Consider the following 169,906-nt stretch of genomic DNA (forward strand, 5'->3'; position numbering starts at 1 on the left):
TGGGGCAACTTCCCGGTTCCCGCAGGAAAGGCCGACTACCGGCTGGACCTGACGACGGAACGCCTCACCGACTTCTGGCGGCACGGCACGCGCACCGCCACGTCGTGGACCTTCCGTTCGGACACCGCGACCGAGAAGACGCTGCTGCCGCTCCTCCAGATCGACTACGGGGTCGGCACCGACCTGTGGAACAGGGTCGACGGCGGGAAGCGTCATGAGATCGACCTCACCGTCCGGCATCAGGACGGGCTCGCCGTCCCGGCGGGGGTCAAGCTCAAGGTCGAGGCGTCCTTCGACGACGGCAGGACCTGGAAGGGGCAGGTCCGCACCAAGGACCGCGGCCACAACCGGTTCACCGCCACCGTCGAGTCGCCCGGCGACCACCGGCAGGGCGGGTACGTGACCCTGCGGGTCACGGCCTCCGACAAGGCGGGCAACACGGTCCGGCAGACCGTGGAGCGGGCCTACTCGATCGGTCGATGAGCGTGAGCCTCCGCGGGGCGCACCCCGCGGAGGCTCCGCCTGGTCTCACCCGCCCGCCGGGCCGGAGTCACTCCGGCCGGCGGGCGTTCTGCCGCGGGGTGTCGCCACGCCCCACGAGGTCCACCGCTGCCAGGAGCACCGGTGCGAGCGGGTCAGCCGACGGAATCCGGCACATGACGGGACGCGGCCGCGGCCGCCGCGGCCCGGCTGACCAGGTCGGCCTCGCGGCGGGCCCGTCCCGTCGTCTTCCAGGCCAGCATGCGCAACGCGACGGCGGGGGCCGGCGGAAAGACACCCAGCTGCCCGAGCATGGCGATGTCGTCGCGTACGGCCTCGTGGCCCGTCACCTTGCCGTCGCGCACGTGGAGCACGTGGATCTGCTCGAAGTCGATCTCGCGTCCCGTGGGTGGTACCGCCTGGTCCAGGGCGCCGTCGCGGAAGGTGACGAAAGCGCCCGTGTGACGGCCCTGCATACGCAGCCGCACCCAGACCTGGTCGTCGGCGACGGCCATCCCGAGAACGGGGAACCGCAGGTCGGCGAAGGCCGACCGCATCCACGCGCCCGAGGCCAGGACGCCGGCCGGCCCCGGGAGTGAGCAGGCGGCCGGCGAAGCGGCGGCCTCTCGGTTGCGGAAGTCCTCCGCCACCACCTCGGCGGCCAGCGCCGCGTCACCGGTCACGAGGACGTCGAAGAGCCCCTGTGCCAGTTCGGTCGTGTTCATGCTCACGTCGTCGGTCCTTCTCGTGTACGTGGTCGTGCCAGGTCGGCGGGTACCGGCCGATATTGAGGTTACAGAGCGCCTAATGAATAGTTCAAACAGCCACCTGGATGGCTACAGTGGCGCCATGCCTGCCATGCCCGCCAAGCGCGCCTACGTCTCCCCCCTGCGGGAGCAGGCTGCCGTCCGCACCCGCGAGGTGATCCTGGAGCGGGCAGCCGAACTGTTCGCCGACCGGGGATACGGCCGCGTGACGGTCGCGGAGATCGCCGCCGCCGCCGGTGTGTCCTCCAAGACCGTCTTCGCCAGCGTCGGCAGCAAGGGCGACATCCTCGACAAGATCGTCGACCGGGGGGTGGCGGCGTCCGGCTACGAGCGGGCCATGGAGCACGTCCTGGGCCTGCGGACACCGGAGGCGGTCCTGGAGGCGCTCGCGCGCGGCACGCGCGTCGGCAACGAGAGCCAGTTCACCGCCCACGAGGCGATCCGCAAGGCTCTTCCGGTCCACGAGAGCGCCGACGGCCTGTGGGGGAGGGCGACGGCAGCCTACCGGGAGGCGCTGCGCACGACCGCACACCACCTGCACGGCCTGACACCGCCTCCCCGCTGTCCGGCTGACCGGACGGCGGACCTGCTGTGGCTGTGGTTCGGCCCCACGGGCTGGCGCACCCTCGTGGTGGAGAGCGGCTGGACCTGGGAGGAGGCCGAGAAGGCCCTGTACCTCACGGCCGTGGCGGCGCTCTACCCGGCCGTCGACAGGTGACCGGGACGAACCGGCGTCACCGGGGCGGGATCGCCCGCAGGCTTCGCCGGTAGACGGTGAACACGGTCAGCAGGAAAGCGGCCGGCGGACCGACCAGGAAGACCCAGGGCCACATCAGGCCGCTCACCGTCTCCGGCACGTCGAAGAACAGGGGGAGGAGCGCCAGCACGGTGACCGGCACGATCGACAGGAACATCGCGCCGACTCCGCACCCGAGGGCGGCCTGCCGGGCCGTGGTGCGGTCGATGTGGACGGCCGCGGCCGGGTCGGGTGCCCAGTCCGCACCGCGCAGCCGGACCCAGATCTCCTCGAGCACCGCGAACTCGCGCTCGACGTCGACGTGGCGGTCGTCGACGTAGGGCAGCACGAGCCTGCGTCCGTCCCTCCCGTAGGCACAGACGAGCACGTTCGCCGCGTGGCCCTGGGTGAGGGCGCCCGGGTTGGGTTCGACGCGCAGCTCCTGGAGGTCCTCCCAGGAAAGACGGCGGCGCAGGAGAATCCCGCGCACCCGCAGAGCCTTGACGTCCGCCGTCGTCGCGCAGCGCCGCGCGCTCCACAGGAGCCAGGCCAGGAGCGCGACCAGCAGGACGCCGCCGAGTGCCCTGGCGACGGGCGGCAGGTCGTCGAGGACCCAGAGGGAGATCAAGGCCGGAATCGCCCCGCCCGCTGACGCGGTGACCATGGCGCGTACCTGGGCCGGGCTGATCCGGTACTCGCGGGGAAGGTTTCCGGGGCCGACGTCCATCCGTTGTTCCCGTGCCCTCTCAGCCGACGCGAACAGCAGCGGGACACTCATGCTGCCCAAGCAACTCACCTGTGTCCAAGGCAAGTTGTGGGCTCGCTAGGCTTCCCGTTCCTGGGTGGCAGCGGCCGTCGGCCCGGTCGCGGGAGTCGGCCCGGGTCCACGCGATCGCGGAGAGTGAACCGAGCTACTAGCCTCTGACGTGTGGCTGTTGTCTTCCGTACCCGTCGGCTCACCGTCCGCGCGTTCACCGTGGCCGACGCCCCCGCCGCCTTCGCGATGTGGTCCGACCCCGAGGTGTGCCGGTTCACGGGCGATGAACCGGCCGCCGACATCTCCGTGGTCGTCGACGACATCGCCCGCTGGCGGGCGGTCGCCGCCCGGGGCCCCGGCTGCGGGTTCTGGGCGGTCGACGCGGACGGAGCCGGTTTCGTCGGCGACGTCTACGTGCGTCCGCTCGACGGCGACCCGGGCGAGTACGAGGTCGGCTGGCACTTCGCCCGCGCGCACTGGGGCCTCGGGTACGCCACCGAGGCCGCGGCGGCGACCGTCGCACACGCCCACGCCGCGGGCGTGCAACGCCTGGTGGCCCTGATCGACCCGGGCCACCGGGCCTCCCTGCGGGTCGCCGAGAAGGCCGGGTTGGTGAACGAGGGGCTCTGCGACCGCTACGCCCCCGGAGAGCCCCCGTCGGCCGTGTTCACCAGCACCGCCGAGCGGTAGCCGGGGGGCGTCACCTCTGCGGCACACCGCCGCCCCCGTGACCGCGAACGCGCAGTGCTCGCGCCCGCCCCGGGAACGCCGGGAAGCGTCCGTCGATCGTCTCGTGCTCGCTCACGGCGCCGGTCCGGCAGGCGCTCGGTGGACGTGCGGTCAGGCGAGGAGGGTCCGCGCGCCGCACCACAGGGGTGACGGGTTCAGGCGGCCGGGACGGCGGGTGAGCATCTCCTCGAAGAAGGCCATGGGGGAGGGGCGCCGGTCGAGGAGTTCCTCGACGTCGTTCAGATAGGCGCGGGTCTGCGCGACGGTTTCGGGGGTGTCCGGGAGGCCGCGGTCCCGCGGGCCGGCCACCGCGTCCGAGGGACGATCCGCCGGGCAGGGCCTAATGTCGACGACATGAGCGAAAAATCTGAGCGTTCCGTCGTCGTCGAGCGCACCGGCAGCGGCCGGTTCGTCGCGACCAACCCCCGCGGCGGAACCATCGCCTTCGGCACCGCCTCGGACGACGGTCAGGACACGGGGTTCACCCCGGTGGAGTTGTTCCTGGCCGCGATCGGGGGCTGCACGGCCGCGGACGTCGACGTCGCCACCGGTCGCCACGCCGAGCCCACCGGCTTCTCCGTGGCGGTGACCGGCGACAAGATCAGCGACGACCTGGGCAACCGCATGACGAACCTCGACGTCACCTTCACCGTCACCTTCGCGGACGACGAAGGCGCCGAGCGCGCCCGCGCGATCCTGCCCCGCGCGGTCAAGGCGTCCCACGACCGGCTGTGCACGGTCAGCCGCACCGTCGAGATCGGCACGCCCGTAACCACGACGATCAGGGACGCCTGACGTCCGGGAGCCCTTTGCGCGCCGCGTCACCTGCGCAGTGACGCGGCGTCCCCCATCACGACCACCGGATGCTCGTCCGGGTCGAGCGTCAGCAGCAGTTCCCTCATGTGCGGCTTCCTCAGGCTGACGCAGCCCTGCGTGGGGCCGTCGTGGTCGACGTGCAGCCAGATGCCGCCGCCCTTCCCGGCGCCGAGGGGACGGGTCCAGTCCAGTGGGGAGCGGCCGGGCTCACGGTTGTAGTCGATCGCGACGACGAAGTCGAAGGAGCCCGACAGCGGCTCGCCGAGGACTCCGGTGCCGTTGATCGTGAAGCCGGGCGACTGGTCGTACGGCAGCTTCGTGCCCGGGTCGGGCAGCAGTCCGCCCGCGTCGGTCAGGGTGAACACACCGATGGGAGAACGCTGATCGCCCAGGCGGTGGTCGTCGGTCCAGCCCTTGTAGGCGTTGTGCGCGGGCCAGGTCGCCCCCGGCCGCCACCCGGCCTTCGTACGGCGGAAGACGGTCACCTCCGAGTCCGAGGAGTTCTCGCCACGGCCGGTGACGAGGACGACCTGACGCGTCTTCCTCGGGATCTGGGCGAGTGTGGTGATCACCGCGCTCTCCGTGGGCGCCACGGCATGGCTGGCGGTGGAGACCACCACGCGCGCCGTCCAGGAGGAACGCGGTCAGCTGCTCTCCGACGACACCGACATCCTGCGGCGGCTCAGCGGCTTCGCCGCCGGCCACGCCGACTGGGACGGGGTCCGGGCGACCGTCATCGGCCTCTCCCGGGCGACCGACCGGCGGATAGCCGTGACCACCACGACCGGTCGCGTCATCGCCGACTCCGCCCCCGCGGGCTCCGGCCTGCCCGACCGCGCCTCGGCCACCATCGACCCCCTGCGCACCGACACCTACACCGAACCGGGCGCCCAGCTCTCCGGGGTGGACCCGCGAGCGGTGGGCCCCTACGCGCTCGACCGCGGCGAACGCCTGTCCGTCCGGAAGGTGGCCGAGCAACGTCTGGAGTGCATGCGGCGGTACGGCAGCGAAGGCACCATGCGCCAGCTCCCCAGCGGTCGCACGGAGGTCATCCCTGACGGCGGCGACGCCTCGGTGCCCCTGGGGTGCGCCGACGGGAAGATCAACATGCCCACCAGGACCGAGGCCGCGGCCTTGCGTGAATTCGGCGAACTGCTGCGGGACTGCTTCGACTCCGAGCACGACGCCTACGCCCACAAGTTCGCCGTGAGCATCGACGTCGTCACCAAGAACGGCAGGGATCCGGCATACCCGGGCGCCTTCTCGGCCGGGGACCGGCAGAAGGCCGGCGACTGCCTGTACAGCGCGCGCCGCACCCAACTCGACCCCTTCGTCGCGCCCCGGGCACTTCTGTACCTGGGCAGCCAGAACCAGCGCATCTCGGTCTTCGACCTGTCCACGGCCAACAAGGCCAAGATCGTCGGAGTGACGGCCGCGGTTCTCACCCTGAGTCTCGCCCTCACCGCGGCGGTCGCCGTCCGGCTCGTGCGCCCCCTGCGCGCCCTGACGACCGCGGCCCTGCAACCGCCGCAGCGGCACACACGTGTCCCCGTCACCACCAAGGACGAGACCGGACTCCTGGCCGCCGCGTTCAACGACCTCACCGCCCGCCGCGAGCAACTGGAGGCCCAGCGCAGGGCCATGGTCAGTGACATCGCCCACGAACTGCGCACCCCGCTGACCAACATCCGGGGCTGGCTGGAGGCCACGCGTGACGGACTGGTCGACGCGGAGCCGGACATCGTCGCCTCCCTGCACGACGAGGCCATGCTGCTCCAGCACATCATCGACGACCTCCAGGACCTCGCCGCGGTCGACGCCGGCACCTTGCAGTTGCACCGGGAACCCGTCCGTGCGGACGACCTCGTGGCCCAGGTCCTGGCCGCCCATCGCGGCACGGCCGAGGCAGCGGCCGTCGCTCTGCGCAGCCGCACCCGTTCCGGCCTGTGGCTCGACGCCGATCCGGTACGCATGCGTCAGGTCCTGGGCAACCTCGTCTCCAACGCCCTGCGGCACACGCCCTCGGGAGGCAGTGTCACCGTCACCGCACGACCGGAGGGCGACGAGGCGGTCCTGACGGTGCGGGACACGGGCGACGGGATCGCCCCGTCGGATCTGCCCCATGTCTTCGAGCGGTTCTGGCGCGCCGAGAAGTCCCGCAGCCGCAGTACAGGGGGCAGCGGACTCGGCCTGTCCATCGTCCGCCAGTTCGTCGAGGCCCACGGCGGAACCGTGACCGCCGAGAGCAGGCCCGGCGCCGGAGCAACGTTCACCTTGCGCCTCCCGGACGGCAGTCGGCCGAAGAGCGGTTCCGGAAACCGGGGCTGACCGCTCCGGCCCCCCTTTCGCGGACGGAGAAGAGCAGGGGCGGCCCCGTGTCGGCGACGCCCCTGCGATGGTGTGTGCCGCAGTGTTCACCCCGTGCATCACTGACAGTCACACACATCACGACGCATCAACATCAACGGAGCGTCCACTGGTCGCTGACCACGACTTTCCGTAAGAAAACGAAAGAAGTCAGCAAGTGCTGTTCCTCCTTGACCCCGCCGCACCGCGCGCGCGATCCGCGGTGCGGCGCGGTTCCGTCGTCCTCGCCCTGGCCACAGCGCTCAGCATCGGCGCCGGGATGGTGACGACCGCTCAGGCACTGACTCCCGGGAACCTGGCATCGGCTCCCCACGGCGCGCCGGCTTCGGACGCCCCTTCACACCTGATTCCGAGCACGCCCGGGCAGTCCATCGTCACCGACGAGGACCGCACGCAGATCGCCCCCGGTCTGAGCCTGACCCGCTTCGACCGCTTCGGCAAGGACGGGTGGGTGCGCGGGCAGGTGCTCGTCGCGGACCTGGCCGAGGACCGCCTGAGTGTCGACCACATCTCCTCCGGCACGGTCACCGGGAAGTCCCGCGTGACCGAGCAGGCCGAGCGCACCGGGGCCGTCGCCGCGATCAACGGCGACTACTTCGACATGAACGACACCGAGGCACCCGTCGGCGCGGCGGTCTCGCGCAAGGACGGCCTCGTCAACTCGCCCACCGAGGGCCGCAACCAGACCGTCGCCATCGGCGCGGACGGCATCGGGCGGCTGGCCCAGGTGTTCCTGGAGGGCCAGGTCACCATAGGCGGCACGAGCGGCCTCAAGCTGTCCGGTGTGAACTCGCCGACCCTGGCGGCCGGCGGTATCGGTCTGTTCACCGACCAGTGGGGTTCCGCGCCGCGCACCAAGCCCGTGAACGGCGCCGACCGGGTCGCCGAGATCTGGCTGCGGGACGGCGAGGTCACCGACGTGCGCACCTCCGTCAGCAGCACCCCGATTCCCGCCGGCACCACCGTGCTCCTCGGCCGCGACGCGGGCGCCGACGCGCTGGCCGGGCTCGTTCCCGGGGACACCGTCGACGTCAAGTACCGCCCGCGCGCCGACTTCGGCGACGTGGCGGTCGCCGTCGGCGGCGGGCAGGTGCTGGTCGCCGACGGCGTGGTGCGGCGCTTCACCGACGGTGACACGGTCACCGCCACCTCGCGGACCGGCGTGGGCTTCTCCGCCGACGGCCGCACCATGTACCTGGTCGCGATCGACGGCAAGCAGACCGACAGCCGCGGCATGGACCTCAACGAACTCGGCGCCTTCATGAAGGGCCTGGGCGCCGCCGACGCCCTGAACATGGACGGCGGCGGCTCGACCACCATGGCCGCCCGGCTGCCGGGCGAGGACACCACCGGACTGGTCAACAGCCCGTCCGACGGCTCGGAACGTCAGGTCGCCAACGGACTCGGACTGTTCGCGGCCCCCGGGTCCGGCACCGTACGGGGCTTTCGCGTACTGCCCGCCCTCACGGCGGACGGCTCCGACAAGGTCTTCCCGGGCCTGCGCCGTACCGTGCGGGCGCTCGCCCACGACGAGACCTACGCGCCGCTGCCCGCCGGACGGGTGCGCTGGCGCGGCGAGGGCGGCCGGATCTCGGTCGACTCCCGCGAGGACGGGACCGCCGTCGTCACCGGACGGCGCTCCGGCGACACCGAGGTGGTGGCGTCCTCCGGTCACCGGGCGGACGGACGGCGGAAGGTGACCGTGCTCGCGCCCGCCGTGCGGATCGCTCCGAGCAAGAGCCTGGTCGCGCTCGACGGCCCCGGCAAGGACGCGCGCCTGACGGTGACGGGCTACGACGCCCTCGGCGACTCCGCTCCCATCGAGGCGTCCGACGTCAAGGTCACCGGCGGTCAGGGCATCGTGTCGGTGCGGCCCGCGGACGACGCCACGTTCACCGTGCGGGGCCTGGTCGACGGCGCCTCCACCACGCTGCGCCTGACGGTCGGCAGGATGACCACCGACGTCGCGGTCACCGTCGGCCTGGCCGAGACGACCTTCGCGGATCTGTCCGACGCCGCCTCCTGGACCTCGGCGAACGACCGCGCACCCGGCGGATCGGTGGCCCCGGCCACCGGCCACGACGGTTCGCCCGGCCTGAAGCTGACCTACGACTTCACCAAGTCGACCGCCACCCGCGGTCAGTACGCCCTGCCGCCGCAGCAGATCGCGCTGCCCGGCCAGCCCCAGGCCGTCACCCTGTGGATCCACGGCGACGGCAACGGCGCCTGGCCCCGGCTGCAGTACCGCACCGGCTCGGGCGTGACCGCCAACCTCGACGGCCCCACGATCACCTGGACCGGCTGGCGCAAGGTGGAGTTCCCGGTCCCCGCGGGCACCTCCTACCCGCTGACGTTCCAGCGGGTGCGGCTGCTGGAGACGAGCGCCGCCCGCTCCTACACCGGCGAGGTCACGGTCAGCGACCTGAAGGTCAAGGTCGCCCCCGACGTGGAACTCCCCGTCCAGCCGAAGGTCGCCGATCCGGTCGTGGTGACCGACGGCACCGTCGACGACCGCCCGCTGCGCGTCGCCGTCATGTCCGACGCCCAGTTCGTCGCCCGTGACCCCGACAGCCCGCTGGTCGAGGCGGCCCGCCGCACCCTGGCGGAGATCGCCGAGGCCCGTCCCGACCTGCTGGTCATCAACGGCGACCTGGTAGACGAGGGGTCGTCGGCGGACTTCGCGCTCGCCCGCGAGCTGCTCGACGAGTTCGACGCCCTCACCGGCAAGCGCGTGCCGTGGCGGTACGTGCCCGGCAACCACGAGATCATGGGCCCCGGCTCCACCGACAACTTCGAGGCCGAGTTCGGCGACACCACCTCGGCGTTCGACGTCGAGGGCACCCGCTTCATCACGCTCGACTCCTCCAGCGGCACCCTGCGCGGCGGCGGCTTCGGCCAGTTGCAGATGCTGCACGACGAGCTCGCGGACGCCGCCCGCGACAGATCCGTCAGCGGCGTCGTGGTGTTCGAGCACCACCCCACCGAGGACCCGCTGCCGAACAAGGCCAGCCAGCTGGGCGACCGCAAGGAGGCGGACCTGGTGGAGGAGTGGCTCGCCGGCTTCCGGGCCGGGAGTCACAAGTCCGCCGCGTTCGTGGGCTCCCACGCGGGGGTCTTCTCCGCCGCCTCGGTGGACGGCATCCCCTACTTGGTCAACGGCAACTCCGGCAAGGGCCCGGCCGGCACGCCCGACAACGGCGGCTTCACCGGCTGGACGATGCTCGGCATCGACCCGAGGGACGGGCGGATCGGCGACCTGTTCGACGTCCCGACCGACGAGTCCGAGACGTGGCTGCGGGCGGAGGTCCACGCCCGTGCCGACTCGGTGGTGCTGAGCGCGCCCGAGAGCCTCGAAGCGGGCGAGCGGGCAGAGGCGTCGGCGACGCTCACGCAGGACGGCACCCGCACCGTCCCGGTGGCGTGGCCGGTCAGCGCCGACTGGACCGGCAGCCGTGTCGACGTGGTGGGCGACGACCGCGACCACCGCCGGCACGGCGGAGCGCCGGTCGTCTCCTACGACCCGGCCTCCGGGACGCTCACCGCGCGCCGTCCCGGCACCGCGGTGCTGCGGGTGACCGTGAACGGCGTCACCGCGGAGCGGACGATCACCGTCCGCCACCGCTGACCGTGCCCGCCGGGCGGAGGGCCCCCAGCCCGCCCGCCCGGCGGAACGCCGCCGACCGGTGTCCGCCGAGGTGAGGAGACTGGACCCTCAGCCGACTTCCGGCATTCACCTGCCGGGCCCGGTGTGATCGTCGCGGTTTCCTACCGTCGCCCCATGCCTCGTACCTCACGTGCGCCACGTTCACGCGTCGCGCTCCTGGCCACCGCGCTCGTCGCCGTGTCCCTTCCGACCCTCGCCTTCGCCGAGGGATCCCACCCGTCGGCCGACGCCGACGCGGGCCGGGTCGTCGTCTCCGCCGACTTCTCCGGGAGCACCCTGCCCCAGGGGTTCAACGCCGTGGAGGGTGCCTGGCAGGTGAAGGACGGACGTCTGTACGGCAGTTCGGCGAACTCGTCGCAGCAGAGCAGGATCACCTTCGGCGAGCACCTCGACGACTTCCGGATCGAGGTCACCGCGCGCTTCGAGTCCGTCGTCGACGCCGGCCGCTGGACCGCGATGGGCCTCGACATGCCGGCGAACGGCGCCGTGCCCTGGTCGATCGCCACGATGCGCAGCGGCACCACGACCGCCAACGGCCTGGAGTTCGCCCAGCGCACGTCCTCGAACGCCTGGAACGTCACCGACACCCACGCGGCGCCCTCCGCCGCGGGTACCGGCAAGGACGTCAAGATAGCCGCCGAGGTGCGCGGCACCAAGGCCGTCTGGTACTTCGACGGCAAGGAGGTCATGCGGACCTCCAAGGTCGCCCGCTCCGCCGACGGTGTCCAGGGTCTGCTGGCCAACGGTGCCACCGTCTCCTACGACGACCTCAAGGTGACCGAACTCCCGCCGCGGAGCTACATCCGCCCGGCCGGAGCGCCGCTGACCGTCATCGCCCACCGGGGTGCCTCCTCCGCCGCCCCCGAGAACACCCTGGCCTCCCAGGAGATCGCCCGCCGAGGCGGCGCCGACTTCATCGAGAACGACGTCCAGCCCAGCAAGGACGGCGTGCCCTACATCCTCCACGACTCCACCGTCGACCGCACCACCGACGGCACCGGTCCGATCCGCTCGCTGACCTCCGCCCAACTCGACGCTCTGGACGCGGGTTCCTGGTTCGCGCCCCCTTACCAGGGCGCCCGCGTTCCCACGCTGGCCGCCCAGCTGGACGACCTGCGCACGCGGGGCGGCGACCTCCTGCTGGAGATCAAGGGCGCGCACACCAAGGCCGAGGTGTCCACCATCGTCGACACCATCCGCGCCCACGGCATGACCGGACGGGTCTTCGTGCAGAGCTTCGAGGTCGACGCCCTGCGCCACACCCGCGAACTCGCCCCCGAGCTGCCGCTCGGCCTGCTGCGCGGCAGCCTGGACGCCGACCCGGTCGCCCTGGCGAAGGAACTGAACCTGGCCGCGTACAACCCCTCGGACGACGCGCTCTCCAAGAAGCCGTCCGTCGTCGGCGATCTGCACAAGGCCGGCGTGGCCGTCATGGTGTGGACCGTGGACAGCGCCGACCGCTGGAAGGCGCTGGAGAGCGCGGGGGTGGACGCGATCATCACCAACCGGCCGACCGAGCTGAACGGCTGGAACAGCGCCTACCGGCAGGCCCAGTCGATCCCCCCGGCCAAGCCGAAGGTCGCCCTCACCTCGCCGGCCTCCGACGCGGTGCTGGACCGCGCGCAGTCGCCGCTGCCGACCGTGCAGAGCGACGACGCGGACTCGGTGACCCTCACCCTCGACGGCACCCCCGTGCCGGCCGGTGCTCCTCTGGACCTGACCACCCTGCCGGCCGGACCGCACACGCTGCGCGCGGTGGCGTCGGGTCCCGGCGGCACCGCCGAGGACAGCCGGACCTTCACCCTGAAGGCCACTCCCACGGGCCTGGCGCATCTGATCTTCACCTCGGGTGCCAAGGACGCCTCGGTCGGCTCGATGACGGCCATGCTGGGACTGAAGCAGTACTCGCTCCTGTCCACCTGGGCGAAGGTGCAGTCGGGCAAGTCCCTCGACCCTGATCGCGCGGCCCTGATCGCCGGGGACGCCCGCGCCCTCGTCGGGACCCGCTGACACCGGTCGGGGCGGCGCACCCGCGCTGCCCCGACCCGCCCGGCCTTCCCCGGTGCCCCCGCGACGGCCACCGGCCGGGTGGCGGGCGAGGCGATCGCCTCGCCCGCCTCAGCCGCGGGGACGCGCGTCCAGGAACCGGTGCAGGGACCGCGTCACGTGCGCCGCGAAGGACTCCCGGGTCCGTTCGGGGACCAGGTCCAGGGACAGATAGGGATTGAGGTCCTCCAGCTCGACGAGGAGCAGCTCGCCCTCGCGGGTGCGGCAGGCGTCGACGCGCTGGATGCCGTGGTCGAGGGTGTTCCAGTCGATGAACCGCCGGGCGAAGGCGAGGTCGGCGTCGCTGGGCTCGTAGCGCTCGAGGTCCCAGCGCCGCTCGGGATCGGGGGCGTACAGCGCGTACTGGAAAGCGTCGTCGACGTAGTAGAAGGAGACTTCGTAGCGGAAGTCGATGCGCGGCTGGACGAGGACGTCACCGCCGATCAGGCCGTCCAGCCGCTCCCGGGGCACGAAGGCCAGGCCTATGGAGTCCGCGCCCGCCTTCGGCTTGACCGCGTACTGACCGGCCTCGGGCAGCAGGTGCAGGTGCTCGGGCCGGTCGACGGTGGGGATGACCGGGTGTCCGGCGGCGGTCAGGTCCAGCAGATACTGCTTGCCGGCCATGTCGCCCCTGCCCGACAGCGGGTTGTAGACCCGGGTGCCACGGGCGGTCGCCCGCTCCCGGAAGGCGTCGTACTCGCTCCGGTAGTGCAGCACGGGCCCGCTGTTGCGGACCACCACCACGTCGAAGGCGTCCATCAGCGCGGCGGCCTGCAGCGGGTGGCACAGTGCGAGGGCGAAGTCGTCGCGCAGCCGCGAGGTCAGCCAGATGTCCTCGTCGCCGTAGCGCCGTCCTCGCGCCGGGTAGGCGAGGTCGGTCACGAACAGCACCTTGGGGTTGTCAGGCAACGTGCATCTCCTTGGACGGTGCCGACAAGGTACCTCCTGCGTGGACGCACCCTCCGGCGGCCATGACCGACCGGTGCCGAGCACGCTCCCCGGTGCCCCGTCGGCAACGGTGTCACACCGTTCGGCCCCGCCCTGTCTCTCTGGTGAGCGCCAGGAACAGAGTGAGCCAAGAGGCTGCGCGAGGGCGGAGAGCACTATGGACGCGCGTGAGGATGCCGCACGCGGCTTGCTCGAGATCGAGCACTTCCTTTACCGGCAGGCACACATGGCCGCGGCGAGACGACGTGTCGCGGCGTTGCTCGCCCATGTGCCGGAGCTGACCGGGGAGCAGAGAGCGCGTATCGAGCAGTGGTATCTCGAAGAGCAGCGATATGTCGCGCGCATGGTGACGGGACACATCACCGATGCTCTCGAAGCGGAGCAGGAAAAGCACGATCTGCGCTTCGGCCGATGGCTTCGAGGAACCAGGGCATCGATGATCCTGATCACTTCGATCATGATGCTGGCCGTCGTCGTGGTACTCAAGTCGTCGCGCTGAACGTGCCTGAAGCGGATCGGGAATTCCCGTCCGCCGCACGGCATGTGGACCGGCGAGCCCGAATGTCACAACCCACCGGGTCGCATGGTCATAAAGGTGACAGGAACTGGCGTACCGGGCACCTGACGGTGTCGGCGCACGGTTCCTTCGCTGCTGAAAGTTGCGTGGTGACGTATGGAAAACGAGAGCACATCGACGCGTGCGCCGTCGGGTGCGGCGGGGGAGAAAGTCGCCCGTTGGGTCGATGCCCGGCTCGGGACCGGCGAATTGAGGAAGAACCTCAGGCGCAGGGTGTTCCCGGACCATTGGTCATTTCTCCTGGCACAGCTGTGTCTTTACAGCTTCGTCGTCCTTCTCGTGACGGGAATCTATCTGACCTTCTACTTCCACCCCTCCTCCGCGCCCGTGGTGTATCAGGGCGGCTATGCCCCGCTGCGGGGCCAGTTGGTCTCGGAGGCGTTCAACTCGACCATGCACATCTCCTTCGATGTGCGCGGTGGTCTGCTCATCAGGCAGGCCCATCACTGGGCGGCACTCGTCTTCGTCGCCGCCATGCTCGCGCATGTGATGCGGATCTTTTTCACCGGTGCCTACCGGATGCCGCGTGAGATCAGTTGGGTGATCGTGCTGCTCCTCCTGGTGCTGGGAATGTTCGGCGGCCTGACCGGATACGACCTGCCGGACGATCTGCTTTCCGGAACCGGGCTGATGGTCGTGAACGGAACGCTGCTCTCCATACCCGTGGTCGGCACCTATCTGTCGATGTTCCTGTTCGGTGGAAGCTTTCCGGGCGACGACGTGATAGGGCGCTTCCATACGATCCACGTGCTGCTCATACCCGCCGTCATGGTCGCCCTGTTCGCCGTGCAGATCGCCCTGTCGCTGCGGCAGGGCAAGGCGCAGTTCCCCGGGCCCGGTCGAACCGACCGGAACGTCGTGGGTCTGCCGCTTCGCGTGTACGCGGCGAAATCCGCGGGGTATTTCTTCCTGGTCACCGGAACGATCGTGGTCATCGCGTCGGTCGCACAGATCAACCCCGTCTGGCAGTACGGGCCGTACCGCGCGGACCAGGTCTCGGCGGGTTCGCAGCCCGACTGGTACATGGGCGTCTTCGACGGACTGCTCCGCGTCATGCCCGGCTGGGAGATCAGTGCCTGGGGTCACACCCTTGCCCTCGACAACCTGATCCCGCTGATGGCCGCCGCGGGGCTGTTCCTCGTGCTCGGCGCCTATCCCTTCATCGAGTCCTGGGTGACGGGCGACGACCGCGAACACCACCTTCTCGACAGGCCGCGCAACCGGCCGGTGCGTACCGGATTCGGCGCCGCCTGGCTGACCGCGTACGGCGTGGCCCTGCTCGGAGCGGCCAACGACCTGATCGCCATCCGGTGGGACATGTCCGTGAACGCGGTGACATGGACGATCCGCATCGGACTGTTCGTGGCTCCGCCGATCGCGTACACCGTGGCGAAGCGGTGGGCTCTCGGTCTCCAGCGTCGCGACCGTGACAAGGTGCTGCACGGCCGGGAGACCGGCGTCATCCGCCGGACGCCGTCCGGCGAGTTCGTCGAGGTGCACCGACCGCTCGGTGCCGCGGAACTGCACACGCTCACGGCACACGAGCAGTACGCGCCCCTGCCGGCCGTCCCCGCCGGGGACGGCCGCGACGCCGCTCGCAGGCCGTCCGCGTCCGTACGACTGCGAGTCAGGCTGAGCCGCGTCCTCTACGGTCCGGGTACGCAGGTCCCCAAGCCGACCGCGACCGAGTACCGGCGGATCACCGCCCGGCACCGGCCCTGACGGGTACCGCCGGCCGGATTCCGCGCCGGTGCCGGCGAGTGGGCCCGCGCGGCGACATGTCACATTCGCGGCCCTCGACCGGTCTGTTGTCCCGGTGCCGGAACGTTGTGTTCCGGCACCGGATCGTTCGATGAGGCCCCCGAGGTCGTCGTGCGGATCTCGATCGTCGCAACCCCCCACGTGAGACCCGGGGTACCACCGGCCGCGGGACGACGTCCCGTCGCCGCCGTGGCCGGCCGGAGGCTCGGGTACCCGCACGCAAGACAGGAAACACCCAGATGATGCTGAACGCGACCCCGCCCGGTGAGCTGCCCGAGGCGGTCTTCGACCCGGAGCGGCTGGCTGCGGTGGCGGCTTCCGGGCTGCTGGACACCGGGCCGGAGGGCGCATTCGACGACATCGCGCGGCTCGCCCTGGCGGTCACGGGCGCGCAGATGGCGTTCTTCACCGTCATCGACGGACGGCGCTCCTTCTGGAAGAGCGCGGTCGGTGTGGACCCGTGCGCCGGGCGCGAGAACGACATCCGCGACAGCCCGTGCCACCTTCTCGTCAGAACCGGGAAGGAGCTCATCACGCCGGACGCGAGGGCCGATCCCCGTGTGAAGGACCTGCCCGCCGTCGACGCACTGGGGATCGGCGCCTGGGCCGGCTGCCCGGTGTTCTCGCCCGACGGACACGTCCTCGGCGGGTTCTGCGTGATCGACAAGGACGCCAGGCCGTTCACCCCGCAGCAGTCCGACGCGCTGCGCATCCTCGCGCGCTCGGTGTCCTCGGAGATCGCGCTGCGCCAGGCGCTGCGCGAGGCCAGGGCCTCGGGCGACGCCTCAGCGGCGCTGGTCCGCACCCTGCAGGACAGCCTGTTGCCGCCCGGCCTGCCGCAGGCACCCGGTCTGGACGTGGCGGCGATCCATCTGCCGGCCGACGCGACCGGTGCCCTCGGGGCCGAGGTGGTCGGCGACTTCTACGACCTGTTCCAGACCCGCGGCAGGAGATGGTCCGCGGTCATGGGCGACGTGTGCGGCAAGGGCCTCGACGCGGCGAAGGTCACCACCCTCGCCCGCTACACCATCCGTGCCGAGGCCAATCAGTACAGGAACCCGGCCACCGTCCTGTACCGACTGCACGACGCCCTGGTCGACCAGCAGGTCAGCGAGCGCTTCCTCACCGCGGCCATCGCCGTCTTCGAACCGGAGCCCGGAGGAGTCACCGGTCTCTACGCCAGCGCCGGTCACCCCCCGGCGCTGATCCGTCGGGCGGACGGCACCGTCGAGGAACTGAACGCCAACGGCATCCTGCTCAGTCCCGAGATCCCCGCGGCCCGTGACGACTTCGAACAGACCGCCTTCCGGCTGGGCCCCGGTGACGCGCTCCTGCTCTACAGCGACGGCATCACCGAAGCCCGCGCCGAGCGCCGAGGCCCGCTCTTCGGCGCCGACCGCCTCGCCGACGCACTGGCGCGCACGCACGGCGCCGATGCGGCCGCCACCCTCGACCGGCTCTGGGAGGCCGCCTCCACGCACTCCGGCGGGCACGCGGTCGACGACACCGCCATGATGATCCTGCGCGTCGTCGACCGATGATCCGGCCCGCCGAGCCCGTACGGGGACGGGGATCACCCGTGCCCCCGCTCTCGGTGAACACCTGGTCGATCGGTTCCCGGCCCCGGCCCGCGGCGGTCGGCACAGGTCGTCGCCGCCCGGCGCACCCGGGGCGGGACCGGCGCCCCCTCCACCGGGCTGTGCGGCGGCCCGTACTCAGCCGAAGGTGAAGGAGTAGGCGCGCAGCCCCGGCGAGAGGGTGATGGTCACGACGCTCTCCCGGGGAGCGGGTGCGGTGACCAGGCGGTGGATGTTCGGCGCACCGGAGATCCTGAGGGTGGTGGTCCTCCCGTCCACCGTCGCGGTGACGACGCCGCTGCCGCCGACGTTCAGATGGACGTCGCGGGCGAAGGAGCGCAGCCTGATCCCCGCGTCCGGCCCGCTGGTCAGCGACTCGCGGCCGATGTTCCAGGTGCCCTGGAGGGCGAACCGGCCCGGCGCGAGCTGTGACGGGTAGGCGAAGCGGTGGGTCCCTTCGGTCGGACGGCCGTTCGCCAGAGCGTCGGTGCGCCCCGCGCCCAGCCCGATCTCGGGGGTCAGGGGGACGGTCGGGGTGTCGTCGGGCACGTCCGTGGCGGGCGGCAGCCGGACACCGGGGCGTGCCGCGGTCAGCAGCTGTCGTATGAGCGATTCGCGGTCGGGGTAGCCGCCCTCGCCGACGGCCACGTGCCGCACCCGCCCCTCGGCGTCGATGAGGTACTCGCTGGGCCAGGCGCTGTTGCTGAAGTTGTCCCAGGTGGTGAACTCGTTGTCCAGGGCGATCGGGTACTCGATGCCCAGGCGTTCGGCTCCCGCCCTCACATTGCGGGGCTCGTGCTCGAAGGCGTACTCGGGGCTGTGCACACCGACCACCGCCAGGCCGTAGGTCGCGTACTTCTCGTACCAGGCGTTGACGTGCTCGATGGCGCGGTGGCAGTTGACGCACGAATACGCCCAGAAGTCGACGAGGACGACCTTGTCGGCCGACGAGGCCCTGCTCGGCGGCGCGCCCCCCGGAGTGTTCAGCCACTGCTGGATCCCGGAGATCTCCGGCGCCGGACCGCAGTCGGCGAGCCCGGACGACGGCAGGGCCGCGCACTGACGAAGCCGGCCGTCGCCGCCCGCACCGAGCGCGTCTGCGAGGCCCCCTCCCGCGATCGCCTTGTTGACGCGGGCGGTGTAGTCGGGGACGGCGCGCTGGAGCACGTCGGTGAGGTTGAAGGTGAGAGCGAAGGCGAGCACGATGAACGTGAGACCGGCGCCGAACCTGACCCGCCGCTGCCGCTCGCGGAACGCGCGCACACGTTCCGCGACGCGCCGCCCGGCAAGGGCGAAGAAGAGCAGCGGGATCGCCGTACCGACCGCGAAGGCGACGGCGAGAGCGACCGTCCCGGGGCCGATCCGCTGTGTCGCGCCCGCCACGGTGACGGCAGCCAGCACGGGCCCCGCACACGGCACGTACACCGCGCCGAGGGCGAGGCCGAGCAGGAAACCGCCGCGTCCGCCGACCTGCCGCTGCCCGATACGGGCGAAGGGACGTTCCAGCAGGTCCTGCACGGCCGGGAACATCATCGCCGCGCCGATCAGCAGCAGCACCGCGAGGCCGCCCCACCGGATGATGTCCTTGGGCAGCGGCAGGGCGCCGAGGACGAGCGTGCCGAACAGGGTGATCAGACTGAAGCTGACGACGAGTCCGGCCATCACCGCGTAGGGCCGTCTCCTGTGCTCCGGTTCTCCGGCTCCGCCCGCCGATGTCCCGCCGCCGGACAGGAAGACGAGGGGCAGGACGGGCAGGACGCACGGGGAGACGGCGGTGACGAATCCGCCGACCAGTCCGATCAGTATCAGCGTGAGCAAGGAAGTCTCCGGTAAGGGCGGATCGGGACCGGGGCAGGGGCGGATCGGCAACGGGGCACTGGCGAAGGCGGGGCGGATCGGACCGTCCCGGGGCGATCCAGGACGGGTCCCGCCGGGTCCTGGCCGAGGGGGCCTGGAACCCTGGCCTGCCGTCACCCGTTGAGATGGTGACGACCCTGGCATGCGATGCCGTCACCTGTCAAAGTGGTGACTGAGTTGGCAGAGGTGCGGCCGATCGCGGGAAGGGGAAGGGCCGGTCATGGCGAGAACCCCGGTCCGAGCGGTCCGCGGCCGCGCAGGTCCGGCCGGCCCCGTCGAGTCGGCATCGCCCGATTGGTCCAGCGGTGCTAGAAAGGACGGCGTGATCAGGCGTTTCGCCCCGTTCCGGGGTGTGTCGGCCCAGCCACGCGACAAGCGCCCCAGGAGCGTCGCCGGCCAGGCGTTCTTCCTCCAGGTCGTGGTCGTGGTCCTCGTCGTGTGCGGGGCGATCCTGGCCCTCGTGCTGCAGTCCCGGTACGAGGCGGACCGGCAGGCGAGGACCCGTTCGGTGGCGGTTGCGGAAACCTTTGCCCACTCTCCCGGCCTGCTGGAGGCCCTGAGGTCGCCCGACCCGGCACGGGTGCTGCAGCCGATCGCCGAGGAAACACGTGAGCAGGCGGGCGTCGACTTCCTCGTCGTGATGAACACCGAGGGGACCCGCTACACGCATCCCCAGCCGGAGCGGATCGGCGAGACCTTCGTGGGCAGCATCGAACCGTCGCTGGCCGGAAAGGTCCACGTCGAGAGCGTCGACGGCCCCCTCGGCCAGGAGGTGCAGGCGGTGGTGCCGGTGACCGCGCCCGACGGCTCCGTCGCGGGCCTGGTCGCGGCCGGCCTCACCGTCGAGAACGTCACCGGCGCGGTGTACCGGCAACTGCCGGTCATCCTGGGCTCGGGCGCCCTGGCGCTCGCGCTGGCCACCGCCGGGACGGCCCTGGCCGCCAGACGGCTCAAACGGCAGACCCGTGGTCTCGGGCCCGCCCAGATGACCCGCATGTACGAGCACCACGACGCCGTCCTGCACGCCGTACGCGAGGGTGTCGTCATCGTCGGCGGCGACGGGCGGCTGCTGCTCGCCAACGACGAGGCCAGACGGCTGCTGGATCTGGGTCCCGACAGTGAGGGTCGGTACGTGGCGGACCTGCCCGGCCTCGACACCGCCACGGCCCGGCTCCTGGCCTCGGGCCGGCAGGTCACGGACGAGGTCCGGGTCGCCGGGGAAAGGCTGCTGGTGGTCAACCAGCGCCCGACCCACGAACCGGGCGGCCCGATGGGCACCGTGGCCACCATCCGCGACTCCACCGAGCTGGAGGCGTTGACCGGCAGGGCCGAGGTCGCCCGCACGAGGCTCAAGCTGCTGTACGACGCGGGGGTCGGCATCGGTACCACACTCGACGTCCGGCGCACGGCCCAGGAGCTGGCCGACGTCGCGGTTCCGCGCTTCGCCGACTTCGTGACGGTCGATCTCGCCGACCCCGTACTGCAGGGGGAGGACTCACAGGTCGCGGCGGGGATGCGCCGCACTGCCGTGAGCGGCATCCGTGACGACCACCCGCTCTATCCGCAGGACAGACTGATCACCTTCCTGCCCTCCACACCGCAGGCCCGTGGGCTCGGCAGCGGGCGGCCGGAGATCGTGAGCGATCTGTCCGCGGCTCCGGGCTGGCGGGCCCAGGACCCGGAGCGGACCAGGAGGATCGTCGAATACGGTATCCACTCGCTCATCACGGTGCCGCTCCAGGCCCGGGGCACGATCCTCGGCGTGGCCAACTTCTGGCGCTCGGAGAAGCCGGGTTCCTTCGAGGAGGAGGACCTCTCGCTGGCCGAGGAACTCGTCGCGCGTGCCGCGGTCGCCGTGGACAACGCGCGCCGCTACACACGCGAGCACACGCTCGCCGTCACCCTCCAGCGCAGTCTGCTTCCGCGCGCCTTTCCCGAACAGAGCGCCGTCGAGGTGGCCCACCGGTATCTGCCGGCTCAGTCAGGAGTGGGCGGCGACTGGTTCGACGTGATCGCGCTGCCGGGGAGCCGGGTGGCGCTGGTGGTGGGCGATGTCGTCGGCCACGGTCTGCACGCCGCCGCGACGATGGGACGCCTGCGCACGGCGGTGCACAACTTCTCCACGCTCGACCTCCCGCCGGAGGAGATTCTCGGCCACCTCGACGATCTGGTCGGCGCCATCGACCAGGACGAGTCGGGCTCGGACGGCGGGCAGGCGATGACCGGCGCGACCTGTCTCTACGCGATCTACGACCCGGTCTCGCGGCGCTGTGTCATGGCCCGCGCCGGGCATCTGCCGCCCGCCGTGGTGTGCCCGGACGGCACCGTCGAGTTCGCCGAACTGCCGGCCGGGCCTCCCCTGGGGCTCGGCGGCATGCCCTTCGAGGCGGCCGAGCTGGAGCTCGCGGAGGGCAGCCAGCTCGCCTTCTACACGGACGGGCTGATCGAGGACCGCGACCGCGACATCGACGTCGGTATCGAGCAGCTGCGCCGCGCCCTGGCGTATCCCGGGAGACCACCGGAGGAGGCGTGCCGGGCGGTGCTGGACGCGTTGCTCTCCGCCCGCCCCAAGGACGACGTGGCGCTGCTCATCGCCCGCACCCGGGTCCTGGGACCGGACCGCGTCGCCGAGTGGGAGGTGCCGCGCGATCCGAGCGCGGTGGCGGGGATGCGGGCCTCCGCCGTCGCGAAGCTGAACGAGTGGGACCTGCCGGAGCTGGCGTTCAGCACCGAGCTCGTCCTCAGCGAGCTGGTCACCAACGCCATCCGGCACGGCTCCGGTGCGATCCGGGTCCGGCTTCTCAAGGATCAGGGTCTGACCTGCGAGGTGGCCGACGGCAGCAGCACATCGCCGCATCTGCGCTACGCCGCGACGACGGACGAGGGAGGCCGTGGGCTGTTCCTGGTCGCCAAGATCGCCGAGCGCTGGGGGACCCGCTACACCGCCGACGGCAAGATCATCTGGGCTCGGCAGGCGCTGCCGGGCGCGAACCAGGACAGTGCCTCGCTGCTCGACCTGTTCGACTCGGACGCGCTGTGACGCGACTCCGGGGGCGCCGCCGTTCCGAGCGGCGCCCCCGGAACGGGGAACTCATGACGCGGAGCCCGGCATGCGCTGCCGACCGGCCGGGATGCCCACCGGGCCCGGAGAACGCACGCTGGTGTACCGGACCGTGCCGAAAGGTGGGACAGGCCATGAGAGGCCCCCGATGACAGGCTCCGCAGGGGATGCCGGTGCGGGCGCGCGGCTGCTGGCGCGTCTGGCCGTGCTGGCGGTCGTCGCCTGCCTGGTCCTCCTGGTGCTCTCGGTCGGGGAGGGCGGGCTGGAGGTCATCGCGGCCGGGCTGCTCGGTCTGGTCGTGGGCGCGGCCGGCGTGTGGTGGTTCCTGGCGCACCGCGGCCTGGTGCGCCTCTTCGGAGCGTCCCTCGCGGTGGCCGCGCCCGTCGCCGTGCTGGTGCTCTACGCGCTCGACGGTCTCTGGCTGACGGCGCTGGTGCTGATCCTGTGCTGGGCGGCCGCGCTGGCCTGCGCCCGGGCCGCCCTGCGCAGGGCACGCCCCGGGCGGCCGCGGCGAACGACCCCCGCGTCCCGTCCGGTGCGGCCGTTTTTCGTCATGAACCCGAAGTCCGGGGGCGGAAAGGTCGGGCGCTTCGGGCTGGTGGACCGGGCACAGGCACTGGGAGCCCGGGTCGTCCTGCTCGACCCCTCGGCCCCGGCGGATGTGACGGCGCTGGCCCGCGAGGCGGTGGCGGAGGGGGCCGACCTGCTGGGCGTCGCCGGCGGCGACGGTACCCAGGCGCTCGTCGCGGCCGTCGCCGCCGAACACGATCTGCCCTTCGTCGTGATCTCGGCCGGCACCCGCAACCACTTCGCGATGGACCTCGGTCTCGACCGGTCCGACCCGGCGCGATGCCTCGACGCGCTGACCGACGGCGAGGAGCTCCGCGTCGACCTCGGCGACGTCGGCGGCCGGGCGTTCGTCAACACCGTGTCCTTCGGTGTCTACGCCGACGTCGTGCAACGCCCCGAGTACCGGGACGACAAGGCGGGCACGGCCCTGACCCTGATGCCGGAACTGCTGGCGGGTGAGGTGGGGCACCGGCTCGACGCGCGGATCGACGGCACACCGCTCTCGTCCCAGCAGGCACTGCTCGTCAGCAACAACGCCTACGCGTCACCCGACGCGCTCCGCGGGGGCGGGCGCCGGGCGCGGCTGGACGGCGGCGAGCTGGGTCTCCTGGCGATCCGGGTGGAGTCCGCGGCCGAGGCCGCGGACCTGGCGGTACGGGGTTCGCAGTCCACCGCGCTGACGGTCATGACGGCACGACGGGTCGAGGTGACCTCCGACACGCACGAGATCCCGGTGGCCGTGGACGGAGAGGCGCTGCGGATGGCCACACCCGTCGTGTGCGGCCTGCGGCCGGGTGTGCTGCGGGTACAGGTACCGCGTGACCGGCCGGGTGTCGTGGTCCCGGCGCCGCCTGTGGACTGGCGACGCCTTCTCGGCCTCGCCCTCGGGCGCGCCGGACGCACGGCGGGACGGTAGACCCGGCCCAGGCGGCGACCCCTGTCCTGCCCGTTCCACGCCGACGACCGGGGCGAGGACGAGCGGGCTCTCGCGTGCGTGCGAGAGTGACGGTATGTGTGGTCGCTACGCATCCAGCCGCAGCCCGGCAGACCTGGTCCAGCTCTTCGAGGTCACCGAAGGGCGGCCGGACAGGACGATCGCGCCGAGCTGGAACGTGGCGCCCACGGACGACGTGTGGGCCGTCCTCGAGCGCGCTCCACGCGGCCCGCGTGGTGAGGGCGACGCGGCGCCGGCCGGACGTGAGCTGCTGCCGTTGCGCTGGGGCCTCGTGCCCTCATGGGCCAAGGACGTGAAGATCGGCGCACGGATGATCAACGCCAGGGTGGAGACCGTCCACGAGAAGCCCGCCTTCCGCCGCGCGTTCACCAGACACCGCTGCCTGCTGCCGGCCGACGGCTTCTACGAATGGCAGCAGGTGGAGAACTCCGCCACCGGCAGGACCCGCAAGCAGCCGTATTTCATCCACTCCGAGGACGACCGGGTGATGGCCCTCGCCGGGCTGTACGAGTACTGGCGCGACCCGGACATCACGGGGGACGACGACCCCGCCGCCTGGCTCATGACCTGCACCATCATCACCACGGAGGCCACCGACGCCGCCGGGCGCGTCCACCCCCGGATGCCGCTCGCCCTCACCCCCGACCACTACGGCGCCTGGCTCGACCCGCGCTCGCGGGACCCCGAGGAGTTGCGCGCGTTGCTGACCCGGCCCGCGGACGGCCGTCTGCACGCCCGGCCCGTCTCCACCGCGGTCAACAGCGTGCGCAACAACGGCCCCCAACTGCTCGTGGAGGTGAGTCCCTAGCTTTCCCGCAGGGGCGCGCTCAGCCGGCCGCGGCGGAACGATCAGCATCAGCCGCCCCCGTCCCTGGCGCCGAAGTGGGATGCACGGCGCCGACGTCCGTGGCGCCGAAGTGGGATGCACGGCGCCGACGTCCGTGGCGCCGAAGTGGGACGCACGGTGCCGACCGACCGGTCGCGCCACGCCCTCCGACCCGCGGGCGGAGAGGCCTTGTCGAAATCCGGGCTCTCGCACGGCACACGGGCCCAGCCGTGTCGGCGAGCGCGCCGGTCCAGCCGTCCGTCGATCCGGGCTCCCGGCATTGTCAGTGCCCTGCGCCAAGATGACCGGCATGACGATTCAAGCCGCCGAGAAGGCGCAGTTCAGCCTGTCCACCCGCACCGCCTACGAGGCCGCGCTCCAGACGCTGCGCGAGGCGTCGCGGGCCTACTACGGAGACGGTGACAGTGCCCTGGACGACGCCTCCTACGACCGGCTCCGACGGGAGGTGCTGGCCTGGGAGGCGGAACACACCGCCGAGGTGGCACCGGATTCCCCCACCGGTCAGGTCGGCGACGGGGCCGCCCCGGTCGGCGACGTCGCCCACACCAGTCGCCTGCTCAGCCTCGACAACGTCTTCGACGCCGACGGTCTGGTGGGCTGGGGAGCGTCGCTCCGGCGTCGCCTGGGCCGTCTGCCGGAGGGAGGATTCACCGTCGAGCCGAAGATGGACGGCGCGGCCGTCGCCGCCCGGTACCGCGGCGGACGCCTGGTGCAGATCATCACCCGCGGCGACGGCACCCACGGCGAGGACGTGAGCCACGTCATCGGCCGGATAGCCGGCCTGCCGGAGCAGTTGCCGGTTCCCGCCACCTTCGAGGTGCGCGGCGAGGTCCTCTTCACGCAGGAGCAGTTCGAGGCCGCCAACTCGGTCCGGGCCGCTCACGGCGCACAGGTGTTCGCCAACCCCCGCAACGGCACCGCCGGCACGCTGCGGGCCAAGGACCGCCCGTACCGGCTGGAGATGACGTTCTGGGCCTACGGCGCCACCGACCTGGACGGCGAGGCGTTCCTGCCCGCCGCCGGCACCCACGCCGAGGTCCTGGAGGCGCTCGCCGAGGCCGGAGTCCGGACGACCGCCGCGACCCCGGCCGGGCTGCACGTGGTGGCCACCCTCGCCGAGGCGCAGGAGAAGGTCGACCGGATCGCCGCGCTGCGCCCGAGTCTGCCCTTCGGTATCGACGGTGTCGTGATCAAGGTGAACGCCGCGGCCGAGCAGGCAGCCGCGGGGTTCGGCAGCCGGTTCCCGTACTGGGCGATCGCCTTCAAGCTGCCGGCCGTCGAGCGGCAGACCGTTCTTCAGGACGTCGTGTGGGAGGTCGGCAGAACCGGGGTCCTGGCCCCGACCGCCGTGCTCGCGGCCGTCGAGATCGACGGGACGACCGTCACCCGGGCCACCTTGCACAACCCCGCCGACATCCGGCGCCGCGACCTCCATCTGGGGGACACCGTCACCGTCTACAAGGCGGGCGACATCATTCCGCGCGTCCAGGCCGCGGTCGTGAAGCTCCGCCCCGCCGGTGCCCGGGAGGTTCCGCTGCCGGCGGTCTGCCCGCAGTGCGGCGGTGAGATCGACAAGAGTCAGGAGCGGTGGAGGTGCGCGAAGGGCACGGCCTGCGCGCTGCCCGCGCTGATCGAGTACGCCGCCGGACGCGAGATGCTCGACATCGACGGTCTGGGCAAGACGTACGTCAAGGCCCTGATCGACTCCGGTGCCGTGAAGGACGTCGCCGATCTGTTCACGCTCTCGCTGGAGCAGCTCACCGCCGCCGCGGGCAGCGCCAAACGGGGTGCCAGGCTGGCCGAGCAGATCGAGGCGGCCGGCACCCGCCCGCTGAGCCGCGTCTTCTGCGCCCTCGGCGTCCTCGGCACCGGTCGCAGCATGTCCCGCCGGATCGCCCGGCACTTCGGCACGATGGACGCCATCCGGCAGGCCGACGCCCTGGCCTTGCAGGCCGTGGACGGCATCGGTCCGGAGAAGGCCCCGGTCATCGTCGAGCAGGTCGCCGCCCTCGCCCCGGTCATCGACAAACTGGTGGCGGCGGGCGTGAACATGAGCGAACCGCAGGAGCAGAAGCCGACAGCCGGCCAGGGGCCGCTCGCCGGCAGGGTCGTGGTGGTGACCGGCAGGATGACGGGGCCGCTGGAGGGCCAGGGACGCGAGACGATGAACGCCCTCATCGAGAGGGCGGGCGGCCGCGCCGGCAGCGGCGTCAGCGCCAAGACGTCGATCCTGGTCGCCGCACCCTCCACGGGCGGCAAGCCCAGTTCCAAGGCCGCCAAGGCCCAGGAACTCGGAGTCGAGGTCCTCTCGCCCGAAGAGTTCGCCGAACTGGTGTCCGACTTCCTCGCCTGAGCGCGGCGGCGGCCGGAGCGTGCTGCCGCGGTTCCGGGGTACGCCTTCCGCGAGCCGACTCGCCGACCGGTCATGTCCTGTCGTGGCACAGGTTCGGGTCGCCCACCACTGCCCGCCCCGCGTCGGCACGCTCTCCGGCAAGTCCGTCACCTGAGCGGCACCGCAGGGGTGCGATCAGCGATTCCGCGTCCGTGCGAGGCACCCCGCGGTCGGCCGCCCGCGTGCACGGCCCACCCGCTGCCGGGGCGGGCCGCGCACCTGATCCCAGCAGCGCGCCTAATCCCGGCAGAGTGGCTATTGTCCATTTTGTGGAGTTTCTACGAGGGCATGCCGGACACTTCCCCGTCAGCGGGAGGTGACTGCCGCGTGGCAGTGGTGCGACGGGCCGCTGACCGATCGGCCCGTGCGCCGTGCGGGCGGCCCCGCGCGGGCCCGGTTCCGGGGGTGACCGCCGAGGTGGCCGCCGAACCCGGCCCTCCCGGTCGTGCTCCCGCCCCGACCCTCGTAGTGGCCCTGGTCCCGAAAGGCCGGTGAAGCCGCGTGCAGCCTGCCGTCGCCGGTTCAGCGCCGGAGTGGGAGGAGCTCGCCACCCTGTTCCGCGACCTCGTGCAGGAGGCCGCCGCCTCGGCCGGAATGCTGTTCCTCCTGCCGTCACGCGAACCGGTTCTCCACCTGTCCATGCTCTACGGGATGTCGTGGCACATCGCCGCCCCATGGGCCCGGATCAGGGTGGAGGAGGCGATCCCCGCGGCGGAAGCGGTGCGGGACCGGCGTCTGGTCTGGGTCGGGACCCCGGAGCAGCTCGCCCTGCACTACCCGAGACTCGCCCTGGTCGTGCCGGAACACACCGTGGCGGCCGGGCCGGTCGTCGTCGGTGACGCCGTACGAGGCGTGGTGTGCCTGTTGTGGCCCCCTTCGCGCTCCGACCGGCTGGAGCGGGGTGAGCGCGAGGCGATCGACACCTTCTGCCACCGTGCGGGACGGCTGCTGCGCTCCGCGGCCCAGAACGGTCACGCGCTGCTGCCCGGCACCCGTCCGCGGGTGCTGGAGCCGCTGTGCCCGCACCGGCCGGACGCGGCCGAGGCCGTCGCCGCCTACGACTTCGCCGCCCGGCTGCCCGGAGCCATGTCCTTGGACCTGGAGGGCCGGACCACGTTCGTCAGCGAGGCGGCGGCCGACCTGCTCGGCGCCGATCCGGCCGACCTGCTGGGCGTACGTCCGTGGGAACACCTGCGATGGCCCGGTGAGCCCGTCTTCGAGGACCGGTTCCGTTCCTGCCTCATCAGCCATCGGCCCGGCAACTTCACTGTCGTCCGTCCGCCGGATCGCCGGCTCGGCTTCCAGCTCTACCCGGACGCGTCGGGTGTCAGCGTGCACATGACCCCACTGCCGCCCGGAACGGCCGCCGAGCCGCAGCGCCCCGCCCGGCCTTCCGCCGTACCGGGCGGGGCGACGACGCTCTACCACCTGACGCATCTGGCGGCGAGCCTGACCGAGACGGTGGGCGTGGAGGACGTCACGGAGAAGGTCGCCGACCAGATCATTCCCGCGTTCGGCGCGTCCGGCCTGGTTCTGATGACGGTGGAGGAGGGACGGCTCCGGGTCGTCGGCCAACGAGGGTACGACCCGGCCTTCCTCGCCCCCTTCGACGGCGAGTCGCTGACCGCCGCTTCACCGACGGCACAGGCGCTGAGCCGGCACGAGCCCGCCTTCTTCCACGACTTCGCGGACTTCCAGGCCGCGCACCCCGGCGCCGTCCGCTACGGCGACAGGGACGCATGGGCCTTCCTCCCCCTCGCCATCCGTGGCCGCCCCGTCGGCCTGCTGGTCCTGTCCTACAACCGGGCCAAGCGCTTTCCGTCGGTCGAACGGAACCTTCTGGTCTCCGTGGCCGGCCTGGTCGCCCAGGCCCTGGACCGGGCCCGGCTGTACGACGCGAAGCAGCGTCTCGCCCATGCCCTGCAGAGGGACCTGCTGCCGAGAGAGCTGCCGGCGATCCCCGGGCTGCGCGTGGCCGCCCGCTATCTGTCCGCCGGACACGGCATGGACATCGGAGGCGACTTCTACGACCTGATCCGCTGCGACGACCGCGGCGCCGCGGCGGTCATCGGCGATGTCCAGGGACACAACGTCCAGGCGGCGGCGCTCATGGGCCAGCTGCGCACCGCCGTCCACGCCCACGCCTCCGCCGGCACCAGCGCCGGCGAACTCATGGCCCGTACCAACCAGCTCATGTGCGAACTGAATCCGGGACTCTTCGCCAGCTGCCTGTATGTCCACCTCGATCTGACGGCGCACCGGGCCGCGCTCGCCACCGCCGGGCACCTGCCGCCGCTGTTGCGCCGTCCGGACGGTGGCACCGAGATCGTCCAGGTGCCCACCGGCCTGCTGCTCGGCATCAACCCGGACGCCGAGTACGCCACCTTGGATCTTCCGCTGCCGCGCGGCACGACCCTCGCCCTCTACACCGACGGACTGGTCGAAGCCCCCGGCGTCGACATCGACGACGCCGTCGCCGGACTCGCCGGTCAGCTCGCCCGGACCCCGACCGACGACATCGACGCCCTCACCGACGCCCTGCTGCGGCACGCTCTGCGCGGCATTCCCCGCACCGACGACATCGCCATGCTGCTGATGCACACCACGAGGTGACCGTCACGCACGGGGCGGGTCCGCGATCCGCGATCAGAAGGCGCTCTCCCGCTGCATAGGCCAGAGCCATGGCCGCCATGGCGGGCCACAGCACGCTGAAGGCGAGCGCGGTGAAGGAGGCGTGGCCCGCGACGGCGGCGGCGACCGTGTACCCGGCGCCGGCCGCCGCCGCCGTGACCGGAAAACCCGGGCCGACCGGATTCCAGCCGGCGGTGGCCGTCTCCCGCCGGCGGGCCCGGAAGGAGAGCACCATGGACGTGAGAGTGCCCCTTCACACCGTCGGCGGTCGTTCGGTGCGACCCCTTGGGCGACGCACCACCAGGCTCGCGACCTCGAACGACATCTCCTTGACGCCGTCCTGCGGTGGCGGGTGGTAACGCCCCGCGCACACGGAGAGGTTGACGATGAGAGAGGCGCGCCACTGGCTGCCCACCCCGCGTCCGTCGGCGAACGCCCGGGTCCCGTTGACCCACCAGACGACGGACCGGGCGCCGAAGTCGACACGCAGGTCGATCCACGCGCCCGGGGAGATCGCCTTGCTCCTGTAGTAATGGCCCGCGTCACGGACGTGGTTGCTGAGTTCCAGCAGATCGGGGTTGTCCGGGTGGTACTCGAAGACGTCGATCTCCTGGTCACCGTCCCGCCAGGTCCAGATGGCCGGCCAGGCCCCGATCTCCCGGGGGAGGCGGACGCGCGTCTCCAGCACGTCGCCCGCGCGGACGAGGAACCCTTCCTCGCTCTCCTCGGTGGTCAGCAGTCCCGCGTTCCATCTGCCGTCGGACCGGCGAGTGGCCAGGAACCTTCCCTGCCGGCAGTAGGCGGGGTCGGACACGAGATGGTCCAGCTTGTTGTCGGCGGGATTGATGGGGCCTCCGCCGGGATATGCCCATGAGCGGCCGGCCACCCATTGCCGGGTCGATCGGAAGTCCGCCGTGAAGACGACGTCCGTCGCACGGGGGTTGTCGGAGGGGCGTGACGTGCTGTCCTGCCAGGGCTCAGACATGACGGGTTCATCTCCACAAGAGGAATCCGCCACGCCTTAACCCGTATCTCCGCCCGCTCAAACACCACGTCCGGGTGTCTTCCGGACCGATGGACCTCATGTCGCGGGACAGCCGGGGTGACGGTGATAGGCCCTTGAGCCTGAAGGACGAAGCCGTCGGGGCTGAGCATGTCAGCGGCGTTCCGGGAGCGGGTCGGCGAGGTGCCGGCCTTCGGCGAGCAGGGTGTCCACGGCGGCGACGGCGGTTCTGAGCCGCTCTTCGCGCGGTCCGGTGACGGCGACGCTGCGACGGCCGCTGTCGGCGAGCTGTGTGACGAAGCGCGCCGTCATCCAGGGCCGCAGATGCTTCCCGTCGCGCAGTCCGTCGTCCTCGAAGTCGACGCCTCGGTGGTCGGTGAGGATCCAGAGGTGCTGGCTGCCGCGGGCGGCGATCTCGTCGGTGTCGGCGCTGGAAGTACCCATGTACCGCTCGTGCCAGACGGTGGTGGCGAAGGCGTCGGTGTCGCAGATGAGTACGGGGGACCCGTCCCGCGCGGCCTCCTCCTCCCTCTCGGCCTGGCGCCGGGCGATGACGGGGAAGTCGCCGGAGCGGAATGTGACGTCCCGCCACATGGCGTCCGGGCGTGCGTCGCGCAGTGCGGCCAGCTTGAGTTCGCTGTACTCGCGGCCGTACTCCGGGACGTACCGGGTGCGGGACCACACCCCGCCGCGGCGTCGGTAGTGGTCGGCGAGGTCGAGGGCCAGGGTGGTGGTGCCGGTGGACTCCGCGCCGAGGACGACGACGCGCCGTGTAAGCGCGGCTCGCACGGGCGGCTCCAGGAAGTCCCAGCAGCCGACGGGGTCCTTGCGGACGGCCGTGCCGGAGACGGGGAACAGGGCACGGTCCGGGTCGACGCACACGGACTCGGCGCCGAAGCGCCGTCCCAACTCCTCGCCGTAGGGCTCGGACGTGAAGACGGCGTCGACGGAATCGGGTACGGCCGCGCGGAATATCGCCATGTGGGCGTCCCATACGGCGGGGTCCTGGAGGTCGACGGGGATGTCGTCGACGGCGCCGACGACCTGCACGTCAGGGTGGATCTCGCGCATCCAGGCGATCCGGTGCTCCAGCGCCAGGGTCTCCACGGAAGAGGCGCAGACGAGCACGGTGAGGCGCTCGCAGCGGTCGCGCGCGGTACGGATCAGGTGATGGTGGCCGGCGTGCGGCGGATAGAACTTGCCCAGGACCAGGCCGTGTTCATGACGCCTCATGCCATCGCCTCCACGCGGAGCGCGGGCCGGCCGGCGAGGTCACGGCTCCAGCGGCGCAGGCCGAGGACGCAGAGCGTCATGAAGCCGAGGTACAGCAGAGACGTCAGATACAGCTCCTTGTAGGCGTAGAGCGGTACGTAGATGACGTCCGCGGCGATCCAGAGCCACCAGGACTCGAGCCTCTTGCGGCACTGCCCGTAGGTCGCCGTCAGGGAGAGCGCGGTGGTCACGGCGTCCCAGAAGGGGACGGTCGAGTCGGTGGCGCGGTCGAGCAGCAGGGTGAGGGCGAGGGTCCCCACCACCCCCGCCGTGATCAGCCACGTCCATTCGGTGCGCGAGGTGCGGCGCACCGGGAGGACGTCGGAGCCTGGTCCACCCCCGTGGGTCCAGGTCCACCAGCCGTACACGGCGAGGGCGATGAAGACGATCTGGAGGCCGGCGTCGGCGTAGAGCCCGGCCTGTGTGAACAGGAGGATGAAGAAGAGGTTGTTGGCGATGCCGATGGGCCAGTTGGCGAGGTGCTGGCGGGCGACGAGCCAGACACAGAGCGCTCCGCTGCCGAAGCCGAGGACTTCGGTCCAACTGACCGGGGTGTCCAGGAGGGTGAACAGCGGTTGCTGCAGAGGTTCGAGGATGTGTGCGAGGCTCACGCCCGCCTCCTTAAGAGTCATGTTGACTATAAAGCGGGAGCGGCTCGGGCCACAAGTGCGAATGGAGACCCGGGGTCCGTGACCGCCAGGCGGTCACGGACCCTCCTCGCGGCGCCATGGAGACGGGGCGCGTCCGCCGGCGTCCTTCACGAGGCCGACGTCGGCGCGGAACGGGGAGCCGGCGTCAACGGTCCTCGGTCAGGGCGGCCGACCTCGGGGTGCAGGGTTCCGGCCTCGCGCGCCTCGTGCCGAGGCCGCGCGAGCGGCGCGGATCGGCCGGAACGCCGAGGCGGTCGGTCGACGAGGGGAGACACCGTGGCATCGGTGTCGGGAAGCTTTGTTGTGGATTGCGTGTCGCTCCTTTCGATGGTGGCGTCGGTGTGTCGCTCCATCGCATAAGCTCTGCCCGAACTGATGACCGTTCCGCTTCACGGAATCGGTCAGTTCCTGGTCAAGACGCATGCAGGAGCACGTGAGACGCCGTGATTTCCGAGCCGGAAATGGTGGAGGACGCCCCTACTTTCGGGGCGCGTCGAGTGGTTGGTGACTACGGGAGCGAGCCGGGACAGCACGGCAACACACCGAGACCGTGGCGTTGGGCCGTCGGTGGCATGCTGGTGGCATCGGCGGTGTGGTCGACGGCGATGGTCCGTCCGGGGTTCGGTGTGCCGGGGCCGGACACCCACGGCTACCAGTTGACCCAGCGAGCCTGCCGAACCGTTCAACTGCCCGCCATGAGCCTTGAGGTCGCGCCCATGGACAGCACGAGCGTCATGTCCTCCGGTCTGTCGGAGGACCCCGCCCTCGACCACCTCCGGTGCTCCATACATCTGCGCCCGGACCCCGAGCCGACGGGCGCTGAGCCAGGCTGGTTCGTCGATTACCACGTCAGTGTCAGTGTCACACTGCACAAGAAGGCCGATCCCGTGGCCGAGTTCGACGCGGAGCGGCGGGTCACGGCCCTCGGGGTCGTGGCCGAGGAGGAGGTGGAGGCCGTCGCCGGTGTCGGGGACGGTGCGTACCTGATCACCTCGGACCTCGGCAGCACGGAACTGCGGGTACGGGACGGCGGCGCGGTCCTCTCCCTCGGGCTCTCGGCCATGGTCAGTTATCTCGGCGACGGCGACGGCGACGGCGACGGCGACGGTGAGGGCGAGCAGGCGGGCGAGGCTCCGGAGACCCCCGACGTCTCCACCTACCGATCAGCGATGCTCTACGACATGCGCGCACTCATGACCCACTTGAAGAAGTAGGCCGTCGGCGGGCCCGGCAGGTGCGTGCGACGCCCGTTGTCCGCCGTGCGCACGGACCGTCAGCGCTGCTTCTCGACGTCCTTCACCGAGGTCGGCCCCAACTGCCTGGCGCTGGCGTACTCAGGCATCGTCATGGGCTTGTCGAACAGGAAGAACGACTGGTTCGTGCCGACCGTGAACTCCATGTACGCACCCGTGGTGGCGTCGAAACCGTAGTAGGCGTTGCAGGTGGAACCCGACGTGTACGTGCCGTCCATACCGGGCTGCGCGAGGACCGCGACGCCGTTGGACGAGGTCTCCACCTTCTCCGTCGGCGTGAGCATCTTGCAGCGCGGTACCGGCAGGCCCTTCATGATGAAGTACCCGTACTCGCCGTTGGCGTTCTGGATGTAGACGTAGGAGAGTTTGCCCCGCTTCCCCCATGTCTTGATCCACTGATTGATCGCCTCACGCGTCGGCGAGTAGGCCATACGGCCCGCCGGTTGCTGGGCGACGAGGTGGTCGTAGTTCTCCTGCTTGGCCCTGTTCTCCTTGTCCTGGCTGGAGTCGGTGCAGGACGCCAGGGCGAAGGCCGCGACGAGCGCGACCACGGTGGCCTGGACCGTGCGTGCGAAGTTCATCATGCGGCGCTGCCCTCTTCCCTGGACGATACGGGGATCAATCGGTGCACGTGGTGCGCGTGACGGTGGCGTCCAGCCGGTACGGGAGATCCTTGTCGCGGAAGGGCGCCCGGTGTTCCTGGGCCGCCTTCGAGTTGTACGCGTTGATCGCCTCGGTCCGCGAGACCTTCAGCGCGGTGATCGACTGGTCGATCTGCTCCGTGCGAGCCGGTGAAGCGGCGCTGCGCTCCTCCCGGAGCGTCTGGACCGCCCCCTCGGCGTTCTGGGCGGCCTCGCACAGCTCGAAGAACTCCTCGTACGTGGTCTGACGGAACTCGCCCGAGCCGACGGTGTTCTCGCGCTGGTCCGCCGCACCGCGGAACGGAGCGGTGATCCAGCCCGCGCCGCCGAACGCGAACGCCCCGATCATGTACAACACCGCCAGGCCGACGATCCCGCCGACGGCCCAAGCCCCTGACCGTGCCCCCTCGCGTACCTGCCCCATGGCTGTCCCCTTCACAGGTGGGTGTTGCGGCTTCACAGGTGGGTGTTGCGGCGTGGAACCTCCTTCTGCGAAGGAGGACACGGCGCCCGCTGAATCGGTTCCGCCGTCACGAGCACCGGCCGGCGGCGCTCGCCCGGTGATACGTTCGTATACGGGCTGTATGCGAGGGAGGGGGCGCTGTGGCATCGGGACGGGACAAGGCGTACGCCTTCCTCAGGAAGCACGTTCTCACCGACCCTGAGGTGCAGGGCACGTTCCTCTCCGAGCAGGAGCTCGCCGATCGCATCGGGGTGTCGCGCACGCCCGTCCGAGAGGCGCTGCTGCTGCTGGCCGCAGAGGACCTGGTGCGGCTCGTGCCCAAGCGCGGGGCGCAGATCGTGCCGTTGACGGGGCGAGAGCTCAGCGAGCTGATGGAACTGCGCGGGATCGTCGAACGGTACGCGGCCGAGCGGGTCATCGCGAACGGCGTGGCGCCGCTGGAGGAGCTAGGGGAGATCCTGGAACGGCAGCGGGCGCTGAGCGAGCCGGAACTGGTCAAGGAGTTCATCGCGCTGGACCATCTCTTCCACGCGACCATCGTGGCCGCGGTGGGAAACGCGCTGCTGGACCGGCACTACGACGGGCTGCGGAGCAGGCAGGTACGGTCCGGGGCGGCCGCGCTGTTCCATCAGCACGGACGGCAGGCGGCGGTGCTCGGCGAGCACCACGCGATCCTGTCCGCCATCGCGTCAGGAGACCCGGAGGCGGCGCGAGCCGCGATCGACGACCACTTGGACGCGACGCTCAAGGTTCTGCTCGCCGGGCGGTAGCGCCGGCCGGGTCCTGGACCGTTCGGTCTGCGGGCGAGGCTCCTCGACGACTTGCGGGGTGCCGGCCCTGCGGTTCGGGTCGCCACGCACGTCCTGTCCGGCGCGTGCACCTGACGCGGCATCACACTTTGTCCCGAAGAGGGCAGTTGGTGCAGCCGTGAAGCTTCACTAGCAACTCCTAATTTAGGAATTATTGTTGACGCCCGGCGGCAGTGGCTGCAAGCTCCTGGAAACAAACCGCGGGCGCGCGGGCGCTGACTGGTCCCAGGCCTGAGCTGCCGCACCCTCCACGAGGGAGCGGCAGCTCGGACACACGACCAGGACGGGTCGGCACGCCTGATCGATGGGACAGCGAAGGTTCCGATGTGAAACGACATCTCACCGTCCTCCTCGCCCTACTGACCGGCATGCTGGTCGTGCAGGCACCCGCTCACGCCCGGCCGGCTGCCGAAACGGTCGCCGCCGCGGCGGGAGCACCGCAGCAGGTGCTCAGCCCGACGCCGTACATGGGCTGGAACACCTACTACGCGCTGGGTGGCGACCCGACCGACGCCGAGATCAGGTCGATTGCCGACTTCCTGGTCAGCAGCGGCCTGCGGGACGCCGGCTACGAGTACGTCTGGATCGACGGCAACTGGGCGGCGCCGACCCCGCGCAGCGCGGCCGGCGACCTGGTGCCCAACCCCGACCAGTTCCCCGACGGGCTGAAGCCGCTGGTCGACTACATCCACTCCAAGGGACTGAAGGCCGGCATCTACACCGACGCCGGACCGTACATCCCGGGCAAGTGCGGACTCGGAAGCCACGGCTACTACCAGCGCGACGCGGACAACTTCGCCGCCCTGGAGTTCGACGCGGTCAAGGTGGACTACCTCTGCGGGATCGCCGCGGACCTCGACCCCAAGACCGTGTTCACCGAGTTCGCCCAGGCGTTGCGCAACAACGCCAGCGGGCGCCCCATGCTCTTCAACCTCTGCAACCCGGTGACCTCTCCTGACTGGGGCAACTACCCCGAGGAGCAGCAGTCCACGTACTCCTGGAGCTACGCGCCGGGGATCGCGCAGTCCTGGCGCACTTACACGGACGTGGGTTTCGTCGGCGAGATCAAGTTCAAGGACGTGCTGCGCAACTACGACGCGAACGCGCGGCACCCCGAGGTCGCCGGACCGGGCCGCTTCAACGACCCGGACTACCTCGGACCGGAACTGGGGATGAACGACGAGGAGTTCCGCACCCAGATGACGCTCTGGTCGGTGGCGGCGGCGCCGCTGGTGATCGGCAGCGACGTCCGCAAGCTCAGCAAGACCTCGCTCGACATCCTCGGTGACCGCGACGTGCTCGCCATCAACCAGGACAAGGCCGCCGTCCAGGCCGTCCGCGTCGGCCCCGCCGGTACGACGGAGACCTGGGTGAAGCGGCTGGCCAACGGTGACCGCGCCGTAGTGCTGCTGAACCGGGGAGACAGCCCCGCGACCGTGACGACCAAGGCACGCTCGGTCGGGCTCTCGGGGGATCGCTTCACCCTGAAGAACGCCTGGACCAACCAGGTCACCGAGAGCGCGGGCACCATCAGTGCCGCTGTCCCGGCGCACGGCGCGGCTCTGTTCCGCGTCAGCAAGGCCACGGGCAAGCCCGGTGTTCCGCACGTCGTCGCGGGTCTGCCGCAGGTGACGCAGGTCGGTGACGACGCCGTCCCGGCCGGGGTGGCTCCGGTGGTCGCCGGCGGCGACCAGGCACGGGTCGAGGTCGCCGTGCGCAACGACGGTGCGCAGCCGGTGTTCGCGCCGCGGGTCGAGCTGGCCGTCCCGGCCGGCTGGACGGTCCGTGCCGTCGGCGACGCGCCGAAGGTGCTGCGCTCCGACCGGTCCGTGAACCTCGCCTTCACGGTGACGCTGCCGGCCACCGCCTCACGGGGCGACGCCGCGCTGACGGCCACCACCTCGTACCAGGTGGTGGGCAAGGGGCGGCTGCGGCAGGAGACGGCGACGTCGGTGGTCGTCGCTCCGGTGGCGCCGGACGGTGATGTCGTCCTCTCGCACCATGACTGGATCAGCGCCACCAGCGGCTGGATGAGCCCGACGGTCGACAAGAGCGTCGGCGGCTGGTCGCCGATCAGCATGCTCGGCCAGGTCCACCCGACGGGCATCGGCGTCGCCTCACCTTCCACGGTCCGCTACTACGTGGGCGACAAGTGCAGCCGGCTGACCGCGACCGTCGGCATCGACGACGCGGTGCGCAACGTCGGCCCGGAGGGCGGCACATCGACCTTCAAGGTGATCGGTGACGGCCGGGTGCTGTTCGACAGCGGTGTGGTGACCCGTGACGAGACCCGCGAGGCAGACGTCGACCTGACCGGCGTCCGGGTGCTCGACCTCGTGGTCGGCGACGCCGGCGACGGCGGCTACAACGACCGCGCCAACTGGGCGGGTCTGAACGCCGCCTGCTGATCCGGATCGGCCGCACCCTGGTGACACCGCGCCGGGGTGCGGCCGATTTCGCAGGGTCCCGAGTGGCTGTCGGCGTTCTTGGCCGCTGTTCCCGGGACACCTCACCCACGGCGTCGCGCCTTGGCCGAGCGCTGGATTGATCCGGTGACCAACCTCCAGGACCGCTCCGCATACCCGGCCGTCTTGGCTGCTGTCGTTCTCGTCCGCGTGAAAGCCGGGTCCGGGACCGGCGCGCTGGACGAGCGCAGCGACCAGGCCGCGTGACCATGCGCGACATCCGGCGGGAACCGGACGAGCACGTCCGGTTCGCGGCTTACCTGGACGAGCTTCGGCAGGTCACCGACGCGGACGAGGTCGACGTGATCAGTGGCATTCTCACCGATCCGGACCAGACGATGGCCCGGTCGGCCGTCCTGCGGCACTTGGACCGCCGAGCCGCGGATCTGCACGCCGAACCCGTCTACGAAGAGTGGGCACAGACCATGGCCCTGACGGTGATTCGCCATGACTTCCTCGTCCGACGACTGCAGGAGTGGTCGCTCTTCCGAGCCATCACACGCGAACTGCCGTGGCAGCACGGCGAACTGCTCGCGTCCTCCGACTGGCTCCAGCTCAAGGCCGCCGCCGCCTCGAACACCGAGGCAGGCCAGATTTTCGCCGACAGCGGTCGCACCAAGCGCATCCGCACCACTGCCAGGACCAGCCTGAAGAGTCAGCGCAGACACTGAACTCAACGGGTTCCCGTCGCACGGCAAGTGCCGGGCCGGGTACGACCTGGTCCCGGACTGGGGGAACCGGCCGGCGCCGGTCGTGCTCGCTGTACCGGCGTTCCGGAGCGGTGTTCGGATCGCGGTGAGCGTCCGAGCCCCTCCGGGTCCCCGCCCGGCAAGGGCGGCGGACTGATGGGGTTGCCTATCCGTAGCTGACGGGGGCTCGGATTGGTCGCGGGAAGAAGTCGATCGAGAGGGCATCCGGACCAATCCGCCCGCCGGTCTGGCCCGGATTCCCCACGTGAGCGACGAAGCGAGGAAGCCCGGTGAGCCCTGGCGACGGCCGCGGCCGGGACTGCGTCTGGGGCTGGGAGCGTTCAGCGGCGTCCTGGCGGGGTTCGCCGCGCTCGCCCTCGCCGGACTGACCGCGGCAGTGGTACGTCCGCAGGCCGACCCGGTGGTGGCCGTCGGAGGTGCGGCCATTGACCGGACGCCGGCCGTAGTGAAGGACTGGGCCGTCCGCAGCTTCGGCACCGACGACAAACTGGTGCTGCAGGTCGGCATCCTGGCTGTCCTCGCGGTCCTGGCCCTCGCCCTCGGGGTGCTCGCCACCCACCACCGACGGACCGGCGCGGGCGGGGTGCTGATCTTCGGCGCGGTGGGAGCGCTGGCGGCGACCGGCCGCCCCGACTCCATCGGCCCCATGGACGCACTGCCCTCTCTTGTCGGAGCGCTCGGCGGCGCGCTGCTCCTCCACGCCTCGGCGGGCCGCCTGCCCACAGCGCGTCCCGACGTCGGATCCTTACCGGGCGCGGCCGGTTCGGCGGCCGCCTCTGACGACTCCACCGCGGCATCCGTCTCGGACGGACCCGCCGCTCGATCCGCACCCGCCGAACCGGGCGCGGGCCCCGCACCCGCCGAAGCGGTCGCGGGCCCCTCACTTCCCGAACCGGCCGCGGACGTGGGATGGGACCGGCGCGGGTTCGTGATCCTGGCGACGGCCGCCGCGGCCGCCTCGGTCGGCGCCGGCGTGCTGGGACGCGCACTCAACGGCTCCAGCGGTCGTGAGGCCATCGCCTCACGACAGGATCTCGTCCTTCCGCCACCCTCCTCACCGGCACCCGCGGTCCCGCGCGGCGCGCACCTCACGGTCGCCGGCATCAGCCCGTTCTTCACGCCGAACAAGCGGTTCTACCGGGTGGACACGGCTCTGGTGGTGCCCCGGGTGGACGCCACGTCCTGGCGTCTACGCGTCCACGGCAAGGGAGTGTCCCGTGAGAAGACCCTGACCTTCGACGACCTGCTGCGGCGGGAGCTGATCGAACGCGACATCACCCTGACCTGCGTGTCCAACGAGGTAGGTGGTCCGTACGTCGGCAACGCCCGCTGGATCGGTGTCCGGCTGGCCGACCTGCTCACGGAGTGCGGCGTCACGCCGCCCTCCCACGGCGGGCCCGCCGACCAGTTGGTGGCCAGTTCGGTCGACGGCATGACCCTCGGCTCCCCGGTCGAGGACGTCATGGACGGCCGTGACGCAATCCTCGCCGTCGGCATGAACGGCGAACCCCTGCCGTTCGAGCACGGGTTCCCCGTGCGCATGGTCGTGCCGGGACTGTACGGCTACGTCTCCGCCTGCAAGTGGATCGAGGACCTCGAACTGACCACCTTCACCGACTACGACGCCTACTGGGTCGAGCGCGACTGGGCCCGTGAGGCCCCGATCAAGACGCAGTCCCGGATCGACACCCCGAAACCGTTCGCCCGGCCGAGGTCCGGCACGGTCATGGTGGTCGGCGTCGCCTGGGCACAACGCCGGGGAATCGACAAGGTCGAGGTCCGCATCGACGACGGGCCCTGGCAGCAAGCCACCCTCGCGGCCGAGGACTCCCGTGACACGTGGCGCCAGTGGTCACTGCCCTGGCAGGCGACCAAGGGCGGTCACACCCTCACCGTCCGGGCCACCGACGGAACCGGCGAGATACAGACCGCCGAGCGCGCCGGAACCGTCCCGGACGGCGCCGACGGCCGGCACTCCGTCGTCGTCACCGTGGAATAGCGGAACGGCGACGCCCTGCCACGCCCCTCTGCGCACCCCCGACAGACCCTCACTTTCCGTATCCGAATCCCCGTCAACGCAGCCTTCGTGCTGCCCGTTTCACAGGAGAACCCATGAACACCCGCATCCGCCGTGCCGCCGTCGCCGTCACCGCTGCGGCCGTCCTGCCTCTCGCTCTCACCGCCTGCTCCGGCGACGCCGACGGCAAGTCCTCCGACTCCGCCCAGGCCGAGTCGTCCGCGCCGGCGGGCGACGACAAGTCCAGCGAGGCGGCGGACGGCATGGCGTCCGCTGATGAGCCGTTCGGCCCCGCCTGCTCGTCGGTGCCAGAGGAGGGTGCCGGTTCCTTCGACGGCATGGCCATGGACCCGGTCGCCACGGCCGCGTCCAACAACCCCGCGCTGTCGACGCTGGTCAGCGCCGTCAAGAAGGCCGGCCTGGTCGACACGCTCAACAACGCCCAGAACATCACGGTGTTCGCACCGACGAACGACGCGTTCGCCAAGATCCCGCAGGCCGACCTGGACAAGGTCCTCAACGACAAGGCTCAGCTCACGAAGATCCTCACCTACCACGTCGTGGGCCGGCACCTGACGCCCGAGGACCTGAAGAGCGGATCGTTCGAGACGCTGGAGAAGGCCGAGCTGGTCACGTCCGGTTCGGGCGAGTCCTACACGGTGAACGACACTGCGAACGTCGTCTGCGGCAACGTCAAGACGGCCAACGCGACGGTCCACATCATCGACAGCGTCCTGATGCCCAAGAACTGACGCCGATCGGCGAGAGCCGGGCACGGCGCTGGGGTGGCTGGACCGTCCGGCCACCCCAGCCACCGTCCCGCCCACGCGGGCCCCTCACCGACAGGAGCACCTTGCCCACCGTGTCATCCCGGGCACAGGGGTGCCCCGCGCCCAGGGGCACGGACACCTCGCTCAGGAAGAGGCCCGGACGGCGAGGTGGAGTTCACGTCCACGAAGGCAGGGGCGAGCGCACGACCACCGGCTCTCCGGCGCCGGTGGCATCGGCGAACCGGTCGAAGCGTGCGGTGTCCGGTGCGACCAGGTGGGCGACGGCCGAGGCCGCGGTGCGATGCCAGTAACCATGATGGCGGAGCATCGCATGGTCGCCGCCCTCGATCAGCAGCATTCCCGCCCGCGCGCCTGCCGCCCGCGCACGCCGCACACAGACGGCCGACCCGTCAGGGTCGGTGACGCGGTCACGATCGCCGTGCAGCACCAGTACGTCCTTGCCCTTCAGATGGCTGACGGGTTCGCCCGGCGGACACCACGGCGCCAGTGCCACCACACCTCGCACCTGCTCGGCGCCCGCCGCCCTGAGGGCGGCGCGCCCGCCCATCGAGTGACCCAGCAGGACGACGGGCACGTCCCCGACGAGTTCCCGCAGCCGGTCCAGCGCCCGCCGGGCGTCACGCAGGGGGTCGGCTTGATCGCCGTTCCAGCCGCGTCGGCGATAGCGCACCTGCGCCAGCAGCACGTCCTCCCGGTTCACCTGCGCGGCGACGGCACGCACGAAGGGGCGCATCCGCAACGCCGCCAGATGCCAGGGCCTGGCCACTTGGCGGCCCTCCGCCCGGCCCCCGTGCAGCATCAGCACCACCGCACTCACGACCGGTGGCCGATGCCGTATCGACAACAGGCCTTCCCCCGACGCGTCTTGTGAACTCATGCCAGTCCTTCCGTCGTGTCACGGCTTCCGTCAAGTCCTCCGTTGCCGAGGCGCGGTCGGATGGGTCCGCCGTACGCCCGGATCCGGCACCAGCGGCTCCGCCCCCGGGGAGTCCGACGAAACGCTCTCACGCGAGCTCCCTCCACGCGGACCCCGCCACGGAATGCCCCACGTCGGCGTTGATCACCACCGGTCGGGGTGAGCGATGCCGCATGCGCAAGCGTCGGAAGAGGCGTCGCCACGCACCAGTCGGAGACGACCGTGCCGGTGCCGGTGCCGGTGCCGGTGCCGGGCGAAGGCGGCGGGCCGGCTCACACCGACGCGCGGGGGCCGACAGGACTGAGCGCCCGCCCCCGCAACGCCGTCCCGCTGTGCATACCGGCGCAAGAGCCCCGATAACACCGTTCGGTACGGGATCAGGCCGGCATCTCCAGCACGGCGATCGGCTCCGACGTGGGCTGTTCCGAGCCGCCGGTCGGCTCGACGGTGATCCCCACACCCGCGGCACCGTCCACGGGCCCCCGCATCAGCACGGCCTGTCCGGTGCGGCCGGGGTCCATCAGGCCCGCCGAGCGCATCCTCCCGCCGTCGTCGAACCACAGCTGGTACACCTTGTCCCGCGGCGGCTCGGCCATCCCCGATGCCACGAACACGGCACGGTCCCGGCCGGCGGAGGCCACCAGGGTGGCGCTCGCCCCGCCCGGCAACCGCACCGTCCGCGACTTGGCGTCCGGCGCGGCCAGCACCCCCGTCAGCGCGTCGACCCGCTGCTCCGCCAGGACCGCGCGTTCCGCGGAGTCCCGCGCCCGTTCGTGCTGCCAGAGGGCCGTGCCGCCCAGCGCGGCGGCGGCCACGCACGCGGCCAGCGCACACCGGGACAGCGCCCTGGCCCTCCTCGCCCCGGCGCGCCTGGCCCACTCCACCGGCCGGCCGGCCGGTGGTACCTGCCGCACGCTGGTGACACGGCGCAGCACCTGCTCCCTGAGCGCCGCGCCGGGTGTGACCGTGGCCGCGAGCCCCAGCCGTGCCGCGGTGGCCGCGAACTCCGCGGTCTCCTGCCGGCAGGGCTCGCAGTCGGTCAGATGCCGTGCGAAGGCGGCACGTTCGTCGTCCGGCAGTGCGTGCAGGGCGTAGGCGCCGGTGAGGCCGTGCGGGTCGGCCAAGCTGTTCATACGCTCACTCCCAGGCAGTCGCGGAGCCGGATGAGGCCGTCGCGCAGCCGTGTCTTGGCCGTGCCGAGCGGCAGCGTGAGCGCCTCGGCGACCTGCCGGTAGGTCAGGCCCCGGTAGTAGGCCAGCGTCACGGCCTGGCGCTGGATCTCGGTCAGGGTGCGCAGACAGCGGCGCACCTGCTCCCGTTCCAGCCGGGTCTCCACCTGTTCGGTCACCTCGTCGTACTCGGGCGTACGGTCGAGCAGTGCGGCCTTGTGGTCACGGGCCGCCGCGGCCTCCACCGACCGGACCCGGTCCACGGCGCGCTGGTGGGCCATGGTCAGCACCCAGTTGATCACCGTTCCGCGCTCGGGCCGGTACCGGGGAGCCGTGCGCCACACCTCCACCAGGACCTCCTGGGCGACCTCCTCCGACTGTGCCCGATCGCGCAGCACCGCCCGGACCACTCCGAGCACGGATCCCGCCACGGCGTCGTACACCGCGGCGAAGGAGTCCTGGTCCCCCAGAGCCACTTCATGGATCAACTTCTGGAGATCGGGCTGGGTCGATGGATTCGTGCCGATGTATACGGCTTCCTTCACGGTTTTCACTCCAACGGGCGCGACGAGCGGGGTGTCCCCGCGTAATCCGAGGCAGCTCGGAGGGCGGATTGGTTCACGTGCGGGTGACTTTGCCTCTGCCCGGACTTCTCCCTCCTCGACTTCTCCGACCGGCGCCGTCACGGCGATCGAGTGAGTTGCGCGCAGAGGCGTTCGAAGCATCCGGTACTCCGGGTCGTCCGATGCGCCGCGGGAGGCCGCGCGCGAGGTCGCGCGGGGACGCGGACTTCGCGTCGTGGTCCTCATCAGCCGCGCCTGTCCCTGTGAGGCCGGCGCCGGCCCGCCGCGTCGCCGGTTGCCCCGGACAGTCCAGACCCGCTCGCGCACGCGCAGAGGCGAGGCGAGGGTGACAGTGACCCGTCCGCCGCGCGGGCGGCCGTCTCACCGTCGTCAGTGAAAGTGAAGGAGACCGCATGCCCGGCGACGCCGACGCCAAGCCCGCACAGCCGTCCGTCGCACGGGCCAACGAAGCCGTTCTGAGCCGTTTCGACTTCTCCGACACCCGTGACGTCGAGGACGCCCGGCGCGGCTTCCTGGGCACCGCCCGGGACGGTGTGGTCAAGGACGCGGAAGGACGTCCGGTCTGGGATCTCGGAGCCTACGACTTCCTCGGCAGTGACTGCCCGGCGACCGCCAACCCGAGCCTGTGGCGGCAGAGCGGGCTGTGCGCCGAGCACGGTCTCTTCGAGGTGACGGAGGGCATCTACCAGGTCCGCGGCTTCGACCTCTCGAACATGACGCTGGTGGAGGGGGAGCGGGGAGTCCTGGTCATCGATCCGCTCCTGTGCGCGGAGACAGCCGCGGCGGGCCTGGCGCTGTACCGCGAGCACCGCGGGGAGCGGCCCGTCACAGGGGTGCTGTACACCCACAGCCACATCGACCACTTCGGCGGTGTCCGAGGCGTCGTGACCGAGGAGGACGTGGCGGGCGGGGTGCCCGTGCTGGCCCCGCACGGCTTTCTGCGGCACGCGGTGAGTGAGAACGTCTACGCGGGCACCGCCATGGCCCGCCGCGCCGCCTATATGTACGGGGCCGTGCTGCCCAAGGGCGAGCGCGGCCAGATCGGGACCGGCCTGGGGCAGACGACCTCGACCGGCATGGCCGGGCTCATCCCGCCGACCGTGGACATCACCGGCACCGGGCAGACCGAGACCGTCGACGGCATCAGGATGGTCTTCCAGCTCACCCCGGGCACCGAGGCACCCGCAGAGCTGAACATCCACTTCCCGGCCCACTCCGCGCTGTGCATGGCCGAGAACGCCACCCACAACCTGCACAACCTCCTGACACTGCGCGGGGCCGAAGTCCGCGATGCCCGGGTGTGGGCCCGGTATCTCACCGAGGCCATCGAGCTGTTCGCCGGCGCGAGCGAGGTGGCGTTCGCCTCCCACCACTGGCCGGTCTGGGGCCGCGACCGCGTCACGGAGTTCCTGTCGGAGCAACGTGACCTCTACGCGTACCTGCACGACCAGACCCTGCGCATGCTCAACCAAGGGCTGACGGCCCTGGAGATCGCCGAACGGATGCGCATGGCGCCGACGCTCGAACGCGCCTGGCACACGCACGGCTACTACGGCTCCGTCAGTCACAACACCAAGGCGATCTACCAGCGTTACCTGGGCTGGTTCGACGGCAACCCGGCACATCTGTGGGAGCATCCGCCCGCCGAGTCCGCACGGCGCTATGTGGCGTTCATGGGCGGTGCGGACGAGGTGGTCCGGCGGGCCCGTGAGTCGTTCGCCGACGGTGACTACCGCTGGGTGGCCCAGGTCGTCGACCATGTCCTGTTCACCGACCCGGACCACGAGCAGGCCCGCCGCCTGCAGGCCGACGCGCTGGAGCAGCTCGGATACGGCAGCGAGAACGGCACCTGGCGCAACTTCTACCTCATGGGGGCCCTGGAACTGCGCCGCGGCTCCGTCGGCACCCCCACGGTGACAGCGTCCCCCGACGTACTCGCCGCCCTGACCATCGAACAGCTCTGCGACTCGGTCGCCATCAGGGTGGACGGACCGCGCAGCTGGGGAGCGGACATCACCGTGCGATGGAACGTGAAGGACGGTGAACCGGTGACGATGAGGCTGCGCAACGGAGTCCTCATCCACGCCTCGGGCACCGGCTCCGTGGCGACCGAGCCGGATGTCCTCGTCACGCTGGCCGAGACGGATCTGAGGGACGTTCTCCTCGGCACCGTCAGCCCGTCGGCGCTGGTGGACCGAGGCGCCGCCCACGTCACCGGCGACGCCGCCAAACTCACCGAACTCTTCTCCTGCCTGGACGCACCGGATCCGGACTTCGCCATCGTCACACCATGACCGAGGCGGCGAACGCGGCGTGTCCGGCGCTCACCGGCCGAGGTGGGGACGGGGTGCCGTGAGGGTCCCCAGCGGCTGTGGCGGGGACCGATCCCGTCAGGTCGACGGTCGACGGTCGAGGAGATCGTCCGGCGGCTCCTCGCCCACGGCGACCCGGCCGCCGAGACCCTGCTCGCCGAGTCGCCCACCGCCTCAAGGTCACCCTCGCCTCCCTGTACCGCGCTCGCCGGTACCGCGCGTCCTGCGCGAGCCTGAAGGCCCCCGACCTGGTGGAGGGGCCCCTCGAACGGGGAGGCGGGGAGCGGCCGTCCACCCGCAGCCTGCGAGAGGAGCTGTCCTCCCGGGTATGCCGCGAGCGTGAAATCCGGGACCGGCGCGCTTCGCCCTCAAGGCGACCGGGTTCAGCCGAGACCCCGGTGCGCGGCCCACAACTCCCCGGCGCGGCCGGCAGCTTCGGCGACCAAGGACGCCAGTTCGGGTCTGTCCGGTACGGGGAACGAGACGTATGCGCCCCGACCACCACCGACCGGGCGGCCATAGGCCTTCACGGCGAGGTGACCGTCCGGAAGAAGCCTGACGTCGAGCGTGGTCAGCGTGAACGCCTCACCGCGCCGAGTGTCCGTCCAGCGGAGCGCCTGCGGGATCGTGACATTGTTCGCCAGAGCACTCACTTCCAGGCCGCTGCTCATGGACGGATGATCTCATACGAGTTGGCGCAGGTGGCCACCAATGGACCTGCGGCAGACGGTTCGTTCACGTCCTGGCAGGAGCCTGGATCCATCGCGCACTCCACCGTGAGTGCGACCCGCCGGGGAGCCGGTCCCTAACCGACCAGGCGACGCCGCCAGTTCAGGGGGGTGACGGTGATGGCCCGGCCAGGGTCATGGTCCCACTCGGCGTGGAGGCCGGCTGCTTCGAGGGCGGCCACGACCTCGCGGCCGATCGCCGCGGTGGTCTCGGACGAGCCGTCGAAGCCGCCGTGGAGGAGCATCAGTCCGTGGCCGGCCGCGGCGGAGTCCGTGCACTGGGTGTGGAAGTAGACGAAGCCGCGGGAGTCGGGCCCGCTTTCTCCGCCGATCTCCGACTGTCCACAGCTGCGGCAGCAGGTGAAGTTCTCGCGGGCGGTGATGCCTGCCTCCTGGAGGGCGTTGAACGCCCGGGTGAGCCGCTCAGGGTCCGTCTCGCCCTGCCATTCGGCCTGTTCCGCGACACGCTCCAGCCACATCCGGTCGGCCAGCGCCTCGGCCTGCTCGCGTGAGACGGGCCGACGGTCATCGGTGACCAGGTACTCCTCCGCGAGCTCGGCCAGTTCGGCGCGGGAGGCGTAGCCGCCGACCAGCACCTCGCGGACGTGCGTCTCCAACACCTCGCGCTCGTCGCTGTCGAGTTCGAGCGGCGGCACCTCGCGGGCGGGCCCCATGTCCAGGAGGGACCAGGCAAGTCCGGCGTCCCAGTCGGCATCCTGACGGGCCCAGCCGGCAACGGCAGCGATCACGACCTCGGGCCTGTCGACCGTCGCTTGGAAGTGACGGTCGGTGGCACCGTCGCGATGCTCGAGCGTGTAGTCACCACCGGCTTTGTGCCAGACCTGGGCGAAGACGTCCGGCAGGTCAGGTATCCGCTTGATCACCAGGAACCGGTCGCCCGCACCACCGATTCGCCGGACCAGCACGGCCAGTTCCTCGGCGGACACGCGGAGGTGCCGCTCCCGGTCCTCCGTCTTCACCGCGATCTCGAGCATGCGCAGACTGTCTAACACCCCCGGGTCAGCGGACCTCCCGGGGGTTGCGGCACAACCGCAGGGCGACAGCTGAACGAGCCCTGATCCGGAGTGCTGAGACACAACGATCAGCGAGCCCGTCTGAAGCCCGGATGCACGGTTGCACGGACAGGCCCGGCCGCCGCACGTCATTGTGCGGTGGCCGGGCCTGTTTCCACGCGCTGCGCGCGTGGGAAGCCGAATCAGGCGGAGGCCAGCCCGGCCTTCAGGCCGGCAGCGATCTTGACGACGCGCTCGGCCTGGACGCGGGCCGCGGCACGGGTGGTGTCACCGACCGGGTTGTTGCCCTGCGCGTCGACGTGCGAGGTGCCGTACGGGTTGCCGTCGGCGAACTTGACAGCGTCCGTGTAGCCGGGGGAGACGAGGATGCCGCCGAAGTGGTGGACGGAGTTGTACAGCGCGAGCAGCGTCGACTCCTGGCCGCCGTGCGTGGTGGCCGTGGCGGTGAAGCCGCTGTACACCTTGTCGGCAAGCTTGCCCTGGGCCCACAGGCCGCCGAGCGTGTCCATGAACTGCTTGAGCTGGGAGGCGATGTTGCCGAAGCGGGTGGGCGACCCGAAGATCACCGCGTCCGCCCACTCCATGTCCTCCGGGGTGGCGGTCGCGGTGCCGGCGGTGGCCGCGGCGTTGGCCGCCCAGGCCGGGTTGGAGTCGATCGCGGCCTGGGGAGCAAGCTCCGCAACCTTGAGCAGGCGCACCTCGGCGCCGGCCTTCTCCGCGGCCTGCGCGATCTCTTCGGCGATGGCGGTGACCGTACCGGTGGAGGAGTAGTAGACGACAGCGAGCTTGACGGGGCTGGGCACTGTGGTGGTCTCCGTGTTCTCTGGGGCGGACTTGCGGTTACGGCTGAAAATGCCCATGACGGCTTTCGTACGTTGATCGGACACCCGTCGAACCGGGTGATGGTTGAACCCTAAACCATCACTGCTGGGTCCTGTCGACGTGGTCCGAGGTGATGTACGTCGCATCAGTCCCCCCTCACCTGGGCATTAGTGCCCGGCCGCTCCAGAAGCGGGTCGGTGACCGTTGACGGCGGCGCGGATGACGATGGGGCGCCGCCCCTCCGCCCTGTCGTTGGACGCGGAATCCCGGCCCACGGGCAGACAGGGGGGCGGGGACACGGGAGTGGCGGGCGGTGTATTCGCCCTGGCGAGCGCCCGGATTTACCGGGGCTACCTGCCGCCCACCGCCTGCCATCGCGCCGGCGACGAACGGTTCCGCCACGGCTGCCGTTCGGTCGGCGACGACTGTCCGTCGGACTTCTACCGGGCCCACTTCGGACCGTCGGGCAACCGAGGCTCACCGGGGAACGCGCCCGGAACAGCAGCAGGGAGGCCATCCACCGGGCAGGTCGCGCTTTCGGCACCGCAGCTTGACCCCGGTGGACCTCTACGGTCACCGCACGTGGCCGAGTGGACTCCAGTCGAACCAGCCGCGAGACGTGTTGTAGACGCTCGTGGGTTCGTCACAGGTCCGCGATGTCGAGATCTGCAGGGCGACGGCATCCGCGCGCGCAGCGTAGCCGTCCGCCAGAACCACCAAGATCAGAACCGTGGACGGCATCAGCGCCGGAAGAAGCCGTGCGCGGCGTCCGCGGCCTACGCGTGAGATGACCGGTGCCGCCGCGGACAGCACGAGGGCGGCCGCCAGCAGCAGCCACGGGTTCACGCTTGCTTCCCGATCAAGTCGTTCGGACAGCTCGCCGAGGTCGTCGCAGAGTATGTATGTCTCCGGTCCGTCGAGCAGCGGCAGACAGCGTGCGAGAACCGCCGCCAGCGCGAGGACTACCCCGAGGACCGGCAGCAGACTCGGCTCTTTCTCCGCCCCCGTCCTGCTCTCCACCCTTCGGCTGCCCGGCGGAACGTCCGGCCGAGCGCGCCGAGGTTACCGCCCCAGGTGTGCCGGCGTGCGGTCGCCCTGGTCGGTGAACGTCAGCGTTCGCATCGCCGGGGCCTTGATCACTGAGCGATGAGTGAGCGTACGGCGGTGACGATCACCAGCTCGGCAGCGAGTCGAACCCCCGGGCGGACCTCGACAGTCACACCGCCCAGTTCCCGATGCCCCTGACGCGTGGGGGCGCGGCCAGTGCCCGCGGCGAGCCGACGGAGCGCCGCCGGGTTCCGGCGGGCGGACAGCGCGGACGTCGAGTGCGCCGATTGCTGCCTTCCCTTTGTCTACCGCTCCGAATACGCCCTTTTATCGATGTTTGAAAGCGTAAGAAAGACGGCCGAGAACGGCGTTGGACTGTGCCAACGGCATACGATAACCAGTCAACCTGTCATGTCGGAAAGAGGTGATCGGGTGACCGTTTCTGGCGGACCCGCCGTCTTTCGTGCGCGCCGCCCGGCCGGCCTGCTGTCTCTCGTTTCCGTGGAGTCCCAGCCGTACCGCGCTGCACGGGAAATCGTCGTCGACGAATCCTGCCAGGCGGCCGGATTCCTGCGGGAGAGCCGATGGGGTGGGTCTTTTCGCCTCCACCCCTATTTCTTTGCGCGGGTGGATTCCTCTACCTTACGGATTAATCCCGAAAGCGCTCTTCCGGGATTTCCGCTCCCTTAGGAGGAACAATGAGGCGTCCCCTTCGTGCTCGTCTGGCCGCGGCGGCCGTCGCCGCGGCCGCGATCGGTGGCATGACGATCGTGGCCGCGCCGGCGGCGCAGGCCACACCCAGCGACTGCACGGGCTACCTGGCAGCTCTGGGCTTCTCCAGCACCGACACCAACCTCGCCTGCACCGTCGGCGGTTCCGGCCTGCCGGCCGACCGGCTCCTGTGCCGCGTTCTCCTCATGAACGTGTCGTCCGTCCCGCCGCTCATCGCCGACAACGCCTGCCGCCTCGCGGCGGCGTAAAGCACCGCCGCATCACCCACACACCTGGGAGGAATCGACCGAGGCGTCTTCCTCCCAGGTCGTCGGCGTGCGCCCGAAAAGACTTATTCGGTGATCCCCGGCCCGTGATCTGCCGCCCGCAAAAACCGGTCGGACGCCCGGGTATAACTCCGAGCAGGGGGAATGGGTGAAACTCGGTGAGCCCCGAGAATGCGCCCAGCGCGCGCCGGGGGTACTGCATCAAAAAATCTGCGGGTTTCCTCATCCCCTCGATTTCGTCGCGGGACATTCGCATTCCGGATCGAATGTCGGTCGGATATTGAGGCGAATGCCGGGTCGAATACCCGCTGCAGTCCGGCCGGCAAGGGAGGGATCTCCACCGGAGGCCCCGCCCACGCCGGGAGCCTGAACGTGAGGTGCCTGACGCGCCTGAGGTGCCGGAGTGCCGTCCCGGCGTCTTCGTGGTCGATCTCCACGGAGCGATGATCGGCACGGTCACGCTCGAACAGCGTGACGAGGGACGCCCGGGGCGTGTCCACCAACGGGCCGCAGAGGCCGAGATCGGCTCCCTGTTCCTGCCGGACGCGCGGGGACACGGGTATGTCGAGCGAGAGCCCACTGGTGCAGGTGCCTCGGTGGAACGGACGAGGTCCTTCCTGGAGGAGCACCAAACGGCGCGCGGACGAGTGCTGTGCGACGACGAACTGCAGTTGTGCTGGGCAGCCGGCCTGTGGGTGCGCGCCGTCAACGCGAAGACGTTCCATCTGGACAACTTCGATGCGCTGGGGCGCGACGAAGCGGAGACGCGGATGAGGCATGCCGGGATCTGACGTGGCGAGGTGCCGCCGCACTGACGCCGGGGCGTGAGCCTGTAGGGAACTCCAGGCGGCTCCGGACGGACCTTGCCCGGGTGCGTGCTGCTGACCGGCGGTCAGGTTCAGGGTCCGTCTGCCTGCGGGGACGTCGATTCCACCTTCAGAGACGGCTTCACGGGGCTCGTCTCGCCACGTTCCGGGCACTTGAAGGCAGGTCCCCGCAGGTGTCGCTCTGACGCGCGCAAGCCCGGCGGGGTTATTCGCTTGCGGCCGGTGAGGGTGCCGGATGCAATGTGCGGCATGGTGAACGAGGTCCGCTCGCCGCGACGAGACGAGATGGATGCGTACTACCGAGCCTTGCCGTTCGCGAACGGGTTGCCGAGCTGGGAGCCCGCGGACGCCGCGTGGCACGGTGGCCCCGAGCCGTGGCCTCCGCTGCGCACGCCCGCGAGCGCCGAGCAACTCGAGGAGTTGGCCGCAGCCGACGTCGCGGACGAGTCGTTCCACCCGATCGCGACGTTCGTCGACGGCAGGTGTGTCGGCGCATCGGCGACCATCTCCTTCGAGGTGACGGTCCCTGGTGGGGCAACGGTGAGTATGGCCGGCGTCACCGCCACCGGGGTGATCGCGACGCATCGCCGACGTGGTCACCTGCGGCGGATGATGCAGGGTATGTTCGAGGCGGCCCTGCAGCGAGGCGAGCCGTTGGCGATGCTCAGTGCGAGCGAGGGCAGCATCTACGGACGGTTCGGGTTCTCGCCCGCGACCTACCGCACCCGGTGGGAGCTGACCCGGCACGAAGCCGCTCTTCTTCCGGCGGCGCCGGATCCCGGGTCGCTCGAACTGGTCGACGCTGCGCAGGCACAGAGGGTATGGCCACGGGTGCATGCGGAGGTACGTGCACACCGCGTCGGGGAACTCGGGCCTCGCCCCGGACGCTGGGACGGACTGTCCGACGCGGCGGACGGCACGAACGGACCCTTGCGCTTCCTCGTCCACCGCGACCAGCACGGCGCTGCAGACGGCATCGCCAATTTCCGCCTGCCGTGGGCCCCGACCACGGACCATGCGGGAACACTCGTCGTGGAAGCCTTGGAGGCGACCAACCCTGTGGCCTACCGCTCGTTGTGGGGACTGCTGATCGACTTCGACCTCACCAAGACCGTCGTGGCGCCGGGTCGTCCGCGCGACGAACCCCTGCGGTGGATGCTCACGAATCCGCGGGCGATGCGCGTCACCCGCCAGACGGACAACCTCTGGGCACGTCTGCTCGACGTCCCCCGAGCCCTGACGCAACGCTCGTACCTCACGCCCGGCGAACTCAGACTCACCATCGACGACGACCAGATGTGCCCGGAGAACAACAGGACCTGGCTACTCAGGGCGGACGAGCGCACGGTGACCTGCGTTCCCACTGAGGAAGCTGCAGACCTGAACATCACGCTTTCGGGGCTGAGTTCGCTCTACTTCGGTGGCATGTCGGCGCACCACCTGGCGTATGCCGGCCACATCACGGCCCACACCGACGACGTGATCCGGCAGCTTGGCCGAATGTTCCGGGTCGACCCCGAACCACACAACTCCTTCGGCTTCTGACAGAGCTGGGCGTGACGCGGCGGAGCCGTCCGCCGCGGCAGGTGGGCCGGACGGAGAGGGGAGTCGACGTTCCACGTCCCGGGTGCCGAGTTGGACCAGCACCGTCGCTACAGGGTCTGGCGCGGTTGTCGGCGCCCTACGAGTTGGACCAGTCACGGGTGGACAGCACCAGGAGATATCCGTCGGGGTCACGGATCGTCACGCCCCAAGTGTCCCAGTACGGATTGTGAGCGGGCACTTGCTTCCCGCCATGGTCTTCGAGCCGTTCCACCAGGGTGTCGGGCACCGGTCCGTCGAGATAGACCACCAGCAGGTCCTCAGGAGTCGGCTGTGGATCCACGGGGGCGGTCGGATCGTGAACGAGTTCCAAGTGCCAAGCAGCATCGGGCCAGCCGACCATGAGAAGCGAGTGCCCGCCCGCGGCGCTGTCCGCCGTATGCCGATACAGGACCTCGAGGCCGAGACCCGAGATCCAGAAGCGTTCCGCCGCTCGGAGGTCGAGTGACGGACGGGCGATACGTAGGTGAGCCGTGGCGTCAGCCGGCATCGTGCTGCCTCCTGATGGTCAGGCCCATCGGAAACTGATGGGTGTGACGGAGGCTAGAGAACGAAATGATCGCGTGCCTATCGGCCGTTGGTCCTACGTCCTCGTCTCCTGGTGAAGTCCTGGCGATCGCGAACGCTTCTGACCAGCAGTCTCGATGTGCGTCCTACAAGGTCTCTGTTCGGGCCGCGGCGTCGAGGAGGGTGGCCGCGGCGTCGCGGGCGGACGTGGCGGCGGACGCGTCCCGGTCCATCCGTGCCGCCTGCTCGGCGCCGTCGTAGAGCAGTTGGAGGCGACGGGCCAGTTCCTCGGGCTCCGCGTATCCGGACGCGGTGGCGAGATCGGTGAACAGGCCCCTGACCCAGGCGCGGTAGTTCTCGGCGGCACGGCGCACTGTGCTGTCGTCCGGCGACTCGGCGGTCGCCCGCACGAACGCGCAGCCGTTGTAGGCGGGGTCGGTGAACGCCTCGCCCTGTGCGTCGAAAACGCCGAGCAGTTGCTCCCGCGGCGTGCGGAACCGGGTCAGGGCACGGGTGATCCGTTCCCGGCTGCGCTCGTGACGGGACTCCAGGTAGGCGCAGACAAGGCTTTCCTTGCTCCCGAAGGCGTTGTAGAGGGAGGCCTTGGCCACTCCGGCGTGCTCGATGATCCGGTCGATGCCGACCGACTGCACGCCCTCGCCGTAGAAGAGCTCGTTGGCCGCGCCCAGCAGTCGTTCCCGCGCCGGTGCCCGGTTCCCGGTATTCCTGGTCGCCATTCCCGACACCTCATTCAGACAACTCTGTCTATCGTAGCGTCGCGTTCCGCGGCGCGCTCAGCGCTGCGCCATCTTCGGCGCAGTCGCCGTCTCGGCAGGGAGGTCGGACGGCCGCACCACGGCCACGTGCTCGGCGCGGCGGCCGCTCAGCAGGAGCCCGCTCAGTGCCACGAGGGCGAGCAGGACGACGGCCGCGCCGTACTCCTCGGTGGTCTGCACCAGGCCACCGCCGTGCACCACCAGGACCCCGCCGATCACTGCTGGAACGCCCAGTCCCACGTAGCAGATCACGTACAGCAGCGACAGTACGCCGGCCCGCTCGTGTGCCTCGGCCAGCGGGACGACCAGCCTGAGGCCGCCTTGGAAGCCGCCTCCGAAGCCGAAGCCGGAGATGGCCGCGCCCAGGAAGAACGCGGTCACGGAGACGGTGCCGCCGCCGGAGGCGACGGACGCCAGTGTGGTCAGTACGCCGATGACCAGCGAGCCGATGCCGATCAGCAGGACGGTGCGCGTGGCTGTCGTGCGCAGCACCACGACGGAGAGTGCCGCGGACGCGGCCAGCACGAACAGCGGGATCCCGCCCCACACCACGGAGGAGGAACTGACCAGCGTCCGGATGATGGCCGGTCCCAGTGCCGCGTACAGGCCGGTGAGCGCCCACACGGCGAACATCACCGGTGCGGCGATCGCCAGCGCTGGGCGTGCGGCCCTCGGCAGCTTGAACTCTGGAGCCATGCCGGCCAACGCGCCCGGCTTGCGGGTCACCGTCTCGCCCACGACGAGGACGGCAAGCGCCTGCAGCACAAACACACCCAGGAGCACCAGGTAGACGAGTCGGGTCGGGGCCGGCAGGTACTGGACGACCAGCCCGGAGGCCAGAGCCCCGACCCCGGTCCCGACGGTCGGTGCCAGAGCGTTGAGGAAGCCGCCCCGACGCGCGTCGATGTCGAGCATTCCCGCGCCGAGCGCGCCGAGTGCGGCACCGGTGCTGATTCCCTGCAGCACGCGTGCGCCGAGCAGGGCGTTCACGTCCCCCGCGTTGACGAACACCACCATCGCCAGCGCCTGACCGATCAGCGCGATCAGCAGTACCGGCCGACGCCCCACATGGTCGGAGATCTTTCCGAAGAAGAGCAGGGAGAGGAGTACGGCCACCGCGTAGACGCCGAAGACGACGGTGACGGTGACGGGTGAGAAGCCCCAGTGCCGCTGGTAGATCGCGTAGAGCGGCGTCGGCGCGCTGGACGCCGCCAGCAGCGACACGATGATCGAGGCCAGCACGCCCAGGGAAACGGCGGGGCTCAGCAGCCGGCGTCGCGGGGCGGCATGCGCGCGACGGCGTGCGGGGGCGCCCGTCCCGGCGGAGTCCGGTGCGGGGGAGGCCGGCGTGGGGGGTGCGGGATTCATGCGGTCACTCTCGGGTCGGCGTCGGCAACCTCTTCATACTAGACAGACCTGTCTAGTGGACGGAGAGGCGTCGATCGGTGAGACATCTCGCACGCGGGTTCCGAGGCTGCCGGGAATACCGCGACCTCACCTGCGCAGGTGACGTGCGCAGGTGCATGACTGCGCCGGCGCAGGGATGGGGCCAGGCGCGGCACGGTGTCCGGTGCGTGGAGCGATCGAACGGACCGTCGTGCGCCGGCGTCTCGCCGTGACGCACGTCGCGCCATCCTGAAAGGGCGCCGGGTCGGCCGAGGGGCGTACCAGGCGGATCCTCGGCGATCTCGACGTCCGCGGAGGCCAGGACGACACGCGAACCGCAGCGTCGCGGGCATATGGTGACAGGGGGCGTCGGCTGAGGAGGTCCGCCGTGGTCGAGGAGGCAAGAGACCTGCTGGCGGGACTGAGCGTGGACGGCCGCCGTCCTGAGCAGCCGGTGCTGCTGGACGCCCACGGCATGCCCCTCCGGACGTGGCAGGAGAACTACCCGTACCGCCGCAAGGTGCCCCGAGGTGAATACGAGCGGACCAAGCGGATCTTGCAGATCGAACTGCTGAAGCTGCAACGATGGATCAAGGGCACCGACGGGCGCCTGATCGTGATCTGCGAAGGCCGTGACGCCGCCGGCAAGGGCGGAACGATCCAGCGCTTCACCGAACGCCTCAACCCTCGCGGGGCCCGAGTCGTGGCGCTCGACAAACCGACCGCCCGGGAAGCCGGGCAGTGGTACTTCCAGCGTTACGTCGCCCACCTGCCCGGCCCCGGCGAGATCGTCTTCTTCGACCGGTCCTGGTACAACCGGGCCGGGGTGGAGAAGGTGATGGGGTTCTGCACCGAGGAGCAGTACCACCTCTTCCTCAGGCAATGCCCCGCGTTCGAGCGGATGTTGGTGGAGGACGGGATCTGCCTGGTGAAGTTCTGGTTCTCCGTCTCGCGAGCGGAGCAACGTACCCGTTTCGCGATCCGCCAGGTCGATCCGGTCCGGCAGTGGAAACTCTCACCCACCGACGTCGCCTCACTGGACCTGTGGGACGCCTACACGGAAGCCAAGGTTGCCATGTTCCGCACCACGGACACGGCCGAAGCGCCCTGGACCGTGGTCAAGAGCAACGACAAACGGCGCGCCCGGCTCGAGGCCATACGCCACTTGCTCACCCGCATCGACTACGCCCGCAAGGATGTCGAAGCGGTCGGCGAACCCGACCCGTTGATCATCGGCGCGGCCGACACGCTCCTTGAGCCCGGTGAGGAGGACACCACTCTGTCCCCCACACCGCTGGCCCACAACCCCACGGGACCCGGACAGCACCCACCGCGCGAAGCCAGGTCATCCCAAAGGTGACCGTGGCGGTCGTGTCCGGCAGGCATGAACGCGACCCATCCCACGACCGGGCTGCGAGCCCACCGGGGCCGACTGCATCCTCCAGGCCGACCTCCAGGGAAGGAACAGTGAGGGCTGCCGGTACCAGGCCCTCCGCCGTCCTCGGCACCCACTGTGTCGCACCATCGCCGAGGGCGGCGCTGCGCTTGCGTGCCGCATGATCTCCTTCCGCGCGGTGTCCGAGCCCTGCCACGTTTCCAGGTGTCATGGGCCCTTGAACGGTCTTGAGGGGATGCCCGCTCACGCCTCCGCGGCGTCGCTGCCCTTGGCCTGGTCGAAGAACTTCATCGCCATGAAGCCGTGGGCGAAACTGCCGCCGGCACGCAGGGCCGCCGCGATCATGATGGTCTCGGCCACCTCCTGCTGTGTGGCGCCGGCGGAGTGTGCGGCCTTGGTGTGTGCCTCGATGCAGTACGGGCACTGGGTGGTCAGCGCGACGGCCACAGCGATGAGCTCGGCGTATTTCGGTGCGATGACGTTGTCACTGCCCCGCATGGCTTGCGCGTCCCAGGCGGTGAAGGCTTTGAAGGATTCCGGGGCGCCGGCGCGGATGTGCTTGGCGTACTGGTGGTCGGTGTGCTCGTGATAGGACACAAGGTGCTCCCGTGGTGTAGCGCCAGGTGTACGGAACGCACGTGGCTCTCGTATGCGGCTGGCGGTGGGGAAGGGGGTGTGAGCGGTCGGGGACGTTCTTGGCTGACGACGGCCTCTGCGCGGGTTCGGTCGCTACGGGCGTGCCGTCGGAGTCAGCGCGATGTCGTGCCCTTCGTGCGACCCATGGACCGGCTGTCTGGTTCGGCGGGTGCCTGCTGCCGTTCTCCAATGAATGACCGTCGTCGTGCGCAGAGTGTGACAACTTCAGCAGTACGAGTTCGCGGAGGCCGGGGAGGCCGTCGGTATCTGTCCGAGTGAGCGATGTTCGCGCCCTACGTGAGCCGGGGCGGTGGAGAACAGCCCTCTCGGCCGTGGATCCCCGCCCGAGGTCGCTCGGCGGCGGTGTCGCCGGTAGGGCCGGGGCCGGCAGCGGTTGCCGCCGACCCGGTCAACCCGATACCGAGCAGTCCAGGATCCGCCCGTCCACCGTTCCGACGACCAGCCGGTGCTGCTCCGCCCGGTACGCGGCGGACACCGGCGTGACCGGGTGGCCGTGCGCGCGCAGGGTGTGCCGGGCTCGCACCTCGCCCGTCGCCGTGTCCAGGGTCTCCACCTCACCGGTGAGGTACACGACGTACACGCTCCGCTCGTCGCCGTCGAGATCGGCGAGCGGTTTGTCGGTGTGGTACACCCAGCGCGCCTCTCCGTCCGGCAGTCCGCGGCTCACGACGTACGTGCCCTCGCGGGTTTCCCTGTAGGTGGCGCCCCGTTCGTACGACCGGCCCGCGTGGACGAGGGTGTGTGTCAGCTCGACGGCGGGACCGAACCAGGGCTGGAGCGCGGACGCCGGGTCCCAGCGCAAGGGGAAGAGGGCGCGCAGGGAGGCGGGGCCGTGGGCGCCCGGAGGATCGATCGCTTGGATCCACGGCTCGTCGTGGTCCGGGCCAGGACCGTTCACGTACAGCAGACGGGCGCTGTGTCTGACGCGTAGCGCCGGGGAGTTGGAGCGGTCGGCGGCGAGGTCGAGGCGTGCCGCTTGCTGGTGCGTGGGGGCGAGCAGCAGCGCGGCGTGCGTGTCAGGCCCTTGCGGGCGCAGGGCGCGCCAGCCCTCGTCAGCGGCGTGCAGCGCGGGGGCCGACGGCACGTCCAAGCAGTCCACCGACTCGCCGTCCGCCGTAGATATCCGCCGAACAGTGGTCGCACGGTCGGCCAGGCGGCCCGTCACCTCGTCGTGACGGTAGCCGCGGAACGTCACCCAGGCCGACTCGTCGTCAGGGGCCGCCTCGACCCGGACGCTTCCTTCCCCGTCCGCAGGAAGAGCCCACTTCAGCGCGCCCGACGGGTCCCAGCATTCGAGGTCCGTGTGCCGTCCGGTGGCGAGCAGCCGTCCGTTGGACAGCACCGCCAGGTCCCGCACCTCCGCCCGTCGCCGCCACCGGCCCTCGGTCAGCCGCGCGAGGGTGCTCTCCACATGCGGGTCGTGAAGGAGCCCGCTCTCGACCGCCGGATGACGTGCGTCGTCGGGGTCGACCAGACCGGCCGGAGCGGACAGCCAGTCGTCCACCGCGACGGCCAGCTCGAAGCCCTTGCGGAAGCCGCCGTCCTTGTCCTCGGGGGACAGCAGCATCGCGAGCCGGCCGTCCTCCAGCCAGCGCAGGTGGCGCACTTGACGGCTCTTGCTCAGCAGGTTCGTCACCCGCCCGGTCTCCAGGTGCAGCAGGAGCAACTGACCCTGAAAATCCCACGAGCCGTCGTAGCGGCCGGTGCCGACGGCGACGAGCGGCAGCGCGGGGTGAGGCTCGATGGCACACACGGAGTAGCGGGATGCGACGACATGGCGCGGACGGAGGGTGTCGGCCTCGTACACGACGATCCGGTTGCCCAGCCAGTGGCCCGAACCGCGCCACATGACGTGGCCGAGGTCACCGGCCGCGATGACGCAGCCGTGACGCTTGTCGGTCACCGCCCACTCGGGCCGCCCGATCTCGGCGAACGGCTGGTCCCCGAGTATCCGGCGGACGGTCAGCTCATCCGGCACGACGATCTCCCCCCCCAGGTGGCGCACAGTCTGCCAGGCCCGGCGCCTTCCTGCGATCCTCCGAGGGAATCGGCTCACCCCTGCTGATCGTGTCCGGGCCACACAGCCACAAGATCACGGTAGTGGGCGAAGCGGGGGCCGGGAACCGTGTCTTGGACCGGCTGACCGTTCAGCCAGCCCTGGCGACGTTCTGAGCAGGCACGATGATCTCGTAGCTGTAGTCGATCCCCATGCCGTCCACCCCTTGTCCGGAGGTGACGGCTCTTGAAGCGGGCACCGTTGCGCGCGGCGGCGGCAAGGCGGCACGCGGTGATCGCGCGTCAGCGGCCTGAGCTCAGCTCCTCGACAGGCCCGAAGCCCCCGACCGCCTCATCGCCGGTGACGCCGTGACCCGCGCGACCCCCATGTCACCCCCCCCGGACGAGCCGAGGGCCATGACGTCGGGTGTGTTCAGCCCCGCGGCGACTCCAGCCATGGTGGCCGCGTCCCACCGTCCTGCCGTCCCCACCACCGGCGGACCGCCGGCGACACCTGCTCACGCGGAAGCCCCGTATGCGTCAGAAACGCCTCGGTCACCTCGCGCGCGGAGCGGTGCGGCGGTGCCGCCATCAGCACGGCGTCGGACCTGTCGGGCAGCGGCGGTGCGATCAGCGCGACCTCGTCCCCGGAGCGCAGGCGCAGCACCAGACCCCGCAGCCCGTTCTCCTCCTCAGGTACGGTGCGGAGGTATCCGATGACGGGGTAATGCAGTCGCAGTCGTACGCGGGCCAGCAGTGTCCCGCGCTTGAACTCCTCCCAGCGGTCCGTACCGAGGTCGCGGAAGGGCGGCTCCTGCCACGGTCGCAGTGTGTCCAGATGTTCCAGCAGACGCCGCAGGAAGTCCTGGATCGCCGGTCCGTCGTGCGGCTGATCCCAGACCACTCGCTCCCAGGCTTCCGCCTCCAGATCCGCTTCGATCGCCTCGTACTGCTCCTGGACGGTGCGGTCGTAGGGCGGCTGTTCCAGGATTATTCTGCTGATGCGCTCGACTTCCTCGTCACTGAGTTGCCGACTGAACTGCACGCAGTAGAGGATCACTTCGATCATGCTGAACGCCATGCCGACAGTATGGCGACTGAACCGGCCTTCCCCCGCCGGGCTCCGGGGCCGGGGCGAGTTCCCTGACGAACGGGCCGTGTTCATTTGCGCGCCCCTCCGTCACTCGGGCCGAGGTCGCCCGACACCCGACGAAGGCAGAGAAGATGACCCAGCGGACCCACCCCGTCGACCACGAACTCGTCCAGGCCGCGGGCCACGTCGCTCGTACACGCTGCCGGGGCGACAACCACACCATGGCCGCCGCGGCGCGCGCCCGGGACGGGCGGATCGTCACCGCCGTGAACGCCTACCACTTCACGGGAGGACCCTGCGCGGAACTGGTCCTCATCGGCGTGGCGGCCACCCAGGGAGCCTACGAACTGGACACGATCGTCGCCGTGGGAGATCGCGACCGAGGGGTCGTTCCCCCGTGCGGACGCTGCCGTCAGGTCCTCCTCGACTACTATCCCGCCCTCAAGGTGATCGTCGGCGACGGCGACCGCATGCGATCCGTCCCCATCGCCGACCTGCTGCCCGAAGGCTATGTCTGGGCCGACCATCAGATCGAGGCCGACGAGAAAGGGCCACCCAGCAGGAATTGACCCCGGTCGGCGACAAGGCTGACTTCGTCGGTGATGAGTTGGTGTCCGCGCAGTCGCCCGGCCTGGCGCATCGTCTGTTCGGCTGCGCAAAACCCGCTGTACCGGCTCCCGGATGCGTGATCAACTGTGGTTGCACGCACACCCCTTGACGGCACCGGAGCTGCCTTGCCCATCGTCATCACCGCCTTGACCGAGCCCGACCGCACCTCTACCGGCTATCGCCTCGCATGGCTGGCCAGCAGGGATGACGGCGACCCTCTCGGGTCCGCGTTTCTCAGGATGTTCACCCGAGAGGGCCAGGCACACCTGGCCGAGCTGCGGGTGAACGTGCACACGGCGGAGCGGCGCAGGCGGGTCGGGTCGCGACTCCTTGAGCTGGCGGTGGGCGCCGCGCGGGATTCGGGCAGGCGGTCGGTGGTCGCGCAGGCCGAGGCGGACACGCCCGGCGATCACTTCCTCGCCGCAAGCGGCTTCCGCAAGGTGCTGACACTGACGTATGCGCGGCTCGCCCTGCACGTACCGGACAGCGGCAGGGTCCAGGAGATCGACGCGATCGCCGAGCGGCCGCACCCCGGCTACCGCCTCGCGTCCTGGTGCGGAACCGTCCCCGAGGAGTTGGCCTCCACCTTCGCCGACTCGCGCCGCGCGATGGACGACATGCCGATGGACGACACCGACTACGGGATCGTGGTCTGGGACGTCGAACGGGTTCTGGCCGCGGCCAAGGCCATCGCCGACCGCGGGGACCTGCTGACCACGGTCGTCGCGATCAGCGAGTCGGACGGCACGGTCGCCGGCTTCTCCGAGTTCGTCGTGCCGGGCGACGGCAAGGGCGAGGGGCAGCATTACGGCACCGGTGTGCTGCCCGAGCACCGCGGCCACGGCCTCGGTCGGTGGATGAAGGCCGAGTCGATCCGTGTCGCCCGCACCCACCACCCCGCGCTCTCCGGCCTGGTCACCGATACGGCCGACAGCAACTCGCACATGCGGCGCATCAATGACGCACTGGGCTACGTTCCCACGCACAAGGCCCTGGAGTACCAGCTCGACCTGTGAAGCCACGCAGCCGGGGCCCTGCGGCCGTGACGCCCACAGGGCCGGGGAACGGCCGCTGGACCTGTCCCGCCGACCCCGAACCGTCGGCAACCGACGGCGATGGGAGACCCTATGCGACCCCCGACGCACCCCACCCGGCCGCTCGCCTCGGTCGGCATACCTCTGCTGGTTGCCGCGCTGCTTGCCGCAGGCGGCCTGACCGGGTGTACCGCTCTCTCCCCGTTCAACTCCTGCGACGACACGGCGACACGCGTCAAGGAACTGCGCTCCCAGCCGATCCTCCGATCCGCCCCGGAAGGGGCGACCGTCCCGAAGGACCCGGCCTCGGTGCACGCGGGCTGCATCGACGACACCGGCGACGCCTGGTTGTACGCCGAGCGCGTCTACGCGTTCTCCGGCCCGCGGCAGAAGGTCGTGGACTTCTACCGCACCACGGCAGAGGCGGACGGCTGGCGCCTGCAGTCCGACCCCGTGGACCGGAGCACCCCCGAGACGGTGGCGGGACTCTGCTTCACCAAGGGTGGGGAAGGCGACGCCCTCCTGCTGACCGTGCAGTTCACCGCCACCTCCCTGCTGAGGATCGAGCACGGCCACGAGGCCGCGCCGGAGTTCGACTCGGCCTCGGGGTTCGAGGTCGAGGTCGGCTCCGAGACGGACGGGGCCAAGACCGGCTGCTTCGACTGAACTGCTCCGGGTCTGAGAGGGACTCGATTCCCCGATATCGATGCCCCGAGAGGACGAGCCATGGCGCGTCCGCCCCACCCAGGCTGATGGCCGGGGCGAATCGTCGTGGCTGTGCGAGGTCGCTCCTGCTTGGATGGAGGTATGAGCAACCGAAGGGTGCGGCAGATCGGGATCCTGTTGTTCCCGGACGTCGAGGAGTTGGACGCCGTCGGCCCGTGGGAGGTCCTTTCGTACTGGACGCGCGTCTTCCCCGAGGACGATTGGGCGGTGTTCTGCTTCTCCGCCGACGGCCAGCCCGTGACGTGCTCGAAGGGGCTCACGATCGGATCGCACCACTCGATGGACGACATGCCCGCGCTGGACGTCCTGCTCTATCCCGGCGGTCGGGGAACCCGGCCCCGGCTCGACGACGGCCCGCACCTGGAGTGGGTGCGCCGCCAGCGACAGACGGTTCCGCTCATGACGAGCGTGTGCACCGGCTCGCTGGTCTTCGCCGCCGCCGGCCTGCTGACCGGACGTCCGGCCACCACCCACTGGGGCGCGGTGGAACGACTGAAGGAACTCGACCCGACGATCGACGTGCGGGCCGACGAGCGGTTCGTCGATGACGGGGACATGGTCACCTCCGCGGGTGTCTCGGCCGGCATCGACATGGCGCTCCACCTCGTCGCCCGGCTGTCGTCTCCGGAACGCGCACGCCAGGTGCGCCGCGGAATTCAATACGATCCGCAGCCACCGGTCTGACCTGACCATGTCGACGGCGATCAGCCGGACAGGCCCTCACTCGCTGAGCCGTCGTTGCAGGCCGGGGATCTCTGTGTGAGTGGCCGCCGGCCTCTCTCCCGGTTCTGGACTCGTCCGCGGCGCGCGCCGTACTGACGGCGGCCGCTCGGAGGGACGCGGTGCCCGTGCGGCGGGCGAGCTGAACGAGTTCGAGCATGTCGCGGCGGTCCGTGCCGAGATCGCGCCCGCCGGGCCCGATCTCGGCCAGGGCGAGGAGCTCGCACGCGAAGTCGCCGGCCGAGGTCGCCGCGTCACGGGTTGCCGGTGGACGTCAGGAATCCCTGTCACCGGGTGGGACGCACGCTCAACAGCCGGACCCGTCAGACTCGTTGACATCCGGCGACGGCCGACGCCACCATGACCGGGCGGTCACATGACCGCCCGGTCATGGTGAGGAGTGCTCATGCCCACACCTACATGGACCCGGCTGTCGCCGGCCCGCCGTGAGCGTGTCCTGGTCGCGGCGATGGACGAGTTCGGGACCCACGGCTACTCGACGGGCAGTCTGAACGTCATCGCCCGCGAAGCGGGGGTGGCCAAGGGTTCGCTCTTCCAGTACTTCTCGGGCAAGTTGGACCTCTTCACCTATGTCGCCGAGCAGACCTCGCTCCGCATCCACGCCCGTATGCTGCCCTGGCTCGACGGCTACGACGGGACCAGTGACTTCTCCACCCATCTCGTCGACGCGCTGGAGGCATGGCTCGACTACTTCACCGGGCAGCCGTTGGAGCGCGGGGTGACCGCCGCCACCAACATGGAGATGGACCCGGCGGTCCGCAACGCGGTGCAAGTGCCCGTGAACGCCATCTACGAGGCTGGTCTCCGTCCCCTGCTGGAACGCGCCGTCGCGGCCGGTGCGCTGCGCGAGGACGCGGACCTGGACGTGCTCCTGTCGCTCCTCCTCGTGCTCCTGCCCCACCTGGCCCTCGTCCCGCACGTCCCCGGGACGGACGGCCCGCTTGCACTCACCGGAGTCCACAGCCAGGCGCGGCGTCAGAACCTCGAACGCCTCGTCACCTCCCTGCTGGCCGGCTTCACCGAGGGAGATGCTCGATGAGCGCCTCGGACCACGGCGTCCTCGTCATCGCTCGGGTTCCGGCGGCTGTGTGAGTGCGCTGTGCCTCACCGACAAGGGCTGCCCCTCGTGGCTCTCGCCGCCATGATGCCGCCCAGGGAGGAAGGGGCCGCCCCACGCCCCGAACCCGGTCTCCCGTGCCGCCATGTCCCACCCGTCCCACCGCGTCGGCCGGCGGTTCCGGCCGGGCCCCAGGCGTCTTCTGTCTCCACCACCCCCCACCGAACGGACGCGGACATGACTTCCTATCCGGCTGAGCCCTGGCACCTGGCCGGGCAGATGTATCTGTCCCTCTGGCTGGTGCCGCGCACGGAACTTCCCGCCGTCGCACCGGGCACCCGACCCGTCGTCATCGCCGGCCGCGGACTGGTCGGTGCGGCCTGGGTCGTCTACGAGAACGACAGCGTCCTGCGGTACAACGAGCTGCTGCGAGCGGTCCTCGTGCGTGCCGAAGCGCGCCCGCGGGTGTGCGTGACCGACATCTGGGTCGACAGCGACGCCTCCATGGCCGGTGGCCGCGCCCTGTGGGGCATCCCCAAGGAGATGGCGACCTTCGAGGTCCTGCGAGCAGACGGCGTGTCGTTCGCCGCCAAGACGGAGCAGGGAGTTCTCGCCACCGGCTGCCACACCGAGCGGGGACGCCTGCCCGGCCGCTGGCCGCTGTCCTTCACCCTGGCACAGGCGCTGAACGGCGCGGTCACGACCAGCGCCGTCCGCGGCATCGCGGCCCTGCGGCCGGCGCGGGCCGTGTGGACGGCAGCGGCCGACGAGCGGCTCGGCGCGCTCGGCCGCCGCGCCCCCCTGGTCAGCCTCGTTCTGCGCGACTTCACCCTCCGGTTGGGCGGCCAGCGCCCCCGGCCGGCTGGGTGAGCCGCGCCGCGTCCCACCTCGGCAGCGGCTCATGAGCTCGACCCGCTGTCCGCGTCACGGACCCTTCCCAGTTCCCCATCTGGGTTTCGCGGGTGTGTCTTCGACGCCCGCACACCGCCTCCGTGCGGAGAAGCCCGTACACCCCGGAGACGTACCACCGGAAATCACTGTTTCATCCCCACAGAAAAGGTGATCTCGTGTTCCGTACACTCCTGCGGTCCCTGACCGCGCTGCTGCTGACCGCGGCAACCGCATTCGCCGTCGCGCCGTCCGCACACGCCTCGCGGACGGCGACCCCGGCGCAGGCGGCGGACCCCTCCGTACCAGGGTCGTTCCCCGTCGCCTCCACGGATCTCACCGTCACGGCGTCGGGGCGCTCGTACAGCGCCAGGGTCTGGTACCCCGGCACGTCAGCCGGAGCGAACGCGCCGGTCGCCGCGGGCGCCCATCCCGCTCTCGCCTTCGGACACGGCTTCTTCCAGTCCATCACCCAGTACGAGAGCCTGCTCAAGCACTACGCCTCCTGGGGCCTCATCACCGTCGCACCCAAGTCCCAGGGCGGCCTGTTCCCCGACCACTCGGCGTTCGCCGACGACCTGAACGCGGCACTCACCTGGCTCACCACCCAGAACAGCACCACCGGCTCACGATTCGCGGGAGCCGTCGACACCGGCCGACTCGCCGTCTCGGGCCACTCGATGGGCGGAGGGGCGGCGCTGCTCGCCGCGGGCCGGAACCCGGCCGTGAAGTCCGTCTCCACCCTCGCCGCCGCGGAGACCAGTCCCTCGGCCGTCAGCGCCTCCAGCACGCTGCGCGTCCCCGTCCAGTACGTCGGCGGGAGCGCCGACACCATCGCCGGTGTCGCCGACCATCAGCGGAAGATGTACGACGCCAAGCCGTCCGTCACCCAACTGCGTGTCATCACCGGTGGGTTCCACTGCGGATTCGAGGACAGCTCCGGCTTCGGCTGCGACAACGGCACCATCACGCGCGCAGCACAGCTGAAGCTGACCTACGGAGTGACCACCGCCTGGCTGCTCCACACGCTCGGCGCCGACTCCGCGTTCCATGACCAGGTCTGGGGCTCCGCGGCGCAGAACCTGGCCGGTGTCGTGTACTCCGCCAAGCCCTGATCGAGCGGCGTCCGACGCCGGTCGTTCCTGCAGGAACGTGACGCGTGGAAGGAGCGACGCCGTGCCCGCGCCGACAACCCGAGCACGTCGTCGGGCGGACGGCCCCGCCGGGCCGCGTGGCCCTCCCCCCCGGCCACCGGCCCGGCGACGGCGGCCCACGTCCCGTTCTGCGGGCGGCGCGCCGTCGCCGGGCACGGTGACTGCTCGGCTCGGTCCCGGGACCGGACCATGACGCTGTCGGAGTCGAAGACGGTGAACACGGCCACGTCGCGCGGCGGCCGGCCGCGATCGAGGGCGGTGACCGGACCGGTCCAAGCGCATGATCGGATCGGATCGCGGCGATCGGGTCAGGCCGGTGGGTGCGCTGCCAGGGTGGGACTCGAAAGGAGGGCCTCATGATCTCGGCACTCAATCAGCTCGTCGATCTTGTCGAGGAGCATCTCGCGGAGGAGATCGACGTCGACGGGGTGGCCGGGGCGCTCGGCACGACCGGGTACCACCTGCGTCGGATGTTCTCGTCGCTGGCCGGTATGCCGCTGTCGGAGTACGTGCGACGGCGCCGCATGACCGTTGCCGCCGCCGACGTCGTCCGGGGTGAGCGGGACCTGCTGGGCATCGCCGTCCGGTACGGCTACGGCTCGAGTGAGGCGTTCGGACGCGCGTTCCGAGCCGTCCACGGCGCCCGTCCCAGCGACGTGCGCCGTGAGGGAGGGCCCTTGCGCACACAACCTCAGCTCAGGTTCCGCCTGACCGTCGAAGGGAGCATCCCCATGGACACCCGCATCGTCGACCGACCGGCATTCCGGCTGGTCGGGCACGCAACCCGGGTTCCGCTCATCCACGAGGGAGTCAACCCGCACATCCAGCGGCACATCGCCGCGCTGCCCCAGGAGGAGCATCTGCGGCTGAAGAAGCTGAGCGACACCGAACCCCCCGGTCTGCTGCAGGTCAGCGACGACCTCGATCCCGACGGCAGGGAGGGCAGCGAACTGACCTACCTGCACGGAGTCGCCCTCAGCCAGAGCACGGCGGTCCCGGACGAACTGGACACCATCCAGGTGGCAGCTGGAATGTGGGCGGTGTTCCGTACCGCCGGACCGCATCCGCAGGCCCTGCAGACAACCTGGGCGGCGACCGCGACCGAGTGGTTCCCCTCCAACCCGTGGCGGCTGCGGCCCGGTCCCTCGCTCGTCGCGATCCTCGATCGTGCGGCCGACTTCACCACGGCGACCTGCGAGTTGTGGCTTCCCGTCGAACCCGCGTGACACGTTGTCGATCACCGAACGGGGCGGAGTGTGTGAGCCGACGGCCTCGCCGGCGCACACACTCCGCCCCGTTCCCCCGCGTGCTCGCGTCTGGGACGCTACTTTGCGGAGTGCACCTGCATCGGGGAGGTGTCCGCGTGACTCGATATCAGGAGTGCTCCCGCCATGCTCTCCTGCCTGATCTCGAACGTTCTCGCGCGGTGCTCGTAGGTTTTGACGGCGACGCGCTGACCCGCAAGCTCGCTCACACTCTCACCGCGCCAGGGCCGAGTCCCGCGTTCCTTTCGGCGGGCACCGAGGTGCTCATGGACCCGCGGACCCCGGGAGAGGTCCTCGACGCCGTCCGGCGGGCCGCGCGGGCCACGACGGACGTCCTGCTCTTCTACTTCGCCGGGCCCGGCCACCACGAGGCGGAGGAACCGATGCTCGGTGTGAGCACGACGGACCCCGAACACCTCGCGGACACCGCCGTCGGCCTCGGCGACATCACCTCGATCATCAAGGACAGTCCAGCCACCCGGCCCGTGCTCATCCTTGACAGCGAGGTCGGCTTCACGGCCGGGTCGTGGTGCAGGAAGCACGCGCCCGACGTGTCCCTTCTCACCGTCACCACGCCGAGTTCCCATCCGTTCGCCTGGCAGTTCACAGGCGCTCTCATCGAAGCCCTGGTCCACGGCGTCGACGAGGGTCCGGAGGTGCTGAACCTGCGGGACCTCGACCGTGCGATCGTCGACGTCTGGTGGGAGACACCCCCCAGCTTCGAAGCTGACGGGGTGCCGTATCCCTCCCAGGACGTGGTGGTGCGCGGTGGCCAGGAACTGGCACTCGGTAGGAATCCCGCCTACTGAGCGATGCCCTCAGCGGGACGCGTCGGCCGTCACGCTCTCTGCTTCTGAGGGCAGTTGACGCCTCGTCCGGGACCTGAGTGAGGGCCTTCCTGACGAGCGGACGTCCTCAGGCCGCCGTGGGGTGCGGCCCCCTGTCGGGTGTGCTGAGGCCGTCGTCGCCGGAGCCGGCGGTGTCGACCGCGCCGGAGCGTACGGATCTTGCAACGTCTTCGATCCGTACTGCTCCGGTACCTGGGAGGACATCGCCGGCCCCGGAACGACCTCAGTTCAGGTGCCCGATGGTGGGTCAGAGCTCCCGGTAGTAGTAGGTCACCGGGAACGGGGTGCAGCCGAGACTCTCGTACAGGGCTCTGGCGGGGGCGTGGAAGGAGTCCCCACCGGTGCCGATCTCCACGGACCGGGCGCCGCTTGTCCGCATCTGTGCGAACGCGTGCTCGCACAGCGTCGTGCCCAGGTGCTGCTGGCGGTGCCGGGCCGCGACGGCGAGGTGAGTGACGCTCCCGGTCCTGTGGGCCGGATCGACGCTCCACGCCACATAGCCGGCGATGCCGTCCTCGGCTTCGGCGACCGCGACGTACGCGTGAGTGTCGGGCGCGTGCAGTTCGGCGACCTGCTTGCGGTAGTCGCCGCGCCAGTCGTCGTGCAGGCCGGCGAAGACGACCTCGCCCACCACGGGCCGGAAGGAATCCTCGTAGTAGGGCCGGAATGTCTCGATTGTCAGGTCGGTGAGTGGCTTCAGGTCGTCCGGGACGAATGCGCGAATGAGCATGGAAGTGTGCCTTTCAGGCTGAGGGCTTGACACCCAGGGAAAAGGGCATCGGTCGACCCGCTCAGGCCTTTGAAACGGCAGCGAGCGGGACCCTCAGCGGCGGATACGTCCGGCGGCAAAACACTCCATGGCCGACAGCATAACGCCTTTCCGGGACACCTCGATCGCGCCCCGTTCGCTCTGACGGCCGGCACCCTGACGCCCTCGAGGAGCGCGTCAGGGCGGACCAGCGTATGGGGCGGTACGGCTCCTGGACGGGAGGGCCCGTCCAGGAGCCTCGTTGCCTCAGCGCAGGCCGAACGCCTTGATCACCGTCTGGTGCACCGAGTTGCCCGCCGTGTCCTTGGCGTGTGCCCTCAACGACACGAACGACGCCTTTCCGGGAGCGTCCAGACGGACCCGTCCGTCGGTGCCGCAGTCGGCCTTGTGCCAGGTCCGGCCTTCGTCGTAGGACAGCTCCAGACAGACCGCGCCGATCTTCCCGGCGCCGGAGGCGCCCGGCAGGTGAGCGGCGGTGACGGACAGCGTGTCGTGCCGTCCCGCGCGTCCCGCTCCGTCGGTGCCGATCCCGTACTCCAGCTGCACCAGGGGCAGTACCGTCTCGGCTCCGTCCGGCGCCGCCTTCGAGGTGAAGTCCCACTCGGTGCGCGTGCTGGACGAGTACGGCGTGAAGGGGGCGTCGCGCTCACCGGTGACGACCAGCCGGTACGGCAGTGCGTCGGGGCTGGGCGCGTCGCCCGACACCGAGGTGAAGTTGCCCTGCCCCAGTTGAGTGCCGCCCTGGTGGAGAGTCTGCTGCTGGCTGACTCCGACGCCGGACTGGTCCATGCCGACGTGGTTGCGGCTGCCCCAGCCCGGGATGTCGATGTACAGGTAGCTGCCCTTGCGGGTGGGCCGGCGGAAGGCGTCGTTGAGGAAGGGACGCTGGATCGGCTTGAACCACTCCTCGGACTGCCTGCTGCCCGCCCGGTAGGAGGCCTTGGGCCCGACTTCGTAGATCACGCCCTCGGCGTACGCCTCCTGACTCCACTTGTAGTCGCCCCCGGTCGAGACCCAGTCGGTGCGCTTCCCCTTCGCCGGCTCCGGCATGCTGGTGCCGATGGCCCAGTTGTTGTACGTGGGCCAGTCGAAGCGGAACTCGCCGCCCGTCTCGCGGTCCGGGGCCGGGCTCGCGAAGGTGACGTCGACACGGGCGAGGTTCCTGGAGCTGCCCCGCACCACCATGTCGTCCGGGATCCGGTCGTGCCAGGTCTGCATGAGGTCGTACACGTACGGGCTCACCGGCCGGGAGCCGACGGTGACCTCGGGGTTGCGGCCCTTGGCCTGCTGGACGAGCCTCTCACCCTCGTCGGGGCTGAGCAGTCCCACGTCGAGCGTGATGGGCGGCCCGAACGGCTGGTTGTAGCCGCGGAACCCGCGGCCGTCCTCGTTGTTGACCACCAGCAGGAGCTTCGCGCCCGCGGCCATCGCGTGCGCCGCCTGGTCCATGTCGGAGACGTCGTCGTTGCGGCGGACGACCACGGCCTTGCCGCGCGCGTCGAGCCGGGCGTAGTCGGCGCCGGCGCCCTGGCCCGCGAAGACCAGCGGCAGCTTCCTGGTGCCCGTGGGCAGCGGCGTGACGCCGTCCTGGCGCAGTACGTCGGTGAAGTCGGTCGTGCGGGTGGAGACGGCCAGCGCGGGCTGCTCCTTGCGCCAGCGGGCGGCCAGGTAGAAGTCGCCGTGCGTGACGTCCTCGGTCGTCGGCTGGGCCCACAGGCTGTCGAAGTTGGTCTGCGTCTCCATGTAGTCCCGCAGGATGACGCCTCCCATCGAGCGGTGGTAGTCCAGCCGCTGGTAGGTCACCTCGGTCTTCTGCGGGGTCGTCGTGTCGATCCGGTCGATCTTGGAGGCGTCCAGTGTGACCGTGGTGTCGGCGTCCAGGTGGACCTCCGGGTCGCCGAGCAGGGCCATGCCCTTGGAGCGGGGGCCGTGGACGCCCTCGACCGTCTTGAAGGACAGCACCGAGTAGACGCCCATGGGCACGTAGAGTTCCCCGATGCCGGTCGAGTCGACCAGGACGTACATCGGCGCGGCCCGGTCGCCCGACCTGAACACCTGGGCGATGCCGGACATCGGCTCACCCTCGGCGTCCTTGAACTTCAAGGTCAGCTTGCGCGCGACGGAGCCGACGCCGACCGCGGTGTGCGCCGCTATGTCTCCGGCCGTGTCCTTCGCCAGCACCTGGCCGCTGTGGCGGCCGGGGTCGGTGATGCCGGAGCTGTCGATCGTCACCTTCACGTCGGCGGTACCGCGCGCGGGCACGACCACCTCGGAGGCCGACAGCCGGAACGTCCCGGCGGGAGCATGGGTCTCCGCGACGGAGAGCGCCAGGGTGACGGGCGCGTCGGTGGTGTTGGTGTAGGTCACCGTGCGCTGGACCGCCGCGCCCGTGCCCTGCGCCGCGTAGGCCGTCGCCGTGGCGAAGACGTCGGTGCGCGCTGCCGCGGCGACGTCCAGTCGGCCGCTGCCGGCGTCGAAGGCGTTGTACCGGGTCTGGTGGGACGTGCTGGTCAGCAGGTCCTTCAACTGGCCACCGGTGAGCTCAGGACGCGCGGCGGCGAGGAGCGCGGCGGCGCCGGCGACATGGGGCGTGGCCATGGAGGTGCCGCTCAGGGGCTGGTAGGCACCCAGGCCGTTGTCGCTGAACCGGGAGTTGGCCGCGAGGATGCCGACTCCCGGGGCGCTGATCTCCGGCTTCAGCGCGCCGTCGACGCGCGGGCCCGTGCTGGAGAAGATCGCGACGGTGTCGGTGGAGTCGACCGCTCCCACGGTCAGCGCGGCGTTCGCCGCCCCCGGCCCGCTGATGGCGCCGGGTGTGCCGGCGTTGCCGGCAGCGGTCACGAACAGTGCGCCGGTCTCGGCGCTGAGCCGGTCGGCGGCCTGGCTGAGAGGGTCGGTTCCGTCGGACCACTGATCGGAGCCGAGGCTCATGTTGATGACCTTGGCGCCCTGGTCGACGGCCGCCCACTCCATGCCGGCCAGCACCCAGGAGGTCAGACCGCTGCCGGCGTTGCCGAGCACCTTGCCGATGCGGAGGCGGGAGCCGGGCGCGACGCCCTTCTCCCGTCCGTCGGAGGCCGCACCGGTGCCGGCGATGGTGGACGCCACATGGGTGCCGTGCCCGGAGTGGTCGTCCGTGTTCTCGTCCGGTACGAAGCTCTGCCGGGCCGCGATGCGGTCCGCGAGGTCCGGGTGACCGGCGTCGACGCCCGTGTCGAGGACGGCCACGTCCACGCCCTGACCGGTGTTGCCGTCCTCCCAGACCCGGGGGGCGCCGACCTGCTCCGTGCTCTCGGCGAGTTCGGCGTGTACGAGCCCGTCGAGCCAGATGCGCGCGATGCCGCGGCCGAAGGACGGCTCGGCGTCCTGCGCCCGTGCGCCGTCGGCCGTCGCGGGACCGGCCACGGAGGTCCAGAAGTCGTCGGCGCGGGTGCGGTCCGTGGTCAGCGCGGCGCCCTGGACGCTGTCCAGGGTCCGTACCCGGGTCGCACCCTCGGGGAGGGCGGATCCGCGGCGCGCGGCGTCGGCCGAGGTGTAGGAGACGATCAGCGGCAGCCGCTCGCGGCGCGCGTCGTCGTATCCGTCCGCGATCAGGTCCGTGATGTTGAACAGCTGCCGGTCCAGGATTCCCCGCGCCACGAAGGGCAGCGCGGACTCGGGGTAGACGTACAGGTCGTCGCCCGACTCCGAGATGTGCGTCTGCGCCGGTCGTCCGTCCGCGCCGCGCACGGTGACGACGCCCCCGGACTTGCCTTCGGCTCCCGGGAGCCGACGAGTGGTCACCACGTCACCGGTGATCAGTGTGACAGTGTGCTCGCCGGCGGGCACGCTGTCGGCGCCGGCCGAGGCGGGGGGCGCGGCGGGACGGGGCGCGGCCGAAGCGGCGAACGGGCTTGTCAGGGCGAGGATCCACGCGCCTGTGATGACCGGCAGGCTTCTGCGTCTGCGGTGTGGTTTCAACGGAGGCCTTTCGTTGGCTCGGTGTGACCGAAGGGTGTTGTCCTCCGCCGCCGTGGTGGCATCTGCCGGCCTTCGGACGGTGGAGCCCGTGAGTGGTGGAGGCCGACGGCGAACTGGGCTCGCCGTAGGAATGGGATTCTGCGGAGGGGCCTGGCGGAAGACTCCGCCAGGCCCCCTGCTGCCGTCAGCCGGCGGTTACTTGAGGAGGTACGCCTTGACGACGGTCTGCTTGAACGAGCTGCCCGCCGCGTCCTTGACGTAGGTGCGCAGCGAGACCGAGCCGTCCGAGGTGCGGTGCGGGTGGTGGACGGTCACGGTGCGCTTGTCACCGGAGCCCTACTCGACGATCAGCGGCAGACCTGCCCGGTCCGCGTGCCTCCCCTCGGCCAGGGCCGACACGTTGAACAGGGCCCCGTCGAGGGGGCCGGCGGTGAGCAGGGGAAGCGCGTCGACGGGTATGACCGGCCAGGCGCCCCGGTTCTGACGCTGGATGAACTTGATGTGCTCGCGGCCCTGGGCGGGCTGCACCGACACGCTCTGCCGGCCCGACGGGTGCTTCTCCACGGTGACGCGGTCGCCCGTGATGAGGGTGACGTGGTGCTGTGTGGGGCCGCCGTGCGACGTTGCGGCCTGCTTGCCCTGCCGTGGCGAGTCGGCCTGATGGGCGTCGTGAGCGGCACCCGGTGTGACGGTCAGGCCCGCGAGCGCGGTGACCGCCACATACCGCGGCCGGGGTCCGTGGACCCTCGGCCGCCGTCTGTTGATCAGAGGTGTCATGGAGGGACAGCGTGACGCCATGGACGACAAGACACAACGATTGTTCCTGTCCTTCCCACGCCATTGTCGCCTTTACGACGCGACACCGACTGTGCGAATCATGGCAAACAGTGGTGAAGTAGCCGGCGGAGGCTTGGTCAGGTCGTGTGGGACACACCGTGTGGACGGAAATGGACCCGGTTCCGAATGAAGGGGAGAGCACGCCGGGCCGGCTGACGTCCTGTCGTCGGTGGGTGGAGCACGATGGGCGCGATCGAGGCGAGAGCTCACTGCGGCGGGGCAGGGGGAGGGCAGGCGCCGCGTCAGGGAGTTGACCGTGTCGAACGCGTCGGCCACCCGACAAGGATGTGCCTCACCGGGGACCTTCGGCGGCGCACCCGTTCCCCATGACCCTGATGTCGTCGGGGCGCCGCGGCACCCCGACCCGGGCGCAGAGGCCTGGCCGACTACGCGAGCGGGGGATGACCCTCGGCGGCACGGCTGAGGCTGTCCTCGATGCGGGTCAGAACCCGGAGCAGGGCGTCCTGCTCATCGGTGCTCAGGTCGCCGACGGCGATGCCTTCGAGCTCCGCCCAGATCTCCTCGACCTGGTTGCGCAGCGCGAGGCTGGCGGTGGTGGGTTCGATGATGGTGGCACGTTTGTCGGTGGTGCTGGGGCGGCGACGGACGAACCCGGCTTGCTCCAGTCGCTGGACCGTGCGGGTCATGGTGGCCGTGTCCGAGCCGAGCAGGCGTACGAGGTCGATCGGACGCTGGGGGCCGAGGTCCCAGAGCTGCATCATCACCAGTTCCTGGCCGGGGTACAGGCCGACGCGGCGCAGGAGTTGGGCGGCGAGCATGCGGTGCAGGCGGGAGACGCGGAAGATCGCGTGGTTCATCGCGCCGGCCTGGATCGACGGTGGCATCTCGGGGCGTACCGCCTCGCTGGACGCGCTGTCCGCCGACGCCGTGCCGCGACCCTTCCGCTTCTCGTTCACGATCTCTCCCCACCAGAACGGGCCCGAACAGGCAAATCCTATCCCACCGGCCTTGAGGTCCCCTGGTAAATGCTCCCTCACCTGCGGATTCGTCTCGAGTGAGTGCTGCAAGTCACTTCCGCATCGATTTACTGTCCGAACAGGGAAATTTGTTTTACTGTTCGGGCAGGTAGTTTCGCCGCGAGCGCGGCGACCGATCCGAACGGGAATTGATCATGACGACGGCTCTCGCACCGTACGACCTCGGGCGTCTTCGCCTGGCCAACCGCATCGTGATGGCTCCGATGACGCGCAGCCGGGCCTACGGCCCGGGGCACAGCCCGACGGATCTGACGGCGACCTACTACGCCCAGCGGGCGAGCGCCGGATTGATCGTCACCGAGGGCACGCAGCCGAACGTGGTGGGCCAGGGCTACCCCGACACCCCGGGTGTGCACTCCGCGGAGCAGGTCGTGGCCTGGCGCAAGGTCACCGACGCGGTGCACGCCGAGGGCGGCGTGATCTTCCTGCAGCTCATGCACACCGGCCGGGTCGGCCACCCGAGCCTGATGGGCCGGACCCCCGTCTGCCCGTCCGCGGTCACGGCCAAGGGCCAGGTCTACACGCATGAGGGGCCGCAGGAGTTCGTCACGCCGCACGAGCTGACCCAGGCGGAGATCGAGGAGACGATCGCCGACTTCACCGCGGCCGCGCGCAACGCGATCGAGGCGGGCTTCGACGGCGTGGAGCTGCACGGCGCCAACGGTTATCTGATCCATCAGTTCCTCGCCCCGAACTCCAACCAGCGCACCGACGCCTGGGGCGGCACCCCCGAGCGGCGGACGCGCTTCGCCGTCGAGGTCACCAAGGCGGTCGCCGAAGCCATCGGCGCCGAGCGTGTCGGTCTGCGGATCTCGCCCGGCAACCCCTTCAACGACATCGACGAAAGCGACTGGGCGGACATCGAGGCCACCTACACCGCCCTGGTCGACGCGATCGCGCCGCTGGGCCTGGCCTACCTGCACCAGTTGGAGGCCCCCGAGGCACGCGACCTGGTCGCGCGGCTGCGCAAGGCATGGCCGGGCACCTTCATCCTCAACCCGTTCACCGGCACCGAGCCCACGGGCCCCGACGCGCTGAAGCTCATCGAGGACGGCACCGCCGACCTGATCGCCTACGGTGCCCTGTTCCTCGCCAACCCCGACCTGCCCGCCCGCCTCGCGGCCGGCGGGCCCTTCAACACCCCGGATGCCGTCACCTTCTACGGCGGCGACCACCGTGGCTACACCGACTACCCCGCCTTGGGCTGACCCGGTTCCCTCGCGGTGCCGGCGTAGGACGTCCCGCACATCGAGTCCCTACCGGACCTTCGTAGGTGACACGGCGTCGACGCCGCAGGCGCATCGGGGACGCTGAGCCGCCCGCGCTCGGCCGGCAGCTGAGCCTGGTCGCCCACTTCGGCGGCGACCCGCCGACGAGCCGACCCGCCGACCCGCCGAGCCCGCCATCCCGGGTGCCCGCCCGGCCGTGTTCCCCGGCCGGGCGGGCCGTCGCCGCATCCGTGCGGCACCGCCACTGGCGCGCCCAGCGGCGGCTCGCCGCCGAACCCCACCCGAGTCCGGCACCTGCCTTGTCCTCCGATCCCGGGAATCCACGCACAGCACATCAGGAGCACCACATGAACGACCCCACCGCACCCTTCCCGGCCCTGCGGCACGGGGCTCATGAGCTTCTGCTGACCTTCGTCCTGATGTTCGGTGTGACGACCCTCGTGCGCTGGGTCGTCGGCCCGTCCGCCGTCTCCGACGCGATCCCCGGAATCCACCTGAAGCTGCTCGTCGTGGGCGTGGTGGTCGGCCCCTTCGTCACCGGGCTCATCCTGAGCCCCTCAGGCAAGCGGTCGGGCGGCCACATGAACCCGGCAGTCTCCCTCGCCATGTGGCGCTTCGGGGTTCTCCCCGGCACGGCGGTGGCGCCCTACGTGATCGCCCAGCTCGCCGGATCCCTGCTCGGGGTGTATGCGGCGCGGGGCGTGTGGGGCGGCGCCGTCGACGTGCCTCCGGTGGCCTACGCCGCCCTGCAGCCCGCCCCCGGCTGGTCGGCCATGGACCTCTTCCTCGCGGAGGCGGGGTTCACGGGCGTCAGCATGGTCGTCCTGGGGGTGTTCCTGACGGTGCGGCGGCTGACGCGTTTCATCCCCTACCTGGTGGGCCTCCTCGTCTTCCTCTCTGTCGCGCTCCTGGGCGCGAGCACCGGCGTGGGCCTCAATCCCGCCCGCCAGTTCGGCCCGGCGCTGGCCGCCGGAGAGTTCGGTTTCCTGTGGATCTACCTCCTGGCCCCCATGGCCGGTGCCGCCCTCGTACCGGTTGTACGGGATCTGCTGCTCGGACGCCGGCGGGTGCCCGCCGACCAGCCTCGCGACGCCGACCGGCCGCCGCTGCACAACCCCGGAACCTGGTGAACAGCGATCGTCTCCGGAAACGCACGCCTCCGACGGGGACGCATGCCTTCGACCGGAACGCACGCCTCCGACGGGGGAACGCACCTTCCCGCTCTTGCCGTCGCTCCGGCGCCTGCGCCTTCACACACCGGCGGCCGCTTCCCGATCCAACGATGTGACAACATCCCATACCATCAAGAACAAAAAGTTGAGTTCAACCCATATGTTGTGAGAGGTGCGACGATGAACGAGACCCAGGCCGAGGCCACCGTGGAGATCCTCTCCCCTCGCGACGTGCCCCTGGGCGGGCCCAGGGCGATGACGGTGCGGCGCACCTTGCCGCAGCGCTCCCGATCACTGATCGGTGCATGGTGCTTCGCCGACTACTACGGTCCGGACGAGATAGCCCTCACCGGCGGCATGGATGTGGCACCGCATCCCCACATCGGGCTCCAGACCGTGTCATGGCTCTTCAAGGGGGAGATCGAACACCGCGACAGCCTGGGGACGCTCTGGACGATCCGCCCCGGCGAGCTCAACCTGATGACCGGCGGACACGGTATCTGTCACTCGGAGGTCTCCACCCCGAGCACCGACTTTCTGCACGGCGTGCAGTTGTGGGTGGCGCTCCCTGACCAGAGTCGGGACACCGGCCCCGACTTCCACCACTACGTCCCGCGGACCACCACTCTTGACGGAGGCGCTGTCAAGGTGTTCCTGGGCTCCCTCGCAGGTGACACCTCACCGGTGACCACCTTCACCCCACTCCTCGGCGCCGAACTCCGTCTGGACCCCGGCGCGACCGTCACCCTCCCGGTCGACCCGGCCTTCGAGCACGGCCTCCTCCTCATCGAGGGCGACATCTCCATGGCCGGCACGCGGCTGAGCGAGTCCCATCTCGGCTACCTCCCCTCCGGCAGGGAGACCTTGACGGTGACCAACCACGCGGACGCACCCGCGGTGGCCATGTTCCTCGGCGGGCCGCCCTTCGGTGAGGAGATCCTCATGTGGTGGAACTTCGTCGGCCGCACCCAGGAGGACATCGAGAAGGCACGCGAGGACTGGATGAACGGCACTCGCTTCGGCGAGGTGGTCGGGTATCCGGGGGAACCCCTTCCCGCCCCCGGACTCCCGCGGGTGCCCATGAAGCCGCGATCCTGACAAACCCGTTCGTTGCCCCGCGCTGCCGTGCCCCCGGTCGGACCAGATCCGGGGGCGACGCGGGCAGAGGCGGAGTGCGGTGGAGCGTGAAGGGGTTCCAGGTGAGACTGCCGTCGGAGCCCCTCTTCAGCAAGCAGAACGGAACGTTTCCGGACTTCGCCGGCATCGGGCTCGGCGAGCGCGTGCACGCTTTCGGGAACGAGCTGCCGCCCGGTCCACCACCACCGGCCACCGCGCCCGCTCACCCGCCGTTCGGTCCCTGCTCACGAGTCGGCTCGGCGCCCCAGGTTCGTCAGCCACTCGTCCAGTGTGAGGGTCAAGGAGCCCTGGGGGGCAAGGGCGAGCAGTGCCGCCGCGGCACCGGCGCTGAAGACCGAGTAGCTCAATGGGGCCTGCGGGTTCATGAAGAAGGCCATCGACAGGCCGAAGACCGCGAGCAGCCCGGCGCTCAGCCAGGCCGTCCAACGCAGGGCCAGGCCAAGGAACAGGGCGAGACCGAGGAGAAGCTCGGCGGCGGTGGTGGCCACCGCGGCGGTGTCCAGCAACCACCCCGAGAGGTAGGGAGCGAGGTCACCGGTGTAGTCCACGAAGGCGCCGAAGGTGCCCCAGGCGACGCCGTCGGTGCCTTGCGCTCCCCACAGTCCCCACCGGTCGGCCACAGCCGAGAGGAATCCGGCCGCCAGCGCGAGGCGTACCACCACGGTGGCGGCCCGCCACGCCGTGAGGCTCTCGCCCGCCCTCTGGACGCGGCGGTGGAGAATTCGTGCGGCCTGCCCTGCCGTCGCGGGGGCGAGGCTCTGCGACGTCGATCGGCCGGAATGCGAGGGCGCGGAGGACGTGTTGTCGTGGGGAGTCATGCGGGCACGGTAACTTCGCTTCGTCCGCTGGTCTTCCGCCATGAACCAGTTCGGGCTTCAGAGAATGGACCAGCCATGGATCTCCACCTCGCACTGGAACCCGGCTTACCGTTGAAGGCGGCGGTGGCGGACGCGGTGCGTACGGCGATTCGGACCGGCCGGCTCCGGGTGTCCGATCCGCTGCCCTCCACCCGAGCCCTTGCGGCCCAACTCGGTATCGCACGGGGCACCGTCGTGGAGGCCTACACTCAACTGGCCGCCGAGGGCTGGCTGCTCACGCGTCGGGGGGCGGCGACCAGGGTGGCCCGCGATCTCGAGGTGCGGCCGAGCACGGTACCGGCGTCCGCTTCCCTCGTCGAGACGAGGCTCCCACGCTGGGACCTGCGACCTGGCGAACCGGATACCTCACTCTTCCCGGGGCGCAGCTGGGTGTCCGCGCTACGGGCGGCGATCCGTTACGGTCCCGCGGTGCACGGTCACGGCGATCGCCGCGGCTGTCCTGAACTGCGCCACGCGCTGGCCGGCTACCTCAGCCGCACGCGCGGTGTGGTCGTCGACCCCGATCGAACGTTGGTGACCAGCGGATTCGTCGACGGGCTCGGTCTGCTGGCCCGGGCTCTGCGTGGCCTGGGCCTGCGGCACATCGCCATGGAGGACCCCTGTCTGCATGTGCACCGCGAGGTCGTGGGGTGCGCGGGGCTGACCATTCACCCCGTGCCCGTAGGCGCCCATGGACTCGACATCACCGCTCTCTCCGCCACCCCGGCCCGCGCCGTACTCGTCACCCCGGCCCATCAGTTCCCGCTGGGGGTCACCCTGAGCCCCGAGCGACGGCGGAGGCTCGCCGGGTGGGCGCGGCGAGTGGACGGCTACGTCATCGAGGACGACTACGACGGCGAGTACCGCTTCGACCGCAAGCGGGTGAGCGCCCTGCAAGCACTCGATCCGGCGCGGGTCGTCTATGGAGGTACCACCTCCAAGACGCTCTCTCCCGCGATGCGGCTCGGCTGGCTGGTGCTGCCGCCTCGGCTCTGCAGCCCCGTGTTCGACCGTGTGCCGGACCAACGAGTGCCGGCGTTGGACCAGATGGGGCTGAGTCAGCTCATCCGCGACGGACAGCTGGACCGGCACGTCCGCCGGACGCGTGCCGAGTACCGGCGCAGGCACGACTACCTGACTGCCTCCGGGTTGCGGGTGACCGGCATCGCCGCCGGACTGCACGCGCTGCTGCCCGTGAGGGACGAGGAGGAGATCATCGCCGCGGCGCGGGAGAGGTCGATCAGGGTGATGGGCCTGGCTCCGTTCTGGCACCGGTCGCCCCGGGCGCAGGGCCTGATCGTCGGCTACAGCCGCCCGCCGGGCGACAGCGTGTACGGCGCGCTCGATCGACTTGTCGAACTGGTCGGCGCCCATCGCGCCGAACGGGTCGACGGCGGTGACGGACACCTTCTGCGTTGAGGCGTCCGCTCGGGTGATCAGCCGTTCACGGAAAGGTCGCTGATCGGGTTGCGTGTGGTGATCGCCGCGGTATTGCCTTGCGTCATGACGATCCGAACGGACGCCGCGAGACATGTCGACTCGTATTTCATCTGCGCCACCCCGCGCACCGGCAGTTCGCTGCTCCTGGGGTTGTTGGAGTCGACCGGGGTGGCCGGTCGGCCACAGGCGTACTTCCGGGCGCCCGACGAGCCGCTGTGGGCCGACCGATGGCGGATTCCCCGTACTGCTCACGACGGCGTCGACTACCCGGCCTACGTGCGAGCGGCCCTCGCGGCTGGTCGGACCCGGAACGGAGTATTCGGTGCGAAGCTCATGTGGGGCACCCTGGACGAGATGGTCGGCAAGCTGAGGGCGGTCCATCCGGACGTCGGTGGCGACGATCTCGCCTTGCTGAACCAGGCTTTCGGCCGCACCCGCTTCGTCAGTCTGCGCCGCGACGACGTCCTGGCACAGGCGGTGTCCTGGCTGCGCGCCGAACAGACCGACACCTGGTACATCGGCGGCAACGGAGAGATCGGCGGCGACGTCGGCAACGGACGACCGCCCCGCTTCGACGCGGACCGCATCAGCGAGCTGATGGGGACCATCGAGGAGCACAATGCGGCGTGGGAGACGTGGTTCGCGTCGTGCGGCGTCGATCCGTTCCGGGTGCGCTACGAAGAACTCGACGCGGACATGGCCGGTGTCACCGAGGACATCCTCGGATTCCTCGGGATCGACCTGCCCGGCGGGTGCCCGGTGGTGCCCCGGCACGAGCGTCAGGCCGACGCGCTCAACGACCGGTGGATCGACCGCTACCGGGCGGAGTCGGCCCAGTGATGGCGCTGGTGAGTCAGCTTCCTCGCAGGGGACCGGCCCGCCTTTCCGGCAGGCCGACCACCCGAAGCCGCCCCGGCCGTGGGCGCCATCGAGGACATTGATCGCGCCTTGAAAGAATCCGGCCGCCGCCGGACAGGACAGGTTGTGAATTCCATGACGGAACAGGAGACGCGTCGCAGGGATCTGCGGGCGCGCTTCGAGGGACTGGCGCAAGTGGTGGCGCAGCCGCTGCATCGCTATCTGCTACGACGGACGGACCCTGACATGGTCGAGGACGTCTTGTCGGAGACGATGCTGGTGCTGTGGCGCCGCATCGACGACGTACCTGGGCTCGACGCCGGCCCCACGCCCGATCCCGATCACGTGCTGCCGTGGTGCTACGGAGTGGCACGGGGCTGCCTTGCCAATGCCCGCCGCGCCGACGGGCGCAGGCTGCGCCTGGTGGAACGGCTGATCCGGACGCGGCAGCATCCCGCGACGACGGCCGTCGATCACAGCGACCTGTATGCCGCGCTCGACGGCCTCGGTGAACTGGACCGGGAGGTCGTGCGGTTGTGGGCGTGGGAGGGACTGGAACCACGGCAGATCGCGGAAGTGACGGGCCTGACCTCCAACGCGGTGAGTATCCGGCTCCACCGGGCGAAGAAGAAGCTTGCCAAGCAGCTGCAGCTGACGCGAAAGAACGCCGGACGGTCCGGACACAAGTCAGACGAAGGAAGGAGCAGTCAGTGAATGACGACGAGCTGCTGGCCCGACTGAGGGCTGCGGACCCGGCACTGACCCCAAGAGCTCCGCTGTTCGACATCGACCGTCTTGTGGAGGCTGCCTTGAACACTGACAACACGCCCCAGTCGGAGCGGACCACGTCCGACGTCACCGCGCGCCCTGCGAAGGCCGTCGCGGGACGGGGACGCCGCAATCTCTTCGCACTCGCGGCGGTTGCCGCTCTGCTCATGGTCGGAGGCGGCATCGCGGGAGGAGTCATGGTGAAGGGCGACGGTGGTGACTCGTCCGGGCCCGTTTCCGCGTCCGAGCCGCTGACCCTCACCGCCGCAAGCGGTACCGGCCGCGCCAGGTGCGTGGAACCGACCCCCGAGGCACTGAGCCAGTATCCGACGGTGTTCGAAGGAACCGTGACCTCTGTCGAGGGCTCCTCGGTCTTCTTCCGTGTCGATGACTGGTTCGAGGGTGCCGGCTCCGAAACGGTACGGCTCAACCACGATGCCGACGCGCCGGAGAGCCTGACGTTCCTGGTCGGCGAGCCCTACATCGTGGCAGCCACCAAGGACGGCACCGTCGAGCAGTGCGGCGCGAACATGGCCTCGGACGAGACCAGGGCCCAGTTCCGCAAGGCATACGACAAGTAGGCACACACGCCGGTGGGGTGGAGCGACGATCATCGGCTTCGCTTGGCCTCTTGATACGTCGTGGAAGGTCGGTCGCCGAGGAAGCCGCTGTCGCCCGGTCCGGATGACGGTTCGGCCCGGGTCAGTGCTGTGGTCGACGCACAGACCGGAGCGGCGTCCTCGGCGCAACCGAGCGTGACAGGCATACGTAAGCCGCCGAGGTGGCCCGTTTACCCTGGCCCCATGATGGATGAGGGGGACTTCCGGGTCGGCGACGTGCTGTCGGTCGCTTGCCCCTTCACGGTGGCCAGGGTCGAACGGGGGGTCACGTGGGATCACGTGTCGGTGCGATGGCCGTGGTGGGAGATCGACGCCGACAACGAGTTCGGGCACTGGAACGGGATCGTCGCGCTCGGGGTGGCCGGCGGTGGGCGCGTCGCGCCCGAGGTGGAGGCTGAGCTGTTCCGAACCGACCCTCCGCCCGACCAGTTGAAGGCGGGAGACAGGTGCCGGGTCGGCGTGCCCCCCACCGTGGTGCACGTGACGGCCGTCGAAGACCACGACCCGCCGCTGGAGACGGTCTGGCTGCCGCATCCCACACGGAGTGTGACCGTGCTGCGGCAGGGACTGTCCTATCGCGAGTTCCCGGACGGCAGCCATCTCGATGGCTCGGGGTACACCGTCCACCCCGGCGACGGGATCCCCTTCACCTTCGACCTGTTGATGCGCCCCTACGCGTGCCTCCGCGTGGGCGACGAGGTCGCCGACGCAGTCGGCCGGGCTTGGACGTTCGACGGGCCCTGGGACTGGACCCCCTTCGACGGGGAGCCGGCCGGCCCCGGCCCCGAGTGGCCACTCGTGCTGCTCACCAGAGCGGGAACACCTTGCGCCGCAGAGGAAGCGGAGGCGGTGGCCGCGAGTACAGCGAGTGGTTCGCATCAGGAGACGGTCCGCGCCTGGATGTCACTCACCGAGGCATCGCCCACGCCCTGACCCGTCAGCCCGGCTTCGACGCCTTCCCGTGGCTGTGCGCGGACCAGGCCCTCAAGAGCCGTGCCGGACACGGTGCGCGAACACGGCGGCACTCCGGGCCGGTGAGGCGGACACCGTGGCCAGGCTGCGCGACGAGGTGCTGGCCATGATCCGTGCCTGATCGAGCCCGGGCGCGCGGGGCTTGATCAGCGCCTGGCCGCACGTCGTCTCGGGGAGTTCCGGCCGGACCTCTACCGGAGTGCGGCCAACTCCACGTACCGGGCCCCGTGCGCAAGCCGACGACACCGCACCACATGAAGAGGCGACACTGAGGGGCGGTTCCGCGTCACCGGCCCTCCGTCAGCCGATGGTGACGACCCGAGCCCAGGGCGGCGGGGTGTCCGGGACGTAGTCCGGGTCCTCCTCGTCCCTGGCGCGGGCGGGGCGAGGGAAGAGACCGACGACGGTACGGCAGGGCGGCTGCGCCGAGGGCCACGGAGTCTGACCGTCCGTCAGGGCGACGATCACGTCCGGACGCGGCCGGGAGCGCAGCGCCCGGGCGAAGCCGGAGCGCAGATCGGTGCCCCCGCCGCCGACCAGTTCGATGTTCTCGGCACGGCAGAGCGGCACGGCGACCCCGGCCGCCGCGTCGCAGGAGATCACCGTGACCAGGTCACGCCGCCCGCCCACCGCCCGCGAGATCGCCGCCACCTCCAGCAGCGCGCCGCCCAGCTCGGCGTCGCTCACCGACCCGGAGGTGTCGATCACGACACAGACCCGGGGCGGCGTGCGGCGCAGGCTCGGCAGCACCACCCCGGGGACGCTTGCCGAGCGCCGCGACGGACGCCTGTAGCTGTGGTCCTCGCCCACCCCCGGCGCGCTCGCCGCCGAGCGGACCGCCGCCCCGAGCAACTGCCGCCACGGCTGCGGCGGATGGAACGCCTCGTCCGCCCACCGGCGCCAGCCCTCCGGTGCCTCGCCCGGCTTGCCCTTGATCCCCTCCGCCACCCGGAAGCGGACCGCGTCGCGCTGCTGCCTGGTCAGCCCGTGGGCTCCGTCGGGTCCCAGCTCCCACCCCCGCTCCTGGCCGTCGGCACCGCTGCCGCAGTCCAGCCAGGCCAGGTCCGCGGCGAGGGAGGACATCGACGCCGTCCGCAGATACTCCTCCATCAGCAGCCCTTCGGGCAGGCGCAGCAGCGACGGCAGCACCGCTCCGGTGGGCAGGGGCAGACCGTCGCCGTAGATGTCGTCGTTGATCTCGAAGTCCGCGGCGATGTTCCGCCGCAGCCGCTCGCCCGGCCCGTACTCCTCGTGCTCCCGCGCATACCGCTCGCCCCGCCCGTGGTGGTCGCGGAGCAGATGGGAGACCTCGTGCACCCAGACGCCCGCCAGTTCCTCCGCCGGGGTGCGCGCCACGAAGCCGGGCGAGACGTAGCAGCGCCAGTGCGCGTCGACCGCCATCGTCGGGACCGACCGGTCCGGCACGATGTGCAGCGCGAAGAGCGCGTCGGCCAGATAGGGACGGACCTTCACCGCGTGCAGCCTGGCGGCCAGCAACTTCTCCATGTCCAGCGGGAGTCCGGGCCTGCCGTCCGGCGGGCCGGTGCCGTCATGTCCGACGGCTCCGGCAGGTCCGGTCGGCGGCTTCGGCAGGGTGGCCCGTACCGGGCGCGGGGCCGGGGGAGGGGACATGGGGCGCGGCAGCGGTCGCCCGGACGTCCGACCCGGCGGAGCGGGCTCGGCCATGGAACCCCGCACTGCCCCCCTCATCGGCGCACCTGCGTCGCCCGCCCGGCTTCGGCCGACGTGGCCTTCTCCACCGACCGGTCCGCGCGCCGGGCGAGACCGACCACCGCGGCCAGTCGCTCCACCGCCTCCGGCACCTCCCAGTCGTCGCGCCGCAGCGAGGCCAGCGTCGAGGCCGGGGCGACCAGCAGGTCCGCGGTGCCGGTCTCCATGGCCCGGACGAGCACCGCCCAGGCAGCCTCCCACCTGTCCCGCTCCGGACGTGCCCCGACGGCGGCGATCACCGCCTCCAGCGTCGCCTGGCGCAGATCGCCCCGCTCGGGGAGTTCGGCGGAGGCCGGTTCGGCGAGCAGTGTCTCCGGGTCCGGCAGGTCCATGCGGTCCAGGTGGGCGAGGAGTTCGAGCCCGGGGCCGTCCCCCACCGCGCCCCGCACCAGCAGCGCCAGCACCTCTCGGGAGACGGAGGCGGCCGTGCCGAAGGCCAGCAGGGTCAGCGCCGCCTCCCAACTGCGGGGCGAGGGCCAGGCACCACCGCGCCGCGTCTCGGTGCTCGGCAGCCGGTGGATCATCGTGGGCCGGACCTTCAGGAAGCCGCAGACCGCGCGCCGGGCGAAGGCGACCGCCTCCGGGAGCCGGTCGGGCACCAGCCGGGGCAGTTCCGCACGGGGCCAGACTCCGCCCAGCCCGCGCACCACCACGTCCCGGTCGTGCACCCAGTACAGATGGACGAACCGGTTGGCCAGCGGCGGACTGAGTTCCCAGCCGTCCGCCGCCGACGCCCGCGGGTTGGCGGCGGCCACGATCCGCACGCCGGGCGGCAGTTGCAGCGCCCCGACCCTGCGTTCCAGGACCACCCGGAGCAGGGCGGCCTGGACTGCCGGTGTCGCGGTGGACAACTCGTCCAGAAAGAGCAGCCCCTGTCCCGCCCGCACCAGCTCCACGGCCCACTGCGGGGGCGCCATCGGCACCCCCTGCACCGCCGGGTCGTCGCCCACGACGGGCAACCCGGAGAAGTCGGAGGGCTCGTGGACGCTGGCGATCACGGTCGTCAGCGGCAGGCCGAGGGACGCGGCGAGCTGGGTCAGGGCGGCGGTCTTGCCGATGCCCGGCTCGCCCCAGAGCAGCACGGGCAGGTCGGCCGCGACGGCCACGGTGAGCGCGTCGAGTTGTTCGTCGGGACGCGGCTCGGTGGTGGTCGTCCGAAGGAGGGTGAGGAGGTCGTCGGCGAGGGCGAGCTGTGCGCCGGGTCCGGACGCGTCGGTGGGGGCGGGGGCGGGGGCGGGGGCGGACGTGGGCGGAAGGGTGCTGAGAGTCATGGGCATCACCTGGGGTGGGAGAAGGGATGGGAAACGGGACGACTCGTGCGGGAGGGCAGGGCGGCGAACGGCACCGAATGCGCGGTACGGACGACCGACTTCCGCGGTCGCAGGACGTCGGCGGTGGACGGACTTCCGTGATGTACGGACTTCCGCGGTGGTCAGGAGGTCAGGCCGGTGCGGGGCCGACTTCGGCCGGCCCGCTTGCGGCGCATCATGGTCGGCACATGACGGTCGAGCCTGGGCCGGTGGTCCGCCTCCGCGTGCACGCCGCCCACGACGGTCCCGCCGTCCGCCGCGTCGGCGGCGGGGTGCACGGCGACCAGCGCCGAGCGGAACAGCCCGTGGTCGACGCGACGCTCTGCGGCCGACTCCAGTTCCTCCCGGAGCGGCCCGTCGCGCAGGACCGCCGCGGGACCGAGCAGACCCTCGACCACGGACAGCGCCCCGGCGACGTCACCGTGGCGGAGCCGCTCCCGGACCGCGGGCAGTGCCTCCGGGGTGCGGTGCACCGCGTCGATCGCTCGCAGGCAGGGCAGCGCCGGCCCGCCGAGGGCCACCAGCAGTTCCTCCCGCCGCAGTTCGGCCGGGTCGTGATCGACCGCCCGCAGCGCTCCGTCCCGCAATGCGATCCGGTGGACCGCACCCCGGCACTCCACCCGGTGCGGGTCACCGGGCTCGACGGCCGGGCCGGCCACGGGCGGGGGAGCGGACACCGGAAGTGCCGCGGCGACGAGCGGATGCAGCCGCCCGGCCGCGACCAGCCCGGCACGCAGCAGCTCCAGATCCGGCAGGACCCGGGCCGCCGCCTCCGGCAGCACCGGAAGCGCCGCGACCTCCTGCGGCGGCAGCGCTTCCCGCAGGAGCCGGAAGACCGGGGCGTGACTGTCGTCGGGGGCGACGAGTTCGAGGACGGCGCGGTTGCGGGCATCGAGCCGCACGGTGAACGCCCCGCGCGGACGACCCTCAGCCCGCAACAGCAGTTCCGCCTCGGCGGCCCAACGCCCCACCGCCCAGGGGGCGTCGGGTACGGCGGCCGGGCCCGACGGGGCGGTCCGGCCATGCCTTCCGGGCAGGCCCGGCGGCGCGGCGGACGGTGCTCCGTACGCCCCGCACCGCCGTGCCAGTTCGCGGCTGCGTCCGGCGTCCCAGAGATGCCGGTGCAGGTCCAGCCGGAAACGCCGGTCGGGACGCGGATGCGGGTGATGTCGCGGAGGGCCGGTCGCGGACCCCTCCCACAGGGCCAGGGACATCCGCTGTCCGGCGTCCGACCGGGCAGGCGGTGTCCGCACCACCAGTTCCAGCGGCGGGGCGCCGGAATTCGGGTAGCGGGCCAGAGAGAGAGTCAGGCCGGACCTGAGCCGCCCGTCGGGGGCGATCCGGGGCATGTGCCAGCGCAGCAGATCCGGCGACAGCTGCCGCAGATCCGCACGGAGGCGGTGGACGACGTCGGTGCCGTGGCGGTCGCGCACGGCGCGCAGATCGAGATCTACGTCGATCCGGGCGGCGGCGCAGGCCCCCGCCCAGTCACCGACCGCACGCCGTGCGGTCGCGGTCTCGATCATGGACGGTGGCACGGCGTACTCACGCACGCGCTGCCACATCAACAGGTGGGGCGGAAACTCGTTCGCGAAGTGATGTGCCATCAGCAATCACCTTGCGCGGACGATTCCCCCAATCGGAACGAGGAGAAGTTCATCATCGTCGACATCCTAACCATCCCGATGACGATCCGTCTCCCGTTTCCCGGCCCACCGGGGGAACCACGGCCGGACAGCGGCGGATCCGTGTACGGATGCTGCCGCCGATCACTCCGATGACCCGGGGCACGGCAGGCCCGGCCCGTCCATCTCCGCGAACATCAGCGAGGTACTGCACCCGCCTGGCGCCGCTGAAGTCCGCCGACGCGGATGCCCCGGTCGGCGAGTGCGGCCGGGGCATCCGCGCGGGGTACGTCAGCCGCGTCGGCCGAAGATCCGCCCGCTGGAGCCGAGGTCCAGGAAGATCGTCTCGCCGGTGGCGTTGTACATGACGGCGTACACGTCACCGTTGCCGGGCACCGTCAGCCCGTCCAGCTTCTCCTGCGTCCAGCCGTTCCTCGTCCGCAGCTCGGGCAGGACCTCGTAGGCGAGCTTCTTGGCCAGTACTCGCAGCGAACTCGGCTGCGCGGCCGACTCGGCAGGTCGACCGTGCAGATCCGCTGGATCTTGGCGGACGGGTCGTTGTTGTTGCGTTCGATGACGGCGATCTTGTCACCGACGACGGGGATCTCGGAGAGGCCGATCCAGTCATCCGGCGTGGAGGAGTCGAGCCGGTAGCCGAAGAAGCTCCAGGTGCCGGCGTCGACGTCGTAGCGGCCGAGCCGGACGGCGCCCGCGGGATCGGTCTTCACCGCGCGCTGCAGCACGCCCCATAGGCAAGGATCTGGGTAGCCGTTGTCAGATGCACGGCATGTGCGTCCGACTCAATATGCGGGTCACACCTCTCATCGAATACCGTGGCAGTGCTGGTCGACGGAGACCGCAGACCTGGACCGTGATTCTCGCGTGCGCACCGTGGCGTCCGTTGTCCGGGTGGCGGTCCACCTTTTCAGGAGGAACAGGCATGACCACACGTCCACCTGTTCCGCCGTTCACGCGGGAGGCCGCGATCGAGAAGGTCCGACTGGCCGAGGACGCCTGGAACACGCGTGATCCGGAGAAGGTGGCCCTCGGGTACACCGAGGACTCGCGCTGGCGCAACCGGGCGGAGTTCATCAGTGGACGCGACGAGATCGTCGCATTCCTGACCCGCAAGTGGCGCGGGGAACTGGACTACCGACTCATCAAGGAGCTGTGGGCTTTCGACGGAAACCGGATCGCGGTGCGGTTCGCCTATGAATCCCACGACGATTCCGGCCAGTGGTACCGGTCGTACGGAAATGAGAATTGGGAGTTCGGCGAAGACGGCCTGATGAAGGTTCGCCATGCGTGCATCAACGACCTCCCGATCGCCGAGTCCGACCGCAAGTACCACTGGTCACTCGGCCGAGTCCCGATGACCACCCCAGTCTGAGCGACCTCGGACTCTGACACATCCCTGCTCCGCCTCCGTTCGCAACGGCGGGCTGTGCGCGGTGATCGTCGCCGGACCGACGGAGCGCGACGCCTCCGTCCAGTCCGCATGCCGGGCCCGGAGCCGGCGCTTCATCGAGCGCACACCGACCTGCGGATTCTGCGCGATCACCGCAGGCTTCACCCGCCGCGAACCGAGCCCCGGCCGTCAGCCGGATCTTCGACCAGGGCTCCTCATCAGGGCTGGCCTCTCTCGCGCTGCCCACGCGTCGGAGGTGCGGTCAGTAGTCCCAGACGACCGGTACGAAACGGAAGGCGTTGCCGTCGACCGCGACGTGGCAGACGGACGGGAACGGCAGGTGGGTGGCCACCAGCTGCTCGCCGCGTCCCGCAAGCTCTGTCAGGAGGCTGATCCGGACGCGGGCCATCAGGTCGGGGTCGTGGTCGAAGCCGTTGTGCCACTCGGGCTTGTCGAACCCGGGCTGGAAGATGGCATCACCGGCGAACGTCAGCCGGTCGCCGCCGGACTCGAGACGGACGATGCTGTGGCCGGGGGTGTGCCCGCCGGTGCGCTGCATCACCACTCCGGGCGCCACCTCGTACTCCGTCTCGAACGGCCGCAACTGGCTGCGGTACACGTCCAGGAACCGCGAGGCGGTCCTTCGGAGCACGTCCGGCACGGGTGCCGGCATGACGGTGCGGGAGAAATCAGGCGCGTCCCAGAACTCGGCCTCGGCGGCCGCCAGGTGGACCCGCAGGTCCTGGCGCAGTCGGCCCCTCAGCCCCTCGACGAGCAGTCCGCCGATGTGGTCCATGTGCAAGTGGGTGAGCACCACGTCGGTGACGGATGCGGGATCGATGCCGGCGGCCTCCAGTCGCATGGCCAGCTGCCCGGCCCGCGGGAAGCCGGGGAACTCCGAGCCCAGCCCGGAGTCGACGAGGATGGTCCGGCCACCGCTGCGCACCACGGCCACATTCAGAGGCCAGTCGCACACCTCGGGCGGCAGGAACATGTCACCGAGCCAGGCGCTCAGGTCGGGCTTGGTGGCGTTGGTCGCCAACGTCACGGCGGGGATCGGCATCACCCCGTCGCTGATCACCATCACGTCGATGTCGCCGACCTTCAGCGCGTAGCGTGACGGAACCAGTTCGTCGTGTGCCGGTGCATCGGGGTGTGCGTGGACGTGGCTCATGTTGTTCTCCTCTTGACGAGAGTTGCCCGAACGTCGCCAGCGCGGCGGGGCACGCTGTCCGGTCGTGCCCTATGACCGGACGGCCGTCTGTTTTGTGACATTCGTCCCGATTTTGCCATCGGCCCCGCTGGGTCTCCCGGCGCCTCGCCCGATCATGTCCAGGGTTAGCGGAAGTGTTGCCGCGACAGGGCTGCAAAGGTCACATTTCCGCACGTCAGCGCTACTTCTGCCTACTCGGGGCTGCTCCATTTCTTCCTCGGGCTGCGACGTTCTCGTTGAGCTTGATCATTGACCTCGCCGCTGTTCCTGACGGATGTGTTTGGCGAGGGTTTCGAGTCGTCTCACGCTGCCTCCAGGCTCGTGACAGGGTGCTGACATGCGGTTCTTCGAGCAGGGCGGGCGCCGATCCGTACCTGTCAGCGCCGCGGCCTACGGCATGACGGCCCGCGCGGAGCTCGTCGCCGGCTCCAGGCGTGTTCGGCGCGCCGTACGGCAGCACGCGGCGGCGAGTGGTCCGGCGCGGGGCTGCGGTCGCCAGGTGGTTCCGGGCCCGACGGTGGGCCCGGCGGTCCACGCGTGGCCGCAGGGGCGCGATCAGTGGCCGGCCGTTGCGATGAGACGTCGCAGCGCGGCCTGGCCGGGTGGGCCCCAGGTGGGCTTGCCACCGGTACGGCCGTGGACGCCGGCGTCTCCGATGTGGATGCAGGCGAGGGCTTTCAGCACGGCGCAGCCGCGAGCGCGGCGCAGGGTCGCCGTGTCCGGGGTCGGTCGGTACGCCTCATGGAAACGGTCGGTGGCGCCGTCCGGCAGCAGTATCCACGCGGCGGCGAGGTCCCAGGCAGGATCGCCCGCGCAGAGGTCGCCGAAGTCGATCACCCCGCAGAAGGTGCCTTCCGCGGTGAGGATGTTGGCCGGATGCAGGTCGCCGTGGAGCCACACCGCCGGGCCCGTCCAGCCGGGTGCCGAGAGGGCGTCCTCCCAGACCGCGCGGACGGCGTCCGGGTCGGGGAGGAGTCCCAGTTCGGTGGCCGAGGCGAACCCCTTGGCGAAGCCGTCGGCGTGGTCGGCCGGCGGCCCCCCACACCACCGGCCGACGGGTGCCCCGGCGGGAGCGGGCCGGTGAAGGGCCGTCAGGAAGGCGGCCAAGGTATCGGCCGCCGCCGCACCGCGGGTGGCAGGGGCGCGGTCGGCCGGATCACCCGGGACCCAGGTAGTGACGATCCAGGGGCGCGGGAACCGTGCGGACGGCTCGCCGAGACGCTGTGGCACGGAGACCGGCAAGGGAAGGCGCGGGGCGAGAGCGGGCACCCAGGCGTGCTCCTTGTGCAGCAGATCGTCCGCGTCCCGCGTCGCGTACGGCATCCGCACGGCGAGGTCGTCGCCGAGCCGCCACAGTTGGTTGTCCCAGCCGCGCGCGCCGAGGCGTACCGGGAGATGGGCCAGGTCGGGATGCTGGTCGAGCACCAGGTCCCGCACCAGATCTGCGCTGATCTCGATGTCCCGTACCAGATCCGCGCTGATCTCGATCTCCGTGTGGGTCATGCGGAGCCACAGTAGTCGGGCGGTGGACCGCCGTTCGTGGGCCCCGGCACTCCGTGCCGCTCGATCAGTCGCCGAGCACGGACCGGTCGACCGAATTGCTGACGGGCGACGTTGTCGAATCGGGTTGTCACTGCCGGTTCCCAGATGGGGAACCGGCCCGTGGCGAAGGCTTCGAGCGTGATGAGGAAGACGACGACGGGCTGCCGGGGTGCAGTGACCGAGCACGATGGTCATCACCCATGAGCCGCATTCCGTCGGTTCGCCGGCCGGGCATCGTGAACGGTCAGTCATCGTGAGCGGTCAGTCGTGTGGATTCGGCTTCATCCGATCGCCCGGTCAAGGCGCGGGAAACATGAGGCGTACGCCGTACCGGCGCTCGGCGCGGTGGAGTGACGGCACCAGATTCCTCCGCAACTCGTCCACCTGGTCGGCGTGCTGAGTGAGGAAGCGTGTGCGCAGGCGCAGACGTGCCGGTTCGCGTACGGCCTCGACCGGGCGCAGGCAGGTTGCGTAGGCGCGGCCGAGTTCGCGGTTGATCCGCGGGAAGTCGGCGGACGAGGCGGAGAGCAGGCGGGAGTCGACGAGCCCGAGGAAGGTGTTCTCGTCACGGACCTGGAATCCGTGTTCGGCGAAGCAGCCGGGCAGGGTGCCCAAGGCGCGGATGGTGTCGGGGTCGTGGCGCAGCGAGGCGAGTTCCCGGAACCACAGTTTCTGGAGCGAAACGTCGGCTTTGTGGGTCCCGCGGCCGGCCGAGGCGCCCTCGTCCAGGCAGCGGCGTACGGTCGTCGGACTGCCGGAACGGGTCGGGGCGGGGTCTGTCGCAGGGGCGGGGATCTCGGCGCTGTAGCCGAAACCGTGACGCGCGATGAACTCGAGGTCGGGAACGCCGGAGAAGGGGATGAACGCGGGCGGGGCCTGTTCGGGCAGGCCGATCCCGCTGTCGCGGGCGCACGAGGCCGCGACGGTGTGGGCCACCTGTTGCCCGAAGGCGTTCAGCCCCTGGGTCCACCGGGTTTCGGCGCCGGTCGCGGGGAAGAGCATGCGTACGGGGTCGTCCGGCGGGGTGTAGGTGAGGCGGGCGGGTGTGTCGTGAGCGGGTGAGGAGTTGCTCGACGGGCCGGGACCGGTGGAGCAGGCGACGGCGAGCAGACAGGTGGCCGCCGCGACGGCGGTGCGCACCGCGAGCCGGCGCGGATGTGCTGGACGGATCATCGGGCCGCTCCTTCCCCCGAGGTGGCGGGGTGCCGCCGACCCGCGACGGCACCCCAGGTGCGGTGCAGGAGGGGCGTCAGTGGGTGATCGTCACCTTGTCGCCCCCGTCGAAGAGGCTTGCCACCCCGAAACGGGTGTTGGCGGCGACGTCGGTGCACAGCCAGTACTTGGAGTCGTTGATGCTGTGATTTCCGTCGTAGACAGGAATGTCGGGATTGCCGTTCGCGAATCCACGTGCGCACGTGAACCAGGTGCCGTTGGAGCGCTGGAGGCGGCCGGCGTAGTAGTCGTAGTTGAACTGGGACTGGTCGTCCGAAAAGGTGAGGTTGAGGTCGTTGCACGAGCTCGTGCCCGACTTGCGGGCAGTGCTGTTGTCGTTCTGCTGGCCCTCGCCGGTGGTCAGGTTCGCTTTCACGCACGCTTGCGGGGCGGCGGACGCCGTGGGTGCGAGCACCAGACAGGTTGCGGCGGAGACCAGCGCGAGTGCGCCGGCGGTGACGGTTCGGTTCATGGTTCCCCCCAGTTCCGTTGTCGTACGGGCAGGCGCCGTCCGCCCACCCGCCGTGTTCTCACCTTGGGGCAGGCCGACTGCGCGGCGGTTGCGCCGTGGTTGCGTGCTCCGGTTGCACCGGATCGCCGCGAACCCTTGACCTGTACATCACAGGTCGGGCACGCTGCGCGAGCCGCGTCTCCGGGGCTCTTGGGGGGAGAGGCTGCGTGATCGAGACGGGGGAAACTTGATCGAGTTCGCTGTCCTCGGGCCGCTGACCGTCCATCGTGACGGTCAGGAACTGCTCTTGGCCGCGCCCATGCTGCGCCGACTGCTGGCCGTGCTGCTGAGTCGGTCCGGCAGGCCCGTGCCTGTCACGGACATCATGTCCGCGCTGTGGGAAGGTCGGCCGCCCCGCAGCGCGCGCAAGACCATGCAGGTTTACGTGCATCGGCTGCGTCGTGAACTCGACGACGAGCAGCGGCTGGTGCACAACGCGCTCGGCTACACGCTCACCGTCGGCACCGGAGAACTGGACGCGCTGCGTTTCGCCGACCTTGCCGGGCGGGGGCGCCTCGCCTGCCGTTCCGACGATCCCGAGCGGGCGATCGAACTGTTCAGGCGAGCGCTCTCGCTGTGGCGCGGTCCTGCCTTCGACGGCGTCCGGGACGGCGCGTCGGTCGCCGCCGACGCCGACCGACTCGATGACCAGCGCCTCCAGGTGTACGAGGAGTGCGCCGAGATAGAGCTGAACCTGGGCAGGAACGGGGAGTTGGCCGCCGAGCTGGCGGTGCTGGTGCGGTCGCATCCTTACCGCGAGCGGCTCCGTGGGCAGCTCATGCGCGCGCTGCACGGGGGTGGGCGCCGTGCCGAGGCGCTGGAGGTGTTCCGGGAGACCGCCGCACTGCTGCGGGACGAACTCGGCATCGATCCCGGCGACGCGCTCAGAACCCTGCACGAGGCGATGCTGCGCGAGGACGACGGGCTGGTGCCGGCGGCCGGACCCGTCCGCGATCCGCTGCCGGCGACCGGGCCTGGTGTGGCGGGCTCGGTCGGGCTCGCACGAGTGAGGGGGACGGGGGCCGAGGCGGAACCGACCGGCGAGCGGAGCGGCGAGGTGACCGGTCTCGTACGGCGGGAGCGGGGGAGTGCCACCGCCGCGGACGGGCAGGTGGGGCCGTCGGGCCGAGCCGCGGACCACGGCGACTTGTCGCCGGCGTCCGCCCGGTGGCGTTCGGGCGGAGTGCCGGCGGAGGTCACCAGTTTCGTCGGACGTCAGGACGAGATTGCCGAGGTGGCCCGGCTGCTCAGGGTGTCCCGGCTGGTGACGGTGACCGGAGTGGGCGGTGTCGGCAAGACCCGGCTGGCCCTGCGTCTGGCGGGCGAGGTTCAGGGTGAGTTCCCTGACGGCGTGCAGCTGGTGGAGCTGTCCTCGGTGCACGACCCGGACATGGTGGCCCACGCGGTGACACAGGCGCTGGACCTGCACGACCAGAGCCTGAGCTCCCCCGCGCAACTGCTCTGCCGGCACCTCGCCGAGAAGCGGTTGCTGCTCGTACTGGACACCTGCGAGCACGTGGTCGATGCCTGTGCCCTGCTCGCCGAGGTGATTCTGCGCGGTGCGCCCCGGGTACGCGTGCTGGCCACGAGCAGGGAGTCGCTCGGCATCGCGGGGGAGCAGATCTATGTGCTGCCGCCCCTTCCGGTGCCGCGGCTGGGCCCTTTGGCAGCCGCCGACGCACGGTACGACGGCGTCGATCTCTTCGTCGAGCGGGCCCGCGCGGCGGATCAGAGGTTCACCGTCGGCCCGGACAACCGTGAGGTGGTGACCCGGCTCTGCGCGCTTCTCGACGGGATACCGCTGGCGCTCGAACTCGCCGCCGTCCGGTTGAGAGCGATGTCCGTCGAGCAGATCCTGGACCGCCTCGACGATCGGTTCGCCCTCCTCGCCCGCGGTCGGCGCACCGCACTGCCCCGGCACCAGACCCTGCGCACCGCCGTGGAGTGGAGCCACCAACTGTGCTCACCCCAGGAACGCCTGCTGTGGGCGCGGCTTTCGGTGTTCTCGGGCAGTTTCGCCCTCGATGCGGTGGAAGCCGTCTGCTGCGACCGGGAGCTTCCCCGGGGTGTCATCGCGGAGCTGCTCTGGAGCCTGGTGGACAAGTCGATCCTGCTGCGTGAGGAGGACGCGGGCGGCGTGCGCCTGCGGCTTCTGGACACCATGCGTGAGTACGGTGCCGAGTGCCTCGACCGGCGCGGGGAACAGGAGCGCCTGCGGTTGCGCCACCGCGATCACTTCGCCGATCTGGCCCACCACGCGGAGGAGGACTGGTTCGGGCCCCGCCAGCCCGACTGGCGGCGGCGTCTGATCCACGAGCACGCCAACCTCCGTTCGGCGCTGGAGATCTGCCTCGCCCGGCCCGAGGAGCACCGCAGCGGACTGGAACTGGCCGCGACGCTGTGGTGGTTCTGGACGGCCTGCGGATTCCTCGTGGAGGGGCGGCACTACCTCGACCGCATGCTCGGGCTGTACCGCGAACCCGGCCCGGTCCGGCTCAAGGCTCTCTGGGCCTGCGGTCATGTCGCGATGGGACAGGGCGACGTCGACGCCGTCGTCCGGCTGGCCACCGAGTGCCAAGCCCTTGCCGCGCGGGAGGACGACACGGTCGCCCTCGCCTTCGTGGGGCATCTGCTCGGTACGGCCGCGGCCCTGCGCGGAGACCTCGACCGAGCGGTCGTGCACACCGCCGACGGGGTGCGCCGGCAGCGGGCCGTGGCGGACGGGGAGAGCGGCCTCGCGATGTCCCTGGTCGGCCATGGTTTCGTCCTGCTGCTCCGCGGCGAACTCGAGGCTGCCGTCGTGGCCCTCGAGGAGCAGCGCGCGCTGAGTGAAGCCCGCGGAGAGGTGTGGACCCGGGCTTGGGGCGACGGCATCCGCAGCTCGGTCGATCTGGCGCGCGGCGAGATCGAGTCGGCGATCGCCCATGCCAGGGCCTCCCTCATGGTGAAGCACCAGCTGGGTGACACGCTGGGCATGGCCATGTGCATCGACACGCTCGCGCAGGCGGCACTGGCGGCCGGCGGCGCGGACCACGCCGCACGTCTCCTGGCCGCCGGCCGCCGGATCTGGGATATGTGCGGACCGCCGCAGATCGGTTCCCCCGAACTGCGAGCGGCTCGCGACCTGTGCGAGCAGCAGGCCAGAGACCTCATCGGCGACCGCGCCTACGACGCCGCGTTCAACGAGGGATCGCAACTGGGCCTCGACGCGGCGCTCGGTCTCGCCCTGGGCGACCATCCGCGCGGATCCGTGGCCCAGAAGACGGTCCTGCCCCCTCCGCCCCGCGCCGACGACTTGAACGACAGTGCCCTTACGCGGGGTTGAGGCGAGGTGGCCGGGAACAGCCGGCGGTCCGACGGCCGCGTCGTCAGCGGCTCGTTGTGCCCGCGAGGCTGACGACCGACGAGCACCGGTCGGCCCGAGCCCAGGCCTCGCTCGGGGCGCACCCGAAGCCGATCAGCGTCCCCGGCGGACCCTTCCGCTCTGCGGAGCACGGCATCTGGGCGCCGTGTACGACATAGAGGGACGGCGGCAGGAGAGGTCGCCTTGCGCCATCTCAGGGGTTTGCGTCTCTCGAGCGCCAGTCGTCTCCCGCTGCCCGGTTCAAGCCGTACGGCGGTCCTGTGTTGAGTCCCACCGGGACCGAGTGGCGTGTTCTGCGCGACCTACGGCTGGGGCGCGGGCTCGGTGATCTCCAGGCGTTCGGGCGGCGGTTCCGGCAGGGGCTCGGCGCCGGTGGCCACCAGCCCGTCGAGGGCCAGTGCGAGGTAGCGGCGCCATGCCTGTGGCTGCACGGCCAGCAGAGGCGCCGCCGTCTGGTGGATTCCGCCGAGCAGCAGGACGACGTCCGTGCCGGTGATGTCGCCGCGCACCGCACCTTGCTCGCGCGCCCGGGCCGTGAGCGCCTCGGCCGCGTCGCAGAGCAGGGCGATGCGGTCCCGGACCTCGGCGTGCTGGAGTGACGGGCGGCCGATCACCTCGCAGAACGCACGGTCGGCGGCGAGCACCTCGACTCCGTCGCTCATGAACTCCCGCAGCGCCGCCGCGGGATCCTCGGCCCCGAGAAGGCGGTCGGCCGAACCGATGAGCTGGTCGAGCATCTGGAGCATGATCGCCGCGAGGAGGTCCTCCTTCGAGGCGAAGTGCCGGAACACCGTGCCCTTGGCGAGGCCGGCTCGCTGGGCGATCTCGCCGATCGGCACGTCCACGCCGTTCTCGGCGAACGCCGCCGTGGCGGCCGTGAGCAGCAAGCGCCGGTTGCGCACCATGTCCGCCCGCTGGCCCGGAGTGGCCTTCGTCCCGCTCATCCCTGCCTCCTCCCAGGTGTGGAGCCTACCATCAACGTGACCGGGTGGTCAGGTTAGCTGTTACGCTCAAGATGACCCGGCGGTCACCTTCGGATTCCGGGTCGCGAACCACGCACACCAACTCCTGGGAGAACAACGTGAGCGGCACTCTGGAAGGCAAGGTCGTCCTCGTCACCGGCGCGTCCTCGGGTATCGGCCGTGCCACGGCTGTGGCGCTTTCGAGGGCCGGCGCCCTGGTCGCGGCCGGGGCTCGGCGGGCCGACCGGCTGAAGGATCTCGCGCGGGACATCCCCGGCGAGATGCTCACCCTCGATCTGGACGTTACCGACCAGGCGTCGGTGCGGGACGCGGTGGCGGCGACCGTCGAGCGGTTCGGGGGCCTGGACATCCTGGTCAACAACGCGGGCGTGATGCTCAGCGGCCCGATCCTCGACGCGGACACCGCAGAGTGGACACGCATGGTCGAGACCAACCTGCTGGGCTCGATGTACGCGGTTCACGCCGCGCTGCCTCACCTGCTGGAACGCAAGGGGGCCGTGGTGCAGGTCTCTTCGACGTCGGGTCGTACGGCGACGGCCGCGAGCGGCGTGTACTCGGCCACCAAGTTCGGTGTCACCGCCTTCGCGGAGTCGCTCCGGCAGGAGGTCACCGAGCAGGGCGTCCGGGTCGTGGTCGTCGAACCCGGCTTCACCTCGACGGAGTTGGCCGGCCACATCACCGATCCAGCCATCCGGGCCATGGCCAAGAGCATGGCCGACTCCATGAGGACCCTCCAGCCGGAGGACATCGCCGCCGCCGTCCTGTACGCGGTGACCCAGCCCGACCACGTGGCGGTCAACGAGATCCTGATCCGCCCCACCGATCAGGCTCGCTGACCCCAGCCACCGGAGGGAGTCGCCTTCCCGGCGACTCTGTTCCGGTCCTCGGGGCCGACGCAGCACGTCCAGCATGATGCGCTGAGCCCCCCACTCCATGGAGGGGATCTTCACTCCGCGCCCGGGGTGGGGCGAGGCGTCGGTCAGGTGTCAGGTCGTCCCCGGCCAGGCGGCCGACGTACACCCGAGCCACGAATTCCGCGATCTGGACGTCCGTCAGGTGCGCGCGAGGACGGCCCCGCCGAGCATGCCGACCAGTTGGCGACCCTGCTCCATGACGTTCACCGCAAGGCGCTCGATCTCATCCTGTGGCACAAACCGCAACGCCTCAGCGGCGCCGGCGCTCGCGTCGACCTCCGGGGGTGTCAGCCCCGTTGCCTGAGGGTGCGTCAGGTATTTTCCAGGCCACCGTCAACGGTGAGGACCTGACCGGTGACCCACTCGACGGCGGGATCGGCGAGCCGTAGGACCCACGCGGCGATCTCCTCCGGCCTGCCGCGGCGCCCCAGCGGGATGCGGGCGGCTTCGGCTTCCTTGATCTGCTGGACTTCGGCCGGGGAGAGGCCGGAAGACGACAGGGCGCCGGTCTCGACCGGGCCCGGAGCGACCGCGTTGACCCGGATGCCCTCCGGTGCCAGCTCGAGTGCCCAGCTTCGGGTCAGATGCTCGATCGCCGCCTTCGACGCACCGTAGTGACTCGCGGCCGCGAGAGGACGGTGTCCGAAGGTGCTCGCGATGTTGACGATCGATCCCCGGGACGTCTGCAAGTGCGGCAGGGCGGCGCCGGCGAGCAGGCTGGGCGCGGTGACATTCGTATCGAATATCTGTTTGATGCGGTCGTACTTCACATCCCGCAACGGCATCGACATGAAGACCCCGGCATTGTTGACCAGGATGTCCAGGCGACCCCAGCGGTCCACGGCGGCACGAACGATCGTCTGGGGAGCTTCCTCCTCCGTGATGTCGCAGTAGATCGTCTCGATCGAGCGATGTCCGTCGGCCAACTCGGCGAGAGCTTGCTCATTACGACCGGTTCCGAGAACGGCTGCACCTGCGTCCGCAAAGGACATGGCGATCGAACGACCGATACCCGAGCCCGCGCCGGTCACGATCACGACTCGGCCGGTGAAGTCCAGTGCCGCAGGATTCGACATGGTGTGAGTCCCTTCGATCGATCTTCATACGACGTGGAACTGCCGGGCGGCGTCATGCAGTCCGCGGACGCCGAGCCACAGCGGACGTTGCGCAGGGCGCACCCGGGCGGGTGGAACAGAGGTCAGAGGCGGACGACGACCACTGCTGTGTCATCGGTGGCCTCGCTGAGGTCGATGAGCGCCTCCGCCAAGTCCTCGGCGTCGTCCTCGCGGTGGCGTGCGAGGAGCTCGGCGAGGCGCTGAAGGCCTTGGTCGATGTCCTCGCCGCGGCGCTCGATGAGCCCGTCGGTGTAGAGGACGAGCGCTGAGCCGTCGGCATAGCCGGTGGTGGCCTGCGCGCGGCGCGTGTGCTCGATACTGGCTCCCAGCGTGGGGTCCGTTGCTCGGTCCAGAAACCGCACGGTGCCGTCCGGGTGAACCAGGGCCGGGGGCGGGTGGCCGGCGCTGCTGTATGTGATGCGGCGTTCCCTCCAGTCGATCACCGTCTGCACAGCGGTGGTGGACAGGGCCCCTTCGACGGAACGTGCGTACATGTCGAGGCCGTCGAGTGCGGCTGCCGGGCCGTTCACCACACGAATGGCGGCGCTCAGCGCGCTGCGCAGCTGGCCCATCACTCCTGCCGCTCCCAGACCGTGTCCGACGACGTCGCCGACCGCGATGGCGTAATCCCCGTCGGCGAGCTGTGTCACCTCGTACCAGTCACCGCAGACGTTCAGGGCGTCAAGAGCCGGGCGGTAGCGGACCGCGGCTTCGTGCCGTGCGAGTCGTTGCGGTGCCGGCAGCATCGCGTCCTGAAGCGCGAGGGCCACCTCCCGCTCTCGGGCGTTCGCCTGACGCAGCCGCTCGTTGACCCGCTGCAGTTCTCGGGACCGTGCATAGAGTTCGATCTCCATCTGCCGCCGCCGAGCCGAGTCAGGGACCTCGGCGCGGACGAGGTCGGTGATCTCCTCCAGACGGTGCACCACCAGCGCGATATGTCCCTCGGAGTCCAGGACGGGGGCGTTGACCGGGCTCCAGTAGCGCTCGGCGAACACGCCCGGCCGATCCTCTTCCTCCACGTCGTGGCGAATCGGCCCCTCGACGTCTTGGACACCGGTCTCGAGCACACGGCGAAGCGAAGCCTCCAGATCTTCCCGACTGTCGGGGTCCTGCGGGAAGGCGTCGAACACGTACCGGCCGACCAGTTGGTGCAGCGAGCGGCCGACCAAGTTCTGATAGGACGCGTTCGCGTCCAGAATGACGAGTTCGGGCGTGAGTACCAGCATCGCGCTGGGTGACGCGTCGAAGATGCCCTCGTAATCGATCTGCCGTTCCGTCACTGCGCTTCTCACGGTTCCTGCCCATCAGATGTACGTCTCAGTGCTTCTGCTTGCGTGGGGCGCTTCGATGCCGCGGGTCCACGGAATCTCGGTGCCGACCGGTGCGCGATCACCCCGGCCTGCCTCGTGCTGAGTGCCAGGAGCCGCCTCGTACCGAGTGCCAGGAGCCAGAGGAACGCCCCGGCAGGCGTTCGACATCGGTGCTGCTCGGTCACCGCTCGGTGCCTGGAAGGGCTTGCCGATGCGGTACCTGCCGACGGCGACCGGAATCACATGTACGAGCGTCGGCTGTTGCCGCTTTTTCCTGCCGACCCGTTCACCGGGGCGCACAATGCTCGTGGCCGGGAAGCGTCGTCCTCGGCTGTCGCGAGGGCTGAGCGGGTGCCGAGGGGCCGTGCCTCTAAGGACGCGCAATCCAGGTCCTCTTCGGCCCAGACGACCTTGCCGCTCGATGTCGAGCGGGATCCCCACCTGCGGGACATCTGAGCGACGAGGAACAGGCCGCGGCCGTTCTCGTCGGCGGAGTTCGAGCGACGCAGGCGAGGGCAGCTGACGCCCGTGTCGGACACTTCGCAGGTCAGGACCCGATGCTGGATCAAGCGCAGCCCGATCGGGCCGGTGCCGTGGCGCGCGGCGTTGGTGACCAGTTCGCTGACGATCAGTTTCGTCGGATCCTCAAGGTCTTCCAGGCCCCATTCGGCCAGCTGGAGGCCGGCCAGGTGCCGGGCGCTACGGGCGGCGCTCTGATCGCTGGGCAGCGTCCAGGACGCGACCCTGGTCGGGTTGAGGGAGCGGGTGCGGACGAGGAGGAGGGTGATGTCGTCCGAGGGCGCCTGGTCCGGGAGGATGTCCATCGCGCCCGTGCAGAGATCCTCGAGCGAGCGGCCCGGGAGTGCCAGGGCGGTGGCGAGACGATGCATTCCCGCATCGGTGTCGTGGTCGCGCGTCTCGATCAGGCCGTCGGTGTACAGAGCGAGGAGACTGCCCTCGGGCAGTTCCAGCTCCACGGACTCGAAAGACGCGTCCGCTCCGAAGCCGAGGGGAACTCCGGCAGGAAGGTCGGCGAAGGTCACCTCGCCCTGCGGATCGATGATCGCAGGCGGGGGGTGCCCGGCCCGTGCCATGGTGCACCGGCGAGTGGCGGGGTCGTAGACCGCGTACAGGCAGGTGGCACCGAGCAGAGAGGGAGGCTGGGCGCATTGCTCGGCCAGTCGTTGGACCGTGTCGTCCAGATGGGCCAGTAGTTCATCGGGGGGCAGCTCCATGTCGGCCAGCGCGTGCACCGCGGTGCGGAGCCGGCCCATGGTCACGGCGGCATTGACGCCCTGACCGACCACATCGCCGACGACGAGACCCACGCGAGCGCCGGACAGCTCGATCACGTCGGCCCAGTCACCGCCGACGCCCTGGTCGATGTCGGCGGGCCGGTAACGGGAGACGGCCTCGATCGCCGCACTGCTCGTCACACGCTCAGGGAGCACGTCGCACTGGAGCTCGAGAGCCGCGGTGTGCCGGCGGGCGCGGTCCAACGACAGCGCCGCGCGGCTCACGACCTCTTCGGCGAGGAGGAGGTCGATCTCCTGGAACGGCACCGGGTCCTCGGTGCGCACGAACAATGCCACGCCCAGCACAACGTTTCGCACGCAGATGGGCACGACCATGACCGAATGCATGTCGTTCTCGCGGATCTTGCGCGCCCTGACCGGATCGTGGTCGATCCAGGTACCTGGAGCCGTGTTCAGGATCGGCTCCAGGCGGGCCCTCCTGGTGCGCAGGGCGTGGGCGAGGGGCGAGGACGCGGGCACGGGGATCACCTCACCGTGCGTCCATGCGGACTCGGGAATCCCCTGGTGGACGGAGGCCAGCCCGGCACGCCGGAAGACGGGGAGGCGATCCGGTGTGGGCTGGGTGCCCTCCGGGGGCGCCTCGCCGAGAACCGACTGCTCCAGGTCGACCGCGACGAAGTCGGCGAACAGGGGTACGGCGAGTTCGGCCAGCTCCTGACTTGTCCGCAGCACGTCCTGTGTTCTGCCCAAGCGGGTGCTGCGCTCACTGAGGATGGCGAACCGCTCGCGCGCCCGCCGGCTCTCGGTGGCGTCGACGCTCAGCGCGCACACTCCGACAGCCTGGCCGTCGGCACCTAGGAGGCATGAATACAGAACGGTGATCGTGTGCTCCCGGGCAGGACTCATCGGCAGCCAGGTCTGGTACTCGTCGGTCCCGGCGGCGCCGCTGTGCAGGACCTGCCGCATCACCGCCTCGGGGTCCGTGGCCTCCGCATCGGGCCGGGCATCGCCGAAGCGACGTCCGAGCCGCCGATCACGGGGAATGCCGTCCTGCCTCTCCATCGTGTCGTTCACCCAGGTGCAGCGCAGGTGGGTGTCACGAACGGCGACGCCGATCGGCGCGCGGCTGATCAGTGATTCCCGGACCGATCCCTTGGTGGCTTCCCAGGAGAGCTTGTCGACCTCGGTCACGGACACCAGCCACCGGACTGCTCCGTCGCGGCCCCGCAGCATCGAGACCCGAAGGCTCACGTCGAGGACCCGGCCGTCCCGGTGGAGCAATTGTGTGCTGCCTGACCAGCCATTTCGTATATGAAGCTGTTCGACGAACTCTGATATCTCCGACGCTTCCCTGCGGGACGGCAGCAACACCGCGGCAGATCGGCCCACCACTTCCTCGGCGGAGTATCCGAGCAGCCGCTCGGCGGCCCGAGTCCATCCGACGACCATCCCTGGCTCGTCGAACATCGCACTGGCCGCGTCGCCCGGCTCCAGCGTGCTCACGGTGTTACTGAGCGTCGTCTTCTCGTAGCTGGTCATCGACTTCGTGTCCTCGTTGACGGCGACAGAGTGGTTTGAGGTGCAGCAACCGATTCGGGGACCCAACTGTCGACCAATGCGGAGGCAGAGGCGCCGTGGAGCGGCGCATGCATCATCGGGGCATCGGCATATCGAATTCAGCCCGGTCGGTCATTTTGTCCCTGTTGCACCTTTTAAAGGACTGACCGGACGGGACTCCGATCTGTGACACACACCACGTGTCCGCCTCGATCTCGCCGAGACCGCGTAGGCACGCAACCCCACACCGGGTACCCGGGCCGCCCCCCTGCGGCACCCACGTCCCGCGTGACCTCCCGCTCCCGCTCCCGCTGCCGCTCCGGGTGCCGCTCCGGGTGCCGGGTGCCGGGCGACGGGCGACGTCGAGCCCGAGCGGTACCTACGGCAGGATCCCGATCAGTTTTCGGTGACAGGAGTCCGCGCCCGGGCCGAGGCGGTGTCGCGGGCGCCGGCCTCGCGAGCCGGCTGTACGGCGAGGGAGCCGACGCCGCCCGCGGCGCCGTGGGTGAGCACGCTCTGGCCGGTGACCAGGTGGGCGTGGCCGCACAGGGCGGCCTGCCAGGCGGTGAGCCCGGAGATCGGCAGCTACGGGTCCAGTCGGTCACACGCAAGGCGCGCCGGCCGACGCGTCGACTTCGCCTGATCACAATTCGAGCGTCGCGCAATTACAGAGAGGCTCTGGGGCATGCGAGGGGGCGGGAATGGGCATTATGGCTTCCTGCTGTCGCGCGTCGACCGAAGGGCAAGGGCGAAGAGCGAAGGGCGAACGGCAGAGGCGAAGGGTCATCGGCAAATGGCGGGGTGCGGGGATGTGCGGGTCGTCTGGGGGATTACTTGAACCTCATCGAGCACGAGTATGCGGATCTGGGTGCCTTGCAGACCCGGCGCGCCATACACGGGGCGTACAGCGAACCTGTTGATGACGTGGAGGAAGCGACGCTGGCACTGGCACGCCGGTGGGCGGGACCGCGGGGCACGGTGGTGGATGTCGGCTGCGGCACCGGGGACCTGCTACGGCGATGGGCCCGGGAGGGACACGCCGGGAAGCTGGTAGGGGTGGACCGGTCTGCAGCGGCGGTCGTCCGGACGCGTGTGGATGGCGTCGAGGTGGTGCGAGGGGACGCGTGCGCGCTGCCGCTGCGCGACGCATCGGCAGACTGTTTGCTGGAGCGGCACATGCTCTATCACGTGGCCGACCTGGGGAAGGCGCTGGCGGAGTCCCGGCGGGTAGTGCGTCCGGGCGGGGCCTTCATCGCCGTGGTCAACATGATGGAAGCGACCCCCCGGTTGGCCCGACTCGTGCGCAGCCGCTGCAGCAGCGAAGGCATACCCGTACCGTCCTTTCCGCGCGTGGACTCCGAGAACCTGCGCCCGCTGCTGAAGGACGCCTACGGCGACGTCGAGGAGACTGAGTACCGGGGGGAGTTGGTGTTCCACGAGCCCGAGCCGCTGGCGGCACTCGCCGCGTCGCTGCTCGTGTTCTACGGGTTGGAGCGGGGGACAGCCCGGCATGGTCGGATGACAGACGCACTGAGTGAGGAGGCGGCGCGGGCCTTCGGCGGCGGCGCCGGACCGTGGCGGGACGCGAAGGGCTGGACCGTGTTCGTGGCGAGGAGGCGAGAGGAAAGCCCGTGATCAGGGTGTGCTGCGATCAGGGGCCTGCTCTGACGGGGTGCCGGCACGCCCGGAGCGACATCAGCGACATCCGGGATCCACGAACGTGGTGCCGCAACGAGACCGTGGCCTGTGGCCAGTTCAGTAGGGGGAGGCGTCCATGACGTCACGTCACACACGTACCGTCACGCTTGTCGGCGCCTGGGTGATCGCGGCCGCCTGCGCCGCAGGTCTCAACGCGGTGCAGTCGCCGCAGCCGTGGGTGATCGGCGTGGGCGCCGCCGTCGGGACCCTGGGTTCCGCGTTGAGCCTCTGGGCGACCACTGTGCTTCAGAGCGACGGAGCCGTCGGCGGAGCTCTTGATCACGTGGTGCCCAGTGGGATACGCCAACTTCCCGCAATGACGGAGTACTTCATCGGGAGAGCGGAGCTGGTCAGGCACGTCCGAGGGCTGGTTCTGGGGTCCGGGCGCCGGCAACGGTGGGGTCGCCGTGCCGGGCGACGCGGTGCGGGTGCGGAACAGTCTGGCCGGTTGAGCTTGGTGATGCTGTCGGGTCGCGGAGGCGTCGGGAAGACCGCGCTGGCCGTGCGGCTCGGGCATGAACTGGCCGGCGATTTCCCCGACGGGCAGATGTACGTCGACCTGCGCGGCGCGTCGGGTACGACTCCACGGGCACCGGCCGACGTCCTGGCGATGCTGCTGCGCGACCTGGGGGTCGACTCCGGTGCGATCCCGGAGGATCTCGACGACCGCATGAGGCTGTTCCGGTCGCGAACAGCGGGCCTTCGGTTGCTGATCGTGCTGGACAACGCGAGGGACGAGGCACAGGTCCAGCCGCTGCTCCCCGGCACGGCGACATCACTGGTCATCGTGACCAGCAGGCCCCGGCTGTCCGGCTTGGACGGCGGTGTGTCGTTCGAGCTGAGTGTGCTCGAACACGACCAGGCCGTTGAACTGTTGGGTAGGCTTGCGGGCTATTCTCGGGTGGCCGCGGAACCGGAGGCGGCCTCAGAGATCGTGCGCGCCTGCGGCCTTCTCCCACTGGCGGTACGGATCGCCGGCGCTCGCCTGGCCGGACGCCCCGGCTGGCCGCTCGAGAACTTCGCCCGTCGACTGGCCGGCCAGCACCGCCGACTCGCGGAACTGCGGGCAGGGAGCCTCGACGTACGGACCGGCATCACGGTCGGCTACAACGCGCAGCCCGCCGTCAATCAGCGGGCGTTCTTGCTCCTCGCCCTGTGCAACGCGCCGTCGTTCTCCGTTCTGCCGTTGCAGGCGGCCATGGACTGTTCACGGACGCAGGCAGAGCAGAGCATGGACGAACTCACCGAGGACCAGTTGCTCGAGTGGTTGGGGCATGACGCCGCCGGCGAGTCCGTGTACCGCTATCACGACCTCGTACGCGACTACGCCGTCGAGCTCCTCACCGGTGAGGAGCTCGGTGGGGAGGAGCGCCGAGCGGCACTCGGCAGGGTCGTCGGTCTCTGCCTGCACCTTGCGGAGCGCGCCGAGCGTCGCGTGGCGCCGGGCAGTTACCGTCAGACCGCCCGGTTCCCCCGCTGGTCGGCGCCGACCGAGAACGGTACTCCGGAAACGGAACCGGACGCTCTCCAACAACTGGCGGCGGAGTACGAGTTCCTGATGTGCGCGGTCCCTGAGGCGCTGAACGCCGGCATGACCTCAGCGGCATGGGAGCTGGCGAGCCTGCTCGCGGCGTACCAGGACAACCACGCGCTGTGGAGCGACTGGGAGAAGACCCAGGTCCCGGTACTGGAGGCGTGCCGGGCCGAGGGCGACGAGCTGGGAGTGGCCGTCAGTCTCCGCGACCTGGCCGTGCTCCGGCGGCTCCAGGGACGACTGCCCGAGGCCGAGCAGCACGGTCTCGACGCCCTGGCGATCTTCGAGGGCATCGGCGAACTGGCGGGCACCGCCGACTGCCTTTCCAACCTCGGATGGCTGTATCGGGTGCGCGGCGAACACGACCAGGCCCGCGTCTACCTGGCGCGCGCACTGACCGTCGCGGAGGAGCACGGGATCCAGCGGACTCGCGGCTGGGTGTTCCAGATGCGCGCCGATCTGGAGATCGACGTCGGAGCCATGGACACGGCCCTGGCGCTGCTCCAGCAGTCACGGGAGGTCTTCGAGCAGATCGGCGAACGACGAGGCCTGGGCTGGACGCTGCGCATCACGGGGGACGTCTACCGCGAGCAGGAACAGTACGACCGGGCGCTCGCGCTGTACGAGGCCGCCGCGGACGTGATGCGGACCTTCAATGACAGGCGCGGCCTCGCTCGTATTCTGAGCGCCATCGGAACCCTCCATCAGAGCATGGGCCGGAGCCAGGAAGCCGTGACGCACTACGAGGACAGCCTCGCCGCCTTCCGCCAACTCGGCGACCTGCAGTGGCAGGCACGCACGCTGGGTGCGCTGGCCGATTTTCACGCGGGCATGGGCGAAGCAGCGAAGGCCGACGCCTGTCGCATGGAGGCTGCGGCCCTTCTCGCTGGGCTCAGTGTCGCCCAAACCCACTACGCTCGACGGCTTTGACCTTGACGCTGCCGGGACTCATGGGCTCCCCGGTGCGCGGGCGTGATCCACGGGCATGCCCGGGACTGTTGCGAGGATCGATGCGGTGACGAGGTGGCCGTTGTCTGCGAGCCCGTACCTCGGTGAACGTGGCCCTCGCGTGCGGGTAGGTCGGAGGGTCGATCAGGACCTGGTCGTGTGGCGACAGGGTCCGGCTGTCGAACAGCGCCGGCCTCGCGTGCCTGCCGCGGTGGTCGACATCCGCTGTCCAGATCCAGCGCAGGGTCGGCCGGACCGAAGCCACCGGTGTCCAGTACGCCGCTCAGCCGGTCTCCCGTCACCAGGACATTGCCGGGAATCAGGTCACCGTGGCTCATCATGTCGGCACCCGTGCACGGCAACTCCCGTATGGGGTTCCACACTTGGCGAAGCCGGTGCACGTCGAGCAGTCCCGTGCTCTCCTCGAGGCACTTTGCCATCCAGTCGTCGTGGTGAACGAGAACGCCGCCACGTCCTTCGCCGCCGAAAAGCCGTCCCCGTGTCTCGGCGCTCTGTCGCGCAGCGCTGCGATGAAGGTCGCAGGGTCCTCGGCGAAAGTGTCCGACCTACCAGGTCCCGCCGATCCGCTGTGAAGGCTGCTGCCCGTTCATCGCCCGCCTCGCCCATGCCGACTGACTCCCGCCCGCCGACCTGCGGTGTTTCCTCGCAGGGCCTCCTGGATATCGCGGCAGCCCGACCTGGGAACGGCTCGCGGCCGTCAGCGGCGAACGTGGGGCGACGGGGCTTTGGACGCTGCAGCTACTCAACTTGATTGGGTGATGTCGGGTGGCGTGGGCCATAGGTCACCTGCGCCGGTGGCCGCCGACCCACGTGGGCCGGCCCTCGGTGTGCATACTGTGACCGGCAGAGGGGCCGTCGTCCGACCGAACGGCGATGGGCGGGGCCGATAGGCGACGGGCCGGGCCGGACGATCAAGGAGCCAGCGATGGATGAACAGGAAAGCTTGCGCCGCTACGGGATTCGCCCCGTCGGCGCGGACCTCGACGAGATCCGTGCACTCCTCAGTGAGCACACGGCGCGTGAGCGACGCGCTCAGGGCACGGGCGACACTGAGCTGATGAGGCTCTGCTGCTTCCAGCTGTTCACCAGTGGCGACCTCGACGACGTGCTCCTGATCTGGAGTGCGAAGCAAGCCAGCTTCGACGCAGCGTGCTCGATCGACATCGAATTCCTGCTTGGGCACGGGCTCGACGCGACGAAGGCCCACCTCTCGGCCAACCGTGCACCTTCTGCGACGGCGGCACTGGATCGACTGCGCGAGCTCGAGACAGACGGTGAATTCGAGGGCTTCTCAGTGGAGGAGCGCTCCGCCGTCTACGACCGGTACTTCGTCGACTGACGAATCTCCAGCGCCGCTCAGTCGTCCGTGATGAGGCCGGTGCCCGCAAGGCAGCTGTCGACGAATTCCGGGCGATACCGGATCTGCTTGAGCCTGCGCTTCACGGCCCTGGTGATCTGGCCCAGGTCGGCTGCGGCGAGGTTGCCGATGTCGCGTTTGACCAGCGGCCAGATGCCCTCCCGCGGCTTCAGGTCCGGCGCGTAGGTGGGAGCTGGAAGACGGTGAGCCAGGCGGCATTCGCGGCGATGAACTCCCGCATCCCGGCAGTCAGGTGGAGGCTGACCGCTCGCCCGGCTTGTAGCAGGTCATACCCGCCATCGACACCCGTCCGGAGCCCCGGCCGCGAACCCGGACGACGGGGGTCCGGCCGATCCGCCCCCAGGTTCGAGAGCGCGTCGGCGTCATCGACCGGCCGGCCTCATCTTCGAAGAGGGTCCAGCCGTTACACGCCGCCGCACATCCCTTACCCGTGGCCAGACCTCCTTCTTCCACAGCTCAACCGCCGCATCGTCGCGCTCGATCGCCCGGCGGGTGGGCTGCTGCCGCGACCAGCCATGTCGCTTCAGCAGCCGCCACGTGCCCGCCACCGTGTACGAAACGTGGAACAGTCGACCGATCACGGTCAGCGCCGGTCCCGCGCGAGATCCGCGCATGCCCGCAGGCCAACGGGTGCCTCGCGAACCACTGCCCGGCGAACTCGTCGATGACGGTCGGCGCGAGGCAGGGCTCCTCCCATGGCGCCTTATCGGCCTCGGTGGGTCTCCAGGAACCGGAGCCAGATCTCGCCAAGGGTGGGGAAGGCGGGGACGACGTGCCAGAGTCGGTCGAGGGGGACTTCGCCGACGACCGCGATGGTGGCCGAGTGCACCAGTTCCCCGACGCCGGGGCCGGCGAAGGTGACGCCGACGACGGTGTCGCGGTCAGTGTCGATGAGCATGCGGGCGTGGCCGCGGTAGTCCTCTCCGTACTGGTGCGCGCCCGCGACGTGGGCGAGATCGTAGTCGACGACCTTGATCCGGCGCCCGCTCTGTTCGATCTCACGGCTGGTCAGGCCGACGGAGGCGACCTCGGGGGTGGTGAAAACGACCTGGGGGACGGCCGCGTGGTCGGCGGTGGCGACATGAGTGCCCCACGGGGTGTCGTCGATCGCCTCGTTCTTGGCGCGCGCGCCGATCACGGTGCCGGCGATCCTGGCCTGGTACTTGCCCTGATGTGTCATCAGAGCGCGGCGGTTGACGTCGCCGACGGCGTAGAGCCAGCCGCCGTCGATGCCGGTGACCTGGAAGGTGTCGTCGACGGTCAGCCAGTCCCCGGGGGTGAGGCCGACGGTCTCCAGGCCGATGTCGCGGGTCTGCGGGGCTCGGCCGGTGGCGAGCAGGATCTCGTCCGCGGCCAGCTGTGTGCCGTCGGTGAGGGTGATCCGCACCTCGCCGTCCTCGCGGGCCAGGGAGGCGACCGTGGTGTTGAAGCGGATGTCGACGCCTGCTTCGCGCAGTCCGTCGGCGACCAGCTCACCGGCGAACGGTTCCATCCTCTCGAGCAGTCCGTTCTCGAGGACGAGCATGGTGACCTCGGAGCCGAGGGCCTGCCAGGCGGTGGCCATCTCGACGGCGACCACACCGCCTCCGACGACGGCGAGGCGGCCGGGGACCTTGTCGGCGCTGGTGGCCTCGCGGCTGGTCCAGGGGCCGACGGTGTCCAGTCCCGGGATGGGGGGCAGGGCGGCGCGGGTGCCGGTGGAGACGACGACGGCGTGCCGGGCGGTCAGGGTGACGGTGTCGCCCTCGGGGGTCTGCACGGCCACCTGCTGGGGGCCGGTGAGACGGCCATGGCCGCGTATCAGGTCGACGGAGACCGAGTCCAGCCAGGCAACCTGGTCCTCGTCCTTCCAGTACGAGGACATCTTGTCGCGGTGCGCGAGGACCGCATCCACGTCCAGCGGCCCGTTCACGGCCTGGCGCAGCCCGGGTACGCGGCGAGCGTCGGCGTGTGCCACCACCGGCCGCAGCAGCGCCTTGCTCGGGTCGCAGGCCCAGAACGAGCATTCGCCACCGAGGAGATCGCGCTCCACGATCACGGCGCTGAGGCCTGCGGCGCGGGCGCGTTCGGCCACGTTCTCGCCGACCGGCCCCCCGCCGATGACGATCACGTCGTAGGTGCGGGTGGTCTCGTCCATCGCTGCTGCGTCCTTCACTGCTCTGTTCCTCACGGACTCGTTTCTCACTTCTTGCCTTGCATGACTCGGCCGGATCCATCGCCGGCCGCTCGGTCGGGGCGTGCCCCTGCGGCGGCCGGACCGCTGGGCGGCGGAGGCCTGTGCCCCCAGCGCTCCGGTGCCGGTCTTCGGTCCGGACTGCGACGACCGGGGCCGGGCCGGCTGCAACGCGTTCCGGACACGGCCCGTCGCAGCCCTCGAAGGGTGGCTCGTCGGGTGGTCGGCGTCAGCGGCCGGGGGCGCGCTGCGAGACCTCCTGGAGCACCCAACCGTTGCCGTCCGGGTCGCTGAAGGTGAGGTACGAGCCGTAGGAGGCGCGCTCGGGGTGCACCCCGGCCAGCCGCTCCTGGCCGGGGCCACGGTGGGTGACGTCCCCGCCCTCGTGGCCGTGGTACAGGAGACCACGTGCGTCGTGGAAGATCTCACTGACCGCGATGCCACGGCCGACGAGCTCCGCACGCGCCTCCTCGATGTCGGAGACGATGAGGTAAAGGCCCTGGAACGAGCCGGGAGTGATGGGGGTCATTCCCTCACCGAAGATGATCGAGCACTCGGAGCCGGGCGGCGTGAAGTGCACGACCCGGAATTCCTCGTTGGCCGTGTAGTCGACGTCCAAGCGGAAGCCGGCCTTCTCGTAGAAGGCCTTGGCCTGGTCGATGTCGGAAACGGGCAGCACGATCATTTCCAGCTTCAGATTCATGGGTGTCCCTTTTTCTTTACGTCGGTGGATCACGCCAATGCGTCACCACTCCGTCGAACGGGGGTTTCGCCTTGGTCGGGGAGGTCGGCGCGGTCCGCGTGTCCTGCGGGCCCTGTGCCGGTCTGCAATCCAGAGAACCAGCCGGAAAGCCGCTTGGGGGCGGTCGAGCAGGCCTGCTTCGGCCATGGCCTGCCGGTCCAGGTACTGGCAGACCCCCTTCCCTGCCGCCGAGTGACCGGCCGCTCAGGATTCGGGATGACGCGGCTTGATCCACGTCGACACGGGCACGGCCGACGCCTGCACGACAGCAAGTCCCGCATGTCCCGGAGCCTGATCACTTCCGCGTGGATGGGTAGTGGCAGGCGGACCACCACCGGATCGACGTGGAAGGTGAGCCGGTGTCGGGTGTATGGGCACCCGCGACCTCAGAAATCCTCACCGACCCGCTTTCATCGTTGAGGTAATTCTGAATCCGCCTGGAATTGCCAAGACCGCATTCAGGGAAGCCCCCGCCTGTTAGAATTCAGCAGTTGCTCTGGAGATAGACGGGGCCGACTCCAATTGGCCTTTTCAAGGCGACAGATTCAGGAATTCCTGTTTCACAGGTAGGGAATTTCTCACGTTGCCGCACTATTGCGCAGTGCGTTTGCCGGGATGCCGCGTCGAGGGCTAGCCTCGATATATGGGCACCTCGTCCGGATCAGGTGACAACAAAGAGCTGAGCGACTTTCTGCGCTCGCGACGCGCCCGGGTGACTCCTGAACAGGTCGGGGTCACGCCGGGGGCGGGTCGGCGTGTCCCGGGACTGCGCCGCGAGGAGGTTGCGCTCTCGGCCGGATTGAGCGCGGACTACTACATCCGTCTGGAACGGGGACGCGTGGCCAACGCGTCGGAAGGGGTGCTGGCGGCCGTGGCTCGTGCTCTGCGGCTGGATGATGTCGAGCGTGCGCATCTGTTCAACCTGGCCAGACCGCAGTCGGTGGCCAGGGTGAGCCGGCCCGCCGTTCCATGGCGAGTGCGTCCGGGTGCGTACGCGCTGCTCGAGGTTCTTCGGGATGCCCCTGCCATGATTCTGGACGGCCGCATGGACGTCCTTGCCTTCAATCGCATGGCTTGCGCGATGTATGCCGATTTCAATGCCGTACCGGCCCGTGAGCGCAATCTGGCGCGATTCGTATTTTTTGACCCTGCCGCGCGTGAACTGTTCATCGACTGGGACATGGCCGCCCGCATGGTCGTCACAGGGTTGCACCTGTACGCCGGTCGGCATCCGGACGATCCACAACTGACCCAGCTGATCGACCAGATGTTGGCCGTGGACGAAGACTTTCGCCGATGGTGGGCCGCGCACGACGTGGAGGAGTTCTCCCACGGCACCAGGCACTACCGGCACCCCTTGCTCGGCGAAGTCACCTTGGACTATGAGGCCCTGGTCTTTCCCGGTGACCCGGACCAGTGGTTGTTCGTGAGTACGGCTGAACCCGGCTCCCCGTCTTCCGATGCCTTGCGGGCACTCGCCCGTCGGATCGGTGACGTGGACACCTCGGTACGTGCGGGTTCCGTGGGCAGCGCCGAGGGACTGTCTGACCGTCAGCTCCAAGTTCACCCTGAGAGTTGATGCCGGATGGTCTACCGCCGTCCCCTCGCAGGGCAAGCCGCGTTCCTCCGAGCCGTTGCCTGAGGGCGGCGGCGTCGCCGTCTTCGGCGGCCCGCCACGACCAGGGGGAAGTCGATGCCCCACGACCGCGCTTCGTCGGTCATGGGCCCCTGCCGCATGCGGCAGGCCGACCCTGGTCCGGCTGACCGAACTGCGTCGGCGGGAGAACAGGATGACGTAGTGGTCGCGGCCGTTCCAGGTGCGGCCTTCGAAGGGGGCAAGGCCCAGGGACCGCTTCCTCTCCCGGTCATCGTCTTCGATGCGCGCGAGGCCCGAAAGGCGTGGCGCAGGACCGAGCCGCTACCAAGTCGCTCGTGAGCTGGAGACACCGCTCGTCCGCTGGGCCGACGCCTGCCCCAACCGGCACCGCGACATGCTGACACCGATAAGAACGTGACCAAGCCCTACTGGCCCCGAGGAGGAAGCGTCGGCGCATACCGCTGACCGCGTGACACCCGTAGGACCGCTTTTCCGGAGACACGGCGCTCGCGGAGGGCTTCGGCGGCCTCGGCGAAACGGTCCCAGGATCCCTGCCAGCCGATCTCGACAGTGAGGGCCCCCTCAGCAGCCAGCTCAGTGAGAACGGCCAGGTCCGGGCCGGCATCGCCCTCTATGACGAAGGACTTCAGCGACTTGGCCGGGCCGACGGTCGCATACGGGGGAAAGACCGCCGGCTCCCCGGAAGTCCAGCCGACGCTCTGCAGACTGCCCCCGGGAGCGAGCAGGCCCCATGCCGCCACCAGTTGGGGGCCGCCGACGCTGTCGATGACCACGTCGACGGGCTGCTCGAGTCCATCCAGACCGATCAGCACCTCGTCGGCGCCGAGGTCGACCAGCCCCTCCCGGCGGGCCGTCGAGCCCACGGACGCGATCACGTGGGCACCGGCCCGCGCCGCCAACTGGACGGCGAACCGCCCGACCCCGCCGGAGGCGCCGGTGATCAACACCCTCTTGTCCGAGCCGAGCCCGGCGTCCCGCAGCGCGCGCAGTGCGGCCACTCCGGCGACCGGCAGGGCGACCGCCTTCGCCAGGTCCAGGCCCTTGGGCACCTCGGCAAGCGCACCCACATCGATCGCGACGCGCTCGGCGAACGCACCCGAGGTCAGGGCCACAACCCGGGTGCCCACCGCCGGTCCGGTCGCATCGGTGGCCGCCTCGACCACCACCCCGGCGGCGTCCGAACCGAGCACCGCACCCACAGGCACCCGACCGGAGCGAGCGTCGTTGAGGTCGCCGTGGTTCAAGGAGGCATGGGAGACGTCCACCAGGACCTGGCCTGGTCCGAGCACGGGGTCGGAGACCTCGGCGAGGCGTGCAGCGGCGGGTGCGGACGGATCGACGACGAGAGCCCGAACAGACATGGTTTCCCCTATGGTTCACGACTTGCCACAGCAGCCATCATCGGTAACCCTGCCGCCCGGCGTAAGGAGGCACATTTATGTCACGCAGTCACATCCGTGTTGCGGACGCAGTGAGGGACGAGGCCTGCCCGGTGACCGAGGTGCTCGACCGCGTCGCGGGCAAGTGGAGCATCGGGATTCTGATCGCCGCCGCCCACGGCCCGGTCCGCTTCACCGAACTCGAACGCGCCATCAACGGCGTCAGTCGGCGCATGCTCACCCTCAACCTGCGTCGCTTGGAGCGGGACGGGCTGCTCATCCGCACCGTCCATCCGACCGTGCCACCCAAAGTCGAGTACAGCCTCACGCCCATGGCCCGAGAACTCCACGCCTCACTGACCGGACTGGTGAGCTGGGCCGAGCGCCACCGGAACGCCATCGCCGAGGCCCGCGCCGCTTACGACTCTGCGGCGGAGCAGAAACCTGACGCCGGCTGAACCGGCTCGGACTGGTTCTGGAGCTCCCGACCCGGCGGCAGTCCCGAAGACCGTGCACGCCGCCGGCGATGGTCCCCACCGGAACTGAGCGAGGCCGGACTGATCGCGGTCGACGATGCCTTCTTCCCCGAGGGTGATGCCCGAGAGCGAAGCAAGTGCGGTTCGCCGGCCTTCCCCACCATGACGGCGTCGCCGATCACCATGCCGGCGGCGGTTCTCGAGCGGAGGAGGCATGTGGCCTGTTCAGGCAGGATTCATGTTGCCGGTGATCTTCCGGAGAGTGGAAGGCACTGCCGGGACACGACTGATCTCTACGTTGCAGGGGTTGTTCACTTATGGAGGACTGATGATCACCCGTGCCCGCCTGGGCGTCATACTTGCCGCCGTGTTGACGACGGTCTTCACGAGTGCTGTCGTGCCGAGTGCCTTCTCGGCGCAGCAGCCGAACACGGACCCGGCTGCCGAGAGCGCCGGCGCGCACTCCGGCAGGGTCCGGATGAACGAGATCCAGTTCATCGGCGCCCACAACGCCTTCCACCGGGAGATGCAGGGCGTCGAGCTGGCCGAGTCGGTCAAGATCGACCCTGGCTACCCGTCGTGGGGCTTCTATTCGCACGCGTCCGTGTCCGATCTGCTGGGCCGGCAGAACGTACGCGCGCTCGAGTTCGACCTGCTGCCCGACCCGGACGGCGGCCTGTACCAGCACCCGCTGGCCCGCCAGCGGGCCGGTCTCGGCCCGATCGACGACCCGGCCATGGCCGCACCCGGCATGAAGGTCCTCCATGTCGCCGATCAGGACTACAACTCGACCTGCCGCACCCTCGTGGTGTGCATGGAGCAGGTGAAGACCTGGTCGACGGCCAACCCGCAGCACGCGCCGATCGTCCTGCAGTTGGAGCTCAAGCAGACCGACGACCGCTGGGAGAAGCTCGGCGGCGCGGTCAGCCCGGCGTGGAGCGGCAAGCTGCTCGACGACGTCGACAAGGAGATCCGTTCGGTCTTCTCCGAGTCGCAGCTGATCACCGCTGACGATCTGCGCCGCCCTGGCCTGACGCTGGAGCAGTCGATCCTGAAGAACGGCTGGCCGACCCTGGACTGGGCGCGCGGCAAGGTGATGTTCTTCTTCGACAACGGCGGCCCCGGCGCCATCCGCGACATGTACCTCGACGGTCACCCCAGCCTGCAGGGCCGCGCGGTCTTCACCCGCGGCAACCCCGGCGACGCGGATGCGGCGATCACGATGGTGAACGACCCGCGCGGCGCCAACGAGGCGACCATCCGCGACCTGGTCGAGCGGGGCTACATCGTCCGCACCCGCTCGGACGAGCCGCTGAAGACGGTCATCAACAACGAGTACAGCCGCCTCCAGACCGCTCTGGCCAGCGGTGCGCAGATGGTCACGACGGACTTCCCGAGCGTCGGTATGACCGCCCGCTACAACAGCGACTTCGTCGCCGAGCTGCCCGGCAACGAGCCGGTCCGCTGCAATCCGGTGGCCGCGCCGCGCAACTGCCGCGACGGCAGACTGGAACCCTCGCACACCCGATGACCGCGTTCTGAAAGGCGGCCGGCCGATCTTGGCCGGCCGCCTTGTCTTTTCCGAACTACGAACCGCAGTGCCGACGGCTGAGATGTCAGATCATCTCCCATCCCGAGGGCCAGTCCGGATCTCGTCGTCACGGCGCATGGGTGCCACGCCACCTCATGCTGTGTGGTCCGTCATCGACCGCTGAGCCACGGCACCACCTTGGGGGATGACGACTGCGTGACAATCCGCAAGGAGCTCAAGAAGCTCAAGGAGCTCAAGGAGTTGGGTCGGTCGTCCAGCGTCACAAGACGGCCGTACCACCTTCACGTTGTTTCCCCGCGGCGCATGATGCACCCTCAGTGACACGACGTCCTTGGGGGCCCCATGAGAACCCGCACCGCCGCCTGCGCTGCCCTGCTCGCCCTCTCAGCCCTCACCGCCGGGTGCGGCGAGTCCCAGGAAGAGATCGCGGAGGAATGCCGGACAGCCCTCGCCAGCACGGCGGTCGCCGTCGATGTCGAAGATGTGCGGCCCGAAGCCTGCGAAGGGCTCTCGCAGGACGACTACGAGGCGCTTGTCATCTCGCAAGGGCCGCGGGACAGCCGCGACATCGACGAGAACGGCGACATCGACTTGGGCGAGCAGCTCGAAGACGAATAGAGAGGTGGGCGCCCGTGCCGCATCCGTGGCCACGCCGGCGCCGACCACGTTCCGCCCCCAGCCGGCTGCCACGAGCTCTCGGACTTCGGTACGGCGGATTGCATGGGCCGCATCGAACGTGCGCCGGCCGATGAACCAAGACGCTCTCGACGACCACATCGAGGCACAGACGCAGACGCACGGGCCGGCCCGGCAGGACCGCGATGCCGAGGCGCTGGTCCTGGCCCCCGCCATCGGGGCACCGCTGTCGAGGGTGCCGCCCGCGATGCCTTCCGTGCGCGGTGGAATGGCGCCCTGGAATCCGGCTCACGGCGCGGGAGTTCCGCCGGTATCCCGCCTCCCGGGGCCAGGAGTACTTGCCATGGGCGCCTAGATCGCCATCGGGGGCAAGCCCGGTCCGTCATGTTGCATCAGACCAAGAACACCGATCTCGTTTCGGACCCGGCACGCCTCGCCGACGGCTGAGAGGTCCGTACGAGGCCGCTGTGGACGTGTGTCTCCCGTGTGACAAGTCGACGGAAACCTTAACCCTCCCCATACGCCGGCCGAGGCGTGCGCTTCCTGTGCCGATGCTAGGTTTCGGATGAGCCTGAGCAGCACCGAATCAGCCCGCTTTTCATTCGCGATCGAGCTATCCGAGCCCTCGGCAGGCTGAGAAGTAGTTTTTGGAAGCTAAGGCGTCACCATGATGAACCTTGAGCCGGTGGCGGAGTTGATATCCGCCACCGACACTCGCTGCACCTGGCCGTATCCCGTCGATTCCGCGGTCTCGGAGTCACCGGCCAAGCAACTCAGGTCGGTTTGGTGTAGAGGGCTCCCGCTCACCTCGGCGCACCGGGGCAGCCATTCCGGCGGGGGAGCACTGATCGAGGGCGCGGGTGAACAGGCGCGGTACGCCAACGAAGGCGCGCTACGTCAACGAAGACGCGGTACACCAACGAACGCACGGTCTACCCGCACGCGTCGCTGGTCGAAATGATCACCTATCAGGACACAGGACAGGTGTTTCCCCGGTCTCGGCTGGACCTCCCTGGACATGAGGGTGCCGCACCGGCGATCATTCCGGGCTCCCGTATGTACCGCGACCCCTTCAACCGGCATGCAGCGGTACGAGAACGGCACGGCGAACTGCCGCCCATCAGAAAGCCGTCCGAATTCTGTATCCGCGAGAATACCGAGGTGGAACTCGCGGACGTCGAGGCTGCTCTTGCCGAGCCGGGGCGCGGCGTCACCGTCCTCGACAGCAATGGCGCGAACATCAAATTCGTGGGCCATATGCCGGGCGGCGTGGATCACGAGGAATCCCATGAGCGCAGCCTCCTCGAAGGAATTGTTCCCTCTCTTTGAAAGTCCGTCTGGACCGCGTCAAGAAGATCCCGTCCGGCGTCAAGAACGCGTAACCGGCGCACGGCGCCTCAGAAGCCCTCCGCACACTGATCCACCGGCGGCCTGGTGCCCCCTCGATCAGCCATCGAACCCGGACAACGGACAAACGAGCGAAAACCGATAGCATGACAATTCATCCACTTCCGAAACCTCGCCGTATCTCGGTTTTCGATACGACTCTGCGCGACGGAGAACAAGCACCCCGCAACGGCATGGATCCCGAGCAGAAACTCGATCTGGCCATGCGCATCCAGGCACTGGGCGTAGACGTCATCGAGGCGGGTTTTCCCGCGTCCTCGCCGAGTGACTTCCGAGCGACGCAACTGATCGCGAGCAACCTCACCTCGGCGCAGATCGCCACCTTCTGCCGGGCGACACGCCACGATGTCGAACTCGCGGTGCAGGCCGCGGGGACGAGGAACCACCAGGTCCAGGTGCTTGCCACCGGCAGCGAGGTCCACCTGGAGCACAAGCGTGGCATCAGCCGCGAGGTCGCGCTGCGCGAGCTGCGGGACACCGTGGAGTTCGCGCGGGCCCTCGCCGTGCCGAAGGTCTCCGTGGCGGTGGAGGACGCGACCCGCGGCACGCGTGACCTCGTCCGCGCCACCATCGAGACCGCCCTGGAAGCAGGCGCCGACCTGGTGGCCATCGGCGACACCACCGGCTGCTCGACCCCGGCGGAGTTCGGTGCGCTCGTCGCCGCCGTGCGCGAGTGGACACCGGCGCCCTTCAAGGTCTCCGTGCACTGCCACGACGACTTCGGCCTGGCGCTGGCCAACACCGTGGCGGGCATCGAGGCGGGCGCCGACGAGGTCCAGGTCACCTTGGGCGGCATCGGTGAACGCGCCGGCAACACCGCGCTCGAAGAGGTCGTGGCGCTGCTCGCCTACAAGAGCGAGCAGCTGGGTGCCTACACGGACGTCACCACCGAGTCGATGTACGACGCCTATGCCCTGCTGCGGAACGTGATCGGCCTGGAAGAGCCGCGGAACAAGGCGATATTCGGTGCGTTCGCCTTCGCGACCGCTGCCGGCATCCACCAGCAGGGAATCCTGCAGAACCCGTCGACGTACGAGTACGTGCGCCCGGCCCGGTTCGGCCGGGAGACCTCCCTGCTCGTCGCGCGGCACTCCGGTCGCGCGATCCTGCGCCACGTCCTGTCCCGGTCCGGACTCTCCGTCGACGACACCACCGTCGACGCGCTGTTCGACAAGTTCGTCAACGGCCGCGTCGGCGGAGACTGCGTCGAACTGGACGTCCTGCGCGAGGAGATCCTCGGCGAGCTGGCCAAGGCGACCGCGGTGAGCGCCCGATGAGTGGACTGACCCTGGCGGAGAAGCTCTGGCGGAGCCATGTCGTCCGCGACATCGACGAGCACACCGATCTGCTCTACATCGACCTGCATCTCCTGCACGAGGTGACGTCGCCCCAGGCGTTCGAGGGCCTGCGGCTGGCGGGACGCCGTGTGCGACGCCCGGAGTCGACCCTGGCGGTCGAGGACCACAACGTGCCCACCCACCCGGCGCTGGTGCTCGACGAGGGAGGTCGCACCCAGATCTCGGCACTGCGCCGCAACTGCGCGGAACACGACATCGAGTTGTACTCCCTGGGCGACGGCCGGCAGGGCATCGTCCACGTCGTCGGCCCCGAACTGGGACTCGTCCAGCCCGGCGTGCTCGTCGTCTGCGGCGACAGCCACACCTCGACCCACGGGGCTCTCGGGGCACTCGCCTTCGGTGTGGGCACCAGCGACGTCGAGCACGTCCTGGCCACACAGACGCTCGCCGTGCCTCGTCCCAGGACCATGGCGGTCGAGTTCCTGGGCCTGCCTCCCGAGGGCACCACGGCCAAGGACGTCGTCCTGGCTCTCATCGCCCGGATCGGGACCGACGGAGGCCAGGGGCACCTGATCGAGTACCGGGGCGCGGCCGTCAGGGCGATGTCCATGGAGAGCCGGATGACCCTGTGCAACATGAGCATCGAAGCCGGCGCACGTGCCGGGATGGTCGCACCGGACGACACCACCCTCGCGTACCTGAAGGGCCGGCCCCACGCCCCGACGGGCCAGGCGTGGGAGGACGCGACGGCGCACTGGCGGACGCTGGTCACCGATGAGTCCGCGGTCTTCGACCGGGTCGTCGAGATCGACCTGTCCGCCCTGGCACCCCAGGTGAGCTGGGGGACGAACCCGGGGCACACCGTCGCACTCGACGACGCGGTACCGGCGCCGGACGCGTTCGACGACCCGGCGGAGCGCGCGACCGCGGAGCGGGCGCTCGCCTACATGGGGCTGCGACCGGGCACGCGCATGCGCGATGTCGCGGTCGACACGGTCTTCCTCGGGTCGTGCACCAACGGACGGATCGAGGATCTGCGCGCGGCGGCCGTCGTACTGCGCGACCGGCGTGTCAGCCCCGGTGTCCGGATGCTCGTCGTGCCGGGTTCCGGCCGCGTCCGGGCCCAGGCCGAGGAAGAGGGCCTGCACGAGGTCTTCCTCGCGGCGGGAGCCGAGTGGCGGCTCCCCGGATGCTCCATGTGCCTGGGGATGAACGCGGACCGCCTGGCGGGCTCCGAACGTGTGGCTTCCACCTCGAACCGCAACTTCGAGGGGCGTCAGGGGGACCGCGCGCGCACCCACCTCGTCTCGCCCGCGGTGGCCGCCGCCACGGCGGTGGCTGGCCGGTTCGCCGCCCCACAGGACCTGGAGTGACAGCGACCATGAAGCCGTTCACCTCACACACCGGGCGGACCGTTCCGATGCGCCGCGGCGACGTCGACACCGATCAGATCATCCCCGCCGCGTTCTGCAAGAGGATCACGCGGGACGGCCTGGCGGAAGGCCTGTTCGCGGGCTGGCGCACCGATCCCGGATTCGTCCTCAACCGCCCCGCCTACCGAGCGGGCACGGTCCTGCTGGCCGAAGCGAACTTCGGCACCGGAAGCTCACGGGAGCACGCGGTCTGGGCCCTGCGCGACTGGGGGTTCACCGTCGTCGTCGCCTCCCGGTTCGGTGACATCTTCACGCGCAACGCGCTCAGGAACGGACTGCTCACGGTGGTGCTGCCGGACGACGCCGTGGAGAGCCTGATGCGGCGCAGCGAGGCCGATCCCGCCTTCGAACTGACCGTCGACCTGGACAGCCGCGAGGTGACCACCGGCCCGGACGTGTGGTCGTTCGACATCGACGAGCGCGCACGCCGCCTCCTGCTCAGCGGACTCGACGACATCGAGGTCACCCTGCGCCACACCGCCGACATCGCGGACTACGAACAGGCCCGGCCCCACTGGCTGCCCCGCATCCCGCGTGGTGCCGGGCATTCCCGGACGAGCGAGGGCGGCGGAGAATGACCACGGCAAGGAACGCGGCCTCTCCCAAGGAGGCTTTCGCCGGCGCTCGCCGTCTGCTGCGCGTCCCGGAGAGCGGCCTCGGCGCGCTGACGCAGACGGCACGCGCCGGGACCACGGTCGATCTCGCCCTGGGAACCCCTGGGTGGCCGCGGCCGCCGGAGGCACTGATCGAGCAGGCCGGCACGGCCGTGCGCGAGGGGCACAACCAGTACGCCGACGTACGCGGCAACCCCGAACTGCGGGCGCTGCTGGCGCAGTCCTTCACGACACCGGCCGACCCGGAGACCGAGGTCACGGTCACGGTGGGAGCGTCCGAAGGGCTCAGCGCGGCGATGCTGACGCTGCTCGACCCCGGTGACGAGATCGTCGTCATCGAACCCTTCTACGAGAACTTCGCCGGCGCGATCGCCATGGCCTCGGCCGAACCGCGCTTCGTGCGGGTCCGGGCGCCCGCATGGCGCTGGGACTCCGCGCGTCTCCGGGCTGCCATCGGGCCCCGCACCAAGGCGATCCTGCTCAACTCACCGAACAACCCGACAGGGCGCGTCCTCGGGACGGAGGAGTGGACGGAGATCGCGCAACTGTGCGAGCGGTACGACCTGTTCGTCATCTCCGACGAGACGTACGCCGCCTATGTCTACGACGGCCGCCGGCACATCTCGGCGGCCGACGTGCCGGCCCTGCGAGGGCGCAGCGTCGTCGTGGGAAGCCTCTCCAAGGCTTACGCCATCAGCGGCTGGCGCCTGGGCTTCCTGCGCGCCGCGCCGGCCGTCACCCGGGCGCTGCGGAAGGTGCACATGGGTCTGACGGGCGGCACGGCCGCCCCGTTGCAGCAGGCCGCGGCGCGGTCAGGGCTCATCGGCGGAACAGCCTGGGACCCCCGCCCCGTGATGCAGGCGCTGCGGGACAGGACCGTGGACATCCTCCGGCGTGCCGGGCTGAACTGCCCCTCACCGGAGGGCGGCTGCTACGTCACGGCGGAACTGGGCCCGTACCGGCCCGAGGGCTGTCAGGGCTTCGTCGAGCGGCTCGCGGGCGACCACGGCGTGCTGGTCGTGCCGGGCCGACTGTTCCTCAGCGACCGCGACACGGACTCCGGGTTCGTGCGCGTCGCGTTCAACAAGCCGGAAGCCTCCCTCGACGCGGCCGAACGCCGGCTCGCCTCCCTGCGGCCGGAGAGCCGGTCATGAGGGACATCCGGACGGCGACCGGCGCTTCGACCGGCCGACCTCGCACAGGCGTGCGTGTGGTGATGAGGAGTCGAAAGTGACGACGATCGCGGTCATACCCGGGGACGGAATCGGGCCCGAGGTGACGGCCGAGGCGGTCGAACTGCTCGACCGGATGCAGATCGGCCTCGACTTCGACGTCCTCGACCACATCAACGCCGGGAACTACCTTGCGACCGGCCAGGGCATGGCGGACAAGGACTTCGAGCGCGTGCGCGACGCCGGGGCGGCGCTGCTCGGTGCCGTCGGAGACCCCCGCGTGACGAGCCCGGACTACGCCCGCGGGGTCCTCCTCGGACTGCGCTTCGAGCTCGACCTGTACGTGAACCACCGGCCGGTGCTCCTGTGGGACGCCCGGCTCAGCCCGCTGCGTGACGAGCGCAGGCGCCGGATGGACTGCGTGATCGTGCGGGAGAACTCGGAGGGCCTGTACTCCGGCTTCGGCGGCACACTGCGCGCGGGCACCGCCGAAGAGGTGGCCATCGACGAAGAGGTCAACACCCACCACGGGGTCTCGCGGATCATCGACTACGCGTTCTCCATCGCCCGCGAGTCGGTCTGCCTGGTCGACAAGTCCAACGCGGTGCCCCACGGCGGGCGGCTCTGGCAGCGCTGCTGGCAGGAGGCCGCCGAGCGCCGTCCCGACATCGGCCGGTCCCACCTCTACGTGGACGCGGCGGCGATGAACCTCGTGACCGACCCGTCCTCCTTCGACGTCATCGTCAGCGGCAACGCGCACGGGGACATCCTGAGCGACCTGGCGGCGGCGCTCGCCGGCGGGCTGGGGATGGCCGCCTCGGCGAACCTGAACCCCACAACGGGCTTCGGCCTGTACGAGCCGGTGCACGGCAGCGCACCCGACCTCGCCGGGCAGGGGAGGGCGAATCCCGTCGGCGCGATCCTCAGCGCGGCGCTGCTCTGCGACGGCCTCCAGCTGTCCACGGAGGCGGCGGCGATCAGGCAGGCCGTCTCCGCGGCGATCACCGCCGGCCGCTGCACACCCGACATCGGCGGGTCGCTGAGCACCCGGCAGGCCGGCGCGGCGATCCGCGCCTCACTCCTGTGACCGGCCGACGAACGGCCGGTACGACCCAGGCGGCTCCCAGCACGGCGGGCCCGCGCGTCACTTCGAGAAAGCAATTCAGAGCAATGAGCCACGAGTTCCGCCGTAACGAGGGGGCCACACCGCCGTCCCGGGCGAGCGTCGCCGACGCCCTCGACGGCACGTCCTGCCTGCACGAGGCGTTCGAGCGCCAGGCGCGGCGGACACCCGATCGCACCGCGGTGGTCTCCGGGACGACACGCCTCAGCTATGCCGAGGTCGACCGGCGGGCGGACGGCATCGCCCGACGGCTGCACGAGCACGGGGTGCGGCGCGGCGACCTGGTGGGCGTCTGCGTCGACCGGGACGAACGGCTGGTTCCGACCCTGCTGGGGGTGCTGAAGGCCGGTGCGGCTTACGTCCCGCTGGACCGGGCGTACCCGGAGGAACGGACCCGGTTCATCGTCGAGGACGCGGGGCTGACGGTCGTGCTGGCGTCCCCGGGCGCCGAGCAGGTCCTGCCGTCCGCCACCACCGTGCTGCGTGTCGACGACGTACGGCCCGCGGCCGGCCTGGGCCTGCCGGTCTCCGACCGGGACGCCGCGTACGTCATCTACACCTCCGGCTCGACCGGGACGCCCAAGGGCGTGGTCGTCGAGCACCGCAACGTCGTCAACTTCCTGAGCTGGGCCGCCCGGTCGTTCTCGCCCGACGAGACACGCGGCGTGCTGGCCGCGTCGTCGGTGTGCTTCGACGCCTCGGTCTGGGAGATCTTCATTCCCCTGGTCCTCGGTGGCACGGTTCTCCTCGCCGACAACCTGCTCGCGGTGCCGGACCTGCCGGCCCGCCAGGAGATCACCATGATGGCGGTGGTCCCGTCGGCGCTCTCGGTGCTGCTGCGGGAGCCGCTGCCCCCGAACGTACGGATCGTGGTGACCGGCGGCGAAGCGGCGACTCGCGCCCTGTACGACAGGATCTTCGCCAACCCGCAGGTGACCCGGGTGCTCAACGCCTACGGCCCGACCGAGTGCACGGTCATCTGCGTGGTGGCCGAGGTGGACAGGAACGATCCCGCGCCACCCCCGATCGGCCGGGCGATAGCAGGAGCGTGGCTGTCTGTGCGGGGGGACGACGGCACGGTGCTGCCCGAGGGTGAGGTGGGCGAGCTGTGGGTCGCCGGGCCGGGTGTGGCGCGTGGCTACCTGGGCCGGCCCGAGGCGACCGCGCGGAGCTTCGGCGCCTTCGGGTACCGCACCGGGGATCTGGTCCGGCGCGAGGGCGAGACGTACTACTTCGCCGGGCGCGCCGACGACCAGGTCAAGGTGCGCGGTCACCGCGTGGAGCCCGGGGAGGTCGAGGCCGTGCTCGCCTCCCACCCCGGAGTGCGGCACGCCGTCGTGATCGCCGACTCCGACCGCCTGGTCGGCTACGTCGAGGCGGACACGGTCACCGAGGCGGAACTGCGGGACTGGCTGGGTTCCCGGGTGCCCGCCTACCTGGTGCCGTGGCGGATCGCGGTGCTGGCGCGGATCCCGGTCGCGGCCCATGGCAAGGCCGACCGGTCGGCCCTCCCGCCGATCACGGTCGGACGTCCTCCCGAATCCCCGTACGTCGCGCCGCGGGACGAGACCGAACAGCAGATCGCCGACGTGATCGCCGAGGTCCTCGGGATCACGGAGGTCGGTGTCGACGACCGGTTCGCCGACCTCGGGGGGCACTCGCTGGCCGCGGCGCGCGTGGTCGGCGAACTCGCGCGGCGGCGCGGCACGGCGGTACCGCTCGCCGCCTTCCTGGCCCACCCGACGGTCGAGGGACTGGCCCGCGCGCTCCCGACGGTCGAGCCGGAGCCGCAGTTGCGCAGGCGGCCGGAGTTCGACCGCTGTCCGCTCACGGCCGCGCAGCGCGAGTTCTGGCTCCTGCGGCAACTCACGCCGTCCGAGCCGGTCACCACACTGGCGATGCCCGTCGGCGTACACGGTCCGGTGACCGCGCCGGCGGTGCGGGACGCGCTGACCGCGATCGTGCGGCGGCACGAAGTGCTGCGCGGTGCCGTCGCCGGCGACGCCGAGCCGTACCTGGTCATCCGCCCCGCCGGCCCCGTCCCGGTGGACGAGGTCGACCTGCGCGGTGTGTCCACGGCGGCGCAGGGGGAACGGCTCGCCGAGGTGCACCGGATCGCGGCCGGGCACGTATTCGATCCGTCCGGTGAGGCGCCGCTGATGCGGGCCACCTTGGCGCGCCTGGCCGACGAGGTCGCCGAGTTGATCGTGGTCGTCGACCACATCGCTTTCGACGGCGGTTCGGTCACTCCGTTCCTGCGGGAGCTGGCGGCCGAACTCGCGGGGGAGCCGGTGACCGCGCCGCCGGTGCAGGTCGGCGACATCGCGTTGCACGAGCGGGAACTGGACGCCGTACCGGGACGCCGGGAACGACTCGACGCGTTCTGGCGCGCGGAGCTCGCCGATGCCGTCATCCCGGACGACCTGCCCGGCCGCGCCGGGCCGCCCGGCCACGAGAGCGCCCGGATCACCGTTGCGCTGGACCGCGAACTGGTGCACCGGCTGCAGCGGTTCGCGACCACGAGCGGCACCACGCCGTTCGCCGGACACCTCGCCGCGCTGGGGCTCGTGGTCGCGGGCCTCACCGGTCGCACCGACGTGGTGATCGGGGCCGCCGCCGCACGCAGGCAGCGGCCCGGCACGGAAGCGCTGCTCGGTCCCTTGGTCGACGTTCTCCCGCTACGGCTGCGGACGGACGAGGCACCGACCTTCCGCGACCTCGTCCAGCGGTGCGCCGCCACGACCACGGCCGCGCTCGCCCACCAGGAGGTGCCGGCCGCGGACCTTCTCGGACACCTGCCCGCCCACCGCTCCTCCGGTGCCTCGCGAACCCCCGTGATCCTGAGCGTGCAGCCCCTCGACCAGCCGGCGACCGTGACCGCCGACCGGATCCGGCTGGATCTGCACACCGATCGCGGCACCGGCGCCGCCGGGAACGAGCTGACCGTTCTCGTGGCGCGAACCGCGACCGACGTGGAGTTGCAGATCGCATACGCCGAACGGCGCTTCGACAGGGCCGACATGGTGGCCTTCGCCGAGCGCGTCGTCAGCACCCTGCGAGCGGGGCTGTCCGACCCCGACCTCCCGCTGTCGGCCCTCGACCTGGTGAACGAGCGGGAGCGCGCTGCGCTGCTGGCTCTCGGCGAAGGCCCCGCTCTGCCGGCCAACCGTCCGGCGACCGTGATCGAGGCGGTCCTGTCCCAGGCCGAGACCCGGCCGGACGCGGTGGCCGTCAGCGGTCCGGACGGTCAGCTGTCCTACGGCGAACTGGAGGCGTGGTCCCGCCGGGTCGCCACGGGCCTCGTGAGCGCGGGGGTGCGCCCCGGAGACGTCGTCGGAGTGAGTCTGCCGCGCGATCATCTGCTCCCCGCCGCAGTGCTGGCCGTCTGGCGGGCGGGGGCGGGCTATCTGCCCCTGGACCCCGACTACCCCGACGACCGGCTCGCCTGGTCGGCCGCCGACGGTGGCGTACGGGTCGTGCTGGCCCGCGGGCCGGCCCCGGCCGGGCTGCCCGGACTGGACATCGACGAACTCGCCGCCAATGGCGCGGACCTGCGGCTGCCCGTCCCCGACCCGGGGCGGACGGCCTATGTCATCCACACCTCGGGGTCGACCGGCCGGCCCAAGGGCGTGGAAGTGACCCACGCCAACGTGGCCGCCTGCGTCACCGCAGTCGCCGCCGTACTCGGGACCGGCCCCACGGACTCCGTGCCCCTGATCGCGCCGCTCTCCTTCGACATGTCCGTCCAGCAGATCTGGACACCGCTGACCGCCGGAGGCCGCTGCGTCGTCGTGGAACGGGCGTGCACGACGGACGGCTACGCGCTGGTGGAACGGCTCGTCGACAGCGGCGTGACGATGCTGGACACCACCGTCACCACGCTGCGCATGCTCATGGCCGCCGACCTGCCGACGATGCCGGCCCTGCGCGTCATGGCGGGCGCGGAGGTCCTCGACCCGGAGCTCGCCGCCGGCGTCCTCGCGCGGGTCGGGCAGTTGTGGCACCAGTACGGTCCGACCGAGACGACGGTGACCTCCCACATGCACCGGGTACGCGCCGTGGACGGCGGGAGGATCCCGCTGGGTCGCCCCAATCCGGGTTACCGCTGCTACGTGATGGACCCGCTCGGCCGGCTCGTACCCCCGGGGGTGGTGGGGGAGCTGTGGATCGGCGGAGCCGGCGTCGCTCGCGGCTACCGCAACCTGCCCACCCCGGCCTTCGTGGCCGACCCGCTGGTACCCGGCGGGCGGTGCTACCGGACCCGGGACAAGGCACGCTGGCGGGACGACGGACTGCTCGAGTTCCACGGCCGGTTCGACAACCAGGTCAAGGTACGCGGATACCGGATCGAACTCGGCGAAGTGGAGGCGGCACTGCGGGATGACCCGCAGGTCACCGACGGCGTCGTCACCGTGGGCGGCTCCGGCGCCGACGCCCACCTGGAGGGTCATGTGGTCCCCGAGGGCGTGGACTGTGCCGCCGTCGAGGCGCGGCTGCGGACACGGCTGCCGGACCACCTGGTGCCGAGACGGTGGACGGCCCTCGCCGAACTGCCGAAGACGGCCAGCGGCAAACTCGACCGGTCGGCCCTTCCCGAACCGAAGGACACCAGGCGCGTACCCGTGGCGCCGGACGGCGACGCGGAGCGGCTCGTCGCGACCGTATGGGCCAAGGTGCTGGACCGGCCGGAGATCTGGGCCGACGGCAACTTCTTCGCGCTCGGCGGCCACTCCTTCGCCGCCACCCGCGTCGTCGGCCGACTGCGTGACGCACTGCGGATCGCGATCCCGGTGCAGACACTGTTCGACCGACCGGTCCTCGCCGACTTCGCGGCCGCGATCGAGCGCCTGGTGCTCGACGAGCTGGCTGAACGACCCGGTGGGACAGGAAGATGAACGACACACCGAACAGCCTGCGAGAGCAGCTCACGTCGCGTGTCGCGGCCGCCCGGGAGGCCGTCGGCCGGGAAATCGCCGGGCCCGCCACGAACGCGCCTCAGGACCCCGTCCCACTGCCGGCGGCACAGCGCACGCTGTGATTCCCCGCCCGGATGGAGCCGGACGGCGCGGCGCACAACGTGCCCTGGTGGCGCGGCTGACCGGGCAGGTGGACGAGCAGGCACTGCTCGGCGCGGTACGGGACCTCGCGGAACGCCACCACGTGCTGCGCGGCGTCCTGGACGCGGACGGACCCGAACCGCCGGTGCGTGCGGGCTCTGCCGCCGACGTGCCGGTGTCGGTCGTGGACCTGTCGGAGGACGCGCCGGCCGAGGCGTCGGCCGAGCTCGACTGCTGGACCGGGTACCTGGACGGGCTGCCCCCGTGCTCGACCTTCCCACCGACCGGCCGCGCACGTTGCGGTCGGCCTGGCAGGGCGGTACCACGGCGGTCACGTGCCGCCACGAACGGCGGCCCGGCTGCGTGAGGTCGCCGCGAAGACCGGCGCCACCGCGTTCATGGTGCCGAGGGCGACTGGCAGGCACTGCTCGGCCGGCTGGCGGACACCGGCGACGTCGCGGTGGGTGTCCCCCACGGGGGACGGCACTCCGTCGCGGCGGAGGCGACGGTCGGCTGCTTCCTGGACATGATCGTGGTGCGCACCGACCTCACCGGCGAGCCGTCCAATCAGACCCGGATCCTCACCCAGCCGTGAAACCGTCCGGGTTCACACCGTGGCGAGAACCGCCTGGACAAAGGCGGCCGGCGGCACATAGTTGTGTTCCTCGACATAGTGAGCGATCAGTTCAGGGGCGGCGTAGGCAACGTCTCCACCCATGACCCATATCTCGGCACTTCCCTGCGGATGACGGGCGCGACTGCCGAATATCCGCGAAGCGCAGAGGGGGCAGGAGTGGAATCCACGGGTCTGCTGAGCTCGATGCGTGCTGCTCATGCGGCTCAGCACTGCAGCCAGCCCGGCGTGAGCAACGCCCTGCTCGTAAGGCCGGCCGCGCTCAAGCCAGCCCACGTTGACCAAAGGGGCGCCACGCCAAAGCCCCGTCGCCCCTGTCGCCCAGTTGTCCCGGTGATACGTGTATGGCGTCAAGTCCGCGTAGTACGTCACTCGAAATGTGTACCAGGTGGCGCGACCACAGAGAGAACGGGCTGCGCTGCCGAACAGTTCATGGCACTCCGGTCCGATCCTCGATTCCCCACCTGGTGCTCATGGGATGGCCACCTGATCAGGTGATCTCCCCACGTCATACGTTCCGCCCCGATCGCTCTCGCGGTGGACGCGCCGCCTAAGGTGCGGACATGACCTCGCATGACTACCTTGCCGAACTGTTCTCGCTGGACGGGCGGGTCGCCGTGGTGACGGGCGGCAGTTCCGGCATCGGCCGGGCCATCGCCGGGGCTCTCGCGCGAGCGGGGGCGAGCGTGGTGATCGTGGCGCGCACGGAGTCGGAACTGGCCGCCACGGTCGACGAGCTGGTGGCGGACGGCTGCCGGGCGGCCGCGGTGAGCGCCGACCTGGGCACCCGCGACGGGGTGCGCGCGGCGGCGGAGCAGGCTGCCGAGGTGTTCGGCGAGCCCGACATTCTGGTCAACAGCGCCGGGATCAATCTGCGTCCGCCGATGGGCGAGCTGGGCGAGGACGTGTGGGACGCCACGATGGCGGTGAACCTGGAGGCACCCTATTTGTTGGGCCGGCGGTTCGGGCCCGGCATGGCCGAGCGGGGCTTCGGACGGATCATCCACATCACCTCCCAACAGGCGCACCGGGCGTTCGTCCAGAGCGGCGCCTACGGGGTCTCCAAGGGAGCACTGGAGTCGCTGGCCCGCTCACAGGCTGAGGCGTGGTCGCCGTACGGCGTCACCTGCAACACGCTGGTGCCCGGCTTCGTCATGACCCCGCTCAACGCGCGGTTGTCGTCCGACCCGGAGAAGGTGGCGGCGCTGGCCGCGCGCACGCTGGTCGGGCGCAACGGTCTGGCCGAGGACTTCACCGGAGCGGCTGTGTTCCTGGCCAGCCGCGCCTCCAGTTACGTCACCGGGCAGGCGATCTTCGTCGACGGCGGGTTCTCCGTTCACTGAGCCGGCCTCGAAGATCGGCATCAGATCGAGGAGCGAATGGTCCTCTGCCGCTTCAGAGACCACGAACCCACCCCACGTTCGACCCTGCTTGCCGAAGACGCCGTGGGCTTTGGGTGCAAGCGCCTCAGTCACGCTGAACTCCCGGCCGACGTGCCGGGAAGAACCGTGTCACCAGCCGCAATCGAGCCGTCAGGGCTGCGTGACCGCGGCTTCATGAGCCGGGCCGTCGCGAGCGCGGTGCGGATGTCCTCGGTCGCGACGTTGTCGACGCCGCTGTCCGCCAGCAGTTCAGCCCTTCGCTTCGCGGACGTCCTTTCCCTGCTCGGCGAACGCCTTGAAGTCCTGCATGTGCTGTTGCGACTGCTTACGGAAGGCGCCGGGCATCAGGACCCCTACCAGCCGCATCAGCAAGCCGCTGAACCGGTATTCGTTCTCGCTCACCCAGAGCGTCGTCTGCGGACCGGCCTCGGTCAGTCTGTCGCGCACGGCGCTCCACATGCCCTCGCCGACGATCTCGCGGTCGAAATGAACGACGCTTCCTTTCGGGATCCCGTGCAGGTCTTCCGGTTCCCGGCGCGTGATGGTCTCGGTGCACTCGAACTTCCGCTGGCCCATCTGCATCACGACCCGCGACTCTGTACCGACCTGCCCGTGCACGCCACTCAGCGGCTCGTGCAGCACCAGGCCTCGCAGCCACTTCGGCAGGTGTGCCGGGTCGGCGAGCAACTGCACCACCCTCTCCCGCGGCACGGCGATCTCGATCGAGACGGTGTACTTCATGGCGGAGCCCTCCATATCCCTGAGCGAACGGGCAACTCTACTGATCGTCGACCTCGGACTTGACGCTGCTGGGGGGTGAGTCCCAGGCCGGTTCCGGACAGCACTGCGCCAGCGGTCTAGGCGATCTGACGCCGCCGGCTCATGACCGCACGCGAGCGGGGGATGCCCAATGGCCGCTGACACACGCCATGGACGAGTCCCGCGATGTGAGGAACGAGTGGTGGCGGGAGACCCTTCTGACCATCAGACGGATGGCCGGACCGCGTCGAAACCTCAGCAAGCCCTCTTCGATGCGGCGGCCCTACCTGCCCACTCCGTTGCTGCAAATGCTGGAGGCATTGTCGGGCGGAGTCCCGCGGCAGGGGGAAACAGTGCCTGCATGGTCGAGGATTGCCGGATTGCGCCGCGGGGGAGTGGCGACCATCGCAGCCCATGGGGTTGCGTGTCTGGTGCATTTCCTGACGGCTGGGATGCTGATCGGCGGTCTGCTCCTGACCGTGTTCGGGTGGAGCACGGTTGTACTGCCGCTGATCGGAATGCTGCTGCTCGGGGCCGCCGGCCGGCTGTTTCCTCGATTGGGCGGGCTCGATCGGGACCTGCCCGTCTTGACCCGTGAGGATGCTCCGGCACTGTATGCGCTGCTGGATGCCATAGCGGACGCAGTCGGCGTGAGGCGCCTGGAAGCCGTTCAGGTCAGCGCGGAATTCGCACTGCGGATCTCGACCTACGGCATCCGGGGCAAGCGTCGCCTCGAACTCGGGCTTCCTCTGTGGCTGACCTTCGCACTACAACAGCGGGTCGCCGTCGCCGCACACGAGATGGCGCACTTCGTGTCCGGTGACATCCGGCGTGGGGTTCTGGTCGGTGCGGCGCTCAGTTCACTGGGTGATCGGTCACCTCTCACGGAGCGCCGCCCCGGAACAGTGAGCGCGATCCTCAGGACGTCCGTCTCCCCCGGCTCGCGTCACGCGGACGAGATGGCCGCGGCATCAGTACGCTTCGATCGCCAACGTCGCCTCACGCATGGGGCGCTGTGGATACCCGCTCTGATGGTGAAAGGGACACGAAGCCTGCTGATGCGGCTCACGCTGCCCGGTGTGCGACGCGCGGAGTTCCAGGCGGACACGGTGGCGGCGCGGACAGCTTCCACCCAGGCAGCAGTTGCCGCCGCACGCGATCAACTGCTTGCCGGCATCGTCAACGCCGAGGTGCACCGACTGGCGGTCGCCAGGCGGACCTTCGGCCGGGCTGACGCCGCGCGGAGGACGGACCAGGAATTCTGGACAGAAGTCGCCGCATTCGCGGCGGCGTTGCCTGACGGGGTGCGCGAAGGGATCGACGGCGTCCACCACTGCGATGGAACGCGGACCATTCCCGACGCGCCGAGTGGTCCCGTTCAGGATGACGGCCTTGGCCTCCCTCGCGTGAGCGTACGCATCAGGCGACTGTCCCTCGGCGAGGCTGCGGCCCATACCGGGACGGTCACACTTGATGCGGACGCGGCGGATTCCATAAGTGACGAACTCCGCGAACCAGCACGCCTGCTGGCCGGTAAAGCCGTCCAAGACTGCGTCAGCTGAGCGAAGTGACGGTGGCCGGCGCCCTACGGCCACTTCAGCGAGGGCCAGGCGCGTCATCCCGCGGATGCCGTCCTTGCTGTTCACGAACCGCGCCCACTGCGAGTTCATCCGCCTCTCCCGCGTTGCCCCGCTCCCGCGCCAGGGCGGGACCGCGCCGTCTCGGCCGGCGCGGTCGTGCGGGATCCAGGAGCGATCACTCGCGGGCTCGTGGCGGCCGTCCGCGCATGCGGCGGCTGCGGCAGCTCAGCCAGTCAGGATGCCGCTGACCTTGGTGACGGGGACCGTGTCCGAGGCCCGGGGCACCGTCACATGGACCGGTTCGCCCATGTCCATCAGGGTCATGATCAGTGTCGCGCTCGCACCGGCCATGTTGACGCTTGCGCGGGTCTGCACGAGCCGCCCCCGGCTGTCGACCCACGCGTCGGCGAAGACCGGGAGGTTGCTGCCCAGCATGTCGCGGGCCTGGTCCATTTTCGTGCGCACGTCCCCCGCCATGCGCAGGGTGACGGTTCGGTGGTCGAGGACGCCGCGGTAGTGCACGGCGTGGACCCCTTGGACCTTTTCCTCGCCCGCCCGGGAGATCTCGCCCATGGCGGCGATCTGCACAAGGATGTGCTCGGGGTCGTTGAGCGGGGCTCGCAGCAGGTAGTGAGCCTCCGCCTTGTCCCGGGGCAGGACGCCCCAGGCATCCTCGTCGACACCTTCGGCACCGCTGATGTAGATCTTGCCGTCCGCGAAGACCTGGTCGCTGTGGTCGATGGCGCCACCGGGGAGGTCGACCGCCAGATGGCCCTTGTCCGCGGCGAAGTCGAAGCCGCCGGTGACGGTGAGGCCGTACACCTGGCCCCCACCTTCCAGTTCGACGTCCTGGCGGAACCGGGCGCTTGTCTCGCGGAGAGCGGCGACGGCCGCTCGTACGGCGGAGCGGGGGTCGGACGACGATTCGGGAGAAGGTGACGGTGACGGTGACGCGGCCTTGGTCTTGTCGTGGTGACGGGCGTCGGCCGTGGAGCAGCCGGCGCACAACAGCGCGGCGGCAACGGCGATCACGAGAGGATGGCGCATGGAGTTCTCCGAGGTTCTTGGGCGAGCACTCGGCCACTGCGGCACTACCTCGCCCCCAGATCTTACGAAGCAACGAACAACCGTGCGAGACGACCCCGGCGTTCGACGCCCGCTCCGGGGCCGCGTGGCTCGGCTCCCGAGACACGGAAACCCATTCATGCTCGACACCGGGTGACCACCACCGAACCAACGAGCTGTGTCTGAGCGCGATCCGGCCGCCCTGGCGAATCGGACCGCATTCATCGACGGTCACGGTCGGCTCCGGCAGGAAGAATCCCGGTCGACGAGTCCTCCTGCGGGCAGTGGCCCGCCCACCCCGAGACTGCTTCGTCCAGGACGTCTGACCGCCCCTCTGCGACATCCTCGACTGCACGCCCACTGACCTGATCACCACCTCGGCCCAGAACCTGCGAGCCTGCCGAGCCGTCGGCGAGGAAGCTCCGATCAACCTGGCCGCCCGGCGATCCGCACGGGTCCGACTGACGCCGGAGGGGTGAGCGGTGGCGCCAGTGGAGTACGAGCGGTGGCTGATCTGCGACTGTGCACGCTGCGGCCGTCGAGCCTCGAAGCCCGCGGAGTGGTCGCACGGCCCGATCTGCTCGACCTGCTACGGGCAGGCAATGCGAGTCCGTGGCCGCTGCCCCGATGGCGACACCGATCGCTTGCTGCCGGGGCGAGACAGCAGTGGCACACCCATCCGTCCGGACTGCGCGGGGATCGTGCGCGACTTCTTCTGCGATCGCTGTGGCGACGAGGGGCGACTGCTTGGCGGACGTCTCTGCGAACACAGCGCTCTCGCCGACACGCTCACACCTCCGCCTCCTCAACGACGGCACTGGCTGTGGAGCCCCAGAGTTTCACGCTGGTCAAGCCCCTGCTGGAGATGGACCGGCCCAAGAGTCGACTGATCTGGTTGCTAACTCCAATGTCGTTCGCCTTCGAACTCAAGGTCGTGACCGTCCTTCTCCATCGCGGCCCAGTACCCGGCGCAACAAGCGATGGGCCGCCACGGCCACGGGCTACCACGGCTACGGGCTACACAGTGTCCGGGGCCGCCATCCGCTGCTGGCGCGGCGAGCCGGCTGTCCCGCTCGCAGCGCAGACCCTGGTGTCAGCGTTTCGGCGTGTGAGGGCCGCTACCAGGGCCTGGAGGGCCCTGACCCATCGCTGTGGTTCCGCCGTATCTGGATAGGGTGGGCGGGCTCCGGAGGACCGGAGACCGAATTCGTATGGGGTGGGGAATGCCGAAGCACCGGCTGTCCAGAAAGAGCCGTTTCATCGCCATGGGGGCGACAGGCGTCGTTGTCGTGGCCGGCGCAGGGATCGCGGCGCAGTCCTCGATGGCCGCTCCGGCGTGGCCCGCCCAGAAGACGTACACGGGCCGGGCGTTCGATGCCTGCACCGCGCCCTCGCTCACCGCGATGAAAGCCTGGAAGAACGACGCCTACTACGGCGGCGTCGCGGTCTACATCGGCGGCAAGAACCGCGGCTGCGCCCAGCCCAACCTGACCAAGTCCTGGGTGAAGTCCGTCGACACGCTCGGGTGGCGGGTCATCCCCCTGTACGTCGGTGCCCAGCCGCCCTGCCAGAAGAGCCTGAACAAGGAGCGGTTCACCGCCGCCACCGCCGCCTCGGTCGGGGTGAGCAACGCCAACGACGCCATCGCCAAGGCCTCGGCGCTCGGCATGAAGCCCGGCAGCGCGATCTACCTCAACATGGAGTCGTACGACATCGCCGACAAGGCGTGCAACGACGCCACCCTGACCTACGTGCGGTCCTTCACCAAGACCCTGCGCGCCAAGACCTACCGCGCCGGCCTCTACGGCTTCAGCAGCTCCAGCGCCAAGGCGATCGCCACCGCCAAGGACCGGACGGACCTGCCGGGCAACCTCTGGTACGCGCTGTGGAACGGCCAGGAGACCACCACCAAGGACTGGCCCTGGGACCCCACGCTGTACACCAACCACAGCCGCGGCCACCAGTACAAGGCCAACAGCAAGGAGACCCGCGGCGGTCACACCATCAACATCGACCGCAACGCCTGGGACGCCCCGGTCGCCATCATCGGCTGACCGGCGATCCCAGAACGGGGGAGCTGTCCCCGAGTGATGGACACCTTCCGTCCCGGCCCCGGCAGGGTTCAGGACGCAAGGTGTCATGACCTGGCCCGGCAACGGCTCTACTTGAGGCGGATGTGACCGTCGGTGGTGATCGCTGGACGGCTTCCCCAGCTTCCTTGCGATCACCCGCTCCGGCATCGGCTCGGCCCGGTGAAACCGACGGAACTCCGCCGAGTCCTCCACGCTGATCACCACTTCTCCCGGCCTGACTCAACGAGCCAGCCCCTGGAGGGGCCAATTTTCAAGCGCCGCCACTGGTCTACCTTTGAGCCGTCGCCGACACCTGGCTTGGCCGCCCGTCTCAGTTTCCTTCTCATTGAGCATCGTTCACCGCCGTTCAGACGAGACCGGTCGTGGTAGCCGCTCAGACGGCTGGCCGCATAGGAACGCAGGTGAACAACTCCGTTCGAGGCCCCCGGTGCCACCACCACATGTGGAGAGCGTGCGAGCCGGCAGCCGCATGGTGCCTCGTCGAGCGGCCGCAGCCCGCGGATCGTCACGCGTCGGGGACGCATCGCTGAAGGACAGCACGAACGGTGCCAGGGAAAACGGGGGGACCATGAGCCGAAGACGCTACGTCGCCAGGGGCGTGCCAGGTGGATACCGGATCTGGGACAACCGAGGACGTCGATGGTGAGGCGATCTCTACGAGTTGTGCCCCGACGATCTCGTAGCCGAGCTCAACGGCCAAGCGGACCACACACGGATCACGGCGCTCATGAAGCGCTACAGGGCGCAGAAGCGGTAGGTGACATTGGGGCATGGATGGCCATTGCGCGCACCACAGCCGCACCAGATCGGACGGGAATCACCGGAGAATCACCGGGGAAGCGACATCGCTTTGCCCAGCGTGAGCAGGTGCTGGGCCCACCCCGACAACGTGACCGGCCGCAGCAACCTCGCCAGGAAGCGTGAAGCGGCCCAGACCGTACGGCAGGTGGATCCAGCAACCTCAGTAACCGACTCCTACCGTGAGCCCTTCCCAGCAGCCACCGAGCGACCTGTATGACCGCCGCCACTGCCCGATCCGCTTTGAACTATGGATCAGAAGCCCGAGTACAGGGGCCTGTGCGTCACGGCAGGCCCTTCGGCCGATCAGGCAACCGTCCGATGAGACCTACCCGTCGACGTGCTCGGTCCACCAGCCTCGGTCGGCTTGCCACTCCTGGAACCAGGCCACGAAGTCGGCCTCGGACTCGTTTTCCTCCCCCAGGTCCGCGTACGGAGCCGCACATCCATCCCCCAGCCACCAGACCCGGCCCCGCTGAGCCCCCGTGACCACGAGTACCCAGAACTCGCAGTCGCGGTTGCCACCCAGGAGAACCGAGCCGTTCTGATAGATGCCGTGGAGCAGAGGGGAGTGCTCATCGTGGTCGTAGTAGTCGTACTCCCACTGCCACTCCTCCGCCAGCGGGAACGGATCGGTGAGCTTGCGCTCAGTCGTTCCATCGAATGGTTCGGGACTGAGCCAGCAATCGGCCTTCCAGCTCAGCCAGTTCTGAGGCAGCCCTCCCAACGGGAGGAGTCGGTGAGCCATGGATTCACCCTCCGACGAGCCGTTGGAAACCTCTGCGACGAACGTACGGTAGGGCTCTGGTAGTTCGATGCCGTGAGCCGCTTCCCACGCCCGTACGCCGGCCCAGCCGAGGGGAGACCGTCGCAGATCCCCGGGGACAGCATCGCTGAGGGCAGAGACCGCACTTCTCCAACGGTGCTGCTCTGAACTGCCTGTCATGCGCCTAGTGAACACTAGACCGGACCGGACAGCGGAAACCCGGCCCAGGCGCGACATTCGTCGACCACGCCCTGGAGGGAACCGGCGAACCCGTCGCGGCCCTCCTGCGTTCCGGGAACGCGGGCTCGAGCACGGCCGCCGACCACGTCCCTGCCGCCCGCCGTGCCCTGGCCCAACTGCCGAAGAAGTACCGGCGGGACCGGCAGCCTCTGATCCACTGTGATTCCGCGGGCGGGACCGTTGAGTTCGTTGCCTGACTCGCCCAGCGCGGGCGGTGACTGTCCTACTCGGTCGGCATGGTGATCACCGAGGCCATCCACCAGTACGTTCTCAAGGTTCCGGCCTCGGTCTGGGCGCCTGCGGTCGAGTAGGACGGCGAGGTCCGTGACGGGGCCCGGGTCGCCGAACTCACCGGCCCGTAAATGGCCCTGGACGTTCGAAATCACCACTGCCCTCGAACGGCTCGCATTCCTGCCGAACTCCGGCTGACCAGTGGTTCTCCTGGTCCTACGAGAGGATGTTCCAGTCCGGAGCAGTGGAACCCGGCGTGCACCTGAGACGACACTCGGGACCTCGGCCCGCCCAACAACGGCCATCAACAACGAAACGGACCACCGACTCTGTCACCGGCCAGTCAAGAAGGATCGAGGTCAGCCAGTACCGCAGCGGCGAATGGCGGGAACCTCCCGGCTGTTGCCGTCCTCGCATCTATTGATCAGATACGTTTTGGGTTCATTCGTCGAGGAAGATCTCTTCGATCCTCAGGCCGAAGAGCTTGGCGAGGCGGAAGGCGACGGGAAGGCTTGGGTCGAACTTCCCTGTTTCGATGGCATTGATCGTCTGCCTGGACACGCCGATACGCTGAGCCAGGTCAGCCTGAGTCCAACTGCGTTCGGCGCGAAGGACTGTGATGCGGTTCCTCATCGGTATCGGATCTTGCCGACGACGAAGGCGATCATAAAGACGACTCCCATGAGTGCGGGGAGGACAGCGATGTCGACATCGTGCGCGACGAGATCGGCAGCGTCCGCGACGACATAGGAGAATCCGACAACCCACCCCACACCGAGGGTGACCGCCATCGCATCCTGCATGATCTTCCGTTGCAGCTCATCGAGTGCGCGGAGAAAGCGCGTGAACGCGACGATCCACCCGACGCCGACGGCGAGATTGACGGCAACGGCGGCCCAGTTCGCCACCTGCTGTGGCGGCTCCCACAGCAGTCGCGGGCCGAACTTGGCCAGGGCAAGGGTCGCTGCCCAGGCGATCGTCCAGAGCACGAGCCGAGCGCTCGCTTTGATCTCGCTGTCTGCTTGCACGGGTGCCACCCCTCCGATGCGATGTCAAGTTCACTTGACACGCTATGAAGCGCCCGCCTCGGTGTCAAGTGTGCTTGACATGAGTGCCGTCCGGTTGCGGGTGGGTGCTGCGGCGGTACGGATGAACCACCACGCCTTCTGCGCCCCCTTGAGGACGCCTGTCGCCTGCGCGCGCCGAGAAGGATGCTCTGGCCTTGTGGGGGTGATGGGACCCGGGGTGACTCGGTGAGGGCGTTCTTGCCCCGTGGTGGTGTGCACGTGGTGGCGGTGGAGTGATCGCCGACCTGGTCGGCGCCGACCTCAACGCGGCCTGTCCAAGCAGCATCGAGCCCACGATCAGGCCGAACTCGCCGCCGAGACCCGCCGCTTCCTCCGCAGACGCCAGCGCCGGCCGCACATCGTCCGCGGCATTTCGGCGGCCCACACGTCCGCTATGTCATGGACGCCAACCCCATGAGTTTCTGATCAATAGTGCTGCACCGCATAAGTTCGCGGAGGGTTGCTCGGGTTACAGGACGAAAGCCCTACTTACGCTGGTCAACACAGTTTACGGCTACGGCCTATGGTGGTTGAATCCAGAGATGGACTCCAGCAAGGAACGGCTGGGGCAGGTCAGCCTCGCCAAAGGCGGCCAGGCCCGGATGTCACTCGACAAAGAAGACCGTGGCCTGATCGTCACAGCGTCGCTGCAATGGGACGGCGGCAGCGATGAGCGCCGCGCGCGGGGCGCAGATCTTGATCTCTACACGCTGTTCGTGCCGGCCGACGCGGCCGTACGGAGCGCTGACCATGCGCCCGGCCATGTCTTCCCGCAGATTCAGCGCGGCTTGTTCCGCAGCAAGAACAAGGAGGAGGCCAACGCCCTGCAAGCGGCGCTCGCGACCCGTACCGATGCGGGCCGGGCTCTCTATTACAAGAACCTCGGCTCGTTGACGGAGCCGCCGTACATGCAGTTGAGCGGTGATGCGAAAGCGCCGGGCGAGGAGACCGTCAACATCGTCCGTCCGGACCGGCAGGGGTACGCCCTGATCTGCGCGTACAGCGCGATAAGCAACGGTGCCGGCAGCTTCCGCAGTTACGGTGCGCGGGTCGTCGTCTCGAACGGGATCGGCTCGACGGTGACGGTGCCGCTGTACGACGACACCAACACGTCGTACTGGGTAGCCATCGCCTTCGTCGACTTCACGGATCCGCACGGGGTGTCCATCAGTCATGTCGAGCGTTACAGCAGGCGGTTCACGGAGAAGCGGCCGGTGTTGCACACCGACGGCACGGTGCTGATGGACGCCGGACCGGTGGAATTCAAGCGCAGTTGATCAGTGTCGTGTGAGGGCTCAGGACATAGTTGACGTGATGTTCTCGGGACGCCGTTGACAGTTTCTGATGGTGTTTCAGATGCTGTGGGTGTGACTCAGGAGGCGGAGAGCCAGCAGCAGGTCGACTGGTTGGTCGAGCAGAGGTACCGGGCGGTGCTGGACGTGCTTGACGGTTCGCCGATCACGGAGGTCGCTCAGCGGTACGGCGCCTCCCGGCAGTCGGTCTACACCTGGAAGGCGAGGTACGCCGCAAGCGGCCTCGAAGGCTTGCGGGAGACATCGCGTCGACCGCGGACGAGTCCGACCAGTTAAGATCGGCTCCGAACTCGCCAACCGGCGGATCACCTTGCGACTCGACGGGCACGTCCTCCAGGCGGTGCACGACGGACTGCTGGCCAAGACCCTGCCATCGCCGATCACAGCCGCAGAGCACCCACGGCTCGTCGGTGCCCGCGTCGCAGCGACGCAGCTTCCGCCGGTCCCGGCCGCGGTCAGCGTCGAGCGCAAGCTCCCAACCGACGGCGTCGTGATGGTGGCCCGCCAGCGCCTTCGCGTCGGACGCACCTACGTGGGCCGGATCGTCACCATCTACGTCGAGGACACCCACTTCCGCGTGACCTACGAAGGCCCCGAGATCTCCCTGCATACTCGCAAGGACCAACACCCGGTGACCCGCTGGAAAGCATAGGTCCACGCGCCGAAACTCTGAGTGCGCCCAGACTGCGTGTTCTACGTTGACCGACATGACCGCCTCGGACCGGGCCTACCGCTACGTCGGACCGCACCATGTGATCGCTGCCGTCCAGTCAGCAGACAGCGGTGCCACAATCCGTACAGCCGCCGAATTCGCGACCTGGGTTGCAGCCCGGTCCGCCGAGGAACTGGACGAGCCCTCCACATTCGTCGTCGGCACGGACGGCGCCCTGCGGCTGGCCCCACGCCGCAGCGAACACGTCGCTTGCGTCGCGAGCGGCGAACGGGTGCTGGGCGCCGGCGAAGTCAGTTTCTACCGCGTCGCCGGACGCTGGGTGGTGAACGAGGTCAGCAATCAGTCGACCGGCTACTGCCCGGATGTTGCCTCATGGCCGGCTGTCGCACAGGCGCTGGACCAAGCCGGCCTCGACCACCCGGACTGCTTCACCCACGCAGTGGTCTTCCGTCGGTGTCCCACCTGCCAGGAGCACAACATTGTGCGAGAAGGCCACTTCGTCTGCGTCTTCTGCGACGCAGACCTACCCCGGCGATGGAACGTCGATCCGGACGCAGACGACTCAGACGGGCCCTGATTTCTCTACCCCAGCGCAGCCATCAGGTCCTTCGGCCGCCTTCGGAGCTCAACTGCCCGGCCATGTCCAGTAAGTCTTGCGCCTGTCAAGGATCTGATGAGTCCGAAATGTCAACTGAGTCTTGAGACCTCACACCACACTGTTCGGGGGCGAGGTCCTCGCCACCGCCATCCTGGACCGCCCTCTGCACCACTGCGACGTGATCTCCATCAACGGCCCCAGCTACGGCTCAAGAACCGACTCCAGGCCATCGAGCGCGAGACCGAAGTCGCCCGAACAGGGAAAACTCTCAACGGATCACTGCGATGTCCGGCAGAGGGCGATCCCATCCACCAACTTCCGCAACGAGAACCTGGCGGGCCAGCCGCCGGGCTCGGATCCAGCCCTCATCGCTGGACAGAGCGTCCACGGTCCAGCGACCGGCGTGCTCGCCACCACTCATCTCGCCGAAGATCTCATCGATTTCGCGCAGATCGGGCAGGACCTGGTGAGTGAGGTGCCCCTCCTCGACCAACCTGCCGGCCATGCTGAATGCATGATCGAAATCCAGGGCTATCTCGTCTGGGACCACACCGTGCTGCACCAGCCAGGCATCCTGGGCCGAAGCGTCAGCAGCCACCACCAACAACGACTCGATCAGCAGGCGTCGACGGAACGACGGACCAGGATTCTCCACATCACGATCGTCGCACGCGCCATCGCCCAACGGCGCATCGGCTGCTCTCCAACTCTGCACGTCTATCCGTACGCGGCTGAGCACTTCCCCAAGCAGGCCGACGCACGGCTTCCGGGACGGCTACGGCAACGTCCGCATCTACGTGAGCAGGACTCTGCGTGGCAAACCCCATCCGGTCGGATCCCGGCCGCCATCGGCCCGCGCCGTGACTCGTTGGCTCCTGAACCACCCGGACGCCTTGGTCGAGAGCGACCGGATCCGGCTCAAGGCCGTGCTGGCCAACTGCCCCCATAGCTGGACGTCCTCGCCCAGCACTTGCGGACCTTCGCCCACAGGGTCACCGCCCTGCAAGCCGACCAACTGCCACAGTGGATCGATCAGCGAGAGCAACTACCGGCCTGCCCAGTGTCAGCCGGTTCGCCCAGCACGTCGAACGCGACCTTGACGCCGTTGTCGCTGAACTCTTCCAACCGTGGAACTCGGGTGTCGTCGAGGGCCGTGTCAACCGGATCAAGATGTTCAAGCGCCAGATGTTCGGTCGCGCAGGATTCGAGCTCCTGCGCAAGCGCGTCCTGCTCGCCAACTGACCATGTCAGCGAACCTGATCCGACTGTCTGTGATCGTCATCGATCCTGCGGGGCATTACGCCGAGGATCAGATTTTCGAGGGCGTGCGGCATTGGCCCGAAGCTGGCGACCCAGGTCTCGACAAGGTAGATCTCACTGTCCTCATCGATACCGAGAAAGAATCGGCCGTGATCGAGCTCGCCGAGCGGGAAGAGACGTCTCCCCAACGAGTCGCTCCAGTCGGAGAACCGGTCATCCTCTCCCCAAGCCAGCTCCGGGTTCAGCTCGAATGGTTCCCGGGCACGGTTGATTCCCGGGCCGCCGATGCTCACGATCAACCCTCCGAACTCCTGGAGAAACGTCTCGGCAGCGTCGTGCATGACGATTCCGACCGCTTCGAACCGGGACCGCCAGCCGGTCGTGTCGACCCGCCTGCCCGCCGTCCATCCAGAAGCCTCCAGGACCTCCAGCACCTCCGGCGACCACTCACTCATGACAGGCCCAGCTCCCTGGCTTGCAGCATGAGGAGATCATCCCAGCAGACGACCCGAGAGAGAGCAGCGTTTGACCGCATGACAAGAAGGACCAGAGCCTGTTTGGCAGCAGCACTTGTGCATGAGTTCCGAGCAATTGGTGATCACTCCGCTGAGAGATGTTCACAAGCTTTGGTTCTGGCTCATATTCCCTGGAGCATGCGCGCTGAGTGACGATTGTCGGGCGAGCGGGTCCTGGGGGCGCCGTTGACGAGCGGCGGACCAGGTGACAAGTAGTCCGCTGGGTCCGGTGGCTACTGCGTCCGATCTCCGGGCGTGAACGGACCGGTCGCGGGGGCTACGCACTTGTCGACGACGGTCTCCTCCCCGGCTGCCGAGCCTTCCAAGCAGAGCTGCCCGCCCTTCTCGCGCAGGTCGAGGAAGAACCGCGTGGTCGCACCGGCCTGCCTCAGGTCGTGGATGCCCTCGTCGACGTAGCCGAGGTCGTTCAGGATCGTCCTGACCTTCGCGGGGGTGGGGTCCACCAGATCCCAGAGGGCCTGGGCGATGCGCTGCTCGTGGTGGTGGCTCGCGCACCAGTCACGCCCGTTCAGCTCCACTTCCGGTCCCGCCGTGGGCGCGATCGGCGCGACCGTGTCGACGGGCGGCTCCACGCCGGGCGGTGCCTCCGGCGGACTGCTCGGCTGCGCCACGGGCGGGGCGCCCGGAGGGGGGCACGTCTGCTCGATGTACTCCTGTATGTCCGCGAGGGTCGGATCAGGCTGCTGGCTTCTCACGGTCTCTGCGCGCACGGACTGCGCTCCGCCGGTGGTCGCATTTTCGGAGCCGCACGCGCCCAGTGCCAGCACGGCGAGGGCGGTGATGGCCAGGGCGAGCTGCGGCCGGCGCGAGGAGCGGGCGAACATGCTGGTCGAGGCAGGTATTCGTCTCATGGGTACAGCCTCTTGGTAAGCCGCCCCCTGCGCGTGAGTACGCATACTCACGCGGGCCGGGGCAAGCACTCAACACCGATGAGTCCCGAAGTACGCGGGCTGGGGCCATGGGTGGCCTGCGGGGCAGCGTGGGGCATTCTCAGCCTCCTCGACGAAACCACGCTGCCTGTCGCCACCTGGTCGTGATGCTCTTGACCTGCCGATTCTGGGCCTGGCACCGCCACTGGGCCGCGGTCGCTGCAGCTGCCTGCGCGGGCTCGGTCGTCGTCTTCGCCCTGACTGACCTGGTGCGGTCGACCTGGACCGGATCACGGCGGACGCGTCGGCGACAGCATGCGCAGCAACAATCGCTCTGGTCGTCTTCGCGGGGAGTGTCGCGGCTGACATCCCCAGCCACCCGATCAGCACTTACGTGATCCACAACTCTTGACGATTACTCAGCCGGTGCCGGGCTTCTGCACAGGCAACTGCCCGCGACCGGTGCGAGTGCGAGGCCGCTGACTCACACCTGCCGCGATGACCTGCGGGTTCGAGGTGGGAAGAGGCTCAATGATTAACATATTGAGCCTCGAGATCAACTCGGCCGAGCTGGCCCCAAATCGGTCACGTCCAGGCAAGAGCTGTTCGATCGGATCCGGCAGGACAGTTGGCAACGATGGAGTCACTCGCCTGCAGGTAGGAACGTGGGCTTGCGCAGCAGCCACTGTCCGAACGTCCGACGCGGGGGCCGCACTACGACGCGACCGTGGGTCGTCGTGCCGACGAGCTCCACACGCAGCGTGATCGGCGTCCCGTGGTCCGGCGCCTGACGAATCTTGATTTTGCTGTGTACGAGGCGCAGGGCGCCGGCATCGACCACGATGCCCGGCTTGGTGATCAGTGTCAGTTGCTTGCCTGTCATGTCCATGCTGATCTGCAAGGTGTCCTGTGTGATCACCGCCTGAGTGAAGTCGAGCGTCACCTCACACCACGCAGTGGCCAGCTCCAGCCTCCGCGGCACCACCCAGCGCCCCACGCGTTTGACCGCGCCACTGTGAATCCCCTCGATCCGGAGTAGGTCCTTGACCTCCGCTACGGCGGTGCCGGTCGAAGCGGACACGGCCGGCAGGTCGGCGGTCAGCGCGGTCAGCTTGCTGACGGTACGCGCCGACAGGGCGGCCTCCAGGCGCTCGTCCAACTCGTCCGCGGTCAGCAGACCATCCCCTGCCGCGATACGCAGCACGTCCACCACCCGGTCCCGATCAGCGTGAGAGGCTCTCAGCTCGGGCGACGAGCCGGGGCCGGAGCGCTTCCCGGTGGGCGAAATCTCTCCCGACATACTTCCGTCCTGGTCCTGTCGAATGTCTCCGCGCGACGCATGCGGCGGCGCGAATGGAAGACTAACGCTATATCGCGACATGAATCCCGGCTGGGGCCCATCACGGAGAGGCGGTCTTGAAGAGCGTTTTGTCCCTGCGAGGGTGTTTGATGACTGGGCGATCTCGGCCGCTTGGGGCGGGCCGTGCCGACGTGTGAGGATCCGCCCTGTGGAGTGCGATGTGTATGGTCAGACGATGTGGCGGGGGCCGGTGCCGCCGACACCCTGGGAAGAAGAGGCCTGGTCCTGCTCGTGGTGTTACGCCGCCACTCATGTGGGTGGTGAGTGGTTCGAGATCTCGCGCCCGTCATATCTGGCAGTGGAGATGCGCTGGGAGAAGGCCGCCGCGGACGGTCTTGCCGCTGACGTCTCCCACGCCTATGAGGACTCCGTCAGGTGCCACCGTGAGAAGTGGCGGCTGGCTCTGGACATGCTCGACACCCTGGCCGGCTGGGGCATGAGAGCGCCGGTCGTAGTGGCCGACGCCGCATACGGCACCAACGCCCGCCTGCGAGCCGGCCTGGCCCAGCGGGGAATCGACTACGTGCTCGCCGTCCGCGGCGACGTGAGTGCACACCCGTTCGGCGCGGAGCCTGTGGCCCCGGGCCGCAAGGGCGCCGTCGGCTGTGTGCCTCAGCCTCGCCCCGAACGCTGGGTCGTGGAGCGCGCGTTCGCCCACCTGCAAGGGTTCCGCAGCCTGCGGATCCGCCGGGAGATCCGTGACGACCTCCACGAAGCATTCCTCTCCCTCGGATGCGCACTCATCTGCCGGCGGCGCCTTGAGACCGTACGCAGCCAGGTTCAGACGGCCTTGAGTGTCCAATCGCTTGCTGGCACGGAATGAACCCACACGTAGCCGGGGCCGGCCATCCGAACTGTCCCTCTCTGGGTTCCTGTGCTGTCCACCTCGAGTGATTCACCGGTGTCGAACGCATGATGCCTGAACCCCAGCCCACTTGAACGGTCAGCGCACTCGTAGCGCATCTCCAGCTGCTCACCCTCCCAGACGAAGAGCTGGGTGCCTTGGCCTGCGACGGTGGTCGGCATAGGGGGCACGTCTTCAGGCAGCATCCTGTCGAGTTGCCAGCGAGCCACCCCGTTTCCCCCCGCCTTGCGCACCTCCAAGTGCGTATACCTGCCGGGCAGCACGAACGGATGCCACGATCGCCCCCACGTGTGGAAGAGCGCCGCATCCGACGACCGCTCCTGCGGGGTGTCGATCCAGGGTGTTGCGTAGTAGGTAGTGATCGGCCCCCGCGACCTCAAGCTCAACAGCGCCAGCTGCCCGTGCGGTCGAGGTATGTCAACAGTGCGCGTCCGCCAGCCCCCCACCGGAAACTTCTGTGACGTCACGCCTAGCCCCTCCCGCTACGAGGCCCTCTGGCCATCTCCTACTTCGCCGACTCAGAAGGTGATCCAATCACTTCCCAGATCATTTTGTCAGGGGGTTCCACCAGGACTCCGTTAGGTGTGTCTGTCGGTCTTGTCCTGGGGTACCGGGGATGCGTAGATTCGCATGAAGTGAACGGTGTACGGGCGAAGTTGGCGCCGTATGTGGCGGACGTGTTCGCGTCGGTGCCGCGCAAGGACCAGCGGGCGAAGGGTGACTGCTACCTGCGGGGACTGATGCTCGACGGTCCCGAGCCAGTTTTACGACAGGTTTCCAGGAGAAGGTACGGGAGTGGTGCGGGCCAGGGCCGAGGGTCTTCTCAGGAAGATCGCATTGTTCGTGCTCTTCGTAGCGGGAGTCCCTGCCAGGGAAGACGTTCGCTGTGGGTTTGCTCTTGGGCGTCAGTCTCCCGACGGACGCGGGGCGCGCAGATGTGCCCGCTCCTTCAGCTCATCCTCGTCAACGAGCGTGTACATCGGCTGACCCGACTCGCACAGCATGAACGCGACGAACTTGGCTGGCGCGTCCGAGAGGGCGTTGGCGTCCTGGTAGTGGATCACGTCGCCGCCCGGCTCCCAGAACGTCTCACCAGCGGCGACCACTCGTTCTGGATGACCCTCGATCTCGAAGCGGACAGCGCCCTCGATCACGTAGCCGAATGCCGGCCCTGCGTGACGATGCGGAGGAAGGCCAGGATGGCCGGGAGGCCAGTGGACGAAGATGGTCATTCCCGAGGCGCCCTCGGGAATGAAGGGTGGCTGGACGTCCGCGAGCATCCTGGGTCCGAACTCCTGGTCGGACGCCTCGTTCCCTGAATTCTTCTCCGACACTGCAAGACACCTCCTTAGGCCTGCAGGCGGCGGACGACGATACCGCGCCCGCTTTTCTTGCCGCGCATTGGAATGCTGGCCCGTATCGCAGACGTGCCGTGCGACATGCGCCGCAGTCTGAAAGCACCCTGAGACCAGGGTGTCTCCTGCTCGCGGCGTCCGCATCCGGGGCCGTGTTAGCCAGGTACTCTGCCCGCGTCGAGCAAGCTTTCGCCCGCATGGAGACCTGACTCGAAGATTTTGCGGAGCCTTGGTGTCACATATGGATGTGAGGAAGCGGCGTACGTGGCACTTGGCTCCTTGGCACGTATCGTGCAGTGATTTGCTATCTGCGCGCGGCCAGGTACTCGCCGACACGTCCGCGCAGATGGTGTCGCGCGCGCACCAGATGTTGCGTTGCCACCGCCGGGTCGAGCGAGAGGCGACGCGTTGCTGCCTCCAGTGAGATGCCCTCCAAGTCGACCAGGGTCAGGATCTTGTCCAGATCCTCTGGTAGTTCATCGAGCGCGGCGTCTACGACGGAGTACAGCTCATCCGTCTGGATTTCCGCATCGGGGCCGAGGAGACGGGAGATAGTGGGCCATGCGACCGGTTTGGGGTGCCACTGCCGCTTGTCTGATTCGTCTCTGTAGAAGTCGGGAAAGTACAACTCCGCCGAGTCCGCATCGGGGTCGAGGGGTTCGGCGTCGGAGAAGGACCGTAGAACGTCCGTGGAGATCGGGTTCGCGGGATCGCCGAAGTGCGTGCGGCCGGTCGGGCCGCGACGCTGGGCTCGCAGCAGGCTTTCCGCCCATTGTGCGGTGTCCGAGATGTTGGCCTCGGTGTGGCGACTGAGCCGGTGAGCCAGTTCCGCGACCAGTTCGCCGGGCGTGGGGGTCGCGTTCGGTGAGGAGCTGAGGAAGTGCTCCCACGTGTCCTGCACGAGGTCCTCGTCATGGAGCGGGTCGACTGCGCGTGCCAGCGCCTCCAGAGATCGCTGGGTTTTTCGTGCTTCGCTGTCGGCGCCATTCCCAACGTCCGCCGCGAACGCATCCTCGGAGCGGGTTCTGGCGTGCGCGCTCAGCAAGGCGCTGGTGGCGGCGGTCTGGCTGAGGTAGGTCGCGCACGCTGTGCATTCCTCGACATGCCGAGCGAGTTCTGACGTGGGCTCGCGTGGCAGTACGCCGTCCATCGCAAGGCTTCCCATGGATCCGACATCTTTGCAGTCCATTTTTTATGTCCGACACCGCTAGGCACTTCGTGTTGTCGGCGTCGGCCCTCCTTTCGGCGTCGGAATGGCTGTCAAGAGAACGTTACGCGGCGCGATGACATGTATCGGTGCGCCGGGCCGATAGCCGAGACAGGGAGGGCACCCCTGACTACTGTCCAGGGGCCTTCCCGACGGTAGGGACGGTGATGATCAGGATTGCATCACCGCCGGACGATGGTGGTCGCAGCCCGGTGACGTACTGCGGAAGCAGTCGCCTGGTGGTCACCACAAGCCGCCAACCCCTTTCCGGGTCGTAAAGTGTGAATGTGCTTCCCATCGGGTTTCGAAGGAGGCCCATCATGGCAACCGTAAGAGCCGCGGCGGTGCAGATCAGCCCGGTGCTATACAGTCGGACCGGGACCGTCGAGAAGGTTGTTCAGAAGATCCGAGGGCTCGGGGGGAAGAACGTCCATCTCGCAGTGTTCTCCGAGACCGTAGTTCCCTACTACCCGTACTTCTCATTCGTGCAGCCCCCTTTCAAAATGGCCGGCGAACATCTCCGGCTGCTGGACGAGGCGGTAACCGTTCCGTCCCCGGAGACCAGCGCGATCGCTGATGCCGCACGCAAAGCCCGGATGGTCGTGTCGATCGGCGTCAACGAACGGGACGGCGGCACCATCTACAACACACAGTTGCTTTTCGACGCGGACGGGACCTTGATCCAGCGCCGCCGCAAGATCACTCCGACCTACCACGAGCGCATGATCTGGGGACAAGGGGACGGTTCGGGGCTGCGGGCGGTGGACAGTGCCGCTGGCCGCATCGGACAGCTTGCGTGCTGGGAGCACCATCAGCCACTGGCTCGCTACGCCCTCATCGCGGACGGGGAGCAGATTCACGCCGCGATGTATCCAGGTGCGTTCGGAGGCCAGGTGTTCGCCGACCAGATCGACGTCAACATCCGCCAGCACGCGCTGGAGTCGGCTTGCTTCGTGGTCAGCGCCACGGCCTGGCTCGATCCTGACCAGCAGGCGCGGATCACCGAGGACACCGGCGGTCCCATAACAGCGATCTCGGGCGGTTGCTTCACCGCCGTCGTCGATCCCGAGGGTCGTATCATCGGTGAGCCGCTCACATCGGGCGAGGGTGAAGTCATCGCCGAACTGGACTTCGAGCTGATCGACCGGCGCAAACGCCTGATGGACGCGTGCGGTCACTACGGCCGCCCAGAGCTCCTCAGTTTGCAGATCGACCGCAGACCCGCACGCTACCTGGACGAGCGCGGTGTCCAGTAAGCAACTTCACTTGAACTATTGATCAGGTGCCCTGCTGCGGGCTCAGGTCCGGTGTGTAGCTGGGAAGCCGGAAGACGGTGAGCCAGTCGGCGTGGGCGGCGATGAAGTCGCGGATCGGTGGCCCCAGATGCATTCGCAGGTTGTCGCAGACCAGCGCGATCGGGCTGCCGTGCCGGATGTGCGCCCTGATCAGAAGGTCGCGCATGTCACGCCATCCGATGTCACTCGCGGACCGAGTAGAACATCTGGGACCGCCTTCGTGGTTTGTGGCAGGTCAGCCAGGCCATGGACGTCTGGCCCGAGCCTGGGCCACACCCCGAACAGCGGGGCGAGCTGGCGCATGGTCAGGTTCGTGCGCCAGTACGCCGCGACCAGCGGTGCCCGGTCCTCCAGCGGAAGGCTCCACGACCGGCCCTTGCGGACCGCGTCCGCGCCCTCACGACGCAGCACCGTCACCAGCTTGCCGAACTGCCTCGGGCTCAGCCCGGTGAACGGGGCTATCCAGGAGGGCTCCGACGCTGTAATCACACCAGTCACATCAAGATCATGTCATCGGTGGCTTCTGCGTCCGTCGGCGAACCGCTTTCCCGATACGGCACAGCCGTTGCAGGGAGAGATAGGGGGTGGGGTTACGGCAAGATACCTCCAGTCCCGAGCTGGATGCCGGGGCCTGTGCGACCCACCCCCCATGGCCGCGAGTCCCTCACGATCTCCGTCCGGCCCATTGAGGCCGTGATCGTACCTGGAGCCACTGACAAGACGGCCGGTCCGAGGACCAGCGGCTACGAACTACCTGCACGGCGCCCAGCCCAGATACCCAGACGCGATCACCGACCAGTAGTTACGGGACAGCCCTTTGGATACCGCAGTGAGCGGTGTCGAGTCGGCCTGCCCGTCTCGACACCGCCGCGGACCGAAGGCGTCTTGGTAGTCGAGCAGCGTTTCGCTACTTGGCCTGGTCGGAGGCGTCGTCCGGAGTGTGGTGCGCTGATGGTCTGTAGGGGGGCTTGTCGGACCGTCCCTCCAACGAGTGGACCGAGAACTGTCTGGACTGCGATTCGGGCAGCCTCCCGGCGTGATCGACGACCTTGCGGACGTGACCTGGGACCGTGAACTCGGCGACCTCTTCCTCCGGATCGGCCGCCGCTTCGGCCGCGCCGACCTGCGACGTCGCATGCGCGACTACGTTCGCGCCCTGCTCGGCCCAGTCGGCCGCAAGAACGGATGGCAGCCGGCCGAATACGCGGCCACCGCTTGGTATTCACGCAGTGAGCTGGTCGCACTGGCGGCGCAGACGCCAAGCCGTGGCCCGCCACTGCCACTACCGGCGACGAGTCCGCTCGTTGGAGGGGCGGTCGGAGATGACCGCCCCCGACACACCAACAGCGAACTATTTGACGAACTCCGGAACCAGCACGCCTGCTGGCCGGCAAAGCCGTCCAGGACTACGTCAGCTGAGCGAAGTCGTCAGAATCGGCCACCTTGTCGTCGAGGAGTACGTGGGATGCGCTCACGGCAGCTCTTTCAGCGTGGCTGGCGATGGCGGCAGCCGTCCGGCTGCTCGCCGCTGGCGGGCGGTGCAGGGTGGGTGTGGCTGGGTGGCTGCCTGCGAGGTGCAGCGGCGGGTCTGCGGACCACTTTGTGTGATCTGACGTCGGGCAGCATTCGCACTCGGCTGCGGGACGGTCGGTGTCAGCTGTTCATGCCGCCTGCGAAGGGCATGGTCTCCCAGTGGTCGATGGCGGGTTTGAGGTAGTCCATCAGCTTGGGCAACTGCGGGACGAGTGTGAGCGTGGCGACTGCCCGCAGCATGCCAAGGGCGTTGACGAAGCGCAGGACTTCTTTGTCGAGTGGCCTTGTGCCGTTGCGTCGGGCGCCGTGGTCGTAGCCGGATTCGTGTTCGGGTCCGAGAGCGGCCAGGTCCCATTCCACGGGGCCCAGGGTGACCAGTTCGAAGTCGGCGTAGAGGTCGCCGTCCACCCCGGAGAAGATGTTCGCGGGCGGGGAGTCACCGTGGAGGGGCTGGATGTCGATCCCTGGGAACCGGGCCTCGAAGACGGTGCGTGAGCGGACCATGGGTTCGAGGAGCTGCCACTCGCGCCGGGCGCGGTCCAGTTGGGCCGCGTCGATCAGGGTGGGGTGCTTTCCGAGTTGGACGAGGCTTTCTGCGATGAACCGGGGATCGGCCGCGGACAGGAACTCCAGGCGGCCCGGGTAGGTGCGCATTGCCGCGTGCAGGGTGGCGACGCTCTCTGCGTTCGCCACGTAGTCGGGTTCCCTTTTCTGGTCCTCCTCGACGAACGGCCAGAACGTCATCGAGTAGCCGTCGCGCTGGACGGGTTGTCGCGGCACGAGCGGGCTGGGCGCGATCACGGGGATTGCCTGGTGGGCGAGCCAGTGTGTGACATCCAGCTCGTCCTGCTGGCGGCGTGCGAGGGCGGGCAGGTCGTCCGGGTGCGGCAGGACGGTGGGAATCCGGGCCACGACCGGGGAGGGTGCCAGGTGGACGACGACGGAGAAGACGTTGTGGAGCACCGTGGGGTCGGTGACGGTAAGGCCGAGGTCGCGCCCTGCCGCGACGGCCGCGTCGACGACGGCCAGGGTGCGGCCGGCGAGCTGTCGTGGTGTCAGGAAGGTGGTCATGGCTCCATCGTTTCAGTGGCTTTTCCGGCTGTTGGGCAGGCCGGAGCGGGGCGGGGGCCTTTCAGAGCGAAGAACCTTGGGAGGGCAGGTCCTGCGGCCGGCGTGCGGCTGGAGCTGTTCGTTTTCGGAGTGTTCGCGGAGGTCGTGGTGGTGCGAGGCCGTGACCACTGTTCCTGGGTGTGTGGTGATCGTCGTCTGGAGGTTTTCGGGCAGGTCGAGCGTGATGTGGTTGGTCGGGCTTGTCGGGGTCGAGGAGGTCTGTCGGCCGGGCCGTCAGGCGGGTGGTCTGCAGGCGCCGCTGCTGGCCGGCGGGCAGGGCGAGGACCGGGACGTGCGGGTCTTCGTCGCGGAACAGGCCGAGTGTCCGTAGTTGTTCGGCGTGTTGCTCCGGTAGTCCGGGCTGTCCGGCGGCGAACGCGGTGGGCAGTGGGAGCCGGGTGGAGTGTGTGGGCAGTTCCTGTGCGAGGTGACCGGTCCTGGCGGGGTGGCGTGGTGTGCCTGCGTCCGGTTCCAGGTCGCCTGGCAGGACGCGCGGGAGTGTCGTCTTGCCGGCGCCGTTCTGGCCGGTGACGAGCAGTCGCTGTCCGGGCGTGATCGTCAGGAGGCTGTCCGGACGCAGCCGCTCACGGACCTGTGTACCGTCCAGCTCGGGCAGGGGCGTTTGAGTGGGGCGGTCCGCCGACGGCAGCGTCGTCGTGAAGCGCAGCGGCGTCGGCGGCTGTGCCACGGGGTTGTGCCGCAGTTGGGTCAGGCGCTGCCGGAGGGAGCGGACCTGACCGCCGAGTTTGGCGTCGCTGGAGCGGCGGTGCTTGCCAGAGCCCTGCTTCGGGTCACGGCCGGTTGCGGCAAGCCGCCGTGTCGCGGCCTCGAGGAGCTCCTCGGCGCGGGCGACTTCTCCTGCCCGGTCCGCGTACCGCTGCTCAGCTCCGAGCCGGGCGGCGGCCTTCGCGGTGCGGTAGCCGTCCCAGCCGTCGCCGTACCGGAGCACCGTCCGTGTGTCCCGGTCCGTCTCGAGGATCGTGGTGGCGATGCGTTGTAGGAAGCCGCGGTTGTGGGTGACCGCGACGACGGTGCCGCGGTGGGCGCGCAGATGCTCCTCCGGCCAGCGCCTGGCCGCCGCATCGAGGTGGTTGGTCGGTTCGTCGAGGAGCAACGGTTCGGGGGAGGCGGCGAGGACGCAGGCGGGCGCGAGCCGCGACTGCTCGCCGCCGGTCAGCGAGCCGAGCAGGCGGTCGCGGGTGATCCGGGCGAGACCGAGGCCGTGCATCGCGGCATTCACACGGGCGTCCGCCTCGTACCCGCCGCGCTCCTCGTAGGCGGTCGGCAGTTCGCCGTACGCGGCGGGATCTGCTTCCGTAGCCTCACCCGGGCATGCCTTCGCCAGGCGCAACCGGAGTTCCATGTCGCGCAGTTCGGTGAGGGCGAGGTCGACGGCGTCCTGCACGGTGCGGTCCGCGCCGAGGTCCTGGGTCTGTGCGAGGGGGCCGGTGGTGCCGCGAAAGCTGACGGTGATCTCTCCTGCGTCCGGCAGCTCGGTCGCGGCGAGCAGTCGCAGCAGGGTCGACTTGCCGGAGCCGTTCTCGTCGGTGACGGCCGCCTTCTCGCCCGGACGGACGGTGAAATGGACCTGGTCGAGGACGGTCCGGGTGCCGTAGGACTTGGTGACGTCCCTCACCGACAGCTGTGCCACAGCAGTGGGGCTGGCGGTGGACACGCCGGCATGAGCGCGGTCGCGCATATCGCTTTCCCTGGGCATGCGAAGGGTCTACGGGCAGCAGAAACGGCGGCATCGGCCGTGCCCGGACTCAGACGAAGAAGAGGAAAGCCATGCCTCCACCATAACAAGACGAGCCGTCTCGCCTCAACGCGTTTGTCGCGCAGCCCGTGATCCGCGGCACGCTCCTTCATCGCCGAGGCGGCGAGGCCGAGGCCGCGGTCGACTGGACGGCGTCCGCCGGGGGGACGGGGGGTGCCCCTATGTCCTTGGTCAAGGGAAACGGGAGTGCGTTGGGTCGGTGATCCGGGCAGCATGGCGGGGTGAGCGACCTGCTGTGGGATGACGTGAAGTGCTTCTTCGACCTGGACTTGATGGGGTCGTTGCCGGACGTGCGTGTCCCGAATGCCTCGGTGGAGGATTGGCAGGCGGTCCTCGACCTTGTCGCGGAGAAGGGCTGGAAGTGCCAGTACTCTGAGGGGGAGGCGGTGCTTCCGGTGCCCCGTGCGGAGGCCGTGCTGTCCCGTCCGGCGGATGCCGAGTGCCCGGACCTGCGGGTCTGGCCGACGGACGATGTGTTGGCGATCTTCAGCTTCCATGCCGACGACGAAGTCGACTTCGACGTCGACCTGCGGGAGTTGCAGGGCCAGGACCGGCTTGATGTGCTCTGCGGCTTCTTTCGGGAGATCGGGCGTCGGCTGGGCAAGCCGGTGCTGATGGACCCGGAGGGCGAGTACGGCCATCCGGTGCTCGGCTTCGACGTTGAGGCCGATCGGGTCGTCCTCCTCGCAGACCCGCAGCTCAGGTGATGGGGGCCGACGGCTGCGGTTCGTAGAAGGCGCCGTCTCTGAGCATCGCGAAGAGGACGTCGGCTCGGCGTCTGGCGAGGCAGAGCGGCCTGGGTGTGGTGTTTGCCCTGGGCGATCTTCTTGTCGTAGTAGGCCCGCGAGGCCGGGTCGCCCAGGGCTGCGAACGCGGAGAGGAAGAAGGCCCGTTTGAGCTGCTTGTTTCCCCGTCTGGAGGGCTGTTCGCCGCGGATCGATGAGCCCGAGCTCGGGGTCGCCGGGGCCGAGACCCGCGTAGGCGGCGAGGTGGTCGGCGGTCGGGAAGGTGCTGCCGTCACCGACCTCGATCAGGATGCGGGCTCCGGTCCTGACGCCGACTCCCGGCATGGACGTCAGGACTTTGGAAAGAGGGTGAGCCTCCAGCAGTTCCTCGATCCGCCCGGCCAGCAGCTTCCGCTGGTCAAGGACGGCCGTCAGCGAGGTGGCGAGGCTCGGGACGATCAGCGCGGCTGCCTCGGTCCCCGGGACCGTCACGGTTTGCTCGTCCAGGGCGGCGAAGATCTCCTCGACCAGCCGCTCGGCCATCCGCGGTGCCTTCGGCCTCAGCAACGTGACCAGCCGACGCCGGCCGGCCTTGCGTATCTGGGCCGGTGATCCGAACCGTTCCAGCAGCGTGAGGACGGCCGGGTGTTGCAGCCGCGGCCCCAGGACCCGTTCCAGCGAGGGGTGGATCTGGGTCAGCAGGCCATGCAGTCGGTTGGCGGCCCTTGTGGCTTCCCCTGCGAGGTCGTCGTCGAAGCCGACGATCATCTCCAGCTCGGCGATCGTCTCGTCCTCGCCGTCGATTGTCCGCAGCGTGTGGGGCATCGCGCGGGCCGCGTCGGCGATGATGAACGCGTCCCTCGCATCGGTCTTCGCCTCCCCTGGGTAGAGGTCGGCGATCCGTCGCATCGTCAGCCCCGGCAGATAGGCGACCGGGCAGCCCATGTCCCGCGCGACCGCGAGCGGCAAGGCTCCGATCGAAGCTGGCTGGTCGACCACGACCAGGCACCCTTCCGTGCTTGGCCTGGAGTTTCGCGAACAGCTCGCGCAGCTTGGGTTCGGTGTTGGGCAGGCGCTTGTCGAACGCCTTCTTCCCGGTCGGGGTGACGGCGGTGGCGTGGTGTTCGCCCTTGCCGACGTCCAGACCGAGGAAGACGTCGATGTCGCCGGTGTCGATCACGTGCAGGGCCCCCCGCTCACGCCTTCTTCCGGCCTTGCCACGGCACCGAGCTGCCACATCCACGTTACGGAGAGCTCTTCCAGCTCGGGTGAAGCCGGTGCTCAAGCCCCTCATCAGCGGTCCGTCGATGCCTCCGGACCCGGTGACACCACCCCCCGGATCATCAACAACAGGAGGGGGAAGTCATGCCGGACCCGAAGGCCGGAGGCCCCATTGCGGAGCCACGAAGACGGTAACGGGGGGGGCGGGGCGGATCGCGGCTGCGTACCGCTTGCGCAGGCCGAGTGCGCAAGTACGCAGCCACGGCGGCGCATCGTGGCCGCGCACCGCTTGCGCAGGCATGGTCGGCCCGTGCATGTGCACGGTCAGCAGCCAGTCGGTTCGGCTCTGCCGGGATTTCCCTGAGCGGGCAGGTGCCGCTGTGTGCCGGTGGCGCTCGGTCACCCGGCGCGCGGTACTCGTTCTTGCTGACCTCGCAGCGGTACATGGGAGCTTCAGACTCCCGTCGACACCGGCCTGTCGAAGAACGTCTCCAGGGCCACCGTCGCCTGGGTGCCGCCGAAGCCTTCGATCGCTTACAACCTCCGTATTACGTCGTGGAGTTGTTCGGTCGTCGCGGTCCTGACCTTGACCAGCACCGATGTGCTGCCCGCGATGATGTGGGCCTCCTCTGCAGCTCGGGGGTCACCGCGAAGTACTCGCCGGCGTCGCTCATCCAGGCGGACGAGCCGACGATGACGGAGGCCAACACGCCACCGCCAGCCACGGCGGGGTCCACCTCGACTGTCGTACGGCGGATCACCCCCGACTCGCGCAGCTTGCGCACTCGTTCATGGGCCGCGCCCGCGGAAAGCCCGATGGCCCTGCCCGGGCGGTGTACGCCTGGGTGGCGTCCTCCGGCAGCAGGTTCAGCAGCTTCCGGTCCACATCGTCCATGTCACTTACTCCGCCACCCTGGTCCCCACCCGTGACCACACTGCCGCGGAGCAGTCCGAGAGATATCGGTTCTCCACCAACCACCAGGTCGTCATCGGCACCGACTCCCACCTTGTCGTTGCCGTCGGGCCGACTCCCAGCCGTCGCCGTACGTCGGGCCGACTCCCAGCCCGTCGTTGCCGTCGGCCGGCCCGTCACCGACAACCGTAACGAGTGCAATGCACGGGAGATGTCCGGTGCGGAGGCCGCCGTCGGCCACCCCACCGTGATCGCCGACGGCGGCTACGGCGGCACTGGCCTGGGGGTCCCGCCGCGCCGCGAACGCGGCGAAAGCGAACATCCGGACCGGAAAGATGAACACGACCGCTCACACCGCAAGGGCCGCGCCCGCGTAGAGCACCACCAGCGCCTGTATGCGCGTACCTGGCGAGCCCGTGTGCTTCACGCTGACGGCATGTCGCGCGAGGTTCTCACCCTGCAAGTCAGCAACGGCATGCCGGCCACTGTGCTCTTCCCCCGGTCCCAGGGGGCACGGCAAGGGCTGATCGGCATGGCAGATCGTGCGGTTTTCCTGTACTGATCTGCGGCTGGGCGGTACCGCGGTCCTGCCGCGTGAGCGTCAGTCGTCGGCGCTCGGCAGGTATCGGGTGCGTGGCGGGGGAGTGCCGTGTGGGGTGTCCATGCGGTGGGGGGTGAGAGCTCGCTCGCCCAGATGCCGGGTGATCACCTGGGACAGGATCTGGAATGCGGTCTGCACTTCCAGGTGATCGAGGGCGTCCAGGTCGCCGCCCACGAGCGTCGTGTCACTCGACAAGGTGGTCCAGCCGGATTGATCGCCGCAGAGTTCGACCCTGACTGTCTCACCTGTGGGTACGGTCACCGCCAGCGTGACGGCGTCGGTGACGGCCTTCCGGCCGGTGTGGAGAAGCGCACGCCGCTGATCGCCGGCGGAGGCCGCGAGTCGGTGACGGCCGGCGGTCGCGGCCAGCGCCTGGTGGGCGAGGTGGGAGACCTCCTGTCCCTCTCTCGCCAGGTGGGCCAGGGTGTCCTCCGGCTCCCACCCCGGTCCCTGGTCTTCGGGCGGGTCCAGTACGTCGGCGGTGGCTTCCAGTGCACGGGTCGCGGCGCGGGCGGCACGTGTGACAGGGTCCCCCGGATCATGGGCGTGTGCGGGCCGGGTGACGGCGTCCGCGATCCGCGCGATCATGCGCACCGATTCCGCGTTCAGCGGCGCGCCCTGGCCGGCGGGGGGCCCGATGCGCTCGCCCCGTTTGCTCACGTCGACGCTCCGGGCGGAGAGGTCGGCGTAGACGGTGTCGCGCGAGACGCGGGCCAGCCTGGCCAGTTCCGCGACGCTGCGGGTGCCGGCACGCCACGCGTCGGCCATGAGGTCGGCCCGGTCGGAAGCCAGACGTTCCCTTCGCTCGGCCCAGGCGATCAGCGCGGACAGCGCGGTGAGGCGCTCGGTTTCGGAATGCTCGGCCATGCGATCGATCTTATGTCGAATGGATCGACATGTCGAATGAGTCGACAGATTGGCTCACCGGTCATGCGTGCCCGCGCCGCCGCCCGGCGGTGAGCCTTCCTTGTGGCTTACGTCCGCCCGTCAGTGGTCAGCGCTGAAGGTGCACGGTGAAGTGCCGCTCGGTCTCACCTGCGGGAACGGTGCGGATGAAGCCCTGAGCCGTGCTGTAGGCGCCTGATCCTCCGGTGATGGCGACGTCGACCGAACTCGGGGCAGGCAGATGCAGCAGCGACTGGGCGGCGAACTGGCCCTCGGGGAGCGCGAAGGTGCCCACGCACTGGAGGGCGGCGGGCTTGACCTGTGTGTAGGTGCAGATCGCGCTGTGATCGCCCACCCTCTTGCCGTCGCGGTAGAGGTCCTCGTGGACGATCCGTTGGTCGCCCACGCTGACTCCCGGTTTGCCCAGATCGGCTTCCCCGGACGAAGTCTGCTTGCCGACCAGATCAAAGGTCTTCACACGCGGCTTGCGGTCCGCCGTGTCGGCCGACGCCGCGGACGCGAGCACCGCGCCGCCGGCGAGTGCAACGGCAACTCCCGCTGCGACGCTCAGGTGACGCGCTTTTATGGTCTTGATGGTGTGCGGCATGTCTACTCCACGTACTTGGGTGTTTCACATCGCTTGCTGTGTACATACGGCCGACAGGCTGGGTCGGCCGGCCCGATCAGGTCACGGGGTGGGCGGGGTCCCCGAGTGGCCTCACCGTCGGATGCGCCTCGGAAGTCCGGCGCGGCCCGGCAGTTGACGGTCTGCTCGGCTCACTCGAGCCGGCCGTGGACCGGATATGCGCATGTGACTCGGCGATCCGGGACCGCGTCGCGGGCGACCGTAAGCCGGAGAGCCGTGGGGCCGACATGTGGGAAGCGTCGCGCCTCCTATGTCAAGCATGCCGAGAAAGGAGCGCGGCGGCACGGCCGCGCTGCGTCCTGGCGCTGGTCATGCCCACTGCTCCTTCGGTGCCGTGCTCGATGCAGGCGCCACTCGTGATGCCGCGTTCGCGCGGGTTGCCCGGGGGAGTGATGACGAGCGTTTCGTCACCCCCTTGAGTGGTGATTGGATGCTCGCAGATCGGAACGTCACCGGTCAAGCTGGTGATCGAATGATTGATCAAGCTGCCGCCCGGCGTTCTCACGCATGCGGAGTGGGTGGATCGGCTGGTGTCGTTCATGCCTCGCGGTGGCGCGCGTGGGGGTTGAGAGAGTGATCGCCGTCTGGTGACTGACAGACCGGGGGCCCGGTTGCTGTAGCGGGCATCGCGCCAGAGGATCTTGCGTGCCGGTTCCGGTCGCGCAGCGGTCAGGTCGTCCGGTTACGGGAACAGAATGGGCACCGTAACGGTTTTGCCAGTAACATTTGTATAATTGAGCTTCACATGATCGAGGAGGTTGACGATTTCCCCGCGCGCGCCCGAGAGGAGTCCGCTGGTGCAGCCACCGGCGGCTGAGGTGGTGCTGGACTTCGTCAATACTCACCCCGCGGGGCCCCATCGTCTGCCGGAACGCTTCGGCAGCGCGCAGGACCTGTACGCGTGGCTGCTGGAGCGTTCTATGGGCTCGGAGTCGACGCACGTCACGGAAGCGGACGCGGCCAGTGCCCGCGAACTGCGTGGCGCCCTGATCACCGTGCTCCTGGCCCACTCCGGCGACCAGGACGCCAGGCCGGACGGGCTCACCGAGGCGGAGGATTTTCTGCGCCACGCGGCGTCCCGGTATCCGCTGGTGACGGTCGTCACCGCCTCGGGAGCGTCCCTGGCGCCTGCGCAAACCGATGTCCCCGGCCTTTTCGGCACTGTCCTGGCGAACGCCACCGAACTCGCCCAAGCGGGCGTCTGGGACCGGGTGCGTGCTTGCCGCCACACCCCGTGCCGTTACGGCTTCTTTGATCGGACGCGGAACAAGAGTTCCGTCTTCTGCGGTCCGCGATGCGGCTCGCGCGAGTCCATGCGCCTCTACCGGCAGCGGAAGAAGGCAGTTGCCGCTCAGCGCGGCCCGGTCGCGAAATGATCCCCCGGGGGCAATCGTGCGCCCGTGACCAGGAGTGAACTCGCCGAGACGCAGCGGCTCGGCCCTGCCCGGTTCCTGACCTCGGCACCCATCGGCTTCGCTTCCGCGGGCACACCATCTCGCCCAATAAATCGAACTGGTGTTCTTTTAGATCGCAGGGATGAGATGTGACGTTCCCCTCCCCGGTGAAATTTGGCCGTTAGGGTCTAGATAGCTACGGTCGTAACTACTTCGGCGAATCACGACACGCCATCCGGACGGTCGCGGTTCTCGCCTCAAGCTCCATCACAGTCATCAGCCGACAGGCGTCGCGTGATGCGCCCACCGCCTACGGCCATCGACATAAGGAAAGCCCTCAGATGTACATGAAGCTGGAACTCACCGTGCTGCCCGTCTCCGATGTCGACCGGGCCAAGGCCTTCTACGAGGCTCTGGGATTCCGTCTGGACGTCGACAAGCCGGTCAGTGAGGAATGGCGCGCGGTGCACCTGACCCCGCCCGGCTCCGAGTGCTCGATCATGTTCGGCACGGGGCTGACATCCGCCGAGCCGGGCTCGGCCCAGGGTCTCTACCTCGCCGTCCTCGACATCGAGGAGGCCCGTGCGGAGCTCATCGGACGTGGCATCGAAGTGAGCGAGATCTTCCACGACAACGGCGGCATCATCTACCACGGCCACGAGGGCGGCGACATCACCCACCGCCTCCCGGGCCAGGAGCGGAAGCCGGGTCTGCACCCCGAGCGCGCTTCCTACGGTTCCTTCGCCACCTTCAGCGACCCCGACGGCAACGGCTGGGTCCTTCAGGAGATCCAGCAGCGCTTCCCCGGCCGCTGACCGCAGTGTCCCGAGCGTGCGACTGACCCGCCCGCCGCTTGACGGTCGTACCGGCCACCTCTCGGGCTCGTCGCGCGCCCCGCTCGCCGGCCTCGCACTGCCGGCGTCCCGCTCACCCCTGAAACAAGCAACGAAAGAAGCTCCATGAACATGTTCTCCGCAAAGCCTGAGCCCCAGGACGGCTCCGGTCGTGAGCCGGTGCCGCACCGAGCCCGGAGCGGCCTGTCGCGACGCCTCTTCGTCGGTGGCGCGGCAGCTTCCGCGGCCGCTGGCATCTCGGTGGCCGCCGGACTGGCACCGTCGGCCACGGCCACCACCGCGGACGCCCCCTCAGCCCGCAGGCCGAAGGGCTTCGGCTCGGTCGTCACGGCACCGCGGTTGTCGGCAGAGTTCAAGAGGATGTTCTCCAGCCGGTTCATCAATGCCGGCGGGCTGCGTCAGCACGTGGTCATCGGAGGTGACGGCCCGCCACTGCTGCTGGTGCACGGCTGGCCGGAGAACTGGTACGCGTGGCGCATGGTGATGCCCGCACTGGCCCGGGACTTCACGGTCATCGCGGTCGACCAGCGCGGCATGGGGCTGACCGAGAAGCCCAAGAGCGGGTACGACACAGCCACCCTCGCCAATGACCTGGTCGCGTTGATGGACACGCTCGGCCACGACCGCTTCGCCGTGGCCGGCCACGACACCGGAATGATCATCGGCTACGCGCTGGCCGCGGACCACCCGGACCGGGTCGAGTACCTGGCCGTCGCCGACGTCCCCGGGCCCCCGAGCACGCAGGCCTCGCCGATGCTGTTCGAGAAGGAGCCGCTCAACAACAGGCTTTGGCACATCCCCTTCAACCGGGTCAACCACGAACTGATCGAGAAGCTCGTGAGGGGCCGGGAGGAGGCATTCTTCACCTACGAGTTCGACATCCAGGGCGGGGAACGGCTGCCCGAGTACGCGCGGGAGTACTACATCCGGCTCTTCTCGGACCCCGAGTCGCTGCGCGGAAGCTTCGGCTTCTACCGCGCCTGGGACGCCACGGTCGCGCAGAACGACGATCGCGCGAAGAAGAAGCTGGCGATGCCGGTTCTCGCGATCGGCGGAGAAAAGAGCTGGGGCCCCTATGTCGAGGGTGGCATGAAGCCTCTCGCCGAGAACGTGCGTGGCCTGGTCATCCCGGGTGCCGGCCACTGGGTCGCGGAGCAGGCCCCCCAGCAGATGCTGACCGCGCTGACCGATTTCCTCGCTCCCTACCGCTCCAAGGCGTCCCGTACGGCTCGCTAGCGAAAGGCCCCCGGCCGTGGTGGCCTTCCCCTGACCCGCAATCCACGTCCGGGAAGGTCCTGTCCGCCACTTCACCGGCGGACAGGACCGTAACCGCTGTCACCCGCAGTCCTTTGGGGGCGCCGAGACGTGTACGCGTTGGCGCCAAGGACACCGCCGCTCGCCCTTTCACGGCAGGACCTCACCACCCACCCGACGGGAATTCGAAGATGTTCAACGACATAGGGCCGCTGGAAGTTGTGACACTGGCAGTGCTGGCCGTCGTCGTGGTCGGGCCCGACAAGCTCCCCAAGCTTGTGTCCGACGTGGTGCGTGTCCTGCGCAGGCTCCGTCAGCTCTCGCACAGTGCTCAAGCGAACATTCGTGACGAGCTCCCCCCTGAGCTCAGGGACCTGAACCTTGAGGATCTCAACCCGAAGACCCTCGTGACCAAGCACCTGCTGCCCGACGACAGCCTGGGCCTCGACACGCTCACTGTCGACCAGCACCCGGACAGGGAGACGACCCGCGCCGCGGCGAGATCCACTGCGGCCGCCGGGCAGTGCGCCGGACCGGGCCCGATCGCCACGACCGACGTCCACCGGCCCTGAGCGACCGCCCGCGGCGAGCAACAACCGGCTCTGCCCGAGCGCCGCGGACCAGGTGGGCCGGGAGATTGCCGCGGCCCCCCGCCAACGTACCGACCCCTGTCCAGAGCCAGGCCGCCAGATCCGCCGGCAGCCGGGCCAACGGCACGGGAGCGTGGCTCCCTGCCCTCGCAAGGAAGGAATCGACCATGTTCGGCAGGCTCGGAGCCCCCGAGATCATCCTCATCCTCGTCGTCGTCATGCTCCTCTTCGGCGCCAAGCGCCTTCCCGGGATGGCCCGTTCCTTCGGGCAGTCACTGCGGATTCTCAAGAGTGAGACCCAGGCCATGCGCAGTGACCACGCGAGCGAACCACCGGCCGACGCGCACACTGCCGCCCCCGCCCTGCAGACGGCAGGCGCCCCTCATCCGGCCACCGAGGCAACTGAGGCGGACACCGCGCACCAGCGCTGAAGCGTTGTCGCCACTGACAGACACATGTCCGGCCGGCGCCGCACACGAAAGGAACGGGACCGTCCATGCCCAGCCGTACCTCGCACGACGCTGCGCGAATGCCGCTGGGGGATCACCTTCGCGAGCTGAGAAGCCGCATGATCAAAGCTGTCGGAGCAGTCCTGCTCATCACGATCGCCGCGGCCTTCTTCTACAAGGAACTCATCGGATTTCTCATCGATCCCCTGCCCGGCTGCGCCCCTGGCGCACTGAGCGGTGAGAGCGGCGGAGGACGCTGTGGCGTGATTTCCCTCAACGGTCTTCTCTCGCCGTTCTCCCTCGCGCTGAAGGTGGCCGTCACCGCGGGAGTCGTAGCCGCGAGCCCCGTGTGGCTCTATCAGTTGTGGGCGTTCGTGGCGCCGGGCCTGCACCGCAGCGAGAAGAAGTACACCCTGGTCTTTCTCGGAGCGGGTATCCCCCTGTTCCTGTCGGGTGCGGCCCTGGCGTACGGAGTGCTGCCCACCACGGCGCAGGTGCTGATCTCGCTGACCCCGGACGGGGCGACCAACCTCCTGCCCGTCGACGACTTCCTCGACCTGGCCACCCGTATGGTCCTCGTCTTCGGTCTGTCCTTCGAACTCCCTGTTCTCCTCGTCCTGCTGAACTTCGCGGGCGTGATCACCGCACGCCGGATGATCGGCTGGTGGCGAGCGATGTTCCTGGGCGTCGCCGCGTTCGCGGCGCTGGCCACTCCGAGCACGGACCCGCTCAGCATGGTGCTGCTGGCCGTACCGATCTGCCTGCTCTACCTCGGCGCGTGCGCGATCTCCTGGTGCAACGACCGCCGACGCGGGCGCACCGTCGACACCGACCAGGGGGGCCTCGACCCTTGATCCTGAACACGGGTTATGCGGCTTCGGCCACGGTAGTTGGCGTTGGTCGGAGTGCTCGCTCGCTGGCGACCGGGCTGCGATGGCCGAGGCTGGAGTGGCGTCGGACGCTGTGTAGCGGGTCCAGCCAGCGGAAGAGGTCCAGGTGGGGCCTTGACTCAAGGCTGGGTAGTTAGCGTTTCCGCAGGTCACGCAAGTCGGGCTGGAGCCCATGATGTTGCGGCGTAGAGGCCGGGGCCGAGCTTGTGGATGAGGCCGCTGGCGGCCCATCGGTTCAGTTGTCTGTACATGGTCTCCAGGGTGATGTCGTCGAAGTGGGCGGCGATTTCGCGGGGTTGTCACAAACGTGTGTGGTCTTGCTGGAGCAGGCTCAGGATGCGGTGTCGGCGCCGCGCAGCCGGGGCGGTGTTCCTGTCGTCCCGGGAGGCCGTGGGCAGTGTGGGTTGG

The 169,906-nt window shown here is 69.7% G+C and carries 137 protein-coding genes and 17 pseudogenes (1 of these 154 running past the window's edge); 87 read left to right on the plus strand and 67 right to left on the minus strand.

Annotation, left to right across the window (positions count from 1 at the left end; all coding sequences use genetic code 11):
• Positions 1-483: the end of a S8 family serine peptidase gene (locus tag ACWCPM_RS07225; RefSeq protein ID WP_450975137.1), read on the plus strand. It extends 3,297 nt beyond the left edge of the window; the window shows 483 of its 3,780 coding nt (coding positions 3,298-3,780); the start codon falls outside the window, past its left edge; the stop codon is at positions 481-483.
• Between the two features lie 152 nt (positions 484-635).
• Here the strand turns inward: ACWCPM_RS07225 and ACWCPM_RS07230 are convergent, their stop codons facing one another.
• Positions 636-1,205, minus strand: a complete 570-nt coding sequence (locus tag ACWCPM_RS07230) for an ester cyclase (protein WP_450975268.1) — start codon at positions 1,203-1,205, stop codon at positions 636-638.
• A gap of 124 nt (positions 1,206-1,329) precedes the next feature.
• Between ACWCPM_RS07230 and ACWCPM_RS07235 the strand changes: the two genes are divergently transcribed.
• Positions 1,330-1,965: a TetR/AcrR family transcriptional regulator gene (locus tag ACWCPM_RS07235; RefSeq protein WP_450975138.1), complete on the plus strand. Its 636-nt coding sequence runs from the start codon at positions 1,330-1,332 to the stop codon at positions 1,963-1,965.
• A gap of 16 nt (positions 1,966-1,981) precedes the next feature.
• Here the strand turns inward: ACWCPM_RS07235 and ACWCPM_RS07240 are convergent, their stop codons facing one another.
• Positions 1,982-2,761: a hypothetical protein gene (locus tag ACWCPM_RS07240; protein ID WP_450975139.1), complete on the minus strand. Its 780-nt coding sequence runs from the start codon at positions 2,759-2,761 to the stop codon at positions 1,982-1,984.
• 150 nt (positions 2,762-2,911) lie between these two features.
• Here ACWCPM_RS07240 and ACWCPM_RS07245 point away from each other — a divergent pair, with 150 nt between their 5' ends.
• The gene (locus ACWCPM_RS07245) at positions 2,912-3,430 is read left to right on the plus strand and encodes a GNAT family N-acetyltransferase (RefSeq protein ID WP_450975140.1); all 519 of its coding nucleotides are present in this window, start codon (positions 2,912-2,914) and stop codon (positions 3,428-3,430) included.
• 150 nt (positions 3,431-3,580) lie between these two features.
• On the opposite strand, the gene ACWCPM_RS07250 is transcribed toward ACWCPM_RS07245, so the two are convergent.
• A complete protein-coding gene (locus ACWCPM_RS07250) occupies positions 3,581-3,778 on the minus strand; it encodes a hypothetical protein (RefSeq protein ID WP_450975141.1) in 198 nt (65 codons plus the stop codon).
• Between the two features lie 45 nt (positions 3,779-3,823).
• Here ACWCPM_RS07250 and ACWCPM_RS07255 point away from each other — a divergent pair, with 45 nt between their 5' ends.
• Positions 3,824-4,264, plus strand: coding sequence for an OsmC family protein (locus ACWCPM_RS07255; RefSeq protein WP_450975142.1), 441 nt, complete (start codon positions 3,824-3,826; stop codon positions 4,262-4,264).
• A 26-nt stretch (positions 4,265-4,290) separates the two neighbouring features.
• Here the strand turns inward: ACWCPM_RS07255 and ACWCPM_RS07260 are convergent.
• A pseudogene (locus ACWCPM_RS07260) lies at positions 4,291-4,848 on the minus strand (L,D-transpeptidase family protein); the annotation flags it as partial.
• Here ACWCPM_RS07260 and ACWCPM_RS07265 point away from each other — a divergent pair.
• The 3 genes from ACWCPM_RS07265 to ACWCPM_RS07275 all read left to right on the plus strand — a co-directional run bounded on the left by ACWCPM_RS07265 (position 4,847) and on the right by ACWCPM_RS07275 (position 12,326).
• Complete coding sequence (locus ACWCPM_RS07265; RefSeq protein ID WP_450975143.1) at positions 4,847-6,613, plus strand: sensor histidine kinase; 1,767 nt, start codon at positions 4,847-4,849, stop codon at positions 6,611-6,613. The pseudogene ACWCPM_RS07260 and the gene ACWCPM_RS07265 overlap by 2 nt on opposite strands.
• Positions 6,614-6,809: 196 nt before the next feature.
• Entirely contained in the window at positions 6,810-10,277 is a 3,468-nt protein-coding gene (locus ACWCPM_RS07270) for a phosphodiester glycosidase family protein (protein ID WP_450975144.1), read from the plus strand.
• Between the two features lie 153 nt (positions 10,278-10,430).
• On the plus strand, positions 10,431-12,326 hold the full coding sequence (locus ACWCPM_RS07275) for a glycerophosphodiester phosphodiesterase (RefSeq protein WP_450975145.1): 1,896 nt from the start codon (positions 10,431-10,433) through the stop codon (positions 12,324-12,326).
• A gap of 108 nt (positions 12,327-12,434) precedes the next feature.
• Here the strand turns inward: ACWCPM_RS07275 and ACWCPM_RS07280 are convergent, their stop codons facing one another.
• Complete coding sequence (locus tag ACWCPM_RS07280; protein WP_450975146.1) at positions 12,435-13,271, minus strand: hypothetical protein; 837 nt, start codon at positions 13,269-13,271, stop codon at positions 12,435-12,437.
• A 196-nt stretch (positions 13,272-13,467) separates the two neighbouring features.
• Here ACWCPM_RS07280 and ACWCPM_RS07285 point away from each other — a divergent pair, with 196 nt between their 5' ends.
• From ACWCPM_RS07285 to ACWCPM_RS07295, 3 genes are all read left to right on the plus strand, one after another.
• Positions 13,468-13,809 (plus strand): hypothetical protein, encoded by a 342-nt coding sequence (locus ACWCPM_RS07285; RefSeq protein ID WP_450975147.1) that lies wholly within the window; start codon positions 13,468-13,470, stop codon positions 13,807-13,809.
• Between the two features lie 174 nt (positions 13,810-13,983).
• Positions 13,984-15,609 (plus strand): cytochrome bc1 complex cytochrome b subunit, encoded by a 1,626-nt coding sequence (gene qcrB / locus ACWCPM_RS07290; RefSeq protein WP_450975148.1) that lies wholly within the window; start codon positions 13,984-13,986, stop codon positions 15,607-15,609.
• Between the two features lie 278 nt (positions 15,610-15,887).
• On the plus strand, positions 15,888-17,189 hold the full coding sequence (locus ACWCPM_RS07295) for a PP2C family protein-serine/threonine phosphatase (protein ID WP_450975149.1): 1,302 nt from the start codon (positions 15,888-15,890) through the stop codon (positions 17,187-17,189).
• A gap of 174 nt (positions 17,190-17,363) precedes the next feature.
• Here ACWCPM_RS07295 and ACWCPM_RS07300 read toward each other — a convergent pair whose 3' ends face one another.
• A complete protein-coding gene (locus tag ACWCPM_RS07300) occupies positions 17,364-19,043 on the minus strand; it encodes a cytochrome c biogenesis protein CcdA (RefSeq protein ID WP_450975150.1) in 1,680 nt (559 codons plus the stop codon).
• A 361-nt stretch (positions 19,044-19,404) separates the two neighbouring features.
• On the opposite strand from ACWCPM_RS07300, the gene ACWCPM_RS07305 reads away from it, so the two are divergent.
• From ACWCPM_RS07305 to ACWCPM_RS07325, 5 genes are all read left to right on the plus strand, one after another.
• Complete coding sequence (locus ACWCPM_RS07305) at positions 19,405-22,122, plus strand: SpoIIE family protein phosphatase (protein ID WP_450975151.1); 2,718 nt, start codon at positions 19,405-19,407, stop codon at positions 22,120-22,122.
• A gap of 169 nt (positions 22,123-22,291) precedes the next feature.
• Positions 22,292-23,629: a diacylglycerol/lipid kinase family protein gene (locus ACWCPM_RS07310; protein ID WP_450975152.1), complete on the plus strand. Its 1,338-nt coding sequence runs from the start codon at positions 22,292-22,294 to the stop codon at positions 23,627-23,629.
• Between the two features lie 94 nt (positions 23,630-23,723).
• A complete protein-coding gene (locus ACWCPM_RS07315; protein WP_450975153.1) occupies positions 23,724-24,476 on the plus strand; it encodes an SOS response-associated peptidase in 753 nt (250 codons plus the stop codon).
• Positions 24,477-24,804: 328 nt separating this feature from the next.
• Positions 24,805-26,868, plus strand: coding sequence for an NAD-dependent DNA ligase LigA (gene ligA, locus ACWCPM_RS07320; RefSeq protein ID WP_450975154.1), 2,064 nt, complete (start codon positions 24,805-24,807; stop codon positions 26,866-26,868).
• Positions 26,869-27,408: 540 nt separating this feature from the next.
• Complete coding sequence (locus ACWCPM_RS07325; RefSeq protein ID WP_450975155.1) at positions 27,409-29,520, plus strand: SpoIIE family protein phosphatase; 2,112 nt, start codon at positions 27,409-27,411, stop codon at positions 29,518-29,520.
• 271 nt (positions 29,521-29,791) lie between these two features.
• On the opposite strand, the gene ACWCPM_RS07330 is transcribed toward ACWCPM_RS07325, so the two are convergent.
• From ACWCPM_RS07330 to pnuC, 3 genes are all read right to left on the minus strand, one after another.
• Positions 29,792-30,523: a beta-glucanase gene (locus tag ACWCPM_RS07330; RefSeq protein WP_450975156.1), complete on the minus strand. Its 732-nt coding sequence runs from the start codon at positions 30,521-30,523 to the stop codon at positions 29,792-29,794.
• Between the two features lie 171 nt (positions 30,524-30,694).
• Positions 30,695-31,774, minus strand: a complete 1,080-nt coding sequence (locus tag ACWCPM_RS07335) for an AAA family ATPase (RefSeq protein WP_450975157.1) — start codon at positions 31,772-31,774, stop codon at positions 30,695-30,697.
• Positions 31,771-32,424 (minus strand): nicotinamide riboside transporter PnuC, encoded by a 654-nt coding sequence (gene pnuC, locus ACWCPM_RS07340; RefSeq protein ID WP_450975158.1) that lies wholly within the window; start codon positions 32,422-32,424, stop codon positions 31,771-31,773. The genes ACWCPM_RS07335 and pnuC overlap by 4 nt, the downstream gene beginning before the upstream one ends.
• Before the next feature lie 611 nt (positions 32,425-33,035).
• On the opposite strand from pnuC, the gene ACWCPM_RS07345 reads away from it, so the two are divergent.
• Positions 33,036-33,677, plus strand: coding sequence for a hypothetical protein (locus tag ACWCPM_RS07345; RefSeq protein WP_450975159.1), 642 nt, complete (start codon positions 33,036-33,038; stop codon positions 33,675-33,677).
• 59 nt (positions 33,678-33,736) lie between these two features.
• On the opposite strand, the gene ACWCPM_RS07350 is transcribed toward ACWCPM_RS07345, so the two are convergent.
• A complete protein-coding gene (locus ACWCPM_RS07350; RefSeq protein WP_450975160.1) occupies positions 33,737-34,300 on the minus strand; it encodes a hypothetical protein in 564 nt (187 codons plus the stop codon).
• Between the two features lie 34 nt (positions 34,301-34,334).
• Entirely contained in the window at positions 34,335-34,781 is a 447-nt protein-coding gene (locus ACWCPM_RS07355) for a hypothetical protein (RefSeq protein ID WP_450975161.1), read from the minus strand.
• A gap of 179 nt (positions 34,782-34,960) precedes the next feature.
• On the opposite strand from ACWCPM_RS07355, the gene ACWCPM_RS07360 reads away from it, so the two are divergent.
• From ACWCPM_RS07360 to ACWCPM_RS07380, 5 genes are all read left to right on the plus strand, one after another.
• On the plus strand, positions 34,961-35,590 hold the full coding sequence (locus ACWCPM_RS07360) for a GntR family transcriptional regulator (RefSeq protein WP_450975162.1): 630 nt from the start codon (positions 34,961-34,963) through the stop codon (positions 35,588-35,590).
• A gap of 365 nt (positions 35,591-35,955) precedes the next feature.
• Positions 35,956-38,037, plus strand: coding sequence for an NPCBM/NEW2 domain-containing protein (locus tag ACWCPM_RS07365; protein ID WP_450975163.1), 2,082 nt, complete (start codon positions 35,956-35,958; stop codon positions 38,035-38,037).
• A gap of 260 nt (positions 38,038-38,297) precedes the next feature.
• Positions 38,298-38,765: a hypothetical protein gene (locus ACWCPM_RS07370; RefSeq protein ID WP_450975164.1), complete on the plus strand. Its 468-nt coding sequence runs from the start codon at positions 38,298-38,300 to the stop codon at positions 38,763-38,765.
• Between the two features lie 283 nt (positions 38,766-39,048).
• Complete coding sequence (locus tag ACWCPM_RS07375; protein ID WP_450975165.1) at positions 39,049-40,803, plus strand: molybdopterin-dependent oxidoreductase; 1,755 nt, start codon at positions 39,049-39,051, stop codon at positions 40,801-40,803.
• A 113-nt stretch (positions 40,804-40,916) separates the two neighbouring features.
• Positions 40,917-41,573: a fasciclin domain-containing protein gene (locus ACWCPM_RS07380; RefSeq protein ID WP_450975166.1), complete on the plus strand. Its 657-nt coding sequence runs from the start codon at positions 40,917-40,919 to the stop codon at positions 41,571-41,573.
• A 193-nt stretch (positions 41,574-41,766) separates the two neighbouring features.
• On the opposite strand, the gene ACWCPM_RS07385 is transcribed toward ACWCPM_RS07380, so the two are convergent.
• The 3 genes from ACWCPM_RS07385 to ACWCPM_RS07395 all read right to left on the minus strand — a co-directional run bounded on the left by ACWCPM_RS07385 (position 41,767) and on the right by ACWCPM_RS07395 (position 44,242).
• On the minus strand, positions 41,767-42,489 hold the full coding sequence (locus tag ACWCPM_RS07385; RefSeq protein ID WP_450975167.1) for an alpha/beta fold hydrolase: 723 nt from the start codon (positions 42,487-42,489) through the stop codon (positions 41,767-41,769).
• A gap of 416 nt (positions 42,490-42,905) precedes the next feature.
• On the minus strand, positions 42,906-43,661 hold the full coding sequence (locus ACWCPM_RS07390; RefSeq protein WP_450975168.1) for an anti-sigma factor: 756 nt from the start codon (positions 43,659-43,661) through the stop codon (positions 42,906-42,908).
• Positions 43,658-44,242 (minus strand): sigma-70 family RNA polymerase sigma factor, encoded by a 585-nt coding sequence (locus ACWCPM_RS07395; RefSeq protein ID WP_450975169.1) that lies wholly within the window; start codon positions 44,240-44,242, stop codon positions 43,658-43,660. Before ACWCPM_RS07395 ends, ACWCPM_RS07390 begins: the two co-directional genes overlap by 4 nt.
• Before the next feature lie 431 nt (positions 44,243-44,673).
• On the opposite strand from ACWCPM_RS07395, the gene ACWCPM_RS07400 reads away from it, so the two are divergent.
• The gene (locus ACWCPM_RS07400) at positions 44,674-46,575 is read left to right on the plus strand and encodes an alkyl/aryl-sulfatase (RefSeq protein ID WP_450975170.1); all 1,902 of its coding nucleotides are present in this window, start codon (positions 44,674-44,676) and stop codon (positions 46,573-46,575) included.
• A 401-nt stretch (positions 46,576-46,976) separates the two neighbouring features.
• Here the strand turns inward: ACWCPM_RS07400 and ACWCPM_RS07405 are convergent, their stop codons facing one another.
• The 4 genes from ACWCPM_RS07405 to ACWCPM_RS07420 all read right to left on the minus strand — a co-directional run bounded on the left by ACWCPM_RS07405 (position 46,977) and on the right by ACWCPM_RS07420 (position 50,197).
• Entirely contained in the window at positions 46,977-47,264 is a 288-nt protein-coding gene (locus tag ACWCPM_RS07405) for a hypothetical protein (protein ID WP_450975171.1), read from the minus strand.
• A 134-nt stretch (positions 47,265-47,398) separates the two neighbouring features.
• Positions 47,399-48,316 carry a DUF6891 domain-containing protein gene (locus ACWCPM_RS07410; protein ID WP_450975172.1) on the minus strand — a complete coding sequence of 306 codons (918 nt, stop codon included), beginning with the start codon at positions 48,314-48,316 and terminating at the stop codon, positions 47,399-47,401.
• 221 nt (positions 48,317-48,537) lie between these two features.
• On the minus strand, positions 48,538-49,158 hold the full coding sequence (gene wrbA, locus ACWCPM_RS07415; RefSeq protein WP_450975269.1) for an NAD(P)H:quinone oxidoreductase: 621 nt from the start codon (positions 49,156-49,158) through the stop codon (positions 48,538-48,540).
• A gap of 592 nt (positions 49,159-49,750) precedes the next feature.
• Entirely contained in the window at positions 49,751-50,197 is a 447-nt protein-coding gene (locus ACWCPM_RS07420) for a hypothetical protein (protein ID WP_450975173.1), read from the minus strand.
• 725 nt (positions 50,198-50,922) lie between these two features.
• Between ACWCPM_RS07420 and ACWCPM_RS07425 the strand changes: the two genes are divergently transcribed.
• The 3 genes from ACWCPM_RS07425 to ACWCPM_RS07435 all read left to right on the plus strand — a co-directional run bounded on the left by ACWCPM_RS07425 (position 50,923) and on the right by ACWCPM_RS07435 (position 53,594).
• A complete protein-coding gene (locus tag ACWCPM_RS07425) occupies positions 50,923-51,204 on the plus strand; it encodes a hypothetical protein (RefSeq protein ID WP_450975174.1) in 282 nt (93 codons plus the stop codon).
• Between the two features lie 395 nt (positions 51,205-51,599).
• Positions 51,600-52,013, plus strand: coding sequence for a hypothetical protein (locus tag ACWCPM_RS07430; protein WP_450975175.1), 414 nt, complete (start codon positions 51,600-51,602; stop codon positions 52,011-52,013).
• A gap of 285 nt (positions 52,014-52,298) precedes the next feature.
• On the plus strand, positions 52,299-53,594 hold the full coding sequence (locus ACWCPM_RS07435) for a GNAT family N-acetyltransferase (RefSeq protein ID WP_450975176.1): 1,296 nt from the start codon (positions 52,299-52,301) through the stop codon (positions 53,592-53,594).
• A 136-nt stretch (positions 53,595-53,730) separates the two neighbouring features.
• Here the strand turns inward: ACWCPM_RS07435 and ACWCPM_RS07440 are convergent, their stop codons facing one another.
• From ACWCPM_RS07440 to ACWCPM_RS07450, 3 genes are all read right to left on the minus strand, one after another.
• The gene (locus ACWCPM_RS07440) at positions 53,731-54,141 is read right to left on the minus strand and encodes a VOC family protein (RefSeq protein WP_450975177.1); all 411 of its coding nucleotides are present in this window, start codon (positions 54,139-54,141) and stop codon (positions 53,731-53,733) included.
• A 163-nt stretch (positions 54,142-54,304) separates the two neighbouring features.
• Positions 54,305-54,895, minus strand: a complete 591-nt coding sequence (locus ACWCPM_RS07445; RefSeq protein ID WP_450975178.1) for a TetR/AcrR family transcriptional regulator — start codon at positions 54,893-54,895, stop codon at positions 54,305-54,307.
• 57 nt (positions 54,896-54,952) lie between these two features.
• Complete coding sequence (locus tag ACWCPM_RS07450; protein WP_450975179.1) at positions 54,953-56,302, minus strand: MFS transporter; 1,350 nt, start codon at positions 56,300-56,302, stop codon at positions 54,953-54,955.
• Between the two features lie 406 nt (positions 56,303-56,708).
• Between ACWCPM_RS07450 and ppk2 the strand changes: the two genes are divergently transcribed.
• Entirely contained in the window at positions 56,709-57,680 is a 972-nt protein-coding gene (gene ppk2, locus ACWCPM_RS07455; RefSeq protein WP_450975180.1) for a polyphosphate kinase 2, read from the plus strand.
• Between the two features lie 279 nt (positions 57,681-57,959).
• On the opposite strand, the gene ACWCPM_RS07460 is transcribed toward ppk2, so the two are convergent.
• From ACWCPM_RS07460 to ACWCPM_RS07470, 3 genes are all read right to left on the minus strand, one after another.
• A complete protein-coding gene (locus ACWCPM_RS07460) occupies positions 57,960-58,313 on the minus strand; it encodes a carboxymuconolactone decarboxylase family protein (protein WP_450975181.1) in 354 nt (117 codons plus the stop codon).
• Positions 58,314-58,761: 448 nt separating this feature from the next.
• Positions 58,762-60,351 (minus strand): hypothetical protein, encoded by a 1,590-nt coding sequence (locus tag ACWCPM_RS07465; protein WP_450975182.1) that lies wholly within the window; start codon positions 60,349-60,351, stop codon positions 58,762-58,764.
• Positions 60,352-60,801: 450 nt separating this feature from the next.
• Positions 60,802-61,449: a hypothetical protein gene (locus ACWCPM_RS07470; RefSeq protein ID WP_450975183.1), complete on the minus strand. Its 648-nt coding sequence runs from the start codon at positions 61,447-61,449 to the stop codon at positions 60,802-60,804.
• 143 nt (positions 61,450-61,592) lie between these two features.
• Here ACWCPM_RS07470 and ACWCPM_RS07475 point away from each other — a divergent pair, with 143 nt between their 5' ends.
• From ACWCPM_RS07475 to ACWCPM_RS07515, 9 genes are all read left to right on the plus strand, one after another.
• Positions 61,593-62,030, plus strand: a complete 438-nt coding sequence (locus tag ACWCPM_RS07475; protein ID WP_450975184.1) for a cytidine deaminase — start codon at positions 61,593-61,595, stop codon at positions 62,028-62,030.
• 165 nt (positions 62,031-62,195) lie between these two features.
• The gene (locus tag ACWCPM_RS07480) at positions 62,196-63,086 is read left to right on the plus strand and encodes an N-acetyltransferase family protein (protein WP_450975185.1); all 891 of its coding nucleotides are present in this window, start codon (positions 62,196-62,198) and stop codon (positions 63,084-63,086) included.
• Between the two features lie 111 nt (positions 63,087-63,197).
• Positions 63,198-63,770 carry a hypothetical protein gene (locus ACWCPM_RS07485; protein ID WP_450975186.1) on the plus strand — a complete coding sequence of 191 codons (573 nt, stop codon included), beginning with the start codon at positions 63,198-63,200 and terminating at the stop codon, positions 63,768-63,770.
• A gap of 141 nt (positions 63,771-63,911) precedes the next feature.
• A complete protein-coding gene (locus ACWCPM_RS07490; protein WP_450975187.1) occupies positions 63,912-64,514 on the plus strand; it encodes a DJ-1/PfpI family protein in 603 nt (200 codons plus the stop codon).
• A gap of 442 nt (positions 64,515-64,956) precedes the next feature.
• Positions 64,957-65,610 (plus strand): TetR/AcrR family transcriptional regulator, encoded by a 654-nt coding sequence (locus tag ACWCPM_RS07495; protein WP_450975188.1) that lies wholly within the window; start codon positions 64,957-64,959, stop codon positions 65,608-65,610.
• 255 nt (positions 65,611-65,865) lie between these two features.
• On the plus strand, positions 65,866-66,498 hold the full coding sequence (locus ACWCPM_RS07500) for an acetoacetate decarboxylase family protein (RefSeq protein WP_450975189.1): 633 nt from the start codon (positions 65,866-65,868) through the stop codon (positions 66,496-66,498).
• Between the two features lie 197 nt (positions 66,499-66,695).
• Complete coding sequence (locus ACWCPM_RS07505) at positions 66,696-67,631, plus strand: alpha/beta hydrolase family protein (protein WP_450975190.1); 936 nt, start codon at positions 66,696-66,698, stop codon at positions 67,629-67,631.
• A 395-nt stretch (positions 67,632-68,026) separates the two neighbouring features.
• On the plus strand, positions 68,027-68,896 hold the full coding sequence (locus ACWCPM_RS07510) for an AraC family transcriptional regulator (RefSeq protein WP_450975191.1): 870 nt from the start codon (positions 68,027-68,029) through the stop codon (positions 68,894-68,896).
• A 200-nt stretch (positions 68,897-69,096) separates the two neighbouring features.
• On the plus strand, positions 69,097-69,744 hold the full coding sequence (locus ACWCPM_RS07515; protein ID WP_450975192.1) for a hypothetical protein: 648 nt from the start codon (positions 69,097-69,099) through the stop codon (positions 69,742-69,744).
• A gap of 286 nt (positions 69,745-70,030) precedes the next feature.
• On the opposite strand, the gene ACWCPM_RS07520 is transcribed toward ACWCPM_RS07515, so the two are convergent.
• The 4 genes from ACWCPM_RS07520 to ACWCPM_RS07535 form a co-directional block, all read right to left on the minus strand.
• Complete coding sequence (locus ACWCPM_RS07520; protein ID WP_450975193.1) at positions 70,031-70,513, minus strand: GNAT family N-acetyltransferase; 483 nt, start codon at positions 70,511-70,513, stop codon at positions 70,031-70,033.
• Positions 70,514-70,798: 285 nt separating this feature from the next.
• Positions 70,799-74,338: a S8 family peptidase gene (locus ACWCPM_RS07525; protein WP_450975194.1), complete on the minus strand. Its 3,540-nt coding sequence runs from the start codon at positions 74,336-74,338 to the stop codon at positions 70,799-70,801.
• Between the two features lie 510 nt (positions 74,339-74,848).
• Positions 74,849-75,289, minus strand: a complete 441-nt coding sequence (locus ACWCPM_RS07530; RefSeq protein WP_450975195.1) for a hypothetical protein — start codon at positions 75,287-75,289, stop codon at positions 74,849-74,851.
• Positions 75,290-75,735: 446 nt separating this feature from the next.
• Complete coding sequence (locus ACWCPM_RS07535) at positions 75,736-76,194, minus strand: MarR family winged helix-turn-helix transcriptional regulator (protein WP_450975270.1); 459 nt, start codon at positions 76,192-76,194, stop codon at positions 75,736-75,738.
• 287 nt (positions 76,195-76,481) lie between these two features.
• On the opposite strand from ACWCPM_RS07535, the gene ACWCPM_RS07540 reads away from it, so the two are divergent.
• The 3 genes from ACWCPM_RS07540 (at position 76,482) to ACWCPM_RS07550 (ending at position 79,846) form a co-directional block, all read left to right on the plus strand.
• Positions 76,482-77,555: an alkene reductase gene (locus tag ACWCPM_RS07540; protein ID WP_450975196.1), complete on the plus strand. Its 1,074-nt coding sequence runs from the start codon at positions 76,482-76,484 to the stop codon at positions 77,553-77,555.
• 368 nt (positions 77,556-77,923) lie between these two features.
• On the plus strand, positions 77,924-78,706 hold the full coding sequence (locus ACWCPM_RS07545; protein ID WP_450975197.1) for an MIP/aquaporin family protein: 783 nt from the start codon (positions 77,924-77,926) through the stop codon (positions 78,704-78,706).
• Between the two features lie 222 nt (positions 78,707-78,928).
• Positions 78,929-79,846, plus strand: coding sequence for a pirin family protein (locus ACWCPM_RS07550; protein WP_450975198.1), 918 nt, complete (start codon positions 78,929-78,931; stop codon positions 79,844-79,846).
• Between the two features lie 263 nt (positions 79,847-80,109).
• Here ACWCPM_RS07550 and ACWCPM_RS07555 read toward each other — a convergent pair whose 3' ends face one another.
• On the minus strand, positions 80,110-80,703 hold the full coding sequence (locus ACWCPM_RS07555; RefSeq protein WP_450975199.1) for a hypothetical protein: 594 nt from the start codon (positions 80,701-80,703) through the stop codon (positions 80,110-80,112).
• A gap of 75 nt (positions 80,704-80,778) precedes the next feature.
• Here ACWCPM_RS07555 and pdxR point away from each other — a divergent pair, with 75 nt between their 5' ends.
• The 5 genes from pdxR (at position 80,779) to ACWCPM_RS07580 (ending at position 85,361) form a co-directional block, all read left to right on the plus strand.
• Positions 80,779-82,161, plus strand: a complete 1,383-nt coding sequence (gene pdxR / locus ACWCPM_RS07560) for a MocR-like pyridoxine biosynthesis transcription factor PdxR (RefSeq protein WP_450975200.1) — start codon at positions 80,779-80,781, stop codon at positions 82,159-82,161.
• A gap of 84 nt (positions 82,162-82,245) precedes the next feature.
• On the plus strand, positions 82,246-83,022 hold the full coding sequence (locus ACWCPM_RS07565) for a Stf0 family sulfotransferase (RefSeq protein ID WP_450975201.1): 777 nt from the start codon (positions 82,246-82,248) through the stop codon (positions 83,020-83,022).
• 78 nt (positions 83,023-83,100) lie between these two features.
• On the plus strand, positions 83,101-83,754 hold the full coding sequence (locus ACWCPM_RS07570) for an RNA polymerase sigma factor (RefSeq protein ID WP_450975202.1): 654 nt from the start codon (positions 83,101-83,103) through the stop codon (positions 83,752-83,754).
• Positions 83,751-84,389 carry a hypothetical protein gene (locus tag ACWCPM_RS07575; protein ID WP_450975203.1) on the plus strand — a complete coding sequence of 213 codons (639 nt, stop codon included), beginning with the start codon at positions 83,751-83,753 and terminating at the stop codon, positions 84,387-84,389. The genes ACWCPM_RS07570 and ACWCPM_RS07575 overlap by 4 nt, the downstream gene beginning before the upstream one ends.
• A gap of 222 nt (positions 84,390-84,611) precedes the next feature.
• On the plus strand, positions 84,612-85,361 hold the full coding sequence (locus ACWCPM_RS07580) for a hypothetical protein (RefSeq protein ID WP_450975204.1): 750 nt from the start codon (positions 84,612-84,614) through the stop codon (positions 85,359-85,361).
• A gap of 339 nt (positions 85,362-85,700) precedes the next feature.
• Here the strand turns inward: ACWCPM_RS07580 and ACWCPM_RS07585 are convergent, their stop codons facing one another.
• From ACWCPM_RS07585 to ACWCPM_RS07600, 4 genes are all read right to left on the minus strand, one after another.
• Positions 85,701-86,906 carry a vWA domain-containing protein gene (locus ACWCPM_RS07585; protein WP_450975271.1) on the minus strand — a complete coding sequence of 402 codons (1,206 nt, stop codon included), beginning with the start codon at positions 86,904-86,906 and terminating at the stop codon, positions 85,701-85,703.
• A gap of 200 nt (positions 86,907-87,106) precedes the next feature.
• Complete coding sequence (locus ACWCPM_RS07590) at positions 87,107-88,402, minus strand: AAA family ATPase (RefSeq protein ID WP_450975205.1); 1,296 nt, start codon at positions 88,400-88,402, stop codon at positions 87,107-87,109.
• Between the two features lie 161 nt (positions 88,403-88,563).
• Entirely contained in the window at positions 88,564-90,048 is a 1,485-nt protein-coding gene (locus ACWCPM_RS07595) for a hypothetical protein (RefSeq protein WP_450975206.1), read from the minus strand.
• Positions 90,049-90,464: 416 nt separating this feature from the next.
• Positions 90,465-90,809 carry an esterase-like activity of phytase family protein gene (locus ACWCPM_RS07600; RefSeq protein WP_450975207.1) on the minus strand — a complete coding sequence of 115 codons (345 nt, stop codon included), beginning with the start codon at positions 90,807-90,809 and terminating at the stop codon, positions 90,465-90,467.
• A 197-nt stretch (positions 90,810-91,006) separates the two neighbouring features.
• On the opposite strand from ACWCPM_RS07600, the pseudogene ACWCPM_RS07605 reads away from it, so the two are divergent.
• Positions 91,007-91,473 (plus strand): annotated as a pseudogene (locus ACWCPM_RS07605) (nuclear transport factor 2 family protein).
• Positions 91,474-91,736: 263 nt separating this feature from the next.
• Here ACWCPM_RS07605 and ACWCPM_RS07610 read toward each other — a convergent pair.
• The 4 genes from ACWCPM_RS07610 to ACWCPM_RS07625 all read right to left on the minus strand — a co-directional run bounded on the left by ACWCPM_RS07610 (position 91,737) and on the right by ACWCPM_RS07625 (position 95,913).
• On the minus strand, positions 91,737-92,648 hold the full coding sequence (locus ACWCPM_RS07610) for an MBL fold metallo-hydrolase (protein WP_450975208.1): 912 nt from the start codon (positions 92,646-92,648) through the stop codon (positions 91,737-91,739).
• Between the two features lie 594 nt (positions 92,649-93,242).
• Positions 93,243-94,190, minus strand: a complete 948-nt coding sequence (locus ACWCPM_RS07615; protein WP_450975209.1) for an aminoglycoside phosphotransferase family protein — start codon at positions 94,188-94,190, stop codon at positions 93,243-93,245.
• A 336-nt stretch (positions 94,191-94,526) separates the two neighbouring features.
• Entirely contained in the window at positions 94,527-95,402 is an 876-nt protein-coding gene (locus ACWCPM_RS07620; RefSeq protein WP_450975210.1) for a hypothetical protein, read from the minus strand.
• 76 nt (positions 95,403-95,478) lie between these two features.
• Positions 95,479-95,913: a hypothetical protein gene (locus ACWCPM_RS07625; protein WP_450975211.1), complete on the minus strand. Its 435-nt coding sequence runs from the start codon at positions 95,911-95,913 to the stop codon at positions 95,479-95,481.
• Between the two features lie 226 nt (positions 95,914-96,139).
• Here ACWCPM_RS07625 and ACWCPM_RS07630 point away from each other — a divergent pair, with 226 nt between their 5' ends.
• Positions 96,140-99,277 (plus strand): AfsR/SARP family transcriptional regulator, encoded by a 3,138-nt coding sequence (locus ACWCPM_RS07630; protein WP_450975212.1) that lies wholly within the window; start codon positions 96,140-96,142, stop codon positions 99,275-99,277.
• A gap of 341 nt (positions 99,278-99,618) precedes the next feature.
• On the opposite strand, the gene ACWCPM_RS07635 is transcribed toward ACWCPM_RS07630, so the two are convergent.
• Positions 99,619-100,260, minus strand: a complete 642-nt coding sequence (locus ACWCPM_RS07635; protein ID WP_450975213.1) for a TetR/AcrR family transcriptional regulator — start codon at positions 100,258-100,260, stop codon at positions 99,619-99,621.
• Between the two features lie 137 nt (positions 100,261-100,397).
• Here ACWCPM_RS07635 and ACWCPM_RS07640 point away from each other — a divergent pair, with 137 nt between their 5' ends.
• Entirely contained in the window at positions 100,398-101,135 is a 738-nt protein-coding gene (locus ACWCPM_RS07640; protein ID WP_450975214.1) for an SDR family NAD(P)-dependent oxidoreductase, read from the plus strand.
• 389 nt (positions 101,136-101,524) lie between these two features.
• Here ACWCPM_RS07640 and ACWCPM_RS07645 read toward each other — a convergent pair whose 3' ends face one another.
• The 4 genes and pseudogenes from ACWCPM_RS07645 to ACWCPM_RS07660 all read right to left on the minus strand — a co-directional run.
• Complete coding sequence (locus ACWCPM_RS07645; RefSeq protein ID WP_450975215.1) at positions 101,525-102,289, minus strand: SDR family NAD(P)-dependent oxidoreductase; 765 nt, start codon at positions 102,287-102,289, stop codon at positions 101,525-101,527.
• 122 nt (positions 102,290-102,411) lie between these two features.
• Positions 102,412-103,608, minus strand: coding sequence for a PP2C family protein-serine/threonine phosphatase (locus tag ACWCPM_RS07650; RefSeq protein ID WP_450975216.1), 1,197 nt, complete (start codon positions 103,606-103,608; stop codon positions 102,412-102,414).
• Positions 103,609-103,877: 269 nt separating this feature from the next.
• A complete protein-coding gene (locus tag ACWCPM_RS07655; protein ID WP_450975217.1) occupies positions 103,878-106,433 on the minus strand; it encodes a SpoIIE family protein phosphatase in 2,556 nt (851 codons plus the stop codon).
• A 438-nt stretch (positions 106,434-106,871) separates the two neighbouring features.
• Positions 106,872-107,036: pseudogene (locus ACWCPM_RS07660) on the minus strand (NADP-dependent oxidoreductase); the annotation flags it as partial.
• A gap of 249 nt (positions 107,037-107,285) precedes the next feature.
• On the opposite strand from ACWCPM_RS07660, the gene ACWCPM_RS07665 reads away from it, so the two are divergent.
• Both ACWCPM_RS07665 and ACWCPM_RS07670 read left to right on the plus strand, forming a co-directional pair.
• Complete coding sequence (locus ACWCPM_RS07665; RefSeq protein ID WP_450975218.1) at positions 107,286-108,086, plus strand: class I SAM-dependent methyltransferase; 801 nt, start codon at positions 107,286-107,288, stop codon at positions 108,084-108,086.
• A 520-nt stretch (positions 108,087-108,606) separates the two neighbouring features.
• Positions 108,607-110,613: a tetratricopeptide repeat protein gene (locus ACWCPM_RS07670; RefSeq protein WP_450975272.1), complete on the plus strand. Its 2,007-nt coding sequence runs from the start codon at positions 108,607-108,609 to the stop codon at positions 110,611-110,613.
• A 242-nt stretch (positions 110,614-110,855) separates the two neighbouring features.
• On the opposite strand, the pseudogene ACWCPM_RS07675 reads toward ACWCPM_RS07670, so the two are convergent.
• A pseudogene (locus ACWCPM_RS07675) lies at positions 110,856-111,211 on the minus strand (phosphotransferase); the annotation flags it as partial.
• 366 nt (positions 111,212-111,577) lie between these two features.
• Between ACWCPM_RS07675 and ACWCPM_RS07680 the strand changes: the two are divergent.
• Positions 111,578-111,991 (plus strand): hypothetical protein, encoded by a 414-nt coding sequence (locus ACWCPM_RS07680; protein ID WP_450975219.1) that lies wholly within the window; start codon positions 111,578-111,580, stop codon positions 111,989-111,991.
• A 17-nt stretch (positions 111,992-112,008) separates the two neighbouring features.
• On the opposite strand, the pseudogene ACWCPM_RS07685 reads toward ACWCPM_RS07680, so the two are convergent.
• The 3 genes and pseudogenes from ACWCPM_RS07685 to ACWCPM_RS07695 form a co-directional block, all read right to left on the minus strand.
• Positions 112,009-112,614: pseudogene (locus ACWCPM_RS07685) on the minus strand (winged helix-turn-helix domain-containing protein); the annotation flags it as partial.
• A gap of 119 nt (positions 112,615-112,733) precedes the next feature.
• A complete protein-coding gene (locus ACWCPM_RS07690) occupies positions 112,734-114,167 on the minus strand; it encodes a dihydrolipoyl dehydrogenase family protein (protein WP_450975273.1) in 1,434 nt (477 codons plus the stop codon).
• A 265-nt stretch (positions 114,168-114,432) separates the two neighbouring features.
• Positions 114,433-114,906 (minus strand): VOC family protein, encoded by a 474-nt coding sequence (locus ACWCPM_RS07695; RefSeq protein ID WP_450975220.1) that lies wholly within the window; start codon positions 114,904-114,906, stop codon positions 114,433-114,435.
• Between the two features lie 682 nt (positions 114,907-115,588).
• On the opposite strand from ACWCPM_RS07695, the gene ACWCPM_RS07700 reads away from it, so the two are divergent.
• Complete coding sequence (locus ACWCPM_RS07700) at positions 115,589-116,524, plus strand: helix-turn-helix transcriptional regulator (protein WP_450975221.1); 936 nt, start codon at positions 115,589-115,591, stop codon at positions 116,522-116,524.
• Between the two features lie 443 nt (positions 116,525-116,967).
• On the opposite strand, the gene ACWCPM_RS07705 is transcribed toward ACWCPM_RS07700, so the two are convergent.
• On the minus strand, positions 116,968-117,924 hold the full coding sequence (locus ACWCPM_RS07705) for a zinc-binding dehydrogenase (RefSeq protein WP_450975222.1): 957 nt from the start codon (positions 117,922-117,924) through the stop codon (positions 116,968-116,970).
• Positions 117,925-118,001: 77 nt separating this feature from the next.
• On the opposite strand from ACWCPM_RS07705, the gene ACWCPM_RS07710 reads away from it, so the two are divergent.
• The 13 genes from ACWCPM_RS07710 to ACWCPM_RS07770 all read left to right on the plus strand — a co-directional run bounded on the left by ACWCPM_RS07710 (position 118,002) and on the right by ACWCPM_RS07770 (position 133,305).
• Positions 118,002-118,400: a winged helix-turn-helix transcriptional regulator gene (locus ACWCPM_RS07710; RefSeq protein ID WP_450975223.1), complete on the plus strand. Its 399-nt coding sequence runs from the start codon at positions 118,002-118,004 to the stop codon at positions 118,398-118,400.
• Between the two features lie 346 nt (positions 118,401-118,746).
• Complete coding sequence (locus ACWCPM_RS07715) at positions 118,747-119,949, plus strand: phosphatidylinositol-specific phospholipase C1-like protein (RefSeq protein ID WP_450975224.1); 1,203 nt, start codon at positions 118,747-118,749, stop codon at positions 119,947-119,949.
• 363 nt (positions 119,950-120,312) lie between these two features.
• Positions 120,313-120,588, plus strand: coding sequence for a hypothetical protein (locus tag ACWCPM_RS07720; RefSeq protein WP_450975225.1), 276 nt, complete (start codon positions 120,313-120,315; stop codon positions 120,586-120,588).
• Positions 120,589-121,563: 975 nt separating this feature from the next.
• Complete coding sequence (locus tag ACWCPM_RS07725; RefSeq protein ID WP_450975226.1) at positions 121,564-121,935, plus strand: hypothetical protein; 372 nt, start codon at positions 121,564-121,566, stop codon at positions 121,933-121,935.
• 164 nt (positions 121,936-122,099) lie between these two features.
• Positions 122,100-123,290 (plus strand): LeuA family protein, encoded by a 1,191-nt coding sequence (locus tag ACWCPM_RS07730; protein ID WP_450975227.1) that lies wholly within the window; start codon positions 122,100-122,102, stop codon positions 123,288-123,290.
• The gene (gene leuC, locus ACWCPM_RS07735) at positions 123,287-124,684 is read left to right on the plus strand and encodes a 3-isopropylmalate dehydratase large subunit (RefSeq protein ID WP_450975228.1); all 1,398 of its coding nucleotides are present in this window, start codon (positions 123,287-123,289) and stop codon (positions 124,682-124,684) included. Before ACWCPM_RS07730 ends, leuC begins: the two co-directional genes overlap by 4 nt.
• Positions 124,685-124,692: 8 nt before the next feature.
• Positions 124,693-125,322, plus strand: coding sequence for a 3-isopropylmalate dehydratase small subunit (gene leuD, locus ACWCPM_RS07740; RefSeq protein ID WP_450975274.1), 630 nt, complete (start codon positions 124,693-124,695; stop codon positions 125,320-125,322).
• Complete coding sequence (locus ACWCPM_RS07745) at positions 125,319-126,512, plus strand: pyridoxal phosphate-dependent aminotransferase (protein WP_450975229.1); 1,194 nt, start codon at positions 125,319-125,321, stop codon at positions 126,510-126,512. The genes leuD and ACWCPM_RS07745 overlap by 4 nt, the downstream gene beginning before the upstream one ends.
• 76 nt (positions 126,513-126,588) lie before the next feature.
• Positions 126,589-127,617, plus strand: coding sequence for an isocitrate/isopropylmalate dehydrogenase family protein (locus ACWCPM_RS07750; RefSeq protein ID WP_450975230.1), 1,029 nt, complete (start codon positions 126,589-126,591; stop codon positions 127,615-127,617).
• Between the two features lie 83 nt (positions 127,618-127,700).
• On the plus strand, positions 127,701-132,548 hold the full coding sequence (locus ACWCPM_RS07755; RefSeq protein WP_450975231.1) for an amino acid adenylation domain-containing protein: 4,848 nt from the start codon (positions 127,701-127,703) through the stop codon (positions 132,546-132,548).
• A complete protein-coding gene (locus ACWCPM_RS07760; RefSeq protein WP_450975232.1) occupies positions 132,545-132,691 on the plus strand; it encodes a hypothetical protein in 147 nt (48 codons plus the stop codon). Before ACWCPM_RS07755 ends, ACWCPM_RS07760 begins: the two co-directional genes overlap by 4 nt.
• A gap of 47 nt (positions 132,692-132,738) precedes the next feature.
• A complete protein-coding gene (locus tag ACWCPM_RS07765) occupies positions 132,739-133,077 on the plus strand; it encodes a hypothetical protein (protein WP_450975233.1) in 339 nt (112 codons plus the stop codon).
• A gap of 93 nt (positions 133,078-133,170) precedes the next feature.
• Positions 133,171-133,305, plus strand: a complete 135-nt coding sequence (locus ACWCPM_RS07770; protein ID WP_450975234.1) for a hypothetical protein — start codon at positions 133,171-133,173, stop codon at positions 133,303-133,305.
• A 12-nt stretch (positions 133,306-133,317) separates the two neighbouring features.
• On the opposite strand, the gene ACWCPM_RS07775 is transcribed toward ACWCPM_RS07770, so the two are convergent.
• The gene (locus ACWCPM_RS07775; RefSeq protein ID WP_450975235.1) at positions 133,318-133,716 is read right to left on the minus strand and encodes a DUF7919 family protein; all 399 of its coding nucleotides are present in this window, start codon (positions 133,714-133,716) and stop codon (positions 133,318-133,320) included.
• Positions 133,717-133,907: 191 nt separating this feature from the next.
• Between ACWCPM_RS07775 and ACWCPM_RS07780 the strand changes: the two genes are divergently transcribed.
• Positions 133,908-134,687: an SDR family NAD(P)-dependent oxidoreductase gene (locus ACWCPM_RS07780; protein ID WP_450975236.1), complete on the plus strand. Its 780-nt coding sequence runs from the start codon at positions 133,908-133,910 to the stop codon at positions 134,685-134,687.
• Positions 134,688-134,975: 288 nt separating this feature from the next.
• On the opposite strand, the gene ACWCPM_RS07785 is transcribed toward ACWCPM_RS07780, so the two are convergent.
• Complete coding sequence (locus ACWCPM_RS07785; protein WP_450975237.1) at positions 134,976-135,467, minus strand: SRPBCC family protein; 492 nt, start codon at positions 135,465-135,467, stop codon at positions 134,976-134,978.
• A 251-nt stretch (positions 135,468-135,718) separates the two neighbouring features.
• Here ACWCPM_RS07785 and ACWCPM_RS07790 point away from each other — a divergent pair, with 251 nt between their 5' ends.
• A complete protein-coding gene (locus ACWCPM_RS07790) occupies positions 135,719-137,047 on the plus strand; it encodes a hypothetical protein (RefSeq protein WP_450975238.1) in 1,329 nt (442 codons plus the stop codon).
• 243 nt (positions 137,048-137,290) lie between these two features.
• Here ACWCPM_RS07790 and ACWCPM_RS07795 read toward each other — a convergent pair whose 3' ends face one another.
• Entirely contained in the window at positions 137,291-138,112 is an 822-nt protein-coding gene (locus ACWCPM_RS07795; protein WP_450975239.1) for a hypothetical protein, read from the minus strand.
• 1,241 nt (positions 138,113-139,353) lie between these two features.
• On the opposite strand from ACWCPM_RS07795, the gene ACWCPM_RS07800 reads away from it, so the two are divergent.
• Together ACWCPM_RS07800 and ACWCPM_RS07805 are read left to right on the plus strand one after the other, a co-directional pair.
• The gene (locus ACWCPM_RS07800; RefSeq protein WP_450975240.1) at positions 139,354-140,184 is read left to right on the plus strand and encodes a glycoside hydrolase domain-containing protein; all 831 of its coding nucleotides are present in this window, start codon (positions 139,354-139,356) and stop codon (positions 140,182-140,184) included.
• Between the two features lie 607 nt (positions 140,185-140,791).
• Positions 140,792-140,980: pseudogene (locus tag ACWCPM_RS07805) on the plus strand (hypothetical protein).
• 369 nt (positions 140,981-141,349) lie between these two features.
• Here ACWCPM_RS07805 and ACWCPM_RS07810 read toward each other — a convergent pair.
• Complete coding sequence (locus ACWCPM_RS07810) at positions 141,350-142,024, minus strand: SMI1/KNR4 family protein (protein ID WP_450975241.1); 675 nt, start codon at positions 142,022-142,024, stop codon at positions 141,350-141,352.
• Here ACWCPM_RS07810 and ACWCPM_RS07815 point away from each other — a divergent pair.
• Positions 142,012-142,335 (plus strand): annotated as a pseudogene (locus ACWCPM_RS07815) (transposase); the annotation flags it as partial. The gene ACWCPM_RS07810 and the pseudogene ACWCPM_RS07815 sit on opposite strands and share 13 nt — an antisense overlap.
• Before the next feature lie 364 nt (positions 142,336-142,699).
• Here the strand turns inward: ACWCPM_RS07815 and ACWCPM_RS07820 are convergent.
• On the minus strand, positions 142,700-142,891 hold the full coding sequence (locus tag ACWCPM_RS07820) for a helix-turn-helix transcriptional regulator (RefSeq protein ID WP_450975242.1): 192 nt from the start codon (positions 142,889-142,891) through the stop codon (positions 142,700-142,702).
• Positions 142,888-143,286, minus strand: a complete 399-nt coding sequence (locus ACWCPM_RS07825) for a hypothetical protein (RefSeq protein ID WP_450975243.1) — start codon at positions 143,284-143,286, stop codon at positions 142,888-142,890. Before ACWCPM_RS07825 ends, ACWCPM_RS07820 begins: the two co-directional genes overlap by 4 nt.
• 581 nt (positions 143,287-143,867) lie before the next feature.
• Between ACWCPM_RS07825 and ACWCPM_RS07830 the strand changes: the two genes are divergently transcribed.
• The 7 genes and pseudogenes from ACWCPM_RS07830 (at position 143,868) to ACWCPM_RS07860 (ending at position 147,151) form a co-directional block, all read left to right on the plus strand.
• Complete coding sequence (locus ACWCPM_RS07830) at positions 143,868-144,602, plus strand: hypothetical protein (protein WP_450975244.1); 735 nt, start codon at positions 143,868-143,870, stop codon at positions 144,600-144,602.
• Between the two features lie 90 nt (positions 144,603-144,692).
• Positions 144,693-144,905 (plus strand): annotated as a pseudogene (locus ACWCPM_RS07835) (helix-turn-helix domain-containing protein); the annotation flags it as partial.
• Positions 144,906-144,948: 43 nt separating this feature from the next.
• Positions 144,949-145,290: a hypothetical protein gene (locus tag ACWCPM_RS07840; protein WP_450975245.1), complete on the plus strand. Its 342-nt coding sequence runs from the start codon at positions 144,949-144,951 to the stop codon at positions 145,288-145,290.
• Positions 145,291-145,345: 55 nt separating this feature from the next.
• A complete protein-coding gene (locus ACWCPM_RS07845; RefSeq protein ID WP_450975246.1) occupies positions 145,346-145,888 on the plus strand; it encodes a hypothetical protein in 543 nt (180 codons plus the stop codon).
• A gap of 139 nt (positions 145,889-146,027) precedes the next feature.
• A pseudogene (locus tag ACWCPM_RS07850) lies at positions 146,028-146,161 on the plus strand (ATP-binding protein); the annotation flags it as partial.
• Positions 146,162-146,312: 151 nt separating this feature from the next.
• Complete coding sequence (locus tag ACWCPM_RS07855) at positions 146,313-146,858, plus strand: hypothetical protein (protein ID WP_450975247.1); 546 nt, start codon at positions 146,313-146,315, stop codon at positions 146,856-146,858.
• Between the two features lie 74 nt (positions 146,859-146,932).
• Entirely contained in the window at positions 146,933-147,151 is a 219-nt protein-coding gene (locus ACWCPM_RS07860) for a transposase (protein ID WP_450975248.1), read from the plus strand.
• A gap of 5 nt (positions 147,152-147,156) precedes the next feature.
• On the opposite strand, the gene ACWCPM_RS07865 is transcribed toward ACWCPM_RS07860, so the two are convergent.
• The 3 genes from ACWCPM_RS07865 to ACWCPM_RS07875 all read right to left on the minus strand — a co-directional run bounded on the left by ACWCPM_RS07865 (position 147,157) and on the right by ACWCPM_RS07875 (position 149,874).
• Positions 147,157-147,624, minus strand: a complete 468-nt coding sequence (locus tag ACWCPM_RS07865) for an SUKH-3 domain-containing protein (protein WP_450975249.1) — start codon at positions 147,622-147,624, stop codon at positions 147,157-147,159.
• 293 nt (positions 147,625-147,917) lie between these two features.
• Positions 147,918-148,556 carry a hypothetical protein gene (locus ACWCPM_RS07870; RefSeq protein ID WP_450975250.1) on the minus strand — a complete coding sequence of 213 codons (639 nt, stop codon included), beginning with the start codon at positions 148,554-148,556 and terminating at the stop codon, positions 147,918-147,920.
• Positions 148,557-149,217: 661 nt separating this feature from the next.
• Positions 149,218-149,874, minus strand: a complete 657-nt coding sequence (locus ACWCPM_RS07875) for a DUF1707 SHOCT-like domain-containing protein (protein WP_450975251.1) — start codon at positions 149,872-149,874, stop codon at positions 149,218-149,220.
• Between the two features lie 364 nt (positions 149,875-150,238).
• Between ACWCPM_RS07875 and ACWCPM_RS07880 the strand changes: the two genes are divergently transcribed.
• Complete coding sequence (locus ACWCPM_RS07880) at positions 150,239-150,757, plus strand: transposase (RefSeq protein WP_450975275.1); 519 nt, start codon at positions 150,239-150,241, stop codon at positions 150,755-150,757.
• A 644-nt stretch (positions 150,758-151,401) separates the two neighbouring features.
• A pseudogene (locus tag ACWCPM_RS07885) lies at positions 151,402-151,584 on the plus strand (IS701 family transposase); the annotation flags it as partial.
• Between the two features lie 120 nt (positions 151,585-151,704).
• Here the strand turns inward: ACWCPM_RS07885 and ACWCPM_RS07890 are convergent.
• Positions 151,705-152,079 (minus strand): cupin domain-containing protein, encoded by a 375-nt coding sequence (locus ACWCPM_RS07890; RefSeq protein ID WP_450975252.1) that lies wholly within the window; start codon positions 152,077-152,079, stop codon positions 151,705-151,707.
• A gap of 379 nt (positions 152,080-152,458) precedes the next feature.
• Positions 152,459-153,319 carry an RNA polymerase sigma factor gene (locus tag ACWCPM_RS07895; protein ID WP_450975253.1) on the minus strand — a complete coding sequence of 287 codons (861 nt, stop codon included), beginning with the start codon at positions 153,317-153,319 and terminating at the stop codon, positions 152,459-152,461.
• A gap of 362 nt (positions 153,320-153,681) precedes the next feature.
• Here ACWCPM_RS07895 and ACWCPM_RS07900 point away from each other — a divergent pair, with 362 nt between their 5' ends.
• Positions 153,682-154,617, plus strand: coding sequence for a nitrilase-related carbon-nitrogen hydrolase (locus ACWCPM_RS07900; RefSeq protein WP_450975254.1), 936 nt, complete (start codon positions 153,682-153,684; stop codon positions 154,615-154,617).
• Positions 154,618-154,645: 28 nt separating this feature from the next.
• Here the strand turns inward: ACWCPM_RS07900 and ACWCPM_RS07905 are convergent.
• A pseudogene (locus ACWCPM_RS07905) lies at positions 154,646-154,928 on the minus strand (transposase); the annotation flags it as partial.
• A 1-nt stretch (position 154,929) separates the two neighbouring features.
• Positions 154,930-155,154: pseudogene (locus ACWCPM_RS07910) on the minus strand (transposase family protein); the annotation flags it as partial.
• Positions 155,155-155,713: 559 nt separating this feature from the next.
• Between ACWCPM_RS07910 and ACWCPM_RS07915 the strand changes: the two are divergent.
• Positions 155,714-155,863, plus strand: a pseudogene (locus ACWCPM_RS07915) (IS701 family transposase); the annotation flags it as partial.
• Between the two features lie 446 nt (positions 155,864-156,309).
• Here ACWCPM_RS07915 and ACWCPM_RS07920 read toward each other — a convergent pair.
• Complete coding sequence (locus ACWCPM_RS07920) at positions 156,310-157,260, minus strand: phosphotransferase (RefSeq protein WP_450975255.1); 951 nt, start codon at positions 157,258-157,260, stop codon at positions 156,310-156,312.
• A 12-nt stretch (positions 157,261-157,272) separates the two neighbouring features.
• Positions 157,273-158,998: pseudogene (locus ACWCPM_RS07925) on the minus strand (ABC-F family ATP-binding cassette domain-containing protein).
• A 299-nt stretch (positions 158,999-159,297) separates the two neighbouring features.
• Here ACWCPM_RS07925 and ACWCPM_RS07930 point away from each other — a divergent pair.
• Positions 159,298-159,783 carry a hypothetical protein gene (locus ACWCPM_RS07930; RefSeq protein ID WP_450975256.1) on the plus strand — a complete coding sequence of 162 codons (486 nt, stop codon included), beginning with the start codon at positions 159,298-159,300 and terminating at the stop codon, positions 159,781-159,783.
• Here the strand turns inward: ACWCPM_RS07930 and ACWCPM_RS07935 are convergent.
• Positions 159,776-160,981, minus strand: a pseudogene (locus ACWCPM_RS07935) (IS110 family transposase). The gene ACWCPM_RS07930 and the pseudogene ACWCPM_RS07935 overlap by 8 nt on opposite strands.
• A 494-nt stretch (positions 160,982-161,475) precedes the next feature.
• Positions 161,476-161,917, minus strand: a pseudogene (locus ACWCPM_RS07940) (Lrp/AsnC family transcriptional regulator).
• 15 nt (positions 161,918-161,932) lie between these two features.
• Here ACWCPM_RS07940 and ACWCPM_RS07945 point away from each other — a divergent pair.
• A pseudogene (locus ACWCPM_RS07945) lies at positions 161,933-162,347 on the plus strand (hypothetical protein); the annotation flags it as partial.
• A gap of 189 nt (positions 162,348-162,536) precedes the next feature.
• Here ACWCPM_RS07945 and ACWCPM_RS07950 read toward each other — a convergent pair.
• From ACWCPM_RS07950 to ACWCPM_RS07960, 3 genes are all read right to left on the minus strand, one after another.
• Complete coding sequence (locus ACWCPM_RS07950) at positions 162,537-163,403, minus strand: hypothetical protein (RefSeq protein WP_450975257.1); 867 nt, start codon at positions 163,401-163,403, stop codon at positions 162,537-162,539.
• Between the two features lie 127 nt (positions 163,404-163,530).
• On the minus strand, positions 163,531-164,028 hold the full coding sequence (locus tag ACWCPM_RS07955) for an allene oxide cyclase barrel-like domain-containing protein (RefSeq protein ID WP_450975258.1): 498 nt from the start codon (positions 164,026-164,028) through the stop codon (positions 163,531-163,533).
• Positions 164,029-164,320: 292 nt separating this feature from the next.
• A complete protein-coding gene (locus ACWCPM_RS07960) occupies positions 164,321-164,608 on the minus strand; it encodes a hypothetical protein (RefSeq protein WP_450975259.1) in 288 nt (95 codons plus the stop codon).
• Between the two features lie 256 nt (positions 164,609-164,864).
• Here ACWCPM_RS07960 and ACWCPM_RS07965 point away from each other — a divergent pair, with 256 nt between their 5' ends.
• The 6 genes from ACWCPM_RS07965 (at position 164,865) to tatC (ending at position 169,462) form a co-directional block, all read left to right on the plus strand.
• The gene (locus tag ACWCPM_RS07965) at positions 164,865-165,443 is read left to right on the plus strand and encodes a CGNR zinc finger domain-containing protein (protein WP_450975260.1); all 579 of its coding nucleotides are present in this window, start codon (positions 164,865-164,867) and stop codon (positions 165,441-165,443) included.
• A 359-nt stretch (positions 165,444-165,802) separates the two neighbouring features.
• Positions 165,803-166,276 (plus strand): VOC family protein, encoded by a 474-nt coding sequence (locus tag ACWCPM_RS07970; RefSeq protein ID WP_450975261.1) that lies wholly within the window; start codon positions 165,803-165,805, stop codon positions 166,274-166,276.
• A gap of 150 nt (positions 166,277-166,426) precedes the next feature.
• Positions 166,427-167,551 carry an alpha/beta fold hydrolase gene (locus ACWCPM_RS07975; RefSeq protein WP_450975262.1) on the plus strand — a complete coding sequence of 375 codons (1,125 nt, stop codon included), beginning with the start codon at positions 166,427-166,429 and terminating at the stop codon, positions 167,549-167,551.
• Between the two features lie 209 nt (positions 167,552-167,760).
• On the plus strand, positions 167,761-168,141 hold the full coding sequence (locus tag ACWCPM_RS07980) for a sec-independent translocase (protein ID WP_450975263.1): 381 nt from the start codon (positions 167,761-167,763) through the stop codon (positions 168,139-168,141).
• Between the two features lie 185 nt (positions 168,142-168,326).
• Positions 168,327-168,590 (plus strand): Sec-independent protein translocase subunit TatA, encoded by a 264-nt coding sequence (tatA, locus tag ACWCPM_RS07985; RefSeq protein ID WP_450975264.1) that lies wholly within the window; start codon positions 168,327-168,329, stop codon positions 168,588-168,590.
• Between the two features lie 65 nt (positions 168,591-168,655).
• Positions 168,656-169,462 (plus strand): twin-arginine translocase subunit TatC, encoded by an 807-nt coding sequence (tatC, locus tag ACWCPM_RS07990; protein ID WP_450975265.1) that lies wholly within the window; start codon positions 168,656-168,658, stop codon positions 169,460-169,462.
• Positions 169,463-169,906 lie beyond the last annotated feature (444 nt).

The organism is Streptomyces sp. NPDC002309, assembly GCF_053593375.1.

Coding starts and splice junctions, on each gene's coding strand:
- ACWCPM_RS07230 (WP_450975268.1), bottom strand. CDS start 1,205: ATGAACACGACCGAACTGGCACAGGGGCTCTTCGACGTCCTCGTGACC.
- ACWCPM_RS07235 (WP_450975138.1), top strand. CDS start 1,330: ATGCCTGCCATGCCCGCCAAGCGCGCCTACGTCTCCCCCCTGCGGGAG.
- ACWCPM_RS07240 (WP_450975139.1), bottom strand. CDS start 2,761: ATGAGTGTCCCGCTGCTGTTCGCGTCGGCTGAGAGGGCACGGGAACAA.
- ACWCPM_RS07255 (WP_450975142.1), top strand. CDS start 3,824: ATGAGCGAAAAATCTGAGCGTTCCGTCGTCGTCGAGCGCACCGGCAGC.
- ACWCPM_RS07275 (WP_450975145.1), top strand. CDS start 10,431: ATGCCTCGTACCTCACGTGCGCCACGTTCACGCGTCGCGCTCCTGGCC.
- ACWCPM_RS07285 (WP_450975147.1), top strand. CDS start 13,468: ATGGACGCGCGTGAGGATGCCGCACGCGGCTTGCTCGAGATCGAGCAC.
- qcrB (WP_450975148.1), top strand. CDS start 13,984: ATGGAAAACGAGAGCACATCGACGCGTGCGCCGTCGGGTGCGGCGGGG.
- ACWCPM_RS07295 (WP_450975149.1), top strand. CDS start 15,888: ATGATGCTGAACGCGACCCCGCCCGGTGAGCTGCCCGAGGCGGTCTTC.
- ACWCPM_RS07310 (WP_450975152.1), top strand. CDS start 22,292: ATGACAGGCTCCGCAGGGGATGCCGGTGCGGGCGCGCGGCTGCTGGCG.
- ACWCPM_RS07315 (WP_450975153.1), top strand. CDS start 23,724: ATGTGTGGTCGCTACGCATCCAGCCGCAGCCCGGCAGACCTGGTCCAG.
- ligA (WP_450975154.1), top strand. CDS start 24,805: ATGACGATTCAAGCCGCCGAGAAGGCGCAGTTCAGCCTGTCCACCCGC.
- ACWCPM_RS07330 (WP_450975156.1), bottom strand. CDS start 30,523: ATGTCTGAGCCCTGGCAGGACAGCACGTCACGCCCCTCCGACAACCCC.
- ACWCPM_RS07335 (WP_450975157.1), bottom strand. CDS start 31,774: ATGAGGCGTCATGAACACGGCCTGGTCCTGGGCAAGTTCTATCCGCCG.
- ACWCPM_RS07345 (WP_450975159.1), top strand. CDS start 33,036: ATGCTGGTGGCATCGGCGGTGTGGTCGACGGCGATGGTCCGTCCGGGG.
- ACWCPM_RS07350 (WP_450975160.1), bottom strand. CDS start 34,300: ATGATGAACTTCGCACGCACGGTCCAGGCCACCGTGGTCGCGCTCGTC.
- ACWCPM_RS07355 (WP_450975161.1), bottom strand. CDS start 34,781: ATGGGGCAGGTACGCGAGGGGGCACGGTCAGGGGCTTGGGCCGTCGGC.
- ACWCPM_RS07380 (WP_450975166.1), top strand. CDS start 40,917: ATGAACACCCGCATCCGCCGTGCCGCCGTCGCCGTCACCGCTGCGGCC.
- ACWCPM_RS07385 (WP_450975167.1), bottom strand. CDS start 42,489: ATGAGTTCACAAGACGCGTCGGGGGAAGGCCTGTTGTCGATACGGCAT.
- ACWCPM_RS07390 (WP_450975168.1), bottom strand. CDS start 43,661: ATGAACAGCTTGGCCGACCCGCACGGCCTCACCGGCGCCTACGCCCTG.
- ACWCPM_RS07400 (WP_450975170.1), top strand. CDS start 44,674: ATGCCCGGCGACGCCGACGCCAAGCCCGCACAGCCGTCCGTCGCACGG.
- ACWCPM_RS07405 (WP_450975171.1), bottom strand. CDS start 47,264: ATGAGCAGCGGCCTGGAAGTGAGTGCTCTGGCGAACAATGTCACGATC.
- ACWCPM_RS07410 (WP_450975172.1), bottom strand. CDS start 48,316: ATGCTCGAGATCGCGGTGAAGACGGAGGACCGGGAGCGGCACCTCCGC.
- ACWCPM_RS07425 (WP_450975174.1), top strand. CDS start 50,923: ATGAGGCGTCCCCTTCGTGCTCGTCTGGCCGCGGCGGCCGTCGCCGCG.
- ACWCPM_RS07435 (WP_450975176.1), top strand. CDS start 52,299: ATGGTGAACGAGGTCCGCTCGCCGCGACGAGACGAGATGGATGCGTAC.
- ACWCPM_RS07440 (WP_450975177.1), bottom strand. CDS start 54,141: ATGCCGGCTGACGCCACGGCTCACCTACGTATCGCCCGTCCGTCACTC.
- ACWCPM_RS07445 (WP_450975178.1), bottom strand. CDS start 54,895: ATGGCGACCAGGAATACCGGGAACCGGGCACCGGCGCGGGAACGACTG.
- ACWCPM_RS07450 (WP_450975179.1), bottom strand. CDS start 56,302: ATGAATCCCGCACCCCCCACGCCGGCCTCCCCCGCACCGGACTCCGCC.
- ACWCPM_RS07470 (WP_450975183.1), bottom strand. CDS start 61,449: ATGGCGTTCAGCATGATCGAAGTGATCCTCTACTGCGTGCAGTTCAGT.
- ACWCPM_RS07475 (WP_450975184.1), top strand. CDS start 61,593: ATGACCCAGCGGACCCACCCCGTCGACCACGAACTCGTCCAGGCCGCG.
- ACWCPM_RS07485 (WP_450975186.1), top strand. CDS start 63,198: ATGCGACCCCCGACGCACCCCACCCGGCCGCTCGCCTCGGTCGGCATA.
- ACWCPM_RS07490 (WP_450975187.1), top strand. CDS start 63,912: ATGAGCAACCGAAGGGTGCGGCAGATCGGGATCCTGTTGTTCCCGGAC.
- ACWCPM_RS07495 (WP_450975188.1), top strand. CDS start 64,957: ATGCCCACACCTACATGGACCCGGCTGTCGCCGGCCCGCCGTGAGCGT.
- ACWCPM_RS07500 (WP_450975189.1), top strand. CDS start 65,866: ATGACTTCCTATCCGGCTGAGCCCTGGCACCTGGCCGGGCAGATGTAT.
- ACWCPM_RS07510 (WP_450975191.1), top strand. CDS start 68,027: ATGATCTCGGCACTCAATCAGCTCGTCGATCTTGTCGAGGAGCATCTC.
- ACWCPM_RS07520 (WP_450975193.1), bottom strand. CDS start 70,513: ATGCTCATTCGCGCATTCGTCCCGGACGACCTGAAGCCACTCACCGAC.
- ACWCPM_RS07530 (WP_450975195.1), bottom strand. CDS start 75,289: ATGACACCTCTGATCAACAGACGGCGGCCGAGGGTCCACGGACCCCGG.
- ACWCPM_RS07535 (WP_450975270.1), bottom strand. CDS start 76,194: ATGCCACCGTCGATCCAGGCCGGCGCGATGAACCACGCGATCTTCCGC.
- ACWCPM_RS07540 (WP_450975196.1), top strand. CDS start 76,482: ATGACGACGGCTCTCGCACCGTACGACCTCGGGCGTCTTCGCCTGGCC.
- ACWCPM_RS07545 (WP_450975197.1), top strand. CDS start 77,924: ATGAACGACCCCACCGCACCCTTCCCGGCCCTGCGGCACGGGGCTCAT.
- ACWCPM_RS07550 (WP_450975198.1), top strand. CDS start 78,929: ATGAACGAGACCCAGGCCGAGGCCACCGTGGAGATCCTCTCCCCTCGC.
- ACWCPM_RS07555 (WP_450975199.1), bottom strand. CDS start 80,703: ATGACTCCCCACGACAACACGTCCTCCGCGCCCTCGCATTCCGGCCGA.
- pdxR (WP_450975200.1), top strand. CDS start 80,779: ATGGATCTCCACCTCGCACTGGAACCCGGCTTACCGTTGAAGGCGGCG.
- ACWCPM_RS07565 (WP_450975201.1), top strand. CDS start 82,246: ATGACGATCCGAACGGACGCCGCGAGACATGTCGACTCGTATTTCATC.
- ACWCPM_RS07580 (WP_450975204.1), top strand. CDS start 84,612: ATGATGGATGAGGGGGACTTCCGGGTCGGCGACGTGCTGTCGGTCGCT.
- ACWCPM_RS07585 (WP_450975271.1), bottom strand. CDS start 86,906: ATGGAGAAGTTGCTGGCCGCCAGGCTGCACGCGGTGAAGGTCCGTCCC.
- ACWCPM_RS07590 (WP_450975205.1), bottom strand. CDS start 88,402: ATGACTCTCAGCACCCTTCCGCCCACGTCCGCCCCCGCCCCCGCCCCC.
- ACWCPM_RS07595 (WP_450975206.1), bottom strand. CDS start 90,048: ATGGCACATCACTTCGCGAACGAGTTTCCGCCCCACCTGTTGATGTGG.
- ACWCPM_RS07610 (WP_450975208.1), bottom strand. CDS start 92,648: ATGAGCCACGTCCACGCACACCCCGATGCACCGGCACACGACGAACTG.
- ACWCPM_RS07615 (WP_450975209.1), bottom strand. CDS start 94,190: ATGACCCACACGGAGATCGAGATCAGCGCGGATCTGGTACGGGACATC.
- ACWCPM_RS07620 (WP_450975210.1), bottom strand. CDS start 95,402: ATGATCCGTCCAGCACATCCGCGCCGGCTCGCGGTGCGCACCGCCGTC.
- ACWCPM_RS07625 (WP_450975211.1), bottom strand. CDS start 95,913: ATGAACCGAACCGTCACCGCCGGCGCACTCGCGCTGGTCTCCGCCGCA.
- ACWCPM_RS07635 (WP_450975213.1), bottom strand. CDS start 100,260: ATGAGCGGGACGAAGGCCACTCCGGGCCAGCGGGCGGACATGGTGCGC.
- ACWCPM_RS07645 (WP_450975215.1), bottom strand. CDS start 102,289: ATGTCGAATCCTGCGGCACTGGACTTCACCGGCCGAGTCGTGATCGTG.
- ACWCPM_RS07655 (WP_450975217.1), bottom strand. CDS start 106,433: ATGACCAGCTACGAGAAGACGACGCTCAGTAACACCGTGAGCACGCTG.
- ACWCPM_RS07680 (WP_450975219.1), top strand. CDS start 111,578: ATGGATGAACAGGAAAGCTTGCGCCGCTACGGGATTCGCCCCGTCGGC.
- ACWCPM_RS07690 (WP_450975273.1), bottom strand. CDS start 114,167: ATGGACGAGACCACCCGCACCTACGACGTGATCGTCATCGGCGGGGGG.
- ACWCPM_RS07695 (WP_450975220.1), bottom strand. CDS start 114,906: ATGAATCTGAAGCTGGAAATGATCGTGCTGCCCGTTTCCGACATCGAC.
- ACWCPM_RS07700 (WP_450975221.1), top strand. CDS start 115,589: ATGGGCACCTCGTCCGGATCAGGTGACAACAAAGAGCTGAGCGACTTT.
- ACWCPM_RS07705 (WP_450975222.1), bottom strand. CDS start 117,924: ATGTCTGTTCGGGCTCTCGTCGTCGATCCGTCCGCACCCGCCGCTGCA.
- ACWCPM_RS07710 (WP_450975223.1), top strand. CDS start 118,002: ATGTCACGCAGTCACATCCGTGTTGCGGACGCAGTGAGGGACGAGGCC.
- ACWCPM_RS07715 (WP_450975224.1), top strand. CDS start 118,747: ATGATCACCCGTGCCCGCCTGGGCGTCATACTTGCCGCCGTGTTGACG.
- ACWCPM_RS07720 (WP_450975225.1), top strand. CDS start 120,313: ATGAGAACCCGCACCGCCGCCTGCGCTGCCCTGCTCGCCCTCTCAGCC.
- ACWCPM_RS07725 (WP_450975226.1), top strand. CDS start 121,564: ATGATCACCTATCAGGACACAGGACAGGTGTTTCCCCGGTCTCGGCTG.
- ACWCPM_RS07730 (WP_450975227.1), top strand. CDS start 122,100: ATGACAATTCATCCACTTCCGAAACCTCGCCGTATCTCGGTTTTCGAT.
- leuC (WP_450975228.1), top strand. CDS start 123,287: ATGAGTGGACTGACCCTGGCGGAGAAGCTCTGGCGGAGCCATGTCGTC.
- leuD (WP_450975274.1), top strand. CDS start 124,693: ATGAAGCCGTTCACCTCACACACCGGGCGGACCGTTCCGATGCGCCGC.
- ACWCPM_RS07745 (WP_450975229.1), top strand. CDS start 125,319: ATGACCACGGCAAGGAACGCGGCCTCTCCCAAGGAGGCTTTCGCCGGC.
- ACWCPM_RS07755 (WP_450975231.1), top strand. CDS start 127,701: ATGAGCCACGAGTTCCGCCGTAACGAGGGGGCCACACCGCCGTCCCGG.
- ACWCPM_RS07760 (WP_450975232.1), top strand. CDS start 132,545: ATGAACGACACACCGAACAGCCTGCGAGAGCAGCTCACGTCGCGTGTC.
- ACWCPM_RS07780 (WP_450975236.1), top strand. CDS start 133,908: ATGACCTCGCATGACTACCTTGCCGAACTGTTCTCGCTGGACGGGCGG.
- ACWCPM_RS07785 (WP_450975237.1), bottom strand. CDS start 135,467: ATGAAGTACACCGTCTCGATCGAGATCGCCGTGCCGCGGGAGAGGGTG.
- ACWCPM_RS07790 (WP_450975238.1), top strand. CDS start 135,719: ATGGCCGGACCGCGTCGAAACCTCAGCAAGCCCTCTTCGATGCGGCGG.
- ACWCPM_RS07795 (WP_450975239.1), bottom strand. CDS start 138,112: ATGCGCCATCCTCTCGTGATCGCCGTTGCCGCCGCGCTGTTGTGCGCC.
- ACWCPM_RS07800 (WP_450975240.1), top strand. CDS start 139,354: ATGCCGAAGCACCGGCTGTCCAGAAAGAGCCGTTTCATCGCCATGGGG.
- ACWCPM_RS07810 (WP_450975241.1), bottom strand. CDS start 142,024: ATGTCGCGCCTGGGCCGGGTTTCCGCTGTCCGGTCCGGTCTAGTGTTC.
- ACWCPM_RS07820 (WP_450975242.1), bottom strand. CDS start 142,891: ATGAGGAACCGCATCACAGTCCTTCGCGCCGAACGCAGTTGGACTCAG.
- ACWCPM_RS07830 (WP_450975244.1), top strand. CDS start 143,868: ATGGACTCCAGCAAGGAACGGCTGGGGCAGGTCAGCCTCGCCAAAGGC.
- ACWCPM_RS07845 (WP_450975246.1), top strand. CDS start 145,346: ATGACCGCCTCGGACCGGGCCTACCGCTACGTCGGACCGCACCATGTG.
- ACWCPM_RS07865 (WP_450975249.1), bottom strand. CDS start 147,624: ATGAGTGAGTGGTCGCCGGAGGTGCTGGAGGTCCTGGAGGCTTCTGGA.
- ACWCPM_RS07870 (WP_450975250.1), bottom strand. CDS start 148,556: ATGAGACGAATACCTGCCTCGACCAGCATGTTCGCCCGCTCCTCGCGC.
- ACWCPM_RS07875 (WP_450975251.1), bottom strand. CDS start 149,874: ATGTCGGGAGAGATTTCGCCCACCGGGAAGCGCTCCGGCCCCGGCTCG.
- ACWCPM_RS07880 (WP_450975275.1), top strand. CDS start 150,239: ATGCGCTGGGAGAAGGCCGCCGCGGACGGTCTTGCCGCTGACGTCTCC.
- ACWCPM_RS07890 (WP_450975252.1), bottom strand. CDS start 152,079: ATGCTCGCGGACGTCCAGCCACCCTTCATTCCCGAGGGCGCCTCGGGA.
- ACWCPM_RS07895 (WP_450975253.1), bottom strand. CDS start 153,319: ATGGGAAGCCTTGCGATGGACGGCGTACTGCCACGCGAGCCCACGTCA.
- ACWCPM_RS07900 (WP_450975254.1), top strand. CDS start 153,682: ATGGCAACCGTAAGAGCCGCGGCGGTGCAGATCAGCCCGGTGCTATAC.
- ACWCPM_RS07920 (WP_450975255.1), bottom strand. CDS start 157,260: ATGACCACCTTCCTGACACCACGACAGCTCGCCGGCCGCACCCTGGCC.
- ACWCPM_RS07950 (WP_450975257.1), bottom strand. CDS start 163,403: ATGGCCGAGCATTCCGAAACCGAGCGCCTCACCGCGCTGTCCGCGCTG.
- ACWCPM_RS07955 (WP_450975258.1), bottom strand. CDS start 164,028: ATGCCGCACACCATCAAGACCATAAAAGCGCGTCACCTGAGCGTCGCA.
- ACWCPM_RS07960 (WP_450975259.1), bottom strand. CDS start 164,608: ATGAACGACACCAGCCGATCCACCCACTCCGCATGCGTGAGAACGCCG.
- ACWCPM_RS07970 (WP_450975261.1), top strand. CDS start 165,803: ATGTACATGAAGCTGGAACTCACCGTGCTGCCCGTCTCCGATGTCGAC.
- ACWCPM_RS07975 (WP_450975262.1), top strand. CDS start 166,427: ATGTTCTCCGCAAAGCCTGAGCCCCAGGACGGCTCCGGTCGTGAGCCG.
- ACWCPM_RS07980 (WP_450975263.1), top strand. CDS start 167,761: ATGTTCAACGACATAGGGCCGCTGGAAGTTGTGACACTGGCAGTGCTG.
- tatA (WP_450975264.1), top strand. CDS start 168,327: ATGTTCGGCAGGCTCGGAGCCCCCGAGATCATCCTCATCCTCGTCGTC.
- tatC (WP_450975265.1), top strand. CDS start 168,656: ATGCCCAGCCGTACCTCGCACGACGCTGCGCGAATGCCGCTGGGGGAT.